This window comes from Providencia sp. PROV252, from assembly GCF_033676005.1.
Classification (GTDB): Bacteria; Pseudomonadota; Gammaproteobacteria; order Enterobacterales; family Enterobacteriaceae; genus Providencia; species Providencia vermicola.
Map to the genome: position 1 here is coordinate 2,763,735 of NZ_CP096294.1, position 230,686 is coordinate 2,994,420.

At 40.3% G+C, this 230,686-nt stretch carries 201 protein-coding genes, 6 tRNA genes, 1 other RNA gene and 1 pseudogene (1 of these 209 running past the window's edge); 93 read left to right on the forward strand and 116 right to left on the reverse strand.

Features of this window, described 5'->3' with window-relative positions:
• Positions 1-304 carry the 3' portion of a hypothetical protein gene (locus tag M1F05_RS12745; RefSeq protein ID WP_206082412.1) on the forward strand. It extends 128 nt beyond the left edge of the window, so 304 of the gene's 432 nt are visible here — the last part of the coding sequence; its start codon lies beyond the left edge, outside the window; its stop codon occupies positions 302-304.
• Between the two features lie 5 nt (positions 305-309).
• Here the strand turns inward: M1F05_RS12745 and M1F05_RS12750 are convergent, their stop codons facing one another.
• The 4 genes from M1F05_RS12750 to M1F05_RS12765 form a co-directional block, all read right to left on the reverse strand.
• Positions 310-732 carry a GNAT family N-acetyltransferase gene (locus M1F05_RS12750; RefSeq protein ID WP_206082413.1) on the reverse strand — a complete coding sequence of 141 codons (423 nt, stop codon included), beginning with the start codon at positions 730-732 and terminating at the stop codon, positions 310-312.
• Positions 733-842: 110 nt separating this feature from the next.
• On the reverse strand, positions 843-1,373 hold the full coding sequence (locus M1F05_RS12755) for an MltR family transcriptional regulator (protein ID WP_206082414.1): 531 nt from the start codon (positions 1,371-1,373) through the stop codon (positions 843-845).
• A 111-nt stretch (positions 1,374-1,484) separates the two neighbouring features.
• Positions 1,485-2,633, reverse strand: a complete 1,149-nt coding sequence (locus M1F05_RS12760) for a mannitol-1-phosphate 5-dehydrogenase (RefSeq protein ID WP_206082415.1) — start codon at positions 2,631-2,633, stop codon at positions 1,485-1,487.
• A gap of 11 nt (positions 2,634-2,644) precedes the next feature.
• A complete protein-coding gene (locus M1F05_RS12765; protein WP_206082416.1) occupies positions 2,645-4,600 on the reverse strand; it encodes a PTS mannitol transporter subunit IICBA in 1,956 nt (651 codons plus the stop codon).
• A 600-nt stretch (positions 4,601-5,200) separates the two neighbouring features.
• Between M1F05_RS12765 and M1F05_RS12770 the strand changes: the two genes are divergently transcribed.
• Positions 5,201-6,433, forward strand: coding sequence for an SLC13 family permease (locus M1F05_RS12770; protein ID WP_206082417.1), 1,233 nt, complete (start codon positions 5,201-5,203; stop codon positions 6,431-6,433).
• Between the two features lie 61 nt (positions 6,434-6,494).
• On the opposite strand, the gene M1F05_RS12775 is transcribed toward M1F05_RS12770, so the two are convergent.
• Both M1F05_RS12775 and M1F05_RS12780 read right to left on the reverse strand, forming a co-directional pair.
• Complete coding sequence (locus tag M1F05_RS12775) at positions 6,495-7,232, reverse strand: cyclase family protein (protein WP_206082418.1); 738 nt, start codon at positions 7,230-7,232, stop codon at positions 6,495-6,497.
• 209 nt (positions 7,233-7,441) lie between these two features.
• Positions 7,442-8,284: a MetQ/NlpA family ABC transporter substrate-binding protein gene (locus tag M1F05_RS12780; RefSeq protein WP_206082419.1), complete on the reverse strand. Its 843-nt coding sequence runs from the start codon at positions 8,282-8,284 to the stop codon at positions 7,442-7,444.
• A gap of 213 nt (positions 8,285-8,497) precedes the next feature.
• Between M1F05_RS12780 and M1F05_RS12785 the strand changes: the two genes are divergently transcribed.
• From M1F05_RS12785 to M1F05_RS12800, 4 genes are read left to right on the forward strand one after another with little or no spacing between them, the layout of a single operon-like run.
• Positions 8,498-9,622 (forward strand): CMD domain-containing protein, encoded by a 1,125-nt coding sequence (locus M1F05_RS12785; protein WP_206082420.1) that lies wholly within the window; start codon positions 8,498-8,500, stop codon positions 9,620-9,622.
• Between the two features lie 4 nt (positions 9,623-9,626).
• Entirely contained in the window at positions 9,627-11,087 is a 1,461-nt protein-coding gene (locus tag M1F05_RS12790) for an NAD(P)-binding domain-containing protein (RefSeq protein ID WP_206082421.1), read from the forward strand.
• Between the two features lie 3 nt (positions 11,088-11,090).
• Positions 11,091-12,104 carry a methionine ABC transporter ATP-binding protein gene (locus M1F05_RS12795; protein ID WP_206082422.1) on the forward strand — a complete coding sequence of 338 codons (1,014 nt, stop codon included), beginning with the start codon at positions 11,091-11,093 and terminating at the stop codon, positions 12,102-12,104.
• A complete protein-coding gene (locus tag M1F05_RS12800; RefSeq protein WP_206082423.1) occupies positions 12,101-12,769 on the forward strand; it encodes a methionine ABC transporter permease in 669 nt (222 codons plus the stop codon). The genes M1F05_RS12795 and M1F05_RS12800 overlap by 4 nt, the downstream gene beginning before the upstream one ends.
• Before the next feature lie 338 nt (positions 12,770-13,107).
• Here M1F05_RS12800 and M1F05_RS12805 read toward each other — a convergent pair whose 3' ends face one another.
• The 5 genes from M1F05_RS12805 to M1F05_RS12825 all read right to left on the reverse strand — a co-directional run bounded on the left by M1F05_RS12805 (position 13,108) and on the right by M1F05_RS12825 (position 15,585).
• Positions 13,108-13,401: a helix-turn-helix domain-containing protein gene (locus tag M1F05_RS12805; protein ID WP_206082424.1), complete on the reverse strand. Its 294-nt coding sequence runs from the start codon at positions 13,399-13,401 to the stop codon at positions 13,108-13,110.
• A 1,781-nt stretch (positions 13,402-15,182) separates the two neighbouring features.
• Positions 15,183-15,258, reverse strand: a tRNA-Lys gene (locus tag M1F05_RS12810).
• Positions 15,259-15,300: 42 nt separating this feature from the next.
• Positions 15,301-15,376, reverse strand: a tRNA-Val gene (locus M1F05_RS12815).
• 31 nt (positions 15,377-15,407) lie between these two features.
• Positions 15,408-15,483: transfer RNA gene (locus M1F05_RS12820), tRNA-Val, on the reverse strand.
• Positions 15,484-15,509: 26 nt separating this feature from the next.
• Positions 15,510-15,585, reverse strand: a tRNA-Val gene (locus M1F05_RS12825).
• Between the two features lie 437 nt (positions 15,586-16,022).
• Here M1F05_RS12825 and gltX point away from each other — a divergent pair.
• The 3 genes from gltX (at position 16,023) to M1F05_RS12840 (ending at position 17,814) form a co-directional block, all read left to right on the forward strand.
• Positions 16,023-17,444 carry a glutamate--tRNA ligase gene (gene gltX / locus M1F05_RS12830; RefSeq protein ID WP_206082425.1) on the forward strand — a complete coding sequence of 474 codons (1,422 nt, stop codon included), beginning with the start codon at positions 16,023-16,025 and terminating at the stop codon, positions 17,442-17,444.
• 172 nt (positions 17,445-17,616) lie between these two features.
• A tRNA-Ala gene (locus tag M1F05_RS12835) sits at positions 17,617-17,692 on the forward strand.
• A 46-nt stretch (positions 17,693-17,738) separates the two neighbouring features.
• Positions 17,739-17,814 (forward strand) — tRNA-Ala (locus tag M1F05_RS12840).
• A gap of 138 nt (positions 17,815-17,952) precedes the next feature.
• On the opposite strand, the gene M1F05_RS12845 is transcribed toward M1F05_RS12840, so the two are convergent.
• Positions 17,953-18,705, reverse strand: coding sequence for an SDR family NAD(P)-dependent oxidoreductase (locus tag M1F05_RS12845; RefSeq protein WP_318825854.1), 753 nt, complete (start codon positions 18,703-18,705; stop codon positions 17,953-17,955).
• A gap of 122 nt (positions 18,706-18,827) precedes the next feature.
• Here M1F05_RS12845 and M1F05_RS12850 point away from each other — a divergent pair, with 122 nt between their 5' ends.
• Complete coding sequence (locus M1F05_RS12850; protein ID WP_206082427.1) at positions 18,828-19,244, forward strand: MarR family transcriptional regulator; 417 nt, start codon at positions 18,828-18,830, stop codon at positions 19,242-19,244.
• Between the two features lie 5 nt (positions 19,245-19,249).
• Here M1F05_RS12850 and M1F05_RS12855 read toward each other — a convergent pair whose 3' ends face one another.
• The 4 genes from M1F05_RS12855 to zipA form a co-directional block, all read right to left on the reverse strand.
• Positions 19,250-19,468 (reverse strand): DUF3820 family protein, encoded by a 219-nt coding sequence (locus M1F05_RS12855; protein ID WP_206082428.1) that lies wholly within the window; start codon positions 19,466-19,468, stop codon positions 19,250-19,252.
• Positions 19,469-19,533: 65 nt separating this feature from the next.
• Positions 19,534-20,718 (reverse strand): NupC/NupG family nucleoside CNT transporter, encoded by a 1,185-nt coding sequence (locus M1F05_RS12860; protein WP_206082429.1) that lies wholly within the window; start codon positions 20,716-20,718, stop codon positions 19,534-19,536.
• A 271-nt stretch (positions 20,719-20,989) separates the two neighbouring features.
• Complete coding sequence (gene ligA, locus M1F05_RS12865) at positions 20,990-23,008, reverse strand: NAD-dependent DNA ligase LigA (protein WP_206082430.1); 2,019 nt, start codon at positions 23,006-23,008, stop codon at positions 20,990-20,992.
• 56 nt (positions 23,009-23,064) lie between these two features.
• Positions 23,065-24,057, reverse strand: coding sequence for a cell division protein ZipA (zipA, locus tag M1F05_RS12870; RefSeq protein WP_206082431.1), 993 nt, complete (start codon positions 24,055-24,057; stop codon positions 23,065-23,067).
• Positions 24,058-24,275: 218 nt separating this feature from the next.
• Between zipA and cysZ the strand changes: the two genes are divergently transcribed.
• The 5 genes from cysZ to crr all read left to right on the forward strand — a co-directional run bounded on the left by cysZ (position 24,276) and on the right by crr (position 29,264).
• Entirely contained in the window at positions 24,276-25,040 is a 765-nt protein-coding gene (gene cysZ, locus M1F05_RS12875) for a sulfate transporter CysZ (protein ID WP_206082432.1), read from the forward strand.
• Between the two features lie 229 nt (positions 25,041-25,269).
• A complete protein-coding gene (gene cysK, locus M1F05_RS12880) occupies positions 25,270-26,223 on the forward strand; it encodes a cysteine synthase A (RefSeq protein ID WP_206082433.1) in 954 nt (317 codons plus the stop codon).
• A gap of 353 nt (positions 26,224-26,576) precedes the next feature.
• A complete protein-coding gene (gene ptsH, locus M1F05_RS12885) occupies positions 26,577-26,834 on the forward strand; it encodes a phosphocarrier protein Hpr (RefSeq protein WP_047756382.1) in 258 nt (85 codons plus the stop codon).
• A 144-nt stretch (positions 26,835-26,978) separates the two neighbouring features.
• Positions 26,979-28,706 carry a phosphoenolpyruvate-protein phosphotransferase PtsI gene (gene ptsI, locus M1F05_RS12890; protein ID WP_206082434.1) on the forward strand — a complete coding sequence of 576 codons (1,728 nt, stop codon included), beginning with the start codon at positions 26,979-26,981 and terminating at the stop codon, positions 28,704-28,706.
• A 48-nt stretch (positions 28,707-28,754) separates the two neighbouring features.
• The gene (gene crr, locus M1F05_RS12895; RefSeq protein ID WP_206082435.1) at positions 28,755-29,264 is read left to right on the forward strand and encodes a PTS glucose transporter subunit IIA; all 510 of its coding nucleotides are present in this window, start codon (positions 28,755-28,757) and stop codon (positions 29,262-29,264) included.
• 104 nt (positions 29,265-29,368) lie between these two features.
• Here the strand turns inward: crr and cysM are convergent, their stop codons facing one another.
• From cysM to M1F05_RS12935, 8 genes are all read right to left on the reverse strand, one after another.
• Complete coding sequence (gene cysM, locus M1F05_RS12900) at positions 29,369-30,253, reverse strand: cysteine synthase CysM (RefSeq protein ID WP_206082436.1); 885 nt, start codon at positions 30,251-30,253, stop codon at positions 29,369-29,371.
• Positions 30,254-30,628: 375 nt separating this feature from the next.
• On the reverse strand, positions 30,629-31,717 hold the full coding sequence (cysA, locus tag M1F05_RS12905; RefSeq protein ID WP_206082437.1) for a sulfate/thiosulfate ABC transporter ATP-binding protein CysA: 1,089 nt from the start codon (positions 31,715-31,717) through the stop codon (positions 30,629-30,631).
• Positions 31,718-31,719: 2 nt separating this feature from the next.
• Complete coding sequence (gene cysW / locus M1F05_RS12910) at positions 31,720-32,580, reverse strand: sulfate/thiosulfate ABC transporter permease CysW (RefSeq protein ID WP_206082438.1); 861 nt, start codon at positions 32,578-32,580, stop codon at positions 31,720-31,722.
• Positions 32,580-33,410 (reverse strand): sulfate/thiosulfate ABC transporter permease CysT, encoded by an 831-nt coding sequence (gene cysT, locus M1F05_RS12915; protein ID WP_206082439.1) that lies wholly within the window; start codon positions 33,408-33,410, stop codon positions 32,580-32,582. The genes cysW and cysT overlap by 1 nt, the downstream gene beginning before the upstream one ends.
• Positions 33,410-34,432 carry a sulfate ABC transporter substrate-binding protein gene (locus tag M1F05_RS12920; RefSeq protein WP_206082440.1) on the reverse strand — a complete coding sequence of 341 codons (1,023 nt, stop codon included), beginning with the start codon at positions 34,430-34,432 and terminating at the stop codon, positions 33,410-33,412. The genes cysT and M1F05_RS12920 overlap by 1 nt, the downstream gene beginning before the upstream one ends.
• A gap of 238 nt (positions 34,433-34,670) precedes the next feature.
• On the reverse strand, positions 34,671-35,570 hold the full coding sequence (locus tag M1F05_RS12925; RefSeq protein ID WP_206082441.1) for a Dyp-type peroxidase: 900 nt from the start codon (positions 35,568-35,570) through the stop codon (positions 34,671-34,673).
• A gap of 247 nt (positions 35,571-35,817) precedes the next feature.
• The gene (locus tag M1F05_RS12930) at positions 35,818-36,423 is read right to left on the reverse strand and encodes an RpoE-regulated lipoprotein (protein WP_206082442.1); all 606 of its coding nucleotides are present in this window, start codon (positions 36,421-36,423) and stop codon (positions 35,818-35,820) included.
• Between the two features lie 90 nt (positions 36,424-36,513).
• On the reverse strand, positions 36,514-36,945 hold the full coding sequence (locus M1F05_RS12935; RefSeq protein WP_206082443.1) for a GNAT family acetyltransferase: 432 nt from the start codon (positions 36,943-36,945) through the stop codon (positions 36,514-36,516).
• 136 nt (positions 36,946-37,081) lie between these two features.
• On the opposite strand from M1F05_RS12935, the gene hemF reads away from it, so the two are divergent.
• Positions 37,082-37,999, forward strand: a complete 918-nt coding sequence (hemF, locus tag M1F05_RS12940) for an oxygen-dependent coproporphyrinogen oxidase (RefSeq protein WP_206082444.1) — start codon at positions 37,082-37,084, stop codon at positions 37,997-37,999.
• 158 nt (positions 38,000-38,157) lie between these two features.
• A complete protein-coding gene (locus tag M1F05_RS12945) occupies positions 38,158-39,312 on the forward strand; it encodes a M4 family metallopeptidase (protein WP_206082445.1) in 1,155 nt (384 codons plus the stop codon).
• A gap of 126 nt (positions 39,313-39,438) precedes the next feature.
• On the opposite strand, the gene rluF is transcribed toward M1F05_RS12945, so the two are convergent.
• The 24 genes from rluF to trmJ form a co-directional block, all read right to left on the reverse strand.
• Positions 39,439-40,314: a 23S rRNA pseudouridine(2604) synthase RluF gene (rluF, locus tag M1F05_RS12950; RefSeq protein WP_206082446.1), complete on the reverse strand. Its 876-nt coding sequence runs from the start codon at positions 40,312-40,314 to the stop codon at positions 39,439-39,441.
• A 171-nt stretch (positions 40,315-40,485) separates the two neighbouring features.
• Positions 40,486-41,964, reverse strand: a complete 1,479-nt coding sequence (der, locus tag M1F05_RS12955) for a ribosome biogenesis GTPase Der (protein WP_047756428.1) — start codon at positions 41,962-41,964, stop codon at positions 40,486-40,488.
• 129 nt (positions 41,965-42,093) lie between these two features.
• Entirely contained in the window at positions 42,094-43,266 is a 1,173-nt protein-coding gene (gene bamB, locus M1F05_RS12960; protein WP_206082447.1) for an outer membrane protein assembly factor BamB, read from the reverse strand.
• A 20-nt stretch (positions 43,267-43,286) separates the two neighbouring features.
• Positions 43,287-43,910 (reverse strand): YfgM family protein, encoded by a 624-nt coding sequence (locus tag M1F05_RS12965; protein WP_206082448.1) that lies wholly within the window; start codon positions 43,908-43,910, stop codon positions 43,287-43,289.
• Positions 43,911-43,920: 10 nt separating this feature from the next.
• Positions 43,921-45,198 (reverse strand): histidine--tRNA ligase, encoded by a 1,278-nt coding sequence (gene hisS, locus M1F05_RS12970; RefSeq protein ID WP_206082449.1) that lies wholly within the window; start codon positions 45,196-45,198, stop codon positions 43,921-43,923.
• 223 nt (positions 45,199-45,421) lie between these two features.
• Positions 45,422-46,540, reverse strand: a complete 1,119-nt coding sequence (gene ispG / locus M1F05_RS12975) for a flavodoxin-dependent (E)-4-hydroxy-3-methylbut-2-enyl-diphosphate synthase (RefSeq protein WP_206082450.1) — start codon at positions 46,538-46,540, stop codon at positions 45,422-45,424.
• Positions 46,541-46,695: 155 nt separating this feature from the next.
• Positions 46,696-47,643, reverse strand: coding sequence for a cytoskeleton protein RodZ (gene rodZ, locus M1F05_RS12980; protein WP_206082451.1), 948 nt, complete (start codon positions 47,641-47,643; stop codon positions 46,696-46,698).
• A 199-nt stretch (positions 47,644-47,842) separates the two neighbouring features.
• Positions 47,843-49,024, reverse strand: coding sequence for a bifunctional tRNA (adenosine(37)-C2)-methyltransferase TrmG/ribosomal RNA large subunit methyltransferase RlmN (locus M1F05_RS12985; protein ID WP_206082452.1), 1,182 nt, complete (start codon positions 49,022-49,024; stop codon positions 47,843-47,845).
• A gap of 148 nt (positions 49,025-49,172) precedes the next feature.
• The gene (gene ndk / locus M1F05_RS12990) at positions 49,173-49,598 is read right to left on the reverse strand and encodes a nucleoside-diphosphate kinase (RefSeq protein ID WP_206082453.1); all 426 of its coding nucleotides are present in this window, start codon (positions 49,596-49,598) and stop codon (positions 49,173-49,175) included.
• A 278-nt stretch (positions 49,599-49,876) separates the two neighbouring features.
• Positions 49,877-52,198: a peptidoglycan glycosyltransferase PbpC gene (gene pbpC, locus M1F05_RS12995; protein WP_206082454.1), complete on the reverse strand. Its 2,322-nt coding sequence runs from the start codon at positions 52,196-52,198 to the stop codon at positions 49,877-49,879.
• A 69-nt stretch (positions 52,199-52,267) separates the two neighbouring features.
• On the reverse strand, positions 52,268-57,307 hold the full coding sequence (locus M1F05_RS13000) for an alpha-2-macroglobulin family protein (RefSeq protein WP_206082455.1): 5,040 nt from the start codon (positions 57,305-57,307) through the stop codon (positions 52,268-52,270).
• Positions 57,308-57,624: 317 nt separating this feature from the next.
• On the reverse strand, positions 57,625-58,077 hold the full coding sequence (locus M1F05_RS13005; RefSeq protein WP_206082456.1) for an enhanced serine sensitivity protein SseB C-terminal domain-containing protein: 453 nt from the start codon (positions 58,075-58,077) through the stop codon (positions 57,625-57,627).
• A gap of 126 nt (positions 58,078-58,203) precedes the next feature.
• Entirely contained in the window at positions 58,204-59,499 is a 1,296-nt protein-coding gene (gene pepB / locus M1F05_RS13010) for an aminopeptidase PepB (RefSeq protein WP_206082457.1), read from the reverse strand.
• A 173-nt stretch (positions 59,500-59,672) separates the two neighbouring features.
• The gene (gene iscX, locus M1F05_RS13015; RefSeq protein WP_004912658.1) at positions 59,673-59,873 is read right to left on the reverse strand and encodes a Fe-S cluster assembly protein IscX; all 201 of its coding nucleotides are present in this window, start codon (positions 59,871-59,873) and stop codon (positions 59,673-59,675) included.
• 67 nt (positions 59,874-59,940) lie between these two features.
• Positions 59,941-60,744 carry a helix-turn-helix transcriptional regulator gene (locus M1F05_RS13020; RefSeq protein WP_206082458.1) on the reverse strand — a complete coding sequence of 268 codons (804 nt, stop codon included), beginning with the start codon at positions 60,742-60,744 and terminating at the stop codon, positions 59,941-59,943.
• A gap of 40 nt (positions 60,745-60,784) precedes the next feature.
• Positions 60,785-61,951, reverse strand: a complete 1,167-nt coding sequence (locus M1F05_RS13025; RefSeq protein ID WP_206082459.1) for an MFS transporter — start codon at positions 61,949-61,951, stop codon at positions 60,785-60,787.
• A gap of 1,254 nt (positions 61,952-63,205) precedes the next feature.
• The gene (fdx, locus tag M1F05_RS13030) at positions 63,206-63,541 is read right to left on the reverse strand and encodes an ISC system 2Fe-2S type ferredoxin (protein WP_206082460.1); all 336 of its coding nucleotides are present in this window, start codon (positions 63,539-63,541) and stop codon (positions 63,206-63,208) included.
• Positions 63,542-63,543: 2 nt separating this feature from the next.
• Positions 63,544-65,394, reverse strand: coding sequence for a Fe-S protein assembly chaperone HscA (gene hscA / locus M1F05_RS13035; protein ID WP_206082461.1), 1,851 nt, complete (start codon positions 65,392-65,394; stop codon positions 63,544-63,546).
• A 12-nt stretch (positions 65,395-65,406) separates the two neighbouring features.
• Positions 65,407-65,928 carry a co-chaperone HscB gene (gene hscB, locus M1F05_RS13040; RefSeq protein WP_206082462.1) on the reverse strand — a complete coding sequence of 174 codons (522 nt, stop codon included), beginning with the start codon at positions 65,926-65,928 and terminating at the stop codon, positions 65,407-65,409.
• A 95-nt stretch (positions 65,929-66,023) separates the two neighbouring features.
• Complete coding sequence (gene iscA / locus M1F05_RS13045; protein ID WP_047756461.1) at positions 66,024-66,347, reverse strand: iron-sulfur cluster assembly protein IscA; 324 nt, start codon at positions 66,345-66,347, stop codon at positions 66,024-66,026.
• A gap of 209 nt (positions 66,348-66,556) precedes the next feature.
• Positions 66,557-66,943, reverse strand: a complete 387-nt coding sequence (iscU, locus tag M1F05_RS13050) for a Fe-S cluster assembly scaffold IscU (protein WP_206082463.1) — start codon at positions 66,941-66,943, stop codon at positions 66,557-66,559.
• 24 nt (positions 66,944-66,967) lie between these two features.
• Complete coding sequence (locus M1F05_RS13055) at positions 66,968-68,182, reverse strand: IscS subfamily cysteine desulfurase (protein ID WP_206082464.1); 1,215 nt, start codon at positions 68,180-68,182, stop codon at positions 66,968-66,970.
• A gap of 124 nt (positions 68,183-68,306) precedes the next feature.
• Positions 68,307-68,804 (reverse strand): Fe-S cluster assembly transcriptional regulator IscR, encoded by a 498-nt coding sequence (iscR, locus tag M1F05_RS13060; protein ID WP_206082465.1) that lies wholly within the window; start codon positions 68,802-68,804, stop codon positions 68,307-68,309.
• Positions 68,805-68,923: 119 nt separating this feature from the next.
• On the reverse strand, positions 68,924-69,655 hold the full coding sequence (gene trmJ / locus M1F05_RS13065) for a tRNA (cytosine(32)/uridine(32)-2'-O)-methyltransferase TrmJ (RefSeq protein ID WP_206082466.1): 732 nt from the start codon (positions 69,653-69,655) through the stop codon (positions 68,924-68,926).
• A gap of 123 nt (positions 69,656-69,778) precedes the next feature.
• Here trmJ and suhB point away from each other — a divergent pair, with 123 nt between their 5' ends.
• Positions 69,779-70,582 (forward strand): inositol-1-monophosphatase, encoded by an 804-nt coding sequence (gene suhB, locus M1F05_RS13070; RefSeq protein WP_206082467.1) that lies wholly within the window; start codon positions 69,779-69,781, stop codon positions 70,580-70,582.
• A 51-nt stretch (positions 70,583-70,633) separates the two neighbouring features.
• Here suhB and M1F05_RS13075 read toward each other — a convergent pair whose 3' ends face one another.
• Positions 70,634-71,650, reverse strand: coding sequence for a zinc-binding alcohol dehydrogenase family protein (locus M1F05_RS13075; protein ID WP_241016771.1), 1,017 nt, complete (start codon positions 71,648-71,650; stop codon positions 70,634-70,636).
• Between the two features lie 142 nt (positions 71,651-71,792).
• Here M1F05_RS13075 and M1F05_RS13080 point away from each other — a divergent pair, with 142 nt between their 5' ends.
• From M1F05_RS13080 to M1F05_RS13125, 10 genes are all read left to right on the forward strand, one after another.
• Positions 71,793-72,698 carry a GntR family transcriptional regulator gene (locus tag M1F05_RS13080; protein WP_206082469.1) on the forward strand — a complete coding sequence of 302 codons (906 nt, stop codon included), beginning with the start codon at positions 71,793-71,795 and terminating at the stop codon, positions 72,696-72,698.
• A gap of 360 nt (positions 72,699-73,058) precedes the next feature.
• On the forward strand, positions 73,059-74,507 hold the full coding sequence (locus M1F05_RS13085; RefSeq protein ID WP_412990549.1) for a tagaturonate reductase: 1,449 nt from the start codon (positions 73,059-73,061) through the stop codon (positions 74,505-74,507).
• Between the two features lie 46 nt (positions 74,508-74,553).
• Positions 74,554-75,558 (forward strand): C4-dicarboxylate TRAP transporter substrate-binding protein, encoded by a 1,005-nt coding sequence (locus M1F05_RS13090; RefSeq protein WP_206082471.1) that lies wholly within the window; start codon positions 74,554-74,556, stop codon positions 75,556-75,558.
• Positions 75,559-75,635: 77 nt separating this feature from the next.
• Positions 75,636-76,115: a TRAP transporter small permease gene (locus M1F05_RS13095; RefSeq protein WP_206082472.1), complete on the forward strand. Its 480-nt coding sequence runs from the start codon at positions 75,636-75,638 to the stop codon at positions 76,113-76,115.
• The gene (locus tag M1F05_RS13100) at positions 76,106-77,383 is read left to right on the forward strand and encodes a TRAP transporter large permease (RefSeq protein ID WP_206082473.1); all 1,278 of its coding nucleotides are present in this window, start codon (positions 76,106-76,108) and stop codon (positions 77,381-77,383) included. The genes M1F05_RS13095 and M1F05_RS13100 overlap by 10 nt, the downstream gene beginning before the upstream one ends.
• Positions 77,384-77,842: 459 nt before the next feature.
• Entirely contained in the window at positions 77,843-78,436 is a 594-nt protein-coding gene (locus M1F05_RS13105) for a fimbrial protein (protein WP_206082474.1), read from the forward strand.
• Positions 78,437-78,486: 50 nt separating this feature from the next.
• Positions 78,487-79,176 carry a molecular chaperone gene (locus M1F05_RS13110; RefSeq protein WP_306803698.1) on the forward strand — a complete coding sequence of 230 codons (690 nt, stop codon included), beginning with the start codon at positions 78,487-78,489 and terminating at the stop codon, positions 79,174-79,176.
• Positions 79,177-79,190: 14 nt separating this feature from the next.
• Complete coding sequence (locus M1F05_RS13115; protein WP_206082476.1) at positions 79,191-81,701, forward strand: fimbria/pilus outer membrane usher protein; 2,511 nt, start codon at positions 79,191-79,193, stop codon at positions 81,699-81,701.
• Positions 81,702-81,712: 11 nt separating this feature from the next.
• On the forward strand, positions 81,713-82,792 hold the full coding sequence (locus M1F05_RS13120; RefSeq protein WP_206082477.1) for a fimbrial protein: 1,080 nt from the start codon (positions 81,713-81,715) through the stop codon (positions 82,790-82,792).
• Between the two features lie 13 nt (positions 82,793-82,805).
• Positions 82,806-83,498 carry a molecular chaperone gene (locus M1F05_RS13125; RefSeq protein WP_206082478.1) on the forward strand — a complete coding sequence of 231 codons (693 nt, stop codon included), beginning with the start codon at positions 82,806-82,808 and terminating at the stop codon, positions 83,496-83,498.
• 42 nt (positions 83,499-83,540) lie between these two features.
• Here M1F05_RS13125 and M1F05_RS13130 read toward each other — a convergent pair whose 3' ends face one another.
• Positions 83,541-84,692: a 3-phenylpropionate MFS transporter gene (locus tag M1F05_RS13130; RefSeq protein WP_206082479.1), complete on the reverse strand. Its 1,152-nt coding sequence runs from the start codon at positions 84,690-84,692 to the stop codon at positions 83,541-83,543.
• A 79-nt stretch (positions 84,693-84,771) separates the two neighbouring features.
• Positions 84,772-86,025, reverse strand: a complete 1,254-nt coding sequence (glyA, locus tag M1F05_RS13135) for a serine hydroxymethyltransferase (RefSeq protein WP_206082480.1) — start codon at positions 86,023-86,025, stop codon at positions 84,772-84,774.
• 462 nt (positions 86,026-86,487) lie between these two features.
• Between glyA and hmpA the strand changes: the two genes are divergently transcribed.
• Positions 86,488-87,687, forward strand: coding sequence for an NO-inducible flavohemoprotein (hmpA, locus tag M1F05_RS13140; RefSeq protein WP_206082481.1), 1,200 nt, complete (start codon positions 86,488-86,490; stop codon positions 87,685-87,687).
• 183 nt (positions 87,688-87,870) lie between these two features.
• Here the strand turns inward: hmpA and glnB are convergent, their stop codons facing one another.
• The 5 genes from glnB to M1F05_RS13165 form a co-directional block, all read right to left on the reverse strand.
• Positions 87,871-88,209 (reverse strand): nitrogen regulatory protein P-II, encoded by a 339-nt coding sequence (gene glnB / locus M1F05_RS13145; RefSeq protein WP_004912721.1) that lies wholly within the window; start codon positions 88,207-88,209, stop codon positions 87,871-87,873.
• A gap of 12 nt (positions 88,210-88,221) precedes the next feature.
• Positions 88,222-89,844, reverse strand: a complete 1,623-nt coding sequence (locus M1F05_RS13150) for an NAD+ synthase (protein WP_206082482.1) — start codon at positions 89,842-89,844, stop codon at positions 88,222-88,224.
• Positions 89,845-89,918: 74 nt separating this feature from the next.
• A complete protein-coding gene (gene glrR / locus M1F05_RS13155) occupies positions 89,919-91,259 on the reverse strand; it encodes a two-component system response regulator GlrR (RefSeq protein WP_206082483.1) in 1,341 nt (446 codons plus the stop codon).
• Positions 91,259-92,077, reverse strand: coding sequence for a two-component system QseEF-associated lipoprotein QseG (gene qseG, locus M1F05_RS13160; protein WP_206082484.1), 819 nt, complete (start codon positions 92,075-92,077; stop codon positions 91,259-91,261). The genes glrR and qseG overlap by 1 nt, the downstream gene beginning before the upstream one ends.
• Entirely contained in the window at positions 92,077-93,516 is a 1,440-nt protein-coding gene (locus tag M1F05_RS13165; protein WP_206082485.1) for a sensor histidine kinase, read from the reverse strand. Before M1F05_RS13165 ends, qseG begins: the two co-directional genes overlap by 1 nt.
• A 1,043-nt stretch (positions 93,517-94,559) precedes the next feature.
• Here M1F05_RS13165 and M1F05_RS13170 point away from each other — a divergent pair.
• The 7 genes from M1F05_RS13170 (at position 94,560) to fbpC (ending at position 103,766) form a co-directional block, all read left to right on the forward strand.
• A complete protein-coding gene (locus M1F05_RS13170; protein ID WP_206082486.1) occupies positions 94,560-95,591 on the forward strand; it encodes a methyltransferase in 1,032 nt (343 codons plus the stop codon).
• Between the two features lie 180 nt (positions 95,592-95,771).
• Positions 95,772-96,401: a response regulator transcription factor gene (locus M1F05_RS13175; protein ID WP_206082487.1), complete on the forward strand. Its 630-nt coding sequence runs from the start codon at positions 95,772-95,774 to the stop codon at positions 96,399-96,401.
• Between the two features lie 4 nt (positions 96,402-96,405).
• Positions 96,406-97,932, forward strand: coding sequence for an MASE1 domain-containing protein (locus tag M1F05_RS13180; protein WP_206082488.1), 1,527 nt, complete (start codon positions 96,406-96,408; stop codon positions 97,930-97,932).
• A 106-nt stretch (positions 97,933-98,038) separates the two neighbouring features.
• Positions 98,039-99,358 carry an MFS transporter family glucose-6-phosphate receptor UhpC gene (gene uhpC / locus M1F05_RS13185; protein WP_206082489.1) on the forward strand — a complete coding sequence of 440 codons (1,320 nt, stop codon included), beginning with the start codon at positions 98,039-98,041 and terminating at the stop codon, positions 99,356-99,358.
• A 20-nt stretch (positions 99,359-99,378) separates the two neighbouring features.
• On the forward strand, positions 99,379-100,410 hold the full coding sequence (locus M1F05_RS13190; RefSeq protein ID WP_206082490.1) for an ABC transporter substrate-binding protein: 1,032 nt from the start codon (positions 99,379-99,381) through the stop codon (positions 100,408-100,410).
• A 202-nt stretch (positions 100,411-100,612) separates the two neighbouring features.
• Positions 100,613-102,691, forward strand: a complete 2,079-nt coding sequence (locus M1F05_RS13195) for an ABC transporter permease (RefSeq protein ID WP_206082491.1) — start codon at positions 100,613-100,615, stop codon at positions 102,689-102,691.
• Positions 102,681-103,766, forward strand: coding sequence for a ferric ABC transporter ATP-binding protein (gene fbpC, locus M1F05_RS13200; protein WP_206082492.1), 1,086 nt, complete (start codon positions 102,681-102,683; stop codon positions 103,764-103,766). Before M1F05_RS13195 ends, fbpC begins: the two co-directional genes overlap by 11 nt.
• Before the next feature lie 154 nt (positions 103,767-103,920).
• Here fbpC and M1F05_RS13205 read toward each other — a convergent pair whose 3' ends face one another.
• The 4 genes from M1F05_RS13205 to ulaR form a co-directional block, all read right to left on the reverse strand.
• Positions 103,921-104,793, reverse strand: coding sequence for a DMT family transporter (locus tag M1F05_RS13205; protein WP_206082493.1), 873 nt, complete (start codon positions 104,791-104,793; stop codon positions 103,921-103,923).
• The gene (locus M1F05_RS13210; RefSeq protein ID WP_206082494.1) at positions 104,780-105,073 is read right to left on the reverse strand and encodes a 2OG-Fe(II) oxygenase family protein; all 294 of its coding nucleotides are present in this window, start codon (positions 105,071-105,073) and stop codon (positions 104,780-104,782) included. The genes M1F05_RS13205 and M1F05_RS13210 overlap by 14 nt, the downstream gene beginning before the upstream one ends.
• A gap of 404 nt (positions 105,074-105,477) precedes the next feature.
• Positions 105,478-106,545, reverse strand: a complete 1,068-nt coding sequence (gene ulaG / locus M1F05_RS13215) for an L-ascorbate 6-phosphate lactonase (RefSeq protein WP_206082495.1) — start codon at positions 106,543-106,545, stop codon at positions 105,478-105,480.
• A 114-nt stretch (positions 106,546-106,659) separates the two neighbouring features.
• The gene (gene ulaR, locus M1F05_RS13220; RefSeq protein ID WP_206082496.1) at positions 106,660-107,415 is read right to left on the reverse strand and encodes an HTH-type transcriptional regulator UlaR; all 756 of its coding nucleotides are present in this window, start codon (positions 107,413-107,415) and stop codon (positions 106,660-106,662) included.
• 402 nt (positions 107,416-107,817) lie between these two features.
• Between ulaR and M1F05_RS13225 the strand changes: the two genes are divergently transcribed.
• The 4 genes from M1F05_RS13225 (at position 107,818) to M1F05_RS13240 (ending at position 111,606) form a co-directional block, all read left to right on the forward strand.
• Positions 107,818-109,572 (forward strand): PTS ascorbate-specific subunit IIBC, encoded by a 1,755-nt coding sequence (locus M1F05_RS13225; RefSeq protein WP_206082497.1) that lies wholly within the window; start codon positions 107,818-107,820, stop codon positions 109,570-109,572.
• Positions 109,573-109,641: 69 nt separating this feature from the next.
• On the forward strand, positions 109,642-110,118 hold the full coding sequence (locus M1F05_RS13230; protein WP_206082498.1) for a PTS sugar transporter subunit IIA: 477 nt from the start codon (positions 109,642-109,644) through the stop codon (positions 110,116-110,118).
• Between the two features lie 14 nt (positions 110,119-110,132).
• Positions 110,133-110,954, forward strand: a complete 822-nt coding sequence (locus M1F05_RS13235; protein ID WP_206082499.1) for a Cof-type HAD-IIB family hydrolase — start codon at positions 110,133-110,135, stop codon at positions 110,952-110,954.
• 4 nt (positions 110,955-110,958) lie between these two features.
• Positions 110,959-111,606 carry a 3-keto-L-gulonate-6-phosphate decarboxylase UlaD gene (locus M1F05_RS13240; RefSeq protein WP_206082500.1) on the forward strand — a complete coding sequence of 216 codons (648 nt, stop codon included), beginning with the start codon at positions 110,959-110,961 and terminating at the stop codon, positions 111,604-111,606.
• 115 nt (positions 111,607-111,721) lie between these two features.
• Here M1F05_RS13240 and M1F05_RS13245 read toward each other — a convergent pair whose 3' ends face one another.
• Together M1F05_RS13245 and purL are read right to left on the reverse strand one after the other, a co-directional pair.
• On the reverse strand, positions 111,722-114,370 hold the full coding sequence (locus tag M1F05_RS13245) for a calcium-binding protein (RefSeq protein WP_206082501.1): 2,649 nt from the start codon (positions 114,368-114,370) through the stop codon (positions 111,722-111,724).
• Positions 114,371-114,733: 363 nt separating this feature from the next.
• The gene (gene purL / locus M1F05_RS13250) at positions 114,734-118,621 is read right to left on the reverse strand and encodes a phosphoribosylformylglycinamidine synthase (protein ID WP_206082502.1); all 3,888 of its coding nucleotides are present in this window, start codon (positions 118,619-118,621) and stop codon (positions 114,734-114,736) included.
• Positions 118,622-118,950: 329 nt separating this feature from the next.
• On the opposite strand from purL, the gene mltF reads away from it, so the two are divergent.
• Positions 118,951-120,561, forward strand: a complete 1,611-nt coding sequence (mltF, locus tag M1F05_RS13255; RefSeq protein WP_412990681.1) for a membrane-bound lytic murein transglycosylase MltF — start codon at positions 118,951-118,953, stop codon at positions 120,559-120,561.
• Positions 120,562-120,590: 29 nt separating this feature from the next.
• Here the strand turns inward: mltF and tadA are convergent, their stop codons facing one another.
• Both tadA and leuE read right to left on the reverse strand, forming a co-directional pair.
• Positions 120,591-121,082, reverse strand: coding sequence for a tRNA adenosine(34) deaminase TadA (gene tadA / locus M1F05_RS13260; protein ID WP_206082504.1), 492 nt, complete (start codon positions 121,080-121,082; stop codon positions 120,591-120,593).
• Positions 121,083-121,179: 97 nt separating this feature from the next.
• On the reverse strand, positions 121,180-121,824 hold the full coding sequence (gene leuE, locus M1F05_RS13265) for a leucine efflux protein LeuE (protein WP_206082505.1): 645 nt from the start codon (positions 121,822-121,824) through the stop codon (positions 121,180-121,182).
• Positions 121,825-122,358: 534 nt separating this feature from the next.
• Here leuE and M1F05_RS13270 point away from each other — a divergent pair.
• Positions 122,359-122,619: a YfhL family 4Fe-4S dicluster ferredoxin gene (locus M1F05_RS13270; protein WP_206082506.1), complete on the forward strand. Its 261-nt coding sequence runs from the start codon at positions 122,359-122,361 to the stop codon at positions 122,617-122,619.
• An 83-nt stretch (positions 122,620-122,702) separates the two neighbouring features.
• On the opposite strand, the gene acpS is transcribed toward M1F05_RS13270, so the two are convergent.
• The 11 genes from acpS to rpoE form a co-directional block, all read right to left on the reverse strand.
• Positions 122,703-123,092, reverse strand: coding sequence for a holo-ACP synthase (acpS, locus tag M1F05_RS13275; RefSeq protein ID WP_206082507.1), 390 nt, complete (start codon positions 123,090-123,092; stop codon positions 122,703-122,705).
• On the reverse strand, positions 123,092-123,823 hold the full coding sequence (gene pdxJ / locus M1F05_RS13280) for a pyridoxine 5'-phosphate synthase (protein ID WP_206082508.1): 732 nt from the start codon (positions 123,821-123,823) through the stop codon (positions 123,092-123,094). The genes acpS and pdxJ overlap by 1 nt, the downstream gene beginning before the upstream one ends.
• 310 nt (positions 123,824-124,133) lie before the next feature.
• On the reverse strand, positions 124,134-124,862 hold the full coding sequence (gene recO / locus M1F05_RS13285) for a DNA repair protein RecO (RefSeq protein ID WP_206082509.1): 729 nt from the start codon (positions 124,860-124,862) through the stop codon (positions 124,134-124,136).
• Positions 124,863-124,873: 11 nt separating this feature from the next.
• Entirely contained in the window at positions 124,874-125,782 is a 909-nt protein-coding gene (gene era, locus M1F05_RS13290) for a GTPase Era (protein ID WP_206082510.1), read from the reverse strand.
• Positions 125,779-126,459 (reverse strand): ribonuclease III, encoded by a 681-nt coding sequence (rnc, locus tag M1F05_RS13295; protein WP_206082511.1) that lies wholly within the window; start codon positions 126,457-126,459, stop codon positions 125,779-125,781. Before rnc ends, era begins: the two co-directional genes overlap by 4 nt.
• Before the next feature lie 304 nt (positions 126,460-126,763).
• A complete protein-coding gene (gene lepB, locus M1F05_RS13300) occupies positions 126,764-127,729 on the reverse strand; it encodes a signal peptidase I (RefSeq protein WP_206082512.1) in 966 nt (321 codons plus the stop codon).
• A 17-nt stretch (positions 127,730-127,746) separates the two neighbouring features.
• The gene (gene lepA, locus M1F05_RS13305; protein WP_206083009.1) at positions 127,747-129,543 is read right to left on the reverse strand and encodes a translation elongation factor 4; all 1,797 of its coding nucleotides are present in this window, start codon (positions 129,541-129,543) and stop codon (positions 127,747-127,749) included.
• A gap of 385 nt (positions 129,544-129,928) precedes the next feature.
• The gene (gene rseC / locus M1F05_RS13310) at positions 129,929-130,393 is read right to left on the reverse strand and encodes a SoxR-reducing system protein RseC (RefSeq protein ID WP_206082514.1); all 465 of its coding nucleotides are present in this window, start codon (positions 130,391-130,393) and stop codon (positions 129,929-129,931) included.
• 3 nt (positions 130,394-130,396) lie between these two features.
• Entirely contained in the window at positions 130,397-131,347 is a 951-nt protein-coding gene (gene rseB / locus M1F05_RS13315) for a sigma-E factor regulatory protein RseB (protein ID WP_206082515.1), read from the reverse strand.
• Positions 131,347-131,970: an anti-sigma-E factor RseA gene (gene rseA, locus M1F05_RS13320; RefSeq protein WP_206082516.1), complete on the reverse strand. Its 624-nt coding sequence runs from the start codon at positions 131,968-131,970 to the stop codon at positions 131,347-131,349. Before rseA ends, rseB begins: the two co-directional genes overlap by 1 nt.
• Positions 131,971-132,029: 59 nt before the next feature.
• Positions 132,030-132,608: an RNA polymerase sigma factor RpoE gene (gene rpoE / locus M1F05_RS13325; RefSeq protein WP_206082517.1), complete on the reverse strand. Its 579-nt coding sequence runs from the start codon at positions 132,606-132,608 to the stop codon at positions 132,030-132,032.
• A gap of 394 nt (positions 132,609-133,002) precedes the next feature.
• Here rpoE and nadB point away from each other — a divergent pair, with 394 nt between their 5' ends.
• A complete protein-coding gene (gene nadB / locus M1F05_RS13330; RefSeq protein WP_206082518.1) occupies positions 133,003-134,598 on the forward strand; it encodes an L-aspartate oxidase in 1,596 nt (531 codons plus the stop codon).
• A gap of 36 nt (positions 134,599-134,634) precedes the next feature.
• Here the strand turns inward: nadB and trmN are convergent, their stop codons facing one another.
• Positions 134,635-135,369 (reverse strand): tRNA(1)(Val) (adenine(37)-N(6))-methyltransferase TrmN, encoded by a 735-nt coding sequence (gene trmN / locus M1F05_RS13335; RefSeq protein ID WP_206082519.1) that lies wholly within the window; start codon positions 135,367-135,369, stop codon positions 134,635-134,637.
• A gap of 155 nt (positions 135,370-135,524) precedes the next feature.
• Here trmN and M1F05_RS13340 point away from each other — a divergent pair, with 155 nt between their 5' ends.
• The 4 genes from M1F05_RS13340 to srmB all read left to right on the forward strand — a co-directional run bounded on the left by M1F05_RS13340 (position 135,525) and on the right by srmB (position 140,192).
• On the forward strand, positions 135,525-136,256 hold the full coding sequence (locus tag M1F05_RS13340) for an IclR family transcriptional regulator (protein ID WP_206082520.1): 732 nt from the start codon (positions 135,525-135,527) through the stop codon (positions 136,254-136,256).
• Positions 136,257-136,258: 2 nt separating this feature from the next.
• Positions 136,259-137,176, forward strand: a complete 918-nt coding sequence (gene hutG, locus M1F05_RS13345) for a formimidoylglutamase (protein WP_206082521.1) — start codon at positions 136,259-136,261, stop codon at positions 137,174-137,176.
• Between the two features lie 289 nt (positions 137,177-137,465).
• Entirely contained in the window at positions 137,466-138,671 is a 1,206-nt protein-coding gene (gltS, locus tag M1F05_RS13350; protein ID WP_206082522.1) for a sodium/glutamate symporter, read from the forward strand.
• Positions 138,672-138,851: 180 nt separating this feature from the next.
• Complete coding sequence (gene srmB / locus M1F05_RS13355; protein WP_206082523.1) at positions 138,852-140,192, forward strand: ATP-dependent RNA helicase SrmB; 1,341 nt, start codon at positions 138,852-138,854, stop codon at positions 140,190-140,192.
• 31 nt (positions 140,193-140,223) lie between these two features.
• Here srmB and M1F05_RS13360 read toward each other — a convergent pair whose 3' ends face one another.
• Both M1F05_RS13360 and grcA read right to left on the reverse strand, forming a co-directional pair.
• On the reverse strand, positions 140,224-141,669 hold the full coding sequence (locus M1F05_RS13360; RefSeq protein ID WP_206082524.1) for an ankyrin repeat domain-containing protein: 1,446 nt from the start codon (positions 141,667-141,669) through the stop codon (positions 140,224-140,226).
• Positions 141,670-141,827: 158 nt separating this feature from the next.
• Positions 141,828-142,211 (reverse strand): autonomous glycyl radical cofactor GrcA, encoded by a 384-nt coding sequence (gene grcA, locus M1F05_RS13365; RefSeq protein ID WP_206082525.1) that lies wholly within the window; start codon positions 142,209-142,211, stop codon positions 141,828-141,830.
• A gap of 384 nt (positions 142,212-142,595) precedes the next feature.
• On the opposite strand from grcA, the gene ung reads away from it, so the two are divergent.
• Positions 142,596-143,276, forward strand: coding sequence for a uracil-DNA glycosylase (gene ung, locus M1F05_RS13370; RefSeq protein ID WP_206082526.1), 681 nt, complete (start codon positions 142,596-142,598; stop codon positions 143,274-143,276).
• Between the two features lie 55 nt (positions 143,277-143,331).
• Here the strand turns inward: ung and grpE are convergent, their stop codons facing one another.
• Complete coding sequence (gene grpE / locus M1F05_RS13375) at positions 143,332-143,925, reverse strand: nucleotide exchange factor GrpE (protein WP_206082527.1); 594 nt, start codon at positions 143,923-143,925, stop codon at positions 143,332-143,334.
• Between the two features lie 101 nt (positions 143,926-144,026).
• On the opposite strand from grpE, the gene nadK reads away from it, so the two are divergent.
• From nadK to bamE, 3 genes are all read left to right on the forward strand, one after another.
• The gene (nadK, locus tag M1F05_RS13380; protein WP_206083010.1) at positions 144,027-144,926 is read left to right on the forward strand and encodes an NAD(+) kinase; all 900 of its coding nucleotides are present in this window, start codon (positions 144,027-144,029) and stop codon (positions 144,924-144,926) included.
• 85 nt (positions 144,927-145,011) lie between these two features.
• Positions 145,012-146,673 (forward strand): DNA repair protein RecN, encoded by a 1,662-nt coding sequence (gene recN, locus M1F05_RS13385; protein ID WP_318825855.1) that lies wholly within the window; start codon positions 145,012-145,014, stop codon positions 146,671-146,673.
• A gap of 112 nt (positions 146,674-146,785) precedes the next feature.
• On the forward strand, positions 146,786-147,163 hold the full coding sequence (bamE, locus tag M1F05_RS13390; RefSeq protein WP_206082529.1) for an outer membrane protein assembly factor BamE: 378 nt from the start codon (positions 146,786-146,788) through the stop codon (positions 147,161-147,163).
• A 172-nt stretch (positions 147,164-147,335) separates the two neighbouring features.
• Here the strand turns inward: bamE and M1F05_RS13395 are convergent, their stop codons facing one another.
• Together M1F05_RS13395 and M1F05_RS13400 are read right to left on the reverse strand one after the other, a co-directional pair.
• Positions 147,336-147,632, reverse strand: coding sequence for an RnfH family protein (locus M1F05_RS13395; protein ID WP_206082530.1), 297 nt, complete (start codon positions 147,630-147,632; stop codon positions 147,336-147,338).
• Positions 147,625-148,059 carry a type II toxin-antitoxin system RatA family toxin gene (locus M1F05_RS13400; protein ID WP_206082531.1) on the reverse strand — a complete coding sequence of 145 codons (435 nt, stop codon included), beginning with the start codon at positions 148,057-148,059 and terminating at the stop codon, positions 147,625-147,627. The genes M1F05_RS13395 and M1F05_RS13400 overlap by 8 nt, the downstream gene beginning before the upstream one ends.
• Before the next feature lie 153 nt (positions 148,060-148,212).
• On the opposite strand from M1F05_RS13400, the gene smpB reads away from it, so the two are divergent.
• The 3 genes from smpB (at position 148,213) to M1F05_RS13415 (ending at position 150,532) form a co-directional block, all read left to right on the forward strand.
• On the forward strand, positions 148,213-148,695 hold the full coding sequence (smpB, locus tag M1F05_RS13405) for an SsrA-binding protein SmpB (protein ID WP_206082532.1): 483 nt from the start codon (positions 148,213-148,215) through the stop codon (positions 148,693-148,695).
• A gap of 48 nt (positions 148,696-148,743) precedes the next feature.
• Positions 148,744-149,107: a transfer-messenger RNA gene (gene ssrA / locus M1F05_RS13410) on the forward strand.
• A gap of 183 nt (positions 149,108-149,290) precedes the next feature.
• Entirely contained in the window at positions 149,291-150,532 is a 1,242-nt protein-coding gene (locus M1F05_RS13415; RefSeq protein WP_197268987.1) for an integrase, read from the forward strand.
• A gap of 96 nt (positions 150,533-150,628) precedes the next feature.
• On the opposite strand, the gene M1F05_RS13420 is transcribed toward M1F05_RS13415, so the two are convergent.
• From M1F05_RS13420 to M1F05_RS13435, 4 genes are all read right to left on the reverse strand, one after another.
• Complete coding sequence (locus M1F05_RS13420) at positions 150,629-152,671, reverse strand: UvrD-helicase domain-containing protein (protein ID WP_048608906.1); 2,043 nt, start codon at positions 152,669-152,671, stop codon at positions 150,629-150,631.
• On the reverse strand, positions 152,661-154,700 hold the full coding sequence (locus M1F05_RS13425) for an ATP-dependent nuclease (RefSeq protein WP_048608908.1): 2,040 nt from the start codon (positions 154,698-154,700) through the stop codon (positions 152,661-152,663). The genes M1F05_RS13420 and M1F05_RS13425 overlap by 11 nt, the downstream gene beginning before the upstream one ends.
• Positions 154,701-155,049: 349 nt before the next feature.
• Positions 155,050-158,955: a hypothetical protein gene (locus tag M1F05_RS13430; protein ID WP_318825856.1), complete on the reverse strand. Its 3,906-nt coding sequence runs from the start codon at positions 158,953-158,955 to the stop codon at positions 155,050-155,052.
• Between the two features lie 231 nt (positions 158,956-159,186).
• Positions 159,187-159,993 carry a hypothetical protein gene (locus M1F05_RS13435; protein WP_048608911.1) on the reverse strand — a complete coding sequence of 269 codons (807 nt, stop codon included), beginning with the start codon at positions 159,991-159,993 and terminating at the stop codon, positions 159,187-159,189.
• Positions 159,994-160,105: 112 nt separating this feature from the next.
• Here M1F05_RS13435 and M1F05_RS13440 point away from each other — a divergent pair, with 112 nt between their 5' ends.
• From M1F05_RS13440 to M1F05_RS13455, 4 genes are all read left to right on the forward strand, one after another.
• Entirely contained in the window at positions 160,106-160,312 is a 207-nt protein-coding gene (locus M1F05_RS13440) for a helix-turn-helix transcriptional regulator (protein WP_048608913.1), read from the forward strand.
• Between the two features lie 163 nt (positions 160,313-160,475).
• Positions 160,476-161,213 (forward strand): hypothetical protein, encoded by a 738-nt coding sequence (locus M1F05_RS13445; RefSeq protein ID WP_318825857.1) that lies wholly within the window; start codon positions 160,476-160,478, stop codon positions 161,211-161,213.
• A 39-nt stretch (positions 161,214-161,252) separates the two neighbouring features.
• Positions 161,253-161,837: a helix-turn-helix domain-containing protein gene (locus M1F05_RS13450; RefSeq protein WP_318825858.1), complete on the forward strand. Its 585-nt coding sequence runs from the start codon at positions 161,253-161,255 to the stop codon at positions 161,835-161,837.
• A gap of 296 nt (positions 161,838-162,133) precedes the next feature.
• A complete protein-coding gene (locus tag M1F05_RS13455; protein ID WP_318825859.1) occupies positions 162,134-162,751 on the forward strand; it encodes an inovirus Gp2 family protein in 618 nt (205 codons plus the stop codon).
• Between the two features lie 48 nt (positions 162,752-162,799).
• Here M1F05_RS13455 and M1F05_RS13460 read toward each other — a convergent pair whose 3' ends face one another.
• The 3 genes from M1F05_RS13460 to M1F05_RS13470 all read right to left on the reverse strand — a co-directional run bounded on the left by M1F05_RS13460 (position 162,800) and on the right by M1F05_RS13470 (position 165,952).
• Entirely contained in the window at positions 162,800-164,233 is a 1,434-nt protein-coding gene (locus M1F05_RS13460; RefSeq protein WP_318825860.1) for a DNA translocase FtsK, read from the reverse strand.
• Between the two features lie 361 nt (positions 164,234-164,594).
• Entirely contained in the window at positions 164,595-165,032 is a 438-nt protein-coding gene (locus M1F05_RS13465; protein ID WP_318825861.1) for a hypothetical protein, read from the reverse strand.
• Between the two features lie 269 nt (positions 165,033-165,301).
• Positions 165,302-165,952, reverse strand: coding sequence for a hypothetical protein (locus tag M1F05_RS13470; protein WP_318825862.1), 651 nt, complete (start codon positions 165,950-165,952; stop codon positions 165,302-165,304).
• Positions 165,953-166,126: 174 nt separating this feature from the next.
• On the opposite strand from M1F05_RS13470, the gene M1F05_RS13475 reads away from it, so the two are divergent.
• The 11 genes from M1F05_RS13475 (at position 166,127) to M1F05_RS13525 (ending at position 173,455) form a co-directional block, all read left to right on the forward strand.
• On the forward strand, positions 166,127-166,999 hold the full coding sequence (locus tag M1F05_RS13475) for a GTPase family protein (RefSeq protein ID WP_318825863.1): 873 nt from the start codon (positions 166,127-166,129) through the stop codon (positions 166,997-166,999).
• 91 nt (positions 167,000-167,090) lie between these two features.
• Positions 167,091-167,516, forward strand: coding sequence for an antirestriction protein (locus M1F05_RS13480; protein WP_318825864.1), 426 nt, complete (start codon positions 167,091-167,093; stop codon positions 167,514-167,516).
• A gap of 14 nt (positions 167,517-167,530) precedes the next feature.
• On the forward strand, positions 167,531-168,367 hold the full coding sequence (locus M1F05_RS13485) for a DUF932 domain-containing protein (protein WP_318825865.1): 837 nt from the start codon (positions 167,531-167,533) through the stop codon (positions 168,365-168,367).
• 212 nt (positions 168,368-168,579) lie between these two features.
• The gene (locus M1F05_RS13490) at positions 168,580-169,287 is read left to right on the forward strand and encodes a WYL domain-containing protein (protein ID WP_318825866.1); all 708 of its coding nucleotides are present in this window, start codon (positions 168,580-168,582) and stop codon (positions 169,285-169,287) included.
• The gene (locus tag M1F05_RS13495; protein WP_318825867.1) at positions 169,284-169,460 is read left to right on the forward strand and encodes a hypothetical protein; all 177 of its coding nucleotides are present in this window, start codon (positions 169,284-169,286) and stop codon (positions 169,458-169,460) included. The genes M1F05_RS13490 and M1F05_RS13495 overlap by 4 nt, the downstream gene beginning before the upstream one ends.
• A 5-nt stretch (positions 169,461-169,465) precedes the next feature.
• On the forward strand, positions 169,466-169,939 hold the full coding sequence (locus tag M1F05_RS13500; protein ID WP_318825868.1) for a hypothetical protein: 474 nt from the start codon (positions 169,466-169,468) through the stop codon (positions 169,937-169,939).
• Between the two features lie 142 nt (positions 169,940-170,081).
• A complete protein-coding gene (locus tag M1F05_RS13505) occupies positions 170,082-170,570 on the forward strand; it encodes a hypothetical protein (RefSeq protein ID WP_272525777.1) in 489 nt (162 codons plus the stop codon).
• 64 nt (positions 170,571-170,634) lie between these two features.
• Positions 170,635-171,087 (forward strand): IrmA family protein, encoded by a 453-nt coding sequence (locus M1F05_RS13510; protein ID WP_318825869.1) that lies wholly within the window; start codon positions 170,635-170,637, stop codon positions 171,085-171,087.
• A 207-nt stretch (positions 171,088-171,294) separates the two neighbouring features.
• Positions 171,295-172,209 carry an MvdC/MvdD family ATP grasp protein gene (locus tag M1F05_RS13515; RefSeq protein WP_048608936.1) on the forward strand — a complete coding sequence of 305 codons (915 nt, stop codon included), beginning with the start codon at positions 171,295-171,297 and terminating at the stop codon, positions 172,207-172,209.
• Entirely contained in the window at positions 172,202-173,023 is an 822-nt protein-coding gene (locus tag M1F05_RS13520; RefSeq protein WP_197268985.1) for a hypothetical protein, read from the forward strand. The genes M1F05_RS13515 and M1F05_RS13520 overlap by 8 nt, the downstream gene beginning before the upstream one ends.
• Before the next feature lie 18 nt (positions 173,024-173,041).
• Positions 173,042-173,455 carry a hypothetical protein gene (locus M1F05_RS13525; RefSeq protein ID WP_318825870.1) on the forward strand — a complete coding sequence of 138 codons (414 nt, stop codon included), beginning with the start codon at positions 173,042-173,044 and terminating at the stop codon, positions 173,453-173,455.
• Between the two features lie 710 nt (positions 173,456-174,165).
• On the opposite strand, the gene M1F05_RS13530 is transcribed toward M1F05_RS13525, so the two are convergent.
• The 4 genes from M1F05_RS13530 to lpxL all read right to left on the reverse strand — a co-directional run bounded on the left by M1F05_RS13530 (position 174,166) and on the right by lpxL (position 177,269).
• On the reverse strand, positions 174,166-174,453 hold the full coding sequence (locus M1F05_RS13530) for a hypothetical protein (protein WP_206082593.1): 288 nt from the start codon (positions 174,451-174,453) through the stop codon (positions 174,166-174,168).
• A gap of 160 nt (positions 174,454-174,613) precedes the next feature.
• Positions 174,614-175,678 carry an FtsK/SpoIIIE domain-containing protein gene (locus tag M1F05_RS13535; protein WP_241017451.1) on the reverse strand — a complete coding sequence of 355 codons (1,065 nt, stop codon included), beginning with the start codon at positions 175,676-175,678 and terminating at the stop codon, positions 174,614-174,616.
• A complete protein-coding gene (locus M1F05_RS13540; RefSeq protein WP_241017453.1) occupies positions 175,638-175,826 on the reverse strand; it encodes a hypothetical protein in 189 nt (62 codons plus the stop codon). The genes M1F05_RS13535 and M1F05_RS13540 overlap by 41 nt, the downstream gene beginning before the upstream one ends.
• Positions 175,827-176,345: 519 nt before the next feature.
• Positions 176,346-177,269, reverse strand: a complete 924-nt coding sequence (gene lpxL, locus M1F05_RS13545; protein WP_206082594.1) for an LpxL/LpxP family Kdo(2)-lipid IV(A) lauroyl/palmitoleoyl acyltransferase — start codon at positions 177,267-177,269, stop codon at positions 176,346-176,348.
• Between the two features lie 264 nt (positions 177,270-177,533).
• On the opposite strand from lpxL, the pseudogene M1F05_RS13550 reads away from it, so the two are divergent.
• A pseudogene (locus M1F05_RS13550) lies at positions 177,534-177,716 on the forward strand (zinc-binding dehydrogenase); the annotation flags it as partial.
• 88 nt (positions 177,717-177,804) lie between these two features.
• On the opposite strand, the gene M1F05_RS13555 reads toward M1F05_RS13550, so the two are convergent.
• The 6 genes from M1F05_RS13555 to galE form a co-directional block, all read right to left on the reverse strand.
• Entirely contained in the window at positions 177,805-179,436 is a 1,632-nt protein-coding gene (locus M1F05_RS13555; protein ID WP_206082595.1) for a sodium/sugar symporter, read from the reverse strand.
• A 280-nt stretch (positions 179,437-179,716) separates the two neighbouring features.
• On the reverse strand, positions 179,717-180,721 hold the full coding sequence (locus M1F05_RS13560) for a substrate-binding domain-containing protein (RefSeq protein ID WP_206082596.1): 1,005 nt from the start codon (positions 180,719-180,721) through the stop codon (positions 179,717-179,719).
• A 136-nt stretch (positions 180,722-180,857) separates the two neighbouring features.
• Entirely contained in the window at positions 180,858-181,889 is a 1,032-nt protein-coding gene (gene galM / locus M1F05_RS13565) for a galactose-1-epimerase (protein WP_206082597.1), read from the reverse strand.
• 20 nt (positions 181,890-181,909) lie between these two features.
• On the reverse strand, positions 181,910-183,061 hold the full coding sequence (gene galK, locus M1F05_RS13570) for a galactokinase (protein WP_206082598.1): 1,152 nt from the start codon (positions 183,059-183,061) through the stop codon (positions 181,910-181,912).
• 81 nt (positions 183,062-183,142) lie between these two features.
• Positions 183,143-184,195, reverse strand: a complete 1,053-nt coding sequence (locus M1F05_RS13575) for a UDP-glucose--hexose-1-phosphate uridylyltransferase (protein ID WP_206082599.1) — start codon at positions 184,193-184,195, stop codon at positions 183,143-183,145.
• 12 nt (positions 184,196-184,207) lie between these two features.
• Positions 184,208-185,233, reverse strand: coding sequence for a UDP-glucose 4-epimerase GalE (gene galE, locus M1F05_RS13580; RefSeq protein ID WP_206082600.1), 1,026 nt, complete (start codon positions 185,231-185,233; stop codon positions 184,208-184,210).
• Positions 185,234-185,695: 462 nt separating this feature from the next.
• Between galE and M1F05_RS13585 the strand changes: the two genes are divergently transcribed.
• Genes M1F05_RS13585 through M1F05_RS13605 form a run of 5 tightly spaced genes read left to right on the forward strand, consistent with a single transcriptional unit; the run spans position 185,696 to position 190,984 of the window.
• Positions 185,696-186,409 carry an IclR family transcriptional regulator gene (locus M1F05_RS13585; RefSeq protein WP_206082601.1) on the forward strand — a complete coding sequence of 238 codons (714 nt, stop codon included), beginning with the start codon at positions 185,696-185,698 and terminating at the stop codon, positions 186,407-186,409.
• Positions 186,410-186,465: 56 nt separating this feature from the next.
• Entirely contained in the window at positions 186,466-188,094 is a 1,629-nt protein-coding gene (locus M1F05_RS13590) for an OPT/YSL family transporter (RefSeq protein WP_206082602.1), read from the forward strand.
• Positions 188,095-188,115: 21 nt separating this feature from the next.
• Positions 188,116-189,318: an aminotransferase class V-fold PLP-dependent enzyme gene (locus tag M1F05_RS13595; RefSeq protein ID WP_206082603.1), complete on the forward strand. Its 1,203-nt coding sequence runs from the start codon at positions 188,116-188,118 to the stop codon at positions 189,316-189,318.
• The gene (gene pepE, locus M1F05_RS13600) at positions 189,315-190,040 is read left to right on the forward strand and encodes a dipeptidase PepE (RefSeq protein WP_206082604.1); all 726 of its coding nucleotides are present in this window, start codon (positions 189,315-189,317) and stop codon (positions 190,038-190,040) included. The genes M1F05_RS13595 and pepE overlap by 4 nt, the downstream gene beginning before the upstream one ends.
• Positions 190,040-190,984 (forward strand): DUF1177 domain-containing protein, encoded by a 945-nt coding sequence (locus M1F05_RS13605; protein ID WP_206082605.1) that lies wholly within the window; start codon positions 190,040-190,042, stop codon positions 190,982-190,984. The genes pepE and M1F05_RS13605 overlap by 1 nt, the downstream gene beginning before the upstream one ends.
• Before the next feature lie 53 nt (positions 190,985-191,037).
• Here the strand turns inward: M1F05_RS13605 and uhpC (M1F05_RS13610) are convergent, their stop codons facing one another.
• From uhpC (M1F05_RS13610) to M1F05_RS13625, 4 genes are all read right to left on the reverse strand, one after another.
• Positions 191,038-192,363 carry an MFS transporter family glucose-6-phosphate receptor UhpC gene (uhpC, locus tag M1F05_RS13610; RefSeq protein ID WP_206082606.1) on the reverse strand — a complete coding sequence of 442 codons (1,326 nt, stop codon included), beginning with the start codon at positions 192,361-192,363 and terminating at the stop codon, positions 191,038-191,040.
• 183 nt (positions 192,364-192,546) lie between these two features.
• Complete coding sequence (locus M1F05_RS13615) at positions 192,547-193,176, reverse strand: NAD-dependent dehydratase (protein WP_206082607.1); 630 nt, start codon at positions 193,174-193,176, stop codon at positions 192,547-192,549.
• Positions 193,177-193,262: 86 nt separating this feature from the next.
• The gene (locus tag M1F05_RS13620; RefSeq protein WP_206082608.1) at positions 193,263-194,519 is read right to left on the reverse strand and encodes a type II toxin-antitoxin system HipA family toxin; all 1,257 of its coding nucleotides are present in this window, start codon (positions 194,517-194,519) and stop codon (positions 193,263-193,265) included.
• Positions 194,516-194,839, reverse strand: a complete 324-nt coding sequence (locus M1F05_RS13625; RefSeq protein ID WP_206082609.1) for a helix-turn-helix domain-containing protein — start codon at positions 194,837-194,839, stop codon at positions 194,516-194,518. Before M1F05_RS13625 ends, M1F05_RS13620 begins: the two co-directional genes overlap by 4 nt.
• A gap of 313 nt (positions 194,840-195,152) precedes the next feature.
• On the opposite strand from M1F05_RS13625, the gene hemP reads away from it, so the two are divergent.
• The 9 genes from hemP (at position 195,153) to M1F05_RS13670 (ending at position 202,418) form a co-directional block, all read left to right on the forward strand.
• Positions 195,153-195,326: a hemin uptake protein HemP gene (gene hemP / locus M1F05_RS13630; RefSeq protein ID WP_225819117.1), complete on the forward strand. Its 174-nt coding sequence runs from the start codon at positions 195,153-195,155 to the stop codon at positions 195,324-195,326.
• 85 nt (positions 195,327-195,411) lie between these two features.
• On the forward strand, positions 195,412-195,627 hold the full coding sequence (locus M1F05_RS13635; protein WP_206082611.1) for a hypothetical protein: 216 nt from the start codon (positions 195,412-195,414) through the stop codon (positions 195,625-195,627).
• Positions 195,628-195,686: 59 nt separating this feature from the next.
• Positions 195,687-197,687 (forward strand): TonB-dependent hemoglobin/transferrin/lactoferrin family receptor, encoded by a 2,001-nt coding sequence (locus M1F05_RS13640; RefSeq protein WP_206082612.1) that lies wholly within the window; start codon positions 195,687-195,689, stop codon positions 197,685-197,687.
• Positions 197,688-197,712: 25 nt separating this feature from the next.
• Positions 197,713-198,762 carry a hemin-degrading factor gene (locus M1F05_RS13645; protein ID WP_318825871.1) on the forward strand — a complete coding sequence of 350 codons (1,050 nt, stop codon included), beginning with the start codon at positions 197,713-197,715 and terminating at the stop codon, positions 198,760-198,762.
• Positions 198,763-198,780: 18 nt separating this feature from the next.
• Positions 198,781-199,602, forward strand: coding sequence for a heme/hemin ABC transporter substrate-binding protein (locus M1F05_RS13650; protein WP_206082614.1), 822 nt, complete (start codon positions 198,781-198,783; stop codon positions 199,600-199,602).
• Complete coding sequence (locus tag M1F05_RS13655; RefSeq protein WP_206082615.1) at positions 199,599-200,600, forward strand: FecCD family ABC transporter permease; 1,002 nt, start codon at positions 199,599-199,601, stop codon at positions 200,598-200,600. The genes M1F05_RS13650 and M1F05_RS13655 overlap by 4 nt, the downstream gene beginning before the upstream one ends.
• 3 nt (positions 200,601-200,603) lie before the next feature.
• Positions 200,604-201,392 carry a heme ABC transporter ATP-binding protein gene (locus M1F05_RS13660; RefSeq protein ID WP_206082616.1) on the forward strand — a complete coding sequence of 263 codons (789 nt, stop codon included), beginning with the start codon at positions 200,604-200,606 and terminating at the stop codon, positions 201,390-201,392.
• Between the two features lie 278 nt (positions 201,393-201,670).
• Positions 201,671-201,886, forward strand: a complete 216-nt coding sequence (locus M1F05_RS13665) for a HEAT repeat domain-containing protein (protein WP_206082617.1) — start codon at positions 201,671-201,673, stop codon at positions 201,884-201,886.
• A gap of 313 nt (positions 201,887-202,199) precedes the next feature.
• The gene (locus M1F05_RS13670) at positions 202,200-202,418 is read left to right on the forward strand and encodes a HEAT repeat domain-containing protein (RefSeq protein ID WP_206082618.1); all 219 of its coding nucleotides are present in this window, start codon (positions 202,200-202,202) and stop codon (positions 202,416-202,418) included.
• An 82-nt stretch (positions 202,419-202,500) separates the two neighbouring features.
• Here M1F05_RS13670 and fghA read toward each other — a convergent pair whose 3' ends face one another.
• From fghA to M1F05_RS13705, 7 genes are all read right to left on the reverse strand, one after another.
• Positions 202,501-203,334: an S-formylglutathione hydrolase gene (gene fghA / locus M1F05_RS13675; protein WP_206082619.1), complete on the reverse strand. Its 834-nt coding sequence runs from the start codon at positions 203,332-203,334 to the stop codon at positions 202,501-202,503.
• A 10-nt stretch (positions 203,335-203,344) separates the two neighbouring features.
• Positions 203,345-204,457 carry an S-(hydroxymethyl)glutathione dehydrogenase/class III alcohol dehydrogenase gene (locus M1F05_RS13680; protein WP_206082620.1) on the reverse strand — a complete coding sequence of 371 codons (1,113 nt, stop codon included), beginning with the start codon at positions 204,455-204,457 and terminating at the stop codon, positions 203,345-203,347.
• A gap of 17 nt (positions 204,458-204,474) precedes the next feature.
• Positions 204,475-204,747 carry a formaldehyde-responsive transcriptional repressor FrmR gene (frmR, locus tag M1F05_RS13685; RefSeq protein ID WP_206082621.1) on the reverse strand — a complete coding sequence of 91 codons (273 nt, stop codon included), beginning with the start codon at positions 204,745-204,747 and terminating at the stop codon, positions 204,475-204,477.
• Between the two features lie 160 nt (positions 204,748-204,907).
• On the reverse strand, positions 204,908-205,825 hold the full coding sequence (locus M1F05_RS13690) for a bestrophin family protein (protein ID WP_206082622.1): 918 nt from the start codon (positions 205,823-205,825) through the stop codon (positions 204,908-204,910).
• A 161-nt stretch (positions 205,826-205,986) separates the two neighbouring features.
• On the reverse strand, positions 205,987-207,051 hold the full coding sequence (locus M1F05_RS13695) for an oxidoreductase (RefSeq protein ID WP_206082623.1): 1,065 nt from the start codon (positions 207,049-207,051) through the stop codon (positions 205,987-205,989).
• Positions 207,052-207,066: 15 nt separating this feature from the next.
• Positions 207,067-207,810: a DeoR/GlpR family DNA-binding transcription regulator gene (locus M1F05_RS13700; RefSeq protein WP_206082624.1), complete on the reverse strand. Its 744-nt coding sequence runs from the start codon at positions 207,808-207,810 to the stop codon at positions 207,067-207,069.
• A gap of 216 nt (positions 207,811-208,026) precedes the next feature.
• Complete coding sequence (locus M1F05_RS13705; protein WP_206082625.1) at positions 208,027-208,353, reverse strand: DUF1090 family protein; 327 nt, start codon at positions 208,351-208,353, stop codon at positions 208,027-208,029.
• 544 nt (positions 208,354-208,897) lie between these two features.
• Here M1F05_RS13705 and M1F05_RS13710 point away from each other — a divergent pair.
• Positions 208,898-209,992, forward strand: a complete 1,095-nt coding sequence (locus M1F05_RS13710; RefSeq protein WP_206082626.1) for a fatty acid desaturase family protein — start codon at positions 208,898-208,900, stop codon at positions 209,990-209,992.
• 403 nt (positions 209,993-210,395) lie between these two features.
• Positions 210,396-211,340, forward strand: coding sequence for an ATP-grasp fold amidoligase family protein (locus M1F05_RS13715; protein WP_206082627.1), 945 nt, complete (start codon positions 210,396-210,398; stop codon positions 211,338-211,340).
• A 61-nt stretch (positions 211,341-211,401) separates the two neighbouring features.
• On the opposite strand, the gene M1F05_RS13720 is transcribed toward M1F05_RS13715, so the two are convergent.
• Together M1F05_RS13720 and prpR are read right to left on the reverse strand one after the other, a co-directional pair.
• On the reverse strand, positions 211,402-212,544 hold the full coding sequence (locus M1F05_RS13720) for an MFS transporter (protein WP_206083018.1): 1,143 nt from the start codon (positions 212,542-212,544) through the stop codon (positions 211,402-211,404).
• A gap of 584 nt (positions 212,545-213,128) precedes the next feature.
• Entirely contained in the window at positions 213,129-214,721 is a 1,593-nt protein-coding gene (prpR, locus tag M1F05_RS13725) for a propionate catabolism operon regulatory protein PrpR (RefSeq protein ID WP_206082628.1), read from the reverse strand.
• A gap of 245 nt (positions 214,722-214,966) precedes the next feature.
• On the opposite strand from prpR, the gene prpB reads away from it, so the two are divergent.
• From prpB to M1F05_RS13740, 3 genes are read left to right on the forward strand one after another with little or no spacing between them, the layout of a single operon-like run.
• Entirely contained in the window at positions 214,967-215,854 is an 888-nt protein-coding gene (gene prpB / locus M1F05_RS13730) for a methylisocitrate lyase (RefSeq protein ID WP_206082629.1), read from the forward strand.
• A 53-nt stretch (positions 215,855-215,907) separates the two neighbouring features.
• Positions 215,908-217,071 (forward strand): 2-methylcitrate synthase, encoded by a 1,164-nt coding sequence (gene prpC, locus M1F05_RS13735; protein ID WP_206082630.1) that lies wholly within the window; start codon positions 215,908-215,910, stop codon positions 217,069-217,071.
• 13 nt (positions 217,072-217,084) lie between these two features.
• Positions 217,085-218,539 (forward strand): bifunctional 2-methylcitrate dehydratase/aconitate hydratase, encoded by a 1,455-nt coding sequence (locus M1F05_RS13740; RefSeq protein ID WP_206082631.1) that lies wholly within the window; start codon positions 217,085-217,087, stop codon positions 218,537-218,539.
• A gap of 80 nt (positions 218,540-218,619) precedes the next feature.
• On the opposite strand, the gene M1F05_RS13745 is transcribed toward M1F05_RS13740, so the two are convergent.
• Together M1F05_RS13745 and M1F05_RS13750 are read right to left on the reverse strand one after the other, a co-directional pair.
• Positions 218,620-219,660 carry a galactose-1-epimerase gene (locus M1F05_RS13745; RefSeq protein WP_206082632.1) on the reverse strand — a complete coding sequence of 347 codons (1,041 nt, stop codon included), beginning with the start codon at positions 219,658-219,660 and terminating at the stop codon, positions 218,620-218,622.
• A gap of 240 nt (positions 219,661-219,900) precedes the next feature.
• Positions 219,901-220,830, reverse strand: a complete 930-nt coding sequence (locus M1F05_RS13750; RefSeq protein WP_206082633.1) for a cation diffusion facilitator family transporter — start codon at positions 220,828-220,830, stop codon at positions 219,901-219,903.
• Between the two features lie 299 nt (positions 220,831-221,129).
• On the opposite strand from M1F05_RS13750, the gene M1F05_RS13755 reads away from it, so the two are divergent.
• A complete protein-coding gene (locus M1F05_RS13755) occupies positions 221,130-221,567 on the forward strand; it encodes a universal stress protein (RefSeq protein ID WP_206082634.1) in 438 nt (145 codons plus the stop codon).
• Between the two features lie 63 nt (positions 221,568-221,630).
• Here M1F05_RS13755 and eco read toward each other — a convergent pair whose 3' ends face one another.
• On the reverse strand, positions 221,631-222,107 hold the full coding sequence (gene eco / locus M1F05_RS13760) for a serine protease inhibitor ecotin (RefSeq protein ID WP_206082635.1): 477 nt from the start codon (positions 222,105-222,107) through the stop codon (positions 221,631-221,633).
• Between the two features lie 267 nt (positions 222,108-222,374).
• Between eco and M1F05_RS13765 the strand changes: the two genes are divergently transcribed.
• From M1F05_RS13765 to M1F05_RS13775, 3 genes are all read left to right on the forward strand, one after another.
• A complete protein-coding gene (locus M1F05_RS13765; RefSeq protein WP_206082636.1) occupies positions 222,375-222,587 on the forward strand; it encodes a DUF465 domain-containing protein in 213 nt (70 codons plus the stop codon).
• 212 nt (positions 222,588-222,799) lie between these two features.
• Positions 222,800-223,162, forward strand: coding sequence for a nitrous oxide-stimulated promoter family protein (locus M1F05_RS13770; RefSeq protein WP_206082637.1), 363 nt, complete (start codon positions 222,800-222,802; stop codon positions 223,160-223,162).
• An 894-nt stretch (positions 223,163-224,056) separates the two neighbouring features.
• Positions 224,057-224,878 carry a helix-turn-helix transcriptional regulator gene (locus tag M1F05_RS13775; RefSeq protein ID WP_206082638.1) on the forward strand — a complete coding sequence of 274 codons (822 nt, stop codon included), beginning with the start codon at positions 224,057-224,059 and terminating at the stop codon, positions 224,876-224,878.
• A 203-nt stretch (positions 224,879-225,081) separates the two neighbouring features.
• Here M1F05_RS13775 and M1F05_RS13780 read toward each other — a convergent pair whose 3' ends face one another.
• Positions 225,082-230,085, reverse strand: a complete 5,004-nt coding sequence (locus M1F05_RS13780; RefSeq protein ID WP_241017448.1) for a hypothetical protein — start codon at positions 230,083-230,085, stop codon at positions 225,082-225,084.
• Between the two features lie 20 nt (positions 230,086-230,105).
• Positions 230,106-230,654, reverse strand: coding sequence for a hypothetical protein (locus M1F05_RS13785; RefSeq protein ID WP_206082639.1), 549 nt, complete (start codon positions 230,652-230,654; stop codon positions 230,106-230,108).
• Positions 230,655-230,686: the final 32 nt, after the last annotated feature.

The following is a 230,686-nucleotide window of genomic DNA, read 5'->3' on the forward strand; positions in this document are numbered from 1 at the left end:
TAGCTCTGCCTCTCAAGCTCAGTATGATTTGTTATTTTATTCGGATCAAATATTAACCAATCTGCCAAGTCAGAAAGCGGATCATGTGTTTATCTTTATTGATAATAAATTGATGGAATACTCAACAATAAATATTCGTTCAATTCATGATGAAAGTACAAGGGTAGGATTAAATGCAGAACAGAGCCTAGCATGCTGGGTAAATCAATTAAACTTACCTGTTAATCCATCTGCTATTGCAAATGAAAATACAATAACAAATGGGGTCAATTGTTTTTCGAATGTACGTAATGAAGACAATTAATTTCACTATTTTAAATTCATTTTAGTCAAATAATGAGATTGCATTCCCGTTTCAGGAAAATCTGGCAGTGACATTTGCTGGATATAACCTAATTTTTGGTAGAATGGTAATGCTTGAAAACTAAATGTATCGACTAAAGAATGAAGGCAGCCTACTTTTGAAGCCTCATGCTCAGCTGCTTGCATTAATTGCCTCCCTATTCCTTCATTTCTCGCAGATTCACTTACCCATAAATAATCAATACATAACCAATTGGCTCTGATTGTTGCAATCAAGCCCCCCTGCATTACACCATCATCATCTTTAAAATATACCCCTAGTTGACCGAATCGAGAGGCATCTAAAAACTGTACATTAAAACTACGAAGCCCCGCCAGTAATTCATCACGATCTTCTGGACTTACTTCATGTGTAATAACAATATTCATATTCAATTATATTCATTCTGGTTATACGTATTGGTATTTCGAACATACTTATATGATAAAGTAAATAGGTGAGTAAGATTTATAAAGAAAAAATAAAATGCGGTGACTCATTAAAAAACATCGGTTTCTAATATTTGAGCAATTAAATCGGCAACAGATAACACTAAAGACGATTTGACCATTTGTTGATAGCGTTGTTTCTGTAAACTCATTAGCTGCTGGTCAACCATGTCCTCAGGTTGATCAAAACGCATCATTTCAGGTAATGGCCCTATACAGTGAAGTGTTTTAATACTGCCTATTATTTCATCATCGGTATAATCTAATTTTAATTCTTGGTGAGATAACGAGTCATTTAATGCTAAAAATAATTCAATATCTTCATAGGTTTCGCGTGTTATAGCTCCCAAAGCAAATAACAATTTTAAACGTACAGATAAATCACCTAATGGGCCATTTCCTGTTAAAAGAGGTTCAACCGCATATTTTACGGCATAATCATCCTTTCTAAACACTTTTAACATCAACTTATCAATAGCTTGTGAAATAAGAATAATAGCCTCTTGAACAAACAAATGTAATTCTGGCCGCTGATTTAGCCGTTCAAGAATTTGATTTTCAATGTCTTGTTTATTTTCCATAATAATTTCTTTTGTCACTTTATGGCCAGCAGCTTGATATTTATTCGCAACTAACCATAAAGTGATTAAACCTCACCAATTAACTCATTATCCGTAATATTACCTATTACTCTACTTCATTAGCTCATACTGCGCACAAATTTTATTAATAATGACAGGGTGATGTTGAAGTCCACTTAATTCAACTATAGCTTGATATAGACCTTTATCTTCAATTAGAGCTGTCATTTCAATAGATTGAGGGTCACTAGTGCATCTAAAATGAAGCGCTGCTGCAATACCCATTATCAAATTCTTATTAGGGAGTTCATACTCTAATGTCCCCAATAGTGGCTTAATCAATCTATCTTCAGGGCTGAGTTTACGAATAGGTTGGCGCCCTACTCGACTCACATCATCCTTTAAATAAGGGTTAGCAAAGCGGCTTAATATTTTTTCAATATATTGCTGGTGCTTATCTGCATTAAACCCATACCGTTGAATTAAAACTTGCCCACTTTCTTCCATTGCAGCTTTTACGATAGCGAGAATCTTAGGGTCATTAATGGCATCTCTGATTGTTTGGTAGCCATATAATTGGCCTAGATATGCAGTAATCGCATGGCCTGTATTTAACGTGAATAGTTTTCGCTCAACAAATGCCATTAAATTATCCGTCAACTCCATACCGTCGATTGTCGGAATATTGCCAATAAATTGTGTTTTGTCGACAATCCATTCACTGAATGATTCGACAGTTACAGAAAGAGGGTCATCATTCGCTGCATCCATTGGAGGAACAATCCGGTCAACGGCGGAGTCAACAAAACCAACATATTGTTCAACCCATCCGTGTGTTTCTACAGGTAATTGAGCAAGAATATGTCGTTTTAATTGGCTTGTTCCTCTAACCATATTTTCACACGCAATAATATTGAGGGGCTTTTGGTTATTTAATTTACATCTTAAAGCAATACCTTGCGCTAAAGTCCCTGCTATTTTTTCGAGAATTTGTGGGCCTACTGCGGTTGTCACCATATCTGCAGAGGCTATATATTCTATTGTCTTTGGATCATTAGAATTAATTGCGTGCACATTTTGTACTTTTTCTATGCTACTTTCTTGCCCAACAACATGAACCTGATATGACTGCTGATGCTCTAGCTGATCAATTAATGGCTGATTAACATCGGTAAATGTGAGTTGTGAATTCGCATCAGAAAGTAATTTACCAATAAAACCACGACCGATATTACCTGCACCAAAATGAATGACTTTCATTGTTATTCTCCTCACGCTGCACTTTGCGATGCTAAAATTTCGAGCACTTCTTGAATACTTTGGGTATTACACAATTTATCTATCACCCCATCTTCATCTAGTGCAGAGGTGATTCGTGTAATCACTTCAATATGCTCATTATTTTGTGCCGCGATGCCAATAACAAGACGTGCAATTTCATCGGGTTCATCTCCGAATTGAACACCTTCAGGATATTGGCAAATAACAATACCCGTTTTTAAAACACGATCTTTCGCTTCAATAGTTCCATGTGGGACTGCAATTGATTCACCAAGATAAGTTGAGGTTAATTTTTCTCTCGCTAACATCGCTTCAATATAATCAGGTTCTACATACCCACCCTCAACTAATTTTTGTCCCGCAAATTGAATTGCTTGCGTTTTATTCTTCGCTGATAAATTTAAGTAAATATGCTTGGCGCTAAGTGTAAACAACGCTTCATCTTTATCTTTATCTTCAATATCAAAAGATTCATCATTTGCAGCAACAATTGTTTGCTTGATTAAGCGTCCATCATTTGCAGCAGTAGGATGTTTTTTCGCGATTAAATTAGTCACTAAATCATTATATATTTGACCATCTAAGAAATTCGCTAAAGAAATGTGCATTGCATTAGGTGCAAATGTTTTAGCTCTTTCAGTGAGGTCTTTGTGCGTTATCACAATATCAACACTCGTAGGAAGGTCATTGATAGCCATGTTCGTGACATAAATATCAAGCAACCCCGCATCACGAATCTTTTTCGCTAATACACCTGCTCCCATCGCACTGGAGCCCATTCCCGCATCACAAGCAACAATAATATTACGCACATTTGCAAGATTAACTGTTGAATTGTTATTCGTTACTTCCTTGCTCGATGATTTAGATTGCGCTTTCATATCACGCATTTTTTTCGTCGCATTATCTAATTCATCATCGTCGCCCACACGGGTTCTTTTTAATAAAATTGCAGAAACTAAGAAAGAAACAAGTGTTGCACTAATCACAGACAGAATAACGCCAATTAAAGATGATTTTGGTGTCATCAGTAAAACTGCAAAAATAGAGCCTGGTGATGCAGGAGAGACTAAACCAGCATGAAATAGGTTCATCACAAACACACCTGTCATGCCACCAAGAATAACTGCAAGAATTAACCGCGGATTCATTAAAACGTATGGGAAATAAATTTCGTGGATCCCGCCGAAAAAGTGAATAATTGCAGCACCAGGCGCAGACTGTTTAGCATTCCCTTTACCAAAAAACATGTATGCCAATAACACACCCAAACCTGGACCTGGGTTAGCTTCTATTAAGAAAAAAATAGACGCACCTGTTTCAGTCGCTTGTTGAATACCTAATGGGGAAAAGATTCCGTGGTTAATGGCATTATTCAAAAAGAGTATTTTGGCTGGCTCAACAAAAATCGAAGTTAAGGGCAGTAGATTATTTTCTACCATCACATTTACACCCGCCGCCAACACTTTTGATAAGCCAGCAACGAGAGGCCCAATAGCAAGGTAAGCAAGTATCGCCAAAAGCATACCAATAATGCCAGATGAAAAGTTATTTACTAGCATTTCAAAGCCCGTTTTGACTTTACCATCTATCCAGCTATCAAAACGTTTAATAGCATAACCACCTAATGGCCCTGCAATCATTGCCCCCATAAACATTGGCATATCGGCACCAACAATTACCCCCATTGTTGTAATGGCCCCGACAATACCCCCTCTTTCACCACCTATAAGACGACCGCCCGTATAACCAATTAGCAGTGGTAATAAATAGGTGATCATTGGACCTACAAGCTGTGCCAACGTTTCATTTGGCCACCACCCCGTAGGGATAAAGAGCGCGGTAATTAAGCCCCACGCAATGAAAGCACCAATATTAGGCATAACCATATTACTGAGGAAACGCCCAAAATTCTGTACCTTTAATTTGATATTTGATGTTACCATGATAGAACCCCGTGGTACGAGAACGATAAGATTGCAACGTTATCGCCAAATAACGTTAGTGAATATTTAGACGCTTTCACTCTAACATGGCCTTTATCAGATGCGTACCACGCGGGCCTTATGTGACGGAAGTCACCTAAACCCCCCTCATCCCCCCACCTAAATATTGATCATGCTCACAAATAAATAGTGTAGTTTTACTACAAAGACGTTTTTTCACATAAAAAAAGCAAAAAAACGAGATTAATATCACATAAAAATACTTACCTTAATTTTCAGAAAAGAGATCCTGATCACAAATTATTTTCATATTCACCTTTTTTAACTCCATTAAAAACTCGATTAACCTTTTTATAGCTAGTAGATTTTATTTTGTAATTAATTTTCACTCGTTACTTATTTCAAAAAAGCACCTATGAAATGGATATAAAGTTGAAAATACAGGCTTAGCACTCATCTCATTTTGTATTTTCTATCTTTTTGCGATATCGTTAATAGGATTAACTGCAACTTATTATTATCCAAAGAATATTTAGCCTTGATTCAAAAGATGTTCACCGATAAATTATTCTTAAACCTCTTCATTAAAATGTGAATATAATGACTTTAACCATTATTGTTTTTCTTTTGGTTTACGTTGCCATGGGCTTTGGTAAGTTACCTGGCTTTAAAGTAGATAGAACGGGAGCCGCTATTATTGGTGCCTTGGCCATGATGGCAGCTGATAGCATTACCCCACCACATGCATGGAATGCCATTGATTATCGGACAATTGGGATGCTGTTCGGCTTAATGGTCGTATCTGCATCATTTGTTGTATCTGGTTTTTATAGTTGGACAGCGAACCGTGTTGCGATGCTAAAAGTTTCTCCTCCAGCACTTTTAGCCGTATTAATCGGTGTTGGCGGAATTCTTTCCGCTTTATTAACCAATGATGTTGTCGTTGTAGCCATGACACCATTATTAGTTTCTATTAGCTTATCTCGCGGTTTAAACCCTATTCCATTTTTATTAGGCTTTTGTTTTGCCGCAAATAACGGTGCTGCAGGCTCATTAATTGGTAGCCCACAGAATATGATTGCAGCTCAAGGGCTCGATATTTCCTTTGTCGGTTTATTAGAAGCTTCCGCAATCCCTGCCTTACTGTCATTACCTATCACGTGGTTCGTCTTAGTTTGGCTGTACCGCAAGCGTTGGTACATAGCTAAGGACGAAACGCAAACTACAGTATCGACAATGCAAGAAAACCTCAATGTGTGGGAAACGACTAAAGCAGGAGTTATTACGCTTGCCGTTATTATTGCGTTTATTGTAAGTGATATCCCAAGGGAATTAATTGCCCTTACTGCTGCCGGATTCTTATTATTAAACCGCTCAATCGCATCAAGCGATATGCTTAAGTTAGTTGATGGGAATTTGTTACTCTTAATTATGGGACTGTTTGTCGTCAATGCCGCGTTTGCCTCAACAGGTATTCCCCAGCAACTCCTCGATGATTTACGCACCCATGGCGTTGATTTAAATAATCCATTCGCTTTATTCTTAGTGACTGGAGTTCTCAGCACAATTGTGGGAAATAACCCTTCGGTAATGCTACTCGTTCCATTTTTAACCCCTGATGGAAATGCTGACGCCCTTGGTGCAGCATTAGTGCTAGGCTCAGGGTTTTCCAGCAATTTATTAGTATTTGGCAGCCTTGCAGGTATTATTGTTGTTGAACAAGCCGCGGCTTATGGCGTAAAAATATCGTTTAGTGAGTTTGCAAAATCTGGTGGTGTTGTTGCCGCGTTATGTATGATATTAGCGGCAATATGGATAGTATTAGTCTTGTAAGAATAATTGCAATTTATTACCAGCCACGCTAAGTAAATGGCTGGTAATAAAATTTCAATATTTAGGGAAGAATAGCAAATGAACGCACAGGAAACCCACTCGCATTATTTGGTTTAGCGACAATATTAAAGATCACTGCCCCACGAGTCGGTACTTTATCCAAGTTTGCCAGCAGTTCCACTTGGTAAGTATCTTGATCTAAAACGTAATACTCCCCAAGTAACGCATTATTTTTACGGAAATCTTTTGCCGCATCTGTATCAAACGTTTCATGTCCAATTGCTTTAATACCCCGTTCTTCAAATAAGAACTTTAAGGCATCCATCCCCCAGCCAGGTATTTGGTTATTACCTTCTTCGTCTTTATTATCCATAAGCTCTTGTGATGGCCAACGTTTGCTCCAATCTGTTCTTAGTGCAACAAAACTGTCAGGTTCAATTTTTCCATGCTGTTCCTCAAAAGTCAGTACATCATTAAGAGAAAATGCAAAGTTTGGATCTTGTTTTGCTCTTTCGGATTGATCAATAACAATTAAAGGTAAAACGAGTTCTTTTAGCTCTAGCTCATGCAGAAAACGTTTACCTTCAACAAAATGACATGGCGCATCAATGTGCGTGCCATATTGCCCTGGGAAGGTAAATTGCTGAGCAAAGAAACCTTCTGCATAGCCAAATAAGGTTTTAAACTCAGCAGCATCAAACATAAAAAAATGCGGTGAATTCCCATCAAAGCTGTGTGTTAAATCAACCCATTTCTTGCTCTTTATAATATTAAATGCATCAATCAGTTCGTGACTCATATTCTTCCCCTGTCAGGTTGATTTTGTTCAGTGTTTTTATGACGTTGTATTTTTTGTTGTGTTACTTATCTATTTAATAGCAGTAAAAATATTGTGTTGTCTAGGAATTTAATAAGAATAAATTTCATATTAAGTTTTAAAAAAGCCACTTATTAATTTAATAATAAGTGGCTAGGTAAGAATAAAAAAATAAAAATTAGACTAGGATTTTATTTAGGGTATTTATTCCAGCTTTCTGGTTCGATAAAGCCATCATAAATACGCTGAGAACGAATATAATCCGCATATTCTTTAGACTCAAAAGCCTCTTTTAAATCCTTAGCCCATTGAGAATCAAGATCTTTTTGCATGACAGTGACAATAACACGGTGTTCTAATGGTGAGTTTTCAACAACTAATCCATCGGCAATACGCTGGCCTGCACTTGCGACATAATTGCCATTTACCACAACAAAATCAACATCATCAAGTAATCTTAATCCTTGAGCTGCGTCCGTTTCACGCACATCTAAATGATATTTTCCTGATGAAATATCATTAACACTAAAACTCAATGTGCTGACATTCGGTTTAATTTTAATCCAGCCTAGTTGTTCTAAGATCCGCGCCCCTCTTTCTGCATTTACAGGGTCGTTAGATAAAGCGACAATCATGCCATCTTTTACATCATCAATTGATTTGTGTTTATTTGAACGTAAACTTTGTGGCGCGCTTGGTGAGTCTGTCAATGCGACCATATTAATATTATTCTTTTTGTTATATGCATCCATATATGCGCGGCTTTGGTTCACCGATGCATCAATAGAACCTTCTTCAAATGCAGGATTAATTTGCCTATTTTGTGAAAATTGACGCAAAGTTACCTTATAGCCTTTTTTCTCTAAAATAGGGACGATTCCTTTATCTACTTGATCGATATAATTACCAACTCCAAAACCTATCGTAATCTGTTTTTTATTTGGATTATCTTTTTCATTGTTATCACCACATGCTGAAAGCACAAAAACAGCTGATGCGATTAAAGATAAATTTATTAATTTTTGTTTTAACATATGTAACAACCCTGTGAAAATATTTCAGCCAGTATAATCATATTAATTTGGTTGTTCTTAGATCAGATAATTATAACTTAGTTAATTAGTGATATAAGAATAGGTTTTAATTCCTTTAAGTTATATGGATATAACAAATAGATCGTTCGATAAATGATGTGATTGATATGTAATGAAGGAGATAAAAAACGTTTAAAAAAAGTGAGTTGCTTTATGACTATTTTCAATAATGATTTAATTAACACCCTGACACACTTGCCACCAGATTCCGATTTAGCATTAATCCGCCAAGACCGATCAGCCGCAACCTTAAATACCCAAGCCGCATACAGCGAAATTTTCTCTGTACCATCAACACAATTTCCTATTGATGTTCGTTATGGTTTTGCGCATCAGGTTGCAAAATTGACTGGCAGCCAAACATTAGCAGATTTTTATTTTCAACAAGCACCAGCACTAAAAATAGAAAATCTTTCACCTGCTCTGCAAGCTGCTGCGGAATATCTGCAAATATTAACGTTATCTCCTAAAGATACTCAGTTTTCACTCATCGAAACCTTAATTACACAAGGCTGGGAAAATAGCGACATCGTTTTGCTCGCTCAGTTAATTACCTTTGTCACCTATCAAGCTCGTTTAGTCGAAGGTATTGAGCTCTTAACGACATCTAAAAATGATCCACGGAATGTCGCGAAAATAGTCGCGGGCAAATGGAATCATCAACCTTTCACTCGCCAGGGACGCCCATCTCCTACCGCCTTTACACAAGATAATTTAGGTTGGGAAGCTTGGATAACGGCTAGAAAAGCAGAAACGCTAAGCGATGAAGAAACTCAGGTGATGAAAAAATTTGGTCAATTAACCTCTGAATACTTTCTTCTGCTCGCTCACCAAAGCAAGATTTTAGAAATTAGAACCTTAATCGATCGTGGTGTCTTTTACACCGCTGGCGGCCTACCACGCTGGGAACGTGAGTTTGCAGCTGCCGCTGTCAGTAAAGTGAATGGTTGCATTTACTGTGCTTCTGTTCATGCACGCAAAGCCAGCCAGTATGCCAAAGAACGCCGTAGTGATGTCGATAAGCTATTAGCAACGCCGACAGGTGAGATTCTTGCGGATGGCTTTGACGATAGATTGTTAGCAATCACCGATCTCGTGGCGTCTTTATCAGCAACACCGATTCAAGCAACAATATCTCAAGTCGCAACACTACGCCAACTGGGACTATCTGAACTCGAATTGCTTGATTTAATTCAGTCTACTGCGTTTTTCTCATGGGCAAACCGCTTAATGCTTTCCCTCGGTGAGCCATTTGAAATTATGGAGGATAAGGAATAATTTCATGGATAGGATCATTGGCTTAGCGGCTTTAGAAGCGCACATTGCACAAGATTTGCAATATCTTAATCTCCCAATCACATCATGGGCATTATCAGATAATAATATCAACAAACAACATATTGACGTTGCCATTATTGGTGCTGGTATGTCAGGTGTCACGGCTGCATTTGCACTCAAGTTACGTGGTATTAATGCAGTCGTATTTGATAAAGCCATTACTGGAAGTGAAGGGCCTTGGCAAAAACCTGCTCTCATGGAAACACTACGTTCGCCAAAACAGGTTGTAGGGCCCGCTTTAGCTTCCCCCTCATTGACCTTTCAAGCGTGGTTCAAAGCGCAGTTTGGCGATGAAAAATGGGAAGAGTTAGATAAAATTCCTCGCCTTCAGTGGGGAGAGTATTTGCAGTGGTTTAAAGCGATTACTGCACCAAAAGTATTTAATCAATACGAACTGATTGACCTACATTTAACCGATAATGGTAGCAAGTTAATTTTTAAAACACCTGAAGGAACAACAAATTACATCGCACAGCATGTTATTTTAGCCACAGGTATGGAATCCTTTAGTGAACCGAATATTCCCAGTTTTATGGATAATATTCCACAAAACTATTGGGAGCATTCGTATGCAGGCACTGATTACAGCCGCTTTAAAGGGTTAGACATTGGTGTTGTTGGTTATAGCGCAGGTGCAATGGATAGTTCTGCAACAGCCTTAGAGAACGGGGCTAAGAGTGTGGAAATTTTAATCCGTGCCACAGATATGCCACGGGTAAACAGAGGTAAAGTTGCAGGAAGCGCGGGTTTTACGAGTGCTTATGCCTATTTTACAGATGCACAAAAATGGCATTATTCAGCGTATGTTGCTGAAGCTAAAACCCCTGCCCCTCATGGCAGTACTTTACGAGTTTCTTGTCATCCAAATGCTTTTTTTAATTTTAATACTCAAATTAAACAGATTGAATTAAAAGATAAAAAACTACATATTTCGACGACAACTGAACAATTCACGTTAGATTATTTGATCCTCGCGACAGGATATAAAATTAATTGGTTCAAACATCCTGCATTTAACCAAATTACCCCTCTAATTAAAACGTGGGCTGATGTTTATACTCCACCAATCAACGAAGCGAATAGTGAACTCGGCGCACACCCTTATTTAGGCTCGCATTTTGAATTACAAGGCAAAAAAACGGCTGACACTGAAAAGTTAAAACAATTTTATTGTTTCAATTTAAGTGCTTCACTTAGCATGGGCCCTGTTATTGGTTTGATCCCTGGTACCAATACAGGTGCAGAGCGTTTAGCTGATCATATTGCCGCTCAATTGTACCTCGCTCATAGAGAAGAACACCTCGAATTAGTGAAAACAAGCCAAGAATTTGAATTATTAGGTGATGAATGGCAACCAGCAGCCTTGCCTTCAGAACGTATGCAGCTAACTGATAATGTAGAGTAAACTATGATTACATTTCAAAATGTCCAAAAAGTATATGAAAAAGATGGGCAATCTTTAGTTGCATTGCAAGATATTAACTTGCATATCAATAAAGGAGATATCTTTGGATTTATTGGCTATAGCGGAGCAGGAAAAAGCTCACTTATTCGTTTGGTCAATCAATTAGAAAAGCCCTCCAGTGGTGCTGTGATTATTGATGGGCAAAATATTGCTCATCAAACTCCCGCTGAAATTCGGGCCCATAAGAGAAGTATAGGAATGATTTTCCAGCATTTTAATTTACTGGAAACCAAAACTGTCGCTCAAAATATTGCAATGCCCTTGGTCTTGCTAGGACTTGATAAAAACGAAATCAGTCAACGTGTTGATAGCATTCTTGAATATGTAGAGCTGAGTGATAAAAAAAATCAATACCCAGGTCAATTATCTGGTGGGCAAAAACAACGCGTGGGTATTGCCCGTGCCCTTATCAATAACCCACAAATTCTGCTGTGTGATGAAGCCACATCTGCCCTTGACCCGCAAACGACACGCTCCATCTTACAGCTATTAAAAAAAATCAGTCGAGAACAAAATATTACCATCTTACTTGTGACACACGAAATGGAAGTTATAGAGCAAGTCTGTAACCGTGTTGCGGTGATGGAGGCGGGTAAAGTCGTGGAAGAAGGCACTGTATTAGATATTTTTGCAAATCCTAAACATTCAACGACCCAAAAGTTTGTTGGGACTGTTTTAAATGAAGAAATACCAGAGCGTGTGCTGCACAATTTAGACCACCAGCAAGATGTTTATCGCCTTGAATTCCTCGGGTCATCAGCTCAAGAGCCTGTTGTTAATGAGCTAATTTTAAAAAAAATCGTCAAAATAAATATTCTCTTTGCCAATATGAAAGAAATCAGTGGGGTAGTACTCGGCAGCATGTTTGTGCAGATTGTGGGTGATAAAGCACAGATTGAAGAAGCTATACAGTTTTTACGCCTGCGTGGCGTAGCGGTTAGCCAGGGGGCATTATGACAGAGTTATTTGAAACAGCCTTAACAAGTAAACAATTTTTACTCGCTATGTCAGAAACATTCACCATGGTGAGTATTGCCTTAGTACTCGGTTCCTTGTTTGGTATTTTACTGGGTATATTACTCGTTATAACGAGACCTGAAGGGATTTGGGAAAACAAATACATATACCGAATTGTTAACCCAATTATCAATATCATTCGCTCTTTACCATTCATTATCTTATTAGTGGCGATGATCCCACTAACCCGTTTTATGGTCGGAACATCGATAGGAACAACCGCGGCAATAGTGCCATTAGTGATTTTTATTGCTCCCTACACTGCCCGCTTAGTGGAAAATTCTCTTTTAAGCGTACACTCAGGGATCATTGAAGCGGCAGATTCTATGGGTGCAACAAATTGGCAAATTGTTTGGCATTTCATTTTACCAGAAGCTAAATCTTCTCTTATTTTAAGTTTGACTGCAGCAAGTATTACTTTAGTCGGTGCGACAGCTATGGCAGGAGCAGTAGGCGGTGGTGGTGTTGGCGATCTTGCTTTGAACTATGGCTATCAACGCTTTGATAATGTGGCAATGGCCATTACTGTTGTGACATTAATCATCATTGTCCAAGGGATGCAATTTATTGGCGACTACCTTGCCAGAAAAGCGCGTTTTCATTGATGATTCTTAAAGTTGGTAGCGTTGCGTTATCAACTTTATTTTTCTATTTTCGCGGTTTCAATTTAGCTCACCTAGTAGCGAATCTAAAGCTTGACTATTTATCCTGTAATTAATCTCTGTTTAATTTAAAGTTAATTTCAGGCATATTATATAATAAAAAAATAAAAGCCCATTACAGGCTTTTATTTTTAAAGTTACGCAGTATGAGAGATAAATAATGTATTTATTCTTTTTAATGAATTTAAAATGGTGATCAAACTTAATTTAAGTCCTTAATTGAAACAATTAGAAGTTAAAATCAAGTTAAGTTTCATTATGAGACAAAATAATTATTTATATTATACTAAAGAATAAATAGAATCATCGATCCCTTTAGTATCCCTTCTTTCTTCTGGTTGGGTATCATCTTGCAGCACTTCACTAAAAAACTCACCCATATTAACGCCTAAGACTTTTAATACGCGAACTAAACAATCAATATCAATACGATTTACACCGCGCTCATAACGAAATAATTGTTGTTCACTAATATCTATCTCTTTAGCTAACTGAAACACAGTATAGCCTTGAGCTTTTCTTAGCGTTTTAATTTTTTGTCCAACTGCACAAGCGACAGGATATTTTGTATTCATAAACATTCTCGCTTCAATTTATATTAATGAAATAAAAATTAGCAGATAAGTAGCTGCCATTTTTTTATTTTTTATGTTTTATATAATAAGTAGAACTTTGATAGTATTGCTGACGATTCAGCATATATCGATGGGAATGATATACTAGCAATCTAATTAGTTTCAACTAATCTTAAAATGATGTTACATTTATGTAACGAGATATTACAAGTCATTTACCCTATAAAAAAACAATAATTATCCCATAAATATCATACTATTATGATTAGTAAGGCAACTCCCACCCTTACCCATATTACTTGTATCACAATGAACACAACGGAATATTACACTAAAATAACAGATTTTATCCGATGTATCATCTGAAAACAAAGGAAATAAATAGAATAATTTAACACTGTAACAATATTAATGATTTTAAGAATGAACAATCATTTAACGAATAAAAAACAATCAGATATCATTTATATCTGTAAACAATGGTAAAAATAATAAGTTTTACCTCTAAAAACCTTTGGCAACATTAAATATCAATAACATATAGGAATGAATATTCTGTTACAATTAATGAAACGCTAAATTTTTAAAGTAGCATGGTAAATATTTACCAAATAACAGTGCTCAACATAACAAAACCATAACGTTAAGGAAGTTTATTATTCACTTTACTTGATGAACATCACAAAAATATGACAAACTAATACTATTAGATTATCTTATTTTAATATTGATAATTTTATCTTCGAATGAAAGTGGCGATATTAAACCCTCAAAATTTACAAATTATTAAAATTTAACCCCAAAAATACTCAAACACCCTTTTTAACGTTAAACATCCATATTTATTATGAACACATTCTAATCTAACGTTATAAAGTAATTCTCTTTACTTTATAATTCATTATTTGTAAGTTATTGATAATAGTACTAAAAATATACCTCTATATCCTCAATCATAGCAGCAGTCAGGAAAAGGTATCGCTTATATTGATTTTCAATGAGTAGATGACCTTTCAGAACATGAAATATATAGAAATAGTCCTTCAACCTTTAAGCACTATGTTCTGTTATACACTATTGGATGCTTAGATGATGGCTTAAGATGGTGGGTCGTGCAGGATTTAAATCCTTCGGATTTAGCCTTCGGCCTGAACCTGCAACCAGCTTGTCGAGGTATCGCTAACCGATTGAGTATTTACTGGATTATGTTTTGGAAGCTGAGATGATGGCTTGAGATGGTGGGTCGTGCAGGATTTAAATCCTTCGGATTTAGCCTTCGGCCTGAACCTGCAACCAGCTTATCGAGGTATCGCTAACCGATTAAGTATTTACTGGATTATGTTTTGGAAGCTGAGGTGATGACTTAAGATGGTGGGTCGTGCAGGATTTAAATCCTTCGGATTTAGCCTTCGGCCTGAACCTGCAACCAGCTTGTCGAGGTATCGCTAACCGATTGAGTATTTACTGGATTATGTTTTGGAAGCTGAGGTGATGGCTTAAGATGGTGGGTCGTGCAGGATTTAAATCCTTCGGATTTAGCCTTCGGCCTGAACCTGCAACCAGCTTGTCGAGGTATCGCTAACCGATTGAGTATTTACTGGATTATGTTTTGGAAGCTGAGGTGATGACTTAAGATGGTGGGTCGAGCAGGATTTAAATCCTTCGGATTTAGCCTTCGGATTTAGCCTTCGGCCTGAACCTGCAACCAGCTTGTCGAGGTATCGCTAACCGATTGAGTATTTACTGGATTATGTTTTGGAAGCTGAGATGATGGCTTAAGATGGTGGGTCGTGCAGGATTCGAACCTGCGACCAATTGATTAAAAGTCAACTGCTCTACCGACTGAGCTAACGACCCATCTAGATTTGATTTGTGTTTTAATGTGAGTAGTTAATGAAGTGGTGGGCGATAGCGGGCTCGAACCACTGACCCCCTCCTTGTAAGGGAGGTGCTCTACCAACTGAGCTAATCGCCCACTTCATAACTTGTACCACATTATAAATGATTGGTGGGCGATAGCGGGCTCGAACCACTGACCCCCTCCTTGTAAGGGAGGTGCTCTACCAACTGAGCTAATCGCCCAATCATTTATTTTTCATCGTCAACGGTGGTGGGCGATAGCGGGCTCGAACCACTGACCCCCTCCTTGTAAGGGAGGTGCTCTACCAACTGAGCTAATCGCCCCGTCGTCGATGGAGGTGCATTATAGGGATACGGAGTTCAGAGTCAACGCTTTTTCGATAGATTTTTTTCGTTCGTTGCAAAATTAATCAAGATGTTTCAATATTCGCCAGAAAAGCTGCCTTTTTAATCAATTACCTATATAATTTAGCGTTTATATTCTTTCATAAACAGAAAATAAATTTTCACTTCAGCTTCAATTTCATTTTTTGCCTCACTTTTCCATTTTCTTTTCTTGTATCTTCATAACTTGATTGAGGAATCACCACAGGATGATAGAATAGAGGCACATTTTAGCAATGCTGACAGACTTCACGCGTTTAAAGCTTCATACGGCACTATTATCTATTGTAATGTGTTGCATACATTAGCCTTCTATTTATTCAGCCGTGAACTCTTAAGCACTTCAAAAACAATGTTTTGCAATTAAGGCAATCTCGATGAGTAAAATCAAAACCCGTTTTGCACCAAGCCCAACTGGCTATTTACACGTTGGTGGTGCGCGTACCGCTCTTTATTCCTGGTTATTTAGTCGCCACAACCAGGGCGAATTTGTCCTGCGCATTGAAGATACCGACTTAGAACGTTCAACTCAGGAAGCTATCGATGCCATTATGGACGGTATGAACTGGTTGAATTTAAATTGGGATGAAGGCCCTTATTATCAGACCAAGCGTTTTGATCGTTATAACGCAGTGATTGACCAAATGTTAGAAGCTGGCACCGCTTATCGTTGTTTTTGCTCAAAAGAACGTTTGGAAGCTCTGCGTGAAGAGCAAATGGCGAACAATGAAAAACCTCGCTATGACGGTTGCTGCCGCGACCATGCGCATAACCACACCGCTGATGAACCGCATGTTGTTCGTTTCCGTAACCCGCAAGACGGTTCTGTGATTTTTGACGATAAAATCCGCGGCCCAATTGAATTTAGTAACCAAGAGTTAGACGATTTAATTATTCGTCGCACTGATGGCTCACCAACTTATAACTTCTGTGTTGTTATTGATGACTGGGATATGGAAATTACTCACGTTATCCGCGGTGAAGACCATATCAACAATACACCTCGTCAAATCAACATTCTAAAAGCACTAGGCGCACCAGTACCTGTGTATGCACACGTTTCCATGATTTTAGGTGATGACGGTAAAAAACTGTCTAAACGCCATGGTGCTGTAAGTGTCATGCAATACCGTGATGATGGTTATTTGCCACAAGCGCTACTGAACTATTTAGTCCGTCTAGGTTGGTCTCACGGTGACCAAGAAATTTTCACCGTTGACGAAATGAAAGAATTTTTCAGCCTTGATGCAATCAGCAAATCAGCAAGTGCATTTAACACTGAAAAACTGCAATGGCTAAATCACCATTATATCAATACATTGCCTGCTGAAGAGGTGGCTGTGTACCTTGCATGGCATATTGAGCAACAACATATTGATACCCGCAATGGCCCTCAATTAGTTGAGCTAATTAAGTTACTTGGCGAACGTTGTAAGACACTGAAAGAAATGGCTGAATCTTGTCATTATTTCTATCAAGACTTTGAAGAGTTCGATGCAGACGCAGCGAAAAAACACCTGCGCCCTGTTGCTCGCCAACCATTAGAAGTGGTTAAAGAAAAATTAACCGCAATCACCGATTGGACCGCAGAAAATGTCCACCAAGCAATTGAAGCCACTGCCGCTGAATTAGACGTGGGAATGGGTAAAGTGGGTATGCCGTTACGTGTTGCTGTGACGGGTGCTGGCCAGTCCCCAGGCCTCGATGTGACCGTCCACGCCATTGGTCAAGCACGTTCTATTGCACGCATTGAAAAAGCCTTAGCATTTATTGCTGAACGCGAATCTTCTGCACAATAATTTATGCCATTTCTGCCCTCATTTCTTGGGGGCAGTTTTTTCTCTCTTATTTCTATCCTTGCGTTGATTGCAAAATGCTCTATATTTCAGCAATTAAACGGAAAAGCCGATTATTTTATTGACACTCCTACCGAGCTTGAATATGATGCCTCCCGTCCAAAAGATTTTGATTGGGGCTATAGCTCAGCTGGGAGAGCGCTTGCATGGCATGCAAGAGGTCAGCGGTTCGATCCCGCTTAGCTCCACCATCTAATTCCCTGTTAGATGGCTCTAAATAACAAAGTCTATCGATTTGGGGCTATAGCTCAGCTGGGAGAGCGCTTGCATGGCATGCAAGAGGTCAGCGGTTCGATCCCGCTTAGCTCCACCATAATTTCCTTCTGCTTTATCTTTCTTAAATCTAATAATTTCGAGCCTCAAAATACCCCTATTGTACTCAGCAGTATTCGGCGTATCCAACCTCAAACACTTCATAAGGAAAGCCTGTAATCTCACGTTTTATCATCTATTACTGTGCTGTATAGCCACCATCAATAGGAATAAACGCCCCCGTTATAAAACTGCTGTCTGTTGATAATAAAAAAGCCACCACATTGGCGATTTCCTCTGTTTTTGCCATCCTCCCCATCGGGTGCGTTGATGCCATCCAATTTTGAGTATCCTGCGGTAACATCGCAATATTCGGTGTTTCAACATAGCCTGGCCCTACAGCATTAATCCGTATGCCTTTTTGGGCATTCTCTAATGCCGCTGAACGAGTGAGGCCTAACACCGCGTGTTTCGCTGCGGTATAAGGGACTATCCCTGCTATCCCTGTTACACCATTGCAAGCGGATAAGTTTACTATTGCCCCACCGCCACTGCGATGAATTGCAGGTATGGCATATTTCAAGCCATGAAATGCCCCTGTAATATCCGTTTCAATCACGTCATGCCATGCTTCTAATGGATAATCTTCGATATTCACACCATGTGGACCTGTCACCCCCGCGTTGTTGACTAAGAAATGCAGTGCACCATATTTCATTTCTACCTGCTCAATCGTTGATTGAAAATCCTTTGCGCTTGCCACATCCATTTTTATTACACTAATACGCTCCCCTGTTGGTGTAATTTCCTGGGCTGCCTGCGTTAGTGCATCTTCATGACGTCCTGTCATAACGACTGTCGCACCCAATGAGTGTAGTTTTTGTGCAATTCCAAAACCGACACCTGTAGATGCCCCTGTTACCAATGCGATTTGATTTGTGAATTGTTGCATAGCCGCCTCAATTATAATTAACTTTAGTTAACTATAATTGATTAACTTTGGTTAATCAATGCCTCGTTTTCTTCCTAGCGCCAAGGTATACTTCAACTGTTGAATAATAAGGAAGAATTTTTATGCCCAGTACCCTTGAAGACGCATTATCATTATTGCAATGCACACTTGTTGCTCGCCGTGTCAGTTTCACACCTGAGCAAATTACATGGGGACAATACGATGTACTGGAGATATTGAGGCTTAAAGGTGACTTAACACCAAGCCAGCTAAGTCAATCACTGGGAATTTCACGGCAAAATTTATCGAAGTTTTTGCGGGTATTAAAATCTTTTGAGTTTGTCGAACAATATCAGTCTGAAGAAGATAAGCGGGAATTGATCACCCACTTAACAGAAAAAGGGGCTCATTTTTTACAGCGTGCAGCAACAGGGCGAGCAGAAAATGCATTAAAAGTTAAAGCCGCATTAACGCAGCAAGAACAAGATATCTTTATTCAATTGAGCAAAAAAATTACTGCCGCTTTAGGGCATGAGTGATCTGATCACTTAGCCCGTTTTAGTGGCTTTACAAGCCCTTCTAACCCTTCAATTTTTAACCCAAGGGCCATTTCCATTAATTGGCCAAGACGCCCTGGTGGGAACTCTCCTTTCTTATAAAACCAAAGAAGGTATTCCTCAGGCAAATCAATCAAGATACAGCCTTTATATTTACCAAATGGCATATAGGTATTTGCCATATCGATAAGATCTTGCTTTTCCATTCTTGCTCCCATAAAAAAACGGCGTCCTAATGAACGCCGCTCTTAATTTAACACTTTTTTGCGAATTACAATACTAATCCGACAACCGCAGCGGATAAGAAGCTGACTAAAGTTGAACCGTACAGTAATTTCAGGCCGAAACGTGCTACTGTGTTACCTTGTTTTTCATCTAACCCTTTGATAGCACCAGCGATGATACCAATTGAAGAGAAGTTAGCAAATGACACTAAGAACACAGATAAGATACCGACAGAACGCTCAGATAAACCACTTGCAATAGCTTGTAAGCCATCCATTGCAACGAATTCATTCGTTACCATTTTAACTGCCATGATCCCACCCACTTGTAGGGCTTCATCCGCTGGGATACCTAAGATCCAAGCAAATGGATAAAATACATAGCCCAACATAGTTTGGAAATCGATACCGAAAATCGCAGAGAAAATACCGTTAATCATGGCAATCAGAGCGATAAAACCAATCAGCATGGCAGAAACAATAATCGCAACTTTAAACCCTGCAAGAATATATTCACCTAACATTTCAAAGAAGCTTTGGCCTTCATGCAGGTTGCTCATTTGAATGTCTTCTTCACCTTCTGGTGGGTACGGGTTGATTAAAGACAGCACCACGAAAGTACCAAACATATTCAGAACTAATGCTGCAACCACAAAACGCGGTTCCAACATCGTCATATATGCTCCCACGATTGACATGGAAACAGTCGACATAGCTGTCGCTGCCATGGTGTACATTCTGCGATCAGACATGCGGTTAAGCTGGTCTTTATAAGCGATAAAGTTTTCAGACTGACCTAGCAGCAATGAACTTACTGCGTTGAATGATTCCAGTTTACCCATTCCGTTAACTTTAGATAACACCGTACCGATGATACGAATAACGATCGGTAGAATTTTAACGTGCTGTAAAATACCAATTAACGCAGAAATAAAGATGATTGGGCACAGAACTTGTAAGAAGAAGAACGCTAAATTCCCTTCAATCATGCCACCAAAGATAAATTTTGTCCCTTCTGCTGCGTAACCGAGTAAGTGAGTAAACACCCCCGCCACACCGAGAACAAAAGATTCACCGATATTCGATTTTAAGAACAGATATGCTAATGCAATTTGGATAACAAGTAGTTGAACAACATAACGAGGACGGATCCCCTTACGGTTACTACTTGCTAAAATAGCAAGAGCGGCGATTACTACTAAAGATAAAACGAAATGCAGGATCGAGGTCATATGCGACTCCAACAAATTTAAGAATCAGTCTATGTGCATATTCTATGTAATAGACAACATTTAAATGAGACAGGCATCACATTAATATGAAAACAGAGTGGGTGTATTTTGCAGAAAGAAGAAGAGGATCACGTTTTAAATAGCAGAAAAGAGACAGATGACCTTTTCTGCATAGAAATTAAATTCAAAATTTAATTTAGGTCTAACAACCTATCAGTGACTTAGTCACCTCACCTAAGTGAAATAACTAAGCCAAATAGAATATAGTTCACTATTTAGTATTCAGCAAACGAATCAACTCATCCTCATCAATAACTGGAATACCTAACTCATTCGCTTTTGCTAATTTCGAACCCGCAGCTTCACCCGCAATCACCATATCGGTTTTCTTCGAAACACTACCTGCGACTTTTGCCCCCAGAGCCACCAGCTTATCTTTCGCCTCATCACGGGTTAAAATACTCATCGAACCTGTTAAAACCACAGTTTTACCTGCAAATGGGCTATCGATTTCTGCACTATTAATCACTTTGACTTCTGGCCAATGAATATTCGCTTTCGTGATTAAATCGTTAATAACTGCCTGGTTATGCGCTTCGTGGAAAAAATTCACCACATGTTTCGCAACCACATGGCCGATATCTTGCACCGTTTTTAAAGACTCTTCATCCGCAGCCATGACCGCATCTAGCGTTGCATAATGTGCCGCTAAATTAGCCGCGGTCGCCTCCCCAACTTCACGGATCCCTAATGCATAAATAAAGCGCGCTAACGTAGTTTGTTTAGACTTTTCGAGCGCATCAATCAGCTTTTGCGCAGATTTTGGCCCCATTCTATCCAAACCCGTCAATTTACCTGCGCTTAATTGATAAAGATCGGCTGGCGTTTTCACATATTCTTTTTCGACAAGTTGATCGATAATTTTATCGCCCATGCCATCAACATCCATTGCACGGCGAGACACAAAGTGTTTGAGTGCTTCTTTACGCTGCGCCCCACAAATTAACCCACCAGTACAACGGGCAACGGCTTCACCTTCAATACGTTCAATGTCTGAACCACAAACAGGGCACTGGGTTGGAAAGACAATTTCACGACTATCCGCAGGACGTTTATCCGCCACCACACTGACAATCTGCGGGATGACATCCCCAGCACGACGAATAATCACTGTATCGCCAATATGCACGCCAAGACGCTCGATTTCATCTGCATTATGCAATGTCGCATTACTGACCATAACCCCCGCCACTTGGACAGGCTCAAGACGTGCTACGGGGGTAATCGCCCCTGTTCGCCCAACTTGGAACTCAACGTCTTTCAATAGAGTAATTTGCTCTTGTGCTGGGAATTTGAAGGCTGTAGCCCAGCGCGGTGCGCGGGAAACGAAACCTAATTCCTCTTGAATCGCAATTGAATTCACCTTGATCACCACCCCATCGATATCAAACCCTAATTCTGGACGAATTTGTTCGATTTGGTGATAAAAATCCAGTACAGCTTGGTGGCCTTGGCGCAGTTGTACATAGTCACTGACAGGGAGTCCCCACGCTTTAAACAGCTGTAAACGTTCATAATGTGTATCTGGCAATGTACCGCCTTCAACTAGCCCAACGCCATAACAATAGAATGTCAGTGGCCTTTTAGCGGTAATACGCGGGTCAAGCTGTCGCAAAGAGCCCGCAGCAGCGTTACGTGGGTTAGCAAAAACTTTACCGTCGGTTCTACGCGCTTCTTCATTTAGTGCTTCAAACCCTTTTTGTGGCATAAACACTTCGCCACGAATTTCCACACGAGCAGGAATATTATCCCCCATTAAACGCAGTGGAATTGCACGAATAGTACGTACATTTGCGGTAATATTTTCCCCCACCGTTCCATCACCACGAGTAGCAGCTTGCACAAATTCACCATTCTCATACAACAAACTAACCGCCAAACCATCAAGCTTCAATTCACAGCAAAATGTGAGTTCATTATGGTTTTTTAAGCGATCTCTAACCCGCTTATCAAAAGCCAAGTAACTTTCTTCATCAAAAACGTTATCCAAAGACAGCATCGGAATTTCATGGCGCACCGTTTCAAATGCTGACAAAGGTGCAGCACCGACACGCTGAGTGGGGGAATCGCTGGTGATAAGCTCTGGGTTCATTTCTTCCAGTGCCTTCAAGCGTTGCATTAATTTGTCATATTCCGCATCAGGAATTTCTGGGGCGTCCAATACATGGTATTGATATTCGTGATGACGCAGCTGTTTTTTTAATTGGTCGATTTCGTTTTTGGTAGTCATGATCCACTCGTAAAGATAAAAAACCCCCAATCAAGGGGGCTTTGTAAAACGCTTGTTTAATTTAGTGTGTTTCTGATCCGCGCATGATACACCTCTATTTTTTGCGGTGTCAGCATCTTACGCTCATCATCTAGCACCACCCCGCCTGCATCGGATGCAATGCGCTGCGCCGCTTGTAACATCAGTTTAAAGTTTTGGCTCGCATCACCGTAGGATGGCACCATCATAAACATGGAAATACCTGGTGTAGAGAAATCAGCCATGGTTTCAGGGTCAAAAGAACCTGGTTTTACCATATTCGCTAAACTAAACAGCACAGGCCCAGTACCTGACGGGTTCACGTGACGGTGGAATATTTTCATTTCACCGAATTGGAATCCCGCTTGAAGAATACTTTGTAGCAAGAGCTCACCTTGTAATTCTTGCCCCTGATGCGCCGCTACATGAAGTACCAGGACTGTCTCCTTGCTATTTGTTGTAGCAGAATTTTTCTGTGGCTCAGTTTTCGTCTCAGTGTGCGGCGGTGTCTGTTCATGATGTATCGGTTGTGTCTCTTCTTGTAGATTGTGGGTGTCAATATGCGGCTCCGATGCATTATGGTGCACGGGTTGAGTATGTATTTCAGGCTCAGCCACAATATCATCATTCATATTGATGGTGAGCTGCTCTGGCACATGCGGCTCTTGAATACGCTGAACAACAGGCTCATCATGAACAGGCTGCTCTGACGTAGCACTCATTTTAATTTCAGGTTCAACCGACGGTAATGGCTGTATATTAGGTTCAACTTGAGACTCATTTTTTACCGGATATACAGGCTCAGTCGCAGCGGGTTGAACAGGTACCTGCTGAGTTGATTGATTTTCAGTAAATAATGCAGAATCATCATAATTCGATGAATTCTCCTGCGTATCATTTTTTCTACGTTTTACAGGTCTATCGCGAAATAACTTTGAGCGCTCTTTACGGCTGGTCCATAAACCATGCAGTAATAAAGCGACAATCGCTATCGCACCTACGACCACTAATATTAGACGCAAATCCTGCATCGCTGCTATCTCTAGTTGATGAATGAAAGTGCCATCACGGCGGAAACTACCTTAAGATTATTTCTCAATTGCTCTAAGTGCAACCCTCAGAACGATTTTCTTACAAGAAAGAGAATATTCCGCTTTCGTTTGCTGCTTTTTTAAGCAAATAATGGCTAGTCAGCCTAAATTCATATCTATATGATACAAGGTCAACCGAAAAGGAGAGAACAAGAAGTATGACCCAATCGACATTTTCGCCACAAAAAGACCACTCTGGTTTTTATTATTTTACACAAGGGTGGCGACTCGTTACACGTCCTGGCATTAAACGTTTTGTGATTTTGCCCCTATTAGCAAACATTCTTTTCTTAGGAGGCGCATTTTGGTGGTTATACAGTAAGCTTGGTGGCTGGATTGACCAAGTGATGAGCTATGTTCCTGATTGGTTACAATGGCTTAATTATCTTATTTGGCCTGTTGCTTTGATTTCTATTTTATTGGTATTCACCTATTTTTTTAGCACCATTGCCAATATCATTGCAGCACCATTTAATGGTTGGTTATCCGAAAAACTCGAGGCAGAACTTACGGGGAAACCCGCGCCAGACACTGGTATGGCTGAGTTATTAAAAGATGTTCCGCGGATGATCAAACGTGAGTTTGTGCGTATTGGTTACTATTTACCACGGGCAATTGGCTTATTAATTTTATTTTTAATACCTGGTATTGGCCAAACTGTTGCCCCCATCTTATGGTTCCTATTTGGTGCATGGATGATGTCAATCCAGTACTGCGACTACCCTTTTGATAACCACCGTGTTGGTTTTAGTGAAATGAAGCAAGCTCTTGCTAAAGATCGCATAAAAAACATTCAATTCGGAGGTGTGGTCAGCTTGCTGATGATGGTGCCGTTTATCAACTTAGTCATCATGCCTGTTGCCGTTTGTGGTGCAACATTAATGTGGGTTGACCGCTATCGTAGCCGCTACGCACGTTATTAATCTCTCTTTGCGCAGGTTTAATCGCCTGCGCAGTTACCTATTTTCTTACGCTATTCTGCCTTGTTGCCCATTCTTTAGAACTATTGGATCTAAAATAGCCTTTTGTTATAAGCTTAGACCTAAATCATATTTGCATTAATCTGTTCTTCACGTATGTTGAATCCATACCCTATTTTATAGTGAACGCCAAATACTGTTTACTGGCTAACCGATTTTAAAAGGATACCCCATGAGCAAAATTTATGAAGATAATTCGTTGACCATTGGCCACACCCCACTTGTTCGTTTAAAACATTTTGGTAATGGCAATATTTTGGCAAAAGTGGAATCTCGTAACCCAAGTTTCAGCGTTAAGTGCCGTATCGGGGCAAACATGATTTGGGATGCAGAGAAAAAAGGTATCCTGAATAAAGACAAAGAGCTAGTAGAGCCAACCAGTGGTAACACGGGGATTGCTCTCGCTTATGTTGCAGCAGCGAGAGGTTACAAATTAACCTTAACGATGCCTGAAACAATGAGTATAGAGCGCCGTAAGCTATTAAAAGCATTAGGCGCTAACCTCGTGCTAACCGAGGGCGCTAAAGGGATGAAAGGGGCGATTGCTAAAGCAGAAGAAATCGTCAATAGCAATCCCAAAAAATATCTTCTGTTACAACAATTTAATAACCCTGCCAACCCTGAGATCCATGAAAAAACCACGGGTCCAGAAATTTGGGAAGACACGGATGGCAATGTCGATGTCATCATCGCAGGCGTTGGTACAGGCGGAACTATCACAGGTATTGCACGCTATCTGAAAAAGACCAAGGGTAAAGATGTGACCATCGTTGCCGTTGAACCTGAAACTTCTCCAGTGATTACTCAAGCGCTAGCAGGTGAAGAAATCAAACCAGGCCCACACAAAATTCAAGGTATCGGCGCAGGTTTTATCCCTGGTAACTTAGACCTCACACTGCTAGATAAAGTGATTCAAATCAGCGATGATGAAGCAATTAAAACTGCACGTGAGTTAATGGAAAAAGAAGGTATTCTCGCAGGGATTTCTTCAGGTGCAGCGATTGCAGCAGCAACAAAAATTGCCGCAGACCCTGCTTACACAAACAAGAATATTGTCGTGATTTTACCGTCTTCTGGTGAGCGTTATCTCTCCACTGTCTTGTTCGCGGATATCTCTGCCGAGTAGCATACTTTCGTTACATAATCGTTAAAAAAGCACCTCAAAGGTGCTTTTTTTGTGGCACGGATCAAAGTTTAGCACGGATAGGGATGATTTCTAATCTGGGGTTTAGTATTAAACATAGTAATTATTTCGCACCTCAAAATTAATCAAATTTTAGTCAAATGAACGTGCCTATTTAGATGTTTTTCGACTAACCTAATCATCGTTATTTTGAGGATGAAAAGTAAAAAGGATTGATACCGCACAAAGTAGGAAACCTTTTTACAAGTTAATAATCTAACTTATACGCAAACCTAGTCTATTTCATCTACAATTGGCTGGGTAATTAAAAAAACTAAAGTTATTGAGGAAATACTATGTTCCAGCAAGAAGTCACTATTACAGCACCAAACGGTTTACATACTCGTCCTGCCGCGCAATTTGTGAAAGAAGCAAAAGCATTCACTTCTGATATTTCTTTGATTTCTGGCGGTAAATCTGCGAGTGCAAAAAGCCTGTTCAAATTACAAACCTTAGGTTTAACGCAAGGTACTGTTGTGACCATCTCCGCAGAAGGCGAAGATGAAAAAGAAGCGGTTGAATATTTAGTTAAACTGATGGGCGAACTGGAATAATTTCGCACGCAAGAGAACGCGTTTCATCGATCTCATTCGCTGTCCCTGAATGATTTCATTCGGGGACATTTGCATAATCAATAAAACGCGCCGCAGTCTCTACAACATCAGAACTCCCAGCACTAACAGCAGTAAGGTAATATTATGATTTCAGGAATTTTAGTATCCCCAGGTTTTGCTTTTGGTCAGGCTTTGATCCTCAAAGAAGACCCTATCGTTGTTAGCACAAAAAAAATCGCAGACGATCAGGTCGAAAAAGAAATTCAACGCTTCATTGAGGGGCGTAATAAATCCGCCGAACAACTTAGTCTCATTAAAGAAAAAGCCGAAAAAAATCTAGGAGCCGAAAAAGCTGAGATTTTTGAAGGTCATATCATGCTGCTGGAAGATGAAGAACTTGAGCAAGAAATTGTCTCTTTAATCAAAGGCGATAAAAAAACAGCGGATGCCGCAGCCTATTCTGTGATTGAAGACCAAGCTCAAGCGCTTGAATCTCTTGATGACGAATACCTTAAAGAGCGCGCGGCTGACGTACGTGACATCGGCAAACGCTTATTAAAGAATATCTTAAATATTCCTATTGTTGATTTAAGCGCTATCAACCAAGAAGTTATTTTAGTTGCCGCTGACTTAACCCCGTCAGAAACCGCGCAATTAAACTTAGATAAAGTCTTAGGCTTTATTACCGATTTAGGTGGCCGTACCTCCCATACCTCCATTATGGCTCGCTCATTGGAGTTACCTGCAATTGTAGGGACTAGCGATGCCACCAGCAAAATTAAAAATGGTGATTTTATTGTCTTAGATGGCGTGAATAATACCATTCACCTGAACCCATCTGATGCAGAAATTGATAAACTCAAAGCATTCCGTGATGACTATCTGCAAGAAAAAGAAGAACTGGCTAAATTAAAAGATTTACCTGCTGTGACTCTCGATGGTCATCAAGTTGAAGTTTGTGCCAATATCGGAACTGTGCGTGATGTCGCAGGTGCTGAACGTAATGGCGCTGAAGGAGTCGGTCTCTATCGTACCGAGTTTTTATTTATGGATAGAGATGCCTTCCCTACCGAAGAAGAGCAATTCCAAGCTTACAAAGCGGTTGCCGAAGCAATGGGCAGCCAAGCCGTTATCGTCCGTACAATGGATATCGGTGGCGATAAAGACCTGCCTTATATGAATTTACCGAAAGAAGAGAACCCATTCCTCGGTTGGCGTGCTATTCGTATTTGTCTTGATCGCAAAGAAATCTTACACTCACAATTAAGGGCTATTTTAAGAGCGTCAAATTTTGGTAAACTGCGTATTATGTTCCCAATGGTTATTTCCGTTGAAGAAGTTCGTGAACTAAAAGCAGAGCTAGAAATGCTAAAAGCTCAGTTACGTGAAGAAGGTAAAGCCTTTGACGAAACAATCGAAGTCGGTGTGATGGTAGAAACCCCAGCTGCCGCTGTGATTGCGCGCCATTTGGCGAAAGAAGTTGATTTCTTTAGTATTGGGACGAACGATCTCACTCAATACACTTTAGCGGTTGACCGTGGTAATGAACTGATTTCTCACCTTTATAACCCAATGTCACCTGCTGTTCTAAACCTTATCAAACAAGTGATCGATGCATCACATGCGGAAGGGAAATGGACAGGCATGTGTGGCGAGTTAGCGGGTGATGAACGTGCAACCTTATTGCTACTAGGCATGGGGCTGGATGAATTTAGTATGAGCGCAATCTCAATTCCGCGTATCAAAAAATTAATTCGCAATGCGAACTTTGCTGATACTCAGGCCTTGGCTGAACAAGCACTTGCTCAACCAACCGCAGATGAATTGATGAAACTTGTAGATACCTTTATCCAAGAAAAAACGTTATGCTAAGAACAGCACATTAGTTCGGTCCCATATAAAACGATTAGGAGAAGGTCCATGGGTCTGTTTGACAAACTGAAATCACTAGTTTCGGAAGACAAAAGTAGCAGTGGCAGTATTGAAATTATCGCCCCATTATCAGGCGAAATCGTCAATATTGAAGATGTTCCAGACGTTGTGTTTGCAGAGAAAATTGTCGGTGACGGTATCGCCATCAAACCTGCTGGCAATAAAATTGTTGCTCCAGTAGACGGTACAATCGGTAAAATATTTGAAACCAACCATGCGTTTTCTATTGAGTCAGACGATGGTATTGAACTGTTTGTTCACTTCGGTATTGATACCGTTGAGCTCAAAGGTGAAGGTTTCAAACGTATCGCTGAAGAAGGCCAAGCTGTCAAAAAAGGCGATTTAGTCATTGAATTTGATTTAGCTTTGTTAGAAGAAAAAGCAAAATCCGTTCTGACCCCCGTTGTGATTTCGAACATGGACGAAATCAAAGAGTTAAATAAACTAACAGGGTCAGTGACAGTGGGTGAAACTGTCATTATGCGTATCAAGAAATAATTACTACGCATAATAACTGAAAAACCATCAGGTTGATAACCTGATGGTTTAATTCATTCTATTGTTTCCTTGTGATAGCCTGACTGCCACCTAAAAACAACGTGTTAAGAATCAAAAACCCCCGTTGATAAATAACGGTCACCTCTGTCGCAAATAATAGCAACGATCACCGCTCCTGGGTTTTCTTTCGCCACGCGTAAAGCCCCCGATACCGCACCGCCTGAGCTCACTCCACAGAAAATACCTTCAAACCTTGCTAGCGCTCTCATCGTCTCTTCTGCATCTTGCTGATTAACATCCAGTACGCTATCCACTAATTCGCCATCAAAAATCCCAGGAAGATAACCAGGTGACCAGCGGCGAATACCTGGTATTTGGCTTTTTTCGGCAGGCTGTAAGCCGACAATATGTACGTCTTTTGATTGTGATTTCAAATAGCGGCTTACACCTGTAATCGTACCCGTTGTCCCCATACTTGACACAAAATGAGTAATTTTACCGTGCGTTTGTTGCCAAATTTCAGGGCCTGTTGTTTTAAAATGAGCAAGTGGGTTATCTGGGTTATTAAATTGGTCTAATACCTTCCCTTCCCCGTTTTTTTCCATCTCTTTCGCAAGATCTCGCGCCCCTTCCATTCCAATGGTGGTGCTGACCAAAATTAACTCCGCGCCGTAAGCTTGCATCGATGCTTGGCGCTCTTTACTCATATTTTCAGGCATTAACAGCTTTAATTTATATCCCTTTACCGCAGCAATCATTGCCAGTGCAATACCTGTATTGCCACTTGTGGCTTCAATTAATGTATCACCTGGCTTAATTTCACCACGTTTTTCAGCTTCGCTGATCATGGAAAAAGCCGCTCTGTCTTTTACGGAGCCAGCAGGGTTGTTGCCTTCGAGTTTTACCCAAATTTCAGTATCAATCCCTTGCGTCAAACGCTGAAGTTTTACTAATGGGGTATGGCCAATAAATTGTTCCAGAGTTGACACTTTCGCATCCTTATAATTTTTATTTATCACTTAGAATTAATAGAAATAAGATATTACCCCAATAAGCCTATGAGTGAACATGAATTCTCTTCATATTATTATTAGAAAAATAGATTATCTTTATTACCCATAATGATATAGCTAATTGATATATTATATTACAATAAGTTTATAGAATTGTCAGCTATATCTCTTATTTTAATGATAAATAAAATACTTATATATCAATTAATTAAAATTAAAATACGACAGGTGAAACCCATTGCCAATAATCAAAGAATGGGCTAGTGGAGGGCGATATACATGGCAAAAATAATAGAAAATAACACCAAAAATGTTTAACTTATTGGCGTTATAAATAATGGAAAGCTATATTCACGCGCTTTGTGCTAATTGTGGAAAAACTAATTCAGTATCACCTTGATATATTTTCGCTTCTTGGCTGCCAAGAAAATAGTGTTCACCACGCTTAGGAATTGTCGAATTGGATTGCCAAATCACAGATAATGGGCCATTCCCCCACCCTATCGGTTGTACCGTCAATTGCCAAAAGTGCCCTCTTGGACCTGATTCGGTCACCCTAACTGGCAAACGATGCTGTACATCCACTTCAGATCTCAATGAAACATCCCATGGGCGTAAAAAGACATCCACCTCACCTTGATGGGCGCTAGTATGATTTAACGAAAATTCGTAACCATCAATCGCTAAGACCGAGCCTTTTATCTGTGCAGAAATCTGATTAACTTCCCCCATAAACTCCAGTACAAAGCGGGTTTCTGGGCGCTGCCAAATATCATTTGGTGTGCCGACCTGCTCAATGTGCCCTTGACTCATGACCACAATTCTATCCGCAACTTCCATAGCTTCTTCTTGGTCATGCGTTACAAACACACTGGTAAATTTAAGCTCATCATGTAATTGACGTAACCAGCGGCGCAGTTCAATACGCACCTGTGCATCTAACGCACCAAAAGGCTCGTCTAATAGTAAAATTTGCGGGTCAACCGCTAATGCACGCGCTAACGCAACACGCTGTTTTTGCCCACCAGAAAGTTGCGCAGGATAACGCGAAGATAGATGGGCTAATTGCACCATCTCCAGTAATTGCATCACCTTTTGCTTAATCGCTTGGGATGAGGGTCTTTGCTTGCGTGGCAACACCGTTAAACCAAATGCCACATTATCGAATACGGTCATATGGCGAAATAACGCGTAGTGTTGAAAAACAAAACCAACATGCCTGTCTTTCGCATGAATTTGACTCACATCTTGCCCGTGAAAACGTAGTACGCCCCCACTTTGCTGCTCAAGCCCAGCAATAATTCGCAGTAAGGTGGTTTTTCCTGAACCTGAAGGGCCTAATAAGGCCACCATTTCACCCGATGCAATATCCAGTGAAATATCGTTGAGTACTTGGGTTTTCCCAAAGAACTTGCCGATTTTTTCAATTTCAATACTCATGTTTAATGGACTCCTGATTCAGACTGCTGACGACTTAAATGCCACTGCAATGCGCTTTTAAGAATTAGCGTAATAATGGCCATGAGCGCAAGAATAGCCGCAGCAGTAAATGCACCGACCGTGTTATAGTCCTGATGCAATAATTCAACTTGTAACGGTAACGTATAAGTTTCACCGCGAATAGCACCTGAAACGACGGATACCGCACCAAACTCACCAATCGCCCTCGCGTTGGTTAACACAACACCGTATAACAGCGCCCAGCGAATATTTGGTAATGTGACGCGCCAAAACATTTTCCAGCCTGATGCACCAAGCAATACCGCAGCTTCATCTTCTTGGCTGCCTTGGCTTAGCATCAATGGAACCAACTCTCTCACCACAAATGGACAAGTCACAAATATGGTGACTAATGCCATACCTGGCCATGAAAACATCACTTGAATATCAAAACCTTCAAGCCATCCACCAAGCCAACTGTTTGAACCATAAAACAGTAGATATAATAGCCCCGCTACCACAGGTGAAACCGCAAAAGGGATATCCACTAGTGTGAGTAATAATTGCCGCCCTGGGAATTGAAAGCGTGTCACTAACCACGCCATCATCGTGCCAAAAATCAAATTAACAGGAACCGTGATCAACGCAATTAATACAGTTAATCCAATCGCATGAAGCATATCTGGGTTAGATAAATTAAGTAGAACTTCACCAACCCCTTTTTGAAACGCCGTAATAAAAATCCAAATAATGGGGATCACCAGCAATAAGATGGCAAAGAAAACACCTGCAGCGATGAGAAACCATTTACCCCAATTAACGGGTGACCGTTGGGCGGTTTGTAGCGGAGTGATTTGCGCCATTATTTCCCCCCCAGTCGCTTACCAAAACGACTTTGTACTAAATTAACGCTGAATAACAAGAGTAGTGAAACCGCTAAAATAACCGATGCAACCGCACTTGCCGCAGGGTAATCAAATTGCTGTAATTGGCTGAAAATCATTAAAGAAACCACTTCTGTTTGCCAAGCAATATTTCCTGCGATAAAGATAATTGCACCAAATTCACCTAGGCTACGTGTGAATGACAAAACGGTTCCTGCAAGCAATGCAGGGGAAAGCTCTGGCATGATCACACGACGGAAAGTTTGCCAGCGACTGGCTCCCAGTGTTTGTGCCGCCTCTTCATATTCTGGCCCCAGTTCTTCCAATACAGGCTGAACGGTACGCACAACAAAAGGGATACTGGTAAATGCCATAGCAACAGCAATCCCCAGCCAAGTATTCACGACTTTGATATCAAACTGGTGTAGATATTGGCCATACCAACCTGATGTCGCAAACAAGGTAGCCAATGTTAACCCTGCTACTGCGGTTGGCAATGCAAAGGGTAAGTCGACTAAACCGTCTAATAATGTTCTGCCTGGAAAGCGATAGCGCGTTAAAATCCATGCCAATAACAGGCCAAATACCGCATTAAATAAGCTTGCCACTAAAGCAGACAATAATGTCACTTTATAAGCTGCAACCACTTGTGGATAGCTAATCACCGACCAATATTGTTGCCATGTCATCTCCGACAGTTGGATCACTAACGCACTCATGGGTAGCAGCAAAATCAAACAGGTATAAAATAAGCTGCTACCCAACGTCAGGCCAAAGCCTGGCAAAAATCGCTTCCCAGATTGATTCATTAACGGCGCCCTTGTGCCATTAGTTCGTCAAACTCTCCTCCCGTTGAGAAATGTATATCCATGACTTTTGGCCAGCTCTCAAATTGGGATTCAACGGTAAATAATTTTGTTTCTGGGAATTTGCTTTTGTTCGCTTCCATCACCGCTTTGTCATTCACACGATAATTAAAGTTAGTAATAATTTCCTGCGCTTGCGGGCTGTATAAATAATTCAAATAGGCTTTAGCGACATCTTCCGTACCATTTTTTTGCACATTTTTATCCACCCAAGCCACTGGGAACTCCGCCAGAATATCCACTGGTGGCACAATAACTTCATAATCGGATTCACCGTATTGTGAACGGATATTGTTAACTTCGGATTCAAAACTTATCAGCACATCCCCAAGACCACGCTCAATAAATGAGGTTGTCGCACCACGACCGCCTGTATCAAACACTTCCACATTTTTGAGGAACTGTTTCATCTGTTCGCGTGTTTTTGCTGTATCTCCTTTATTTTCTTGGTTAAATGCTCCCCAAGCGGCAAGGTAGGTATAACGGCCATTTCCAGATGTTTTAGGATTTGGAAAAATTAATTTCACATCACTGCGGACAAGGTCATCCCACGTTTTAATCCCTTTCGGATTATCTTTACGCACTAAAAAAGCCATTGTGGAATAGTAGGGTGAGCTGTTATTCGGTAAGCGAGACTGCCAATCTACAGGGATCAAATTCCCTTTATCATGCAAAATTTGTACATCAGTCACTTGGTTATAGGTCACCACATCTGCTCTTAACCCCTGCAAAATCGCCAGGGCTTGTTTTGATGAGCCAGCATGCGACTGCTTGATAGTTAATTTGTCATCGGGGTGAGCCTCATTCCATTGTTTTTCAAACGTTGGATTCAACGCTACAAACAATTCACGAGCAATATCATATGAACTGTTAAGGAGTTCAGCAGCGAATAGGTGCGGACTTCCTAACAAAGACACGGTCGCTAAGCTGGCTAAAGCTGTTTTCTTAAAAAAAGTTGTTTTCATGTCATTCCCATTCGTCACTAAACCAAAATATCTGTATGACTCCACTGTAGCGGTTTTGGTTATAACTGGATAGCTATCAATCAATTTTTTATATATCAAATTGGAATAACAAAGAAATAGAGGAAATAAGCACTAAAATATTATTATCTATCAAAGAGTTAAACACATGAAACCTGTTCAATGATGGAAGTAAAACTAAAGAAAAGGAAATCGCCGCATCCGTGCGGCAAGGAGTCATCTATAATGCAAGCAATGTTTCAATTGAAGGTGCGTAGTAATAGCTACCAGAAACCGCTTTAGTCATACGTAGAAGATCATCGTATTTACCGTCTTTTTCACCGAACATACTTAACAGTTGCTGTTCAATATTGTGTAATTTTGCACAATAGGCGATGAAAAATAGCCCGTGCTTACCGCTTGCTGTACCATATGGCAAGCTATGGCGCATCACTTCAAGCTCTTCACCGTCTTCTTCAATCACTACACGAGAAACGTGGGAAGTGATGTTTCGTGCATCTTCATCCAGTTCGACGCTATCTTTCTTCGTGCGGCCAATCATTTTTTCTTGTTCATGTTCAGAAAAACGATCCCACTTTCTTAAATCGTGCTCATAGCGTTGAACTAAAACGTAGCTTCCGCCTTTATCATTTCCTTCATCAATAAGAGTGACTTCAGCGATCTCTTCACCTTGTGGATTTTCAGTACCATCAATAAAGCCGCTTAAATCACGATCGTCAACCCAACGGAAACCATGAATTTCTTCAACTACGTTGATGGACTTACCAAATGCTTTCAATGCCGCTTGCGCTAAAGAAAAGTTGATATCATGACGCAGGGATTGAATATGAATGAACATATCTCGTTGAGTTGCAGGTGCTAAACCTTTACCTAAAGGCCGAAATGGCTTTAATTCAGGTGCACTATCTGCACGCCCCATTTGCTTCCACGCATCAGAGCCGAATGCAATCACTGCACCAAGGCGATCATCTGGGTATTGTGCTTGTAATTTTGTTAAAGCATCGATAAAGTTTTTGCAACCCGCTTTCACTTCATCCAGCGAACCTTCTTGCATCAATGCTTCAATAAAAATACCGAAACGACTATGTTCTTTCAAAATACCACTTTGAGAATGAGACATACGGTAAACCTCGTAATATGAATATGTTATCTAACCTATCTGTTATCTAGGACGATATCGCTATCCTACCTTATCGTCATGTTCTTCACCTTGTTTTAACGCAAGGCTTTATAGGTTTCGTTCTCTATTATAAGAAAGATAATTTAACAAAGGGGAAATTTCTTTAAGAAACTTAGTAGAAAAAATACCTGAGAGATAAAAAATACCGTAAATGATTTAGCCACTTACGGCATTTTTAGAAAAAAGATTATTTATGCCAAAGGATTTGAGAGATTTCCCACTCTTTTAGGTCGTTATCTGATGGCATTAAATCCTCAGGCCCCTGCCATTTACCTGTAAAACGATACACCACTTGGCTAGATTGTGGCGAATTACATTCCACGGTAGGGACGTTGTCTATGCGCTCACCTACCCCACAGACACCAAAGGCTTTTTCATAAATATCGCTAAATGGTGTACCAATTTTTGGCCCCCATTCCGTCACCACATTCGGATCACTCACCACAATCCGTGAAACATAACCATGCTCAGGGCCAATAATTTCAACTTTGACTTTATCGTCATCAATACCTTGAAAAACCGTGACGACCTCGCCATTTTCCATTTGCATCCCATTACGGATGGAATAACGGTCATTCAGTTGTTGTTTAATGGTATCAGCCTGCATGGGTGTAAAATTAGTCACTTGTCCAAGACCAGAACTGGACACCATTAGTGGGCTACTAAACCATGTTGATGGCGAAAAAACTTTGAACCCGGCACAGCCAGATAACATTAATACCGTACCTAAAAGGGAAACTTTTAATACTGGGACAAGCCATGTCTGGCTATTTAGATTTGCATGTTGGGACATATCATCCTCTTTAATTCGTCGCATAATGCATATTGTGACAATCTATTTGCCGAAACATTCAAACCAATGAACCAACAAATAGCAATTAACTTAGAAATCCGTTTCGTGGGTTAATTTTTTCGAGTAAATCAGGCGTTCAGGTTGTTCTTCTTCATACTGCATTTTTTCAAACATATAGATAGCAGCATCAAATTCTTCACTCACTAATAATTCTATTCTACCGCATCCACGGGCAATCAATTTCTTTTCGAGACGACTCACTAACGCATTTGCAATGCCACGACCACGGTAATCAGGGTGTACGGCAAGATAAACGGCGGTGCCACGAATACCATCATAACCGCCCATAATAGTGCCGACCACTTCCCCAGTTACTTCAGCAACTAAAAACAAGTCTGCACCACATTGTAATTTACGTTCGATGTCGAGTTCAGGATCGCCTGAAAATTCATTAAGAGAACAGCGCTCCCATAATGTCAGCACCTCTTCATAATCACCTTGGCGGAAGATCCGTATTTCCATAACATTTGCCCGTTTAAACTAATCTTCCTGCCATTATCACTGGTTTTACAACACAATCAATATTCAATATGCCTTTTTTAGCTTAAAGGAGTATACTTTAAGCATTATTTTTTCCCTTTGGTTTTATTAAAAAACAATGAATTACCCTGATATTGATCGTGTAAAAACCTATTTGCAAAACTTACAAGAGACTATTTGCAAAAAAATCACTGAGCTAGATGGTAAGGAAACCTTTCTAGAACAAACGTGGGAGCGCGCTGAAGGCGGTGGTGGTCGTAGCCGTGTTTTAACAAATGGCGCCCTCTTCGAACAAGCTGGTGTAAACTTTTCGCACATAAAAGGCGAGCAACTTCCAACCTCAGCATCAGCACACCGTCCTGAACTTGCTGGTCGTAGCTACCAAGCCATGGGAGTTTCGCTTGTTATTCACCCATTAAACCCGTATATACCAACCACTCACGCCAATGTGCGCTTTTTTATGGCGGAAAAAGAGGGAGAAGCCCCTGTTTGGTGGTTTGGTGGCGGGTTTGATTTAACGCCATATTATGGTTTTACTGAGGATGTTGTTCATTGGCATACTGTTGCACGCGACTTATGTCTCCCCTTTGGTGAAGATGTTTACCCAAAATACAAGCATTGGTGCGATGAATATTTCTTTTTAAAACATAGAAATGAGCCTAGAGGTATTGGCGGTTTATTCTATGACGATCTCAATCAGGGTGGTTTCGAGCACTGTTTCAACTTTACCCAAGCTGTTGGCGATGGTTTTTTACACGCTTATGTGCCAATTGTTGAAAAACGAAGAAACTATTCATGGGCTGAACAAGAGAGGCAGTTTCAGTTATATCGTCGTGGCCGCTATGTAGAATTTAACCTTGTTTGGGATAGAGGTACATTATTTGGTTTACAAAGTGGTGGTCGAACTGAATCAATTTTAATGTCAATGCCTCCACTTGTTCGCTGGGAGTATGACTATCATCCTGAACCAAATAGTCCTGAAGAAAAGCTCTATACTGACTTTTTAATTTCAGGTAAAGAGTGGTTATCACCATAATTAATAATATTCACTTATAGAGAAAGGTAGAAAAATTATATTTTACCTTTCTAACAAAATGCAGCAGTCATTAACTTAGTTCCTTAGATATCATATAGTTACAATTAAAACATAACCGATTATGATTCCATCTCACCCAATTGAAATGGAGTTATATCATGAGTCATATCCTTGCCCGTTCATTATTATCCCCATGTTTAGTTTCTAATCTCATCACTGAAAATGATTCGGCTGAGCTGAAATCAACACTGATACATATCAATGATATGATGACCCGTGTCTATACCGATGAAGAAGTCCAACGCCAACGTAACTTGCTATCCCATTGTAAAACGAGTGCTGATAGTCACTATAAGCGTGTTATTCGCGATGCCCAACAACTTGTTGCACACAGCAGCCACACACACTCTGATCTCCCAATTTGCCAACTAGATGAACTGTCAGATGATGAGCACATGCTCTATGACGACTATAAAGTTGTAATGAGCGAAGGGGATGCCAAAGCGCCATCAAAACCTGCAGGGCATGTTTTTGATTCCATCGGGACTATTCGTACATTTTTTAAGGAGAAATTAAATATTGGTCAAATGTTTGGCTGTGCTGCTAATATCAATGCGATTATTCATTTTGGAACAAACTACTCCAATGCATTCTGGGATTCTCAAGCTATTTTCTTTGGGGATGGAGATGGAAAAACTTTTGGCCCATTCTACAATGACATTGACATAATCGCACACGAACTGGCTCATGGCTACATTAGCTCAGAAGCTAACTTTAACTATATTTTTCAATCTGGTGCACTTAATGAATCTGTCGCTGACGTTATTGGTATCATGGTCAAGCAATACGTCAACAATGAAAGTGCCACCACATCCAACTGGCTACTCGGGGAAAACCTTTTCATTAATAAAGTGAAAGCACCTGCCCTTCGTTCTATGTCTAAACCTGGCACTGCCTATTATTTTTCAAAATACAATAAAGACCCACAAGTTGCTCATATGCAAGATTACAAGGATTTACCTTATACCGTTGATAACGGAGGAGTACATATCAATTCAGGTATTCCAAATCGTGCATTCTATTTATTAGCCACTGAGTTAGGTGGGAATACTTGGGATGTTGCAGGGAAAATATGGATCGCAACCGTTTCTGATCCTGTGATTACGGCAAAGTCTAACTTCAAACAGTTTGCAACAGCCACAGTGAATAATGCACGTAAGCTATTTGGCGAAAAAGTTGCCTTACAAACACAAAAGAGCTGGGAAGATGTTGGTCTGATACTCGATAATAATGAATCGCTCACAGCACAGTAACGCATTAAAATACAGTTAGTTACCCATTAGTTTTACGTTATTTACATAAAAAGGCCGATGTTTAAGCGAATTCAATGCCCAATATTCAGCCTTATATTGCAGTCTATTTTTAACTAAGCCCACACGTTAACGTTTTTTCTTTTTACGACCTGGTTGTGTAAATTTTTTACGTGTAGGGTTTTCTGGTTTTGCCTTGGGTTTACTCCCTACGTTTTGCTTCGCCCCATTATTGCTCTTACTACTTGCTTGTGCTTTTTGTATTTTTTTTGGCTTAATATCTGATTCTGATTTCTCCATCATATCAAATAGTTCGATAAGCTCATCATCGGTTAAATCCCGCCATTCACCTACAGGTATTCCTGCTAGTCCCACATTCATAATACGAATACGTTCAAGCTTAGTCACTTCAAAACCAAAGTGCTCGCACATACGGCGAATTTGACGGTTAAGCCCTTGCACAAGGGTAATACGAAAAACAAATGGTGCTTCTTTTTTGACCTTACACTTTTTGGTCATTGTCCCTAAGATAGGAACACCTGCCCCCATGCCACGGATAAACTCATCGGTAACAGGTTTGTTGACCGTCACAAGGTACTCTTTCTCATGGGAGTTACCCGCACGCAAAATTTTATTAACCAGGTCCCCATGGTTGGTCAAAAAAATCAGCCCTTGAGAATCTTTATCTAATCGCCCAATCGGGAAAATACGCGTACTGTGATTCACATAATCAACAATATTATCTTTCTCACCACTTTCTGTGGTACTGACGATCCCCACGGGTTTATTGAGGGCAATAAGAATTAAGTCATCTTCATTACGCGGCTCAATCAATTGACCATTCACCTTGACCACATCACCTGCAAAAACTTGGTCACCAATACCTGCGCGTTTCCCATTAATAAATACATTACCTTGCTCAATATAACGGTCGGCTTCGCGCCTTGAGCAAATACCACTTTCGCTAATATATTTGTTTAGACGCGTAGAAGAACGAGTATCCATAAATTCCCTCAATCATTTATGCCCCGCCGACGCCATGATTATGCGTTATTGGCCACACGGGTTTGCGCTTTAATCGCTAAATTTGTCAAAAAGTAATATAACAAAAAGCCGTAACAGGTTGATGTGTTACGGCTTTAACGTCCATTAAGGCTAAAATGCCTTAATGACAGACTAACGTTTTTTCAAATGCTGCATCAAACGCTTACGCTTACGTAATTGTGTTGCTGTCAGCTTATTTTTCTTATCCGCATAAGGGTTTTCACCCTCTTTAAACAGAATACGGATTGGTGTTCCCATTACTTGTAATGAACGGCGGAAATAGTTCATCAAATAACGTTTATAGCTGTCTGGTAAATCAGATACTTGGTTCCCGTGGATCACTACAATTGGTGGGTTATGCCCCCCTGCGTGAGCATACTTCATTTTCACGCGACGGCCACGGATCAACGGCGGTTGATGCTCATCTTCTGCCATTTTCATGATACGGGTCAGTAGCGCGGTACCAACACGACGAGTTGCGGATTCATACGCTTCTTGAACAGATTCAAATAAATTACCCACACCACTGCCATGTAGCGCAGAAATAAAGTGAATACGCGCAAAATCAACAAAACCCAGACGCAGTTCAAGCATATCCTTTACATGTTCACGATCTTCAGGCTTCATGCCATCCCATTTGTTGACCGCAATAACCAATGAACGCCCCGCATTCAAGATAAAGCCCAGTAAAGACAAATCTTGGTCAGAAATACCTTCACGTGCATCAATGACTAATAAAACAACGTTAGCATCTTCAATGGCCTGCAAGGTTTTGATGACAGAGAATTTTTCAACCGTTTCCGTCACTTTTCCGCGCTTACGTACACCAGCCGTATCAATGAGAATATATTCGCGCTCATCGCGTTCCATTGGGATATAGATACTATCACGCGTAGTGCCAGGCATGTCGAATACAACCACACGTTCTTCACCTAAAATACGGTTTGTTAACGTTGATTTACCGACATTTGGGCGACCAACAATGGCTAATTTAATTGGTAACGTTGTTGGGTCAAAATCATCTTCTTCGTCTTCTGCGAGCTCACCTTCGGCTTCTAACGCCGCCCAATAAGCCGCATTTTCCTCTTCTTCCGTTAACTCAACGTCTTCTTCATCTTCACCAATAAACGGTTTCAATGATTGTTCGATTAATTGAGTGACACCACGTCCATGGGATGCCGCAATGGGATGGATTTCACCTAAGCCAAGAGAATAAAAATCACCAATTGCCGTGGTAACATCAATACCATCCGTTTTATTGGCAACTAAATAGGTTTTTTTCTTACGGCTACGTAAGTGTTTAGCGATGCCTTCATCCGCAGGCATTAAGCCTGAGCGAGCATCTACCATAAAGAGTACGATGTCTGCTTCTTCAATGGCTTGCAAGGACTGCGCCGCCATGTGTGTTTCCACACCTTCTTCAGTCCCATCGATACCCCCCGTGTCGATAATAATGAATTCATGCCCTTCAACTTCAGCACGCCCATATTTACGGTCACGAGTCAGACCAGGAAAGTCCGCTACTAATGCGTCACGGGTACGGGTTAAACGGTTAAATAACGTGGATTTTCCTACGTTTGGACGCCCTACCAGCGCTACGACGGGTATCATTCTTAGATGCCTCACAACTTTAATTAACTAAGGAATTCTGAGGCTTAAACTCAGAAAACAAAAAAACGAAACGGCTCCTGTTATCAGGAACCGTTTATTTTATCGGTAAAATGGCGGTTTGTCAGGAAATTAACGCGTTAACAGATAAACTGTTCCGTTTTTCGCCTGAACCATCAGCTTATCACTCGCCACAACAGGTCGAGCATGAATACCAGAGCTATTCAATTTGTTTTGTGCAACAAAGCCGCCAGTGTTCATATCTAACCAGTGTAAATAACCTTCTTTATCACCAACAACGAGGTAGCCATTATACATTTCTGGTGCAGATAACCCACGGTTTAGCAGCTCTTCTTGCGTCCACAGAGTCACGCCATCACTTTTACGCACAGATAATACACGGTCATTTTGGTCTACCAGATATAAGTTTTCACCCGATAAAACCATGTTATTCACAGAACCTAATTCGCGTTTCCACAAAATTTGGCCAGAGCGCATATCTAACGCAGCTAATGTGCCGTTATAAGCAATTGCATACACTTTACCATCATCAATGATTGGCGACATGTCCACATCATTCAAACGACCGATTTCAGTTGAGCTGGTCACTTGTGAAATACGTTGCTGCCAAATCAGCTGGCCTTGAGATAATAACACAGCACTGACACGACCGTTATCACCACCCACAATTGCGGCGCCAAAGGCCACTGCTGGCGCTGATTCACCACGTAAAGACAGTGATGGCGTATCCATATTCACGGTCCATTTAATTTCACCGCTGTTTACATCTAGCGCCTGCAACTGGCCATTACTGGTGTGAATCATCACTAAGTCGTTGCTAACGGTTGGCTTAGATAGCGCTTCACCAGCAACTTCTACATCCCAAACAACTTGGCCATCTTCTTTGTTCAACGCAATCACAGTGCCACGTTCGGTACCAATAAAGATTTTGTCACCATCGATAGTTAAACCACCAGACAGTAGCGCAGACAAATTAGCAGAAAGGAAGCCTGTACGCTTTGAGAGATCAACAGACCAAATTTCTTTGCCACTATCGAGCTCAAGTGCTTTTACTAAACCTTTACGATCAGCCGCGTAGACGGCTGAACCATCCCAAGCTGGCGCTAATTCAGAGTAAAATTGTTCAACACCATTACCAACAGATTTATCCCAAACAATTGATGGAGTGAATTGATTCTCAACCTGTGGAAGTGGCGCCATAATGATAGAATCAGTTTCGCTGGAACAACCGGCAAGTAAAGCTGAAGCGACTAGGCCTATCAAAAGAGTTTTGCGCAACTGCATGTTTGTCGTTTCCTTTCTTCTTATGAATTAGATACGTTGTTCAATTTCAGAGTCAAAATACCTCTAAGAGATTGAGAACCTTCACTTTCTAACCCCTGTGCGTAAGCAGCTTTCGCGCCTGCTTTATCGCCCTTATGGAGTAGAGCATCACCACGGACATCCTGTGCCGTTGCTTGCCATGACTTACCTTTAATGTTCGCGACAGAAGCAATTGCCGCATCAGCATTACCTTGTGCAAGCTGTACACGCGCTAAGCGCAAGTTGATAAGATCTTGCATTTCAACCGTTTTCGCTTTAGTCAGTGCATTGCTTAATGCCGTTTGAGCGTTCGCTAAATCACCTTTATCGACAGCGATTTGTGCGAGTTCCAGCCCCATCATGGCACTGTAAACATCATCCGTTTCAGCTGCAAATTTTTGTGCAGCAATCACACCTTGCTCTGAACCTGAGCGTAATTGGGTGTTGATGGTTTCATATTTCTGCGCGCTTTCTTGCAGGACATTGACTTTATGAGACTGCCAATAGTTCCAACCGAAGACACCACCCACACCAATGACGAGACCAATGACTAATGGCGCGCCATAATTCGCGAAAAAGCGTTTAATCGCGTCAACTTGATCATTTTCGTTTGTATAGACTTCCACTTGTCTCTCCTTAACCTAATAGCTCAGTGATACGTGATGCCATTAGTTGCTGTGAAATAGTTTCTTGCGCGCCAGTCCGTAAATCTTTTAGGGTAACTTGGCTATGATTAATTTCATCTTCCCCCAAGATCAGGGCAATTTTTGCGCCTTGTTTGTCGGCTCTTGCTAACTGTTTCTTGAAGTTTCCACCACCGTGGTTAGTCATTAACCGCAGTGTAGGTAATTCGTCACGTACTTTTTCTGCAACCAGCAGCGCAGCTTGTTGGCTGTTATCGCCAAAAGAGGCCAAATAGACATCAGCAACTGAAGTGTCTGCCGTAAATTCAGGGTTCACTTCCTGAACTAATAACACCATGCGCTCCATGCCCATCGCAAAGCCAACCGCAGGTGTTCCACGACCACCCAGTTGTTCAACTAAGCCATCATAACGACCACCCGCACACACAGTACCTTGTGAGCCTAACGCTGTCGTTACCCACTCAAAAACGGTGCGATTATAGTAGTCAAGACCACGGACTAAACGCTGGTTAACGCGATATTTAACCCCCGCATTATCCAATAATTTGCATAAGCCATCAAAGTGCTCACGTGATTCGACATCAAGGTAGTCAAACAGTTCCGGTGCATCATTCAATAAAGCTTGAATATCTTGATTTTTGGAATCTAAAACGCGTAATGGATTGGTATACATACGGCGTTTACAATCTTCATCCAATTTATCTTTGTGCTGTTCTAAGAATGCAACGAGTGCTTCGCGGTAATTGGCACGCGCCTCTAAAGAACCAATAGAGTTCAGTTCTAGGGTAACATGCTCGCTAATCCCGAGTGCTTTCCACCAGCGCGCGGTCATTAAAATGACTTCAGCATCGATATCTGGCCCTGCTAAGCCAAACACTTCTGCACCTAATTGGTGAAATTGACGGTAACGGCCTTTTTGTGGGCGCTCATAGCGAAACATTGGTCCTAAATACCATAAACGCTGTTCCTGATTGTACAGCAGGCCATGCTCAATACCCGCACGGACGCAGCCAGCGGTATTTTCAGGGCGTAATGTCAGACTTTCTTCGTTACGGTCATTGAAGGTATACATTTCTTTTTCAACAACATCCGTCACTTCACCAATCGCTCTGCGAAATAGCGGGGTCTGCTCTACAATCGGGGTACGTATTTCACTAAAACCATAACCCTGTAAAATATTTTTTAATGTTGCTTCGATTTTCTGCCATACACGTGTATCAGCTGGCAAGTAATCATTCATGCCTCGAATGGCTTGGATATTTTTTCCCACTTTCTTTCTCTATTTTCAGAATGACATTAGTTTGATTATAAGAGCGAAATATCATCAGGTTCAATCAACAAACAGCAAATCCTGATACGAATCGAGATTTATCCGTGGATTTGCACAGTACTTGACCAATTTCAACTGCAAACACAGATAATAATTTGAATTGTGCACTAAAAATTTCAAGCTACAACAGATAACTGTGTAGCTTGAAATGACATGAGCAAATTTAGCTTTTTAAATTAATCTCAATTCGGTTACTTTCGTCCATCATGGCAGCTTTAGCACGAATCTTCGCTTCTAACTGGTCGATAATTTTATCATTATCAAAACGTTCTTTTTGGCGCTTGCCATCTTCATAAAAACCGCTTTTGGTTTTTGCGCCTGCTACACCTAACGTTGACACTTCAGCCTCACCTGGGCCATTAACCACACAGCCAATAATCGAGACATCCATCGGTGTAATCAGGTCTTCTAAACGCTGTTCAAGTTCATTCACCGTACCAATCACGTCAAATTCTTGGCGTGAACAGGTTGGACAAGCAATAAAGTTTATGCCACGAGAACGAATACGCAGTGATTTTAGGATATCAAACCCAACTTTAATTTCTTCGACAGGATCCGCTGCTAATGAAATACGCAAGGTGTCGCCAATTCCTTCTGACAGTAACATGCCAAGGCCAATCGCGGATTTAACTGAACCCGCACGCGCACCCCCCGCTTCGGTGATCCCTAAATGCAGCGGCTGGTCGATTTTATTTGCCAGTAAGCGGTATGAGCCAACGGCCAAAAATACGTCGGAGGCTTTAACGCTGACTTTAAACTGATCGAAATTCAGTCTATCCAAGATATCAACATGACGCATCGCGGATTCGACTAATGCTTCAGGCGTTGGCTCACGATATTTTTCTTGAATATCTTTTTCCAATGAACCGCCATTCACACCAATACGAATAGGAATGCCATAATGACGAGCACAATCAACAACTTGGCGAATACGTTCTTCACTACCGATGTTGCCAGGGTTAATCCGTAAGCAATCCACGCCATATTCAGCAACTTTCAACGCGATGCGATAATCAAAGTGAATATCTGCCACTAATGGCAAGTTAACTTGCTGTTTAATCAGTTTAAAGGCTTCCGCAGCGTCCATCGTCGGAACAGAAACACGCACAATATCAGCACCTACACGTTCGAGGGCTTTAATTTGGCGGACAGTGGCTTCGACATCAGTAGTACGGGTATTAGTCATTGACTGAACAGCGATGGGGGCACCGTCGCCTATTGGCACGCTACCTACATTGATACGGGTGGATTTGCGTCTTTTTATCGGTGATTCGTTATGCATTTTTCTTTAATTCTCCGAACGTCCATGTGCTCTTTGTTACCGTGGTATAGTGTTAACTATTGCTTCTATGCGTTCCACTATACACAAGAAAGCAAACTATAACCTATCAAAAAAGATGTTTTCGGATATAGTTTGCTTCTTCTTTACAATATTTTTTAAGCTTCTGGCAGCTTGAATTTCGCAGGGCGCTTCGCTTTGATAAAACGGCTTAAATCAACGGGATTACCTTGGAATTGAACGGTGACATTAGCAGGTGCACCAATATTCAAGCGGTAAGGCGCTGTGCCATCCAATTCCAGTTTATCGCCATTATTTTTAGCGCCACTGAATAAAATTTTATTATTCGCATCACGAACTTCTAACCAGCACTGCCCTGTAAAATTCAGAACTAATGCACTGCTACTAACTGGTGCAGGTTCTTCCGTTTGCGTATTTTGCGTTCGGTCTTGTGAAACAGTCGATTGAGGTGCATTCGGTAATGGAATGGTTCTCACGTTTGCTTGTTCAGAAGCACTATTTGATACAGCACCTTCTGGAGCCAATGTTTCTGACGTATTTTCCAACACCGCTGTTCCCACTGTAATTGAAGGATCATCGATTGGATTCGGTAATTCAACAGGTGTTGTGTTGTTGTCTTGTTGAGACAAAACCAAATCACTTTGATTTGCCATCGAGACTAATTCATCTTTTTGCGCGTTGTGGTCTTGCCACCACCAAATACCTACCATTGCTATCAAGATAATCACAATCAACCACGTCAGTTTCATTAACCAACCTTCGCGTTTTTTGCGTTTTTTACCCAATGAGTAGCTTTGCATTGGTGATACTTTCGCCAGAGGGATAGGCTCTTCCACTTTCATGAGTGCCTTAATATCACTTTCTGGTACGCCAACCATCCGCGCATATAAACGAATATAACCACGTAAAAAAGTGGGTTCAACACCAGCAGGAGCAATGTCTTCTTCTATCTCTTTTACCGTACTGGTTTTAAGGCATAATCGTTCTGCAACAATATCTTGCGTTAGCCCCATGCGCTGACGTGCCTGCGCTAATAATTGTCCTACAGTGACTGTAGTTTGTTCGGTATTATTTTCGATAGTCATTTGCTGGCAACACTATTTCCAAGTTAAAAAATATAAAGCAAATATTTATAAGCTCTATTCGTCAGAATTTATCATAGTTCTGAAACAACAATTAAATTTATCTTATTGCTTCACTATTGTAGGTGAACAAAGGCGTTTTGCCTAACGTAAAAACGCCTTGAAACATTACCTAACTCACTTATTGGATAATATCTATAAATCAGACTGATTTTACTTGGATAGGTTCCCCTGCTAAGCGTTTTTTCAACGTTCGCTTGGTTCTATCGATCACATCGCCAGCTAATTGACCGCAAGCTGCGTCGATATCATCACCACGAGTCTTACGAACTATAGTCGTAAACCCGTATTCCATCAACACTTTAGAAAAACGATCGATACGACTGTTCGAACTTCGACCATATGGTGCTCCTGGGAATGGGTTCCATGGGATCAAGTTAATTTTGCTTGGTGTGTTTTTTAAACATTCGGCCAACTGGTGCGCTTGTTCTACGCTATCATTCACGTGATCGAGCATCACATACTCAACAGTGACACGGCCTGCATTCGCATTCGATTTTGTCAGGTAGCGATTCACACTATTGAGGAAGGTTTCGATATTGTATTTTTTATTAATTGGAACAATATCATCACGAATATCATCAGTTGGTGCATGCAGTGAAATCGCCAATGCCACATCAATCATATCACCGAGTTTATCCAGCGCAGGAACGACACCTGACGTTGAAATCGTGACTCGGCGTTTTGATAAACCAAAACCAAAATCGTCTAACATGATTTCCATCGCAGGAACAACATTGTTTAAGTTAAGTAATGGTTCACCCATTCCCATCATCACAACGTTTGTAATTGGGCGGCGTCCACTGGATTTTAGTGAACCAATAATTTTTGCGGCACGCCAAACTTGACCGATAATTTCGGAAACACGCAGATTACGGTTGAAACCTTGTTGCGCTGTCGAACAGAATTTACATTCCAGCGCACAACCCACTTGGGATGAGACACACAATGTTGCACGATCAGCCTCTGGAATGTATACCGTTTCAACCAGTTGATCGCCAACTTTAATCGCCCATTTGATGGTGCCATCCGATGAACGTTGTTCATCTGCCACTTCAGGAGCGCGAATTTCAGCCACTTCTTGTAACTTGGCACGAAGGACTTTGTTGATATCCGTCATTTGCTCGAAATCATCGTAGCAATAGTGGTAAATCCATTTCATAACCTGATCGGCACGGAACGGTTTCTCGCCCATTTGTGCGAAAAATTCACGCATTTGCTTGCGATTTAAATCGAGTAAGTTAACTTTTTGATTCGTTTTTTCTGGTGTGACAGAAATAGCGGAAGATGTTGCACATTGTGCATCAGTCGTCATATCGGACATGTGTATTGCCTCGTTGTTACACTTTCGGCAGTGCTGAGTTCAGCACGACGTAGATTTTGAGTAGTCTTAAAAATATAAGCGCCCTGCTAAATTATAGCAGGGCGTGGCATTGTACAAACTTTACAACAATAATGCTAATGCACGTTTATTAACGTGGGCAGATTTCATCAGCAGTGAAAAAATACGCGATTTCACGTGCGGCAGACTCTTCAGAATCTGAACCGTGAGTTGCGTTCTCTGTGAAACTGTCTGCGTAGTCAGCGCGTAAAGTACCCGCTAATGCGTTGTCTGGATTAGTTGCGCCCATCAGGTCACGGTGACGTTGAATTGCATTTTCGCCTTCTAACACTTGCAGCATGATTGGGCCAGAAGTCATGAATTCAACCAGACCATCAAAGAAAGGACGGCCTTTGTGTTCAGCGTAGAAGCCTTCAGCTTGTTCACGCGTTAAATGCATCATTTTAGCAGCAATGATTTTGAAGCCCGCGCTTTCGAAACGGTTGTAGATAGCACCAATCACGTTTTTCTTCACAGCGTTTGGTTTAATAATAGAAAATGTACGTTGAACAGTCATAAATAACCTCTTAGCGATTTATTAGGCCTTTATTCTTTGCTCTTCCCTGTAAGTTAGGATGCAAGAACGTAAAATAGGGCATGTTGTAGTTTTTTATATTATTTCTAATTCGGATATTAGGGTTTTTGCCTCTAAAAATCAGCGCACCTAGGAAAAAGAAAAATAAGGCGTTGATTATAGGGGCTCTGATTACAATTTCCTACAGTCACAACAACATTTTGTTAAAGTTTTTATAGCAAAAAACACTATTTTTTCGGGTAAGTCACGTTTTTCCTCTGTTACTTAACTCTAAAGTTTAGCGCGGTGACTTGCCCGCTTAAATCTAAAACAGATATTTGGTAATTTCCGCTTTTTTCGAGCGTGAGCAAAATAGAGCCATTTTGCTCAGTGGAGTTCACTTGTTCACCATTTAAGAACCACCATTTCTGCCCTTGCCCACCTTGTGTGACTAAGCGTAAATCCAAGCTAGTTTTCCCTGGCAAGCGCTGTAAAACTTCCCCATCACGCACACCCGAAATCAATAACGGTGGCATTTCTAATTTCAATGGCGGGCAGCTTAAATCGGCTTTTGGTAGACGATTTTCACGTTTTTCACTTGAAGGCAACCAAGACTCAACCGTAATTGGCCACAAATGCACCTCTTTTTCTTGAGCCTTTGGACAATCTGCTGCTACTTGTAAACCTTGGTCATTGACCCAAATTTTTTGCCTTAGTCCTAATAATGACTCTTGATCACGCGCCATTAATGTTGGCGGGATGGTGTTATCCAAAACCCAACTTAAACGCCGCTGACGGCAATTGTTATCGTCTTTTAATAACGCCGTCCCCCCTGGCCAACAAATCACCGCTTGGCTAACACTTGCGGGCTTAGTATCTTTTGGTAGCGTCTCATGAGAGAGGTAAATTCGGCTCAATAACATGCCATTGACTTGGTTCATAATCGGGATGGCCGTTGCAACGCCTAATTGCCCCGCGACGGGAGTGGCATCAGGTCTTCCAACCCAAACCCCGATGGTATATCGCGGATTGACACCTATCGCCCATGCATCTCGGTAACCGTAACTTGTCCCTGTTTTCCAAGCCAAGTTCAGTTGCCCTGATAAATTAGCCTCTGGAACTGGACGTGCCTCTCCTCCCATAATACGACGGACAATCCATGCAGCTCCTGGCGACATCAATGCCCTATCGCGAATTTCATCCGTCGGTTTAAAACGCAGCGGCGATACATTACCTTTGCGTGCAAACGCACTATAAGCTGACACCAAGTCTTCCATCCGCGTTGCTGTACCGCCTAAAATCAACGACAAATTTGGCTCACTGCCCACAGGGAAACGTAATTCAGTACCCACGTTACGCAGTTGTGCGGTAAAGCGTTTGCTGCCATACACATCTAATAGTTGCACTACGGGCAAGTTTAATGAGCGCACCAGCGCATCACTCACGCTCACAGGACCGTTAAAACCGCTATCAAAGTTACCTGGTCGGTAATCATTAAAACGCCTAGGCACGTCCTGTAGCAATGATTCAGCGTGGATCAGGCCATCATCCATCGCTAGCGCATATAAAAATGGTTTTAATGTCGAGCCTGGAGAACGCCAAGCGCTGACCATATCTACATGACCAAAACGGCTATTATCTTGGAAATCTATCGAACCTATATAGGCTTTCACCGCCATATCAGTGTGATCGACCACTAAAATCCCCAAGGAAGTTTGCTTGGGAAGTTGGTTTTTCCAGTTCATTGCCATGTCTTCCAGTTGACTCTGTAAACTGGCATCAATGGTCGTTTCAATGATCGACTCTTGAGCATCTTTGGTCACTCGTCGAGCCAACAGCGGCGCAGAATGTGGGTTTTTACGTGGTGCGAGCCAAATTTGCTCTTGCTTAATATCCGCCACTTTTTCGTGGCTCCAGACTTGGTACTCTTCAAGTCTATCCAGCACTTTATCTCGCGCCGCTTGTGCCCTTTCTGGATAGCGGTCTGGTCGTAAGCGGCTTGGTGCTTGTGGTAGCACTGCAAATAATGCAGCTTCACTGGCAGTAAGCTTGGCAGGGGATTTATTCAAATACACCCAGCTTGCCGCACCAATACCTTCTATCGTGCCCCCATAAGGCGCACGGTTTAAATACATTTCGAGAATATCATCTTTCGAATAATGATATTCCAGTTGAGCCGTTCGCCACAATTGCTTTAATTTTCCCCCCAGAGTACGTTCATGGGGGTCGATAAGCCGTGCCACTTGCATGGAAATGGTACTACCACCAGATACAATTCGCCCTGAGCTAACAAACTGCCCTGCCGCACGCACTAATGAAAATGGGTTCACGCCAGGGTGACGATAAAAATGACGGTCTTCGTAAGTTAATAGCGCTTCGATAAAATCGGGGGAAACCTCATCAATTTTGACAGGAAAACGCCAAATTCCGTCTTTATCCGCAAAACGCCACAGTGGTGTGCCATCAGCGGCCACAACGGTTCGTGCCATTTCGATCTGTTTGATTGGCAAAGGCCAAATTTTATCTGCTGCTAAAAATAATAACGGCAGCAAAATGACCAAAGACACGAACGTAATGCCTGTGCGACGTAACCATTTTTTCATTGATGGGTGTACCGAAAAAGAAGTAAGAAAAGCCCTCATATTACACAATATAAGGGCCTAAGGTGATAATTAGCGAACGATTTCGACTTGCCCTTCTGAGTAGCCAGTTGCACGCCAATCAGGGACATACATTGACTCAACTTGTGGGACAGGGATGCTATACACACCTGGTGTCACGGCACGCGCTAAGTAAACCAAGGTTGTTGGGCGATACTGCTGAACCTCAACGGCAGCCACAAAGCGATCGTCACGGTATTCCATATGACGAATTTGCGATTGTTGCATGTCATCAATCAGTTCTTGCAAATTCGGTGCTGATTCACTTAAATTCGCGCTGCTATTGGCTAAGTTTTGGTTTTCCAACTCTAAGCCCGCAGGCAGCAAATCTACGACTAGTGCATCTGGCACGCTTTGCGATGCTTGAACTTCCAGTTTCACCACCACCATTTCACCGCTTCTTAATCTATCCAGTGAAATACGGTTACCTTTCATATCAAAGTAACTGCGTTGAATCCCTAGTACATTCGACATTGGTTTCGGTGAACGTTGTGGATAACCCACCACATTCAGGCGCGTATACAATGTGTTTGTGCCACTGTTTTCAATGCTATAGCCGTTTTGAATTTGGCCTTTACTTAAGAACTCACTAACAGGTTTGTCCGAAATCATCGGCGGTTCTTGCCCGTTAATTAACGCTTTCCACGGCGCTTCAGACTCATTCAAGTAGAAACGCCCTGCTAAGAACAATGCATTGCTTTCTTGAGTTGAGAAATAACGTTGCGAAGTCAGGTTATTTGACAGCGTTTGCAGTTTTTGGTCACGGGATTTCGGCATCAAATTATATTCATTTAATAACGCAATGATCATCGCATCATCACGAATGGTTGAGCCGTAATCACCAATATAGTTATAACCAGTACGTTGTTTTTTCAAGCCCTCAATAATCGCACTTTCACCACGGGATTTATCCCCCATCAGATTTAATGCCACCCCTAACTGAACCAATGGTAACCCGCTGATTGCATTGTTACTTTGGCTATACAGTTGGCGCAATGCCCCTAATGGTGCTTTTTGCTGTGATGCTAACACTAAACCTGCATACGCCTGTGTCGCAAAACGTGCAGCCGGCTGGTTGTCAGTGTATGGGTAATTGATTTGATTACCATCTTGCAAGTAACTTAACAGACGCGTATTGGCGTTGCTCAGTGCATCTTGCGGAACAGTGAAGCCACGTTGATTCGCTTTGTTTAAGAAATCTGCGGCATAAGCCGTTAACCAGTATTCTTCACGGCCGTTTCTATCCCATAAAGAGAAGCCACCATCGCCGCGTTGCATGCTTAGCAGGTGTGGAATACCAATTTCAATCGCTTTATGGCGATCCGCATCTGTTTGCGTTTTAATCCCTAACTTGTTCAGCTCCGCTTGTGTGGAGAACAATGACGGATACAGACCACTGATAGTTTGCTCAAGACAACCGTACGGATACGCAAATAGCTCGCGAATATAACGAGAAATATCTAACGGTGGACGGCTAGTTAACAGCACTTGCCCTTCCAGAGTTTCAGGGTTCAATGCCGCTATTTGATTCGTTGGTAATGACCACACTGTACCTGGTTCAATTGCGGTTGCAAACGCTACAGTTTCCGCAGGTTGAGCAGGACGCACGCCCACTTTCCAGCTGTTGCTGTAATCTTTGTTCGCTTCCCCATCAATCTTCATTCCATTAATGGTCATCGACACTTCACCTTGACCAAAACCATAGTCAGCTTTGACAGGTAAATTGATTGTCGTGCGCTTACCTTTTGGAAGCGCTAATTCACGGCTCGTCACACCATCCAACTTCACCATGCCTGACGCTTTGAAATTCACGGTCAGGTTTTGCGTGTTGTCTGTCATGTTAGTCAGGTCGAGGGCGAAATAGGATTTATCACCACCCGCCATAAAACGTGGCATCGACATTTGCGTCACTAACGGTGCGGCAACAATCACTTTGCTATCTGCATGGCCGAAATCTTTTTCATTCCACGCTTGTGCCATCACACGCAGTTCACCATTAAAATCAGGGATTGCGAGGGAGACTTCCCCTTCCCCATTTTTATCCAATGTGACAGGCTTGGCTTGCTCAGCGATAATCTGCACTTCTGTCAGTGGCTTCATGCCACCCCGTTCCAGCGCAGCCTCTTCGCTATCACCACCAAAACGCAGGTTCGCAACTTTACCTTGCCCTTCAATCAGATGACCATAAACGTCATATTGGTCAACACTGTAACGCTTACGACCAAAGAATGCGTCGTATGGGTCTGGCGTTTTGAAATCGGTGATATTCAGTACACCCGTATCCACCGCAGATAACAGCACATTCACTTTTTCAGGAAGTGGCTTGCCATCTTGCGCTGTCGCTTTAATCTTCACCGTTAAGTCTTGGTTCGGGCGCATTTTATCTGGCGACGTTAACGCTAAAGCAATTTTACGGTTTTCATCCGCAATCGGCAGATGCAGCACACCTACAGCACGTTTAACGGTGGCTTCTTTCGAGTCATCACCTGGGCGAACGACAACAGCTGAAATATATAAATCATGACGTGCCCACTCTTTATTCACAGGCACTCCAACGTCTAAGCCTTTTTCAGGCACATCTATCTCTTCCCACCATAGAGGGCCATTGCTCGATTCAAGTAGAACGTAACCTTTACCTGCTTTTGGTGATTCAATGCGAACTTTCGCCTTTTCACCTGGTAAATAAGCGGGTTTGTTCAGGCTTAATTTCACTTGGTCAGGGCGCACAGAACCGCTGCCGCCAGTGTTATCTTGCCATGAATAGCCCGCCCAGAATTGCAGGCTAGAGACTAACTGGTTTTCTGGATTCAGCACTTCAATGCGAAACGCGCCCCAATCCACAGGGAACGAGACTTTGGCAGTACCGTCTTTTGCAATCGCGATATTTTCATTCGCCATCACTAAATCTTTTTGGTCGTAATTGGATGACCAACCACCACTTTCAGACCAACTCCAGTAATAATCGCGGCGCTCATACACTAAACGCACGGTTAAGTTGTCAGCAGCTAGTTTATTACCCGCCGCATCCGCCATAACTAATTCGAACTCCGCCAGTGAATTTTCGTCCACATTATGGCGTTTCACATAACGGTCGGTGCGATAATCATAGATTTCTTTTTTCGCGAATAATGGGCGAATACCCACCAGTTTTTCCGCTGGCCAAATCGCTTGTTCCGCACGGCGCGTCACAGGGCGACCACCCGCTTCTAATAAGCTGGCCTGTAAAACCGCAGAAATTGGTGAACGAGTCGAACTCCAATTGCTATTTGGGATAGAAATAACCGTTTCACCATTGCTATCGAGTGTTAGGTCAAATTCATCCAACTTACGTGGTAAGCCTTCTTCATTGACGGCACCAAATTCAAAACCTGGCAATTTTGCGACAGCTTCACGGTTCGCTTTCAGGAGTATTTGCCCTTGCAGCTCATTGCTCGCCGCTGGTGCACCATACAAATAACGACCTTGAATATCAAAATCAACAGACTGAGTGGTTAAACGCGGCACATCACTGCCAACGATTTCTAATGCCATGCGTTCTGGCATAAAATCTTCAACATTGAACTTATAGTAACGCTGAGGTGAGCCATCCCCTAAATCAAAGCGTAATGACCAGCCACCAGTTTCGGCATTTTTTGGAATTTCAAATTGGTATTGATATAACCCATTTTGGTTTTCCTCAGGTTGCCAAACAAAGCTGCGCACCACTTGCCCATCGGTTTTCAAGATGTCAACTTTAACAGGCTGAGATTTAACAGGGTTACCATCACCATCACGCAGCAAACCATTTACTAGCAATAATTCACCAGGACGATACAAATCACGAGGGCCAAAGGTAAAGAATTGTTTTGCAAAACCTTCAGGCCCTGAAATATCGAATTCAGAAAGGTCCAACGCAGGTTGTGTTAAATCGATCATACTGGTTTGCCCATCATGGGTTGCCAGTAACAACTTGCCGCCAGCCAATTTATCTAATTGCGCATGACCGTCACCATCAGTGGTACCTTTGGTCACTAATTGGCCTTTTTCATCCAAAATACGCAATTCCACGCCTTTAATTGCGGAACCTTTAGCTAATGACTGAGTGAAAATATCCACACGGTCTTGGTAGCTGTGCAGCGATACGCCAATATCACTTAAAGTGAATACTGTTGCAGGGAATTGATAGCTGTATGAACCCGCTTTTTGCATGATTGCAAGGTACACGCCATCTTGCTGAAGTTCTTTGATGTCTTTCAGTGGCAATAAAATGGTCTGGCGGGTATTTTTATCTGGGTTTAAATCAAAACGCCCTGTATAGGCCAGTTCAACCTTATCAAGAAATTCTTCGGAGTACCAATACTCGTAGTTACTGCGGTATTGCCACTGAGCTAAAAATTGCGGTAACTGTTTTTCATCCACACGGAAGAAATTCACATCCACTTTATCGACATTCAGCGCAATAACAGGCAAGCCTTGTGCCACTTTACTTGGTAATAAAGAACCTTTACTTGCAAAGCCAACGGTAGGAATGATTTGCGCCGTGGTGAACTTTTTATCGAACGTTTCAGAAATAGTGCGCTCATTAACCGCTTTAATACCTGGATTAATAGTAAGGTTTAATTCTTTTGACGGCGGTAAATGGCGAAAACGCAGTTCCATTTGATTATCAGACAGTTCCCAAGCACCATCTAATTTCCCTGACTTCACATCAATCAGGTTCACAAACTGCCCGAAATCTTGATTTGCTTGTAGCGGAACAGAGAAGGTAATGACCATCGCACTTGCACCATCAAGCTGCAATTCAGACGCATCCAGTACCGTTAAATCTTTCCCTGCGTATTTTTTAACTAACTCTTCAGTGGAAAGTTTTGGTGCTGTTTTTTTTTGCTCCGCAACGGGTGCTGTTTTGGTTTGATTTTCTGTCGACGATGCAACATTGTTTTCTTTTGTGGTTGGCTCTTTCGTGGTGTCATCACAACCAGATAATGCCACGACCGATGCTAATGCGATTGCAATATAGCGTTTTTTCGTTTTTAGACCCGCCAATGAAGCCCAACTAGATTGTTGTTTCATTACCGCCCGCCCTTTAATTAGTTAGAAATATTCTGTTTTTTTAAGGTATTAACAGGAAGTTAAAACCCATTATGCATTTAGAATGGCTTTAGATTATGCATAAATGAAAACGATAGATTTTTGTTTCATTCATCAACATAATTTAACAGAATGTGATCAAAAGACCTATCAGACAAAACGGAAAAAACTATCAGAGGCTAAAACAGTGGGAATGCGAGATATTTTATAAATAGGAAGTGAAATATACGTATAATTAATTATCAATAATCTGTTTATGAGTGAGAAAATACAGTTTCCCCACCCAATACGTGATTTTATCAGGTATTTTTTACAGGGATAGTGTCACGTAAAAAACTGCCTAAACGGCGCTGATAAAACGGCTGAACATGTTGAGTAATAAAATGACTAATACCTTTTTCATGTTCATTGACCACACAAAAATCAATCGATTCATCATCATTTAAATACTCACAAGCTAATGTACCTGCTTCATGAATAATTGTATCGATATTCTCTGCGCCAGTGGTAAATTCCAATGCAATCATTAAAATAGGGTTTTCCTCACCCTCTTCATCTTCAAGCGCTGACACCATAAAAGCCCGTCTGACGACCTTATGTTGCTTAAAGAACTCAGTCAGCGCATCGACAATCGCTTGTGGCTCTTCATCTAATACACTTAATTTCAACGAGGAACCTTTCGGCACCGTTAACTCTGTAAATTGGATCTCAGTTTCTTGGTTCGCATTATGATTGTTCGATTGCTGCGACATGCTCATCCCCTACCATGAAAAAATAATCGTTTATTATACGCGTACTTTTGTTGAGGTAAAAAATTGTTGAGATAAAAAATAGGCACGGAAAGTTTCCCCTTCGTGCCTGATATCAATAATCGCAATTTATTTTGCTTTACTGATTAATAAATTCGCTAATGTTCTCACACCTATACCTGTTGCGCCCTCAGCCCATAAGCTAACTGGCGATTTACGGTACGTTGCAGAGCAGTCAATATGTACCCAATTTTGACGGTAGTTTTCAACAAAGTGGGATAAAAATGCTGCGGCGGTGCTCGCACCTGCGGTGTGTGATGGCGCTGCAATGTTATTTAAATCGGCAAAGCCTGATGGCAACTGTTGACGATGGAACTCTGCTAGTGGCAAGCGCCAAAATAGTTCAAACTCTGCATCAGAAGCACTCATTAAATCGGCAACTAATTTATCATCAAAACTTAAAACGCTGTGGTAATCGCCACCTACGGCTGTTTTTGCTGCGCCCGTTAAGGTTGCTGCATCAATGATAAGTGTTGGTTTTTCTTTGCTTGCATCAATCAAACCGTCCGCAAGGACTAAACGACCTTCTGCATCCGTGTTCATGATTTCAACAGACTTACCATTACGGTAACGAATAATATCGCCTAATTTAAATGCATTGCCGCTGACCATGTTGTCTGCTAGGCACAAGAACATTTTGACACGTTTTTTCAAGCCGCGTGAAATGGCTAATGCTAGTGCGCCAGCTAGTGTTGCTGCCCCGCCCATATCCGCTTTCATAGAGTTCATAGAAGAGGATGGCTTGATGCTATAACCACCTGAATCGAATGTAATTCCTTTACCCACTAATGCCGCAAATACGGGCGCATCAGGGCTTGCTCCTGGATTATAATCTAATGCTAAGAATACAGGTGGGCGGCTAGAGCCACGACCGACGGTATGAATACCTGCATAACCTTGTTCTAATAAATCATCACCTTTTACAATACGATAGCTAATGTCTTGCGCACCAACGGTACAGAGTAAATCGATAGCACGTTGAGCCAATTGTTCAGGGCCGAGTTCTTCTGCGGGCGCATTAATCACATCGCGCACCCAATCCACGGTGCGAATGCGGTTTTCTAATTCTTTACGGTCATCCTCTGGCAATACAGGCCATTCAATGGTTCTTGCCCCTTTGGGTGCACGAAAACCTTGCCAAAATGCCCAACTTTTTTCTAAATCCCAACCCTCGCCAGTCAGTGCAACATTGCGGATACCCTGGCCGTCTAATTTGCGACCCGCACTTTGCACTGCACAAAGTTTACCAGCGTGCTTCAGGTGGATTGTCATTCCTTTATCGCCAGAGCTTAACAATGCGCCCTCACCCCAACAAGGTGCTGCTGGCTCACAAGAAATCATTACTGGCATAATTTGTTTTGTCATCGTTTTTCTCACTTTGTCTATTTTTACCGACAGCAAAAGCCCAATAATCTATCGGCAGATGCCTTTACCTTAACCGATAAATAGCGTTAGCGATATCATTATAGTGCTGATATAAAATAAAAAAACCGAGCACATTTTCTAATGATTGCTCGGTCTTTAATATTAATTGCTAATTATTCGAACTCATCCAGCCAAACTAACAAGATAGCTTCTAGGATTTTTTCATTCGACTTTTGCGGGTCATCATCAAACTCTTCTAAGTCGCAAATCCATTGGTGCATATCCGTAAAACGAACTGTTTTAGGGTCGACATCTGGAAACGCGTCATACAGTGCTTCGCCGATTTCACGGCTATTTGACCATTTTAAACTCATGTTTTTCTCTCATTATACGAATAATTGTTTTTCAAATTATACTCCATTGAGTCATATCAATGGCCCTTCATTTATTCTTCATTATACTATTTGTAAGAGGTAAATCGATAAGTGTCTCCAGACATGCCAACGTAATACCTTGTTCTTTTAATGCAGTAAACAAGCCGCTTGATGATACATAAGGGCAGCCCAACTTTTCTTTGATGTTTTGTATTCGCTTATTTTCACTGGCTTCAGAGCAGCCTTGAATATAACTGATTTCTTTTACCCTACAGTGCGAAAGCAGTAACCTTATGGTTATCATTTCTTTTCGCGTAAAACGAATATTACCAAAGCGCATGTGCTTATGTGTATTGATAAATTCATCAGCAAGATTTTTAGTTTTACCTAACAACCCATTATCATCATTGATATTCGCTCTCATCGGTAATGCAATTTCTGGATTTTTTTTCCATGTATAGTGGGAGTAGTCCGCAATAATAGGACGATATTTATAAATTGCTAATATTTCAGATAAACTAAATTGCTTTTTAGCATTAATAGTCGTAATTTCAAAAATGTCGTCATATCTACTGCAAATATCTATTTTAAATTGATTTTTTTCTGTTTTTTTTAGTGTTTCTGCGTAAGCATCTGAGTAATTACTCCAATATTGAATACTCGATTTTAATCGTTCAGAAATTAAAAGGTCCAGATCATCTGCCCAACAAAGTAATTGCCATTCATAGTTACTTGATGATATATAGTATTCCTTTTTTTTAATATCAACAGAGAAAAAAGTTAAATCAATGTCATTCCAATCGAAGTATTTTGAAAATTCATTACTAAAATCTGAAAAGGTTTTTTCTAACACTATGCTTTCTATATTCATTTATTTACCTATGCAAAGTTTAAAATTGACTTACCATTATTTATCTACGAAAAGCAATAAATCTAACACCACCACAGAATGTTAAAAACACACCTATATAAATTAAATTAATATCGGCTAGATAGGATGTTATCAATGGTGTAATGCCCCCAAGCATAGTTACCGCCAGATTAAATCCTATTGCAAAATTTATCACATTACCTTCAGATGCATAAAACAACATATACGTACTATTAGATAACACCATAGCTGCATATAATGTTATTATAATCTGAGCTAATATTATTAGCTCTATAACTCGACTATTTATTAAGAAGAAAAGTGGAATAGATAAAACCAACATACAAGCCACACCCAAATTATATATTTTTTTGGGATTACTATATTTATCAGCAAACCATCCAAAAAATAGCATGCTCACCAATAACAAAGTTGAAAACATTAACCCATACGTTGTTCTATTTTCTATAATATTCACTTTTTCAAGAAAAATAGGCGTTGATACATTTTGCACAAAGAAAATAATACTACCTGGAATAGTTAATAAAAAAACATAACCAATATTAGCATAACTAATAGATAGCTTATTTGTATCTTGAGCTATAGACTCTGGTAGTTTAACACGAAACCAAAAACTAATAATGATATTTAAAACACCTAAAAATAGAGGGATTCTCCATCCTATTGTCTGCATTACCTGTGCTTCCAGCACATTCTCAAGAATGAAGACGATACCTAGTGAAAGGATAATCCCTAGCGTTGAACTACAATTAATAATTGCTGATATCCGGCCTATTTCTTCTTTTTTTGCATCATTAAGTAAATAAGTAGATAACGAGGGATATTCACCACCAAAACTAAATGAGAGAGCCATCTGTAAAATTAAAATAATAATGGGAGTATAATTAGCTAATAACTCAATTGGAAGTAGTGCCATACATAATGTTGCTGTACCCGTTATTATCCCTGTCAATATCAACGCTGATTTTTTTCCTGATTTTTGTGCATAGCGACCTATTATATACCCACCAACAGGCCGAGCAATAAAGCGTAATGCAAATATTCCCCATACCATTTCTGTGGCTTGGTTATAGCCTAGTCGTTCTAATTCAGCGCTGAGATAACCCGATATTGCGGCAAATACTGCAATATCATAATATTCAAGTGTATTACCCGCTACTGCACCAAACCGATACTTCCATTTCATATTAAAATTCCTTTTTATATTTAACATTATTGCATTGGTATTTATATGGAAATTAAATTATTATATTTTAACTTAAAAGACACCTCCCAATATCGATATTACCTATAACACAACAAATAAAATATAAAAAGTAAAAATTTAACCAACCCTATTAACCCATTAAACTAAAAAAAGAAATAAAATTAAAAACCGTAGTTGCATATAAAATAATTTCATTATTATATTTAATGCAAATAGTAAAAATGGCTCGTCATCTAAAAATAAAATTACCATAAGAAAACATAATTTATTTTTTATAATATTTTAAAATAACCATTAGTATATATATGAATATTTATTAATGGCTATTTAATGTTAATTATTTAAATGGCTAGTGTTGTCGCTAGGCGGCAAATTGAGCTAATCCCTAGGAGCATACAAAAGTATGTGACTAGGGTTAGCAAAAGAAGCCAACAACGCTACAGCATGAAGTATGATGAGCGTTTGGATTTTTAAATAATTCACGTTGTAGCTAGGCCGTGATTAAGAGTATCTCGAGGTGCATACAAAAGTATGTGACTAGGGTTAGTGAAAGAAGCCAACAACGCTACAGCATGAAGTATGATGAGCGTTTGGATTTTTAAATAATTCACGTTGTAGCTAGGCCGTGATTAAGAGTATCTCGGGGTGCATACAAAAGTATGTGACTAGGGTTAGTGAAAGAAGCCAACAACGCTACAGCATGAAGTATGATGAGCGTTTGGATTTTTAAATAATTCACGTTGTAGCTAGGCCGTGATTAAGAGTATCTCGAGGTGCATACAAAAGTATGTGACTAGGGTTAGTGAAAGAAGCCAACAACGCTACAGCATGAAGTATGATGAGCGTTTGGATTTTTTAAATAATTCACGTTGTAGCTAGGCCGTGATTAAGAGTATCTCGAGGTGCATACAAAAGTATGTGACTAGGGTTAGTGAAAGAAGCCAACAACGCTACAGCATGAAGTATGATGAGCGTTTGGATTTTTTAAATAATTCACGTTGTAGCTAGGCCGTGATTAAGAGTATCTCGAGGTGCATACAAAAGTATGTGACTAGGGTTAGTGAAAGAAGCCAACAACGCTACAGCATGAAGTATGATGAGCGTTTGGATTTTTTAAATAATTCACGTTGTAGCTAGGCGGCAAATTGCGCTAATCCCTAGGAGCATACAAAAGTATGTGACTAGGGTTAGCGAAAGAAGCCAACAACGCTACGGCGTGAAGTATGACAAAAATCAGTGTTCGCGGGCGTGATTGATAGTATATTTAGGCAGCTCCACCACTAAGTCCTCATCCGCTACCATTGCTTGGCAACTCAGTCGGCTTTCAGGTTCTAGGCCCCATGCTTTATCCAGCATGTCGTCTTCTAATTCACTGCTTTCTTCTAGAGAATCAAAGCCTTCGCGCACTATACAATGGCAGGTTGTGCAGGCACAGGATTTCTCGCAGGCATGTTCCAGTTCGATACCGCTACGCAGTGCCACGTTTAAAATCGACTCACCCTCTTGTGCTTCAACTACAGCACCGTCTGGACATAAATCACTATGAGGTAAAAAAACTATTTTAGGCATAATTATATCTCATCCACAGAATGGCCTGACAACGCTTGGCGAATAGATGCATCCATTCGACGCGCAGCAAAATCCTGCGATTGCTTATCCAGTTGTTTAATGGCATTTTCAATTGCGATGGGGTCAGTACCCTCAACCGCTTTAATTAACTCATTGACCGCATTATCAATTTCTGACTCTTCGTTTGGCGTCAGTAAATTTGCATCTTGGGCTAATGCGCTCGTTAAACTTTCAAGCACTCTTGCCGCTTCAACTTTTTGCTCCGCTAGGCGGCGCGCAGTTAAATCATCTTGCGCGTTAGTCATTGAATCTTTAATCATGTTTGAAATTTCATTGTCTGTTAAACCATAGGATGGCTTAACTTGAATTGAGGCTTCTACTCCCGTGGATTTTTCCATGGCGCTCACGCTGAGCAGGCCATCGGCGTCCACTTGGAATGTGACACGAATATGCGCACCACCTGCCGCCATAGCGGGGATATCACGCAGAGTAAAACGCGCTAAAGAACGGCAATCTGCCACCATTTCACGCTCACCTTGTACCACATGAACACTCATTGCAGTTTGACCATCTTTGAATGTTGTGAACTCTTGTGCGCGGGCAACTGGGATAGTGGTATTGCGTGGTATAACTTTTTCCACTAACCCCCCCATGGTTTCTAAACCAAGGGAAAGAGGGATCACATCCAGAAGCAGCATGTCACTGTCAGGCTTATTACCCACTAAAATATCGGCTTGGATAGCCGCGCCAATGGCGACAACTTTATCAGGGTCGATGGAGGTCAGTGGTGTTTTACCAAAAAACGCCCCCACTTTTTGACGCACAAGTGGCACACGCGTCGAACCACCGACCATCACGACATTTAGCACTTCATCCGCTTCTACGCCCGCGTCTTTTAATGCACGACGGCATGCCATTAACGTGCGCTTAATATGCGTTTCAATCAATGCTTCAAATTGTTCGCGATGAATTTTCCCCTGCCAACTAGCCAGCTCAATAGTGGCTGTGTCTGCATCACTCAATGCAATTTTTACGTCAGTGGCAATATTCAATAACTGGCGATTTAAATGGTGGTCACCTTGCAGTGAAACACCGGCTTGGTCGGCAATCCACTGCGCAAGAACGTGGTCAAAATCATCACCACCAAGCGCTGTATCGCCTCCCGTGGCTAATACTTCAAACACACCACGACTTAAACGTAAGATAGACACGTCAAATGTGCCGCCACCGAGATCATAAACTGCGATTACCCCTTCTTGCCCTGAATCTAAACCATAGGCAATTGCAGCGGCGGTCGGCTCATTAAGCAAGCGCAACACATGCAGCCCCGCAAGGCGAGCCGCATCTTTGGTTCCTTGACGCTGCGCATCATCAAAATAGGCGGGCACCGTGATCACCACGCCATCCATTTCTCCGCCAAGGGTGTTTTCTGCGCGTTTTGCCAGTGTTTTTAAGATATCGGACGACACTTGAATAGGGTCAACTTGCCCTGTCGCTGTATGGATGAACGGTAATCCGTTTTCACTCGCGGTTAATTGATAAGGCAAATCAGGGTAGCGTTTTTGAATATCAGCCAATGAACGTCCCATCATTCTTTTTACCGAAATAATGGTATTCACGGGGTCTTGTTCTGCAAGTTGCTTTGCATCCCAACCTACACGCTTATCCGTAGTTTGGTAATTGACGATAGAGGGCAGCAAAACACGCCCTTGGCTATCTGGTAGTGCGGCTGCTTCACCACTACGTACCGTGGCGATCAACGAGTGCGTCGTACCTAAGTCGATACCCGCCGCCAATTTGCGTTGGTGCGGCGCAGCGGTCATACCTGGTTCACTGATTTGTAATAAGGCCATAATCGTTTTCTCTTAAAATTCGTCCAGTAACCGTTCTTCGAGCTGCTCAGCTTGTTGCTGTAACTTATCGAGAAAACGCAGCTTACGCACAGTATCAGCGGCTTTTTCCCACTGCATCGCATCTAATTCGTTGACCATTAGCAAGTTTCTATCTTGCTGCATTTTTTTGACGTTCTTCATAAACACCGCCAATAAGTCAAGCGAATTGGCATTGTTTTCGATATTGTCGAGCTCTTCACGTAGCTCAAGTTGTTCCATCAAAAATACAGTATCATGCATAGTATGTTGTTCATTATTAATATCGAAACCATGCAATGAAAGCAGGTATTCCGCGCGTTTTAGCGGATGACGTAAAGACTGGTAAGCCGCGTTGATCGTGGCGGCTTTTTGAAGGGCTTGCATTTTTTCCTGCTCAGAGGAGGCAGCAAAACGATCAGGGTGGTATTGACGCTGTAAATCTTGAAAGCGCTGTGTGAGTTGTTCGCTATCAATTGCGTAATTTTGGGTTAACCCAAAGAGAGTAAAATAATCCATAAGTGCTTAGTGTCTCGAACCGGTTACCAATGCAACAAACACGTTGTTTAACAGTATCAGCTACATTGGTCGAAAATCATGCGTTTATGAAGGCATTATACGTGAAAACTTTCACCGCATCCGCATTCGCTATTGACGTTAGGGTTATTGAATTTAAACCCTTCGTTTAAGCCTTCTTTGACGAAATCCAGCTCGGTACCATCTAGATAAACGATGCTTTTACCATCGACAATGACTTTTACACCTTTATCTTCGAAAACTGTGTCTTCTTCATTGATTATATCAGCGAACTCAAGAACATATGCCATTCCTGAACAACCTGAAGTTCTTACACCTAAACGCAAGCCTTCACCTTTACCGCGATTTTGCAGGAAAGATTGAATACGCAGCGCTGCACTTTCTGTAAGAGAAATAGACATTGCAAACCTCACTTTAGAAACAAACAAGGCAGATGCTACACAATTGTCGCATCCGCCTTCAAATTATTTTTATACCTTTCACCCCGTTGATAAGTAATCACTTACTTAGCGATATTCAACATGTTGGATGAGCGATATTTTGACCAGATATAGGGCGGTAACTTTTTGTTATTTATTAATATGGGTTGCCCTATAAACTGATTTAAACCTTATTTGCTTTGGCGTTTGCTTTTGTAATCTGCAATAGCAGCTTTAATTGCATCTTCTGCCAAAATTGAGCAGTGAATTTTCACTGGCGGCAATTCTAACTCTTCTGCAATCGCTGTATTTTTGATTGACTCCGCTTCGTCTAAGCTTTTGCCTTTCATCCACTCAGTCACCAGTGAACTTGATGCAATTGCTGAGCCGCAACCGTAAGTTTTAAAGCGTGCATCTTCAATAATGCCGTCATCGCTAACTTTGATTTGCAGCTTCATGACGTCACCACAAGCAGGTGCACCTACCATCCCACTGCCGACGCTTGGGTCGCTGTTGTCGAATGAACCAACGTTGCGTGGGTTTTCATAATGATCGATAACTTTTTCACTGTAAGCCATTTTTAAACTCCTGAAACCGTCTGATTAATGGTGAGACCATTCGATGCTGTTAAGATCTACGCCGTCTTTAAACATTTCCCATAAAGGAGACAGCTCGCGTAAGTGGCCAATTGCGCCATGAATCATTTTGATTGCATAGTCAATTTCTTCTTCTGTCGTGAAACGACCTAAAGAGAAACGGATTGAGCTGTGTGCTAGCTCATCATTCATCCCTAAAGCGCGCAGTACATAAGAAGGTTCTAAGCTTGCAGAAGTACATGCAGAGCCTGAAGATACAGCCAAATCTTTTAATGACATCATCAGTGATTCACCTTCAACATAGTTGAAGCTGACGTTCAGAATGTGCGGCGCACCATGTTCCAAATCACCATTGAGGTAAACTTCTTCGATATCTTTAATGCCATTCCACAGACGTAAACGCAGGCCACGCAGACGTTCAGATTCCGCTGCCATTTCTTCTTTAGCGATACGGTAAGCTTCACCCATGCCCACGATTTGATGTACAGGTAATGTCCCTGAACGCATACCGCGCTCATGACCGCCACCGTGTTGTTGTGCTTCAAGGCGAATACGCGGTTTACGGCGAACATACAGCGCACCGATACCCATAGGGCCATACAATTTGTGTGCAGAGAATGACATTAAATCCACTTTTAACGCACTTAAGTCGATAGGTAATTTACCCACGCTTTGTGTTGCATCCACGTGGAAAACGATGCCTTTGCTACGGCATAATTCACCGATAGCCTCGATATCCTGAACCACACCGATTTCGTTGTTCACATGCATGATAGAAATCAGAATGGTTTCTTCGCGAATAGCGTCAATTAGGTCTTGCATCACAATTAAGCCATTGCTTTGTGGTGACAAATAGGTCACTTCAAAGCCTTCACGTTCTAATTGGCGACAAGTGTCTAAAACGGCTTTATGTTCCGTTTTACAGGTAATAATGTGGTTGCCTTTCTTTTTATAGAAATTCGCTGCGCCTTTAATGGCTAAGTTATCAGACTCCGTTGCGCCTGACGTAAAGACGATTTCACGCGGGTCAGCACCCACTAATTCAGCGATTTGGTTGCGTGCAATATCAACCGCCTCTTCGGCTTGCCAGCCAAAGCGATGAGAACGGGATGCAGGGTTACCGAAGTTCCCATCCATTGTTAAGCATTGCATCATTTTTTCAGCCACACGCGGGTCAACCGGTGTTGTTGCTGAATAATCAAGATAGATTGGTAATTTCATTGCTCACATACTCCAAAGGACAAGCTAACTTGCCTTTAATTTTCTAAAGACACCGATGGCGGAACTTAGCTCTTCGTCTAGGCACTCACTACTCGGTATCGACTGCAATTTTTAATATAATATTTTAAGCACGTACATTGATAATGGATTCAGGCGTGATGCCGTTTGGCATACTTTTACGTTGTTCATTATCTTGTCTATCAGCCACAACCATCACTTCTTGATTTTTCACGAGCTCATCAAGACTGATGCTGCTAAGGAAACTGGTGATTCTGTCACTTAAGTCACGCCATAATGCATGCGTTAAACAACGGTCGCCGTTTTGACAACCTTCTTTATTACCTTGGCAACGGGTTGCATCAACCGATTCATCAACCGCAGCGATTACCTCAGCAACAAAAATTTGGTCAGCGTCTCTACCAAGCAAATAACCACCGCCCGGACCGCGAACGCTAGAAACTAGCTCGTTTTTACGTAAACGAGAGAAAAGTTGCTCAAGATAAGAGAGGGAAATTCCCTGACGTTCAGAAATATCAGCTAAAGGTACTGGACCAGACTGAGAGTGTAACGCGACATCTAACATCGCAGTTACTGCGTAACGTCCTTTGGAAGTGAGTCTCATAACATATTACTCCGTGGTAAAATATGGCTGAATTGTGACATTCCTGAGTAATTTAGTCAACTATTTACCTGACTATTTTACTCAAGTATTATTCACTGACTTTCACCACGGATTTCGCCTCACTTTTTCGCCCATTTTTCCATCGACGTTAAGATACCGCGCAGAATGTGTAGCTCTTGGGTTTCAATGTGCGCACGAGTAAATAAACGACGTAACTTATTCATAATTAAGCCTGGATGCGCTTTGCGAATAAAGCCCGATTCATTTAATACGCTTTCAAGGTGCACATAAAAACGTTCAACATCTTCAGAGGGGGGATATTCTACCTCATCATCATTTGAGGTCACGGGATTTTTTTCATCCATGGCTAAATACGCCATACGGATCTCATAACTGACCAATTGTACCGCCATAGCAAGGTTTAAAGAACCATACTCAGGGTTAGTTGGGATATACAAGTGATACTGGCATTTTTGCAATTCTTCGTTGGTCAAACCAACACGTTCACGACCAAAAACAATCGCGACTGGCGATTCTTTTGATTGCTCAACAGATTTTACACCACATTCCCGTGGCTCAACCATCGGCCAAGACAACGTCCGCGAACGTGCGCTGGTACCAATCACCAACTTACATCCTTCAAGGGCTTCATCTAACGTTTTGACGATGGTCGCGTTACCAATAACATCGCTCGCACCTGCAGAAAGTGCGATTGAATGCGAGTCAGGTTCAACAAGAGGGTTGACGAGGTACAGATTTGAAAGCCCCATGGTTTTCATTGCACGGGCGGTGGAACCCATATTGCCTGTGTGTGAGGTCTCAACAAGAACGATACGAATATTTTCTAGCATGGTTTATACGTTTAATGAAAAAATTATCGGCATAGCTTAACACAAAATTGCTTATTGTGACGAACATCTATATACTTCTGCTCTCAAGTTTTTTGTTCTTTAACATTCCAGTGGAAAAAGCCCATGCATCCGATGCTTAACATCGCCATACGTGCCGCACGTAAGGCTGGTAATCACATAGCTAAAAACTATGAAATGCCTAGCAATATTAAAGTCACTCAGAAAGGAACGAACGATTTCGTTACTAACGTTGACCAAGAATCTGAGCAATTAATTATTGAAATCATCCGTAAGTCTTATCCAGACCACACAATTATCACTGAAGAAAGTGGTGAATTATTAGGTAAAGATGATGATGTTCAATGGGTAATCGATCCACTGGATGGCACTACCAACTTCACAAAACGTCTCCCTCACTTCTCTGTTTCTATCGCTGTACGCGTTAAAGGCCGTACTGAAGTTGCTGTGGTTTACGATCCAATGCGCAATGAATTATTCAGTGCCGTCCGTGGACAAGGCGCGCAATTGAACGGTTACCGCGTCCGTATTGATGAGAAACGTGACCTTGACGGTGCTATCGTTGCAACAGGCTTCCCATTCAAACAAAAACAACACGCACCTGTATTTATGAACATCATGACAGCGATGTTTGATAAATGTGCGGATTTCCGTCGTACAGGTTCTGCAGCATTAGACTTATGCTATGTGGCTGCTGGCCGTGTCGATGCGTATTTTGAAATCGGTTTAAAACCATGGGATTTTTTAGGCGGCGAGCTCATCATGCGTGAAGCTGGTGGGATTATGACTGACTTTATCGGTGGCCATAACTATTTAGCTTCTGGTAACTTAGTTGCAGGTAGCCCACGCGTTGTTCGCGATATGCTGTCCATCATGAAAGATGAATTATCTGAAGCGTTAAAACGTTAATTTCTCTTTTCGTTAAAGCCCACTTCATATGTGGGCTTTTTTGTAGCCATTTTAAAATAAAATAACACCTTTGATTAAGTCACGATTATTGATAACATCTTGCTCATAACGCTCGCCAATGGAATCAAAATCAAACTGGTGAGTAAGCATCATTTCACTTGATATTTTACCTTCAGCCATCAGTCTAGCAACTTTATTAAAGTCTTCAGGGGTCGCATTACGACTGCCCATCATTGTGGTTTCTTTTTTATGAAAATCAGGATCAGAGAATGAAAGGTTGCCTTTGAATAACCCCACAAAAATAACTTGCCCACCATGACGAATTAAATTAACGGTATTATTCATCGCATGCGGGTTACCCGTGGCATCAATCAATTTTTCGGCTAACATCCCGCCAAAATAGGCTTCAATGACGGCCAGATAGTCCTCAGAAGCAGGATCACAGGTTTTTACACCTAATACTTTTTCAACATGTTGGCGTCTTGCCAAGCTAGTATCAGCAACAAGAACATTTGCTCCATCTGCTTTTGCAATAGCTGCAACACCAAGACCAATAGGCCCCGCACCGACTACAAGAATGGCATCATTTGGTTTAATTTGTGCTCGTCTCACCGCGTGGGCACTAATAGCGAAAGGTTCAATTAACGCCCCATCGATATCAGACACGCTGTCTTCAATGGCTAATATATTTTTTTCAGGGACATTCAGATATTCACAAAACCCACCATCTTCGTGCACACCAATCACTGAAATTTTTTCACAACAATTGGTTTTCCCGCTTTTACATGCACCACATTCATAGCATGCCACATAAGGCATTACAGCAACACGCTGCCCCACTTTCCATTGTTTTACATCATCAGCAACTGCACAAATAGTCCCCGAAATTTCATGCCCTAAGACACGTGGGTACTGAAAAAAGGGCTGATTCCCTCCCCACGCATGAATATCTGTTCCACAAATTCCTACCGCATGTATCTTTATTTTGACTCGCCCAGCCTTAACAACAGGTTCTTCCACTTGCTGGTAAACTAATTTTTTTGGTTCCTGACAAATCAATTGCTTCATATCACCCTCCATCAATTAATCCGTCTTTTTTAATTTAAAAAACATAAATTAGGTATTAAACAACTAATTTTTGTGATTAAATGTTTTCAAATCGGTATTAAATCGGTTTTTTAAACATAAAAATCATAGAGGGATGCTGAAGATGGTAAGAAGTAAAAACTTACGTTACAGTTCAATTAATGAATTCCTAGACGCTATTCATAAAAATCTACTGTCTTCGCCATTTCCTTCACAATCATCTTTAGCTGAGATGTTTAATATCAGTCGTACGACGGTAAGACATACGATAGAATATTTACTAGAAAAGAAAATCATTGAAAAACAAGGGAGTGAATATCATGTTTCCCGATACCCTAACAAAAATGATTTCTTCCCCGTTGAGTCTAGCCTCCCCGATCAACAAATCGTTTTATTCGAAAAAGCCTTTTATCAAATGATAAAAGAAAAGGAATTGATGCCAGGTGACACATTTACTGAACTTCAATTAGCTAAAAAAAGCCATGTGAATTCCAGTGTAGTACGTGAGTTTTTAGTTGAGTTTTCACGTTATGGTCTGATTAAAAACACCCATCGCGGCAACTGGCACATGATGAAATTTTCCCGCGAGTATGCAGAAAAATTATTTGAATTCAGAGAATTACTTGAAACCAATGCACTAACACACTTTTTAAACTTACCCGCGGATGACCACCGCTGGATTTTAGCGAAAGAGTTACTTTTAAAACATCGCGCCCTGAGGGAAACCGTCACAATCAATTACCGGGACTTCTCTCAACTTGACTATGAATTACACAGTTTAATTTTATCAGGTGCTAATAACCCTTTCTTTAATCAGTCACTTGAAATAATTACTGTTATTTTCCACTTCCAATATCAGTGGGATGAATCAGACCTAAAAGAGCGAAATGTGCTTGCAATTGAAGAACATATGACCATTCTCAGTGCACTAATTAGTCGTAATGACCTTGTGGCAATGAATGAGCTTCGCCACCATTTAGATACCGCTAAACGAACTATGATCAATTCTATTCAACAAACTTACGAGTAAATCGAACCATAAATAATTTGTTATATCACCATAGGGAAACAATTGATTTTTCTCATCTACTCTTATTTTCATTATTTTGTTTTTATCTGGATTTTTCCTTAAAAAAACCAAATAAACTATAAATAACATTTTAAAAACAAAGCGAAATAAAGAAAAATCAATTTAATATCAATCAATTAAACAAACAACTCCAATCAACTTTAAATTAAAAACTGTTTTTTACTCATAAAAAACAGATTAAAAGCATGAAAAAGCCATTTAATCCACAAAATTGATGCAATTAATAGTGCCTTTCTCTAAATACTTCTAGTCTGAGTCCACACCAGAACACATATACGCATAATAACTAGAGGAATGGCTATGAATTATTACCTGAACCGAAAGTCAATGGTGACAAAGCAATACCCTGAAAAAATTCTTCAATTTGGGGAAGGTAATTTTTTACGTGCATTTATTGATTGGATGGTTGACCAACTTAATGAAAAAACAGATTTCAATAGCGGCATTACACTTGTGAGGCCCATTGACTCTGCTCACCCATCAATCAATAAACAAGATGGCCTATACACTGCCATCACCAGGGGACTTAACGAACAACAGCAACAAGTTGCTGATATTAGAATTATAAATTCAGTTAATAGAGAAATACTTATTTATTCTGAATATGATGAATTTATAAAATGTGCAGAAAATCCTGAACTGCAATGGATATTTTCTAACACCACTGAAGCTGGCATTGTGTATCATCATGATGTCTGTTTTGAAGAAAAACCAGCGAAGAGCTTCCCAGGCAAATTGACCCAGTTTTTGTTCCATCGTTACCAATATTTTAAAGGGGATAAAGATAAAGGTTTATTTATTATACCTTGTGAACTCATTGATTATAATGGTGAAAAGCTTAAAGAATTTGTTCTTCAACATGCACAAGATTGGGATCTGCCAGATGAGTTTGTTACTTGGCTAAATGAACACAATACCTTTTGCTCCACATTAGTGGATAGAATAGTCACTGGTTACCCAAAAAACGAAATTGAAAAATTAGAAAGCGAATTAGGCTACAAAGACGATTTTCTCGTTACTGCTGAATATTTTTATCTATTCGTCATACAAGGTCCAAAGATCTTAGAGGAAAAATTGAAGCTGAATTCTCTTCCATTAAATATCAAAATTGTTGATGACATTAAACCCTATAAAGAACGTAAGGTTGCTATTCTTAATGGTGCTCATACCTCAATGGTGCCTGTTGCTTACTTAGCTGGCATAAAAACCGTCAGAGAGGTGGCTTCCAACCCAACCTTTTTGGCCTATGTTAATGAGCTTATCACTCATGAAGTTATCCCTGTTTTATCCCAACAACCCTCTGAGTTAAATCAGTTTGCTGCAGATGTTATTGATCGCTTTAATAATCCCTACATTGAGCATGAATTACTTTCCATTTCCCTTAATTCGCTCACTAAATTTAAAACGCGGTTATTACCCCAGTTAATTTCGTATTCTCAACAACGTAATGCTATCCCCTATTGTATTTCATTTTCACTTGCAGCTTTAATTGTCTTTTATCGTGGCAAATTCAACCATCTGACTATTCCATTGAAGGATGATGAATATTTACTGGAACGATTTAAGGTTTGGGACGAACTCTATGATACCGATATTACGCAGCTCACTTACAATGTGCTCGCCATGTCAGATTTATGGGAAATAGATCTCAATCAAATTGATTCGTTAACTGAGGATATCGCCTTAAAGGTTACACATATTTTACGCAGTGGCACTCAAGCAATACTTGAAGCACGATACACCAAATAAACAATAACTATTTAAAACAATAAGTCCCCCTACAGGAGATACACTTATGAAACTGAGCACATTAAACGGGAAGAATATTCTAGGCTTAACACTCAGCGCCATGTTTTTAATGGGCAGTATGGCAGGAACCGCTTTTGCAGAAGCAAAGTATAAACTTAAAGTCGCTTACGAAAATAACCCTGGAGAACCTTTTGATCTCGCTATTCATGAATGGGCAAAAAAATTCAATGAAAAAACCAATGGTGAAGGTGAACTTATTCCTTACCCAAGCTCACAATTAGGTTCGAAAAAAGATGTCATTGAGCAGATGAAATTAGGTAGTCCACTTATCACTCTCGCCGATGGTGCTTTCTTTTCAGATTATGTTCCTGACTACGGCATCATGTTCGGCCCATATCTAGGCCTGTCATATAAGGATATTTTTAAATTAAATGCCTCTCCTTGGTATAGCTCGCTGGAACAGCAGCTAGACAAAAAAGGGTTGCATGTTGTTTCTAAAGATTGGTTGTATGGATCTCGTCATATTTTAGCAAATAAAATGGTGCAAACTCCAGATGATCTAAAAGGTCTAAAAATTCGCGTACCGAACAACAAAATCCAAATTAAAGGATTAGAAGCAATGGGAGCTACACCGACACCATTGCCATTAGCTGAAGTTTATACTGCACTTAATCTTAAAATTATTGATGGTGCAGAGAATCCAATTCCTGTGTTATACGGTCAAAAACACCATGAAGCAGCGAAATACTTAATTTTAACTGGCCACGTTGAAAACGTTACTAACTTAGTTATGGGTAGCAAAACATATAATAAATTACCTGAAAATATCCAACTCGCCTTGGTTGAATCGGGGAATGAAGCTGGTCAATACCTCACCGAATTAGTCCTGAAAGAAGAAAAAGAAATTATTGAGAAAATGAAAAGTGAAGGTGTCACTGTTGTTGAAGTTGACCGTACCCTTTTCAAAGAAAAATCAAAACCATTCTATAACGAATTCCCTGAATGGTCTGCGAATTTATATCAACAAACACAAGATATTATTAATAACTAACCATCTATATTGGCGGTTAAACCGCCAATATTTTTAAATTAATAAATGGTTATTTATGACTTTCGCAAGGATCTTTTATGTTTAAATTTCTAGGGAAACTAAGTGATATTGTTTCATCGTTAGCTGTCGCTGCGATTGTCATTATCACAATTCTTGCTGTATTCATGCGCTGGCTGCTGAATGACCCGCTAATGTGGAGTGAAGAGGTTCTCATCATTTGCTACATATGGTTAGTCATGATCGGCGCTGCTTCAGCTGCTGGAAAAAGGATGCATGTTAGCATTGATGCAATTACATCTCTTTTTCCTCAAAAAATACAATTATCTATCGCTGTAATAACGCATATTATGGCCATCGTTGCGTTATCTATTTTTGGCTACCTTGGCTATGAACTCTCTCTAATCGCCGAAGATAAGATCACTCCAATAATCGGCGTTTCTTATTATTACATCGACCTCTCCGTTCCTATTGGTGCATCCATTATGGTGTTATTTTCCGTTCAGCATTTATTGGAAGATATGAGCAAACTGATTAAAGGGGATAAACCATGTCAGTAGTTATCGCCTGTATTGTCTTAATTTTTTGTTTTTTAATTAATGTTCCAATTTTCTTAAGTGTATTAATCGCGTTATTAACATATTTCTTTTCCGCTGGGGATATTTCGCCACTCATCGCTGTACAGCGTATTATTGGTGCTGGTGAGAACGTTACTTTACTCGCAATCCCATTTTTTATTTTGCTAGGTAACTTGTTAAATTACACTGGAATAACAAGCCGAATGTTGAAGTTTACAGGCACATTATCTGGCCACTATCCTGGCGGTTTGGCGCAATCAAACGTTTTGCTCAGCACGATGATGGGCGGGCTTTCTGCATCTAACCTTGCGGACTGCGCTATGCTGTCTAAAATGTTAGTGCCAGAAATGACCAAATTAGGCTATGGAAAAAGCTTTTCTGCCGCAGTGACCGCGGCTGGCTCACTTATTACCCCAATTATCCCCCCAGGGATTGCCCTAATTATTTATGGTTTTGTTGCCGATGTTTCTATTGGCAAAATGTTTATGGCTGCCATTATTCCCGGCTTAATGTGTTGTGTCGCATTAATGGTTGCAATTTATCTTATTGCTAAAAAACGAGGTTATAAACCTGCTCGTGATAAAGCACCGACTTTTGCTGAAGTTTATCAAACAGGTAAAGGGGCAATGTCTGCCTTTTTATTAGTATTAGTCATTATCGGTGGCATTCGATTTGGCATTTTCACCCCAACCGAAGCGGGTGCTATCGCAGTATTATACGTCATCATTATTGGCACGTTCTTTTATCGTGAAATGAAATTAAAAGATATTGCAGCTTCATTCTTAGAAACTGCCCGTTCAACCGCAAGTATTATGCTAATTATCATGACTTGCTCTGCTTTAGCATGGGTGTTAACTAACGAGCAAGTCGCACAAGATGTCGCCAGAATGATGACGAGCTTCTCTGATAATCCTTACGTATTTTTAATGATTGTTAATGCCGTTTTATTAATTTTAGGGATGTTTATTGAAGGGAATGCCGCCATTATTGTACTTGTTCCATTATTAATGCCTACTGTTAAACTATTGGGAATTGACCCTATTCACTTTGGGATCGTCATGATACTCAATCTCGCAATTGGTTGTTTAACACCACCAATGGGCACAGTCATGTTTGTTGCAACTTCAATTACAGGTGTACGCATTGCCGACTTTATCCGTGAAGTTATGCCACTCTTCTTTGCCTTAATTGTGGTTTTATTATTAGTTACATTCATGCCATTCTTCACCACATTTTTACCTAGTTTATAATTTACAACGCCTCTAAAATGGTAGCTAGATATAATTCTAGCCACCATTTTTTACATTTATAATTTTTATAGATTAATTAAAATAAAAACAATCAGAATTATTAATTTCAAAGTAACACAATTACACTATTTAAAAATTTCGTGAATTTATTTTAAACTTAGCTCTTAACTCCCTAAAAAAACAATCACGCTAATGACAAAAACATCTGAAACATTCACATTAATATCTTAATATTCATAAAAAACACTTATTGAGTGTATTTTTTAATCTAAAATTAAAAATACATTTTCATTATTTTCATTAATATACAAAAGACGGCAATCTCATTTTTTTATTTTTTAAATTTATATTTGAAAAATATAAGAACTATATCTAGCATGAAATAAGGCAGCTAATTATTAACAGGCGGCCATTCAAAGTTATATAACTTTATTCTACTTGACCTTAATGGGGTTAACTATGTCTAGATATATACTACCTCTGTCTTTACTTTCTTTATCTGTTGTATCAGGTTCAGCACTCGCAGTAACAAACAGCCCTGGAGGTATTATTTCAATCTCAGGCGCTATAAGTGATACTACCTGTACTATTAATGGTGGTAATAGTGCTGATATGTCTATTGCCTTAGATCCAATTATTGCAACTGACGCTGGAACAACGGCAAATACAGTAATAACCAAAAACCAAAAGACATTTGCATTAACATTTTCGAATTGTGCTCAAGTTGGAGGGGGTACGCCTACTGGTACGTTAAAACTGCACTTTTCTTCCAGTAACATCTCGCCTTCTGGTCTATATCTGGTGAATACCACCGTGAATGAAAACGACCCAACGGTTGCTCGTAATGTGGGTTTTAGCTTGTCACAAACCACATCGCCAACTGTTGCTATCCCGTTAAATACAACATTTGATACTGCCCTAACCGCAGCAAATACAACTGGAGCAACAGGTGCAACATTAAACCTTATTGCAAGTTATTATAAAACGAATACAACCGCAGCCCAAGTTGGTGCTTTGCAATCTAACGTCATTTACACTGTTTCCTACTTATAAATAGCGTCTAAGCCAGGCTTTTATTAGCCTGGCTTTACAGGGATATTATGATGAAAAAAGCACTCCTATTATTCGTTATTTTATTTTCCAATAATTTATTTGCCAATGTCATTATTACGGGAACTCGAATTATCTATCCTTCAGATGCTGAGAGTATGGCAGTACAATTATCAAACAATAGTAAAACAGCTTCTCTTGTTCAGTCATGGATTGATAGTGGAGATGAAAATTCGACCCCTGAGAATTCAGATGCACCCTTTTATCTCTCGCCACCTATTGTAAAAATAGAAGGCTCACAAGGACAGCAACTTAAAATAAAAAAAATAGATAAAACTCTACCTAACCATATTGAAAGTGTATTTTATTTAAATGTACTGGATATTCCTAAAACACCCGATACCGCTAAAGGTAAAAATACGATTCAGTTAGCCACGCGATCTCGAATAAAAATTTTTTATCGTCCTGTGGAATTAACCGAATCACCTGACGATGTTATTAATAAAATTAATTACCAATTAAACAATAACACCCTATTAATAAAAAATAACTCGCAATATCACTTTACGGTTGCTGCATTGACAACAACCAATGATAAAAAAAACTCACTGATTGATTCAGGAATGATATCTCCAATGTCTTCTCTTGAGTTTCCGTTAAAACAGGTATTAAAAAATCGTGACCTTGTTTTAGTTTATGTCGATGATTATGGCGTTTTCAAATCTCACAATATTAAACTTTAAAAGAAGATATCATCGTGAAAAAAGAAAACTATCTCTATTTCCTAATTTTATTAGGACTGCAAAGCTGTCTCAAAAACGCGGTAGCAGATGAATTTGAGACATCCCTATTAGTCGGTAAATCCGCACAGGGTGATATTTCACGATTTTATACGGACAGTAAAATTCCTTCAGGAAAACAACTAGCAGATCTTTATGTAAATAATAACTGGAAAGGCCAATTTGAAATTGAGATTGATCATGACGGTAAAGTCATCAGCCTTTCCTCTAACGATGTTAAAAAGTTAAATTTAAACTTATCGCCAAGTGTGATTGAAAAAATTCAACAGCAAGATGTTATCCCTATTGATTCTTTAGTGCCAAATGTTCATTACAAATTCAATATCAATGAATTACGACTCGACATGACGGTGCCCCAAGTGGCATTAAAACAATCTGAGGCCAACTATGTCGACCCAAGCTTATGGAACTACGGTGAACCTGCAATTATTTTTTCTTATAATACAAATTATTACAGCTATAAAGAAAAGAAAAATGCCAAAACCAGTAGCGATAATTTTTATGCAACACTCAATTCGGGTGTCAATTTAGGGGCGTGGCAATTTAGGGATGAATCAAGTTATCGCAACAGTTCCCATGGTTCATCAAAATGGAAAAATAATACGCGTTATGCCTATCGTCCCATTAGCCAAATAAAATCAGGGGTTAAAATCGGTGATTTTTACACCCCTGCGGCGCTATTTAACAGCCTGCGTATTCGTGGGATTGCGCTGGCGACCGAAATGGGGATGTATCCCAACTCGAGCCAAAATTTTGTTCCTATCATTCGCGGCGTGGCTCAGACCAACGCATTGGTCAGCGTCTATCAAAATAATAACTTAGTTTACCAAGAAAACGTCCCACCGGGTGAGTTCTCCTTTAACGACCTTCAACCCAGCGCAGGCGGGGGGGATTTATTTGTCGTTGTACAAGAGGCGGATGGCCGCAAAGAAACCTTCACCGTCCCCTATTCTGCGGTTCCTGATATGCTTAAAGAAGGCATTTATACCTACAACCTTCTTGCTGGAAAAACAAACATTGAAAGCACACACTACCAGCCTAATTTTACACAAGGTGAAATACACTACGGCCTGAATAACCTCGTCACTCTCTATGCGGGTATGTTGTTCAGTGAGAAATATTATTCCGGCGTTGTGGGGAGTGGTTGGAACTTCAGTTTTGGTGCTATTTCCGCTGATGTGACACACGCAAATGCAAAACTAGACGCTGGCTCTCAGAGTGGGCAAAGTTACCGACTGACTTACAGCAAATACATTAATTCAACCTCAACCAATTTAACGTTGGCGTCTTACCGTTACTCAACGAGCGGTTATTATAGCTTTATGGATACTATCTACGCCCAAGATAACTATCGCGCGTGGAAATCTTATCAAGATGACCTTTCCCAACAACTGGGGAATGATGCACCTTCCGACTTATCATTAACCAATTTTGATGCCCTGCGCGGGTCTCGTGCAAAAAATACCTTTACGTTGAATTTGAATCAACAACTCGCCGATGGTTACGGCTCGGTCTTTGTTTCTGGCACCCATCGCGATTATTGGAATACCCATGGCAGCAGCCGTGAATACCAAGCGGGCTATGCCAATAACTACAATGATGTGTCCTACAGTGTATCGGTTTCTCGTATTCGTAATTATGATAATAAAGAAGAAACACGGGTGTATGCGAATGTCAGCGTGCCATTCTCTTTGTTTGAAAAACGCGCCAATATTAATCTCGGCAGTTACTTTACCGATTCACATTACCAACAAACAGCGTTGAGCGTTAGCGGCATTGCGGGTAAAAATGATCAAGTCAATTACACAGTGACAGCGACCAACCAAAGTGGCGGGAATAATTTAGTGGGGGCAAATGCCAGCTATCAACTGCCATCGACGACCCTGTCAGGTTCATATACTGAAGCCAATAACTACCGCCAAGCGGGTTTAGGGGCCAGAGGAACGGTGGTCGCCATTCCTGAACATATCGTTTTTTCAGGAGAAACAGGCCAAACCTACACCATTATCGAAGCGCCGTTGGCTAATAACATGATGGTCAATTCAGATAAAACCACCCTCACCAATCAGCAAGGTGTCGTATTGGTTGCGAATTCAACACCTTATCGAACAAATACCTATACCCTTTCTGATACTGACAAAACATCAGGCGCAGAAGTCCTTGGCAATATGGCTAATGTGAGCCCGTATCAAGGTGCCGTGAATTATATCAAACTCGAAACAGACACGCGTCAAACTTACATATTTAGAGCCTCACTGGCCAATGGGGAAAGTCTGCCATTTGGTACTGAGGTAAATAATGAACAAAAACAAAATATTGGTTATGTGGGGCAATCTGGAGTGATCTACATTAAGAGCGATCAATGGCCTTCCATTTTGTACATCAAGCTCAATTCTAAGGAAAAATCAGAGTGCGTAATTAAAGACCCCGTTAATACCATGGATAAAAACCATAATTTTTGTCGATAAAGGACGTTATGATGAAAAAGACGCTACTGGCACTTCTCTTACCCGCATTATTACTCGCAAGCTATGATGTTGCTGCCAGTTGCAGTAATGCGGGAGAAAAAAATGCACCGCCACTGAATTTTGATATATCCACGGAACTCACAAGCACATCAACCACCGTGAACAAATCAACCCGAACAGGATTCACAGGTCAGTATACCTGTGTAGCACCAGGGCTACTTCAATCAAATACAGTGGGCATTGATAGCCCATTTCGCCAATCAACAGTTGCGATTGGCTTTAATGGTGGGAAACAAGTGGTTTCTATCTCGGTCAGCGGTATTAGTCAATCAAGCGTGACTAATATTCCCCCAGGTACCTACCCCGCCTCTAATCTAGATACAAATTTTACGATTCAATTTAAATTACTCAGCAGCCCACCCGCAAATAATTATAAAGAAGTTGCAGGTAACAGTGTGTTAATCAGCCCAGTAATGATGGCAACGGATGTAACGGCATTAGGCCTTATCCCTTGGCTACTGCGCCTTCTCTCAGACTTAGTCACGTTTCTGTTAACCCTGCAATGGCCAACACATGCTGAGGATATGTTTTACCAACCGATGCAGTTAACCTATAACCCAATCCTAACAACCTGTAATTTTACTAATCAAGGATTAGTCGTTTCGCTTCCGCCTGTCAGTATCAATACTGTCAAAAATGTGACTCGAGCAGGCTACACGCCATTCACATTGAATTTCACGTGCCAAGATTTCCTCGCGGGTAGCACCGCTTCTCGCGATGTGTCTATGTTTTTATCCAGCGGTAGCTTACTGGCAAATGATAAAACCACGATAAACAATACCCTAACCCAAGGTGCTAAAGGTGTCGGTTTTCGGCTCGTCAAAACGGATAACCTCACCGCCCCTTTATTCCTTTCAGACAGTGTAACGGCACAAAATACCGCCACAAGTATTTTTTTCGTCCCAAAAGGCAATCCCATTTCACCATCCTTTTCCGTCAATTTAGGGGCTTATTATTATCCCTATAACCCCAATATTGTCACTCAAGGGGCGGTATCTGGTACGGCAACCGTCGTAATGTCTTACAACTAAAAAAGGAGCGATGATGAAATACTTAGGAGGAATTGCCTTATTACTGATAAGTTTACAAACACAAGCAAGCCTTGTTTTACAAGGAACTCGGGTTATTTTTCCCAGTGATAAAAAAATGGTTAGCATTCAGATGACTAATTACAGTGAACAGCCGACGTTAATCCAAAGTTGGATAGATGAAGGGAATATTAATTCGACACCCGAAACAACCAATGCGCCATTTATTGTCACGCCGCCTATCAACAAAATAGCCGCTAATGAAGGCGTTCAGCTCCGCATCCGTTTTCTTGGTAATAACTTACCCATGGATAGAGAGTCTGTTTATTATTTAAATGTTTTGGATATCGCACCCAAGCCTAAAAACACCCAGGGTATGAATACGCTCCAGTTTGCCATCCAAACTCGAATTAAAGTGTTTTACCGCCCTATTTCGCTGTTACCCCTTCCAGATACATTATTGGATAGCGCTAAATTTTATGCCGATAACGGGCTATTAGCCGTGAATAACCCAACACCTTATTTTCTCAGCATTGCCAATATCTACACAGCAAATAACGCCAATGAGCTTATTGCTAAAAGTTTAATGATCGCACCATTTTCGACTCAGACAATCCCCTCGGGGAAAAAAGTGGTTAATGGAGAAAATATTACCGTGGTTTATATTGATGATACTGGGCAGCAAATTGAGCATCAAACCAAGCTATAAATGAAGGTGTTTCACTGCATTTATAGCTCTTTGATGGGAAGATTATGACTGTGCAGTCACTTTAGGGCGAATAAATAACGCAGGTACAGCAAGTAGCGCCATCAAATAAAAGACCACGCCATGATGAGCAGGAACACGCTCATAAATATAACCGACAATAATTGTTAATACCGCTAGACCACCACCCGTCGCCAGTGCCGAATAGACACCCTGTAATGGGATAATTTCATTTTCTTTACGCGCGCTGATAAAACGCATTGCCGCAAGATGACAAACAGTGAACGTTCCACTGTGTAAAATTTGCACGATAATAAGCATAGGTAATGCGGTAAATGCCCCCATCATTCCCCAACGGATTATTCCACAGAATGCGGATAACAACAGTAAGTTACGTGCACTCCAGCGCCTAAATAAACGGTGACTCAGCATAAAGACGATAACTTCTGCGACAACACCCAATGACCATAAGTTACCAATCACTAAGTCTGAATATCCCGCTTCCTTCCAGAACAGCGAGGCAAAACCATAGTAAGCTGCGTGAGCACCTTGCAATAAAGTCACGCAAATCAGAAATCTGACCACATTTTTATCAGCAATCAGTTGTTTAAAAGTAACTTTATTACCATTATCTGCTTTTGCCGCCCCCGCAGGCATTATTGTAGGCCTCAACATCGCCCCCAACAATAAAGCTAAGCAGCTGATAATCAAAGCAACCATAATTGATTTATGGCCCCAAACCCCAGCTAGATAACCCATTAATGAAGAACCAATAATAAAGGCTATCGAGCCCCAAACACGGATTTTGCCATAATCAAACGTAAATTGTTTCTGCCATGTTCCTGCCAATGAATCCCCTAATGGAACCATTGGAGCGAAAAATAAGTTAAAACCAATCATCACAAAAAGCAGCCATGCCCAATGGGAACCAAAAGCAAAGCCAATGGAAAAAATTAAGGATGATGCAGCCAACAACCGCAATGCAGTAATTAATTTTGACGGCTCTTTAACTAATGGTGTGATAAACATCGCCCCAAGAAAACGAGCCGCAAGGCCTACACCAAGCAAAACACCGATCATTTCGGCATCAATGCCCTCACCCTGTAGCCAAACAGACCAAAACGGCAAAAAAATACTGTATGCAAAAAAGTAGGTAAAATAATCAATTGCTAGCCAGCGCGTTGATGGAATGACCATCATCCCTCCATTTTTCAATGCAAAAAACCCGCTCATACTTAACAGTAGAAGCGGGTTTAGGTAACTAAAAGTCGTTATATTATGCGTAAACTGGGTATTTTTTGCAGATTGCTAATACTTTTTGTTTCACGCTCTCAATGGTCGCTTCGTCATTGAGGTTGTCTAGAATATCACACATCCAGCCCGCTAGCTCGCGCGCTTCAGCTTCTTTAAAGCCACGACGCGTAATTGCTGGAGAACCAATACGCACACCTGAAGTGACAAATGGGCTCTTCGGATCGTTTGGTACACTGTTTTTGTTTACGGTGATATTCGCACGACCTAATGCAGCATCAGCATCTTTACCCGTGATATTTTTGTCAACTAAATCAACTAAGAACAGGTGGTTTTCAGTTCCACCAGAAACAACTTTATAGCCGCGTTGTTGGAAAACATCGACCATTGCTTTCGCATTTTTCGCAACTTGTTGTTGGTAGACTTTGAACTCAGGTTCCATGGCTTCTTTAAGTGCTACGGCTTTACCTGCAATAACATGCATTAAAGGACCGCCTTGCGAACCAGGGAATACGGCTGAGTTGATTTTTTTGTACAGCTCTTCGTCGCCGCCTTTCGCGAGGATCAAACCACCACGAGGACCCGCTAATGTTTTGTGAGTTGTGGTTGTCACAACGTGAGCATGTGGAACTGGGTTTGGATAAACACCTGCCGCAATCAGACCCGCAACGTGTGCCATATCAACGAATAAGTAAGCATTGATAGCATCTGCGATTTCACGCATTTTAGCCCAATCAACCACGCCTGAATACGCAGAGAAACCACCGATAATCATTTTTGGTTTATGTTTTTCAGCTTGCGCTTTGATATCGTCGTAGTCAATCTTACCGCTTTCATCGATGCCATAAGGAACGATATTGTACAATTTACCAGAGAAGTTAACTGGGGAACCGTGAGTTAAGTGGCCGCCGTGCGCCAAATTCATACCCAGCACAGTATCACCTGGTTGTAGCAATGCCATGTAAACTGCCGCATTCGCTTGTGAACCAGAGTGTGGCTGCACGTTTGCATAGTCTGCACCAAATAATTCTTTTGCGCGGTCAATCGCTAATTGCTCAACGACATCAACATACTCACAACCGCCGTAATAGCGTTTGCCTGGATACCCTTCTGCATATTTATTGGTTAGCTGAGAACCTTGAGCCTGCATGACTCGTGGACTGGTATAGTTTTCAGAAGCAATTAATTCAATGTGTTCTTCTTGACGTTGTACTTCTTGCTCCATTGCTTCCCATAATTTTGGATCATAGTCTGCAATATTCATTTCACGCTTTAACATTCGCTTCTCCTGCCTCAGCAATTCAATAGGTTGACAATCAATTCATCGCAATAGCACACAGTGTAAACTCTTTTTCGTTCTTGAGATAGCCCTAAAGAAAAAATATACGCAAACGATTGCATTAATTTTTTTCACGTCATTTACCACTTTCAGCCTCATTATAAAATAGCTCAAATTTTAAATTTTGACGGAGGAATATCTAGTATTGCGAGTCCCTTCTCATTATGTGCCTATTTTTGCCCTATTTTATCTATTTGCATCTTTACAGATACCCTTAAATATTATAAGTTGCATTTAAAATACATGTTTATAAATAAACTTTATGTCTCTCATAAAAGTGAAGATTTTCGGCACAAAATTCAGCTATCCCACTGAAAATTAAGTGCTATATTTTTGGATGGTTCAGAAAAAATGCCAAACTCTTCCTAACAGAGAACATGAAAAAAATTCAGGAGCACCTGTATGTTAGACAGCCAAACTATCGCTATCGTTAAATCAACCATTCCTGCTATCGCAGCCACTGGACCAAAACTTACCGCACATTTCTATGACAGAATGTTCAATCAACATCCTGAATTAAAAGATATTTTCAATATGACTCACCAAGCTAATGGTGCGCAACGTGAAGCATTATTTAATGCAATCTGCGCTTATGCTGTGCATATTGAAACCCCTGAAGCATTAATTTCTGCCGTTGAAAAGATTGCGCAAAAACACGTTAGTTTAAATATTAAACCTGAACATTACCCTATCGTCGGCGAAAACCTACTGGCTGCCATTGATGAGCTCCTCAATCCTGGTCAAGAAGTGCTTGATGCATGGGGCAAAGCCTACGGGGTATTAGCCGATATCTTTATTGGTCGTGAAGCCTCAATTTACCAAGAAAATGCCGATAAAAATGGGGGTTGGGAAGGTTTACGCGAATTTAAACTGAAACAAAAACAACCACAAAGCGATGTTATTACTAGCTTTGAGTTCGTCCCTGTTGATGGAAAACCCGTCGCAGGCTATCGCCCAGGTCAATACATCACAATTTATATTAATCATGATGGATTCGAGAACCAAGAGATCCGCCAATACTCCTTAACGACAGCACCTAATGGCCAAAGTTACCGTATCGCAGTAAAACGCGAAGACCAAGGCGCTGTGTCTAATTTCTTGCATCAGCACATCAATGAAGGGGATAGTATTTATTTAGCACCACCATGTGGTGATTTCTTTATCGATGTTGATAACCAAACGCCCGTCACACTCATCTCAGCAGGCGTTGGCCTGACGCCAATGTTAAGCATGCTAAACCACCTGACGCAACAAGGCCATGAAGCAACGATCAACTGGCTACATGCGGCTGAAAATGGAGCTGTTCATGCGTTTAACCACGAAATTCAGCAATTGATGGCCAAACAAAAAATGGGGCATTCTGCCATTTGGTTTAACCAGCCTCGAGGCAATGACCGCCTCGGCTTTGATTACCAATATGAAGGATTAATGGATTTACAAAAAGTACGTGAATGGATTGACCAACCGAATATGCAATTCTATTTCTGTGGTCCAGTAGGCTTTATGCAACATGTGGGTCAACAATTAATTTCGATGGGTGTTGATGCCGATGCTATCCATTATGAGTGCTTTGGCCCACATAAAGTGCTGTCCCTGAATTAATAGATAAAAAAATGCTCTTCGGTTTAGAAGAGCATTTCCTGAAACGTATCAGCCAAAAGAAACTGTTCTAATGGCTTGGTGTTTGAAGTTTTTTCACAGCTTAGCGGTAACGGGCCGCATAAAAAATACACTGTTCTAATCCCATTCCTGTGTATTTACCGTTACCGCCTTTTAACCCTAAAGTTAAATTGCTTCCTCATCTTGCTCACCCGTACGAATACGGATCACACGTGCAACATCATAAACGAAGATTTTACCGTCACCAATTTTACCTGTTTGCGCTGTTTGCATAATAGTTTCAACGCAGTTTTCTACAATATCGTCAGGGACAACTATTTCAATTTTGACTTTCGGTAAAAAGTCCACCATATATTCCGCACCACGATACAGTTCGGTGTGCCCTTTTTGACGACCAAACCCTTTCACTTCCGTAACCGTCATCCCTGTGATCCCGACTTCCGCCAGTGCTTCACGTACATCATCAAGTTTAAATGGCTTTATAATTGCATCAATTTTTTTCATAAATAGTTCCTGTTATGACCAATTTTTACGGCCAAAACCTGAGGTGATCGGATAACGGCGGTCTTTACCAAAATTCCGCATGGTAATACGCGGCCCAACAGGTGCTTGTCGGCGTTTATATTCATTCAGATCAACCAAGCGCACCACTTTACGGACAACTTCTTTATCAAAACCTAGCTTGATAAGGTCATTCACGGATAAGTCTTTTTCAACATAACCTTCTAAGATAGCATCTAATATATCGTAAGGCGGCAAGCTATCTTGGTCTAACTGCCCTGGAGCCAGTTCTGCAGATGGCGGCCTATCAATCACACGCTGTGGAATAGCGGGTGAAAGTGTATTGCGATATTTTGCCAGTTCAAAAACCAATGTTTTTGGCACATCTTTTAACACATCAAAGCCGCCAGCCATATCACCATACAGTGTTGAGTAACCCACTGCAGACTCACTCTTATTACTGGTCGTCAGGACTAAACGGCGGCGTTTATTGGACATCGCCATTAAAATAACAGCACGGCAGCGAGCTTGTAAGTTTTCTTCGGTGGTATCAACCGCAGTTCCTTCAAACATTGGACTTAATTGCGCCATGAATGAATCAAACATCGGTTCGATAGAGACAATATCAAATTCCACACCTAACAACTCAGCTTGTTCTTTGGCATCATGAATGCTCATTTCTGAGGTATAACGGAACGGCATCATCACCGCTTGCACACGTTCTTTACCGATAGCATCTACCGCGATAGCCACTGTTAAACCAGAGTCGATCCCTCCAGATAACCCAAGGATTGCACCATTGAAACCGTTTTTATTGATATAATCGCGAGTCGACATCACTAAGGCTTGATATACCTGCGCGACAGGATCATTTTCAATAAACACACTACCTTCACTTACCAATTCCAGCTCATCAAATTGTACCGTAACAACTTGTTCTTTGAATTCGGGTAATTTAAAGGTTTGTTTGCCTTTATTTGCAATGACTTTCGAGCCACCATCAAATACCAACTCGTCTTGTCCACCCACTTGGTTGAGGTAAACGATAGGCATGTGAGTGCGTTGGCAATGGTCAACCAGTAAGTCGCTACGGATATGTTCCTTGTGAATATCATACGGTGATGCATTGATAGTTAGTAATAACTCGGCTCCAGCACCTTTCACCGCATCAACAGGCTCGTCATACCAAATGTCTTCACAAATCAATAAACCTAATTGATAGCCTTTGAATTCTACCACGCAGGTTTTTTCAGCTGCGCTGAAATAGCGCGGTTCATCAAAAACACCGTAGTTTGGTAGTTCTTGTTTAAAATAGCGAGCATGCAATTTCCCTTGATAGAAGAAAGAAAGTGCATTGAAAATTTCGTCCCCTTCATAGCAAGGGTGGCCGACAATAATTGCCGTTTCTGCACTCGCCTTTTGCAAACGTTCAAGCTGAGCTTCACATCTGTCTTCAAAATCTGCACGGAAAATTAAATCCTCAGGCGGGTAGCCCGTCAGAGACAGTTCTGAAAACATCACAATATCGGTTTGTGAGGCTTGTTCACTCACGACTTGTAACATGCGATCGCAATTACCTTCGATGTCACCGACTAACCAGTTAAGTTGTGCGAGTGAAATATTAAGCTTACGGCTCATAACGTGTTTCTTCTCCCGAAGCGTGAATACGGTTTACCTTGTCCACGTAGATTATATAGGTGAATAATAGTTAATTATTCTTTAAAGTCATTAGCTTCCAAATCGTGGCGGCCAAGTAATTTATAAAATTCTGTGCGATTTCGTCCAGCCATGCGTGCGGCTTGTGTGACATTGCCTTTCGTCATCTGCAATAACTTGCGTAAATAATTCAATTCAAATTGATTACGTGCTTCAACAAAGGTTGGCAAGGCAGTATTTTCACCTTGTAACGCCTGGCTAACAAGGGCTTCACTAATAACAGGAGATGTTGTTAACGCTACACATTGTTCAATCACGTTAACCAACTGGCGTACATTACCTGGCCAAGTTGCTGTCATCAGGCATTTCATCGCATCACTTGAAAAACTGCGAACAAAGGGCTTATGCCGAGACGCAGATTCTCTCAATAAATGATTTGCTAATAATGGAATATCTTCTGCACGTTCATTTAATGCAGGAATACGTAAATTAACCACATTCAGGCGATAATAGAGATCTTCACGAAACTCATTTTTTTCCATCGCTTTGGGTAAATTACGGTGTGTTGCAGATAAAATACGCACATCGATGTCTAAGTCGCGATTGCTCCCTAATGGGCGAACTTTGCGTTCTTGTAACACCCGCAATAGTTTTACCTGCAAGGGCATTGGCATATCGCCAATTTCATCAAGAAACAGTGTGCCACCACTTGCGGCAAAAAACAGCCCCTCGCGGTTACTCACTGCCCCCGTAAAGGCACCTTTTGCATGACCAAATAGTTCAGATTCTAAAAGTTGTTCTGGCAATGCGCCACAATTGATAGCAATAAAGGGTTTACGGGCGCGCGGACTTGCTTTATGAATGGCCTGCGCTAACACTTCTTTACCCGTTCCACTTTGGCCGTTAATCAGTACACTAACGTCTGATTGTGCCACCATATGGGCTTGTTCAAGAAGACGTATCATTAAAGGGCTGCGGGTGACTATCCCCGAACTCCACTCTTCATCACTCATCGGTGAAGAAGATAAAGCAAGTGCTTCATCAATAGCTTTATATAAAGCATCTTTATCAACAGGTTTCGTTAAAAAGCTGAACACGCCACGTTGTGTCGCAGCAACGGCATCAGGGATTGAACCGTGTGCCGTTAAGATGATAACTGGCATATTAGGATGCGCTTTTTGAATTTCATCAAACAGCGCCATTCCGTCCATCTCATCCATGCGTAAGTCACTTATCACCAAATCTAACTTTTCTTTCTGTAAGATTTTAAGTGCTTCAGGGCCACTTTCCGCAGTGGTCACTTTGAACCCTTCACTGCTTAACCGCATCCCAAGTAACTTAAGTAAGCTAGGGTCGTCATCAACGAGCAGTAAACTTGCCGACTTACGGTTTGTCATTATTTCGCGTTCTCCGATGAAGGTTGTTCTACAGGAGGCTCTGCGGGTTTTGCTGCGTCAGATGAGGTTTCTTTATCGCCTTCAACAACGCTTTCGACTTCTTTTTCCGTTTCATTAGTGCTTTTTTTCCGTGAGGAAAGTTGACGCTCAATGTCTGTTAAGTTTTCGAGTTTGCGCGATGTTGTGTTCAGTTCAAAAGCTAACTTAGCGTTGTCTTCTTTTAAGCGATCAAGCTTAGTATCCATTTCTTGCTGTAAGCGTTTATAGCGCGCACCTGCATCTGAAAGGTTAATAATTTGCACTTGTTGCTCACGCCATAACTGTAATAAAGGGCGTACCGCAGTTGGAAAACTGAGGCTATATGTATTAATGCTGTCGAGCATTTTTCGCCGCTCGGCAATCGTTGGGTCAGCTGAATTTAACAGTATATTTTGTTGAAATGCATCTGACCAATTTGTAACCTCTATTTTGCTTGCATTTTCACGTGCTTGTGAAGTTTCTGTGCGATCTGCACAATCCATCATACGCAACCAAAATAGCGCATTTTCACGAGCAGCAGGCTGGTCATTTTCCCAAATCGTATCGCATGATGCATAACGATAATCAGTCACTTTCACTTCAGGCACAACCACTTGTGCCAGCGTTTCCAGTGGCGATTGACCATTTTTTGCTACGCACCCGCTTAGGATAAGGGTAAAGAATACCGCCCCAAAGCTGACCCCTGTTCGTCTCATCACGAATGGGCTTATTTGATTAAGTTTATTTGGCAGTGCTTTACGATAAAGCATTGCCAAAAAATCTGTAGACCGATTGACCATTATTCATTCTCTGCTGTTAGAGGCAGTTCAATTCTAAAACAGACATCTGCTGATTTATATGGGACTAGTGAGAGTTCTCCGCCCATTTGTTTTATACAATCTTGTGCAATACTTAACCCCAACCCACTCCCTTTCACCGCACCTTTTCTTTGCAAGGACCCTTGATAAAAAGGCTCAAAAATCATGCTTTGCTCAGATTCGGGAATTGGCGTACCTGTATTTGCAACTTCAATCAGCAGTTTATTGCCTGTTTGACGACTCGTGATCCAAATATTACCTGATTCGCCACCATAGTGCACCGCATTGGAGTAGATATTATCAATAACTCGCCCAAGTAAAGTGGGTTCCGCTAAACAGCTTTCGACTTTTAAACGGACTTCCGTTTTAATATTTTTGGCTCTAGCAGGTAAATTATGTGCATTAACAATATCTTCAATCAATTTATTTAGGTCAACTAATTGGGCTTCTGGTGGGTCATCAACCAATTTACGATTATAATCGAGTAACTGCTCAATAAGTTGCTGAAGATGCTTACTGCTATGATCAAGAATTTCAACAACCTCCCTTTGAGAGTCAGTTAATGGCCCTGCGACTTCATCAGCAAGTAATTCGGTGCCTTCTCGCATACTGGCGAGTGGTGTTTTTAACTCATGGGAAATATGACGTAGAAACTCATGTCGTTGAGACTCAAGCCAAGCCAAGCGCTCACTTAGCCAAATAATACGCTGAGCGATTGTACGAAGCTCTCTTGGTCCTTTAAAGCGTTCAATGTTACTGGCTAGAGTTCGGCCAGTACCAAGGCGATTGATCATTCGCTCAATGACTTTCACTGGCCCAATAATCATTCGAGTAAATAAAGTCACTAATAGTGCACTGAGTAAGAACAAGATCAAACTTTGCCAACCGAATAATTGCCCTTTATTTGCAATTGCTTTTTGCAACTGTTCCCCACGGCTAAAAATCACATCGCGAGTTTCCTGTACAAGTGCGGTATTTTCTGCTGAAAATTGCTCCAAGGCTTGAGTGACTTTCGCGGTAGGCTCATTATTTTCACATGCCACTATTTTAAGTTGTGTTAATGTTGCAGTGAGCTTTGAGGTGTCAGATGTTTGAGGCAAAATGGTTTTTTGCCTTTCAAACATTTGTTCATAATCGGCAAATTGTTTTTGGTATTGGGTTTGCAAAGCTGCATCTTGTAATACGCAATATTGACGATAGCTTCGCTCCATTTCCAATGCGAGACTGCTCATTACCTCACTGCGCCTAGCATCCAGTAAAGTAGTTTTATTGATATTTGCGGCTTGGTTACTCAGTTGTTCTAAGCTTTGATACGCTTGATATGCCAAAACTAATAAAGGCAACAAGACGAGCCAAAATGCCATCACAACCAGTTGGCGCAAGGAACGCGGGAAAAAACGCCATTTGCTCAATACATTCATCTCATACCCATTAAACGTATTTCAATGGTAGCAGAACTCTCTCCCGTGCGAAAAGGTGAATTCGGGTTCTGAGTTCCATAGCATAAAAATCAGACTAACTATGACTGAGCCGCTGCAATGAACGTGCCAATTTTTGTATAAAAATGAGTATTTTCAGTGAGGTATACCCTAAGAGGGAATATTTTAGAGTATTTATTAATATCCTCTAAATAATTCGGATTGCAGCTGAGCGCGGGTAACGACGTTGTGGTTCGAAGTATAACAGACATAGGAAGGCGGAGATAAGGATCGACCTTAACTCCGCCAGCGATGATTTACTGCTTGTATAGGATTATGTCTTTACATTAAAGATAATCATATAGGTGGTGCCTCACTCCACGTGTCGCCCTGTGTTTGATAAGGCCCGAAGGCGAGTATCTGTGCTGTTGGACGGTAGGCACCTTACTTTGGCGTCATTCTGGCTTTATGTGGTATGTTCCCAACTATTTTTGGACCGACATAATGAATTGAATGAGCAACTGCATATTATTATGCACAACTCATGCCAACTTTTCAAGTAAATATCTAACCCATTAAAAAATAAGCAAATTAAATTTATTACTTCTTTTAACTCTTTCTGAATACGCTGAAACGGTTTATCCGAACCTTCAGTTTGTCGCTAATTTAAGACACTCAAAAGCTCAATTTATAAAAACTTTATTTATCATAGAGATAAATGTCTCCTTTTGGCGACAGTGCATATGGGATATTGTCGCTAATTTTAGACAACGAGGAAAAAACGCTAACTCTACGCTGCTTATTTTATCTTTTCACCAAGAAATAATTAATAATATTTATAGTTTCACAAAAAACATTTCCCACCTAAACCTTAAAATTCACAATAAAAAAAAGATAAAAACCAAAATAATACACTAGGTTAATCAATTAAATTCAAATAAAGCAATTCACTAACCATTCACCTTTACACTTTAAAAAATTTAAACAATACTTAATATTGATAATCGATGCATGTTCTCACTTTGAAATTAATAATTGGAGATTGTATGAATCCTACTTCAGAAACTTCAAACAAAGCAGAAAATATTGACATTGCCGTCCGAGTCATTGAAAAAGTGACGGGTTACATGTTTCAAGCAGCATTACGGGCAGCAGTCAAATTAAACATTGCAGAATATTTAAAAGATGGGCCTAAAACGTCACAAGAGTTAGCAGAAATTATTAATGGCAAACCAAAAGTTATCCATAAAACACTACGTATATTAACAACTCAAGGTATTTTTAAAATACAGGATGATTTGCACTTTGCCTTAACCCCCGAAGCTGAGTTTTTACTTCCTGACCATCCTTATTCATTACGTCAAGCGATACTCATGCTAACAGATAAGACTTTCTGGATGCCTATACATAATCTTGATGAAATTATTCTTGGCAAACCTGTATTTAAAAATATGTTTGGAGGGACATTCTTTGAATACTGGCAGAAAAATGTTCACTTACCTGACAACTTTGATGTCGGCATGTCATCTATGTCACGCATTGAAAATGAATACGTTATTAATGCATATCAATTCCCAGAAAATATTGTGATTGCAGATATTGCTGGAGGCTTAGGAGCATTACTTTTTGAGGTATTAAAAAGAAACCCCACCACTAAAGGCATTCTATTTGATCAGCCTCATGTATTAAAACAAACAATATTACCTCTACTCGGTGACGATTCGCGCTGGACCACCTACCCCGGTTCATTCTTCGAAAAATGCCCTGAAGCTGATATTTATTTACTCAAATACATTACTCATGACTGGTCAGAAGACAGTGTAATTAATATTTTAAAAACCATTCGCCGTGCGATGAAAACAACATCAAAACTCTTGCTCATTGATTGCATCGTCGCTGATGATAACAAAGTAAATATTGGTAACGATATAGACTTAATTTGTTTAAGCCTTTCACCCGAAGGTGGCGAACATACTATCAGTGAGTTTGAGACATTATTAAGCAATGCGGATCTTAAACTTAACAGAATAATCGATACCCATTGTCATATTCATATTCTTGAAGCTATACCTATATAATTTGATTAAACCAATGAATGCCGACCTTAGGGTACAAGTGATAGGTAGGCATTTTATTCATTGAATAAAACCACCGACATTTCTGATACACTTCAGAATTCTCAACCTTCTTCCTAGCTTATCCTTTCTCATCTTGATATAAGATTTCTCAATACCCTATTCATCACAGAATATAACAACATGATAAAAATCGCCTTAGTTGATGACCACGTCGTTGTGCGCTCTGGTTTCGCACAGTTGCTGACCCTAGAACCCGATATTTCCGTTGTCGGACAGTATGCTAGCGCCCAAGAAGCATTGCCAAAGCTTCTTAATTTAGAGATTGATGTCGCTATTATGGATATCTCCATGCCAGATGAAAATGGTTTGCAGTTGTTATCACGACTTCGCCAAAAAAAGCCAGACTTCAAAACCATTATTCTCAGTATTTACGATACCCCTGCTTTTGTACAAAGCGCCTTAGACGCAGGGGCCAGCGCTTATTTAACCAAACGCTGCGGGCCAGAAGAGCTGGTACAAGCGGTACGTTCTGTTCACCAAGGGGGATGCTATTTATGCGCAGACGCCATGCGAGCGCTACGCCATTCGCCGCAACAACATCAAGGGATGCAAGAATTAACGCCTCGGGAGCGGGAGATTTTTGATTTACTCGTAGCAGGCCTCAGCGTTAAAGTGATTGCAGAACAACTCGAGCTTAGCCATAAAACAGTGCATGTCCATCGCGCTAATGTGCTCGGTAAATTGCAATGCGAAAACACCATTGACCTCGTACACTACGCACTAGAGCACAACCTTATTTCAAGGTCTTAATGGCATGAGTAAAAACCTACGTTTAACACTTCAATCTATTTTTCTACTCTTTACCTACTCATTGCTGTGGATTGGGTTGTGGATCATTGGTTTTTATTTAAGTGAAAACAGCTTTCAAGCAACCTTATTTTTACCGCAAGGGCTGCGCCTTGCTTTAATGATCATCCTGTGGCGGCGCTATTGGCCTACTTTGCTACTTAGCGAAGGTATTTTGAATTTTTGGTTATCTGGGGAGCAACTGCTTTTCCAACCGATTTTACTGCTATCTCCACTATTAAGCCTTGGTGTGGCTTTTGTTATTCAAGATATTTGGTGGCGCTATACTTTATATTGGCAACGTTTATTATTGTTGCTAGCTGGTGTCGCTGCAAACAGTGTGCTTCATGCATTGCTGTTTGGCTGGCTATCATCCTATTCCATTAGCCAACTCTTTTTAACGACATTCACTGGGGGGATATTACTCTCCCCATTTGTTTACCTTATCTATGAATACCTGCATGAGCAGCACTACCAAATGTTGCTTGACTATGGAACTCCCGACAAACAATTACGTACTTCTTTGATTGTTTGGTGTTTTTTATTTTGTGTGGTGGGATTAAGTGCCCAAGTCTTTTTCGCACCTGAAATCGAACGTTTGATTGTTTTACTGGTGTTTATTCCAAATGTGTTTATGGCTTACCGCTATGGTTGGCAAGGAGGGGTGCTTTCCGCATTATTAGGCAGTTTAATTATTACTTTTGCGCGGCAATTTCACGGTGCTTTTGCAGACTTAGAAGAACTGGAAATGTTTCTCAGCACTCAAGCCTTAATCGGTATTGGGCTGGGGATTGCCATTAGCCGCCAAAAACAGCTCGCCAATAACCTACAACGTTATCGACAACGCTTAGAACAAGAGCTAAAAGCACGACGTGATCTGATGCGCCAATTAGTTCATACTGAAGAAGATATCAAAAAAGCCATCGCCCGTGAATTGCATGATGAAATTGGGCAAAATATTACCGCCATTCAGATTCAATCCATGTTAGTCAAGAAAACAGCGCCAGACTCATTAAGCCACCAAGCGGCAAGCCAAATTAATGAGCTTGCTCAGCAAATTCACCAATCGACTCGGCAACTGTTGCGCCAATTGCGTCCGCCTGTATTGGATGAGATGTCCCTCGAGAATGCGCTCACCCATTTAATCGCAGAATTTTCCTTTCCTGAAAATAATATTCAATGCCATTTTCGCTATGCGCTACAAGAAACCCCCGTCAATGAAACCGTTCTATTTACGTTGTACCGCCTTGTTCAGGAATTACTTAACAATATCAGCAAACACGCGAAAGCCACACAAATCCACATTTCACTAGCGCAAATAGGTGACTCGATCCAGCTTGTTGTTGATGATAATGGAGTGGGTATTCCCTTTAGCAAACGCACGAGTGGCTTTGGTTTACGCGGTATTGAAGAACGCGTTAGAGCTTTAGGGGGAGATTGGACTCTCACCACACAAAACGGTACGCAAATAATTGTTAACTTGCCCACATTTTAAGATAAAACATCACAAAAATAGGAATTATTCCTAGTCCTCTAATACCTTCTCTCATCCCTTTTGTTAAAAACTTGATTACATTTTGCCAAACACGAGAAATACCATCATGACAGGTCAACATACATTGGATTTGGATAGCACTTATCGCTTTTGGCGCCGCCGACTGATGTTATTCATGATAGTGGGTTATGCCACCTTTTATCTGACGCGAAAAAGCTTCAATTTTGTCATGCCTGTCATGCAGAGCGAATTGCTGCTCGACAAAAGTGATATTGGCTGGATTGCCACGGCATTTTACCTGACTTATGGCATTTCCAAGTTTTTATCGGGTATTTTCCACGATATCACAGGCTACCGCTGGTTTATGGGTGCAGGTCTTGTGATGACGGGGCTACTGAATATCATTTTTGCCTATTGTTTATCGTTCCCTGCCCTTTTGTTGGTATGGACGCTAAACGGATTTTTCCAAGGTTGGGGATGGCCACCTTGTGCACGAATTCTCACTCACTGGTACTCACGTAATGAACGTGGTTTCTGGTGGGGGTTGTGGAATATCTCCATCAATCTCGGCGGCATGCTGTTGCCTTTGCTCACTGCGCTGTTAGCAACGCAATATAGTTGGCAAATGGCATTGATAGTGCCAGGGTTGATTGGTGTGGGGGTTGGGCTTTGGTTATGTCGCCAGCTGCGAGGAACACCACAAGAAGAGCAACTACCCAGTGTTGGGCAATGGCGCCAAGATGTGCTGGAGCTACGCCAAGAGCGTTTATCCCCCCCGATGCCAATGTGGGTGATTTTAAAAGACGCGATTGTTTTCAACCGCATGATTTGGTTATTAGGTTTCTCCTATATTTTGGTTTATCTCATTCGTATGGCGATAAACGACTGGGGAAATCTCTGGTTAACAGAAACACACGGCACCAATTTACTCAGTGCCAACGCAACATTGTCGTTATTTGAATTAGGTGGGCTACTTGGCGCACTGTGCTCAGGATGGGGCTCTGATATTTTGTTTCGCGGGCAGCGGGCACCAATGATTTTGCTGTTTTCATTGGGGTTGTGTATCTCAGTCAGTGCTTTGTGGCTTACCCCTATTCATCATTACGCTTTACTCGCAGTGTGTTTTTTTGCTATCGGCTTTTTTGTTTTTGGACCACAAATGTTAATCGGTCTCGCTGCAACAGAATATTGTCATAAAAAAGCAGCGGGCGCGGTAACGGGTTACCTTGGGTTGTATGCCTATCTAGGGGCTGCAATTGCAGGGTGGCCGCTCTCTCAAGTCATCGCACATTACGGTTGGTCAGGGATGTTTACCTTACTAGCCAGTGCAGCTGCCTTGATGGGGCTACTGCTTATGCCGCTTTTGATTGCGAATGTCAGCAAACGAGAGCACATGGCAGGATCTGTTTCACCCTCTGATAATTAAAATCTGATAAAGGATTGAAAATGAAACTGAAAACTCTCTCTACTCTAATCGCAGCAGGCTTATCCCTCGCCGCAATTTCGACCACTGCAAGTGCGGCGGGTCGCCTTGTGGTTTACTGTAGTGCAACCAACGCGATGTGCGAAACAGAAACCCAAGCATTCGCTAAAAAATATGATGTGAAAACTACGTTTGTACGTAACGGCTCAGGCAGTACTTTAGCTAAAATCGAAGCTGAAAAACGTAACCCACAAGCAGACGTGTGGTATGGCGGTACATTAGACCCACATTCACAAGCAGGAGAAATGGATTTACTTGAGCCATACAAATCACCAAAACTCGCTGAAATTATGCCTCAATTCCAAGACCCTGCAAAACGCAAAGGTAACTATTCCTCTGCGGTTTACATCGGAATTTTAGGCTTTGGAGTGAATAAAGATCGCTTAAAAGAAAAAGGCTTACCTATTCCAACTTGCTGGAAAGATTTAACCAAACCTGAGTATAAAGGTGAAATTCAAATCGCTGACCCACAAAGCTCAGGAACTGCGTATACCGCACTAGCAACATTTGACCAACTTTGGGGTAACGAGCAAGCCTTTGATTACCTGAAAAAATTAAACTCTAACATCTCTCAATACACCAAATCAGGTATTGCCCCAGCACGTAATGCCGCACGTGGTGAGTCTGCCATTGGTATCGGCTTCTTACATGATTATTCATTAGAAGTGGAAAATGGCGCACCATTAGAATTAATCGCACCATGTGAAGGTACGGGCTATGAAATTGGCGGGATCAGTATCCTGAAAAATGCCCGTAACATGGATAATGCTAAACTGTTCGTGGATTTCGTGTTGTCTAAAGAAGCCCAAGAGCTGAGCTGGAAAGAAGGTAAATCTTACCAAATCCTCACCAATACTACGGCGGAATCGTCCCCAATTTCGTTAAAACTGAACGACCTGAACCTGATTAATTACGATATGGACAAATACGGTGATGCCGATGTCCGTAAGAATTTAATCAACAAATGGGTTACTGAAGTCAAAATGAGCAAATAACCACCCTGTGCGGCGTGAACGCGCCGCACTGAGCACTTACTTAACTAAAATAAAAATTAATTTAATTAAGCTCTAAATAGTTTGGGTTGTCACAAGGCGGCAAGTGACGTTATTCCTAGGAGCATACACAAGTATGTGACTAGGATAACAGAGCGCAGCCAACACCGTGACAGCGCAAAATATGACGAGCTTAGGGGGATCTATGTCTCAAACCCTAGCTCTGACACCACCTAAAAAGCGAGATAGCACCTTTTTTTGGCTGCTATTGGCATGGGTTGGTTTCGCCTTGTTACCGTCTTGGAGCCTTGATTATGGCTTACTTGACTCAACACAAGATGAAATTCTCGCCGCTTATGGTTGGAGCAGCATAAACATTAGTTGGCTTTGGTATCTCTTGCCATCTGTACTGTTTATTCGCCCGTTAACACCAGCGGATCGTTATCATAAAACACGCCATTACTTCGATATTGCTGTCGCGGCTATCACTGCCGTTGTGGTGATCATCACGGCTTACTTTGATGGTAAGGGCCTTGGTTATTCCGCCATTGTGCTGTTTATTGCCCTAGGTATGGTGATGACGCACGCGTTAACCCGCCTTGAGTGGCTGGGTGGCGACCAATTCGTCATTGGGTCGCTTATCACCGTTATCGCACTGATCACGTTGTTTATCGTCTTCCCAAGTGTAGCGATTTTTATCCCCATGTTTACCGATGGTAATGGGGATTTCGCGCCATTTGCCTTTGTGGCAATTTTAACGCAATCCCATATTGTTCAGGTTATCATTAACTCGGTATTTCTCTCTTTAGCCGTGGGAGCTGGCTGTACCTTCTTTGGGTTAATTTTAGCTATCTACACCACACGTATTGCGAAACGTTCTGCCATTATTGGTCGCGTATTTTCTATCCTACCTATCGTTACACCACCTTTTGTTGTGGGCCTTGGTGTCACCTTGATGATGGGTCGCTCAGGTTATATTACTGAATTTCTCGCGACTTACATGGGGTTAGAAAATACCAACTGGCTGTATGGCTTTACGGGAATTTGGCTCGCACAGGTTCTGGCCTTTACCCCAATGTCATTTATGATTTTGGATGGTGCGATTAAAACCATTCACCCATCATTGGAAGAAGCCTCTTATACCCTGCGCGCTAATCGTTACCAAACCTTCTTTAATGTGTTTATGCCATTATTGAAACCTGCATTAGCTAACGCATTTTTAATTGTTATTGTTCAGTCACTGGCCGACTTTAGTAACCCATTAGTGTTAGGCGGTAACTTCGATGTATTAGCGACGCAAATTTATTTCTATATCACAGGTTCTCAGTTAGATTACCAAGCAGCCAGTACCTTGGGCGCTTCCTTGTTAGTCTTCTCTCTGTTGGTATTCTGTGTGCAATATATGTGGATTGGTAAACGTTCGTACGTCACGGTTTCGGGTAAATCTTATCGTGGTGATGTCCAACCCTTACCATCGTCTTTAATTGCCACTGTCACGACATTCTTAGCGATTTGGGTCGCCTTTAACGTTCTGTTATACGGTAGCATTTTCTACGGAAGCTTTACGGTGAACTGGGGTGTGGATTACACCTTAACGTTAGATAACTTTATTAAGTTATTCGGTCAAGGTATGAGTGATGGCGCATGGCCTTCATTGCTCGATACCCTTCTGTATGCAGGAATTGCCGCACCGATCACCGCAATTCTGGGTCTATTAATTGCCTATATCGTGGTGCGCCAAGATTTCCGCGGTAAGAAAACCATCGAATTCACCACCATGTTATGTTTCGCCGTACCTGGTACAGTTGCGGGTGTGTCATACATCTTAGCCTTTAACGACACACCGTTCTATTTAACAGGTACAGCGGCCATCGTAATTATTTCGATGACTATGCGTAACGTTCCTGTGGGGATCCGTGCTGGCATCGCAGGATTAGGCCAAATTGATAAATCATTAGATGAAGCGTCGCTGAGCTTACGAGCAGGTTCTATGCGTACTATTTTCTTTATCTTACTGCCGCTCTTGCGCCCTGCGATTTTATCCGCGCTGATTTACAGTTTTGTACGAGCGATTACCACTGTTAGTGCAATTGTGTTCTTGGTTACTCCTGATACACGCGTAGCCACCGCTTACATTCTTAACCGTGTTGAGGATGGTGAGTATGGTGTTGCGATTGCTTATGGCTCCATTTTAATTGTGGTCATGCTCGCAATTATCTTCTTATTTGACTATTTGATTGGCGAAGCCCGTGTTTCACGTTCCAAAGCCAAAAATGCACAGTAATCATGGAGTAACTGACATGACACAACCGAATTCTTGTGAAACAACTAGTTTTGTTGAATTAAAAAATGTGACTAAACGCTTTGGTAGCAACACGGTTATCGATGATTTAAGTTTGTCCATTCCCCAAGGCAGCATGGTGACCTTATTAGGTCCATCGGGTTGCGGAAAAACTACCGTTTTACGTTTAGTGGCAGGGCTCGAAAAGCCGACCGAAGGCCGTATGTTTATTGATGGGGAAGATGTAACCGACCGTTCAATACAACAGCGCGATATTTGTATGGTGTTCCAGTCCTACGCTTTGTTCCCCCATATGTCTTTAGGGGATAACGTAGGCTATGGCTTGAAAATGTTAGGGTTACCGAAAGCTGAGATCAAAAAACGCGTTGATGAAGCATTAGAGCTGGTGGATTTAGCTGGCTTTGCCGACCGCTTTGTTGACCAAATTTCGGGAGGACAACAGCAGCGTGTCGCCTTAGCTCGAGCGTTGATCCTCAAGCCAAAAGTGCTGTTATTTGATGAGCCGTTAAGTAACTTGGATGCCAACTTACGCCGTAGCATGCGTGAGAAAATTCGCGAGCTACAGCAGCAATTTAACATCACCTCCTTGTACGTTACCCATGACCAAAGTGAAGCCTTTGCGGTGTCTGATATGGTGTTGGTGATGAACAAAGGGAAAATCATGCAGCTAGGTTCCCCTCAAGAGTTATACCGCCAGCCAGCGTCGAAATTTATGGCGAGCTTTATGGGGGATGCCAATATTTTCCCTGCAACATTGACCGCGGATTCTGTGGATATCTTTAATTATCGCTTGCCTCGTCCTGCGCAAATTACCTCAACACAAACGCAAGTCACTGTGGGTGTTCGCCCTGAAGCCATTACCTTGAGTTTACAGGGTGAAGATAGCCAACGTTGTACGGTTACTCACGTTGCTTATATGGGGCCTCAATACGAAGTTACTGTTGACTGGCATGGCCAATCCATGTTGCTACAGATCAATGCAATACAGTTACAACCTACTGTTGGCGAAAATCTTTATTTGCAGATCCACCCATATGGCATGTTTATTCTTGAGTAATATCCCACTCTTTGAATAATACTAAATGTCATTAGGTAACAAGGAAAACTTAGCATTGTGAATAGCACATTTCCCCTTCGCCCAAAAGGGCGGAGGGGAAATGTGCACCCATAAGAAAATAATCACTAAAAGCATATTATCGGTGACTTAAATATCAATTTTTATTTTTTTCTGAAAGTACAATTAACATACTTAGCAAAATAAATAACATACCAATTATCATTGAAATTGTCATCGACTCATCTAAAAGATAAGATGAAATCATCACACTAATGATTGGTGAAATAAGGATTGAGTATGATGAAAGCTTTGCGCCACCATGCCCTATCATATAATACCAAAGAACATAAACAATCACGCCATTAGCTAGCCCCATATAGATAATTGGTATATATACACTGATAAAAAACTCAGAATGTATATTGCTCAATATGTTTAAATCAACATTTAAAAATGGAATTAATAAAATAAAAAAAACAAATGACACTACATTTTGATAAAATACTTTTGAAGTTAGGTTTATTTTCAAGGTGATTTTTTCAGATAAAATAGTTCCTAGTGCCCACATAAATGCACTTAATAAAATTATCACTTCACCAATACTTATACCAACTGGTGATATAAAGATAAAAATACCACTAATGCATAACAAAGATACAAATACTGACCTAGTTTCAATATGTTTATTCATTACACCCAATACAACTGTTGCCATTACTGGCATTGTATAAACAAGTACAGATGCCTTTACCGCTTCTGTATACTTTAACGCCAAACTATTTAATATAGGAACTAAAAAAACATTTAAAAAACCAAGTGGAATATTTTTTACAAAATCTCGCAAATTAAACTGACACCGACTAAAAAAGAAAAAAACAAAACACAAAAAAACAACTGAGATAATTAGTGAGTAGATTCTAAAAGCCCAAACACCTACTTGGTCAATCGCTAGTTTTGATATAGGAAATGCACTCCCCCATATAAATGATATTAAAACAGCACAAAGAAGTACTTTAATTTTTTTCATTATACCTCACAACTAATGCCATTCTTTTACTTGTTCTATTAGATGTCACTGCGGAAACGAAATGTGGGATTTTTCTTTTTTTTGTATCAAAAATTAAAATATTTAAATATGACGGGATAAAAGTATCTAAAATTGTCTTTTTATCCTTATCTAAAATCATCGTTAATCCTCCATAATTTGCTTCCCATTCCTTGGTTAGATTAATGACAATACCTATCCCATCATCGGAGTCGCAATGTGTAGTTAAAAAATCATCTTTATCAAACCTGCTTAAGCACATGTTTGATATAATATTTATTTTACTTCCCGTTAGGTTTTCTAAAAAACTTTTAAATTTAACATCATTAATAACTGAAATTAAATTAGCATAAATTATTTTTATCTCATTAAAACATATTCTTCTATACGTTCAGTTAATTCATGCAATATTATTTCATTTTTCATTTTTCATATTTCCACCTTGAATTAATTTAATTTAATCTTAGTGTTATCTATATTGATAACACTAAGATTAAAAAGCATTAAATTAAGGCAGTCAATACCAACAAATTAATAAAAAACAACACCGCATAAATAATAAATATATTTAAAATACATATCATTTTAATATATGTGTTTTTTTAAATACAATAAAAAAAGCAGCACCTAAGTTTCCTTAAATGCTGCTTTTAATAACAAGGTTAATTATAAAAATGCTTTATATGGCAATTCAGGTTCATTTTTAAAGATATCGTTAAAACCACGAAAATGCTGATAATGCATACGGTCTTTATCCGTTGGGTAAGTATATTTGCCCCCCACTTGCCAGAAGAACGGTGCAAAGGTGTATTGCAAGCGCTCTTTTTTCATATTCCACAGCACTTCAATTTCCCGCGGGTCATTTTGGAAGTTTGCCCAAATATCATGGTGGAATGGAATAACCCGTTCACAATCTAATGATTCAGCTGCACGTAAAATATCCGATGAGGTCATTTTATCGGTCACACCACGCGGGTTTTCACCAAAAGAAAGCAGTGCGACATCAATATTGTAACGATTACCGTGTGCCGCATAATAGTTTGAATAGTGTGAATCACCTGAGTGATAAACCGAGCCGCCAGTGGTTTCAATTAAATAGTTGACCGCCCGTGAATCCATGCCATCCAAAATGTCCTTATCATAAGAAGAGACCCCTTGAGGTAGTGTCACTAGCGCAGTGCGGTCGAACGAATCTAATACGCGGATTTTCATGTCCCCCACTTCGAGTACATCACCGACTTTGGCGACAATACAGCGCTCAGCGGGCACTCCCCATTTTGTCCATAAATCCACGCACGCTTGTGGGCCAATAAACTTAACATGATCACCGCAGTTTTGCAGTACGGCCGCCGCCACGTTCACGTCGATATGATCAGCATGGTCATGGGACGCTAAAATGGCATCGACTTCTTTAATCGCAAATGGGTCAAGAGGGAAAATTGCTGTACGTAAGTTGGGTTGCAATGCTTCTACTCCGCCCATACGCATCATTTGATGCTGCTTGTTCATGAGTGGATTTTTTTGCGTTTTTTTCCCTGTTCCACACCAAAAATCGATGGAAATATTCGTATTACCTGCGCTTTTCAACCAAATACCTGTGCAACCTAACCACCACATTGAAAATGTATTCGGCTCAACAACCGTTTTTTCAATTTCTTCATTTAGCCAAGTTCCCCACTCAGGAAACGTGCTTAAAATCCAAGATTCACGTGTAATTTCATTGACTTTGCTCATAGTGATAATACCTTTTTCCAGAATTTTAGATGTCGGGAGCCCGATGCCTTAATGAGAGAATTAAGGCATGAAGGCAAATTGGTTTAAATTCAATAAATCAGGTAGTGGATGGGATTAAACGAGTATCACTCGCGTCCCTTGCGCTTGAATTCCTTTAATCACCTCAGGATTGGCATTTCTTCCCGTGATAAGAACATCAATTTTATTAGCTGGGCAAAATAACATTCCCGTTCGATGCCCCACTTTGGAACTGTCAACAACCACCACTAACTTGTCTATTTGATCTAGCATCTGTTGCTCTGCCACAGCGGTTAACATATCAGCTTTATATAAACCCGCTTCTGTTAGCCCCTTCCCTGACGTGAACATCCAGTTACCTGCGTAGCCCATCAGCGTATTGAGGGCTGGGTTTAAAAAGATGTTTTGTGCCTTATTATACTGCCCACCAATTAAAATGACGTCTTCATGGTCTTCATCAATCAAATAACTGGCCAGTGGAAAATAATTGGTCACAATCTGTACGTTTTTACCACAAAGCTGCTGCCCTAACATAAAGGCGGTTGAACCACAGTTAATCACTGCACTTTCCCCTGGTAGGCAAAGTTCAGCCGCTTTAATCGCGATTTCTGATTTTTCCTCGTAATGATCAGCACTATTAATATTGAGTGGTGTCCACTTACGCTTTTTCGTTTCAATTCGTTCTGCACCATTACGGACTTTCCGTAACTTACCCTGCTCGTCAAGCTTTGAAATATCACGACGCGCAGTAGCAGGAGACACATTAAACTGTTCGGTAATATGAGAAACGTTAATCACCCGCTGCGTTTCTAATAACGACAAGATTTCATTGTGTCTTTGCACTTCATTCATAACTATCGCCTTATTAAGAAATAATCACATCAATGACAACTTATGATTGAAAATGATTATTGGTGATTAGTTTTGATTCTATTTATCTCATCCAATATTGTCAACCTTTGCCTAAGCAAAAAATTGATATTTGATATAAATAAAATTATCATATTGATTTAAAAGATTATTTTAAATTTTACGTGATCAAGTCGCCATTTATTTATTTTTTTACTGGTAAAAAAACAGACAAATGCAAACAATCATAAAAGAGCAATTCGTGATTACATTTGATCATAATTGATTTTTGCGCGACCGTTTATCCATTTTAAATGATTATATCGCAATAACACCAGATACGATCAATATGATTAATCTCTGACCCCTATAAATTACAAATACAATTTGATTAGAGGTAAAAATATGGATTTTTTATACGACGCTTTCTATATTTTTTACAGCCAAGTAATGACTAAAGCGCCTCTGTTACTCGGCTTAGTCACTTTTATTGGTTACTGGTTGCTAAAGCGCGATGGAACAACAATTCTCAAGGGAACAATCAAAACGATTGTTGGCTTTATGTTAGTGGGTGTCGGAGCCAGCACCTTGGTATCTAGCTTTAAACCTGTTATTGAAAAAATGTCTGAATATCATGGCCTCACAGGTTCAGTTATCGACCCATACACCTCAATGATGGCAACCATGGAAACCATGGGTGATAACTATTCGTGGGTCGGCTATACCGTGTTGTTAGCTCTCGCGATTAATATTCTTTTAGTGCTCTTTCGCCGCATCACGGGTATTCGTACCATCATGTTGACAGGCCATATCATGTTCCAGCAAGCTGGCTTGATTGCTGTTTTCTATTTTGTGCTAGGTTCAAGCATGTGGGAAACTATTTTGTACTCTGCAGTCTTGATGGCGCTGTACTGGGGGATCTCCTCCAATATTATGTTTAAGCCAACGCAAGAAGTGACTGGCGGTGCTGGTTTTTCTATCGGTCACCAGCAGCAGTTTGCCTCCTGGATAGCCACTAAGGTTGCCCCAAAACTTGGTGATAAAAAAGACAGTGTTGATAACTTAAAATTGCCAAAATGGCTGCATATTTTCCACGATAGCATCTCCGCGACGGCCATTGTAATGACGCTCTTTTTTGGCGTTATTTTGATTTCTTTTGGTCTGACTAACCTGCAAACCATGGCAGGCACCACGCATTGGACTATCTACATTATTGAAACAGGACTGAAATTTGCCGTTGCTATTCAAATCATCGTGACAGGTGTGCGAATGTTTGTTGCAGAACTGTCTGAAGCATTTAAAGGCATTTCCGAGCGCGTTATTCCTAATGCCGTGCTCGCCATCGACTGTGCCGCTATCTATGCGTTCTCGCCAAATGCGATGGTCTTCGGCTTTATGTGGGGTGCAATCGGCCAGTTTGCTGCTGTATTGGGTATGTTAGCCTTCAACTCACCCATTATGATCATCCCAGGATTTATTCCGATGTTCTTCTCCAATGCGACCATCGGTATTTTCGCTAACCACTTTGGCGGTTGGAAAGCCGTGATGAAAGTCTGTTTTGTGATGGGCGTCATCGAAATTTTAGGATCTGCATGGGCGATTGACTTAATCAACCGCCAAGGCACGGATTTTAGTGGCTGGATGGGTATGGCCGACTGGGCATTAGCGTTCCCAGTGATTATGCAAGGCTTGTCATTCTCAAAAATGTTCTTCTTTGTGATTGTCGCTCTTGCCCTTGTCTACATGTACTTTGCCGCGAAAAAACTGCGAGCAGAAGAGGATGCCGAAGGTGCCCTTGAAGCAGCCATTGAAACAATAGAAGAAGACGTTGAATCAGCCCCACTTGAACACAGTGGTGCTAAACCAGTGCGCATCTTAGCAGTATGTGGTAATGGGCAAGGTTCCTCTATGATGATGAAAATGAAAATTGGCCAATACCTTGAGAAAAAAGGTATCCCACACGTTATGGATTCCTGTGCGGTATCCGACTATAAATCGAAATTAACAGCAACAGACATTATCGTCTCGTCAAAACATTTAAGTTCAGAAATGGACCCAGGTGAAGGTAAGTTCGTCCTTGGCGTACAAAACATGCTCAATCCTAATTCATTCGGTGACGAGTTGCTAAATATCATTCACACCAATTTTATTCGTAATTAATCATATTGATGCCTCGATAAACGTCCCCCCATAGCTATCGAGGCAATTATCACCCAAGAGGAAGTCATAATGGGATTCAAACAATCATTAATCGACAATAATTCTATTCAACTCCATGCCAATGCAGCCCATTGGCGCGATGCTGTTAAAATTGGCACAGATATGCTGGTTGCCTCAGGTGCAATCAAACCGACTTACCATGACGCCATCATCAGCAGTGTTGAAAAACTGGGCCCGTATATCTGCATCGCCCCGCATCTAGCCCTACCCCACGCGCGGCCTGAAGATGGCGTTATTCGCACTGCTTTTGCCTTAGTCACCTTAGAAAAACCCGTTATTTTTGATGGGGAAGATGAACCTGTCGACGTTTTAATTACACTTGCGGGTAGCTCTTCGGACGAACATATGGAAGGATTGATGGAGGTCACCCAAGTTCTTGACGATGAAGATAGTGAAACGGGTGTCGATCTTAACAAACTCCGCCAATGCCACACAGCCGACGATGTATATCGCGTGATTGATGAGGCACTCGCGAAAAATGCTTAAAAGGATTCATTGATATGTATAAAGTGCTCGCATTAGATTTAGATGGGACGGTTCTGACAGCTCAACACACAATCCACCCAGAAGTGAGGTCTGCTATTCAACATGCGGCAAAACACTGCCACGTAATGATTGTCACGGGACGTCACCACACCGCTGCGCGCCCTTATTACGATGAACTGGGGTTAACCACGCCAGTTATTTGCTGTAATGGTACCTATATCTATGATTATCAAAACGAAAAGGTGCTCACACAAACATCAATTGCCAAAGACGATGCCTTAGCCTTTATTGAATTGGCACAAAAAAAACAATTTAAATTGGTGCTGTATACCACCAATGAAATGACCTATTCAAAATCACAACCGATTGACTACATGAAAGATATGGAACAGTGGGCAGCGGATCCAAGCCTTGCTCATCCCCCTAAAATCTACCGTATTGATTCATTTGAAGAACAGGTTCGTGATACCGATTACGTTTGGAAATTTGTTGTTGAAGGTGACCCTAATGCCATTGAACAATTAATGGATGTCTCGTGGGTGAATGACAAATTCACTGCCGAACGTTCATGGGTCAACCGCATTGATATCGCCTGTAAAGGCAACAACAAAGGCATGCGCTTAGCGCAATACGTTAACCAACTCGGCCTCGAGCCTGAGCAAGTGATTGCCGTCGGCGATAACCATAATGATATTTCCATGATCCAATACGCAGGGCTGGGTGTTGCGATGCCTCACGCTGATGATGCAGTCAAAGAGCAAGCCAATGCTATCTGTGCCACCGATAACAATCACGATGGGCTCGCCCGTTTGATACGAGAAAAAATTCAAGGATAAAACCATGACTAAACCGTTGATCCAAATCGCGTTAGACCAAACTAACTTACCTGCGGCACTGGAAGTTGCTGAAAATGTACACACTTTTGTTGATATCATTGAAGTAGGCACAATTTTAGCGTTTGCTGATGGTATGAATGCAGTGTCGACGTTACGCCAAAGATATCCAGATCACATTCTGGTTTGCGATATGAAAACCACTGACGGTGGCGCAATTCTTTCGAAAATGGCATTTGAGGCAGGTGCAGATTGGATCACGGTGTCAGCGGCGGCACATATTGCCACCATTGCGGCCTGTAAAAAAGTCGCTGACGAATTTAAGCGTGAAATTCAAATTGAAATTTACGGCAATTGGACATTTGACGATGCACAAAATTGGGTAGATTTAGGTATCACTCAAGCTATTTACCACCGTTCCCGTGATGCCGAGCTCGCTGGTATTGGCTGGACCGATGAAGATATCGAAAAGATGCGTAAGTTATCTAGTTTAGGGCTAGCACTATCAATAACTGGTGGCATCGTGCCTGAAGATATTCACCTATTTAATGGCATTAAAGCCAAAGCCTTTATTGCTGGTCGTGCCTTAGTGGGTGAAAAAGGCAAAAAAACCGCGGAAGCGTTGCGTGAGCAAATTAATCGTTTCTGGAAATAAGCTATTTGATTTACCACCTATAGTTTGCCCTAAAATAATATTCATTTTTAGGGCAAATTATTTTTAGATTGTCACTAAATACATAAAATAAATGTCTCTGTGACTCGCTTAATTATTAAATTGCCGTTCCTTTATCCATAAAAACTCTTACAAGGCTCGCTGGGTTCCATTCGGACTTTATATTATTAACACCATGACTATTATATTTGTCCTGTAAGCGCATTGTTGCCAATGCATTTCCCAAGTATTCAAGTTTTTGTTGAGTTGTATATTCCCGCATACCAGGCAATAAATTACGATGAATAATTATTGGGGCTTCCACTCCATCTGCCTGATTAATTGTTACTTTATAGCCTGACTCAGATTGATAAATATATTGTGTTATTTTGTTTTCATTATTTTCTTTTAAAATAACTGGAGTTTCATTAAAGCTAATTAGGTATATCTCATTCATTCCATTGCCATAATCAATGGTGCATTCTCCCCTAACACCACCATCTATAATAAAAACATTATCTCCTTTTTTATCGTGTATTTTCCCATTATGCCCACTGATAATAAATACGTCATCGCCGGCACCACCATGCAAACTCGCAGTTCCTCCTCTCGCATCAAATACATTATTACTCAATTTATTTTTAGACAATGAAATAGAACCCTTTTCAACGTCAACTTTAAAATATCGACCATGACCACTTTCGTCCATTAAAACAGAAGATTTACCATTTATGTTAAGCACAAGCTCACCAAATGACTTGCCCTGATTAATGATAATATTCTCCTTAGACATATCAATGAAATCATGTGAAGTATTTTTGAAAAATCCCTTAAATGCATACATTGGTTGCCAAGGCAATAATGGTTTTTCCTTTTTCCAATACTGCTGATGTTCTGCTAAATATCTGACCATATAGCTCATACTTTCTTTTACGTCATTAGGGATATGTTGAGGAAGGCTATTATAGTGGTGAATATTATTTTTACGTCCCTCATTCTCTGGGAAATATTTTATTTTCACCTCACGAAGCTGCGATTTTGACGTATAAACTTGATACTTTGAGTTTTCTTCTTCGACTATTGTATATGCTTTATTAAAGTGCATTAAATGTATATTATTAATACCATTGTCATCATCTATAATTGTCGTTCCCATACCAATTGAGCCATCAACAATGTATTCGTCATTCCCCCATCCCCCCTTTAAAAGGTCATTACCTAAATCTGAAAGTAGCAAATCCCCTTGGCTCCCACCGTCTATAACATCATCACCGTTTCCACCGTAAAGAACGTTTATACCTTTTAATACCTTAACGTTATCATTCCCATCCCCTGCATTAATAATGATCCCCCCACCACTGAAATCTTTAATTTTATCATCACCTGCTAATGTGTCGAAAATCCCCTCAGGGCAAGCTTGCCCCCTAAGAAGATAAATGTCATCAGACTGTTGGGTAAGCTCACTCACTGGATTACCCACAATAACCTTATGCCCTTTAGGATCGAGTTTAATTTGATATATATTTCCATTTGCATCTTTTAGATACACAAGATTCAGCCGATTATGTTCATAATTAATAAATTTAATTCTTGATTTTTTATCATTAAATATATTTTTAAAATATATCGACTGACCATCCGCCGTCAAATCCTTGCCAAGTTCATCAGAAACCTTAATAATTATGCTTTCTTTCCCTGTATGATTTCCATGCACTTCTGAAAAATCAAATGTTACTTCAGAAATGATCAAGTTATCTCCTTTTAGTTGATAAATGTCATTTCCTTTCGTAACCATAATATAGCTATTTTTATTAATCATAGTGACTAAATCATCTTGGCTGCTACCTGTAAATCTTAAATTTTTAATATCTCCATTTAAGTTGAAATCCCCCCACATAGGAGCGTGATATCCATGGTTATTCACTATAATGTGTTTTTTCTCTTTATTAATAATAACGCGATCACTTTGATCCCTTGGAAGGTAATCCCTATTTTGTAAGTAGCTTACTTCGTAAAATTTCTCTATACTCTTCTTATAACTATTATTTGTTAAAATAGAATCTAATCTAAACCCATCCCGTGTATAGAGTTGATAATCATGATTTAATACTTTTCCCTCATCTAAGTCCTGATAAACATTTTTCAATTTGACGTTTAATTTTAAAGTTTCTGAGGGATTATGCGGTGATTTTGCGCTAATCGTTAGCACTAGGTCATTACCCGCCAATTTAACGTCTGTTATCTCATCTAAAGAATAGCCTAAATGAATTTTACTTTTCCCTTTTAATGTTTCAACAATCCTTGCGCTCAGTTTAGTTATTGGTTTGCTTTTCGTATTTTCCCATTGGAAACGGCGTAAATAATAACTGTCATCCCCATTTCCCCCTCTTGCAACTCCTGCCCTAAAAATAAGATGATCATCTCCATCATATCCATTAATTTTAGTTTTGATTAAACCTGCATCTAAAATATTAGCCCTCTTATTTCCCTTTAATAAAACTTTAAATTTAGTCTGCCCATTGAGTATTACATTACTGACATCTTTCAACCTGACCTCATAGCACTCTGCATTGCTTAACTTTATATTCTTATTCATTAAGTTGATATATATTGGAATGGCAACATCCTCCATTAAAAAATTATTTTTATTGCCATTTATAGTTTTTGAAAAATCAACATAATTATCCCTAAATAAAAAACTCACTGTTTCATCTTGCTTTAAGTTTTTAGTATAAATATCACTTGAAAACATATCAAATAAACTCAAAATCTATTCCCCTGTAAAATTTCATTAATAAAATTGAGGTTTTAATACAGCCACCTCAATTCCCCAGTGGAATTTAACATGTTATTTTTTGTTTTTTAAAAAAGTTAATCTGATATATCACCTTCTTTATTGATAAAAAAAATACAAAAAAAATTAACTTTATAATAGTTATATTAATGTTCTATTTTTAAGCCATTCATTTAAAATAAACATAAATTAGGCAAGTACCATTACCATGGTTCAGAAAATACTTTAGATAACCATATTTATATTAAAGTTAATAGGTGTCCATAAAAAAACACTCCACCGTTATGTTTCAATTCCTAACGATAGAGTGCCGTTCTTACTGAAATACTGAGTTTTTTAGCCTAGCTGTTTACGCGCATTACGGAAAATACGCATCCATGGGCTGTCCTCGCCCCATGTTTCTGGGTGCCAAGAATTGCTCACTGTACGGAATACACGCTCAGGGTGCGGCATCATGATAGTCGCGCGACCATCTTTCGATGTCACTGACGTAATACCATGAATCGAACCGTTCGGGTTCGCAGGGTATTGCTCCGTCACTTGCCCATAGTTGTTCACAAAACGCATCGCCACTAAGCCGTTATCTTCTAATTGCTGTAAGTGCGCTGCCGCGCGAACTTCCACTTGCCCCTCACCATGAGATACCGCAATCGCCATACGAGAACCTACCATATCTTGCAGTAATAACGATGGGCTGTTGGCGATTTCCACTAAGCTAAAGCGGGCTTCAAAGCGCTCTGAACGGTTACGAACAAAACGAGGCCAGAACTCAGCTCCTGGGATCAACTCATGTAAGTTGGACATCATTTGACAACCATTACATACACCCAGAGATAAGGTGTCAGGACGATTAAAGAACGCAGCAAACTCATCACGCACTTGGTTATTAAACAAAATCGATTTTGCCCAACCTTCACCCGCGCCCAGTACATCACCGTAGGAGAATCCACCACACGCTACCAGAGTTTGGAATTGTTCAAGGGATAAATTCCCCGCTAACAAATCACTCATATGTACATCAACCGCATCAAAGCCTGCTCGGTCAAAAGCAGCGGCCATCTCAACATGGGAATTAACCCCTTGCTCACGCAGCACGGCAACTTTAGGACGCACCCCAGATAAGATAAACGGCGCAGCAATATCATCGTCAATATCGTAAGTTAAATGAGCATTTAAGCCTGGGTCTTGGTTATCTTGCTTTATTGCGTGTTCTTCGTCTGCACACACTTCGTTATCACGCAGGCGTTGCATCTGCCATGTAGTTTCTGCCCACCATTGGCGCAGCAAGCTGCGTGATTCACGGTAAACGACCGTATCACGGCTGTTAATAATCACGACATCGTCATGAATTGCAGAGCCTAAATAATGCACACAATTCGCTAAACCCGCCTCTGCAAAGCAGGCCTCAACATAAGCTCTATCTGCACCACTGATTTGGATCACAGCACCTAATTCTTCGTTGAACAATGCAGCTAAGGTGTCTTCATCAAATGAGCTGATGTCGACATTAATTCCACAATGGCCTGCAAATGCCATTTCTGCTAAGGTGACGAATAGACCACCGTCTGACCGGTCGTGGTAAGCCAGCAATTTTTGCTCTGATAACAATTTTTGAATGGTATTGAAGAAACCGAGTAAACGCTCAGGGCTATGTACATCTGGTGCTTTATTTCCTAGTTGACGATAAACCTGTGCAAGCGCTGAACCGCCTAACGCGTTTTGACCTTCACCCAAGTCAATCAATAACAGCGCGTTATCTTCTACTGTTTTTAATTCAGGCGTTACTGTTAAACGTACATCTTCAACGCGACCAAACGCCGTGATCACCAATGACAGTGGTGATGTCATTTCACGATCTTCACCATTTTGCTGCCAACGCGTTTTCATCGACATGGAGTCTTTGCCCACTGGGATAGTTAAGCCCAATGCAGGACAAAGTTCTTCACCGACAGCTTTTACTGCTTCATATAGCCCAGCATCTTCCCCTGGATGACCTGCTGCTGCCATCCAGTTTGCAGATAATTTCACACGTTTAAGGTCTTGCACATAAGAACAAGCAAGGTTAGTGAGTGCTTCCCCTACCGCCATACGAGCCGATGCCGCAAAATCCACTAATGCCACTGGCGTTCTTTCACCAATTGACATGGACTCACCGTAGTAACTGTCTAAGCTCGCCGTAGTGACCGCACAATCAGCTACTGGGATTTGCCAAGGCCCTACCATTTGATCACGAGCAACCATTCCCGTTACCGTACGGTCACCTATCGTGATCAAGAAGGTTTTTTCTGCAACCGCTGGTAAGTGTAAAACACGTTTGACGGCTTCATTTAAATTAATCGCTGTTCTGTCTAATGCATCAGGCTCTGCTTTGAGGGTTTTCACATCACGTAGCATTTTGGGTGTTTTACCCAGTAATACATCCAATGGCATATCAATCGGTTGATTATCAAAATGCGCATCATTTAAGGTTAAATGGCGTTCTTCTGTCGCTTCACCAATCACCGCAAATGGCGCACGTTCACGCTCACAAATCGCTGTAAACTCAGCCAGATTCTCAGGGGCCACTGCCATCACATAACGTTCTTGAGATTCGTTACACCACACCTCTAATGGGCTCATACCAGGTTCGTCGTTCAAAATCTTACGTAATTCAAAACGGCCACCACGACCGCCATCACTGACGAGTTCGGGCATCGCATTGGATAACCCCCCAGCACCCACATCGTGAATAAATAAAATTGGGTTATCATCACCAAGCTGCCAACATCTGTCGATCACTTCTTGGCAACGTCGCTCCATTTCGGCGTTATCCCGCTGAACTGACGCAAAATCTAAGTCTGCATCTGACTGGCCTGATGCCATCGATGACGCCGCACCACCACCTAAGCCGATATTCATTGATGGGCCACCGAGTACGATCAATTTCGCCCCCACGGTGATCTCACCTTTTTGTACGTGATCTGCACGAATATTACCAATACCACCCGCTAACATAATTGGCTTGTGGTAGCCACGCAATTCTTCACCATTGTGGCTGTTCACTTTCTCTTCATATGTGCGGAAGTAACCTAATAATGCAGGACGACCAAATTCATTATTGAACGCAGCCCCTCCAAGCGGGCCTTCCATCATGATATCCAGTGCGTTCACAATGCGTTCTGGCTTACCAAAATCCTCTTCCCAAGGCTGTTCAAACCCAGGGATACGTAAATTAGACACTGAAAAGCCCACTAAGCCCGCTTTGGGCTTTGCCCCGCGTCCTGTCGCACCTTCATCACGAATTTCCCCACCAGAACCCGTTGCTGCACCAGGCCATGGTGAAATAGCCGTTGGGTGGTTATGGGTTTCCACTTTCATTAAAATGTGGGTATCTTCTTGGTGATAACGATATGTGCGACCTTCTGGCTCTGGGAAGAAACGCCCAACGACAGAGCCTTCCATTACCGCAGCATTGTCTTTATAAGCAGATAGCACGTGATCAGGTGTTTTTTCGAACGTGTTTTTGATCATCTTAAACAGCGATTTAGGCTGTTCTTGGCCATCAATGACCCAATCCGCATTAAAAATCTTATGGCGGCAATGTTCTGAGTTCGCTTGTGCAAACATATACAACTCAACGTCTGTTGGGTTACGTTTTAACCCCGTGAAGGCCGCTTGCAGATAATCAATTTCGTCATCCGCCAACGCTAACCCCATTTCTGTATTTGCTGTTGCCAGTGCTTGGCGTCCACCTTTGATAATATCGATGGTTTTCATCGGTGCAGGTTGTTGGTGTGCAAACAAGGCACCTGCTTGTTCAAAAGAAGAAAAAATTGTTTCCATCATACGGTCATGTAACAGTGCAATCACTTCATGCCACTGTGCTTGCGTTAATGCATTTCCCTGAACGTAGTAGGCAATACCGCGTTCAATGCGTTTAACTTGGGTAAGACCACAGTTGTGAGCAATATCCGTTGCTTTAGATGACCAAGGAGAAATTGTACCTGGGCGTGGAGTAACTAAAATCAATTTACCAAATGGGTCGTGCTCAGTTAGGGAAGGACCATATTTTAACAAACTGCTCAGTTTGCCTTGCTCACTATCACTTAACGGCGCTGATAAATCAGCAAAGTGCATATATTCAGCATAGATATCTGTTACAGGTAGTTGTTTTTCTGCAAACAACGCCAAAAGGCGGGTAATACGAAATGCTGATAGAGCAGGTGAACCACGCAAAATTTCCATAGTCTTAATTTCTCTCTTTTAAACGCCAGCCCTGAACATGAAAGCAGGGAAACTGGAGCACATTATAGAGCAATGTTCATCAATACGAAACCGTTTGCGTGATTAAAAATAAAGCGATTAGTTAAATATTATTATGTGCTAAATACGATAATATAGGTTGCACCGATCATAATTGTTGAGCAAAATACCCAACCACTGGAATTATAACCATTACTTAGCCATACTCTTTTTTAGACACCCACAACACCAGTGACTGCACGAGAAATTATTATTTGAATAACTTAAAAGTTAACTACTTAATCATCGTGGTTATCGCGCTACTGGCTTCAATGGTCATCGGCTTTAATATCCGCTGGCCCAATACGCAAGATTCACAAATTAATAAAATACTGTCACAAGGTGAATTACGTATTAGTGCCGTCAGCTCGCCACTTATCTATATAGATGAGCAAAAACAGCTTCGTGGTTTTGACTACGAGCTTGCTCAAGGCTTTGCTTCGTACCTAGGAGTCAAACTTAAAATTACTATCCGCCCGACATTCGAGCAGATTTTTGTCGACCTCGAAAATGGTGATGCTGATATCGCTGTTGCTGGGCTACTCTACAATAAAGACCGATTAACTAAGACCAAAACTGGCCCAAGCTACCTGACGGTGACTCAGCAATTGGTCTATCGTAAAGGTTCAACACGTCCTAAATCGTTTAATGATATCAATGGTAAACTGCTTGTCACTTCTGGCACAGCCCATGCAAGCACCTTAAAAGAGCTTGCCAAAGAATACCCAAACTTAAAATGGGAAGAGACCTCTAAATACAATACAAATCAGATCCTTGAAATGCTTGCTGATGGTGAAATCGACTATACCCTAGAAGACTCTATCGCCGTTGCATTACAACAGCGCATTCACCCACAGATAGCCGTCGCCTTTGATTTACTCGATGATCATGCTGTCACCTGGTATATGCGACGTGGTGAAGAAAATAGTTTAGATGCTGCCCTACTTGATTTTTTCAACCAAGGCAACGAAACGGAGCTTTTGGCTCGCTTGAATGAGAAATATTTTAGCCATGTGGAATCGTTCGATTATTTCGATACGATGGCATTTATTAAAGCAATCGATAATAAACTACCTGAATATCAACCATTATTTGAAAAATACGCTGAAGTGATTGATTGGAAACTCCTCGCCGCAATTGCGTGGCAAGAGTCTCATTGGGACCCCCTTGCGACTTCGCCAACAGGTGTACGTGGTTTAATGATGTTAACTAAACCTACGGCTGCGACGATGGGTATCTCAGACAGGTTAGATGCAGAAGAAAGCATTAAAGGTGGCGCAGCCTATATTGCTTATATAATGGAAAGGTTACCAGAAACTATTGCGGAAGATGACCGTATTTGGTTTGCACTTTCTGCTTATAATATGGGCTATGGGCATATGTTGGATGTACGAAAATTAACTCAGATGCTTGGTGGTGACCCAGACAGGTGGCTTGATGTTAAAGCACGGCTTCCACTGTTAACCCAGAAGAAATATTACTCACAGCTCACTTATGGTTATGCACGTGGGCATGAAGCTTATCGTTATGTAGAAAATATCCGCCGATACCATCAAAGCTTAGTGGGATACCTTCAAACACAAGAGCGTAAGCAGCATGCTTTGGATATTGCCCAACAGTCTTTAACCTATTTAATTTTGCCTGAGAACTTAAAAACGAAAGAGGCTAAAACTGTTGAAAACCAATCACCAATCCCTGACAATAATCATATTCCCTATTTAGGGGGATTGAACTCATCAAAGCTGTCTCAAGATAGCAATGAAAACACGAAAACATCACTCGGCCAATACCTCATTTCATTGCATCCTGAACCCAAAGAAACTGAATCAGAACAAAGCCCTGTGTTCATTTCCCCTCTTAAAACACCTAATTCAACACCTTAATCAGATTTTTTGCATCAATTCACAAAGCGTTAATTCTGTTGGCGCTTTTGTTCTTTTTTCTGTGTTCTACGCATTTTAAAAAAAGCACTCAGCATCGAGGAACATTCTTCTGCTAAAATTCCCCCCGTGACTTCCACATAATGGTTTAGCCCTGCTTGCTCCATGATGTTGATATAAGAACCACAGGCGCCTGTTTTAAAATCTTTCGCACCATAAACAACGCGCCTAATACGGCTATGGATCATCGCGCCTGCACACATTATGCAAGGCTCTAAAGTAACGTATAACGTGGTATCAAGCAGACGATAATTACTCAGTGTTTGCCCTGCTTGTTGCAGTGCCATAATTTCAGCATGGGCAGTCGGGTTATGGTCGAGAATCGAACGATTCCAACCAGAGGCGATTAACTGATTATCTTTAACTAATAATGCACCTACTGGGATTTCACCTACATCTTGTGCTTTTAAAGCAAGTTCAAGGGCTTGCTTCATCCAATATTCATCAATTTCTATTTGTGTCACTCTTACCTCTGGGCGCTTAACTCGAAAGCTAATTATTACCAAATGTCAGAGTGACTGCAATTTTAAATCTTAATCTTGAGATTCTTCACCCGACAAACTAATTACTCAATGCCAGTTTCGCTGCAAAGCCCATAAAGAAGGCCCCAACAGTGCAATTACCCAATTTTGCGAGAATTTTTTTCTCACGTAAAAATTTAGCAATCAAATAGCCACTAAAAATCAGTATGCTTAAATATAAAAAGCTGACTAACTCTAAGATTGTCGCCAGAACAAGGTATGGTACCCACGCATTCGCGTAGTTAAAATCAACAAACTGAATAAAAAACGAAATATAAAATAAAATCGCTTTTGGATTCGTAAGACTTAACGCTAAAGCGCGAACAAAATGGTTTTCTGACTTGACTGTCACCGCAACTTCTTCTCCCTCAACCTGTGGCTTGCGCTTTAATGTACCGTATAAGATTTTACAACCAAGATATAAAAGGTAAGCCGCACCAAGATAGCGAACAATCATAAAAAGGGTTGGAGATGCTTTAATCACAGATGCGACGCCGATAAAAGATAAAAAAACCAATATGGCATCACCTGTAAAAACGCCTAGTGCAGCTCGATAGCCATACCGAGCACCACTGGAAGTACTCGTTTTGAGTACATAAATCGAATTAGGCCCTGGTACAATAATAATGAAGACCAATCCAGCAAGATAAGTCCAGAAATTAAGAACCCCGAGAGTTTCAAACATGTTTGCATCCCTTTATATTTTTTATTATTACTACCATAGATTTCGTTATTTGTGAACACTATCATTATTTTGGTTTAAATATTAAAAACAATAGGTTATGTCACCCTCAAAAGGATCCGACTTGAATTTCGTTAACCACAGAGTTTATAAAATGAAATTTCTTTCAAAATAGATAATTATACAAAAAAAATTTTTTGATGATTTATCAACTTCAGAAACTAGATTAGTGCAATGCTTTATAACATCACTCTATCTATAGTCTCTTGTTATCATGATATTAATCATGGATAAAAATGAGTACTGGTGTAATTTATTCGACTCCACAGCTCAGGGCGTTTAAAATAGTTTTATAACGACAGAATCTAGATACACTCACTGATACATATGCTATATGTAAAGTGCAGTGCTTCTATATTACAACCTTTTGTTTTTCAATACGAAATATAACTTAAGTAAAACCCAAACTGGAAGTAACGAATAGGTGCAAGATATAAGTTACTGATTTTTAACTTAATTGAATGCAAGTTATTATAAATGGCACTGTTAATTACCAAAAAATGTATCAATTGCGATATGTGTGAACCCGAATGCCCTAATGATGCAATTTTTATGGGCGCTGAAATTTATGAAATTGACTCAAGCTTATGCACAGAGTGCGTTGGCCACTATGACAAACCGACTTGCCAGTCTGTTTGCCCTATTACTAACACCATTATTACTGACCCTAACCACATAGAAACTGAAGAACAGTTGTGGGATAAATTTGTCGCTATCCATCACGCAGATAAAATCTAACTTTAATTCCACTCACGATAACTTTATTTATAAAGCCGCCAGATATGACTGGCAGCTTTATATTCAGCCTATCAGAAGCAAATTCAATCACTAAGGCGTTCAATAATCACGGTAGCTGACGCATAATGCCGTTCATCCGTTATTGAAACGTGGAAACGGGTTGCGTTTAAGCTTTCAGCCAACTTTAATGCTTCCCCCTTTAAATTCAGCAATGGTTTACCCAGCTCATCATTCGTCACTTCAAACTGATTAAATGCTAGACCATTACGGATGCCCGTTCCCAAGGCTTTAGCTGCCGCTTCTTTAACTGCGAATCGTTTCGCCAAAAAACGAGCAGGCTTTGCTTGCTGCTGGTATTGCAAGAACTCTTTCTCAGTCAGAATTCGCTTGGCTAAGCTGTCGCCTGTACGTTCAATAACAGATTCAATACGCGTTATTTCAACGATATCTGTTCCTAGCCCAACAATTGCCATTATTTACGCGCTTCTAATAAGATTTTTTTCATATCAGCAACCGCTTGTGCGAGCCCGCTAAACAATGCACGCCCAATAATTGCATGGCCAATGTTTAACTCATAAATTTCAGGTAATTGTGCAATACGTTGAACATTATGGTAAGTCAAACCATGCCCTGCATTCACCTTGATACCTTTACCTGCCGCGTAAGTGACGCCATCACGGATACGGCGAAACTCTAACTCTTGTTCCTGCTCCGTTTTTGCATCCGCATATGCTCCAGTGTGGATCTCAATAAATGGCGCCCCACATTCCTGAGCAGCATCAATTTGTGTGTGGTCAGCATCAATAAATAGAGATACTAAAATACCGGCTTCAGTTAAGCGCTTCACTGCATCTGCCACTTTTTGCTTTTGACCTGCAACATCCAAACCACCTTCAGTGGTCACTTCTTCGCGCTTTTCAGGAACAAGACAACAAAATGCAGGTTTAATACGGCAAGCAATATCAACCATTTCATCCGTTACTGCCATTTCAAGGTTCATACGCGTTTGTATTGTTTTGTTGAGTAGCTCAACATCTCTATCCGTAATATGACGGCGGTCTTCACGTAAATGTACTGTGATGCCGTCTGCACCTGCTTGTTCAGCAACAAATGCGGCCTGCACAGGGTCAGGGTATTGCGTCCCTCGTGCATTTCTGACTGTCGCAATATGATCAATATTAACGCCTAATAAAAGCTCTGCCATTTTATACTCCCTTCAATAAACGGTAACGGATACTTCAATGCCACTATCCTACTGTAATTTTCAAAGTTCAGGGAATAAATCTTGTATCATTCGAGGCAAATTCCAAAACAACAACGCTATTACATATGAGGGATAAAATTTTTGCGAAGCGCTTCGTAAACTTTATGATGAGGCCCCAAACTTAGTGGTTTAACACCATAAAATGAGGTACAACCAATACAGAGCTGAAAAAGATAAGTTAGAAAGAGATAAAAAGAGGAATAAAACAAAACATAGCAGTTAATACATAAATAAAATCAATAATGAACTATTAGCTTGGTTTGTTCGCAGGGGGAGGTGATACGACAAATTGCCTAAACAACTCTCTACTTTTTAATGGCTTGCCACCTAAATAAGGTTTTAACGCCATACGAGTGAAACGCTTTGCAGCCTTTAGGGTGTCAGCATCAGGGAAATCACGGCTTGCAAGTGCTTTTAATTGTTTACCCGTAAAACTAAGTTGGTCAACAATTAAACTGCCTATAAAGCCTTTTTCCTCACGGTAGCGATAAGTCATTGTGTCAGAAACAGGCTCCCCACTACCTGCGCAATGTAAAAAATCCACGCCATAACCAAGGTAGGATAATAGCGCTAATTCAAACTGGCGCAAGGCAAATTCAGGGGTACGCTCGCTTGCGGCAAGGATTTGCAAACAAGAAAGGTAATCAAAAAATAACGCGGAGTAAGGCGTCCCAAACTCAATCACACGAGCCGTGAGTTCATTAAGGTACAGACCACTATAAAGAACAGTACCACTTAGAGGAAGTGCTAACGAAACAGGGTCTGCACTAATCAAGGTTTTAATTTCACCTTTGCCACTCCAACGGATTAGCAAAGGTGTGAAAGGCTGTAAACAGCCTCTTAAAGGGGAGCGATTGCGGCGAGCACCTTTAGCCAGTAAGCGAATTTTCCCTTCACCTTCAGTAAAGAAGTCAAGTAATAAACTTGTTTCACTGTAAGGCCTTGAATGGAGCACAAATGCGCGTTGCCAACCACTCACTCCGCCACCTACTATTTTAGATCGTCAACATAACCCAGACTGCGTAATGCTCTTTCATCATCCGCCCAGCCTGATTTAACTTTGACCCAAAGCTCAAGGTGAACTTTGTTATCAAACATGCGTTCCATGTCGATACGCGCTTCCGTACCAATAGTTTTCAGTTTGCTACCTTTGTTACCAATGACCATTTTTTTCTGGCCTTCACGTTCAACAAGAATTAAACCATTGATATGGTAAATACCTGTTTCGGTTACTTTAAATTGTTCAATTTCAACGGTAACAGAATAAGGTAACTCATCGCCCAAAAAGCGCATCAGCTTTTCACGGATCATTTCTGACGCCATAAAACGTTGAGAACGATCTGTAATATAGTCTTCAGGGAAATGATGTGTTGCTTCAGGGATATGTTGCTTCACAATTTTAGCGATTGTATCCACGCCAGTACCTTTTTCAGCACTGATAGGCACAACATCTAAAAAATTCATTTTTTGGCTGATCATGCCAATATGTGGCAATAAAACCGTCTTATCGGTCACGTTATCAATCTTATTGATTGCTAAAATGACAGGGCAACGTAAGCTTGATAGCTTAGTTAGAACCATTTCATCATCAGCGGTCCAGTTGGTACCTTCAACGACAAAAATGACCAGTTCAACATCACCAATAGAACTTGATGCTGCACGGTTCATTAAGCGGTTAATTGCACGTTTTTCTTCAATATGTAACCCTGGGGTATCAACATAGATAATTTGATAATTATCTTCTGTGTGGATCCCCATAATACGATGGCGAGTCGTCTGTGGCTTTCTCGAGGTGATCGAGACTTTTTGCCCCAGTAATTGATTTAATAATGTCGATTTACCGACATTCGGCCGTCCAACTATGGCAACGAAACCACAGTGGGATTGTAATTCACTCATTCAAGCTCCAAAATTTTCAATGCTTGCTCTGCTGCGGCTTGCTCTGCTTTACGACGACTTGAACCAACACCATGGATGGGTTGTTCGATGCCACTTACTTGGCAGTGGATCGTAAACTCCTGATCATGAGCCTCACCTTTTACTTGAACAACTAAATAGTTCGGTAATGGTAAGTGACGCCCTTGCAGATATTCTTGTAACCGTGTTTTCGGGTCTTTTTGTTTATCACCCGGACTAATTTCAATTAATCGGCTTTGATACCAATCTAAAATAATTCTTTCAATCGTTTGGATATCGCTGTCTAAGAAAATGCCACCTATCAGTGCTTCCACTGTATCTGCAAGAATTGATTCTCGACGAAATCCACCGCTTTTTAACTCACCTGGACCTAAGCGTAAGCACTCACCCAGTTCAAACTCACGGGCAATTTCTGCCAATGTATTTCCACGAACAAGTGTTGCCCGCATCCGGCTCATATCCCCCTCATCCACTTTAGGAAAACGGTGATACAGGTCATTTGCAATCACAAAACTTAAGATTGAATCCCCTAAAAACTCTAGGCGTTCATTATGTTTACTGCTGGCACTTCTGTGAGTTAAAGCTTGAATCAACAAATCATGTTGTTTGAATTGATAACCAAGCTTACGTTGTAATCTTTCTACTAAAGAGGGGTTCATGTGCGCCCAACCATTTTTATTTGATAAAAAAAGCACACGCAACAGACCTGTAAAATAATGTATTTTACAAAACTGTTGCGTTTGCACTGACTCCTTACCTACCCACATTTTTTGTAGCTCAGTAGAACTAATGAGATAAATATTATTAGTTACAGTGAGTTACAAAAGAAAGGAGTTATAATTGGGGAGCCAATAATATTAATTAAATTATATTGTACACTGGGTAAAATAATAATGCTTCGGTTAATGCGGATTTTCAAATGAAAACCCGCACCTTCACTGTTGGCATATCCAATCAATGAAATTATAGTGGACCAATTCGACTAAAGCGAATGCCTGTTGGCCATTCGTTTTCTTGCTTATCGAGGCTTAACCAAATAAACACGGCGCGACCCACTAAATTTTGCTCAGGAACAAAACCCCACATACGGCTGTCAGAGCTATTGTCCCGATTATCACCCATCATAAAATATTGTTTTTCAGGAACAATCCACTCATTTAATGGCATTCCTGGTTGCAAGTATTTTGCTTCAGTGACGGCTTGGCGAATAATTAGAATTTGATGTTCAACTGTATCGAGTTTTTCGCTACGCTCATATTGACGCAATGCATTACGTGGCAACTCTTGATCTAATGGAACTTCATAATTCCCTTTTTGACTATCAACAACAGAGGCTACATCAAAAAACATTGTCCATTCGCTTGGGGCTAATGGCCCGTAAGTAATCGGCAAATTTTCTGTGCATTTGTTATCCGCACAATTTGGATAAATCGTCAGTTCCTTGGCATCTGGATTATAAACAATTTTATCACCTGGCAAACCTATTACACGTTTAACAAAATCGACATTTGTGTCACGAGGGTATTTAAATACAGCAATATCACCGCGTTTTGGTTTACCTGTTTCGATCAGTGTCGTTTGTGTAATAGGGTCTTTTAAACCGTATGCAAATTTCTCAACCAACATGAAGTCACCAACTAATAACGTTGGCATCATTGACCCTGATGGAATTTGAAACGGCTCATAAATAAATGACCGTACAATCAGTACAATAGCTAACACAGGGAAAATTGATGTCCCTGTTTCTAGCCATGAAGGGCGGCGGACAGCATTCGCCACATCCGCTTCGCTCACTGCACCATTTGTTGCATCCTGTAACTGTTTCAGTTTTGCTTTACGCGCAGGCGCAAATTTAAACTTATCTAAACACCATATAATCCCAGTGATTAAAGTTGCCAGTGTTAGGATCAAGGCAAAGGTGTTAGCCATTGAGACTCCTTGTAAACTTAGTTGTCTTTACCAACATGCAATATAGCAAGGAACGCTTCTTGTGGTAGCTCAACGTTACCCACTTGTTTCATACGTTTCTTACCATCCTTTTGCTTCTGTAACAGTTTCTTCTTACGGCTAACGTCACCGCCATAACATTTGGCAAGTACGTTTTTACGCAACTGTTTAACTGTAGAACGAGCAATAATATGGTTACCAATCGCGGCCTGGATAGCAATATCAAACTGCTGGCGTGGGATCAGTTCTTTCATTTTCTCGACTAATTCACGACCACGATATTGTGAGTTTGCGCGGTGTGTAATCAATGCTAATGCATCAACACGTTCGTTGTTGATAAGCACATCAACCCTAACCATGTCTGACGGCTGAAAACGCTTAAATGCATAATCCAATGATGCATAACCACGAGATGTTGATTTCAAACGGTCGAAGAAATCCAGTACGACTTCAGACATAGGAATGTCATATGTCAACGAAACTTGATTACCATGATAGACCATATTGGTTTGAACGCCACGTTTCTCAATACAAAGTGTAATCACGTTACCTAAGTATTCTTTAGGCATTAACATGTGGCATTCTGCAATTGGCTCACGCAGTTCTTCAATATTGTTTAATGCTGGCAGCTTTGATGGGCTATCCACATAAACAATCTCACCGTTGGTTTGTTGAACTTCATATACAACCGTTGGTGCTGTAGTGATCAGGTCAAGATCGTATTCACGTTCTAAACGTTCTTGAATGATTTCCATATGCAATAAGCCAAGGAAACCACAACGGAAACCGAAACCTAAAGCAGTCGATGTTTCAGGCTCATAGAATAGAGAGGCATCGTTTAAGCTAAGTTTACCTAACGCATCACGGAAACCTTCATAGTCATCGGAACTGACAGGGAATAAACCCGCATAAACCTGTGGTTTTACTTTTTTAAAGCCTGGTAGTGCTTTTTCCGCAGGATTACGAGCGCCCGTTAAGGTATCCCCTACTGGCGCACCTGTGATGTCTTTAATTGCGCAGACTAACCAGCCTACTTCGCCACAACTAAGTACATCACGGTCGATTTGTTTAGGTGTGAAAATACCAAGGCGATCAGCGTTATACACCTGCCCTGTACTCATGACTTTAATTTTATCGCCTTTTTTCAGTGACCCGTTTTTAATACGGATCAACGAAACAACGCCTAAATAGTTATCAAACCAAGAGTCAATAATCAGTGCTTGTAATGGGGCATCCACATCACCAACTGGTGGTGGGATCTCCTTAACAAGGCGTTCAATCACATCCTGAACACCAATGCCCGTTTTTGCAGAACAGCGAACGGCATCGTGGGCGTCAAGGCCTACAATGTCTTCAATTTCATCAGCAACTCGCTCTGGGTCTGCCGCTGGCAAGTCAATCTTGTTTAAAACAGGAACGACTTCTAAATCCATTTCAATCGCTGTATAGCAGTTAGCTAATGTTTGAGCTTCAACACCTTGCCCTGCATCGACAACTAACAGTGCCCCTTCACACGCCGCAAGAGAACGCGAAACTTCATAAGAGAAGTCAACGTGGCCTGGTGTGTCGATAAAGTTTAATTGGTAAGTTTCACCGTCAGAGGCTTTATAATCGAGCGTAACGCTCTGTGCTTTGATGGTAATTCCACGCTCACGTTCCAGATCCATTGAATCTAAAACCTGCGCTGCCATTTCGCGATCCGTTAAACCACCACAAATCTGAATAATACGATCAGATAACGTGGATTTGCCATGGTCGATATGAGCAATGATAGAAAAGTTTCTTATATTATTGATTTTCAAGGTAATATCTTCTTTTAAATTGCCTTACAAAATCAGTTTTGTGCAAATATCGCGACAAAACTAAAATGCTATGATTATCACAAGATTGTTAATTAGCTGCATTTTACATATAAGACCCCGCTAACACAAAGATTCAATGTAAAACAACTGTAAACTTGCTAAAGGTTAATGAGTTAGAGCACTAATTTAGCGCTAATTTAACCCTCTAAATACTCATTTATTACGAATAATAACAAGCCTATTTTGATTTTTATCTCAAAAGAGACTGAAAAATCAATTAATTGATTATTTAAACCAATAAACTACAAAAGGAAAACATCACGTTTTCCCCTTTTTTATCATGGTATCAAATAATGAATTGAATACAATCTATTGATATTTAGCAGTTAACCTGTACTGAAAGTTCGGAAGGTGGTAAACCTATTTGCAAGACGACAGGCTGAAATGCGTCATCATCACGCCAATGAGAAGCTAATTTCCGTGCAGTATAAAAACCAACCACACCCCCTAATACACCAGAAGTCGCTACCAAAAATTGGCTAAAATCAAACGATTGAGCTAACCCAGCAAAAATAAACAACCCTAAAATTGGAGTTAAGTACACCAGCATAGCCGAACGAATTAAACTCCCTTCGGGAATACCAACCTCGATTTTTTGTCCTACGACTAAAGGTTGTTCAATAGCAATTTCTAATTCATGTTCCGTGTTTGGCCCTATTTTGCTGAGTGCATAAGAGCCACACGTTTTACGAGCACCGCAACTTCCACATCCTGATGAAGAGCCATAACGCAGTAGTGCCCTTCCGTTTTGCCAACGAATGACAGTTGCCCACTCTTTTACCATAACCTACTCCCGAAACTGAACACTACCTGCGATAACTTGTGCCGTTGGCAAAGGTAATTCGCCAATTACTGTAATGACATTTTGCTTTTGTGTCATAGTATAAATTGAACGACGCCCATTTTGCATTGGTTGATCTAACAACGGGCCTTTCACCGATTTTGTCACATTCACTGAGAAGGTAAATAACCCATCGCTGAACATTGCACTTTCCACAACGTCATCTTCACTTAATTTACGTACAGAACGCGATGTTTCTTCAAAGCCTGGAGGAAGCATCCCCACTTGCCATTTGAAGGATGGTGCCGTATTTTTCGGATATACCAATAACGGCGGCATATTTACCTTACTCAATGCAAGTAATGAATCATTAACTGTTTTACTATCTAGCACTGTAGAGATAACCCGAAATTGTTCTAACGTTTGGCTGTTATTATCCAACAAATCAATACGTAGCGGCAGTTTCGTTTCCTCATCGATTAATAGTACATAATTAAATCGGGAATTGTCTTTCGATATTATGCGGATTACCAAAGCAGGTCGATCACCAATATGTGTGCGCCCCGCATCAATAAAATTGTAGTAAGGCTTTATCTGTTCATAATTTGTAAATAAAACAGAAGGTAAATTATCAACGATATTTTGACCATTCAAACTAAACGCATCGAAGCCTGGCTCAAAGTAACTAATCCTATCACCTTTTTGAACAATCTCTCGGCGTGATGAATCCATCTGAATCATTTGTGAAACAGGAATACCGTCAATAATTGCGTGGCGATATCTTACAGGTGTAATTGTTTGCGGGCTGAATGTCATAAATGACATTTCATAAGAAAGGTTTTGGGCAGCATTCCCCATTTCTTTAAAAAGGACATCGGCACCCTGTTCAGATGCCGAAGCTTGATTAGAAATAATCAGGCTGCCCGTCAGGCAGATGACGGATAACCATTTTTTCATTATTTCAGCTTAACTCCTGCCGCAGATGCAGGTTGTTCAGATTGTTGATATTGCTGGTTCAACATCGAGCGTCTTTCAATTTCATATTGTTGCAGCATCGCATTAATACGTTGATTTTGTTGTTCAACCTGTTGAAGTTGTTGTTCATTACCAAATAATTGGTTATCTGAAATATTCAGGCTTACAGGCGCACCACTTCCAACAGGAATGGTATTAAACATTGGCTCATCAACGGTGGAATCAACAGCATTACTTTGGTTGTACTGCTGTACCCCCACAATAACGGCTAACGAAACACATGCTGCAACACCAATTTGAGTTATTTGGCTCGCCCAAGGACGGATTTTACCCCAGAATGGGAAAGCACCCCAAGTCGCAGGTTCAGGCTGCGATTCGACAACTACCTGAGGATTAATACGCACAGCTTCATTCTCTAATGCTGCCGCAACGTTACTTGCAATATCAAAATGTATGACATTGCCAGTATCATTACGTAGAGTATCACGAATAAGATGATAGCTCTCCCAACGTTGCTTTAACGTTGAATCACATGAAATGGCATTTACAAGCTCTAAATCTAGAGCTTCGCCATCCATCATTGCGGAAAGTTTCTCTCTTTGCATGCCCAATTACCTTCAGTTAATTGCATCACAATTATAATTAATCTGCTGATTTAATAGCGTTAGTGCTGTTGAATCAGAGGTTGTACTTTATTATCAATCGCTTCCCTTGCCCTAAAAATACGGGAACGTACAGTACCTACTGGGCAATCCATAATTTCAGCGATTTCTTCATAGCTCAAACCATCAAGTTCACGAAGTGTGATTGCCATTCGTAAGTCTTCAGGCAAGGATTCAATGGTTTTGAAAACAACTTTCTTTAATTCTTCAGACAACATTAAGTTCTCTGGGTTCGAAATTTCTTTTAAAGCACCAGCGGTTTCAAAGTTTTCAGCATCACTCGCTTCAAGATCTGACGCAGGAGGGCGTCTATCTTGTGCGACTAAATAATTTTTAGCCGTATTGACCGCAATACGATAAAGCCAAGTATAAAATGCGCTGTCACCACGAAACGAACCGATAGCACGATACGCTTTTATAAATGATTCTTGTGCTACATCAGGCACATCCGCTTGCGGCACATAACGGGATACTAAACTTGCAACTTTGTGCTGGTATTTAATTACCAGTAAGTTGAAAGCTTGTTGATCGCCTTTTTGTACCTTTTCAACCAATAATTGGTCTGTTAATTGCTCGCTCATTTCGGGAAGCATCTCCCGAACTCAGGCTGATAATATGTTGACTTGTTCATGTTCTCCCATCCTAAAGCAAGCACTACTTTGAGTTATAGAAACCATTGAAGTTCAATTTAATCTAAAAAAATAGTCAAAAATTTACAAAAGTGCTGGATTTTCATTTTCTAAGATCCCAAAGATCCTTATTAAAACAGTTGCATACAAATACCTTAAAGGTCAAGAACACAGCATACGGATTTTGCAAATGAATGCTATAGCTATCACATTTATTCGATGCGAATAAATAAATAGACCTGGGTCAAGATAGTGACTGTAAACATCTATCCAGCAATAGTAATCGACAATCTGATAGGCTAACATAAAAAAACACACTACATACTATTATATACAGCAAACACTCATGAACGGATCCACACAGCATTACACTGATATTTTAATCATTGGCAGTGGTGTCGCAGGGCTATCCGCCGCCTTACGCCTTGCTCCTTTCCACCAAGTGACTATTTTGAGTAAAAGCAGCTTGAGTGAAGGCGCTTCTTATTATGCTCAAGGTGGTATTGCCGCCGTATTTGATGATACCGACAGCATCGAATCCCACGTTGAAGATACCCTCATTGCTGGGGCTGGCATTTGTCATAAAGGTGCGGTTGAATTTATCGCCTCTAATGCAAAAGAATGCGTGCAGTGGCTTATTGACCAAGGTGTTTTATTCGATACTGAAATCACAGAAAGTGGCGAGACTCAGTACCACTTAACGCGAGAAGGTGGTCACAGCCATCGTCGCATACTTCACCATGCTGATGCGACAGGAAAAGAAGTTGAAACTACGCTTGTTGACCTCGCTTTTGCTCACCCAAATATCCATATAAAAGAACGCTATAATGCTGTTGACTTAATTCTATCCGAAGACAAGGCACCCTCACGTATTTTGGGTGCTTACGTTTGGAATCGGAAAAAAGAGCAAGTTGAAACGATCCGCGCCAAAACCGTTATTTTAGCCACAGGTGGCGCGGCAAAAGTCTATCAATATACCACTAACCCCGATATTTCGTCAGGGGATGGCATTGCAATGGCATGGCGGGCAGGTTGCCGTGTTGCTAACTTAGAGTTCAACCAATTTCACCCCACTTGCTTATTCCACCCACAAGCACGAAACTTTTTACTTACCGAAGCATTACGGGGTGAAGGTGCGTATTTAAAACGCCCTGATGGCAGCCGCTTTATGCCTGATTATGACGAACGAGAAGAACTTGCACCTCGTGATATTGTTGCACGAGCCATTGACCACGAAATGAAACGTCTTGGCGCAGACTGTATGTACCTTGATATCAGCCATAAGCCAACAGATTTTGTGCAACATCATTTCCCAACTATTTATGCCAAATTAATGACGTTAGGGTTAGATATCACCAAAGAGCCTATTCCTATCGTGCCCGCGGCACATTATACCTGTGGCGGGGTGATTGTCGATCAAACAGGTATGACTGATATTGCGCACTTATATGCCATTGGTGAGGTTAGTTATACTGGCCTACACGGAGCGAACCGTATGGCATCTAATTCATTGTTAGAATGCCTTGTATATGGCTGGTCAGCCGCAGAAAACATCAAATCGACACTGCAAAATATTGGTGAAGTACCACATTTACCTGAATGGGATGAAAGCCGAGTACATAACTCCGATGAACAAGTTGTAATCCAACATAACTGGCATGAATTACGTTTATTTATGTGGGACTACATGGGGATTGTGAGAACCACTAAGCGCCTCGAACGGGCACTCCGACGTATTCATTTATTACAGCAAGAAATTCATGACTATTATGCTAACTTCCGTATTTCCAATAACTTACTAGAGTTACGAAACCTTGTACAAGTCGCGGAGCTAATGGTGCGATGCGCTTTGGCGCGCAAAGAAAGCCGTGGGCTACACTACACATTAGACTATCCAGATATGTTAGAAAATTCAGGTCCAACTGTCCTGAAACCTGAATAAAGCCACGAAACCAACGGAATAACTGTTCCGTTGGTTTTAATATTTAAGGTAAAACGGCTGGATCAATGCGCGAAAATCCTCAGTATACTCACCGCTCTGTGCTTTTAGAGCTAAATTGCTTACCTGAGAGTGAGAGTTCACTAATCGCAAACCCAATAACATACGGTGAAATGGTGTTGTTGGTTTGTCACTAACATTGACTCTCAACGCCGTAAACCACCCCCTACTTTCAGCCATTGCTTGCACTTTCTCACCAACTTCATACGGTAGCACTAAACAAAATAACCCATTTTCCGTTAAACAACGCTGGGCACATTCTAATAGTACGTCATGGGTTAGTGCGCTTGTGTAGCGAGCTTGGTCACGTTGCTCATCTCGACACGCCACCGCAGGCTCAAAATAAGGCGGATTGCTTACAATCAAATCATATTGAGTGGGTGAATGCTGACTATAGTGAATAATATCCTGATTGATGATATGTAACCGTTTCGCCCAAGGTGACTCCACAAAATTACATTGAGCTTGCTGCGCTGCTTGAACATCCAATTCAACAGCATCAATTTGTGCATTTTGTTGTCGCTGTGCCAACATTAGCGCGACTAACCCACTCCCACTACCGATATCCAATGCAAATTGAACATGACCAATAGGTGCCCATGCCCCTAATAATACGCCATCAGTGCCCACTTTCATTGCACATTGGTCATGGGCCACAAAAAACTGTTTAAATGTAAACCCACCTTTTCGGTAGTTTTTTTTCTGATTGCTCATCCACACACTCTACTTACCTGAAGCTGACCATTTTCTCATATTGAGCAAATAAAAGTCATCGTTTAACCTATTCGTTACAATATAATTCTTATAATATGAGAATTATATTTGAGGCACAAAAAGTTTACTGCTAAGTTCGAAAAAAAGGAGATGCGATGAACAGCATTAATAGAACCTTAGATGTCTTGTCCTACATCACGAGTTGCGCATCCCCAGTGACGCCACAGGTTATCTCAACGGCACTGGATATTCCATTATCAACGGTTTATCGCTTACTGACAATTCTCATAGAATGGGAATTTGTGTCTCATGCAAAGCAGTATGGTACTTATTGTGTCGGCTCGCAGAGTATCAAAAATCACGAAAAATACTATCACCACAGCTTATTGATGGAAGCCACAAAATCAGAGCTTCAATCATTAGCGAAAAAAACACGAGAAACCGCAGCGATTATCACCTCAAACCTGCGAGAAACGATTTGTGTAGACATGATAGAAAGCGAACAAGCCCTACGTTGCTCATTTATCATTGGCCGCGGTAATACCCTAATCAAAGGGGCCAGTGCCAAAACATTGTTAGCTTTTCATCAAACACAATACCAAGAACACGTGTTTGAGATACATGCAAAACAGCTTATTTCTGACGTAGATAAGCTGAAATTACAACAAGACTTACAGCAGATCCGCAAACAAGGCTACGGCACATCAACCAGTGAGATTGATGAGGGGGTCTTTGGCGTTTCCGCCCCGATTTTTAAAGGAAATGATGTACTGGCCGTCGTCTCCGTTATGGCCCCTGAATTTCGCTCAACTCACCGTGTTGACGAGTTAATTATGCATACACGTCAAGCGGCAGATAACATCACTAAATTGATTAATTTGGAGTAACTATGACACAACCTTTCCAATGGCAAGGGCGCACGGATGGTGAAACACAAGAACATTTGCGTATTCATCAAGTGATTAACAAAGTATCACCCGCACAATTTACGTTGATAGGCTTTGCCTCTGATGAGGGCGTAAGACGCAATAAAGGCCGACAAGGGGCTAAAGCAGGGCCTGATGCTATTCGTCGCCAACTTGCTGGGTTACCTATCCACCAACCGCTAGCCATTAAAGATCTAGGAACCGTAAGTTGTGATGATGGTGATCTTGAATCTGCACAACGCCGCTTATCCGACAAAATTATTGAAAGTTTAACTGCAAATGAGCGCCCGATTATATTAGGTGGTGGCCATGAAGTGGCCTTTGCTAGCTTTCAAGGATTATTTGATTATGTCGAACAAAATCAATCAGGAAAAACGATTGGGATCATCAATTTTGATGCCCATTTTGATTTACGTGAAGCTCCTGAAGCGACTTCTGGCACGCCTTTTTTACAATCTGCGCAGTTATGTCAGAAGCACCAGCGTCCTTTCCACTACTTGTGTTTAGGTATCGCTGATCATGGCAACACCAAGGTATTATTTGATACTGCAGACCGATTAGGCTGCCAATACCTTCGTGATAAACAGCTAAGCTTTTCGCAACGTCCACAAGCAGTTAAACAACTTCAAGCATTCATTGATGGCGTTGATTATTTGTATGTCACTGTGGATTTAGATGTATTCTCTGCCGCTATTGCCCCTGGTGTCAGCGCCCCTGCACCTAAAGGTATCTCTACCGAAACATTTGATGAACTTTTTACCGTTATTAAAGGCAGCAAAAAAATCGCCCTCTTCGATATTGCGGAGTGCAACCCTGAATTTGATATTGACAACCATACCGCCAAGCTTGCGGCTTATTTGATTTACCAATATTTATTCTAATAAAACAACACAACAATTCGACTGATAAATAAACTGTTCGCTTCAATCTGTTGAGATAGCTTCTATTCGAATACCACAATAAAAATAGGTTCGAAAAAATATCAACTTAGCTGTAACTCGCTAAATTATAATGTTTTTCATCATAAATATTTTAACTATTAGATTTCGAGTTACAGCTAGGCGGCTAACGAAGATAGCTGTAGGAGCATACAAAAGTATGTGACTACAGTAGCTGAGTGCGGCCAACAACGCTGTAGCTTGAAAGATAACAGTTAAAAAAGGGAAACTTATGATTCTACACCTAGACGCACTATCCACCTTATTCCTTACCGTCATCTGCCTCCTCATGGGCATCCACTTAAAAAAACGCATTGAGTGGTTACAACGATTTTGTATTCCATCTCCTGTCATTGGCGGATTTTTAGTGAGTTTAATCATTTGGGGACTGAAATCGTTCAACCTCGCTGAAATAAATTTTGATACCAGTTTACAAACCTTCTTGATGGTCGCATTCTTCACCACAATAGGTATTGATGGCAGTTTCCGAATTCTCAAAACAGGTGGTCGCTTATTATTTATGTACCTGTTTATTTGCTGGTTTGTGGTGATTTTCCAAGATACCTTTGGGGCAGGGTTAGCGCATCTATTAGGCATCGAACCTGTCATTGGTATTATGGCTGGGGGGGTATCACTCACGGGTGGCCATGGCGGAGCTGCTGCCTTTGGCGGTATGGCTGAAGGACTTGGCGTACAATCAGCGACAGTTGCTGCGATCGCTGCCGCCACCTTTGGGTTAATTACGGGAAGCTTATTGGGAGGCCCAATCGCTACCTATTTGATTAAAAAATTCAATGTCCGTATTCAAGCAGACGAAAAAGTTGAAAAAATTCAAGTTCCTGAAACTATTGCAGGGAAAATTGAGTCTATCGATGCACATGCTTTCTTGAAAATGCTTGCCTTGATCTTAGGGATCATGGTCATTGGTCAATTTGCCTCTGCGCAATTCACTAAAGCCACTGGTTTTTCACTACCGAGCTACGTTGGCGCGATGATCATTGCAATTGTCATCCGTAATATTAATGATCAGGTCGAATTGTTCCGCATCAACCAAAAATCTATCGATCTTATTTCTGAAGTCTCCCTCGGTCTTTTCTTAACTATGGCCATGATGTCACTGAAGATTTGGGAATTAAAGGCTGTGGCTCTTCCGCTCTTCACCATTTTATTGGCGCAAGTTGTCGTTTTAATTCTGCTCGTCGTATTTGTTATTTTTAGGTTGTTAGGGAAAAACTATGATGCCGCGGTAATGTGTGCAGGTTTGATGGGACATGGCTTAGGCGCAACACCAAATGCGATGGCGAATATGTCATCCGTTTGTGAACGTTACAAACAAGTTTCCATGAAAGCGTTTATGATTGTGCCATTAAGTGGCGCAGTACTCATCGACTTAGTGGGTATTCCATACCATACTTGGCTGATTAATATGCTTAGCTAATAAATATCTAGTCCAGGAGAGTTTCGGCTCTCCTGAATTCTTTTGTCATTTCGCTAACTTTTCCTCGAGTTATCGCTCCCTGTCTAACCTGAAAACAGTTACACTTGTGAAAAGCGGATTTTTTCAGGTGAACAATTTTGCTAACCTGTTTATAATCAGCGCCCCAAATAGAGGTATATAATGACTGCATCCACTTTTTCTGAACTTGATCTTGATGAAAGCCTAATTGACGCGCTGTCAGATAAAGGCTATCAACGTCCCACTGCTATCCAAGCTGCGGCTATTCCAGCTGCAATGGATGGTCGTGATGTGTTAGGTTCAGCACCAACAGGGACAGGTAAAACAGCGGCATTCCTACTGCCAGCAATTCAACATTTACTTGATTTCCCAAGAAAAAAATCAGGGCCACCACGCGTTCTGATTGTCACGCCTACCCGTGAATTAGCTATGCAGGTTGCTGACCAAGCAAAAGAATTATGCGCACATAATCACCTAGACATTGCAACAATCACAGGTGGTGTTGCTTATATGAACCACGCTGAAATTTTCAGCGAAAACCAAGATATCGTTGTCGCCACAACAGGTCGCTTATTACAGTACATTAAAGAAGAAAACTTTGACTGCCGCGCGGTTGAGATTTTGATCCTAGATGAAGCTGACCGTATGTTAGATATGGGGTTTGCAAACGACATTGAAACTATTGCAGGCGAAACGCGCTGGCGCAAACAAACCATGCTATTTTCAGCGACGCTTGAAGGTGAAGCCATCCGTGACTTTGCAGAGCGCTTGCTAGAAGATCCCGTTGAAATTGATGCGGATCCATCTCGTCGTGAACGTAAAAAAATTCAGCAATTTCATTACCGTGCGGATACCGTTGAACACAAAACTGCACTACTATGCCACTTACTGAAACAAGAAGAAGTGACAAAAGCGATTGTGTTCGTACGCAAACGTGAACGCTTACGCGAGCTTGTTCAGTGGCTACGTGAAGCAGGTATTGAGCCTTGTTATCTGGAAGGTGAAATGCCTCAAGCGAAACGTAACGAAGCGGTACGTCGCCTTGTCGACGGGCAAGTTAAAGTCCTTGTTGCGACGGATGTAGCATCACGGGGTTTAGACATCGATAACGTCAGTCATGTTTTTAACTTCGACTTACCAAGAACTGCTGACGTTTACTTACATCGCATAGGCCGTACTGGCCGTGCAGGTCGCAAAGGTACGGCAATTTCCTTAGTTGAAGCACATGACTTCCCGTTACTAGGTAAAATTACACGTTACATTGAAGACCCTATTAAAGTGCGTGTTATAGATGCCTTGCGCCCAACAACAAAAGCGCCATCTGAAGCGATGTTAAATAAGCCAAAACCATCGAAGAAAGTGCTGGCAAAGCGCAAAGAGAAAAAGAAAGAAGAACAAACGAAGAAAAAAGAAAAAGTACGCCATCGCGATAAGAAAAATATAGGGAAACGTCGTACTCCAGTCAGTCCAACAGCATCAGCGATTAGCGATAAAAACCAATAATCACTCAAACGGGTTTCGGCCCGTTTTTTATTTAATTCATCATATGAATGATTTTTTCTCGCATTTTTTTCCCTTCTTGCGTTAATGCATCATATTTAATGATATGATTATTAATGATATCTTTGCAATCAAGACCTTGGTTGTTTTTTGCCCGCCAATCAGCCCCATTGACTAACAACAATTCAGCAACATCCAAAGCATGACTATTTAAAGCATCATGGAGTGGTGTATTTCCTAAATTATCTTTTATATCAACCATTAAACCATTATCTAACAATATTTTAGACTGCATCACTCGGCCACTTTGAGCCGCTAAATGTAAAATACTTTTTTGCTGGATGAGTTGTGTATTTTTAATGGCTTGCCCATACTGTGAATCGAGTAGAATTTGCATAAACTGCCCATTCATAGCCCGCGCTGATTGATTCGCTAAAAAATCAAGGTCACATGCTTTATTGTGACATTCTAAAAGATTCGAAAACTCAACAACATTGCCTTTTTTAATGGCACTTTTACAACTTTCTTGCCAATTAATTTTTTGTTGCTCTTCGATGATTGGGAACACTTTTAGCGGGAGCTCGACGGCTTTATCATATTCCCCAGTAATCGCATTCCAATTATTCCACGGTTTATGTTTACACATCACCTTAATAATTTTAACCATCGTATGTGCAATAAAACTTCTTGTTAATAACCGGTGTGGTAACCAATTTTTCCAAGAACTCTGTTCGCTATAAGCCATTTTAATACGCGTTCCCAGCGCTGAAGGGATAGGTAAAGTATTTTGTAGAGAATCAAGCCAGTCATATTGCACAGTATAAAATCGTATCAGCCCTTCGTTCGCCATTCGTTCCGCAACATCATAATCAAGCCCGATCTTATTTACCGTATTCCTTGCCAGCCCTGCGGGGCTAAACACAACTGCAGGGCTATGGCTCGCCAATGCGGCAATTGACGCAAGGCCACCACCTAATGAGTGCCCCGTACAAATCAGATTTCCTCTTACTGCATTAAATAAAATATTTGTCAAACCAACAGATTGATAATACTGAGGTTCATACTGCCCTAAGCCTTGACGGATGTTGGCATAAAAATCCACAATATCGTTTGAGCCTGCAAAACAGAGAATATATAAATCATTATATCGGCATATATTGGCTTGAAATCCTGATGTCACATCACCAAGTAACTCCGCATCAATACCTAATGCATTAAGTTGAGTGGTATTTAATCTCTCTACACCTAACATCTGTTGCCAATCTGTATGGTAAGCCCCATACGATAACATGGCTAAAACAAAGTCTTTTTTTTGTGCATCTTGGCCAAAAAAGTGTTCTTTTATCGTATTTTTTGGCCAATGTTCTCTTTCACATAATGAAATATCTAAACTGCGATTTTGTAAATAAATGTCTAAGCCTTCTCTAGCAAGAGAAAGGCCATCCACTGAACTAAGTGTTGGTTGTATTGAAAAAGGCATAAATTCTCCCTAACAAATGCGTATGTTGGAAGAGTATTGGAAGCTAAATAGCGGTGAAGAGAAATAATCAACTTTATTAGAGGTAAATAAAAAGCCATTGATATCAATGGCTTTAGAATTTATTATACTGTACTAGATGTAATAGTGTTTAAACTTTATTACAGGCTTTCAGTGAAAGTACGAGTAATAACATCACGTTGTTGTTCAGGGGTTAATGAGTTAAAACGAACCGCATAACCAGAAACACGGATAGTTAATTGTGGGTATTTTTCTGGGTTTTTCACTGCATCTTCTAACGTTTCACGGCTTAATACGTTAACGTTTAAGTGCTGCCCACCTTCTACACGTACAGTTGGCTTCATTTCCAGTGGTACTTCACGATACTCAAAAGCACCTAATTCATCTTTATCAACGATTTGGCCTTCATTATAATCTGCTTTAGCACAAACACAGCGAGCTTCATTTTTCTCGTTATCCAGTAACCAGAAAGAATTCAGTAATGCTGCATTATCAGTTTTAGTAATTTGAATACCTGTAATCATGTCGACCTCCACGTTCGAACTTGATTGCGCCCGATTTTTTATATCAATCAAAGCTGCATTAACCATCAATCTTATGTAAATTTGCAATTGGATATTTGGTCTAACCAATGTCTATAGGTATTTTATACCAGCTCAATAGGTCACTTTCTTTGATATTTATCAATTATTCCGTATAGCAATTAATCAAACCCATTCAACTTTATGATTTAAATCAATATTCACCATAATGAAATCTTAATTATTTTTATAAACTTTCAAATTAATTTGAAGCGTAATTATAAAGATCAGGGCTTTATCTCTGCCCAACGAACCAGTAAGCTTATTACCATCATTTGGTTCAGTTATAAATTGCGCCAGCCAACATTCATTGTTATGGAAAATTTCATGTCAAATACCATTACATGGCACGACGTCATTGGCCCCGAAAAAGTAAAACCGTATTTTAAAGAAACATTAGCCTATGTCGCGCAACAGCGCCAAGCAGGTAAAATCATCTATCCCCCGCAAGATGATGTTTTTAATGCTTTTCGCTATACCGAACTTGCTGATATTAAAGTCGTTATTTTAGGTCAAGACCCTTACCATGGTCCAGGCCAAGCCCATGGATTGTCTTTTTCAGTTTTACCTGGTATTAAGCCACCACCTTCCCTAGTAAACATGTATAAAGAACTCGAAAAAGACATCGCAGGGTTTACGCGACCATCACATGGTTATCTACTGAGTTGGGCTCAGCAAGGTGTATTACTACTCAATACTGTACTCACTGTTGAACAAGCCCATGCGCATTCTCATGCACATTTAGGATGGGAAACATTTACAGATAAAGTCATTGAAGCAATCAATGAAAATACGGAAGGCGTGGTCTTTTTACTCTGGGGTTCACATGCGCAGAAAAAAGGGAAAATCATTGATACCAAACGCCATTATGTTTTAAAAGCACCTCATCCCTCCCCGCTTTCTGCGCATCGTGGCTTTTTAGGTTGTGGTCATTTTTCACAGACTAATGAAATTTTAGCTCAGCAAGGTAAAGCGCCAATTGACTGGAACCCAGTTATTAACGAATAGCTGCATATTATAGGTAAGCAAAAAAATGGGATACACATGTATCCCATTTAAACAATTATTTCGAAACAATAACCATTGCAGGTCTGAGTAATCGGTTATTTAACGTATACCCTTTTTGCATCACGTTAATCACATGATTAGGTTGGTGGTCAGGTGATTCAATCATTGTCATTGCTTGGTGAACTTCAGGGTTAAATGGCACATTCGCATCCCCCACAGGTTCGATACCAAACTTAGCGACAGCATCTAAGAACGTTTTCAGCGTTAAATCTAGCCCTTCTAACATGGCTTTAGATTGCTCATTATCGCGATCAGCAGCATCGATCGCACGCTCCAAATTATCAATCACAGGTAAAAGTTCATTTGAGAATTTCTCAAGTGCAAATTTATGTGCTTTTTCAATGTCTTGCTCTGTACGGCGACGAATATTTTCGATTTCAGCATGAGCACGTAACATTGCTTCTCGTTCGGTCTTTTGTGAAGCAGCTAATTGCTCTTCAAGCTCAGCAATACGCGCTGCTAACGCTTGTTCGTTTGCTTGTGCATCTTCTACTTGCTGGGAGTTCACTTCTTGCTCTGCTTGAACTTTTTGTGATTCATTTAACTCAGAAGCTTGCTCATCATGCATGTTTTGGTCTTTACTACTCATGAATATCTCCGCGTATTTAGCATTAATCCCATATATGAGAGTATTATGGGGATCTAATACAGGGATTCAAGGGAAGTCATACAATGAGAGGCCAAAAAAGTATGCAAAAGGACAATATTACAGCACATTCTCACTTCAAAACGATAGGCATTGTCGGGCACCCAAGGCATCCTGAAGCGTTAGCAACCCATGAACTGATTTATCACTGGTTAATTTCAAAAAATTACCATGCCATTATCGACAAACAAGTTGCTAAAGACTTGAAGTTAATGAATGCGACAACTGGCACATTAACTGAAATTGGCCAACAAGCCGATTTAGTCATCGTCGTAGGGGGGGACGGTAATATGTTAGGTGCAGCCCGTATATTATCTCGCTATAACAATAAAGTTATTGGTGTGAATCGTGGAAATTTAGGTTTTCTAACTGATCTTGACCCCGATAATGCCTTACAGCAACTTTCACGCGTGCTTGAAGGCGAATATCGTGAAGAACAACGTTTTCTGCTTGAAGCTCAAGTGATCAAGGCTAATCAAAAGGCGCGTAAGAGCAGTGCGATAAATGAAATCGTACTCCACCCTGGGAAAGTCGCTCATATGATTGAGTTTGAAGTTTATATTGATGATAAATTTGCATTCTCACAACGTTCTGATGGGTTAATTATTGCCACACCAACAGGCTCAACAGCCTACTCTCTATCGGCAGGAGGCCCTATTTTAACCCCTAATCTGGATGCCATTGTCTTAGTTCCCATGTTCCCGCACACACTATCTTCTCGTCCTTTAGTCATCAGCAGCGACAGTAGCATACGCTTGAAATTCTTACGTACAAATATTGATTATGAAGTCAGTTGTGATAGCCAAATTATGCTACCAATTCAAGATGGTGAAGAGGTTATTGTAAAACGTAGTAATAAAAATCTAAATTTAGTTCACCCTAAAGATTATAATTACTTCAATACGTTAAGCTCAAAATTAGGGTGGGCAAAAAAAACTTTCTAATTATTTTACTTTGCCTCTTTACTGTATAAAAAAACAGGATAAACTGTATGAAAACACAGGTGTGTATTTTTACAGGAGAGCGCAGATGCTTACTCAATTAACTATCAATAATTTTGCTATCGTTCGTGAATTAGAAATTGATTTTCGTAGCGGTATGACAGCCATCACTGGTGAAACTGGTGCGGGTAAATCTATTGCAATTGATGCGCTTGGCCTGTGTTTAGGTAACCGTGGTGAAGCCAATATGGTTCGTCCTGGTGCTCAACGGGCTGATCTCTGTGCCCGCTTCTCGCTATCTGATGCAAATATGGCCGCAAATTGGTTAGTAGAACACCAACTTGATAACCAAAACGAATGTTTATTACGCCGTACTATTGCCTCTGATGGGCGCTCAAGGGGCTTTATCAATGGCATATCGGTTCCCTTATCTCAACTCAGAGAATTAGGCACCCTATTAATCCAAATTCATGGCCAACATGCTCACCAACTGTTGCTTGATAATATTCATCAAAAATCCCTACTTGATGCCTATGCAAATCAGCAAGAATTGCTTGTACAAATGAAAAAAGCATGGCAATCATGGCATGATTCCTGTCAGCAACTCGCCGTATTTCAAAAGCAAATGCAAGAACGTGAATCACGTCAGCAACTGTTGGATTACCATTTAAAAGAGCTCAATGAGTTTCTTCCTGTCCAAGGTGAATTTGAGGAAATTGACCAAGAATACAAACAAATCGCCAATCATGGTCAATTTTTAACGATTGGGCAAAATACAGCACAAATTTTGTCTGAAGATGATGGTGCCAATGTTATCAGCCTGCTAAACATGGCAAAAAATGAATTAACCGACCTTGTTGCACTAAACCCTAAATTCTCAGGGTTACTTGATATGCTCGAAGAAGCATCAATACAAGTCAGTGAAGTCAGCGATGAAATAAAACATTATTGCGACCAATATGAGCTCGATCCTAATCGCTTGTTTGAACTTGAACAGCGCATTTCTAAGCAAATTAGCTTAGCCCGCAAGCATCGCATTGCTCCCGAGGCTCTACCTGAATTATTTCAACAGCTTTCATCTGAACAAGCGCAAATTGCCAACCAAAACGAAGATTGTGAGGCACTAAACGCGCAAGTCTTTGCTGACCACCAAAAAGCACTCGCTTGCGCAGAACGCTTGCACCATGTTCGTTTACATTATGCACAAGAACTCAGCACACTTATTACAAATAGCATGCACCAATTATCAATGCCTCATGGCTTATTCACTATTGATGTAAAATTTATACCAGAACAACTCCAAATTGATGGCGCTTGTAAAATTGAATTCAATGTTACAACCAATCCAGGGCAGCCACATCAAGCACTAGCAAAAGTCGCTTCAGGTGGCGAACTTTCACGTATAGCTCTTGCTATCCAAGTGATTACTGCGAAAAAAATGGATACACCCGCATTAATTTTCGATGAGGTTGATGTTGGTATTAGTGGCCCTACCGCTGCCATTGTGGGTAAATTATTACGTGAACTCGGCGAATCGACGCAAGTGATGTGTGTAACGCATTTACCACAAGTTGCGGGATGTGGTCATCATCATTTTTATGTGAGCAAAGAAACAAATGGCATTGAAACTGAAACTCACATGCAATTATTAGACAAAAAAGCAAGATTACAAGAACTTGCAAGGCTTCTAGCAGGTTCTGAAGTCACAAAAAATACGTTGGCAAATGCAAAAGAATTGCTTGCGGCGTAATTTTTGACAACTTTTTTGCGCTCATGTGGTCTTAGAGTCGATAAGGAAGGTTTTAAAATGTATCAATGTCGATTATCATTGATGTTCTGACTCCAAAAGGAATGAGATATCCATGCGTTATAAATTGTTAACTGCTGCTGCACTATCACTCGCATTAATGTCTACGGGCTGTTCAATGATGGAACGTCTTGTCTATCACCCAGACATTAACCAAGGTAATTACCTCACAGCGAAAGATGTTGCTAAGATCCAAAAAGGAATGACACAGCAACAGGTCGCTTATACTTTGGGCACACCAATGTTATCCGACCCGTTTGGTACTCAAACCTGGTATTATGTATTCCGTCAAGAGCTGGGGCATGATCCAGTCAAACAAGAAACTCTGACACTTATTTTTGATCGCAATGGTATTCTTACTGACATCAAAAATGAGAAGAACCTTGCAGCTCAGGAATCGATGGAAGCTGCTGAGACTAAAACAGCTGACTAATAATGCATATGCATTGATATAGAACTAAAAATGTAGCTACCTATAACTGGGCCTTGGCAGGTAGTTACGTGTGTTTTTATAAATATCTGATAATGCCTTCTGAGCTATAAAGTCACCGCTGATATAAACAAAAAAACCGAGCAAATAGCTCGGTTTATCAATTAACTGAAGTTTAATTACTTTTCGATTCTTTCGATTTTTCAGCACGCTTACGGCGTAATTCTTTCGGATCTGCAAGCAAAGGGCGATAGATTTCAATCCGCTCCCCATCCTGTACAGTATCAGAAAGTTTTGCAGGACGACTATATATCCCTACTTTATTTTTTTTTAAATCAATATCGTCACGCAGTGAAAGAATACCTGAGGCGATAATTGCCTCTTCTATTGTTACACCTTCAGTAAGCTTTACGGATAGTAAATATTGTTTCTCTGGCAGTGCATACACCACTTCAACATTGATATCAGACACTATAAACATCCTTAGCTCTTAATGTAAAAGCCTGAACCATATTATTAGCAAGTTCTTTAAATATTTTGCCAAATGCTAGTTCTATCAGTTTATTGGTAAATTCAAAATCAAGATGAAACTCAATTTTACAAGCATCCGCACTGAGAGGAATAAACCTCCACCCGCCAGACAACTTACTAAACGGCCCTTCTACTAATTGCATATGTATACATTTGTTGTCTTCAAGCACATTTTTAGTGATGAACGTTTTGCTAATTCCCGCTTTGGATACCTCAACAGAAGCCGTCATTTCCTCAGCACTATGACTGATAATACGACTCCCCACACACCCAGGTAAAAAGCTTGGGTATGAAATTACATCATTTACGAGTTTATACATTTGTTCTGCGCTAAAAGGGACTAACGCAGAGCGACTAATCTGTGGCATATCAATTCCTATCCCTAAAAACTGGGCATATAATAGCACTATTGATTGGTTAAACAAAAAACAAAACCCATACAGGGCAAGAAATGCACAATCAAAAAAATATCAACGCAGAAAGATTTCTTTCGACTCAGCTTACAGTATAATGATTGCACTATGACAAAGAAAAAACCATATAAACCCGGTTCAGCAACAATTGCTATGAACAAGCGTGCTCGCCACGAATATTCTATCGAAGAGGAGTTCGAGGCGGGTTTGTCCCTACAAGGTTGGGAAGTTAAATCACTGCGTGCTGGCAAAGCCAACATCGGTGATAGTTACGTATTACTGAGAGATGGCGAAGCCTATTTATTTGGTGCTAACTTTACGCCTCTTAACGTTGCTTCTACTCATGTTGTTTGTGATCCAACACGTAGCCGTAAACTATTGTTAAACCAACGTGAATTAGACACCCTTTATGGTAAAGTCAACCGTGAAGGTTACACCGTCATCGCACTTTCACTCTATTGGAAAAATGCATGGTGTAAAGTAAAAATCGGTGTTGCAAAGGGTAAAAAAGCCCACGATAAGCGTTCTGATATCAAAGAACGTGAATGGCAACTTGATAAAGCACGTATAATGAAACATTCTAATCGCTAAGTCCTAGCTTTATAGGATAATTTTCTGTTATACTGCGTTCAACAACTTGGGGCTGATTCTGGATTCGACGGGATTTGCGAAACCCAAGGTGCATGCCGAGGGGCGGTTGGCCTCGTAAAAAGCCGCAAAAAAATAGTCGCAAACGACGAAAACTACGCTTTAGCAGCTTAATAACCTGCTTAGAGCCCTCTCTCCCTAGCCTCCGCTCTTAGGACGGGGATCAAGAGAGGTCAAACCCAAAAGAGATCGCGTGAATGCCTTGCCTGGGGTTGCAGCGTTAAATTTAATCAGGATAGTTTGTTGATGGCGTGTCTGTCCGCAGTTGGCAAATGAATTTAAAGACTAGACTAAGCATGTAGTACCGAGGATGTAGAAATTTCGGACGCGGGTTCAACTCCCGCCAGCTCCACCAAATTATCTTCTAAGGACGTCCAAAGAAGACTAAAAAGCCCGCTAATTCAATGAGTTGCGGGCTTTTTTATGTCCTGCGCAGTCTGATGTCACCTAATTAAATCCAATCATCTTAGGCACCTTGATAGGCACCTCGTTAACCTTTATAGTTTTTGAGGTGCCTAAAAACAATGGAACATCAAAAATGGCAAGACAAACCAAACCCTTATCAGCAAAAGAGATCGATGCAGCAAAGCCAAAACAGAGTGATTATGTCCTCTATGATGGCGATGGATTAGAACTATTGGTTAAATCCAATGGCAGCAAGCTGTGGTCATTTCGCTACATTCGCCCTCTCACTAAAAAACGAGCTAAAAAGAGCCTTGGGTCTTACCCTGCCGTCAGTCTTGCTGATGCACGTAGTTACCGCCTTGAAGCAAGAACACTACTCGCTAAGCAGATAGACCCACAAGATCACCATAAAGAGCAAGTCCGTAACAGCTTAGAAGCTAAGGCAAATACCTTTCAACTAGTTGCTGAACGTTGGTGGGAAGTGAAGAAGTCCACCGTAACCGAAGATTATGGTAATGATATCTGGCGTTCACTTGAAAGAGATGTCTTCCCCGCTATTGGTGATATTAGTGTTACCGATATCAAAGCCCATATATTGGTTCAAGCAATACAACCGGTTCAAGCACGAGGTGCATTAGAAACCGTCCGCCGCCTTTGTCAGCGCATTAACGAAGTGATGATCTATGCTCAAAATACTGGCTTAATTGATGCCGTTCCAAGTATCAACATTGGCAAAGCTTTTGAAAAACCCAAGAAAAAGAATATGCCAAGTATTCCTCCTGATCAGCTACCAAAGCTCATGCAGACAATGCGTACAGCTAGTATTAGCCTATCTACTCGATGTCTGTTCATGTGGCAGCTACTCACTATCTCGCGCCCTGCTGAAGCCGCTGAAGCCCGTTGGGATGAAATCAACTTTGATACCAAGGAATGGAAGATACCTGCTGCTAGAATGAAGATGAACCGTGAACATACCGTTCCGTTATCTGAAGCTGCTTTAGCTATTCTAGAGCTAATGAAACCTCTCAGTGGTAATCGTGAGTTTATCTTTCCTAGCCGTATCAAGCCTACCCAACCGATGAACAGCCAAACCGTCAACGCTGCGTTAAAACGCGCTGGATTCGGTGGTGTATTGGTTTCTCATGGCCTACGCTCAATTGCTAGTACCGCACTCAATGAGCAAGGCTTCCCACCCGATGTTATCGAAGCCGCCCTCGCCCACGTTGATAAAAATGAAGTTAGACGCGCTTATAACCGCAGTGATTACTTAGAGCAAAGGCGACCTATGATGCAATGGTGGGCTGATTTTATTGAGGAGGCTGACAGGGGAAGTATTATTGAAGGCGGGATAAGAGGGATATCGCTAGTTGGGTAATTTGTGTGTGCCAGCTAAATTTAGTTGGCACTATAACAGTACGGAGCGATACTCATATCTAGTTGAATTCACAGCTAGAAGTAGATATTAGTTACATCACAACCAATCACACCTACCAGTGCGATCGACAATAGCTATTTTACTCCATCCTTGCTTCTTCAACGCGTCAACTTCCTTTTGGTTTATTTCTCCACTCTTATTTTCGATATAACTCCTTTTCATTGCCAAGCAAAGGAGATGTGAAGGCCGTGTCATAGCAACGTAATGAAGCTTTAATCGCTTTATATCAGAATCAGAAATTTTATTTCTGGGTTTACATTTTATCCATGGAAAAATCATTTTTAAATGATGCGATTTATTGAATGTATCTAATACCAAAGTTGCGGTATGCGTTTCGCCTTTTACAGAATGAATTGAACCTAACTTAATATTCACTTTCCGTCCGTCATTTTCTACAGTATATATATTGTTCCTAGTGCCAATATGGTTTGAAGAAAAATCTTCAGATAGTTGATAACCTAGAAAAGGGTGGTCGCTCTGCGGAGCTACCCCAGATATAGAAGTCACGACATCAATTACAATATCCTTCCATGTGGTACTCCAATCAGCCTCCGAAGGGAAATTTCGGCCAACAGCGAAATAGCTCATAAGGTTGAGGTATTTATCATAATTCGCACGGTCATCCTTTAGCAACTCCAAAATGAATCGATGATTTCTTTGTCTTGGTTTTGGATCGAATAGGGTTGATACCTCTTTAGCAAAGTTAATTATCCCCATAGAAATACGTTCAACTGTAGTGAATGATTCACCTCCAGTTCCATCTGTAGCTAACCTCTCTCCCAACCTATGGCCAGCGTTGACATATTGCAAAAAATTTTTAGGCTTTGGGTCTTTACTCGCGATATCTGGATCATATTTAATGCAGTAATGAGATAAATTGTGGGGTTTGTTTTTTTCAGACCCATCTTTATCTCGGTGTACAGCTCCAACAGCGGTAAAGGTTAGTCGATCCAACAATTCTTGTTCTTCATCAAATACTGAAAGCAGGTAAAGCCCATAGGCTTTTAAAACAGCCCCAGTACTATTTTCGTCAATTAGAAATATAGCGTGTGCTACATCTTTTGATGAACCGACCTTTGGCCCTTGGCCGGTCAAACTCATTTTGCCTACCGATAAAGGAGAAGCTAAATTTGCTATTGATTGATCAAAGCGATGGCTATTTGGGAGGTCATACTTAACTTCATTTGATGGAAATTTATCAGTTTTTGCACTGTTAACCTCACCAGCATGATCGAATATTTCTTGATCACTATCCCCGAATCGTACACGGCAAACCGCGCCATCACCTTCTATAAATGCTCTGTGAAGAATGGATGATTGAGCCTCACTGTTATCTTGAACTTCATCAAGGAATACAAGGGGGAAGCGGCCTCGGATATGTTGTTTCATGGAAGGTGAATAATCCATAAGATCATTTGCCCACATAAACATTTCATCATGTGTATGAATACCGAATTTTCGGATAGATTCTCGACAAGAGTCTGACATGTCCTTATATGATTTCGTATCTACACCCAGTACACCTTTTCCCCAACGCACTTGACCAATAGAAAATTGACTGTTAGTAGCCGTTATCACATCTTTAGGTACAAGAACTTTTTCAGCGTTTTCCCTAGTCCAAGGTTTTAATTTATTCCAACGCCAACTATATGCAAACTCTGAATCAATAACTTTTATGGGAAATCCTTTTGATCTCAACCAAGGGAGAGCCATAAATTCATTAACAAACCCATGTATAGTTCCAATGTAATGTGGATATGACAAAAGCGCCCGGCCGACTTCCGTTCCTCCTAGGCGCTTTTCAATTTCTTCTTTAGCCACATTCGTATGCGATAGAATACACATACCTTGACGTCGATAAGGCCAGTTACGTGCAAGTATCGCCAGCTTTGCAACAAGTAAAGTTGTTTTTCCACTACCGGGGCAAGCCGATACATCCAATGTTTCGCTAAGGGATTTAAGTATTCGCTCTCTTGCACCGCCATCTTTTTCTGGTGAAAAGGCATCATCGGGTAAGCCTAATACTTTCACCACCCAAGTAATATCATCATCCGTAATCTTTGGTAGTTCAACTTTCATGAATCTCACCCCCTGAAGCAATATGAAGATTCGATGTAACATAGTCTATTGCATCAACAACATAGCTCGGAAGCTTAGTCCTTAAATCATATGTTTTTTCACGAGTTATCTTGTCCAAGATAATTCCACAAAAATACTGTGCCGCGATGGACTTTGAAGCTTTAGAGCCTGTGACATACATTGCATAGACTTTACTAGCTAAAACTTCATTCATGTCCCAACTCTTCTCTACAGCAAGTTGCTCTGCGTCTTCCTTTAAGGCTGCGTATTTGGTTTGAGCCTTCTCAAATTTTTCCTTATCAGTAATTTCAGAGTAATTCCCCCCCTCATCCCATATCGCTAGTTGAGCTGCAATGTAGACCTCTTCAGCCAAAGCGTTATTGTTTGAAAATGCTAAGTCATATTCTAGTGTCCACTCATCTGCTACAAAGGACTTAACATTCTGCCCATGGGCCTTGCATTTAATCTTTTCCTTATGTTCATTTAATCCCGTTAATTCAAAATCCCTCTTAGCGCGCCACTTTCTCTCTTCTCCACTCCCTAATGTTGGCCAATCACTATCGTCTTTGATGATCTTAATAATATAGGGACCACAGTTTGGCATAACGTCCAAGTCGGTGACACAAGCAACAGGCGTAGGTTGTATTCCATCTTGATCAGGATTTTTTCTCATAAATATTTTAGCGTATCGCCGCAGTCCAACGCCTCCGACATTGATTATAGAAACTCCATGTTCCGTAAAATCTTTCCCAATGCACTTGGCCAATGTAGGCATCAAAATGTTTTCCGCATCGCCCTCTACAATTATGACACCACGGGCGAAAAATAGATTTGCTTTAGTTACATCTAGAAAACGTGAAAGGAATTTATAATCACTTGAATCAAGCTCAGTTTCACCGTCAGCGGTAGAAAAAGCCTTGCCAGCTCGAATAATAACTAAATTATTAAGATCAACCTCTGATGCTAGATTGGGGCTATGGGTAGTGATTATTATTTGTGGTTTGTTTTCTTTATCTTCTTTTGAATTAACTATTTTCTGAAGATACTGAATTAACCTAAGTTGACGCTGTGCATGTACATGAGCCTCTGGCTCCTCTATTAACAGTAATGGAAAATTATCTTGATTATCGGCTAAAAGTATTAATTCGCATGCAATGAAGAGGATGTTATTTGACCCTAGCCCCATTCTCCCAAGTGTATTATCCACATTTAGAGTTAGCTTTTCTAATAGTTGCCTAAGCCTCTGAGAATCAGAGCCATTCTGACTAACTGATATCGAACTTTTTATTGAGTCGCCATGAAGTTGCAGTTCGTCTAAATGACTATTAACTTTGGATTTCCCATTCTCAATATGCGGGTGATGTTCAATCAGCTTATTGAATAAGTCACCCAGTCCTAGTAACCCCAGCTTTTTAATGTCATCGTAACTAAATGAAGATAGGTCAGTACTTGCCGCATCAAACAACAGGCCTACTTCTGCTCCATCGAGCGAATTTAACACCATCGAAAGCCTAGAGTTACGACCAGAGGAAAGCTCTCGTTCAGCATCACGAAGAGGCCTTAGATATGTAGCTGCAAGTAATAAACGGCAGTTGTTATCCAGATTTGGACCTTCACCATTTTTACCCGAGCGAAAGTCTGTGGAGATATATGGCCTACCAGCCCTAATTCCCATGCGCTTTGCAGTGAGCGTAAGGTGTAGGATAGGTTCATCTCCCTGATTAACTCCATAGGTTAAATATTCTGCGAATCCTGATTTATCGCCGGAGGTTAATTTTTTAAATGTGCCTGATATTTTAATTTCACTTGATTCAGAACTACCTTCACTTGACTTGTGAAAGTCATCATCGCTAAATCGAAGCCATTCTTGATCAGTTGTTCCGAGAAGGAATCTCAGTGCATCAATTACTGTTGTCTTGCCAGAATCATTTTCACCGACAAGCGCTGTTAACCCTTCGCGAAATTTAACTGTAATGCCGTCAGGGCCAAATGATCTAAAATTGGTAATGGTTAACTCAGCTAAATACACGATTATTGTCCTTCGTTGTTAATTACTAGGGGTTCGCTTTGGGTCGACTGCTGATTTTTTCTCAGGCTATCAAACAATTTAAAATTATATCCTTTTTGCTCTATATTGACCGTCAGTTTTTAATATGTACTACGCTGCTCGAATATAAGCTAATACAATTGCAGTTAATCACTTACCCAATTCTTGACTACGGCTCTTACTTAGCCTTACCTCATGCCAACATTTATCCACCTGATTAATTGAGTAATATATTTACCTCAAGCAGGGCCAGTTATACCCTGTGAATTAAGTAATTGAATTGAGCAATGAACCGTATATGAAATGTCTTAAGCAACTTTCTATATCCTGTTTATTCAAATCGCTGTTCACGTCCTTCAGCATCCTTACGTTCACGGACTCTTTCATTCTCTATCCAGCGAATCAGTTTTTCATTCACCGACTTTGTAGCTATAGAAATGTCGGTACGCTCATGGGTAATTAGCTGGCTAATTGCATCTGCTCTAGATTGCATTATATTTGCCAGACTACCAGACCAACTAGATGGAGCTGTACGCGCTGCAAAAGCTTCTAAAACAACTTTTGGTTCAGGTGCTAGTTCTAATAATTTGATTGCCACCTCAGACAAGATCGTTGCTGATGTAATCTCATCTTTTACCCAAAGGTATATGCCTGTCGCTACAGCCGCAAATATGCTGCTATCATTTTTGGTACGGCACCACTCAAGCAGTAAATTCATATCTATTTTTTCAAGAGCAGAACCATTCCTATCATCACTACGGATAAAATATAATCGTGACTGTTTTTGCCTATCGGCCCCTTCAAAAACACGACAAAGAAATTCGTCTGGCATCAATGACGCAGTCTTTCCAATAACATTTGCAAATGAGTAAATACAACCGTAGCTATTGTCAATTACCTCAAAAATAGTATTTAACCACTCTAGTTTTTCCGATTCGTTACCATCAAAACGTAAAGCAGCATTAATCACACGCTCCATGTTATAATCGCTCATACCGCCAGAGTCATTATCATTCCTCTTAAGTCGCGATATTCCAGCTTTCAGACCAAGTAATCTAAATTCAGCACCAAGAGTATCGATTGCTTCATCTTCGTCATGTAACCTCATGCTAAGGCCATCTAAAACTATATCATCACCATTTGGTTTACTTAAAAGCCTTGAAGTAAGGTCAAGAATGCACTCTTTTGGTAAATCTCCATATTCTTTCCTCCACAAAATCGGACCATACATGATTGGCCTAATATCTGGATCATCCAAAATTGTCATACAGCGATTCAGATCATTAACTGTAAATTCTCGTTGTGGATGTAGAGCAACTAAAACGTTTCTAAGTTCATTATGTTTTGCGCACTGTTCAAGAAATTCCTGCGCTAGCTCTCTATTTACAGAATCAACTTCGTCAATAAATCCCTTAAAAACTGAGAAATCTTTATTAATTTCGGGATGTTTCTTCAACTCATCAACAAGATTCTGCCAATAGATTTTCTGATCATATGTTCCTTTAGCTAATCCTTTACCAAAAGCTATTCGATATGGCATCCAATCAGCAGAAAATAAATTAGAGCCTAATTCACCAAGCGTATAACTTGAGCAAGCGAACTCTTGGCCTAATAATTGTGCTTTATCAGCAAGGCGTTTTTCTGATTTACTATATTTTTCAGTTGTATCTAGTCTAAAATCATCGTCCAGCGCCCAATAATCCCCACTGCTACTGAATGCATACGCCATTATTATTGAAATTAATTCATTTGGTTTTAACTCTTTTTCTAAAGCGGCCAGATTATCTGGTAATGATTCAACTTCTTGATTATTTTGATGTTCAGTATAATCAAAATAGATCACTGAACGAATGGCTATCCAACCTTCTCCCCAAGGAGAGTCATTATGCAATTTACGAGCTACATCGATAAGTATTTCTCTCATCGGTTCTTGAAACCACATTCCTCTAAACTGATTCGCCAGAATTTTTCGAGCACAGTTTTTCAACTCAAGGTCACTTGAAATCCCTAATTGCAATGCAAAATTAATAAAAATATGACGCCACTCAACCAGTTCATCGTAGTTAGGTTCGAATCCAAAATCTCTAGGCTTAGCACCAAATTCATACAACCCAATACCTGACCATAAACCACTATCAAGAGCAGTTAAAAGCATTTTAAGCCCTAAAGATCTACGAGCAATAATATCTGAAATAAGGCATTCATTCATAATCTCAATACGCTGCTCTATAGAAGCATGGGTGCCTGATAAATATGGCTGATAAAATTTTGTCAGCTTTTGTCTAGCGGTATCGTTTTTACTACTTTCTTCTTCATAATCCGCAATTAGAATTAATAGCTTAGCACATCGCTCAAAGTTACTAGCTTCGTAAGCTAATGCTTGCAGAATTTTAATTATAGAAGCTAAACGTAAAACATCGGGAGCAGATTGAAACAGTTCGATTATGGTGGTTCTATTGGAAGTAGTGAGCATTACTTCTTTGAACTGGGAGCTTAAAAGTTCGACTTCTATTCGATCAAGCAATGCAGTAGGTGCCACTGGAGCGATATATTCCAACATCCTTATTTGTGAATCATCTAGCTCTAGAATTTTCCCTAACAGTCCTTCAGGTTGTAACCAACTTTCAACAATCTCGATGGCGACAGGATGGTCATGTAACAACCCTAACCGATGAGCAAATGACATTAATAAACGTTGATTGTTCGATGCTTCAAAGGTTGCCCTAAGCTGTTCGGTGGGGATACTATCAAGTGCTGACGATGCTAATCTGTTCGCAATAGCATGAGGTAAAATAGCTCGCCAATGAGCTCTTTTTTGTACAATATGCCTATCTATTAATTTTTTGACTGTGCGAAATAATTGGTTTTTAGGATACCCAGAAAGAGAGCTCAATACTTCTAATTCACTTTCCCCTACATCGGGATCAGAAATCGAAAATGAATATACTAAAGATAATATTTCCGCTTGCTCCTTTAAATCATCATTCTGGTGATTACGTTGATCGAATAAACGGTTAAACAATTGAGCGTCGGATAGTTGAGCCAAACTTTCACCCTCTTCCACCCTCTCAGCTATTGCCAAAGAGACTCTTGCATTACCATCTGCGAACTTTGCTACCCTACGAGCATTATTCTCGCCTATATTAGGAAAACGACGACGCAGTAATTTTTCAGCGACTTCCGGTCCAACTGTCTCTATGTGAATTACCTCTGTGGTCTGTGGTTTATCATCCCTAATATCGTACTCAATAGTAATGAGTTTTACATTGTCACATGCAGTAGAAACCCTTTTAGCCAAATCTGCATGGAGGTCTGACGGACAATTATCAAGGATCATAATTGAATGTCGGTTTTCAGAAATAAGCCTCTCCAACATGACTGTAGCCGACGGCTCTGGTTTAGCACCAGTATCAACATAAACAGCAATTGTTCTATCAAGAGCATCTGTTCCAACTGTATCTACAGTTTCATCAAAAAGCGCCTGTACGATACGCGTTTTCCCTACCCCAGATAACCCAGTAATACGAATTGCTTTATTAGTTGTTCGTACAAGGTCTCTCATCGGTCCGATTGCATCTTCAATACTAAGATTCTGACCTTTTCCTGATGGCAATGAGATCTTCACACCTTGTGCGAAAATTATCGTATCTACCGCTCCTTGCGGTGGGTTGCTCCATGCCCCATACGGCTGCCAGCCAGAGTATCCTCGACCCAACTTCCTTTTCACCCATAACATCACTGACGGATGTTGGCGCACCCACTGAGTTAATTTAGAACGGTCAAAGAAGCATAAATGCAAATTACTGCCATTAGGATCTCTGCTCGCTGCATCCTGCATGGCTTCAATACGGTCTTTTAACATTGGAGGAGAGCAATCATCAGCTAAGCTGACAATAATGTAACTTCCCCCTTGTGCGGCTAATAAAGAAATCGTTGATGATAATTCACCATCAATAACCATTTCTTTTGTAATAGCAGTCTTCGGCATTGAATGTTTTTTTGATTGAAGGATTGTATTCGGTCTTTCAATAAATCCTGTAGTTAATTGCTCTACAGGAACATTAACATGAACATCAATACCATCATCTGGAGCATTGATTGATCCAGACCAATTTACCCTAGCAGGGCTATGACCATGTGCTGCTACTTCTGCCTCTGAAAGACGAGCGATTAGTTCTTCTAACTGAATATCAGATAGCCCAAGTAATTCATCTTTTTCAATATCAAAAATTGCCATGGCTTAGACTTTTTAACGAAAATATTGGCACTTAAATTGCCGGAAGTGAAACTATTATATCGAGTTGAGCTAATAGTGCATGTATAAGGTATAGAATGAGTAGAACAATCACAGTAAAGACTAATAAATTTATGATCAGCCTAACTGTCGTAACACTATTGGTTCATAAAAACCAGAAATAAACCAATAGCATATCAACATAACTATCAAAACTGATTTATTTAATCATACTCACTTAGATCTTTTCTTGGCATTTTTCTTTTTATACTTTCTGGTTATAGCTACTTCCTCCATGGCAGCTCTGACATCATCGTAATCTCTAGACCAATTGACAATTTTGTTAGTTAAATCATCATATTTGATCTCTATTTGTGGATATTTATTTTTTACTAATTCAATATACCCCCATAAATCTTCTGTAATTATTTTTGCTGCAACAGTTTTGTTTTTCCATTTTAAAGACTTAGGGTTCGATTCAAGCAACAACTCACATGCTTTTTGTCTTATTTTAGCGTAGCCATCACTCCTAGTTCGGATTCCCTTTTTAGCCGCCTCAGATCGTTGTCTATTCAATCGATTTAAATCTTCACTAAAATAACTATAAACGCCTAATCCAAAGCTCTCACTTAGCACCTCTAGACTTTGCATTAAACACTCAACAACGACAACTTTATGCTGGAATGGGGTATTTCTTTCATAAAAATTCATCGCTAATTGAAAGTTAACACTTGACCAAAATACACTGTTTAAAAGATAAACATTAACGCCTTTATCTTTATCATTAAATTTAAGATGCAGACTCCTAACTCGTCTGCGATAACTACCTACTGGGTCTTTATTATTTGATATTTTGGCATATAACTCCGCTGCATACTTTTTAACTTCATCATCTTCCCCATTCAACATACCTAAAACTTTTAACGTTGAATCAGCCCGTAAACCCCTCCACCCTCTTTTTTTTATTTCATCATGAAATTGTGCTTGTTTACTTTCAGTAGCCTTACAAACGACACGCATTAAATCAATTAAATCATCCACTTAAAACACCCTCAATATTATTTTTGCTTCCACCATATTTTTCATCCCTAAGCCGCAATAAAATAGCTATTACAAACTTAAACATAACTTAATAAGTAGAGGAAATCACACTATGAATCAATCCAATATCATGATTCTTCGACTACCCACTGTAATCGAACGCATTGGTATCGGTCGTTCCACCATCTATGACTGGATCAACCCAACATCACCAAGGTATGACCCAACGTTTCCTAAACAAAAAAAATTAGGGAAGCAATCTGTTGGTTGGATCGAATCCGAAATCAACGATTGGTTACTTCAACGAGAGTCAACCTAGCTAGTCATTATTTTATCATTAACGATACTAATGTTTTATTGAGAATGTTTATTATTGTGAAGAAGTTAAAGAAGTAAAACCAAAACAGGCCTAAATTATCGAATATTGACTATTCAATAACGTTAAAAATTATTTATACAAAACTTAAGAGAGGATAATTATCATGTCTCAACGGATAACTATTACTGTAAAAAATGAAAACAGTTTAAAACAGATAGATGAGTACTGCTGTAAGCATAAAACTTCACGTTCATCTTTAATATCCAGTATATTAAAGAGTGCTTGCCCATTACTTTCAGAGATAAACCAATACACTCAATTAACTAACGAGCTTGAAAATAAATTATTTTCCCCTGATAAATCTTCAATGAATTATCAAGGGAAAGCATCTACATTTTCTTTAGCTGAACATCTTTTAGATATATGGCAAACGCACATAATAGAAAAAGGTGTCATTATTGATCAACATGCTTATCCTCATGCATTTAAAAGTCCTAAAGTTGGCCTCAAAGAAAAAATAAGCATTCAAGAAGAACTAGATCACTATATTAGCGAACCCAATATTAAGAAAGCTATCTTTATTTATACTGATAGGCATGTTCACTATAAGCTACATAAAGCAGGTGGATTATCAAATACGATTTTAATTAAAAACACTGAGTATAAAAATTATGTTTTTGACTTTAATGGGATCATTAACATACCGATGAATGATATTGTTTTTTTTGGCATTGAAGAAGCGATAAAGAAAAGTAAGGTACAGTTAAAACATACCTATGAGGCTTTTATACCGATTTATCACACAAACCATCAGTGCATTCTAATTGGGGTTATTGATAGGAACAATGCCAACAAAAGAATAGACAAAAGCTCAAACACCATAATCATAAACCCATTATAACAGGTCATTAATGCGTTTTTTGATACCTAAGGGAATAAAATGAGCCAATATGCATACATCCGAGTAAGACATGATGACAGTGATGCCTTAGCAAATCTTGAGCAATACACACAGGAAATTGTCACGTTTTGCCCTGATGTTAAGGATAATATCATCATTGAACGTCAACCATTGCTTGATGTGAAACTTCCTCCACCACAACTTATGGAGCATATTGACCATATTTTAACACCAGAAGACACTTTAATAACAAGGAGTCTCTATGATATAGGAAATAATACTCAGCAGGCTGCACAGATTTTATCTCGATGCCACGAACTTGGTATGGCTGTTATCATCCTTAATCAGTCTATCACGAATATATTTGAACAGAAGTTTTTCTTGCTAGACGTGCTGAATCTATTAAATGATTTAGAAGAAAGCTATGAAGCACTAAATCTAAGCAGGCGACATTACATTTCGTTATCCCAAAATAAGTCATTAGGTCGACCAGCAGGAAGTAAGTATAAGGATTATATTTACGAGCTAAGGTGCAAGGGATATAAACAACGCGAGATAGCAAATAAACTTAACATTAGTCTTTCAACTATAAAGCGCCACTGGAATAAAAATATTTTCGAATAGGACTAACTCCAGAGTGATTAATTAATAGAAAATGCAATTACAGTGCGACTCTAAATATATTTTTCGTGTTGGATAGGTATTATATATAACATCTATCATAGCTAGCAAACAATAAAGACTATAGAAGGAACTCATTATATAAAAACACCGAGGAGATGATATCCGATTTAATAAAATCTATTTTAAACCTTATTAACTAAATCATACAAAAAGGGATAACGCAGATCCTTTGCTTTATCCCGAAATTACTTTAATCATATTAAAAGGGTAAATTAATATTATCCTAGGGAACACTCATGTCTAAAAATGAATATAATGAATTTTATCTAGAATGCATTGCTGATACATTAAATTATGCTTTAAAGGAATACTCTCGTATCACTGTAATACGAGTTGACCTTCACTTTCCGCCTGTTATAGACAATGGAGATATGCCGACCTGTTTCCCTTATTTAGAAGGAAGTCCTATATCCCGATTTACTGATTCCTTAAAAGCTAAACTTAAGCACGATCAACACCGTAAAGAGGTTCAAGGTAAACGTACTTTTGAAAACAACATGCGTTATATGTGGGTAAAAGAAATCGCAACTGCAATACAGCCTCATTACCATGTATTTTTAGTCTTCAATAAAGACGCATACTACCATTTAGGGGACTACAATTTGTTCGAGCCTAGTTTACGGGCCATGATCACCACAGCTTGGTACAATGCATTACAGCTCGAATTTGATCCTTCTTTTGATACAGGCACATTAGTACACTACCCGGAAAACTGCCGATATTGCTTAAATAAACTTTCAGCATCATTTTCTGAGGATTACCAATTAGTCATGAAACGTTTAAGTTATTTAGCAAAAGAATACTCCAAGCAGTACAGCCCTGTGCGTCGTAGTTTAGGGCGTAGCCAGTATTGATATTTGTGGTGGCCTTAAGGCCACCTATACAATAATCGATATTAGTAGCTACTCATACGGTGGAGCTAATACCTCACGATTACCATGGTGGTCTTGTTCACTAACTATGCCTTGTAATTCTAGCTGCTCTACAATCATTGCGGCTCTATTGTAACCGATTCGGAACTGCCGCTGGATCCCTGAAATAGAAACGCGCTGTTTTTCTACAACATACTCAGTTGCTTGGTCAAATAATGGGTCAAGTTCTTCCTCTACCACATCTCCATTCTGGGCATCCCCATAAAAATTAAGATAACTCGCGCTTCCCCATCGTTTACAATAATCGACTGTATCCCTGATATCTGAATCACTCACATAAGTACCTTGGATCCTAGTCGGTTCAGATAAACTCGGTGATGCGAATAGCATATCACCCAAACCAAATAGTGATTCGGCACCATACTGATCAAGGATTAAATTAGAATCAGCCCTAGACGACACAGAAAGAGCAATACGCGTAGGAATATTGGTTCGAAGCTGTGAACCGATACTGGTGGATAAAGGGCTGCGAGTCGTTAGAATTAGATGAATACCAACCGCGTGACCTTGCTGGCTCAATAGAACTAACATTTCCCCTATTTGTTTATACTCGCCAATAAGTTGAACGTAATCATCAACACAAACAACAATTTCAGGCTCACTGTCTAAATAAGGATGATCGCTATAATTTTCATTAGGGCGCCAGAAAGGATCAGGTATAGGCCTACCTAACTCTTTCGCACTTGATATTACCTTATTGTATCCACTCAAATTACGTTGATTTAATGCTCCAAATAATTTTTGTCTACGCTTTAACTCATTAACCAAAAACGTTAATGCCTTTATTGATTCAACGAAATCAGAAGCGGAAGGAAATAATAAGTGGGGTATATCGTTGTATAAACTGAGCTCAAGCTGGCTTGTGTCAAACATCACAAAGCGAACTTTATCCGGTGAGTTTCTGTATAAAATGCTCATTACCAGAGAATGCATTAACATTGACTTGCCTGAGCGGGTCACGCCAGCAATAAGTAAATGTGGCATTTGAGCTAAATCCCAACCAACTGGCTCCCCTATAATATCTTCTCCTAACATGACGGAAAGGGAAGATAATCTATTGTTTCCGCTCCATAAATTAAAGCAGTCAACAAAAGGTACTACTCGACGATATGTGTTAGTGACTCGCAATCCGATATAAGGCGTACCTGCAATAAAATCAATAATTTTTATATCAACGGCGCTCAGGGAACGACACAATTCTGGCACTACCGCTGTCACTTGAGAGGCTTTTATCCCTCTGCCCAGTTCGATTTTAAAGAGTGCAAATGTTGCGCCTTCGTCATAACCGACAACCTCACCTCTTATTTGGTATTGCAGAAAGCAAGATTCAATAGCACGGGCCATAGCTTCTAGCTCTTGAGGTGACCAACAAAGCTCAGAGGTATGAATAAACGGTTGTGCCATAAAGTCCTCCCATCAAGGCGTGTTAGTTCAGTAAATTAGGGTCACCAACTATATTTCAACTATTACCCACCACACCAATTGATACTTCTTAAAATTATCAGCTTGCTTTCATATACTTAATCATTTGCCACTGGAAGGAAACTGTTTTGATGTCATAAATCATATCCGCCATTTATTGAGCGAAACCATCGAACTCTTCCGCCATTGAGCACATCTTTCTCTTTGCATTGGTTAGTGTTGGTTATTTTTACGCTAACTGCTGATAATATATACAAAATAGGTTTGGATAAGATTATCGCATAAAATCAGGTTGGTTTGGGCGACAAGAGTTAAAATTATATCAAACTATATCGCCCAATTCTTATTGCTTAGAGTTAGGAGGAGAAAACTGATAATCAGCAACGTATGCACCAATAGGCCCTGTTTTTGCTGTAACCCATACGGTTCCTGTATTTGTCTGAGTTTTCGATTTTGGATTGCTGATACACAGTAATTTCCACCGCTCTGTATAAGTTTCTTTTATCCATATGCCGTGGTCACATCGACTAAATCGGCTAGTGCTAGGTCCCGGTGATGTGATTTCATACTCTGTTTGATAGCGAATGGTTTTGTTTGTTAGTAAATACGTCAGCACATCAAACACAGGAACGATTAACATAAAACCAGCGAACCCAGACCATAGAAAATTTTTAAATGTGCTTTTTAACGGACAACGTAAAATGCTCCAAGTTCCACCAATTACACTTACAATAGCAGCAAACGCAATAGAAATAGTCCATTGAGGAAACCATTCAAACATAACTGTTCTATGGCCTAATATTATTGACCAATACATGAACGCTATCCAAATGACAACAAGAACAACGCCCCAGTAAACAGAAATTATTTTGCTCTTGTTGCCCCGACTGTATGATTTGAATTGGTATTCCATGTAAACCTTGCATCGCTAAAAAATGCACCTTCATCGAAGCACTGATTCATTATGTATTTAAATCAAACTAATTATATCTATCACGATACTGCTGCTGAGTAGACTCAATATATAAAAAAATATTTAATTTCAATTTGTTAAATCACACACTGCTTATATATCTCAAAATTTTTTATAATTCGTTGGTAAACAACACGCTCTTTTTCTCCAAAGTATGCAGGGTGGCAAGACTTGATAAAATATATTCCTTCCGACCAAAACAGTTCGTCACTAATTTTCTCCATCGAGCAAAAAATGTGATTTTTAACCACACTAAATGTCCCACCACATATAACAATATTGGGTTTCAGTAACTCTATTTGTTGTTTAATTTCAGTTTTATGACTCTTAACAAACTCACTAAGCTTTTTATCAGATGTTCTATTTTTCCCTGACGACTTCATAATGTTAATGTACGCTATTTTTTCAAACGCCAACCTTTCAAGTCTTTTCTTTCTTGCATTTTCATAGGTTATTTTTTCACCATAATTTAATATGCCTTGTGACCACAAACCAACACGACGAAGAACTGAAGAACGCCCATGGGACCATTTCGACTTTTTATTATCCAACGAGTTTAAGATCCTTTCTCTGATATCGATGTTTTCTTTTGTTCCATTTGTTTCTTTCAGTAAAAAAAGAAGTCTCAGCGATGATGAAAAGTAGCTCGGTGTTAGTGGCCCATCAAGATTAAAATTACCCCCGAAATTATTTTTCCATTCAGTCAAAAATAAATCATGGCTCTTCAAATTAAATCTCTCCTGATTAGGACTGCGTATAAATTCAATGAAGTTTTAACAGTGAAATTATCACACAAATAGTTAAGATGAGATACCTCACATTTAAACAGGTTATTTCAAATAATCTCAGATATATATTATCTCCTTGAATAACTATCATTCTCTTTTATTTCAAGGAGTAATATGCCTCAGCACTCTCACTTCAAACCGCTCCTATTAGCACTACCTTATTCATTCCAAACCTCTTTTTTCACCCAACTCAACCACCTAATCAACTACTCTCCAACTATCGGTCTGATGGGTAAAACCGGAGCTGGAAAATCCAGTCTGATCAATGCACTATTCCAATCCCAACTATCGCCAGTGAGTGATGTTTCAGGCTGTACACGCCAAACCCAACGCTTCAGTATGTCGATGAACAACCATGTGCTCACCTTTGTTGATTTACCCGGTGTGGGGGAAAGCCTTGAGCGAGATAAAGAATACCACCAGCTCTATCGTAGTTTATTGCCAGAACTGGATTTAATCATTTGGGTACTCAAAGCCGATGATAGGGCATGGTCTTCTGATGAACAGTGTTATCGCTTTCTCACTGAGCAATGTGGTTATCAACCAAACCGCTTTCTATTTGTGTTGAACCAAGCCGACAAAATAGAGCCCTGCCGCCAATGGGATGAACAGTGCCACCAGCCATCCCCTGAACAAGCGGTTAACTTAGAATTGAAACAACAAGCTGTGATAACAGCATTTAAACCGCATCATCCAGTGATGACGGTTTCTGCGGCAGAAGGTTTTCAGCTCACTGAATTAGCAGAGCAATTAATACAGGCGTTACCGGCGAAAGCCAGTAGCGGTGTGGCTAGGCAACTGAATAACACTTATCGGACACAATCCGTGGAAGACTCAGCACGTAACGATTTTGGGCAATGTGTCAGTGATATCGTCGATACACTGATAGACATCCTTCCCCTGCCTGTCTTGATAAAAAGCACGATTGGTACAGTCAAAAACAGCATCGTCTCCGTCGCTAAATCGCTGTGGAGCATGTTCTTTTAACTTCTTACGTTAAATCATTATTTATCACTCTCAGCGCCAGTCCTTAACGGGATTGGCGCTTTTTTATTTCTTTTTATTGGAGTCTCAACTTATGAATCATTCAACCGAATCCGCTATCACAATGGAATTAGTCCCTGATGAACAACGCCTTGATTTTTGGTTCAACCATTTTGGTACAGTAAAAGGCTGGGCCACCTTTGAAGTGGTGGTCTTCACCACGATGGGCCAGTTTTGTGATGAATATCATGGCGGTTACTGGGAGTACGGCTCGCTCAATAATGGCGGTGCCTTTATCTACCCCGATATCAACGCAGACACCTTAACCCTATTCAACATGCACAACGGCAATGAAGCAACAGTGAGCCAAGAAGCGGCAGGCATTGCGGTATGTCTTATCCTGTACAGCATCTGGTCATTCCAAACGGAAAGCGAAGTGATGTGTGACCGCTTTTATCAGCTGCGTGACTACGCTTCACAACATCCCGAATCCGCTGCCATTTTCCATTTAATTGATTAATCAGGAGTTTTATCATGAGTTTATTAGCTTCGCGTTTTGGCTCTGCTAACAGTATTCGTCGTGAGCGTCCACTCACTATCGAAGAGTTATTCCGTACTGTACCGAGTGTATTTTCTGAAGAAAAACACGATTCACGTAGTGAACGGTATACTTACATTCCAACCATTACCTTGTTAGACAGCCTGCAAAAAGAAGGGTTTTATCCATTCTTTGCTTGTCAGACCCGAGTACGTAATGCCAACCGTCGTGAACACACCAAGCATCTATTACGCCTGCGTCGTCATGACCAAATTACAGGCGTACAAGTTCCTGAAATTATTTTGTTGAATAGCCATGATGGCTCCAGCAGCTACCAAATGTTGCCGGGATTATTTCGTCAAGTCTGTGCGAATGGGCTGATTTACGGCGATGTATTGGGGGAAGTGCGTGTACCCCATAAAGGGGATGTGGTGGGTAAAGTGATTGAAGGGGCGTATGAAGTACTCGATACGTTTGAGCAGGTCGCTGAAAAACGCGAAAGCATGCAGTCGTTATTGTTACCTCCCCCCGCCCAGCACGCCTTTGCGGAAGCGGCGCTAACCTACCGATTTGGTGAAGAGTTCCAGCCCGTCACACGAGAGCAAATTCTACAGCCTCGACGCGTTGAAGATAAGAAAGAAGACCTCTGGACAGTGTACCAACGTCTACAAGAAAACCTGATTAAAGGAGGATTATCTGGTCGCACTGCAAAAGGTAAACGTGCCCGAACTCGTTCGGTGAATGGGATTGATGGCGATATCAAACTCAATAAAGCCCTGTGGGTGATGGCAGATACCTTATTTAACCAACTCGCCCCTCGCCAGCCCAACTAATTTTCCCGCCCTGACAGGTTGTGTCGTTACGCCTCACTTTCCTATCGTTTAAATAAACAGCATGGCGTTATTTATCAATGAATTACTTATAGTCATTTTTCACTAAAAAGCCCAATGAGAATTTTTCCCAACAGACATAACCTGTCAATCCCCTAAGTTAAACTCCCTTATCCCTATCATTTCTAACTGTTTGTTATTGAGAGCAATACGTTATGTTTCAGACCAACCGAAAATATGACCGCATGGCTGTGCGACTCTCTGCACTGATTGCTCGCTTAATGGCGGGCGAAAGCCTAGTGCTCTCATGTTTAGCCCAAGAGTTCAATGTTTCTGAACGCACGTTACAGCGCGATTTACGTGAACGCTTGGCTTATTTGGGGGTAGAAGGTCGGCAAGGTTGTTATCGCTTGCCTATCAATACGCTAAAAGCTTATCGAGACAAAGATGTTCTGACCTTTGTGAAACAGATTGGGATGACTCGGTTGTTTCCGGGGCTAGACAGTCGCTTACTCGGGTTACTGTTAACCCAGCAGCCTCATGCACCTTGTTTGATTTGGCATTACGCCCATAAGATTTCTGCTTTACATGCCGACCATTTCTATCAATTGGTGTATGCCATTACCAGTAAGCAATCTATTAGCTTACTTACGCCTGAACGTCGTTTTAATCCGCTACAACCCTATCAACTAATTTACCGTGAAGGTCAGTGGTATTTGCTGGCTGAATACCACCAGCAAGTGCATGTCTTGTTGTTAGAGGATATCCAACAAGTTCAATCACTCAATATCCCTTTCACACCGAAACATACAGTGATGCAGTTGTCACAACAAAACAGTTTTATCGCGGCCTTACCGCATTTTCGATTGATATCACAGTTACTTACCTCTCTTCCATCACACAAAGAAAGGAGCCGACCATGACGTTATTAGCCCCACCAGCATCGCATCCCACACATTGCCCCCACTGTTCTTCTGAGCAAGACATCATTGCATGGGGCGCGGGCTGGATGTGCCGCGATTGCGGTCATGAATGGGCCATGCCTATTCAAAATAACCATTACATCGTGAATTCATCATCACATAAGGAAGCTTAAAAAATATGAACATCGTTTCACACTTACAATTGGGTTTAGAACGCATCGCTATTGTTATCAGTATTTTGTTATGCCTTTGGATCACTGGCGTATTGTTAACACACTTCCAGCTTATCGCTCTCATCATGAACCCGTATGGGATCACATTGATGTACTTCGTTTTATATATTTCGGCTTTGCTTATCCCACAACTCTTGGCGCAATTAGGCTTGTGGGTTTTAAGTGCCTTTAAGGGGATTGATTATAGAATCCATTTCAACCCCAAATTAATTGCCATTATCTCTACCATCATTATCGGATTAGCCCTCTCTAGCCTACTGATTATCATGTCATCCGGTTGGCTATACGGTTTTACTGAAGGTATCGCCACCACGATATTGCTGGTTGATTTGCTTATCGCCACTGGTATTGCCTTTTATCTTCATCGACGAATTCGTCACTGGGTTTCAGTGCGGCTAAATCGTCAACCATCACATTAACCATGATCAGCAATTTTGTTGTGAATGTCTTATTCACCAGATAACCACCGAATACGCCATATCAGGGAAAACCAAGCACCCATTAGACGGTGTTCATCAAGCGTCAATCTGACGTTTCTATTTATGTTGATAGGAATTTATAATGAAAAAATATGTAGTTGTAACTGTATTGGCCTCACTGTGGTTGATGACATCCCCCGCCTCTGCCACCAGCCAGCCCCCTAAAAATACCATTTGGGAATATAAAGGTGATGGCGGTAAAACCTTATGGCAAGTGTGTGGAAGCCAGAATAGTACTTGTAGGATTGTGGGCTCAACCAAGCATTATGTTGCTGTACTGAATCATAAATCTGCGTCAGGTTGCGCATTTGGTGATTTTTATATCGTGGCAAGAACTGACGGAAACTGGCAACAACGCGATACAGGGACTTGTAGCCCTAATGCCTACGTCCAAAAAGGAACCATTAATAATGGTCAGTACTCTTCGGTCGATATTGGTGTTGGCGGGACGATTGTGGCCCGTTACCCCATTGGGTATTGGAGTATGCAAAAAGAGTTCTCAGGCAAGAACCGACCGCGCTGGAAAGAAAAAGACCGTACTAAAGGCGGATTGCAAACCAACCAACAATAAAAAACATTCTCGCTACCGTTACTTGTGGTAGCGAGGACGATACAAGATAACAAAAGGAAATATAATGAATAAGATAAAAAGTGTATTTGCGATAGGATTATTGGCATTCAGTGCATTTAGCTTGGCTGAAGAACAACAGCGTTATGCAAGCATCACACATACTAGCTCAAATTTTATTAACCAAGGTTACTGTGGTTATTCATTTACTCTCGATAATGGCGGTAACCATATGGTTCTAGACCATGCGGAGTTTGGTGCGCTTGAGATAACCTTGAGAATGAGAGATAGGCAAGGAAAAGTATTAGGGGATACGGTACTGGAAGTGGAACCTTTTGGCGATTCTAGCGCCACTCGTGCCACCTTTGCTGGATTAGAAATACCTTGTGAGGATGTTGCTGAGTTTGAGGTGGTTAAAGCAGTGGAAGATCAAAATGGTGGTAAGGTTGAATTGCCGCTATCGATCTTTGAGGCTAGTAACCCAGAGTTAGCTAAGATGTCGGTCGCCGGAAAAAAGTAGTATTCCTATCGTAATATATCTAAATAAAATCAATATTCTAAAATAGATACTACTGTTCAACTTTGCAGTAGTATCTTTCGATAAAATCTAGTTTATTAGTCGATTTGGCTTATTTACCTAACAAATCACCAGCTTGAATTCAACAGCCTTCAAAATTTTCAATGTATTATGTAGAATTAATTTAAATGTTTTAAATAGAGAATTGTAATGAAAAACAAAATTTTAATAGTCACGAGCAGTTATGATCGTACATGTGATTATATAATTAATCGTTATAGAAATATAAATTTTTTCCGTTTAAATACAGATTACTTTTCAACTTACAAAGTTAGTTATGATTTATCTGGGTTTAAAATTACAAATAGTCTAGGTGAAGAAATCAGCACTACTAGCTGTAAATCAATTTATTATAGAAAACCAGCATCAGAAAATCTTACTGGCATCATTGATTCTAAATATCATACATTTAGTCTCAAAGAAAGTCATTCACTTATTGATGGTATAGTTGAAAGCTTTTCAGGTCCTTGCCTATCAAAACCATCTATTATGCGCAGAGCTGATAATAAAATATTACAAATAAAAATTGCTCAGCAAGTAGGCTTCTTGATTCCAAAATTAACTATTACCAATAACAAATCAGAGATTAATAAACTAGAAAAAAATAACACCATTGTTAAACCAATATCTATTGGCTCTATTTTAAACAACAATGAAAAAGAATATGTACAGACTAATAAATACAATCCAAACATCAATGATGATGGGTTAAAGTATTCTCCCGCATATTTCCAAGAATATATAAAAAAAGATTATGAAGTTAGAGCCACATTTATTTCAAAACAGGATTTCACGGTAAAAATAATTTCTAAAAACCAAGTTGACTGGCGTAAAATAAATAATGAATTAAAATATGAATTAATCAATATCCCAAAGGATATCTACAAAAAATGCTTGGATTTCATGTCTCAAAACAGCATTGATTTTGGCTGTTTTGACTTCATCGTTAGTGATGGTGACTGGTACTTTCTTGAAATGAATGCAAATGGACAATGGGCATGGTTAGAATTTGAAATTGGTTGTGATATATCTAAAGCTATAGTGGAGTATTTAAATCATGATTAGCACTATTACTTTTGTTCTAAAACTATTAAATACCTTACCAATATTCCATATATCAAATGATGATAATTTTGGAACTTATAATAACTTTAGTACCGCTAGACTATCTTTATTTTCAATACCTCTAGGGACAAATATAATTTATGTAATTTCACTGAATAGAGTTAATAATAAATTTAATTTTTTTAAGTGTATTTCTTTTGATGAATTACAAAGCCGAGTTGAACCAAGTGAGGTTGAGGAAAAAGTAAAAAGCTATGAATTATACTTGAGAACATCTACTAACCTACAACAAATTCAACAAGAAGAATTTCTAAAAATCAGGATAGCAGAAAGCATTGGCTCTCTTTACTCCTTACATAATAAAGTTTCATTTTATTCTACCATCGGATTAGCTTTATTCGGTTTCCTAGGTTTTTTACTTACAGAAATCGTGAACTTTAAAACCTTTTTTTATATAAAATTATCGCCCTATTTTTTATGGGGTTTATCTCTAGTTTATGCAACAAATTTGACATTATTCATTAAAAAAGCAATTGCTGTTAGCTCCTTCTATAAATCGAGTTTTGGTGATTTGAAAAAAAACTCAAAAGAAACAGCTTTATCTACAGCTTTTTATAGAGATTGGTATGATATAAAAGATGCCGTTCGATATTACGCTAGTTTAGTGAAAAATATAGAAAAATACCTGTACCGTCTTATAGGCGCATGTATTCTAACTTGGCTAAGTATTTTTATATTAAGCAACTTTTTTTCTTACACATATGATTATTATATAGTGTATTTACAGACTCATTTTTCCACTTTTATATCATAATGAACGGAGCTGCACCAAATGAAACCATATATCATGAATTACAGTGAAACACTGACCGTAAAGCAATCAAATACCATGCATCCAATTGATTCTACTAGAAAAACATTTACTATTGAGCCAGATGACCATGATGAAATCCTAGGATTGTCGACAACACTTACAGAAACTATTGAAAATAGCGATCGTGACGAAATTGGCACATATTCAACGTTACATACTAATATTGTAGAAAACTCAGACCATGATGAAATTTACTATATGAGTACAATTGAAACAGCTGTAATAGAAAACTCCGATAACGATGAACTCAATTTATTTACTACTGTTGAAACTCGTGAATTAGAAACATCTGATACCGACCATATATCTTATTTCTTATCCGATACAACAATCATTACCAAAGTGCTTGAGCAATCAGATAACGATGAATAATTGTTAAAATGAGCCTTAGATGCTGCGCCCTTCCCTAGTTATTCGGTCGGGCAATCATTTATTTTAGATACTTAATTTTACCTCTTTCTACTCTTACTAATACTGTTCGCCTTATCTTTAGCATTGACATAAGTACGATTGTGCTAACATTAAGTACTGGAGTTCAATAGCTTTAATCTATAAGTAAAATCCAAACTGTTTTTATAAAGTATAAAAAATGCGTAATATTTTATACACATTACATAGCAAAGTAGCAATTTTTTCACTAAATGATAAAATACCAAACTACGATGAATAAATACCTCATTAACTTCGATGCATAAAAAACAATCAAAATTTTTTTAGGCACCTTATTAGGCACTTTTGAAAAGTTGAATTGAACATTAGCACTATAAAATCATTTAGTTAAGCGACGAATTCAGACTCCGCCAGCGTGATAGGACAACAGGTTTAAAAACAGGAAGTTAGCAAAATTAGTTGGACTACGCACTGACACAAATAGAACTACAAATGATACGCAAATCGTACGCGGATTATTAAGTTCACTAAAAGCCCGCTTCGGTGGGCTTTTTTATTTACTGCTGCAGCGCTGTATCATTTTCATCAATAATAGTTTCCTGCGCTGCCCTTTCCGCTTCCTCTGCTGCACGTTTAGCTTCGTCTTGCGCTAATCGCTCTGCTTCTAGCTTAGCGAGTCTCTCAGCTTCAGCTTACTTTTGATTGTAGATAGAGTTTGATGGCATGTTTACACGAACATCAACCCAGTGGCCGCGGGGAGTATCACAAGGCTCTCCTGGTGTTAATTCTACCTTTTCCCCGCCCACTTCCTTCAAGAATTCAGGGTAAAGCTTGAATCGCTCATATTGAATGTTCTGAGGTAAATCATGCTTACGATAAGTCGTGTATAGAACAATGTCTCCGTCTTCATCAGGTTCAACAATACGGCCATCGAATGAATGTGGCTTGCCCTTTTCAAGTACATCATAAAGCGCATACACAAGTGGTAGCTGATTAATACCGCATGGAATCGTGATACCACCGTTAATACCGCCCCAACTCGCATCAAAGTGTAGGCCAAGAACGCCAAGTAACTGGTAAATACTGTGTGCAGTTTTTGAGTGTTATACCATCAGCTTCTTCATTTGGAGATATTCGTGGTTACTCATACGGTGGAGCTAATACCTCACGATGACCATTGTAGCCTTGTTCACTGACTATGCCTTGTAATTCTAACTGCTCTACAATCATTGCGGCTCTGTTGTAACCGATTCGGAACTGCCGCTGGATCCCTGAAATAGAAACGCGCTGTTTTTCTACAACATACTCAGTTGCTTGATCAAATAATGGGTCAAGTTCTTCGTTTAGCATACTTGTATTCTGGACATCGTTATAAAGATGAAGATAACTCGCGCTTCCCCATCGTTTGCAATAATCGACTGTATTCCTAATATCTAAGTCACTCACATAAGCACCTTGAATTCTTGTAGGCTCAGATAAACTCGGTGATGCGAATAGCATATCCCCCAAACCAAATAGTGATTCTGCACCATACTGATCAAGGATTAAATTAGAGTCAGCCTTAGACGACACCGAAAGAGCAATACGCGTAGGAATATTAATTCGAAGCTGTGAACCGATACTGGTGGATAAAGGGCTACGAGTCGTTAGTATTAAATGAATACCAACCGCGTGACCTTGCTGGCTCAATAGAACTAACATTTCCCCTATTTGTTTATACTCGCCAATAAGTTGAACGTAATCATCAATACAAACAACAATTTCAGGCTCATAGCCTAAATAAAGATGATCGCTATAATTTTCATTAGGGCGCCAGAAGGGATCAAGTATAGGCCTACCTAACTCTTTCGCATTTGATATTACCTTATTGTATCCACTCAAATTACGTTGATTTAATGCTCCAAATAATTTTTGTCTACGCTTTAACTCATTAACCAAAAACGTTAATGCTTTTATTGATCCAACGGGATCAGAAGCGGAAGGAAATAATAAGTGGGGTATATCGTTGTATAAAGTGAGTTCAAGCTGGCTTGTATCAAACATCACAAAGCGAACTTTATCCGGCGAGTTTCTGTATAAAATGCTCATTACCAAGGAATGCATTAACATTGACTTGCCTGAGCGCGTCACGCCCGCAATAAGCAAATGCGGCATTTGAGCCAGATCACAACCAACTGGCTCTCCTATAATGTTTTCTCCTAACATGACTGAAAGGGAAGACAACCCATAACACCAAACTAAGCACCACGTGCTTATACTCGGAGGATTCAACGCTACCACGCAGTTGATTAGCGGTATCCCAAAGGGTTTCTTCAAAGCCTTTGGTTGGTTTTTTCGCGGGTGATTTAGCCATGTCGATAGATTCTCTTTTCTTATCAGTTATTATCGGAAAGCGCGGGTAGGGCTGAGTTAGTGTTGATTATTTTTACGCTAACTGCCGATAATATATACAAAATAGATTTGGAAAAGATTATCTCATAAAATCAGGTAGGTTTGGGCAGCTAAAGCTAAAATAATAGTCCTCTTTTCTATTCATAGAACAGTAAAAATAATAAAATTGATTATAAAAACACCAAGAGATCTATGTGTATGACGATTGTACATGATTGAGGCTGCTTAGAAATATTATCGCTTTTATCAGCTCCCCAGCTATCTATGGCTGGGGAGCTGATTGCTTTGTGTATCAGTACCACATGCAAAACATAACGACTCGAGAGGCGCTATTGTAGAAATAGTTTGATAAAACGTTTTTTAATTACAACAATAACATTGCCTAGAATATTTATTTTTTTAGTATTCTCTTGCTTGCACTTCTTGTCTTAAAGACCCTTATTAGCCCTATAATCAGAAAAACACGCATATTTTATTGTCGCTAAATATATAAGGAAGCCTCTCCATCTGGCCTAGTTTTAAATCGTCTATGAGCCCATAAATACTGTTCAGGTGCTTTTATTATTTCCTTTTCTAATATGGAATTAATAATAGTGGCGTCTTGTAAAGCATCATTAGTCGGATAATTAATAATTTCTTTTCCTAGTACTAAATCATAATTAATACCATTACTATTACGTAACAATGTCACCGTCAGTGTTGGTGATTGAGACAGTTGAGCAAGCGTTGATGTGCCTTTTGAGGTAGACGTATTTTTAACTGAAAAAAATGGGGCAAATACAGTCCCTTTTCTGCCAAAATCTTGGTCTGGTGCAAACCAGATGGCTTTACCGCTCTTCAATTCTTGTACCATGAATCGTAAGTTTTTTCGGTTTATCATCCCTTTTCCTGAGCGGCATCGTCCTTTTGTTTGAATATACTCCATCGCTTTATTGTTATGTGGCCTATACATCGCATTAACAGGAAAACAAAGCCCCATTATCCTACCGCCCAGCTCTAAAGACATAAAGTGAACACCAACTATGATGACCCCTTTATTTTTGCTGATAACATCTTGATAATTAGACATTCCTTTGACTTGAAATAATTTTTTTATTTTATTATCACTCCAAAACCACGCAATCCCTGTTTCAAATAATGCAATACCTAACGACCTTAAGTTTTCAGTAACGAGGTCATCTATCTCTTTGGTACTTTTATTTGGGAAACATAACTCTAAATTTCTTTTTATAATTGAAACTCTTCTTCTAATAAAATACTTCGAGTTTTCGCCCAAAAAAGCACCAAGCTTAACTTGCCATTTATAAGGAAATTTAACCAATAAAAATAAAAATACAATTCCTAACCATGTCATAGCATATTTAGGATGGAGCAACTTTATAGAAAATAAATTTTTGGTGTACATGATATTTATCAACACTTCATCTTTGCGGTATGCAATCTACGTTAGACAGTTGAATTTTTTTTAAATTCAACATCTATGATTAATTATTTATCAACGCCATGGTTTCAGCAAAAAGCTCTCACTGAGCTCATCTATACGATCGTCTATATAAATCAACCCCATCAATAAACGCACACTCTGAAATATGTTACCGCTTTGCATCTAAGTTCACTAAAAGTGATATTGTTATACCTCATATTGAAACAGCTATGATTGGTATGATGGACACCCACGATTCAAGGAATTGGTGTTGGTCATCGCCGAGCACTTGAAGATTTTGTCAGGGCTGTCGACTCAGTCAAGTTAAAACCAGTAATCGATAAATTATTCCGCTTTGACCAACTGCCAGAGGCACTGGCACTACTCAATCAAGGGGCATTTGGAAAAATCGTTATCGAAGTAAGCTGATATCTGACCCAAAATAAAATCTAGCAATAAATGACAAAACCCACTTTTGTGGGTTTTGTCATTTTATTTATATCAACACACTTGCTGATTACCAAAACAAAGCATACAACACACACAAGATAACCATAATTGCATAGGACGCAATATTGAACCCTGTTGATGTTTTAAACGTTTCAGACGTCAAGATAATCGCGCCATTGCTATCATCCTCTTTTGCTGTTGTCAGGCTAATTAAGCCAATCACTACCGCAGTGAAGAAGAAGGTGTACATCATTTGGTCGAGGAATGGCATTCCAAGTGGCATTAACTTTAAAAATAATGCAAATGGAATGGAAAGCAGCACACCGATAATAGCACCTTTCGCATTGGTTTTTTTCCAGAACAGACCAAGCAGGAATACCGCTAAAATACCAGGGCTCACTAAGCCAGTATATTCTTGAATATACTGGAATGCTTGGCCAATATTCCCCAGCAGTGGCGCAATAAAGCAAGCAATAATTAACGCAATAACTGCACTAACCCGCCCAACATTCACTAATTTATGATCGGCAGTTGCTGGAGCAATATATTCTTTATAAATATCCATAGTGAAAATGGTTGCCACAGAGTTCAACATGGAGGCTAAAGAAGAAACAATCGCAGCGGCCAATGCAGCAAACACGACACCTTTCGCACCAACAGGTAAGAACTGAGTTAACCATGGATAGGCTTTATCAGCTTGCGCCAAGGTTGGCATATGTTCAGAAGCCATTGTCCCTAAGCCAGCCAGTAATGCAGGGTCAGAGACAATCACAAATGCAGCAATCCCAGGGACGACAACAAGAATAGGGACAATGAGTTTTAAGAATGCCGCAAACACTAGACCTTTTTGTGCTTCGCCAATGGATTTAGCGGCCAATGCACGCTGAATAATGTACTGGTTAAAGCCCCAATAATATAAGTTTGCAACCCATAGGCCACCAATCAGTACTGCGATACCAGGTAAGTTACTGAATTGCGGGTTATCTTGGCTCAATATCATCTCAAAGTGAGCTGGAGCCTCGCTCGCCATTCTGCTCATACCTGCAAACAAACCCGCATCGCCACCAATATAATTCACAGCCATAATCGTGGTTAAGAAGCCACCGAGGATTAGGAAGAAAACTTGCACAACATCGGTCCATGCAACTGCCGATAAACCACCATAAAGGGAGTAAATAACAGCAAACAGTGCTAAACCAAAAATAGCGTAATGCATTGGAATACCAAGGATGGTTTGTAATGCCAATGCACCTAGATAGAGTACTGAGGTTAAGTTAACAAAGATAAATAAAGCCAGCCAAAATACAGCTAAGATCGTTTTTAATGTTTTATTAAAGCGTTTTTCAACAAACTCAGGAATGGTGAATATGCCTTTATCTATAAATACAGGCATAAAATACTTAGCAACGATAATTAGCGTCAATGCGGCCATCCACTCATAAGAAGCAATGGCTAGTCCGATAGAAAAGCCGGAGCCTGACATACCAATAAACTGTTCTGCGGAGATATTTGCTGCAATTAAAGATGAACCGATTGCCCACCAAGGCAGCGTTTTTCCTGCTAAGAAGTAGTCTTTTGTTCCTTTTTTTTGCCCATTTTTATCTCGAGATACCCAAAGCCCGACGGTAATAATGATTAGCACATACAAGATAAATATCCCGTAGTCTAAAGTGCTTAATCCAACACCTTCTGTCTGCATAATAAATTTCCTTCGCCAAGTGATAACGAAGCAAGTGTAAACGTTACCACAAAATAACTCCGTTACTTGAATCACATATTTTCACCATTTTTTTACTTATGCCTATTAATCCCACAGAAATTGCACTAACAATGCAAATTCAACGTATTAAAAATAAGTAAAAGCAAGATTTTGACTAAAAAAATAAGAATACACGTTAAATACGTGACAAACCTCAAAAACAAAATGTAAACGTTATCATTTGACGTTATGCTTTGTGGTTTTTATTGAGATAGAACGATTAAGAATGCAGTGGACGAACAGAGTTTCGTTGAACTAAAGTGGGAGAATAGATTAAATTATCGCCAGCGATAGTTTCACCTCGAGCTAAAGAGAGTGCCAATTGCGTGGCTTTTTCTGCCATCATTTGAATCGGATAGCGAATAGTGGTTAAACGAGGATGAATATAACGTGCGATTAATACATCATCAAACCCAATCACAGAAACTTGGTCAGGGGCATTAATTTCATTTTCATCAAGTACAGCAATAGCACCTGCTGCCATAAAATCGTTGTAGCCTACAACCGCCGTTATCGCCAAAGATTTGGTAAGCAAGTTTGTCATCGCTTGTTCACCACCTTCACCATAAGGCACCCCATATTCAATATAGCTATCCGAAAGCGTTATCCCGTTGTTTTTTAAGGCATCACGGTAGCCTAACAGACGCTGTACCGCATCCTCAATTTGATGGTTTGACGAAATGTAAGCAATTTTCGTATGGCCATGGCGAATAAGATGTTCCGTCGCTAAATACGCGCCTTTGTAATTATTCAGTGAAATACAGCGATTACCAATTGCTTCAATATGGCGATTTATCAGTACCATACTGGGAACTTCTTTCGCATATTCAATCAGTTCATCATCAGACAGCGCTTTAGAATGGATAATCAACGCATCACATCGGTTATTGATCAGCAACTCTATTGATTGCCGTTCTTCTTTCGCATTGTGGTAACCATTACAAATTAAAATATGTTTACCATTTTTGTGGGCTACTGCATCAACAGCTTTGACCATGACGCCAAAGAAGGGGTCTGAAACATCGTTGACTAGTACGCCAATAGTATTTGAGCTCTGATTAACAAGGGCACGTGCAGCAGCATTTGGGCGATAGCCAAGTTTATTCATGGCTTTTTTTACGGATTCAATCGAGGCTAGGCTCGCCTTTGGTGACTTATTTATCACCCGTGAAACAGTTGCAACGGAAACGCCTGCTTCTTTCGCTACATCTTTGATTGTCGCCATCGTGCACCTCTACAATTAGGATGGCTTATTAAACAATGTGCTAGGATTAAAAACAATGGCATTACGCATAATAAAATTGTTTAAATCAAAAGAAAACACCGCTAAATCGCGGTGTTGAACATACAAAACAATAAGTCTAGAAAATAAATTGGTAGCACGTTTCACTGATGTAAATCTGTTCAGGCTGTGAAATCGGGCTAAACTGCGCCCCCCACTCAGGGTGGTTTACTGCATTAGGGGGAAATTGCGTTTCAAATGCGACGCCTGAATAGGGGGCATATTCCCCTGTCTTTCCTGCAACTGAGATTAAATAATTTCCTGTATATAATTGCATTGATGGCATTGTCGTTAAAACATTCATTTGTACATCCCCGTTAGGAGAACGCAGTGATGCAATGGGTTGCCGAGCATTATTCAATGTATCATCAAGAATAAATGTGTGGTCGTAACCTCGAGCCGCTTTTTGGTCTGCATCTTGTAAAAAGTCGCGGCCAATTGTTTTTACACAGCGAAAGTCAAAATGTGTATTCGCTACGTTTTTCCATTCTCCCGTCGGAATACCGTCTAAATCAGTCGGTAGGTAATAGCCGCTCTGGATTTCTAACTCATGGCCTAATACGGTTTCTCCCGCCCCTTCCCCTGCAAGATTAAAATACGTATGGTTTGTTAGGTTGACTGGGCATATCTGTGTTGTTTGGTGTTGATAACGAATAACCACTTGGTTTTCTTCCGTTAATTCATAATTCACCTCAACCTTTAGCTCCCCAGGAAAGCCTTGGTCGCCATCAGGTGAAATTAGCGAAAAAGTGACTTGATGTGCATTTTGCTGGGAAATATTCCATATTCGATAACTGAAATTATCTTTTCCACCATGCAAGCAATGAACACCTTGGTTATTTGTCACGTTGTACTGTATTCCATTAACTGAAAATTGTGCATTTTTAATGCGGTTTGCCACTCTACCGACCGTTGCCCCTAAATATACCTCCTGCTCCTTTTGTTTGGTCATATTAGGGGAGCCTAAAACAACATCACGTTGCCCATTTGCGAGGGGTAAAATACAACTTAACCAGCTCGCACCTAGGTTTGTCAGGATAATTGTCATTCCTCGTCGATTGGTTAAGGTTACCACCGTGGGTTCAGATGAAACGGAGTCTCTCTCTTGCATAAACAATCCTTTGCCCTGAATTATATAACGCCTGCACCTTGGCTTGGTTGGCACACATAAATATCCGCATGTAAACCTGTTTTATTCGCATATTGAGCTTCAACCGCATTGATGACAGGCTGAACAAACTGCTGTTGCATTAGTGCGACCACACAGCCGCCAAAACCGCCCCCCGTCATGCGGACACCACCTTGAGAGCCTAGAACCGATTTCACGATGTCCACTAACGTATCAATTTCTTTAACTGTGATTTCAAAATCATCACGCATAGAAATATGCGATTGTTCCATTAACTGGCCAAGTAACAATAAATCATTTTCTGTCAGTGCTTTGGCCGCTGATAATGTGCGCTCATTTTCGCTAATGACATGCTTTGCACGCTGAGCAACAAGGGGGGACAACAAGTGTTGTTTCTGTAAAAAGTCTTCATAACTCACGTCACGCAACGCTTTAACGCCAAAGGTTTTCGCGGCTTCCTCACATTGCTGGCGACGCGTGTTGTACTCACTCCCAACCAGCCCTCGTTGTTTATTTGAGTTGATTATCATCACAACTAAATCATCAGGGATGGAAATAGGGAACAGTTCTAAGCTACGGCAATCAATCAATAAGGCGTGCCCTTCGTCCCCACACGCAGAAATAAGCTGGTCCATAATGCCGCAATTACAGCCAACAAATTGGTTTTCCGCCTGTTGACCATTAAGCGCAATCTCTTGTTGGCTAATATCTAATTGATACAAACTCTTAAGAGTCTGACCTATCACCACTTCTAATGAGGCCGAAGAGCTCAAACCTGCGCCTTGAGGAACATTTCCACTAACTGCTATATCACAACCATTAAATGAAAAACCGCGTTCTAATAAGAACTTAATCACACCACGAATATAGTTCGCCCACATTTTTTCAGGTAAAAATGTAATTTCGTCGTCTAAGCTGAATTCATCACTGTCATTATCATAATCAGCAGCAACAACACGAATAACACGATCTCCGCGTTTTGATGCCGCTGTCATGGTTTGGTAATCAATGGCACAAGGTAAAACAAAGCCGTCGTTATAATCGGTATGTTCACCAATTAAATTGACCCGTCCAGGCGCTTGAACATAGATATCAGCGGGGTAACCAAATGTTTTTTCAAACGAACTAGCAACCGTCTGTTTTAGTAATTCCATTATCGTGTTCCTTAATCATAAAATTGATTTGCTCGGAAAATAAAAACCAAACAAATATTAATTAGGTGTGTTTCTGTAGGATTAGCACTGTTTATAGTGCTGTTCACTCACATCTCTTAGTCGTTGAGCCGCCTGCTCAGGGGTTAAATCACGCTGTGTTTCTGCCAGCATTTCATAGCCCACCATAAATTTTTTCACGGTTGCAGAACGCAGTAATGGCGGGTAGAACAGCGCATGTAACTGCCAATGTTCAATGTTTTTAGGTTCTTTAAAATAAGGGGCGAAGTGCCATCCCATTGAATAAGGAAAAGAACATTCAAATAGGTTGTCGTAACGACAGGTCAGTTTTTTCAGCGCAACACTCAAGTCCAAACGAATGGCATCGCTCATCTCATCCATGCGTTTAATGTGTTGTTTTGGCAATAATAAGGTTTCAAATGGCCAAGCAGCCCAATATGGCACCAGTGCTACCCAGTGCTCAGTTTCAACCACTATACGAGAGCCATCCAGTCGCTCTGCGTTAACATAATCCATCAGTAAGTTAGTGCCATTGCGTTGATAATATTCAGATAAAAAATGGTTTTTACGTTCAATTTCATTAGGCAAAAAGTCACTCGCCCAAATTTGCCCATGGGGATGTGGCTGTGAACACCCCATAATTTCACCTTTGTTTTCAAATACCTGAACCCATGTATAACACTTACTTAGTTCACTAATCTGCTGCTGCCATGTGTCTATCACGCCGCCAATTTCAGACAATGAAAGTTCAGGTAAGGTTTTACTGTGATCTGGCGAAAAACAGATCACTCGGCTAACGCCGCTCACTGATTGAGTTTGAAATAATTCAGACTGGTTTTTCGGTTGCGCACAGGCATCTGCCAATAAAGCACCATGGTCATTTTGAAAAACATACGTTCCTTGATAGTTAGGGTTCACTTCCCCTGAAACCCGTGTATTGGTTGGGCAAAGAAAACAATCAGCATCATAATGGGGTAGGTTTTCTACCGCAGGCTTTTCATCCCTACCACTCCAAGGGCGTTTGGCTCTATGAGGGGAAACTAACACCCATTGCCCAGTGAGTGGGTTATAACGGCGATGAGGGCAGTCTGAGGGGTTAAATTGCATTGTGTTCATCCAATTACTCTCCTATACACCGTAACCATTGGGATTATTTGATTGCCAACGCCAGCTATCTACCGCCATATCATCAATGGTACGGCACGTTTTCCAACCAAGTTCGCGATACGCTTTTTCAGGGGTTGACCAATATTCGGCAATATCCCCCGCACGACGTGGTTCAAACACATAAGGGATGGGTTTTCCTACGGCTTTTTCAAAAGCCTGCAATACTTGCAGCACACTGACACCGCAGCCCGATCCTAAATTATAGGTGTGCAGCCCCGCTTTATGGCCGACACCCTGTAATGCAGCAACATGTCCATCCGCCAAATCCATCACATGGATATAATCACGAACCCCTGTTCCATCAATGGTTGGGTAATCGTTTCCATAAATAGCCAGTTTTTCCCTTTTTCCAACAGCGACCTGTGTAATATAAGGTGTTAAGTTATTTGGGATACCCTGAGGGTCTTCACCAAGTAATCCTGAAGAGTGTGCGCCAACGGGGTTAAAATAGCGCAACACCGATATCGACCAAGTGTTATCTGCTTGATAGAGATCCCCAAGACAACGTTCAACCATGTATTTACTTGTGCCATAGGGGCTCTGAGTATTCCCTGTCGGGAAATCTTCAGTAATAGGTAATGTATGAGGCTGTCCGTATACTGTTGCGGAAGAACTAAAAATCAAACGCTTTACGTTCACTTTTTGCATGCAGCGCACTAATACTAAGGTTCCATTGAGGTTAACATCATAATATTCAATCGGTTTTTCGACTGACTCACCGACTGCCTTTAACCCTGCAAAATGGATCACTGAATAAAATTGGTGGGAGGCAAAGATCTCATTGAGTGCTTGCTCGTCACGAACATCACATGGGTAAAATACAGGTCGAACCCCCGTTAATTTTTCAATGCGATTAAGGACTTCCCGCTTTGCGTTATACAAATTATCAACGATAACAGGTGAAAACCCTGCTTTTATTAGTTGAATACAAGTATGGCTGCCGATATACCCTAACCCACCTGTGACCAACACTTCAGTCAGTTGCATTTTTCACCTCTACACGTTTTTTAATCTTTAAACTTGCCATTACTGCGGAGTATAACAATGAGTCATTGCCCGCTTCTGTGATCAACCTCGACTTAGTGTAAACGTTTACACAAAAAATATAAAGGCTCCCTGAAAATAACCAAAAAATAAGAGTGAAGGAAAACCACACTATTTATTTAGCTCAATGAAAGCATTCTCTCGTTTGGATTGTGTCGCTAGTAGGAACACACTAAAAAAAATAAAATCATTAAAATTCAATTCATTAGAATGGATATTGAAAATTCAAATATAAAAAACTGATTAATTAAGTGATCCAATTAACACTGCGGCAACAATCCATTTACTTCACCAGTCATTTAATCTAATTATATCTTTACTAGATATAGGAACACTGTTCCTCAAAAAGGAACGATAGAGATAACAATAAAATCGCATTCTCACGTTAACGCATAGGGGAAATTTATGAATAATCGACTACAATCTGCGGGTTTTGTCCTCGCTCTGCTTGATTATTTCTCAATTAGCAAACCAATATGGGGAGTGCGAGAACTCGCACGCCATATTGATAAGAGCCCTTCTGTTGTCCAACGTGGCTTTAATATTTTAGAAGAACAAGGCTTTCTCCAAAAAAATAAAAATAAAGAGTATTTATTAGGTTTGCGCTGTATTGAAATTGGTCACCTTGCGAATAACACACGACAATTTTCGCAATTAGCAAATGACTACTTACGTCCCCTTGCGGATAAAACCCATGAGACTATTTTTATCTATCGTCGTTATAATGACATTGCTATTTGCAATTTTATTTTAGAAAGTGAGCACCTTATTCGTTTTACTTCAAAAGAAGGTGAAGCCTTATCATTGCATGAAGCACCTTTTACCCAAATTATTCTCAGCTCGATGGATGTCTCCTATATTGATGAGTATCTTGAAAAACATGATTTACAAGACAATGAAACATTGAAGAAACAATTAAAACTGTATTCTGATGAAGGCTACGCTTATTCCAAAGAAGCTTATTTAGTGGGCACACAAGGATTATCCGTTCCCATTTTTTCATTTGAAAAAGGCGTTTTAGGTTCACTTTGCATTGCAGCATCAAGCCAAAGTAAAAATTTAACTGAATATTACCCATTATTAAAATCTACAGCCAGTAAGTTATCCGCCATATTCTAAATATGGAAATATAAATTATAAAAATTAAATAATAATTAATTAAAATAGGTAACTCTATGAATCTATCTCATGATAAAAATGATACTGAGGTACGTGTATCTATTTTCTCACCAGCAATATTAATTGCTATTGTTATATTATCTTTTGTGGGTGCCATTATTGGCATTCAAATTATTGTCACACTCGGAATATCTGCAAATACATCCATTATAGGTGCCGTATTAGCTATTTTATTATCTCGGTTACCTATTGGTATATTTGCTTCATTTAAGTTTATAGATGCACAAAATTTAATTCAAACCAGTATTTCTGCTGCCACCTTCGCCGCCGCTAATGGCCTGATGGTTGCTATCGGTGTACCTTGGGTACTCGGCCTTCCAGAACTGATTTACCCTATGATGGCAGGGGCTTTTTTTGCCATTATCATTGATGGCACAATGTTATACGGTCTATTTAATACTAAAGCTTACCCAGCAAGTGCATCATGGCCAGCGGGTGTTGCTACGGCAGAAACGCTATGGGCAGGGAATAAAGGTGGAAAACGGCTAGGCGCATTACTTGCTGGATTTACTGCGGGTGCAGTTGGTGCAGGATTCGGCATCCCGATGGCATCTGCGGGGATTGCCCTAATTGGCAGTATCTTTGCCTTATTCATGTTTGCAATTGGTTTACTCATTCGAGGGTTTTCTGAGTCAGGCTTAATTACTTATAATTTATATGAAAACTATGTCCCTCATGGGGTGATGATTGGTGCAGGCATTGTTGCGTTAATTCAAATTGGTGCGATTGTTTTTCGTCAGAAAAAAAATGACGACCCAATACAAGAAGAAAGCGAAGAACTCGCTCAAAGTAGCCGCCGCATTAAGTCAACGTTAATGAAAGGTGCCATCTTTTATTTCTTAACGGCATTAGCACTAACATTCATTAGCCAAATATTTGTCACTATGACATTACCGCAGTTAATTGGCTTTCTGATTTTTGCCACGCTAGCTGCCTTAATTCAAGAAATGATAGTCGGCATGGCCGCCATGCACTCTGGCTGGTTTCCCGCCACCGCAGCAGCACTTATCTCACTCATGATTGGTATTTTACTTGGCTTTCCGCCAGAGGCGCTTGCTGTACTTGTCGGTTTTTGTGTCGCCACAGGCCCCGCCTTTGCCGATATGGGGTTCGACCTAAAAACGGGCTTTATGATCCGCGGGTATGGCAAAAACCAAAGTGCGGAACGTTTTGGCCGTAAACAACAATACTTTGCCTCCATTATTGGTTTTACCTGCGCATTGATTGTGGTTGCGCTCACTTATGATTTCTATTTTCAACAAGACAAAATTGTCCCTGCCTCTCGTTTATACGCTGCCACTATTCAAGCGGGAAGCTCGTCTGATGTCGCCATGATGCTGCTCCTGTGGGCTATCCCTGGTGCAGTGATCCAATTAATTGGCGGTGCAAAACACCAAATTGGCGTTCTATTTTCCACAGGCTTGATGATCAACTACCCCATCGCGGGCTGGACAGTCCTCGTCGCGTTAGCCGTGCGGATAATCATTGAGCGCTTCTTTCATGTTAGCTCCGACAAAATATCAACCTTTGCAGGCGGTTTGATTGCAGGCGATGCGCTGTATTCAACAGCAAAAGCCTTCTTACCCACCATAAAAGCCAAGCTGCTCGCTTTATGGACTCGCTAATTTGATGAGAGGAAATAAATAATGACGAACAAATGGTCTCACGTCGCAAACGATACTTTGGTTTCACAACATTTTGCGTATTTTGACACTGGAGCAGCGGCGCCTCCACCAAAACAGGTCATTGATGCTGTAAAAAATTACCTTGATAAAACTGCAGAGCTAGGTATCTATCTACCCAGTTTTCGAAAAGAAACATACCAACAAGTTGAAATCTGCCGTCAGAAAATGGCGGCCTTTATCGGTGCGAAAGAAACCGAAATTGCTTTTACCAAAAATGGGACAGAATCCATCAGTTTAATTGCCCGCGGGATCACATGGCAGCCTGGAGATGAAGTAATCATCCCAGATACTGAAATGCTCAGCAATATCGCTATTTGGCAATTATTGGCTGACGAAAAAGGCATAAAGGTTGTTACTGTTCAGGCAGATAACCAAGGCGTTATCGACCCGATATCAATCAAAGAAGCCATTACACACAAAACCAAACTGCTAAGCTTTGTCGCACTTTCGAATATCACAGGCGTTATGCAACCTGTTAAAGCTATTTGTGAAATCGCAAAACAGCACAACGTGCTCAGTCACGTCAGTGCTTCACAAGCACTTGGTATGTATCAAGTTAATGTTAATGATTGGCAATGTGATTTTATGTCCTCTTGTGGGCGCAAAGGATTAAGAGCCATCGAAGGCAGTGGCATTCTTTTTGTTAAAGAAGATAAGATTACGTCGATGATACCGATGCTAGCGGGGTGGTGGAATAGCAGCATTGATAGTAATACAGGCCATATTGTTCTGCCTAACACCGCCAAACGGTTCGAAGCTGGCTGCCCTAATGTGCCTGCGATTATCAGTTTAAATACCGCATTAGACTATGCAAATCAGTTAGGCATCTTGCAGATAGAGGAACGAAATCGCGAATTAACTACCTATGCGATGAAAAAACTTGCCTTATTATCTGGTATTGAAATTTACGGCCCTGATAATAGCCACCAGCGAATAGGTATTATTCCATTTAATATTCGCGAGATTCACTCTGATTTATTAATGCAGAAATTAGAAGCCAAAAATATCATCATTGAGTCAGGACATTTTATGGCAACTGCTATTTTAGAATTTTATCACATAGAAAAAATGGCACGTATCTCCCTGCATTATTTTAATAACGAAAATGAAATTGACAGATTAATAACCGCTCTTCAAGAAATAATTAAGGAATATAAAAAATGACAAAGGCACTATTAATGAGCAGTTCACGTATGGGAAATATGAATTATTTAGAACATGCAGATGAACAAATTCACCGTTTATTACAACATAAAGAACAAGAAATTTTATTTATCCCTTACGCTGCTGTGACATTTAGCTTTGATGATTTTGAAGCTATTGTTCAACCTGTCTTTAACGCTTTAGGGTACAATTTAAAATCAATTCATCGTTTTAATGACCCAGTTTCAGCTGTTAAACATGCACAAGCCATTGCTATTGGGGGTGGAAACACATTCGCACTCCTAAAACGCTTATACGATGCCAAAATTGTTGAGCTAATTTCACAACGCGTCAAACACGAAGCAACACCTTATATGGGGTGGAGCGCAGGTAGTAATGTCGCAACACCAAGCATACGAACAACCAATGACATGCCGATTGTTCAGCCTCCGTCTTTTCATGCCCTGAATATCGCCCCTTTTCAAATCAATCCACATTTTATTTCTGGCAAACCTGTCGGCCATAATGGTGAAAGCCGCGAAGAGCGCTTAAATGAATTTTTAACGATTAATCCGAGTGAAGAATTAATTGCCTTATATGAAGGTACAGCTCTATTCATTGAAAATGAACAAGGTACTATTTTAGGTGACCAGAATGCACTTTGGTTGAGAGGGCCAAATGAGATTGAAGAGATTTCGGCAAATCATCCATTTCGCTTAGATATGATTAAAGGAGCCAACTAATGTCACTTAATTATATCAGTCAAGTGTATGACTTACTTGATACCCCCCAAGTTGATGGTGCCAAAATGGCAGAATTGCTGCGTTCAGTGGGGGTAGAACACGCCAATATTCAAGTCACGTCTATTCCCTATGAAGCACCTGAAGATCCTAGCCAACTGTGTCATTTTATTAAAGTAACACTTAAGGGTACTGAAGGTAAGCTTTCGGGTGGCAGCTACCCCACATTAGGCATCATCGGCCGTTTAGGTGCTCAACAAGCACAACCCAATAGAATGGGGTTAGTATCAGATGCGGATGGCTCGATTGTTGCGTTTGCCAGCGCCATGAAACTACTGGATATGGCAACTAAAGGTAACCGCTTAAAAGGTGATGTAATTATTTCCTCACATATCGCCACTCATGTATCAATCACCCCCCATGACCCTGTCGACTTTATGGGGATGCCTGTTTCTTCATCAACAATGAATACCTATGAGGTTGATGAACAAATGGATGCGATTTTGTCAATCGACACATCGAAAGGAAATAGCATCATTAAGCACCGAGGTATTGCTATTTCACCAACCGCAAAACAGGGGTATATTTTACGCGTATCCCCTGACTTAGTGCGTTTGTTGGAGCACGCAACAGGCGATGTGGCCAAAACATTCCCAATTACAACGCAAGATATTTCCCCTTATGACAACGGGGTTTATCACTTTAATTCAATCATGCAACCGCATGTCGCCAGCCCTGCCCCTGTTGTTGGTTTAGCCATTACCGCTAAAACCATCGTTCCAGGGAGTGATACTGGTGCAAGTTATGAAAGTGAACTCATTGATGCAACGCGTTTTACGGTGGAAGTCGCTAAGCAATTTTGTTGGGGCCGCATTCAGTTTTATCAACAAGATGAATATGAAGAGCTTTATAATTTATATGGCTCATTAGCCCAAATCCAAGGTTAATCACTTTACCGAAAAAAGCCCACAATAGTGGGCTTTTCAATATGTTAAACATATTAATCTTCTATTATCACTTTCTTTTTGGTCATTACCATTGCAATGATCAACAATAAAATTAAGAAAATAGATAAAGTTAATAGTAAAGAATAGAAACCGTTCCACTGGTATTTTTCAATCACAATGGATAATGGATAACCTGCAATTGACGCACCTATATAGGCAAATAAGCTCACAAAACCTGTCGATGCACCAGCAGCATTTTTATGGGAGTTTTCAGCAGCAGCCATAGCAATTAAGAACTGTGGGCCAAAAATAAAGAAACCCGTCATAAAAAATAAGAACGAAAAGACATATTCATTATCAACAGGTACAATCCATAAACAGAATGATGTGATAATAATACCCAATGCGTAAATTACGTTCATTTGCGCACGGTTACCTTTAAAGATTAAATCAGAACCCCATCCTGCAACAATTGCACCGAAGAAACCGCCAATCTCAAACATCATGACAACAGCATTAGCCGAAAGCAAATTAAAGCCATGTTCTTCGATTAAATATAAATTAGCCCAGTCATTAATACCTGTTCTGACGATATAAATAACCGCATAGGAAATCGCGAGAACCCAAAGGACTTTATTTTTGAAGATGTATTCGTTCAGAATTTTACCTAAAGGCAAACCAGCCCCTTTAGCTTCATACTTTAATTCCTCAAGGTCATTACGCCACTCACCCACAGTGGGTAACCCCATGGTACGAGGCCTATCACGCAAAAGAATACATAACCCAATACCAATCACAATGGCAATGATACCAGGAATGATCATCCCATAGCGCCAACCTAACGCAAGTGCAACTCCCCCTGATAAGATGGGAATTATCGCCCCACCAATATTATGGGAAGTATTCCAAATCGCCCACCAAAGACCACGCTCATTACGCGAATACCACGTATTGAGAATTTTGGCACAAGGCGGCCACCCCCAACCTTGGAAGAACGCATTCACCATCCATAAGAAAATAAACATCGATATTGAAGAGGTTAAACCGAATAGAATATTCACAACGCCCGTTGCGATTAAACCAATTCCCATAAAATAGCGCGGATTCGACCTATCACCGATAATACCAGAAAGGAATTTAGATGCGCCATAAGTTAGGTAGAACGCGGTACCTACCATACCGATGTCAGCCTTAGTGATCCCTAAGTCAGTGAGCATCTCTGGCATCACGAAGTTAAAGCTTTTGCGTGTGAAATAAAAAACTGCGTAGCCAATGTAGCTCACAATCATTAAATGTAATCGCCAGTATTTGTATTTAGCGTCGATTTCAGATTTCGACATTGTGACTGGTATATCTGGTTGTTCCTTAAATATTGACATATTTAACCCCGTCTAAAAGTACAAGCAGGCAAAAATATGACAATAAACATGCAGCAACAATAAGTGAATACACTTAAATATTACATTTTTGTTACGTTTTTGTTTCAAAATGTTGTGTGCGTCAAATAATGCATTTTTTCTTATTTTATCTATAACACTAAAATAAAAGTGCTCAGTAAATTGTTATGCAAGTTGTTTCGATGAAATAATTCTCACCCCTTTTTCTGAATGAATAGCTGAATTTAGCAAAGCGCTAGCAATATTTTTTGCAGGGCTAATTTGGCAACTCGCAGGTAATATTCGGGATAAACAAGAAATAAGACGAATAACAATAACTTCACCAAGGCGCTCTTGATTGCGATGACCACTAATGACATTAGGACGCACTAATGTCAATGACTCAAAATTCAAGGCGATTAAGCTTCGTTCAAGCTCCCCTTTTATTCGGCTGTAGAAAAATGGTGAGTTTGCATTAGCACCTAATGCAGAGGTTAACGCATAAGTTGGACACCCCCATTTTTTGGCAAGTTTTGCGCACTCTAAGGGATAAGTGTAATCAACTTGGCGAAACGCAGATTTTGAACCCGCCACCTTCATTGTTGACCCTAAAGTGCAAATCACCGCATCCACTTCCCATATCATCGCATCATCGGGAAGCTGTTCAAAATTAACAATCGGTGCGAATAATTTGGAGTGCTCAGGTAATGCATGGCGTACAGGAGCAACAATTTGGCTAATTCGAGAGTCTGCAAGCGCTTGCTCTAACACATGACTACCCACTAACCCTGTTGCACCTATTAGTAATATTTTCATGGATAATCCTCATAAATTAGAAATAAGGCCAATAATGCGGACTCAAAAAAATATCCGTATCAATGCACTGAATATAGAAAGTTATTTTAACCAATCCGAAAATCATCACTTAACTGAGCCCAGTGCCTAATTAATTGTTCTTTCTGTTCTTGGAACATAGGCAACTCCTTTAGCATCAAGGGCCAATACGCTCTCGCATGTTGCATAACATCTAATAAATGTGGCTTGATGACAAGCCAAGGAACACCAACTTTTTGTGCCCACTGTTCAAAATGCGCCAACGTAATCTCATTCCATTGTTTTGTACCAACAAATTTTAATGCAAGTTTATCGTTCGCAATGTAAGGACTCGTGAAAACCACATCATATAATGGTGATAGGCAAGGGGATATTTTATCTCGGTAGATTAGTGACCAATTTTTTAAATGAGCATCTCCATTACCTAATAAAATATTAATTAACAATCTCCTCGCCATTTGTTGAATATCTTTATATTTTTCTGAACTTGAATAATAAAGCGTGCTTCCTAAAATTTCATAATTTGCTTTTTGATACTTATCAGTGGGATATAAACCAAATATTTGAGCAAAATCCTCCGTATGAATTCGGCCTTCTGGGCTACGATCAAACCGTTTAATCCCATAAGCATATTCCTCATCAGCCAACTTTATATCTGGAAGATCCTCAAGCTCTGCTAACTTAATTAACCGTATTTCGGGGATGTCTGCCCCTGCACTTTCAGCTAATCTCATGCAGGTATATTCATTGACTGGAACACCCTGGTGCAATGTGGAAGGCGTTTTAACAATCCACATATCCTCTGAAATTTCTTGATTAATATAGTAGCGTCCATCTAAATAAGAAGACGAAAATTTTATTTGAACGCCCGCTAATGAAAATTTGTTATCTGAATGCTTAACATCAATTTGTTGTGGTTCAGTCGAAGTTCGATATTGCAAAGCCCAATCAGGCACTTTTCCAGCACGAATTGGTTCTACATATAATGCCCCAGATAAATTACGTCCTAAATATGCCAAGAGCGCAAATTCATTGTCTATCTGACATTTAATCATTTTAGCAGTGTGTTCCCTTAAAGCCCCTTCAGGTAACAAATTGGATAAAATAGGAGGGAGCTTTATTCGACTCATTAATGGGCTATCAAGATAATCTGTGTCCATTAACTGCCGCAATGTGAACACTGGACGCTCTAGCACTGACATACCCACAAAGTCAGGATGAAAAACGAGTATATTCCTTCCCCCTACATAATGAACAACAATGGCAACCTCTAAACCATATAACTGGATCCTGAGTCCTTCAACATTTTCAGTTTGTTTACTCATTTCGTCCTCGTGATATTTGTCCAAAAATCTAAATCATCACTCTGTGAGGTTTGTAAATCTTCCTGGTCATCTGGCAGGTGTGTTTTTTCAGCATTAAATTGTAATGATGTTTTATGCGAATCTTTCTGTACAATTGAAAGCGCTAAGTCTAACCCTTCAAGCACACGAAGAAATGTTGATAATTTAATATCGTTACCTGCTTCAACACGTTGGTATTGTTGCTGCTTCATACCAATACGCATGTACATATCTTTTTGCTCAAGACCTAAATTTTTGCGTTGTTTAATCAATGTGCTCGCTATTTTTTTAATCTCGTCCATACCCACCTCAAATTACAACTTAAGTGATGTTTATTACTCAATAATACAACTTTAACATTGTAAAACTTCAAAATACAACTTAAATATTGTACAAACCAAAAAAACAACCTGCAGATTGTTTAAATTAAAAATTACAACAAAAGAGTTGTACTGTAGCTTTAATACAATAACTAAGTTGTTTTTAATTCAAAATTTGCAGCTTGTAGCTCTTTTGTTGTTTGATTGTGAAAATCACTTGATATTGGCCATAATTATAAAGATAATCATTCTCAATATCATTTCTGTTATCAGTATAGTTAGCATGGTAAATAATATGACAGCGCCAGTTGCAGAAAATATCGCCGAAACGGCCAAGCAAACAATCAAAACTGACGTCGTAGAGAGCCAACAGCTCTTGGGGCCGACAGGAAAGGTTTCCATACAGCACAATGGCGAGCTTTACCAGTTAAGGCAAACACGTACAGGTAAATTGATTTTAACGAAGTAACGTTCCAACAAAAATTTTATTCGCAAGCCACCTAGGTCACTCATCCAGGCAGCCAGCTTAATCTAAAACATAGGAATCGGTTTCTATGGAGTTTAAACTGTCGTCTGTATTTGCTGATTTTTCATCCAAAAAGCAAGCAAAAAGGTCATACTCCGACCGCGTAAAATTCGCAATCATCACTCGCACACTTTGCGATATTCCTGCGCATCTTACATTCGAAGCTCCCCATGTAATGCCTATTTCCTATCCTCCTGATGGGCAATCCGCCTGTCTATATGCATTTTCACCATTACATAAATAGCCTTTTATTTTCGCTAGTTAGCCTAGCAAAAAATGAAATTTTTACGGAGTATCACCATTATGTCTCATGTTTTACGGATATCCGTGTTGACCAGTGCGATCCTAAGTGTCATCGCCAGCGCTCATGCACAAGCGGCTGAACCCTCAACGACTAAAAAAAGCAATGACGTCATGACTGTTTATGCAACAGGGACTGAACGTGATAGCTTTGATGCGCCCATGATGGTAAGCGTGATTAAAAATGACTCACCTGAAACCCAAACGGCAAGCACGGTTAATGACATCCTACGCAAAGTTCCCGGCATTAACGTGGCAGGCACAGGCCGTTCAAATGGGCAAGATGTCTCTATGCGTGGCTTTGACCGCCAAGGGATCTTGACCCTAGTAGATGGCGTTCGCCAAGGCACCGACACAGGCCATGTGAATGGCACATTTATTGACCCTGCTCTGATTAAACAAGTTGAAATCATTCGAGGCCCATCCGCCCTGCTCTATGGTAGCAGTGCAATGGGGGGAGTCATCGCATGGGAAACCGTTGATGCTAAAGACCTACTACGCGATGGGCAAAATCACGGCTTTCGCGTATTTTCCCAAGCTGCAACAGGTGACCATAGCTTTGGTTTTGGTGGTACAACGTTCGGGCGTACCGATAACCTCGATGGTGTTTTTAGCTTTGTAACAAAAGAAGTGGGTGATATTCGCCTCAGTAATGGCGATGATATGGATAATAAAGAAACTATTGCCAACCTGCTAGCCAAAGGCACATGGCAAATTAATGACGAACAGAAGCTTGCAGGTCAGGTTCGTTACTATAATAACGACGCCCATGAACCTAAAAATCCACAGGCATTGAATGTCGGTAAAGATAACCTACAAGTTAACCGCACCACACGCCAACGTGATGCACAGGCAACTTACCAGCTCAACCCTGCATCACAAGATTGGTTAAACCTAAAAGTTACCCCTTACTATTCAGAGGTCAATATTACAGCAAAAGGGATTGGAACCCCTTATGAAGGCCGCACACAAAAAACCTACGGCTTAAAAGCAGATAACCGTTCTAACGTTTATGATTTACCGCTGGCGGCTCATAACCTCACCTATGGCAGCGAAGCTTATAAGCAAAAGCAAACCCCTTACGCAAACACAACCCAATTCCCTGATGCGGATATCACCTTTGCTTCTGGCTTCTTGCAAGACGAAATTGCCCTAAAAGACTTACCCGTGTCATTTATTGTGGGGACACGTTATGACCACTATAAAGCAAAAGCAAAAGGCAATGAGGACGTTAAAGCAGATAAATGGTCATCAAAAGGTGCGGTAAGCATTACGCCAACAGATTGGTCCATGCTATTTGCATCCTACTCTGAGGCTTTCCGTGCGCCGACAATGATGGAAATGTATAACGATGCAATTCATTTCCCTATGGGGCCCAACAAATACAACAGGTGGCGACCAAACCCAAACTTAAAACCAGAAACAGCCCAAACTACTGAATATGGGATGGGATTACGTTTTGATGATTTATTGATGGAAAGAGATAACCTGCAATTTAAAGCCAGCTATTTTGATACAAAAGCCAAGGATTATATCAATACAAGCGTTAACTTTGCTGAAGGTTATACCACATCTGTTAATGATAAACGCGCCAAAATTTGGGGTGTAGATGCATCACTGGATTATACAACAGACTATTTCACGTGGAACCTAGCCTACAACCGTACAACAGGTAAGAACGAATATGACGGCAAATCAATTACGTCAATCAAGCCAGAGTCATTAACCAGTAACCTGTCGGTTCCTGTTGCTAATAGCGGTTTCTCTGTGGGCTGGTTAGGGGAATTTACCCGCCACACCGACTTTAATAAGGCCTCTAAAGCTAAGCAACAAGCTGGCTATGCCGTCCATGATTTCTACGTTAGCTACCAAGGCGACGGTGAACTCAAAGGTTTAGGCACGAGCGTGGTGTTAGGCAATGCCTTCGACAAAGAATATTACTCATCACAAGGCATTCCTCAAGATGGACGTAATGCCAAGCTACTGGTCAGCTTCCAGTGGTAATTCATACAATACTAAGGAGATAGACGTGAATCCAACCATTTTCGAGCGTTACCAACAAGCCAAAGCAGATAACAAAGCCAAATACGCTCGTGATCTTGCCGCTTACCTGAATATTTCTGAAGCACAGCTACTGCACAGCCGTGTGGGTCATGATAAAGCCGCGCGTTTAGAAGTTGACGCGCCAACCTTGTTGACTGAATTAGCGGCAGTTGGGCAAGTCAAAGCCATTACCCGCAATGAATATGTGGTGCATGAACAAGTGGGTCGTTATGACAATGCAACATTCAGCCCTCACGGTGGTTTGATTTTAAACCCTCGCGCGCTTGATTTGCGCATGTTTTTTTCCCATTGGGATGCGATTTTCGCACTGACAGAAGACACCAAGCACGGTGAACGCCACAGTATCCAGTTCTTTGATAAACAAGGTGATGCGCTGCATAAAGTCTACACCACAGATGAAACTGACATGACGGCATGGCAAGCACTGATTGAAAAATACACTACCGAAAATAACCGTGAATTAGCCCATGTACCCGCTACGCCATTCACTAACCAACCTGTTAGTGATGAACTAAAACAGCAATTAGAACAAGAATGGCGCAACATGACCGATGTGCACCAATTTTTTGTGTTATTGAAAAAGAATAATTTGAGCCGCCAGCAAGTTTTCGCCTCTGTGAGTGATGATTTAGCCTGGAAAGTGCCGAATGATTCCTTCAATCAGCTGATTAACACTGCGTTCAATGATCAGAACGAAATCATGATTTTTGTGGGCAACCGCGGATGTGTGCAAATTTTCACTGGTGAAATCAAAAAAATCATGCCATATCAGAGTGAAGGTTCAGACTTGAAATGGCTTAACATTTTCAATCCTGATTTTACCTTACACATGATTGAAAATGGTATTCATGAGTGCTGGGTAACACGCAAACCAACGCAAGATGGCTTTGTGACTAGCCTTGAAGTTTTCGATATTGAAGGGAATCAAATCGCACAAATGTACGGTCAACGCACTGAAGGTACGCCAGAGCAAGAACAATGGCGCCAGCAAGTCACTGCGTTACCCCGCATTTAAAATTTAGGTAAATTTATTATGAAACAATGGCTTCTAACCTTATCGGTCCTGTTTGTCTCATTCAGTTCTTATGCTACCCAGCGCATTGTCACCCTCGGTGGCGATGTGACAGAAATAGTTTATGAACTTGGCGCTCAAGACCAACTTGTGGCCCGTGATAGCACCAGCTTGCACCCAGAGCAAGCGACTAAGCTTCCTGATGTGGGCTACATGCGAATGCTTAATGCAGAAGGCGTGCTTTCAATGCGCCCAACATTGGTCCTTGCCAGTGAATTAGCAAAACCATCCATGGCGTTAACGCAAATAGAAAAAAGCGGCGTTAAAATCATCAAAGTCACGGGAAAGCCGAGTTTAGAAGCCATTCCAGAAAAAATCACCACCATTGCCACTGCGGTTAACAAACCTGAGCAAGGCAAGCAATTGGTGGATAAATTTAATCAATCACTTAGCCAAGTCAACACCGCGCCAATTGATAAAAAAGTTTTATTTATCATGAGCCACGGTGGTGTACTTCCCCTTGCTGCGGGGAAAAAAACCGCGGTTGATAGCATGATAACCGCAATTGGCGCAAAAAATGCAATGGCCAATTTTGATAGCTATCGCCCGCTTTCCTCGGAAGGTTTATTGTCCAGCCAACCAGACTTAATTGTTTTCACTGAAGAAGGCATTAAATCATTAGGTGGCGTTGATCGCGTGTGGAACTTGCCTGGTATCGCCATGACCCCTGCGGGGAAAAATAAAGCACTCGCCGTCGTTGATGATGTGGGCATGCTGACATTCAGTTTAGGCACGCCAAAAGTTATGCAGCAGCTACGAGAGGCATTAGAGAAGTCCCAATGATCCGTTTTAAACGCCCTTTTTTCGTTATTCTTATTTTATTATTCGTGCTTTGTGGCTTGACGTTTATTGCATCCAACGCAGGGCCGATAAATTTTTCGTTCAATACACTGTGGCAGGCTTCTGCTACTGACCCTGACTGGCAAATTTGGCTAAATATTCGTTTGCCACGCGTCTTAATTGCCATTTTAGTGGGGCTAGCATTAGCTGTGTCTGGCGCCATTATGCAGGGGCTTTTTCGTAATCCACTCGCTGACCCTAGTTTACTGGGCATTAGTAGTGGTGCAGCATTAGCCGTTGCCGCTTTTATCGTTTTATCATTTTCATTACCAGCAGTAATGCAAAACTATGGCCATATCGCAGCAGCTTTTATTGGTAGCTTAGTTGTCTCCTTAATTATTTTTAGCTTAAATCGTTCATCCAACGGTAATTTGGCGCGTCTACTCCTGGCTGGTATCGCGATAAATGCACTGTGTATGTCATTTATCGGCGTACTCAGTTATATCAGTAATGACCAACAACTCAGAACCTTTAGTCTCTGGATGATGGGTACACTGGGAAATGTGGATTGGATGTCTCTAGCCATTGCCGCTACGGTCATTTTACCTGTCACCCTAGTGTGCTTATGGCAGGGAAACAAGCTAAATATCCTCCAATTAGGAGATGAAGATGCTCATTACCTTGGTTTGAATGTTGAACGGGCTAAATTTACCTTGCTGTTTCTCAGTGCCTTATTAGTCGGGTGTGCGGTGGCGATGAGTGGCGTAATTGGCTTTGTTGGGTTAGTGGTTCCACACTTAATCCGCATGACATTAGGCCCCGACCATCGTTGGTTAATACCAGGGGCAGCCATTGTGGGCGCTGCCCTGTTATTAATCGCCGACACCATTGCCCGTACCGCGGTCGCCCCTGCTGAAATCCCTGTGGGTCTGCTTACAGGGCTAATTGGTGGGCCATACTTCTTATGGCTTATTTTACGCCAGCCTGCGGGGAGAATGTAAGCAATGCAAGATAAATCTATTTTATTAGAGGCACAAAATCTCATTTATCAAATAGATGATAAGGTATTGATTAACAATGTCAGTCTCTCGATTAAACAACATGAAATGGTGGTCATTATTGGCCCTAATGGTGCAGGAAAATCCAGTCTACTAAAACTGTTAACGGGCTATAATTCCCCCACACAAGGTACCTGCTTGTTAGAGGGGCGCTCTTTAAAAGAGTGGCAAGGTAATGAGTTAGCACGTAAACGAGCAGTAATGAAGCAACATAGTCATTTGCAATTTGCTTTTACTGTTGAAGACGTTGTAGCCATGGGACGTACCCCTTATGGTTCGGAACACAAGCAAGTTGCTATTGAAGAAGCATTATCCCTGACCCATTGCCAAATGTTGCGCCACCGTGATTATCGGCAACTTTCTGGCGGTGAACAACAACGTGTTCAATTAGCACGTGTGTTAGCGCAGTTATGGCAACCCACACCTCAAAGCGCTTGTCTATTTTTAGATGAACCCACGTCGGCTCTGGATTTATACCACCAGCAACATAGCTTGCGCTTACTTCACCAGCTCACCCGTGAACGCCCAATTGGCGTGTGCTGCGTACTTCATGATTTAAACCTAACTGCATTATATGCCGATCGCGTTTTTTTAATTCACGAAGGGAAATTAGCCGCTAGCGGTACTCCTGCGGACGTGTTAACAGCAGAAAATCTCACTCGCTGGTACCAAGCAGACTTAGGGGTGAGCAAACACCCTGAAAATGATACACCTCATATCTATTTGCGCCATTAATCGTTAAGTTCAATTCATACCTCATAAGAGCACACAAACATCGTGCTCTTTCTTCATATCGACTAAAACATTCTACTCATTTGTTTTCTTTGAGCTATTCATTTCACAATTATCTTATAGCACCTAAACTTTCGCGATAAATCAATCATTCACTTACATCTCTAAAAAGGCGTGAAGTTGGTACAATCTATTGATAGTCATTTGAAATTTGAAGATAAATATTAAGAATTTTCCCCTAGAATACGCCTAAATACACAAATGGACTAACAAGGCAGAAAATGGAAAACAATATTATCCAAACATTGATTGAATTGACGCATCGTGGCAATGATGATGTGAAAATTGCCGCAATTTCTGCGTTAGGGGATTATCGAGCGACAGTCGAACAACAGACCGCAGTTCATCGTCTACTCGATTTATGTAAAGACCCAAATAAAGATGTGGCTGTATCCGCGATTAAAGCACTAAGTAAGTTATCTGAACATTTTGAATAAAAACCTTTGCCTTCGATTAAGTTAATTCGTTAACGAATCCACTGATATTTTCGCTCGTTTTTTAGCCTCCTCCCCACACTTTTTCTTACTAAATCAAAAACTCAGGTAGGTACGGTACACTCTCTGCCGTCCTGTCATTTTTATCATCAAAACCAATAAATTACATCTCATCTCATTTCATCCACTTTTTTTTATATTTTTAAATAAATAATTTTGATAATATTAGTATCATTGGATTTAAATGCTGATATATATTAAATATCAGTATATTTAACTACCTTAATATTTATAACATGATTTCGTAGGATAGATAATGGATACACAAGTCATCAATACACTGCTCGATTTAACCAATAGAAAAAATGACGATGTCAAAATAGCGGCAATTTCAGCGCTTGGTGATTGCAAGTTGCCAATAAACCAAATGAATACCATGAGCCGGCTGCTAGAACTTTGTAATGATCCGAATCGAGATGTGGCTATCAGCGCGATTAAAGCTGTGAGTAAGCTTTTAAATCATGATAATGAATAAGACAAATAACTTATTCACAATTGTGATAACTAGAAGGAAATAGAAGGGTAACATTAATTATAATCCTACCCTTCTCTATTTATTACGCCTGCTTTAAATGACGTGCGTGAAAAGCAATATGTTCACCAATAAAGCTGCTAATAAAATAGTAGCTATGGTCATAGCCATCACGTAAATGCAGTGTGCAATCAAACTGTTTTTGCTCACTTATTTTTGCGAGTAACTCAGGCTTTAATTGCTCATAATAAAAGGGATCTGCCGTGCCTACATCCACTAACATTGGTGGCGTTTTTTCGGCTTTGCCCAGTAACTCAAGCGTGTCATATTGTCGCCATTGTGCTGTATTGCCCCCCAAATACGCGGTAAAGGCTTTTTGCCCCCATGGTACTTGTGTCGGTGCAATAATCGGCGCAAAAGCAGATAAACTGCAATAACGCTCAGTATTACGCAAACCAATCATTAACGCCCCGTGTCCTCCCATAGAATGCCCTGAAATTGCTCGTTTGTCAGTTACGGGTAAATAATTTTCGACTAAAGCGGGTAACTCTGAAACGATATAATCATACATTTGATAATGACGTTTCCACGGTTCTTGTGATGCATTGACGTAAAAACCAGCCCCTTGCCCCAGGTCATAGGCTGCATCATCTGCCACGCCTTCGCCCCTTGGGCTGGTATCTGGTGCAATCAGGACCACGCCCTGTTCTGCGGCAAATTGTTGCGCCGCTGCTTTAGTGATGAAGTTTTGCTCGTTACATGTCAGCCCTGACAACCAATAAATCACAGGGCAAGGCTGCGTTTGTGCCTGCGGCGGCAAATAAGCTGCAAATTTCATTTCACAACCTAGCACCGTTGATTGATGTTGATAAACATCCTGCCAGCCACCAAAGCAAGCATGGCGCTCAATTCTCTCCATCAAAGACTCCTTATTCGTAGTGAATGACGGTGCGGATAGACTTGCCTTCATGCATTAAATCAAAGGCTTCATTGATGCTATCAAGGGGTAATGTGTGAGTCACAAACGGCGCGAGTTCTATATCACCTTTCATTGCATCTTCAACCATTTTTGGCAGTTGGCTGCGCCCTTTCACACCGCCAAATGCGGTTCCACGCCATGAGCGACCTGTCACCAATTGGAATGGGCGAGTTGAAATTTCCTGTCCCGCACCTGCAACACCAATAATGATCGACTGCCCCCAGCCACGATGTGCGCTTTCCAATGCCGCACGCATGACATTCACGTTACCAATACATTCAAAGGTGTGATCGACACCCCATTCGGTCATTTCAATCAATACTTGTTGAATCGGCTTATCAAAGTCCTTTGGATTTAAGCACTCTGTTGCACCGAATTGGCGGGCTAATTCGAATTTTGAGGGATTCGTATCAATAGCAATAATACGACCCGCTTTGGCTTGTCTAGCACCTTGAATAACCGCCAACCCAATACCGCCTAACCCGAAGACCGCAACTGAGTCCCCTTCTTGTACTTTCGCTGTATTATGTACTGCACCAATACCCGTTGTCACACCGCAACCTAATAAGCATACTTCTTCATGGTTCGCTTCAGGATTAATTTTAGCGAGGGAAACTTCAGCGACGACGGTATACTCACTAAATGTTGAGCAGCCCATATAGTGATAAACAGGCTCACCATTATAAGAAAAACGCGTTGTACCATCAGGCATCACACCTTTGCCTTGCGTCGCACGCACAGACACACATAAGTTCGTTTTGCCTGATTCGCAGAAAACACACTTCCCACATTCAGCGGTATACAATGGAATAACGTGGTCACCTACGCTGACACTCGTCACACCCTCACCGACCTCAACCACAATACCTGCGCCTTCATGGCCTAACACAACTGGAAATAGCCCTTCTGGGTCATCCCCTGAAAGTGTGAATGCATCCGTGTGGCAAACACCTGTATGGCTGATTTTAACCAAAACTTCACCCGCTTTTGGCGGCATAACGTCGAGCTCAACAATTTTCAGTGGCTCCCCAGGAGCAAATGCAACTGCTGCACGTGATTTCATCGTTGTTCCTTTTTTATTTAACGCAAATAAGTGCGAATAAGTGAAATAGCATCATCAACGGACTCTTTTTGATGCTGTGTGGTGGCAGACTCTTGGAGCCCCTCGCGTAAATGACTTTCTAGTACCCCCGCCATTAATCCATTAACAGCACCACGAATGGCTGCAATTTGCTGTAAAACTGCAGCACACTCCACTTCATCCTCTAGGGCGGATTCAAGAGCTAAAAGTTGCCCTTTAAGTTTACGAACCCGAGTCAGTACCGCTTTTTTTTCTTTTGGTGAATGTGGCATCTTTGAGCCCCTTTCATATACATAGGGGGAGTATAGTATCTATATTGCTATCAGTACAGAATGACACTATTTAATTTACTTATTTAAAGCACAAAAAAAGAAAAAATGGCAAAGTGAGCTCTGTTTCACTTTGCCAGTTATGGAGATATAACAATAGGAATTACAACAAATTAAAGTATTTATCAGGTTTATTGACAGGGGGAAGCGGTTTGAGATCCAGCATGTCCATTGCATTTCGCTCGATACTATTGCAAATCGCATTTAATGGCAGGTCATTCGCAGAAGTCCCAAAAGGATCTTCCAATTCTTCCGCTAATGAGTCCCACGCTAAAAAGGTATATGAAATAAATACCGAAACAAATGGGGTCATATAGTGTAAATCAACCACTAACGCAAACGGCAATAACGTACAAAATAAATACACAGTGCGCTGCAAAATCAAGGTATAAGCAAAAGGAATAGGGGTATTCGAAATACGTTCACAACCACCTAAAACGTCAGATAACGCATTAATATCTTTATTGATTGCTTGGAATAATACATCGCTAATCACTTTATTATCACGCAATTCCCCGACCTTCAGGCCAATCTGCATTAAAATACGGCTACTTGGAAATGGACTATGAATGACTTCATCAAAAATAGCGCGCGGCAGCAGCCGATATAAATCAACAATGGGGCTGGTTTTTCTTAGCTCATGTTTTAAGCTCCAACCAAATGCAATCAATAAGTGAGCGAATTCTTTTTGCGCAGCTTTGTCATTTGGTAATAACCCTTTAATATTTCTTAATATATTGCGTTGATTAATCAACAAATTAGCCCAAAGTGTTCTCGCTTCAATTAAACGGCTATAACACGCGTTATTACGAAAACCTAAAAAGATAGCAATGGCTATCCCTAATAAACTAAAAGGCGCAATAGTTAAATGAATACCTAATTGTTCGTACCATTGGTAACTCAATACGGCAACAATCGAAATCATGATATTAAGAGATAAGCGAAAGGTGATTTTTGACAGCACGGAACCGTGCCAATCGAACAACCGAAAAAACCAGTGTTGATGCGGGCGAATGACCATAATGTAATCAATAATAATTTAGCAAAACGACATAAAACTTATTATTTCATTTATCAAACTGATAATCTATAGGCCATAATTGATTAACAGTTTCCTATTAATTTCATCTAAAGATAAAAAATAGCTGATGGACACTCTCCAGAGCAGCTATTTTTTCTATATTATTTATTCCATTGTACTATTTCGTTTTCAGTTAGCATTAAGGGTTGCGTACTGCCAGTCTCAGCCGATTTTACCGCAGCTTCCAGAACTGCCATAACCGCCAGCGCTTGCAATGGTGTTACGGGATTAGATGCATGGCCATTCAATGCATTACGGATGCCCACATAATACTGGCTTTGGTCACCTTTTGGTGTTTGCTGCTGCTTAGGTACCAACGTCTCATCGATTAAAATAATGGAATCATTATCCAATCCCCATTCTTTATCTTGAGGAGTGATCCCTTGCAGTAATTGTTTTTCTTGTTGATCTGGCTGAGATTTTACAGCACTGCCTTTATCACCATGCACAGTGAAACGCGTAAATCCACCCGCGGCTAACATGCTGCAATGTAAAATCACTTTATGGGTTGGGTAGTTTAATAACACATGTGCCCAATCATTAATTTGACCATTATTCCTTAACGTCGCAATATTACCTTGCACAGACTGCGGCAGACCAAACAGTTGTAGTGCTTGGTCAATTAAATGTGGGCCTAAATCAAACCATAAGCCACTACCTGGTAAGTTTTGTTCACGCCAACGTACTCTTACTTCAGGGCGAAAGCGGTCGATGTGAGATTCAAAGTGCTTTATTTCACCTATCTGTTTTTGTTCAATCACATTTTTAATAGCAAGGTAATCGCTGTCCCAGCGGCGATTATGAAATACAGATAATAAAATATTGTGGGCTTTCGCAAGTTCAATCAACTCTCTTGCTTCTTGCATATCCAACGTAAATGGCTTATCAACCACCACATTTTTACCCGCTTCAATTGCTAACTTTGCCAATGGTGCATGAGTCGCATTTGGGCTTGCTATCACCACTAAGTCAATATCAGAACGAAGAATAGCCTCCTCGGGTGATGCTATCACCGTGGTGTTTGGAATATCACGTTTTACTTTTTCCTCATCACTTGAAGCGACGACAGCAAGATTCAACCCATCAACAGACCTAATTAAAGGTGCATGGAATGTTTTACCCACAAACCCATAGCCAATCAGTGCAACATTAATTTCTTTGCTCATAATCTTACCTGTTCATTAAATACTAAGAGAATTTACAGTCACCTTGCTATTAGGACTGAGTTCATCCCAATCACAATCTAAAAATAATTGGTCAATTTCGTCTAAATTAGCAACTAAATAAGGCTGACATAGGTTTAATTTCGTGCTGTCTGCAACCACCCAATGCATTTGACTATTGGCAATCATGGCGCGCTTTACATCACAATCCGCTTCCTCTGAGGCACTTAGCCCCAGCGTGGAGTGCAGTGCACAAGCGCCTAAAATGGCAATATCCGCTCTGTACCTCGCCAGCATAGATAATGTGGCACTTCCAGAAAATAACCTTTGCTGAGGATCCCACTCACCACCGAGCAAAATTAACTGGATATCGGTGCGGTCACTGAAGTGGGTCGCGATGTCCAAGGATGTGGTAATGATTTTCATCGGGCCTTGGATAAAGCTAGCAACAGCCATTACCGTACTGCCAGAATCAAGGAAAAGTGTTGAGCTCTTCGGAATCAATTTAGCAACCTGTTGCCCTAATTGTTTTTTAACCTCAGGCAATAAAATATTTCGCCCGCGACGGCTCATAACTGGCACATTGAACCCCACAGCGCCGCCATGGTTTTTTTGTGCCAAACCTTGGTTTTCTAGTTCAGTTAAATCACGCCGGATAGTATCAGCAGAAACATGCAACTGATTAGATAAGTCTGCAACACTCACCTGACCATTTTTTGCTATTATTTCAATAATATAATTCTGTCTCGCTTGTTTATGCATAACCGCAAAATCTCGCAAAATACTGCAATATGCATCATATTACCGCAATACGAAAAGAAATAAACATGAAAATAGCGCAATCATTACCGACATTTTTAATTTTATTAACTTGACATACTGTTATGTTGAATAAGAAAGGAGATTGCACATAAGAGAAAGGTCGAGATACAGTAGAAAACCGCCTATTCGGTTCTCTACTTAGCTTGAATTAAAACACTAGCTTTTTAACGATTCTAACCGTTTAATTTCATCACGTAATGCATCAATTTCGCGTTCTAACTGACGACTTTCATCTGAATAATATTTACTGTTCAGTTTTGTTGGCCCTGTAGCCCCAGAGTAATGATCATAACAACGGTTTTGTACATTAGAAATAGCACGTTGTAACCCAGCGACTCGATGACGGTTCCCATGTGCTTTTGCGTATTTTAGCTGTTTTTCAAGTTGGTAAATTTTATTATCACAACCAGAGTAATTAGAACCCGCTTGGGAAGATAATGGAATAAATAGTGTTGATAAAATAATTAGCATTATCTTTTTCATTTAATTCTCCAAATATAAAAAATAAATTAAATTTTACCTATTTCATCACTTTTATATTTTATTAATATAAGCAAGCTCCTAATTTAGCTTAAGATAACAATTAAATCTAAAATAGTCACATTATAAAGCAGGATAAATGATAACATATATTTATAGTTAAGACGCCAAACAGGTCTGATCACTTTTTATGATAATTTATTACAGACAGACATAATTTTCCTTGTTACCTTACTCTCATGGACTTTTCTCTACACGGATGTAGACACTTCTTACTTCGAACGGTCATAAGCACTAGGCCGCTTTTCAAACAGATACTTCAATTTATTCAATTAAACCCTGTCTTTTAGCTTAATTTTTTAAAATATTTATTAAGCACAAATAGCACAAAATCATTTTTATCTAAAAATAAAAAAATTCATTTAATTTGTATTTACTTAAACCTATAGGAATAAGTTTAAATCCCCCCTTATTTTCATATATTTTTTGCAGTCTCTTTATGGGCAAAGATATACTCTAGCCAAAGGTAATACTAAAGAGAGTAACCATGCACTCAACTAAATTCGAGCTCACATTTGCCAGCGCTGACGAACAACATTTTCATACAGCCTTAAAACAAGCCAGCCAAGATTATCTACAAAGCAAACACGATCACGTATATGCGAGTAAAACCGATATTGCAGTAGTCATCATCTTATTCAGTACCGCAATATTATGCTACCTACCTACGCTGTTTACCTCATCCGTATTAACTTACAGTTTATCCTATTTTATTTTTGTTCTGCTCATCATGTTCCTCAATGTCATTGGGCAACACGATGCTTGTCATAATACGTTATTTAAAAATAGTTGGAAAAACCGGGTATTTGGACGTTTAGTCACCTTACCTTTAGGGTTAGAGCCTGAATTTTGGCGAACCCGCCATGTTCACTACCACCACCATTTTGCCAATATTGAAGATTATGACTTAGACACAGAAGAAAATGGCATCTTTCGCCAAACGCCTTTTCAAAAATGGCGACCTTTCATGAAGTATCAACACATTTACTGGCCATTTATTGCGTCTTTTTCTTTAACATGGATAGCACTGGTTTTTGACTGGTCGGATAGAACAGGGAAAACACGCCTGAAAGATAAAAAGGTTTTAGCGGGAAAAAAAGGTTGGGCACTTTTTATTACTAGCAAAATTGGTCATTTACTACTGATGCTAGGCTTCCCTTTACTTTTTGCCCATGAACATGGAATAAGTTTAACCGCTATTTTTGTCACTTATATTTTAAGCCAAATGATTGCATCTATTTTTGTCATTTATTTGCTTTTGGGGACGCATTGGGCTGAAACTGAATTTTTTACTGCACCAGAAGACAAACAAATTAAGCATGGTTGGTACCATCATAATTTTGTTACTGCCTGTGATTGGATACCAACACCACATTGTCTATGGCGTTTAACTGGCGGACTTAATTATCATCTCACCCATCACCTTTTCCCCAATTGGCACCATCGCCACTACCCTGCCTTGGCAAAGATTTTGGGTGAGTTAGCGACGCAACACAACATGCCTTACCGCTGCATTCGTTATAATGAATTGGTCGCAGCACAAATTCGCTTCTTAAAAAAAATGGGTGAAAAACCACACTAAATGTCGTCTCACTGTATGCATATTCTATTAATACAGTGAGGTCACTTTTCTATTTAAACAGTTACTCAACAAACTAATTATTTAAGCATTTATTAGACCTTAAAATAAATGCTTAAGGTTCATTAACCAACCATATGGTATCCTACTAAATAACCTATACCCATATTATTTTTGGTGAATAATTAAAACAATTGATTTAATTATTGATATAAATTCAATCAAAAAACTATAATATTAATTATTTTAACATTCATTTATCACTTGTTTAATTTTCATTTATTAAGGAATTATTAAATTCACTATTGCATTCATTGATACTTCATTTAAGTTATCCAAAATATACTTCATAAAAAATAATATTTCTAATTTACACACTACATTTTATAGAATGGTTGACACTCGCATGAAAAAAGCAGAGTACATTATAAAAAAACTACGCACATTTATTATTAGTGATAAGCTTTATCTTACTAATAAATTTGCAAAAAAACTAAATTATCGCCCTGATTTTAAAACACCTAAAAGCTTCAATGAAAAGGTGAATTTTAGAATGCTGCGTGATAAAAACCCACTGTATACACAGCTTGCTGATAAACTAGCCGTCAGGAGCTACATCAGTCGAACCATTGGCGATGAGTATTTAGTTCCTATCTTAGCCACCTATCGTCATGTAGATGAAATTAATATCGATACACTTCCTGAACAATTTGTCCTCAAATGTAATCATGATAGCGGCAGCAGTGTAATTTGCCGAAACAAAGAAAAATTTGATTGGCAACATGCCAAAGATAAATTGTCATTTCATTTATTCAAAAATCTTTATTACATTACTCGCGAACGTCATTATAAAAATATTTCACCACAAATTATTTGTGAAAAATATATTGACTTATTCGCCAATAAAAATAGAAAACTCGTTCCTGAAACTTGCCGTATACATTGTTTTTCAGGTAAGCCTGTCTATGCAGAAATCGATTATACTGATGAGTCAGGTGAAGAGTTTATCAATATCTATGATATTAACTGGCAATTGCAACCCGTCACTTTTGGCTATCCAAATATGTTAGAGCCAGTATCTGAGCCACCTCTCTTTAAAGAAATGCTACGCTTGGCTGAAATTCTCGTCACACCATTCGATTATTGCCGTGCAGACTTTTTGATGTCTGATGAAAACACCTTGTATTTTAGTGAACTCACGTTTGCCCCTAATGCAGGTAGAACAGAAATATCACCATTGTCGTGGGACTTTAAATTAGGGGAGCATTGGGAACAACGCATTACCCAATCTGCGGGCTATGCGCCTCTCGAAGGTGCCTTATCAACTATCTCCGTGAATAAGAAAAAGTAACGAATAGAAAAAAGGCCCTGTGAATTCACAGAGCCTTTATAAACCATATTAACTTAAACAGTTAATTCGCCAGCACACTCGCTTTACGACGCAAGCTGGCTATTAACATATAAATTGCCGTCACGAGCAACACAATAAAGAAGAAATCCACTAACCCATTATGCTGACTTAATAATGCGCCCGCCGCGATTGGGCCCATTGCTGAACCAATGCTATAACTAAATAACATCACTTGTGTTGCAGCAACAATATAGGATGAATCCAAGTTGTCACACGCTAAAGTAATCGCAACCGGGTATAACGCAAATGAAGACATTCCTAACAACGCTAATGCAACAATCATCACTAAGTAGTCGCTAGAAATATAAATAACCCCCATCGCGAATACCCCTAATAAGGAAACCATCGCTAATAACAAGGTTTTGCTCATCAAAATTGACAACTTACTGACAACAGGCTGGATCAACATACCACCCAAAATAATTGAAGCCATCAAAACCCCAACTTGGTCAGTCGTGAATTGTTCTTTCTTCAACGATAAAGGCATCAACCCATAAATCGTACCCATAGTGATACCTGAAACCATACACCCAATAATTGCAGGTTTACTTAATCGTGCAATTTTTTTCAGCGATAATTTTTGGTGTGACCCGCTATCTGGCTGCCCTTGGCGAACGAATAATGGGGGCATTACAGCTAATAACAATAAGCCCAATACAACCATAAAAGGATAAGCACCTTGGGTTCCGATAACGCCAATCGCGAGTTGCCCTAACGTTGTCCCGCCATATAATGACGTCATATAAAAGCTTAATCGCTTAGCTCGCTCTTTCGGGCTGTCACCAATCAGCAGCCAGGATTCAACCACCACAAAGATACCCGCAACCGCGATACCTGCAATTAAACGGTTTGGAAGCCAAGCTTCAATCGAAGGTGCCCACGGCAAAACCACAACCGTTGCGGCTAGCATTAATAAAAAACCAATAAAAGCGAGGCGATGACCAATTTTGGCAATCACGGGCTCAATTAGCATTGAACCAATTAATAAGCCAATGTAGTAGGCACTTGCTAACCAACCTGCGTACTGCGTATCAATTCCGAAGCTCCCCATTGATAATGGGATTAAGCTCATTAAATAACCCGATGCAATAGCAAAAATCGTTAACCCTGCAACAGGAACGAATGCATTATCGCGTTTGCGCATGATAGTAGTGGACTGATTCACGCCCCACTCTCCAACAAATAAAAATAAATAATATGCGCTGCAACTACATCGTAGAATACGACAAGGCTGTGATCTCAAAAAAGGAACACATTTCGGCGATTAGTGCAGGAGTAAAATATAAAAATAAGACTGATTTGAGCGCAATATAGAACGTTAAATCGGTAAGTTAAAATGAGAAAATCTAATGGTGACTAGTAAAATAATTTATGTGAGAAAAATCACGTTTTTTCCGAAAGAGAATTTAAATCAATATCGACCATTAAAACAAACAAAACCCTTTAAATTCATACCGATAAAAAAACAATCACTTTTCTTTTTTTGTTACAGATTGACACAACTTAAGCCAAATGGAAAAGGCCATAAAAGTACTCAATGGTAAAATAATTTATTTATTATTTAATCTTGCTATCACGCCCAATGCAAAATACCTTTTTTGCTGGCAAGAGAAATGAAAGTAACTTAATTTATACTTCTATAATGCCCTATTTAATTCATTTCGTTTTTAGTCAAAAATACTTAATAGAACATACGGTTTAATAATTTCTTTCCGCATAGTTTACCAACTAGCATTTTTCTAATGCAGAAAGGCGGCGCCAAAGTGTTGTTCTGCTAATCCCTAGGTACTGAGCTACCGCTTTACGATCACCATTAAACCTTGCCATTATGTCAGTAAGTGATTCCTTACCTCTATCAATAACAACATCATTGTCATTTACTATCCACTGGCGTTCGGGAGATAAACTGATCAGCATCTCTTCAGTAATGGCCTTTTCAGGGTATGCACTACAATAAAGCGCAACTCGCTCCATTAAGTTTCGCAGCTCACGCACATTTCCTGGCCATGCATAATTTAGAAAAAAATGACGACAGCTTAAAAGCTGCTGTACCCGAAACGCAGGGAGCGGTAAAACCAAACCAGCAAAAGCCAATTTTAAAAGCCTCTGTGCGAGAAAAAGAATGTCTTCACCTCGCTCATTAAGCGCAGGTACTTGCATCCGAAGTACCCCTAAACGGTAGAATAGGTCAGCACGAAAATGCCCATTTTTCACCCAATCATCTAAATGGCAATGGGTCGCACAAATCACACGCACATTGACTTGCAAAGGTTTATAACCACCAATCCGTACCACAGAGCGCTCTTCCAGCACCCGCAAAAGTCGCGTTTGCAACGCTAATGGCATTTCGCCAATTTCATCTAAAAATAACGTGCCACCATGAGCTAGTTCAAACAACCCTGCTCTTCCCCCACGCCGTGACCCTGTAAATGCCCCCTCTTCATAACCAAATAATTCAGCTTCTAATAATGTTTCAGGGATCGCGCCACAATTAACCGCGACAAAAGGCATTTGCTGCTTACTGCGTTTGTGCTGATTAAATAATGTAAATTCATGGTGAATCGCTTGTGCCACCATTTCTTTCCCTGTTCCGCTTTCGCCTTGGATCAGCACAGTAGCCTCTGAGCGTGCATATAACATAATCGCCTGTCTTACCCGTTCCATTGGCAATGATGAACCAATTAAGTCATTGATTGTATGGCGGACTTTTGGCGGGGTAACTGGTAGATATTTATCTGATGAATGGCGATTACGGTGAGACATTCGGCTTAACTCAATAGCATCGGAAAATGCCTGCCGTATGGTTTGAGTTGAATAGACAAAAATGCCTGTCATTCCCATTTCATCCGCTAAGTCCATAATCAACCCAGCGCCGACAACCACTGAAATCCCCATCGATTTCAAAGCTTTAAGTTGTTCTCGTGCATCTTCGGCGGTAACATAGCTACGTTGTTCAATTTGCAATGCAAAACGTTGCTGAAAATCGGTTAATGATGGAATGGTATTTTTATAATTAATAATACCGATCTTATCACTGATTTCTCGCCCCTTCGCAAGTGCTTGCATTACGTCAAATCCGTTGATATTAACGATGATAACAGGCACAGAAACATGACTTTTGAGGTAAGCACCGTTTGAGCCAGCACTAATGATAGCATCACAATGCCCTTGCTTTAGCCTCTCTCGTACCTCTTCCGCCGCCTGTTCAAATCCCAGATTTAACGGTGTAATGTCTGCTTGTTCACTAAATTCGGGGCTTATATCGCGAAAAAGTGTATATAGCCGTGAAACAGACACTGTCCAAATAATCGGTTTTTCCATCTATTTCACTCCCTCACAGTTATGTTTCAAAAAATGTTTCAATTAACAATAGCGCGTTTCAATGAAACATGCTAATCACAGATTAGAAATTTGTTTTCTTTATCACAAACCCACACAACACCCAACCAATTAATTTATAAAGATTTATTTCAAATAACCCACCTTTAGGCTAGTTGGCATGCCAATTGCTATATGATTATAGTGACCTTAAATAAAAACAATTTATTAACAATTAAGAGGCTTCTATGACATCTATTCCTGCTGGACAAAAATTCCGCGATGCTGTCGCTCAAGAATCCCCCCTTCAGTTAGTTGGGACGATTAATGCCAATCATGCCCTTCTTGCCCAACAAGCAGGCTATAAAGCGATTTATTTATCTGGTGGTGGCGTCGCGGCAGGATCATTAGGTATGCCTGACTTAGGGATCTCCACTCTAGAGGATGTGTTAATTGATATTCGTCGCATTACTGATGTCTGTGATTTACCCCTGATGGTTGATGCCGATATTGGCTTTGGCCCTTCAGCTTTTAATGTCGCTCGCACCGTCAAGTCATTTTGCAAAGCAGGTGCGGCGGGATTACACCTTGAAGACCAAGTCGGTGCGAAACGCTGTGGTCACCGACCTAATAAAGAGATTGTCTCAACACAAGAAATGGTAGATAGAATCAAAGCCGCGGTAGATGCCCGTACTGATGATAGTTTTGTGATTATGGCTCGCACAGATGCACTCGCCGTCGAAGGCCTAGATGCTGCACTTGAACGAGCTCAAGCCTATCTCGATGCAGGTGCAGACATGTTATTCCCTGAGGCTATTACTGAACTGTCTATGTACCAACAATTTACCCAAAACACCCCCGCACCTGTTCTTGCTAATCTTACAGAATTTGGCCAAACCCCATTGTTTACGTTAGATGAGCTTCGTAGTGTCGGTATCGCTATCGCACTCTATCCGCTGTCAGCTTTTCGTGCGATGAATAAAGCCGCAGAACAGGTCTACACTGCAATACGCCATGAAGGCACACAGAAAAACGTTATTCCTTTGATGCAAACACGTGATGAACTTTACCAAAGCATTCATTACTACGATTACGAACAAAAACTGGATGCCCTATTTTCGCAAAAAAAACCATAGACACACAGGCGGCACCAAGTTGAGTCTCCTCTATCCCTTACAAGGAAATTACGATGAATGAACAACTTAGTAACACCGTATCACCACAATTTAAGCCCAAAAAATCGGTGGCACTTTCAGGTGTTCCAGCGGGAAATACTGCACTTTGTACCGTAGGACGTAACGGGAATGATCTGCACTATCGTGGTTTTGATATTCATGACTTAGCCACTCAATGCGAATTCGAAGAGGTTGCACACTTACTGATACACGATAAGCTCCCCACACAAACTGAGCTCATCGCCTATAAAGCAAAACTACAAACCTATCGCGGGCTACCTGCAAGTGTGAAACAAACTTTAGAATCTGTTCCCGCAAATGCACACCCTATGGATGTCTTACGAACAGGGGTTTCGATGATGGGCTGTGTACTCCCCGAAAAAGATTCACACCCATTTTCAGGTGCCAGAGACATTGCTGACCGATTGTTAGCCTCATTAGGCTCAATGTTACTGTACTGGTATCACTTTAGTCACCATGGTCGTCGTATCGAAACGCAAACCGATGACGACTCAATAGGTGCCCATTTTTTGCATTTGTTGCATGGCAAAAAACCGCCAGCTCAATGGGAAAAATTCATGCATATTGCCGCAATTTTATATGCAGAACATGAGTTTAATGCCTCAACATTTGCCGCTCGCGTCATTGCAGGCACAGGTACCGATTTTTATTCAGCAATAACAGGCGCAATAGCCGCCTTACGAGGGCCAAAACATGGCGGCGCAAATGAGGTTTCATTAGAAATCCAGCAGCGCTATGCCTCAATGGATGAAGCCGAACGAGATATCACGGCTCGTATTCATAATAAAGAAGTCATTATTGGCTTTGGCCACCCAGTGTACACCCTTGCTGACCCACGCCATCCCATCATTAAATCCGTGGCATTGCAGCTTTCAGAACAAAATTTGAATCGCCATTTATACAGCGTTGCTGACCGTATCGAAACGGTAATGAAACGTGAAAAAGGCATGTTTCCAAATTTGGATTGGTTCTCTGCAGTGGCCTATCACTTAATGGGGGTACCAACCGCCATGTTTACCCCGCTATTTGTCATGGCGCGGACTGCAGGTTGGTCTGCCCATATTCTCGAACAAAGACAAGACAATAAAATTATTCGTCCATCGGCCAATTATATTGGGCCAGAAAATCAATTATTCACTCCAATAGAACAGCGTTAATAAAGGTAAAATAATGACAACACAAACCGTGAGTTCTCAAAAAATTGAATTTGATAAAGTTATCAGTGACATTGTTGATTATGTAATGGATTACCCAATTGTTTCTGAACTAGCTTACGATACCGCCTATCATTGCCTGCTCGATACGCTAGGCTGCGGCATGGAATCGTTAGAATACCCGGCCTGTAAAAAACTGTTAGGCCCAATAGTACCAGGAACAATTGTTCCCAATGGCACTAAAATTCCTGGCACCCAATTTCAATTAGACCCTGTTCAAGGTGCTTTTAATATTGGCACAATGTGCCGCTGGCTTGATTTTAATGATACTTGGCTCGCCGCTGAATGGGGCCACCCTTCAGATAACTTAGGTGGCATCCTTGCTACCGCCGATTGGTTATCGAGGGAAAATCTAGCTAAAGGCAAAAAACCGTTAATCATTAAAGATGTATTAACGGCTATGATTAAAGCACACGAAATTCAAGGGTGCATCGCCCTTGAAAATGCCTTTAACAAAGTCGGGCTCGACCATGTTATTTTAGTCAAAGTCGCCTCAACAGCTGTTGTCTCACAAATGTTAGGTTTAAACCGCGAACAGATCCTCAATGCTATTTCCCTAGCGTGGATTGATGGCCACAGCTTACGTACTTACCGCCATGCGCCGAATACAGGTTCAAGAAAATCATGGGCAGCAGGAGATGCAACCTCCCGTGCAGTTAGGCTCGCATTGATGGCGCAAAAAGGCGAAATGGGCTACCCAACGGCATTGACTGCCAAAACATGGGGGTTTTATGACGTTTTATTTAAGGGGCAGCCGCTTCGCTTCCAACGCCCTTATGGTTCCTATGTTATGGAAAACGTATTGTTTAAAATCGCTTTCCCCGCTGAGTTTCACTCTCAAACCGCCGTCGAAGCAGCATTACAATTACATAGAACATTAGCCGCAATGGGTAAAAGTGCCGATGATATTGCATCAATTACAATTCGCACCCATGAAGCCTGTATTCGCATTATTGATAAGAAAGGCCCACTCAATAACCCTGCTGACCGTGACCATTGCATACAATACATGGTGGCTGTGCCACTAATTTTTGGTCGACTCACCGCCGCTGACTATGAAGATAACATTGCGCAAGATAGCCGTATTGATGCGCTTCGTGCCAAAATACATTGCCATGAAGACACGCAATTTACCGCCGACTACCATGACCCAGATAAACGTTCAATTTCTAATGGATTAACCATTACGCTAAATGATGGTCACGTGTTGGATGAAGTGGTGATTGAATACCCTGTAGGCCATAAACGCCGCCGTAAAGAAGGGATGCCGTTGTTATTGAAGAAATTTAGAATTAACTTGGCAAGGCAGTTTCCTGAAGCGCAGCAGCTGCGTATTCTTCAAGCATCACTCGATAAACCCATGTTAGAAAAAATGTCCGTAAATGAATATATGGATTTATTTGTGATTTAAGCTCGCCCCGCCTTTAATAATGACAAAACGCCGCTATATATTGCGATATTGCGGCGTTGCTATTTTTTAGCATCAATAAATTAAAAAATAAATTGATAGCGGGTTTGACTGGAATAAATCCGCTGTGATTCAGCAATACCCGTATATAGATCCCCCCATTCAGGGTGATTGACCGCATCAGGTGGAAACTGTGTTTCTAAAGCCACCCCTGAATATGCGGTATAAATTTGGCTTTTTCCTGCAATAGCAAACAACTGATTACCACTATAAAGCTGCATCGCAGGCATTGTTGTGCTAATTTTCATCTGTACATCACCATCAGGCGCACCTAATGTTGCCACCGTTTGCAGCCCATCCGCCATACCGCTATTAAAGATGAACGTATGGTCATACCCACCAACCGCCGCTTGTACATCATCTTGTAAAAAATCTCGGCCAATGCGTTTGCTCGCTCGAAAATCAAAGTTCGTATCCGTGACATCCCGCCACTCCCCTGTTGGCAGCCCTTCCGCGGTTGTCGGTAAAAATGTATCAGCCGCTATCTGCAAGTCATGCTCAAATACGGTTCGAGCTGAATCTTCCCCCGCAAGGTTAAAATAGGTGTGATTCGTCAGGTTCACTGGACAATCTTCTGTTGATTGGTATTTATAATCAATAACCACTTGATTATCTTCAGTTAGTTCATAGCTAACCTCAACCAATAATGTCCCTGGAAAGCCTTGATCCCCCGCAGGCGAAACTAAAGAAAAAACTGCTTTAGATGGACTAGGCTGAATGATCCCCCAAATTCGATAGCTAAAATTGCTTTTTCCACCATGTAAACAGTGGATATCTTGATTATTGGAAACAGTATATTGATGGCCATTTAACGTAAATCGTGAGCCACAAATGCGGTTTGCAACTCGCCCGATGGTCGCACCGAGATAAACACCCTGCTCCATCTGCTTCGCCATGTTGGGTGACCCTAAAACCACATCTCGCTTCCCACTTGGTAAAGGCAATATACAGCTAACCCAGCTGGCGCCTAAACTTGTGAGTAAAACTTTCATTCCATTTTGATTAGTCAGTGCAATAACTTTTGGCGATCGGATAGCGTGACGCTGTTCTTGAGTAAACCGCATTTTTCCCTCAATATTCGACAGTAATCTATTCAGCTGAAGGGGTAAAATATTAACATTTGCTCAACCGCCCCTTCCGCGTGAACAAAAAAATTGTTCCATCCTGCAACAACAAGTTGATTTTCCACTGGTTGCCTATTGAGTGCAATAACTTATTGGCTGATATTGTTTTAATGTGACAAAAAAATAACCGAATAAGACACAAAATTCGGTTATTTTGAAAACATATTGGTAACCATTTTATTAATGCTTGATGTGTTTGTCGTAAGGGTCTAAGTGAGTCATCACATCTAAAATTTGTGGGTTTTCCATGAGTTTTTTACGTGTATTAACAGCAATATCATGCCCTTGTGTAATACTCATATTTCCATCAAGCTCTAAATGCACATCAACTAATAAAAAATCCCCTGATTTGCGGGTTTTTAAATCATGATAACCCGATAATTCGTCGATGCTATCTAGTACATCGCGGATTTCTTGTAGTGTCTCCTCATCAGCGCCTTTATCCATTAAATCTTGCATAGATTGATTGGTAAATTTAAAACCCATTCTGAAAACAAATGTCCCCACAATCATTGCAGCAAGTGGATCAAAAATACGCAGTCCACATAAATTACCCACAATACCAATAGCCACAACCAAAGAAGATGCAGCATCAGAACGTGCGTGCCATGCATTTGCAACTAACATGCTGGAATTCACTTTCTTTGCTACATACAACATATAACGGAATAATCCCTCTTTTGCGACTAATGCAACCAACGCTGCCACTAATGCAATCATATGAACTTCAGGGATCAAATCAGGATTGAGTAGCTTTTCAATGGCAGACCACACCATTCCCACTCCAACAATCAATAAAATAATCCCCAAAATCAATGATGCCCCATTTTCATAACGAAAATGTCCATAAGGGTGGTCTTCATCTGGTTTTTTGTGGCTCTTTTTATTGGCGATCAGAACAACAAAATCCGCGATTAAATCGGATAATGTGTGGATCCCATCAGCGATTAAACCTGACGAGTGAGAAAAAATACCAATAATGATCTGCCAAATAGATAGCAGCGTATTGACCAACACACTAATCAATGTGCTTTTTTTCGCCGCCTTAAATTTAGCCTGCTGAACGACAAATTCCTTGCTTGGCTGCCCTACCGCTTCATTTTTATTCATACCATCATTTCTTTAATGAAAAACAAAATAATTATCATTTAAATAAACTTTTTAAATCAATAAGTTAAATAAACACTCTGCCAATACTCGCACATTAAATGTTAAATGTCTCATGATAATTTGTAACCAGTTAGCTTGGATGAAAATGGTTATTCTTTATTTTTGATTACAAATGCGTTCATTATTTAAAATAGCGATAAATGCGCACTTAATAGCATTTCTTCTATCTTATTTAACTTATAGTATATAAATAGTGAATTGCTATAATCGATTTCAAATAACATATGAATGAGGTGGCTATGTATAAAAAAATTCTAGTTCCTATTGATTTACTAGAAGATGAGCTGAATCAGGACATCATAAAACACGTTGAAGCCTTAGCCATGTTGGGGGCACCTGAAATTCATTTTTTATCCGTCATTCCGAGTGTTGAATTATTTTTTGGTATTGAAATCGCCGCATTGCCCGAGAGTCAAAAAAACTCTGCGGAACGCTCTGTTTTAGCGATGCGTGCACTGGAAGAAATAATTAAAGACATAAAAGTGCCAGATGCTCAGATTAATTGCAAAGTCAGCATTGGCTCAGCGAAAGATGAAATCTTAGATTACGCACAAGAGATTGATGCGGATTTAATCATGGTGGGCTCACACCATCCAAGTACCTCAACTTATTTATTAGGTTCAACAGCGTCAGCTATTGTTCGTCATGCAAAAACATCGGTCTTTGTGATCCGCTAAAATAATAGATAAAAAAATGCCGCAAATTTATGGGGGTCACCTTCAATTAGCGGCATTTTTTATTTATTTTTTGGTGGAATCAATTAGCTTATCGTCTGTTGACCAAATACGATATTTAACATCCATATCTGCAGGCGCATAAACAACAATAGGGAGCTTGCTGTTATAACGAACAAACGCATCATCACCTAATTGAGTTGTGATAAAACGATCTTCAGCTGGCTTAGTACAGGCCATCATTGTTGATGCAGGCCCTTTAATTTCATCCAATTTATAGTAGTCGTAACCCCAGCCCTCTAAGGTTTTCTTATCAAGATCCCCCATAAACCACTGATGGTTACAATCTGCTTTAATTGTTTTACCAATGACCAGCTCAACCATAAAGTTATTTTCATTTTGCTGGTTTGCAAGTTGAATCACATGACGAGTCATACCTGATTCTGCTTTTGGATATGGTGCGATCTTTTCCAAGTCCTCCGTTGCTACTGCACAAGATGAGACAAGTGCCGCTGCCATTACAGATAAAATCGCTTTTTTCATCATTTATTCCTATTTCAAAAGAGAAAATCAATTAAAAACTCTAAGTTCCACTACATAGTAAGTCAATTACACTGTAATTATCACTATAGATGATTCTTAATTACAAAAATATAGGTTTTTCACAGTAGATAGACGTAATAGTACTTAATTTTAGTATAAGGATCATAAAAATGATAAAAATTATGTAAATTACCCGCTAATTTAATGCACAAAATATGCGCACTGATTATACTAAATTTGAGGCTTAATACATTCTGAGGAGGTAGTATGTTATCAGCAGATCAAGATTTAGTTTCAAAATTAGTATCCACACATCCCCGTTTTCAAACGTTATATGAAAAGCATCATCGACTCGATAAAGAAATCAGTAAACTCGAAGGCCCATCTGGCGCTGGTTATAACGAGCACGTAGCCAAACTAAAAAAAGAAAAATTACATCTTAAAGATGAAATGCAAAAAATAATGCAATCTAGTCTGTAACCTATTAAAGATAGGCTCGATGAGTTTATCTTTTTATTGAATATCCAAGTGGTTTCAGTAAAAGAGGGTGGCCCACTGGTTAGCCCTCTTTTTCATTATCCCCAAATTTATTGAACTCTATCAAAGAATCTATCGTTAAGCTCTCATAAGCTTTCTATTGAAACTATTAAAATGTATATTAAATGCATGTTTTATTTTAAGCAGAGACAATCATGGTTGGTAAACGAATAAATCGGGAAATTCAAACGATTGAAAAAATGATCAACATCTATGAGAAAGCGCACTCAGCCCCCAATGACATACCAGATTATTATCAAAAGCTTTTCACTTATGCCGTTAATCGCTTAGAGAAATGTCGTTATGGGGAAGCAAAGCCTGCCTGCAAACAATGCCCTATTCATTGCTACCAACCGAAAATGCGAGAACAAATGAAGGCAGTGATGCGCTGGGCTGGCCCTAAAATGCTGTTACACCATCCAATACTCGCAATTCGACACCTACTTGATGACCGTAAGCCAGTGCCCAAACTTCCAGCTAAAGTTAATAAGCGCAGCGCAGAACCAAGACATAAATAAGTAGAATTAACTTAAGGGCAGAAACATTACAGCATAATCCACATAAGCGTAAGCTACATTTTTTATGCTTATTGACATAAGGTAGTCTTATTCTTTCAATATACTCTCACCATTAAGAAATTATCAATATCCAACTGATATATTTATGTTTTTCCATAAAACACCTTTTATGCGTAAACATAAAAACGAGAAACACTGGAATCCATCACCTTAACACTGACTATTTATGACTGAAATATGCCCTTATAAAAAATAGTAACCCAAAATAACTAATTACTAAAATCTATATTTATATTACCTATTAAAACCATTAACACTACCTATCAATTGAAAATAGAGACATATGTCTCACTATCATGCAATTAAATGTCAGTTGAATAAAAAACGCCAATCATGACGATAAATTAAATAAATAACTCAAGTAAATAATTAATAAATACATAAAAATTATTTATAACTTATATTTTTTACGAGTGTTTAATCAATTATTGTCATGGCAATAAAACCGATTACTACACGAAAAATGATGATCCTATACAAAAATAGAAAAAAAACACGATTAAAGGGTAAAAAACAACAAAAAATTTACAACCAGACAGAATGTCAAGAACGGAATAATAAACTGCATGTTACCTGTAACAATAAAATATTATAAAACAACAATCTTAATAGCATTTGTAAATCCGATCTATAATGCCAATTAATTCGGAAAAACTATATTTTGAAACATTTATTTATATTTAAAATAACAAAATGACACATAAATAATCGATTTATATAATTTCAACCATACAGGTAATGTCGATTTTTTATATTAAAGTGATTTATTTTTTTGATATTTAATTTTGATAGTGATATTTAAATAGTATGAATACGATTACTTAGGTGGCTATAATGCAAGTTAAAAGCAATTTAAATCAGACCCTTATAAAAAAAATGACTATTGATAACGAGGTAGCACATACCATTATCGATTTAACATCCAAAGGCGTCATTATTGTAGAAAAAGGAACACTATTACTGGAAACCCCTGCCAATGTACAAACTTTAAATGAAGGTGATATTTTATACCATAAACAAGGCTCTTACTCATTTCAGTCTGCTGATTTAACAACAGATTGTCAGTTACTCTGGGTAGGTTTAAACGATGACTTTCTACGTGAGTTTATTACTCTACACGGTTCACAACTGAGTGAGATCGAGCGATTTGAAGATACATCATCTGATGTCATCAAGTTTACCTCATTTCCATTAATTAAAGACATTAAAAATAGCTTAAATGCAATCATTGACCACGATTATCCTGAAGCTATCGTATCATTACGAATAAGCGAATTATTGCTGTTATTATCCTACAGTGAGCAAGGTGCTATTTTACTTTCTAACTTTAAGCAATTAAGTAACCGTCAAGCCCAACGATTGCAATTATTCATGGAAAATAATTATTTGAAGGAATGGAAGTTAAGTGAATTCGCTCGTACATTTGGAATGGGTTTAACAACATTTAAGGAACTATTTAATACCGTTTATGCAACATCACCCCGTTCATGGATCAGTGAAAAACGAATTATGTATGCACACCAATTATTGGTAAATACATCAATGAGCATTGTTGAAATTTCAATGGAAGCAGGCTTCTCTAGCCAATCTTATTTCACACAGAGTTATCGAAAGCGATTTGGTTACACCCCGAGTAAATCAAGAATAACTGCTTAATTACTCAATAAAACCGAACATAGACACATGCCCTGTCAGTTATAGAAATTTATGATTTAACTATAATCTGGCAGAAAGGCAACCCAAAGTCCCTTCCTTTATTTCACTTTTAACTATTTTTCATCTCCAGTTACTCGCCATAAAAAAAGGCAATTTGCCTGAATGACAAATCACCCTTTCAAAAACCTAAACGAATTCTTTGGTTATTTGACTTTCATGATCTTCAAGTCAATGATAGACATAGAGTTTGGTGGTATTTCACCTGGAACTCCCTCTACCCCATAACCACCTTCTGGCTTAATATAAACTTTCACCATCCCGCCTTCCCCTGCACGTTCAACAAACGAATTTAATGGCGTCGGTAATTCATTATAAGGCAGCGTCACAGGGTTTTTATCCGTATACATGACAGTAACCGTTCCATCCGTTAACTGCTCTCTCATAATAAATGTGATGTCTTTCTTTTTAACATCGTTAATCGGCGTACCACGCTGAATAATTTTATAGTATGTATTATTATCCAGCTTACTGTATTTTTGTGCCGTAATATCTTGAATTATCTTCTGATTTTTCTTAGCATTTTCTGCGGCAACGACCTTGATATCTTTACTTGGTGGCACGCGTCCTGCTAGCCCTGCGTTCGAGCCAGTGTTACCTTTCGCTTTTAACGCATTATTTTCGTCTTGCAACAAAGTTATACGACGATTTAAATCCATAATTTGTGATTTAAGTACCTCATCACTTGAGAATGATTTTTGCTTCTCTAACTCAGCCTGTAGTTTTTTCAATTGCTCTTGCGCAGAAGCTAATTCTTTTTGTGCTTTGGTTGCAGAATCCAATTTTTGAGTATCTAATTTCAAAGCACTAATTTGTTTATTTGCATCAGCCAGTTGTGACTCAACCTCTGCTTGTTTTTTAGCCTTAGCCGCTATTTCATTTTCAAGCTTGCTAATTTGCGATTCTTGTTCTTTTGTTTGTTTTGCAAATTGTGAATTTTGTAATTCGAGTTTTTTTCTTTCACTTTCTTGTGCCATAAGTGCATCTTGAATCGCTTTTTTCTCTGAATCAAGTTTACCCAAAGCATCTTCTTTTTGCTTCAACAACGCTAACTGCTTATTCAAATCTGCCGTTAATTCTTTTACTTGCTGGTCACTTGCTTGACCAATTAATGCCGTTTGTTTTTCAACGTCTTTTTGCAGTTTTTGCAAGTTATCATTAGCCTGAACCAGCTGCTTCTGAGCCGACGCATAATTTTGCTCATTTTCAGTCAATGTGGCCTGAAGTTTCTGCAGCTGTTTCTGGCTTTCTGTATATTGTTTAGAAAGCGTATTTTGAGCTGCTTGATGCTCTTCTAATTGCTGTTTAGCCAGTGTAAGCTCAGATTCTAGCGTAATTTTTTGAGCAACTTTAGCCGATTGCTCAACGAGTGACGCTTGGATTTTATCTGCCTGCTGTGTTTTGTCTTTCAATTGAGCCGAAAGTTGCTGATTTTTTTGCTCTAATTCTTTCGATGTTACTTGTTGCTTCGTCAATGCCTCTTTCGCTAAACGGCTATCTGTCTCCGCTTTCTTCAAGCCATCTTCTTTTTGCTTTAACAATGCAATTTGTTTATTTAAATCGACAGTTAATGCTTTAATTTGCTGATCCGTAGCTTGGTTCATTAATGCAGTTTTGGTTTCTATATTCGCTTTTAACGTTTTAAGCTCTAAGTTAGCTTTGTTTAATTGCTCTTGCGCAGCAACATAATTTTGTTCATTTTGGCTTAATTTGGCTTGCAACTCAGCCTGCTGTTTTTCACTATCAGCCACTTGTTTAGCTAACGCATTCTGTGCATTTTGGTGTTCAACCAATTGTTTTTGCGCCAATGCTAACTCACTTGCCAAGCTAACTTTGCCTTCCGCTTTAACTGTTTGAGCAGACAATAATGCTTGAATTTTATCTGCTTGCTGAGCTTTTTCACTCAATTGTGCGGCTAATTGTTGGTTTTTTTGCTCAAGCTCTTTGGCTGCAGCTTGCTGTTTGGCGAGCGCATCACGGGTTGATTGGCTTTCTACTTGGGCTTTTTTCAAATCGGCTTCTTTCTCTTGAAGTCGCGCAACTTGCTTATTAAGATCAAGCGTTAATGCTTTGATTTGTTTATCGTTCGCTTGCTCCATTAATGCAGTTTGTTTTTCAACGTCTTTTTGCAGTTTTAGCAAGTCTGCATTAGCTTTGTCCAACTGCCCTTTAGCCGTTGTAAAATTTTGTTCATTTTGGCTTAGTTTCGCTTGTAGCTCAGCCTGCTGTTTTTCACTGCTTGCCAGCTGTTTCGCCAGCGTATTTTGCTGTGATTCATGTTCAGCTAACTGTTTCTTCGCTGCCGCTAATTCTGTTTCTAACGCGGCTTTATCCGCAGCCTTCGCCGTTTGTTCAGCTAATGCAGCTTGAATTTTATCGGCCTGTTGCGATTTTTCTGTTAGTTGCGCGGCTAATTGTTGATTTTTCTGCTCAAGCTCTTTGGCTGCAGCTTGCTGTTTGGCCAGCGCATCACGGGTTGATTCGCTATCTGCTTGAGCTTTATTCAACCCATCTTCTTTTTGTTTTAGCAACGCTATCTGTTTATTTAAATCAGCCGTTATTGCTTTCACTTGTGCATCACTGGCTTGATTTAGTAATGCCGTTTGCTTTTCAACATCTTTACGTAACTGCTGTAAATCCGCATCGGCTTGCTTCAACTGAGCCTGTGCAGTGGCATAATTTTGTTCATTTTGGCTTAGTTTCGCTTGCAGCTCAGCCTGCTGTTTTTCACTGCTTGCCAGCTGTTTCGCCAACGTATTTTGCAGTGATTCATGTTCAGCTAACTGTTTCTTCGCTGCCGCTAATTCTGTTTCTAACGCGGCTTTATCCGCAGCCTTCGCCGTTTGTTCAGCTAATGCAGCTTGAATTTTATCGGCCTGTTGCGATTTTTCTGTTAGTTGCGCGGCTAATTGCTGATTTTTCTGCTCAAGCTCTTTGGCTGCAGCTTGCTGTTTGACCAACGCATCGCGGGTTGATTCGCTATCTGCTTGGGCTTTTTTCAACCCATCTTCTTTTTGTTTCAGCAACGCTATCTGTTTATTTAAATCAGCCGTTATTGCTTTCACTTGTGCATCACTGGCTTGATTTAGCAATGCCGTTTGCTTTTCAACATCTTTACGTAATTGCTGTAAATCCGCATCGGCTTGCTTCAACTGAGCCTGTGCAGTGGCATAATTTTGTTCATTTTGGCTTAGTTTCGCTTGCAGCTCAGCCTGCTGTTTTTCACTGCTTGCCAGCTGTTTCGCCAACGTATTTTTCAGTGATTCATGTTCAGCTAACTGTTTCTTCGCTGCCGCTAATTCTGTTTCTAACGCGGCTTTATCCGCAGCCTTCGCCGTTTGTTCAGCTAATGCAGCTTGAATTTTATCGGCCTGTTGCGATTTTTCTGTTAGTTGCGCAGCTAATTGCTGATTTTTCTGCTCAAGCTCTTTGGCTGCAGCTTGCTGTTTGGCCAGCGCATCGCGGGTTGATTCGCTATCTGCTTGCGCTTTTTTCAATCCATCTTCTTTTTGTTTCAGCAACGCTATCTGTTTATTTAAATCAGCCGTTATTGCTTTCACTTGTGCATCACTGGCTTGATTTAGCAATGCCGTTTGCTTTTCAACATCTTTACGTAATTGCTGTAAATCCGCATCGGCTTGCTTCAACTGAGCCTGTGCAGTGGCATAATTTTGTTCATTTTGGCTTAGTTTCGCTTGCAGCTCAGCCTGCTGTTTTTCACTTGAAGCTAACTGGGCCATCAGCGCATTTTGTGCTGTTTGTGACTCTTTTAACGCTTTCTCTAATACAACTTTTTGCTCTGCTTGTGCTGTTTTTTCAGTTAAAGAAGCCTGGATTTTTTCCGCTAGCTGTTCTTTCTCTGCTAACTGAGCTAACAATTGTTGATTTTGCTGCTCTAATTGTTTGGCGTCTGCTTGCTGAGCACTCAAAGCCGACTGGGCAACATCTTTTTCATTTTTTGCAGTATTTAGTTCAATTTCTTTTTGTTTGAGTAATTCTTTTTGCTGCAAAAGTTCATTGGTCACTAATTTCACTTGCTCATCTGAATTTCCTGCAAGCTGTAATTGGTTTTTAGCATCCAGCTCTAATTTTGCAATATCTGCCGTTAACTGCTCAATTTTTAAATTTGCTGAGGCATACAGCTCCTCTTTCTCAGCAAGTTGTTGTTTGATTTTAGATTGTTCAATTGCACTTTCATTTAATTGTTTTTCAAGTTGAGCAATCGTTTCTTGGGTTTGCTGATTCTCTTGGCTAAGCTGCGTTAAATTATTCTGTTTCTGTTCAATCGTTTTTTCCGCTTCTGCCAGTTTACGATTTAGCGTATCAATTAACGATTGATCATCTGAAGATGAATTTAATAGTGCTTGTAATTGCGCAATTTGATTTTTATTTTGTTTAACATCGTCATTAAGCTGATTAATTTCAAATTCTTTTTCTGCAATTGTCTGTGTTAATTGCGCGATACTCTTATTGTGGTTAATTAGCTCAGCGACAAGTTGTTCATCATTTAACAAATTGTTATACGAAATAAGTTGTCCTACACCTTGTGCAATACCAAATTTATACAAATTGGTTAGCTGCTGGCGTTCAATTAATTTTGCAAGTTGTTCAAGATAGGCTGAGGTATCTATTCCTGAGGGTCTGGCAAATTTAGAAGAATACAACCCAAGAGGATCGAGAACTAACTGATATTTAGCAAAGTCCCTTGCTAAATATTCAGGGCTCCATTGGTTACTTTGAAAAAAGTATGGATAGGAGGAGAGTAAAATTGGCGCAGACGCGTTATCTGTTGTCACCGCACAGACATCAGAAAAAATCGTTTTTTCTGGTTCTGTTGGCGTCACTTTAGCCGAATCAACTTGACTTGCCGATGCTACGCCAGACTTTCTTTTACCCGTAGTTTTCCCTTTGGTTCCTTTATTCGCTGCCGCAGACTTTTGTTTTTCCTTCGGCGCAGGCACTGTCGAGAGTGAAGAGAAAATATCGTAACCTTGAGCTTGTGTATTAACTGGCTGTTGTTGTTGTTTTTGCTCTTTTACTTTGCCTTCGCTTTCCAATTGGAGGTAAGTGTCAAAATCATCAATAACGCTATTAAATTTGTCTGCTTTTGGAGCATGACTAAAAAATGTCGTAACAAGTGCCAGCGACACACAAAGCCTAAGGTTTATTCTCATAATCCACTAATTTTCTTCAATGTTGATTCGGTAGACAATACTGAGTTATAGCGAACTTTTGCACAGAGTACTTTCGTTTTAGATTCAATCGCCATTTGCAGTAATTCAATTGTGTCAGGGCTAGCAGTGCCTTCAACTTCTCTGTAGAGACGATTGATTTCACTAACCTCTTTGAATGAACCTACTAAACGGTTGTAATCCTTTGGCGAAAGTGTTTTTAGTGCGTTTAATTCCTTAACACACGTATTTAGGTGAGCAAATGTTTGTTGATCAGCGCCACTTTGTCCATAAGTTGTTGACGCTATTGGTGTACGATTAATAGCGCTATTTAAAACTTTTTGTGATTCTGGATAAGAATCATCAGCTTGGGTCGCACTTGCTGATGGTTGCTCAGCAGCAGGGGCGGTATTTGCTGTTACGGTTTGTTTACTTGGGGTATTCGGTGTTGCTGTATTGTATGTGTCTGAGCCAAATGTACAGCCAGAAAGAAGAGCCGTACCTGCTATAAGCAAAGATGCAACATAAAATTTATTTTTTAAAAACATATGGTTACCTTACCAGTACTTTTCTTCGCTAT

Bases quoted from the DNA above. Each gene is read 5' to 3' on its own strand.
- lepB (WP_206082512.1), bottom strand. From the start codon at position 127,729: ATGGCTAACACCTTTGCCTTGATCCTAACACTGGCAACTTTAATCACT.
- M1F05_RS12770 (WP_206082417.1), top strand. From the start codon at position 5,201: ATGACTTTAACCATTATTGTTTTTCTTTTGGTTTACGTTGCCATGGGC.
- M1F05_RS13705 (WP_206082625.1), bottom strand. From the start codon at position 208,353: ATGAAAAAGATAATGCTAATTATTTTATCAACACTATTTATTCCATTA.
- M1F05_RS13465 (WP_318825861.1), bottom strand. From the start codon at position 165,032: ATGTTTGAATGGTTTCCTCAATGGACTATTTCTATTGCGTTTGCTGCT.
- ulaG (WP_206082495.1), bottom strand. From the start codon at position 106,545: ATGAGCAAAGTCAATGAAATTACACGTGAATCTTGGATTTTAAGCACG.
- M1F05_RS13475 (WP_318825863.1), top strand. From the start codon at position 166,127: ATGCCTCAGCACTCTCACTTCAAACCGCTCCTATTAGCACTACCTTAT.
- ulaR (WP_206082496.1), bottom strand. From the start codon at position 107,415: ATGAATGAAGTGCAAAGACACAATGAAATCTTGTCGTTATTAGAAACG.
- M1F05_RS13745 (WP_206082632.1), bottom strand. From the start codon at position 219,660: ATGCGGTTTACTCAAGAACAGCGTCACGCTATCCGATCGCCAAAAGTT.
- pbpC (WP_206082454.1), bottom strand. From the start codon at position 52,198: ATGAAAAAATGGTTACGTCGCACAGGCATTACGTTCGTGTCTTTGGTC.
- pepB (WP_206082457.1), bottom strand. From the start codon at position 59,499: ATGACAAAACAAATTATGCCAGTAATGATTTCTTGTGAGCCAGCAGCA.
- M1F05_RS13360 (WP_206082524.1), bottom strand. From the start codon at position 141,669: ATGCCTTTTTCAATACAACCAACACTTAGTTCAGTGGATGGCCTTTCT.
- M1F05_RS13765 (WP_206082636.1), top strand. From the start codon at position 222,375: ATGTTATCAGCAGATCAAGATTTAGTTTCAAAATTAGTATCCACACAT.
- M1F05_RS13520 (WP_197268985.1), top strand. From the start codon at position 172,202: ATGATTAGCACTATTACTTTTGTTCTAAAACTATTAAATACCTTACCA.
- M1F05_RS13555 (WP_206082595.1), bottom strand. From the start codon at position 179,436: ATGCAGACAGAAGGTGTTGGATTAAGCACTTTAGACTACGGGATATTT.
- M1F05_RS13635 (WP_206082611.1), top strand. From the start codon at position 195,412: ATGGAGTTTAAACTGTCGTCTGTATTTGCTGATTTTTCATCCAAAAAG.
- M1F05_RS13175 (WP_206082487.1), top strand. From the start codon at position 95,772: ATGATAAAAATCGCCTTAGTTGATGACCACGTCGTTGTGCGCTCTGGT.
- qseG (WP_206082484.1), bottom strand. From the start codon at position 92,077: ATGGTCAATCGGTCTACAGATTTTTTGGCAATGCTTTATCGTAAAGCA.
- trmJ (WP_206082466.1), bottom strand. From the start codon at position 69,655: ATGCTAGAAAATATTCGTATCGTTCTTGTTGAGACCTCACACACAGGC.
- M1F05_RS13595 (WP_206082603.1), top strand. From the start codon at position 188,116: ATGACGAACAAATGGTCTCACGTCGCAAACGATACTTTGGTTTCACAA.
- M1F05_RS13775 (WP_206082638.1), top strand. From the start codon at position 224,057: ATGCAAGTTAAAAGCAATTTAAATCAGACCCTTATAAAAAAAATGACT.
- M1F05_RS13590 (WP_206082602.1), top strand. From the start codon at position 186,466: ATGAATCTATCTCATGATAAAAATGATACTGAGGTACGTGTATCTATT.
- prpB (WP_206082629.1), top strand. From the start codon at position 214,967: ATGACATCTATTCCTGCTGGACAAAAATTCCGCGATGCTGTCGCTCAA.
- M1F05_RS13510 (WP_318825869.1), top strand. From the start codon at position 170,635: ATGAATAAGATAAAAAGTGTATTTGCGATAGGATTATTGGCATTCAGT.
- M1F05_RS13005 (WP_206082456.1), bottom strand. From the start codon at position 58,077: ATGTCGCAGCAATCGAACAATCATAATGCGAACCAAGAAACTGAGATC.
- M1F05_RS13695 (WP_206082623.1), bottom strand. From the start codon at position 207,051: ATGAGCAAAGAAATTAATGTTGCACTGATTGGCTATGGGTTTGTGGGT.
- cysZ (WP_206082432.1), top strand. From the start codon at position 24,276: ATGACCCAATCGACATTTTCGCCACAAAAAGACCACTCTGGTTTTTAT.
- hscB (WP_206082462.1), bottom strand. From the start codon at position 65,928: ATGGATTATTTTACTCTCTTTGGGTTAACCCAAAATTACGCAATTGAT.
- cysK (WP_206082433.1), top strand. From the start codon at position 25,270: ATGAGCAAAATTTATGAAGATAATTCGTTGACCATTGGCCACACCCCA.
- M1F05_RS13190 (WP_206082490.1), top strand. From the start codon at position 99,379: ATGAAACTGAAAACTCTCTCTACTCTAATCGCAGCAGGCTTATCCCTC.
- rseB (WP_206082515.1), bottom strand. From the start codon at position 131,347: ATGAAAAAATGGTTATCCGTCATCTGCCTGACGGGCAGCCTGATTATT.
- galM (WP_206082597.1), bottom strand. From the start codon at position 181,889: ATGCAAGAGAGAGACTCCGTTTCATCTGAACCCACGGTGGTAACCTTA.
- M1F05_RS13575 (WP_206082599.1), bottom strand. From the start codon at position 184,195: ATGAACACAATGCAATTTAACCCCTCAGACTGCCCTCATCGCCGTTAT.
- ispG (WP_206082450.1), bottom strand. From the start codon at position 46,540: ATGCATAACGAATCACCGATAAAAAGACGCAAATCCACCCGTATCAAT.
- hutG (WP_206082521.1), top strand. From the start codon at position 136,259: ATGACACAACCTTTCCAATGGCAAGGGCGCACGGATGGTGAAACACAA.
- M1F05_RS13450 (WP_318825858.1), top strand. From the start codon at position 161,253: ATGAGCCAATATGCATACATCCGAGTAAGACATGATGACAGTGATGCC.
- ptsH (WP_047756382.1), top strand. From the start codon at position 26,577: ATGTTCCAGCAAGAAGTCACTATTACAGCACCAAACGGTTTACATACT.
- eco (WP_206082635.1), bottom strand. From the start codon at position 222,107: ATGAAAAAAGCGATTTTATCTGTAATGGCAGCGGCACTTGTCTCATCT.
- M1F05_RS12755 (WP_206082414.1), bottom strand. From the start codon at position 1,373: ATGGAAAATAAACAAGACATTGAAAATCAAATTCTTGAACGGCTAAAT.
- M1F05_RS13665 (WP_206082617.1), top strand. From the start codon at position 201,671: ATGGAAAACAATATTATCCAAACATTGATTGAATTGACGCATCGTGGC.
- M1F05_RS13110 (WP_306803698.1), top strand. From the start codon at position 78,487: ATGAAAAAAGCACTCCTATTATTCGTTATTTTATTTTCCAATAATTTA.
- M1F05_RS12930 (WP_206082442.1), bottom strand. From the start codon at position 36,423: ATGTCCCAACATGCAAATCTAAATAGCCAGACATGGCTTGTCCCAGTA.
- M1F05_RS13095 (WP_206082472.1), top strand. From the start codon at position 75,636: ATGTTTAAATTTCTAGGGAAACTAAGTGATATTGTTTCATCGTTAGCT.
- nadB (WP_206082518.1), top strand. From the start codon at position 133,003: ATGAACGGATCCACACAGCATTACACTGATATTTTAATCATTGGCAGT.
- cysA (WP_206082437.1), bottom strand. From the start codon at position 31,717: ATGAGTATTGAAATTGAAAAAATCGGCAAGTTCTTTGGGAAAACCCAA.
- M1F05_RS12920 (WP_206082440.1), bottom strand. From the start codon at position 34,432: ATGAAAACAACTTTTTTTAAGAAAACAGCTTTAGCCAGCTTAGCGACC.
- M1F05_RS13105 (WP_206082474.1), top strand. From the start codon at position 77,843: ATGTCTAGATATATACTACCTCTGTCTTTACTTTCTTTATCTGTTGTA.
- rnc (WP_206082511.1), bottom strand. From the start codon at position 126,459: ATGAACCCCTCTTTAGTAGAAAGATTACAACGTAAGCTTGGTTATCAA.
- M1F05_RS12775 (WP_206082418.1), bottom strand. From the start codon at position 7,232: ATGAGTCACGAACTGATTGATGCATTTAATATTATAAAGAGCAAGAAA.
- rluF (WP_206082446.1), bottom strand. From the start codon at position 40,314: ATGGATACTCGTTCTTCTACGCGTCTAAACAAATATATTAGCGAAAGT.
- fghA (WP_206082619.1), bottom strand. From the start codon at position 203,334: ATGGAGAGAATTGAGCGCCATGCTTGCTTTGGTGGCTGGCAGGATGTT.
- M1F05_RS13750 (WP_206082633.1), bottom strand. From the start codon at position 220,830: ATGAATAAAAATGAAGCGGTAGGGCAGCCAAGCAAGGAATTTGTCGTT.
- zipA (WP_206082431.1), bottom strand. From the start codon at position 24,057: ATGCAGGATTTGCGTCTAATATTAGTGGTCGTAGGTGCGATAGCGATT.
- gltX (WP_206082425.1), top strand. From the start codon at position 16,023: ATGAGTAAAATCAAAACCCGTTTTGCACCAAGCCCAACTGGCTATTTA.
- M1F05_RS13430 (WP_318825856.1), bottom strand. From the start codon at position 158,955: ATGGCAATTTTTGATATTGAAAAAGATGAATTACTTGGGCTATCTGAT.
- M1F05_RS13480 (WP_318825864.1), top strand. From the start codon at position 167,091: ATGAATCATTCAACCGAATCCGCTATCACAATGGAATTAGTCCCTGAT.
- uhpC (WP_206082606.1), bottom strand. From the start codon at position 192,363: ATGTCAATATTTAAGGAACAACCAGATATACCAGTCACAATGTCGAAA.
- M1F05_RS12790 (WP_206082421.1), top strand. From the start codon at position 9,627: ATGGATAGGATCATTGGCTTAGCGGCTTTAGAAGCGCACATTGCACAA.
- M1F05_RS13535 (WP_241017451.1), bottom strand. From the start codon at position 175,678: ATGTTAGGAGAAAACATTATAGGAGAGCCAGTTGGTTGTGATCTGGCT.
- M1F05_RS13020 (WP_206082458.1), bottom strand. From the start codon at position 60,744: ATGAATATAGAAAGCATAGTGTTAGAAAAAACCTTTTCAGATTTTAGT.
- ligA (WP_206082430.1), bottom strand. From the start codon at position 23,008: ATGACTACCAAAAACGAAATCGACCAATTAAAAAAACAGCTGCGTCAT.
- M1F05_RS13700 (WP_206082624.1), bottom strand. From the start codon at position 207,810: ATGCATAAACAAGCGAGACAGAATTATATTATTGAAATAATAGCAAAA.
- M1F05_RS13785 (WP_206082639.1), bottom strand. From the start codon at position 230,654: ATGTTTTTAAAAAATAAATTTTATGTTGCATCTTTGCTTATAGCAGGT.
- M1F05_RS13525 (WP_318825870.1), top strand. From the start codon at position 173,042: ATGAAACCATATATCATGAATTACAGTGAAACACTGACCGTAAAGCAA.
- M1F05_RS13770 (WP_206082637.1), top strand. From the start codon at position 222,800: ATGGTTGGTAAACGAATAAATCGGGAAATTCAAACGATTGAAAAAATG.
- M1F05_RS13490 (WP_318825866.1), top strand. From the start codon at position 168,580: ATGTTTCAGACCAACCGAAAATATGACCGCATGGCTGTGCGACTCTCT.
- M1F05_RS13660 (WP_206082616.1), top strand. From the start codon at position 200,604: ATGCAAGATAAATCTATTTTATTAGAGGCACAAAATCTCATTTATCAA.
- pdxJ (WP_206082508.1), bottom strand. From the start codon at position 123,823: ATGGCAGAGCTTTTATTAGGCGTTAATATTGATCATATTGCGACAGTC.
- purL (WP_206082502.1), bottom strand. From the start codon at position 118,621: ATGGAAATTTTGCGTGGTTCACCTGCTCTATCAGCATTTCGTATTACC.
- M1F05_RS12795 (WP_206082422.1), top strand. From the start codon at position 11,091: ATGATTACATTTCAAAATGTCCAAAAAGTATATGAAAAAGATGGGCAA.
- M1F05_RS13680 (WP_206082620.1), bottom strand. From the start codon at position 204,457: ATGAAATCACGTGCAGCAGTTGCATTTGCTCCTGGGGAGCCACTGAAA.
- fdx (WP_206082460.1), bottom strand. From the start codon at position 63,541: ATGCCTAAAATAGTTTTTTTACCTCATAGTGATTTATGTCCAGACGGT.
- M1F05_RS13560 (WP_206082596.1), bottom strand. From the start codon at position 180,721: ATGGCGACAATCAAAGATGTAGCGAAAGAAGCAGGCGTTTCCGTTGCA.
- M1F05_RS13495 (WP_318825867.1), top strand. From the start codon at position 169,284: ATGACGTTATTAGCCCCACCAGCATCGCATCCCACACATTGCCCCCAC.
- M1F05_RS13210 (WP_206082494.1), bottom strand. From the start codon at position 105,073: ATGTGCTTAAGCAGGTTTGATAAAGATGATTTTTTAACTACACATTGC.
- M1F05_RS13130 (WP_206082479.1), bottom strand. From the start codon at position 84,692: ATGGTCATTCCATCAACGCGCTGGCTAGCAATTGATTATTTTACCTAC.
- ptsI (WP_206082434.1), top strand. From the start codon at position 26,979: ATGATTTCAGGAATTTTAGTATCCCCAGGTTTTGCTTTTGGTCAGGCT.
- grpE (WP_206082527.1), bottom strand. From the start codon at position 143,925: ATGAGTAGTAAAGACCAAAACATGCATGATGAGCAAGCTTCTGAGTTA.
- M1F05_RS12800 (WP_206082423.1), top strand. From the start codon at position 12,101: ATGACAGAGTTATTTGAAACAGCCTTAACAAGTAAACAATTTTTACTC.
- M1F05_RS12985 (WP_206082452.1), bottom strand. From the start codon at position 49,024: ATGTCCGATATGACGACTGATGCACAATGTGCAACATCTTCCGCTATT.
- M1F05_RS13240 (WP_206082500.1), top strand. From the start codon at position 110,959: ATGACTAAACCGTTGATCCAAATCGCGTTAGACCAAACTAACTTACCT.
- M1F05_RS13075 (WP_241016771.1), bottom strand. From the start codon at position 71,650: ATGAAGCAATTGATTTGTCAGGAACCAAAAAAATTAGTTTACCAGCAA.
- M1F05_RS13440 (WP_048608913.1), top strand. From the start codon at position 160,106: ATGAATCAATCCAATATCATGATTCTTCGACTACCCACTGTAATCGAA.
- cysW (WP_206082438.1), bottom strand. From the start codon at position 32,580: ATGGCGCAAATCACTCCGCTACAAACCGCCCAACGGTCACCCGTTAAT.
- galE (WP_206082600.1), bottom strand. From the start codon at position 185,233: ATGCAACTGACTGAAGTGTTGGTCACAGGTGGGTTAGGGTATATCGGC.
- M1F05_RS13640 (WP_206082612.1), top strand. From the start codon at position 195,687: ATGTCTCATGTTTTACGGATATCCGTGTTGACCAGTGCGATCCTAAGT.
- M1F05_RS13540 (WP_241017453.1), bottom strand. From the start codon at position 175,826: ATGGCTAAATCACCCGCGAAAAAACCAACCAAAGGCTTTGAAGAAACC.
- M1F05_RS13605 (WP_206082605.1), top strand. From the start codon at position 190,040: ATGTCACTTAATTATATCAGTCAAGTGTATGACTTACTTGATACCCCC.
- srmB (WP_206082523.1), top strand. From the start codon at position 138,852: ATGACTGCATCCACTTTTTCTGAACTTGATCTTGATGAAAGCCTAATT.
- iscR (WP_206082465.1), bottom strand. From the start codon at position 68,804: ATGAGACTCACTTCCAAAGGACGTTACGCAGTAACTGCGATGTTAGAT.
- M1F05_RS13445 (WP_318825857.1), top strand. From the start codon at position 160,476: ATGTCTCAACGGATAACTATTACTGTAAAAAATGAAAACAGTTTAAAA.
- pepE (WP_206082604.1), top strand. From the start codon at position 189,315: ATGACAAAGGCACTATTAATGAGCAGTTCACGTATGGGAAATATGAAT.
- hscA (WP_206082461.1), bottom strand. From the start codon at position 65,394: ATGGCCTTATTACAAATCAGTGAACCAGGTATGACCGCTGCGCCGCAC.
- lpxL (WP_206082594.1), bottom strand. From the start codon at position 177,269: ATGTACACCAAAAATTTATTTTCTATAAAGTTGCTCCATCCTAAATAT.
- recN (WP_318825855.1), top strand. From the start codon at position 145,012: ATGCTTACTCAATTAACTATCAATAATTTTGCTATCGTTCGTGAATTA.
- M1F05_RS13090 (WP_206082471.1), top strand. From the start codon at position 74,554: ATGAAACTGAGCACATTAAACGGGAAGAATATTCTAGGCTTAACACTC.
- M1F05_RS13720 (WP_206083018.1), bottom strand. From the start codon at position 212,544: ATGCGCAAACGCGATAATGCATTCGTTCCTGTTGCAGGGTTAACGATT.
- M1F05_RS12760 (WP_206082415.1), bottom strand. From the start codon at position 2,633: ATGAAAGTCATTCATTTTGGTGCAGGTAATATCGGTCGTGGTTTTATT.
- crr (WP_206082435.1), top strand. From the start codon at position 28,755: ATGGGTCTGTTTGACAAACTGAAATCACTAGTTTCGGAAGACAAAAGT.
- M1F05_RS12765 (WP_206082416.1), bottom strand. From the start codon at position 4,600: ATGGTAACATCAAATATCAAATTAAAGGTACAGAATTTTGGGCGTTTC.
- rpoE (WP_206082517.1), bottom strand. From the start codon at position 132,608: ATGAGCGAGCAATTAACAGACCAATTATTGGTTGAAAAGGTACAAAAA.
- M1F05_RS12860 (WP_206082429.1), bottom strand. From the start codon at position 20,718: ATGACCTCGATCCTGCATTTCGTTTTATCTTTAGTAGTAATCGCCGCT.
- M1F05_RS13120 (WP_206082477.1), top strand. From the start codon at position 81,713: ATGAAAAAGACGCTACTGGCACTTCTCTTACCCGCATTATTACTCGCA.
- era (WP_206082510.1), bottom strand. From the start codon at position 125,782: ATGAGTGAATTACAATCCCACTGTGGTTTCGTTGCCATAGTTGGACGG.
- acpS (WP_206082507.1), bottom strand. From the start codon at position 123,092: ATGGCAATTGTTGGGCTAGGAACAGATATCGTTGAAATAACGCGTATT.
- glyA (WP_206082480.1), bottom strand. From the start codon at position 86,025: ATGTTAAAGCGTGAAATGAATATTGCAGACTATGATCCAAAATTATGG.
- grcA (WP_206082525.1), bottom strand. From the start codon at position 142,211: ATGATTACAGGTATTCAAATTACTAAAACTGATAATGCAGCATTACTG.
- M1F05_RS13655 (WP_206082615.1), top strand. From the start codon at position 199,599: ATGATCCGTTTTAAACGCCCTTTTTTCGTTATTCTTATTTTATTATTC.
- M1F05_RS13415 (WP_197268987.1), top strand. From the start codon at position 149,291: ATGGCAAGACAAACCAAACCCTTATCAGCAAAAGAGATCGATGCAGCA.
- iscX (WP_004912658.1), bottom strand. From the start codon at position 59,873: ATGAGTTTAAAATGGTCAAATAGCCGTGAAATCGGCGAAGCACTGTAT.
- galK (WP_206082598.1), bottom strand. From the start codon at position 183,061: ATGGAATTACTAAAACAGACGGTTGCTAGTTCGTTTGAAAAAACATTT.
- gltS (WP_206082522.1), top strand. From the start codon at position 137,466: ATGATTCTACACCTAGACGCACTATCCACCTTATTCCTTACCGTCATC.
- M1F05_RS12750 (WP_206082413.1), bottom strand. From the start codon at position 732: ATGAATATTGTTATTACACATGAAGTAAGTCCAGAAGATCGTGATGAA.
- M1F05_RS13615 (WP_206082607.1), bottom strand. From the start codon at position 193,176: ATGAAAATATTACTAATAGGTGCAACAGGGTTAGTGGGTAGTCATGTG.
- M1F05_RS13125 (WP_206082478.1), top strand. From the start codon at position 82,806: ATGAAATACTTAGGAGGAATTGCCTTATTACTGATAAGTTTACAAACA.
- cysT (WP_206082439.1), bottom strand. From the start codon at position 33,410: ATGAATCAATCTGGGAAGCGATTTTTGCCAGGCTTTGGCCTGACGTTG.
- frmR (WP_206082621.1), bottom strand. From the start codon at position 204,747: ATGCCACATTCACCAAAAGAAAAAAAAGCGGTACTGACTCGGGTTCGT.
- trmN (WP_206082519.1), bottom strand. From the start codon at position 135,369: ATGAGCAATCAGAAAAAAAACTACCGAAAAGGTGGGTTTACATTTAAA.
- M1F05_RS12850 (WP_206082427.1), top strand. From the start codon at position 18,828: ATGCCCAGTACCCTTGAAGACGCATTATCATTATTGCAATGCACACTT.
- M1F05_RS13670 (WP_206082618.1), top strand. From the start codon at position 202,200: ATGGATACACAAGTCATCAATACACTGCTCGATTTAACCAATAGAAAA.
- M1F05_RS13420 (WP_048608906.1), bottom strand. From the start codon at position 152,671: ATGAAAGTTGAACTACCAAAGATTACGGATGATGATATTACTTGGGTG.
- M1F05_RS12845 (WP_318825854.1), bottom strand. From the start codon at position 18,705: ATGCAACAATTCACAAATCAAATCGCATTGGTAACAGGGGCATCTACA.
- M1F05_RS13340 (WP_206082520.1), top strand. From the start codon at position 135,525: ATGAACAGCATTAATAGAACCTTAGATGTCTTGTCCTACATCACGAGT.
- M1F05_RS13055 (WP_206082464.1), bottom strand. From the start codon at position 68,182: ATGAAATTACCAATCTATCTTGATTATTCAGCAACAACACCGGTTGAC.
- ung (WP_206082526.1), top strand. From the start codon at position 142,596: ATGTCAAATACCATTACATGGCACGACGTCATTGGCCCCGAAAAAGTA.
- bamB (WP_206082447.1), bottom strand. From the start codon at position 43,266: ATGCAGTTGCGCAAAACTCTTTTGATAGGCCTAGTCGCTTCAGCTTTA.
- M1F05_RS12785 (WP_206082420.1), top strand. From the start codon at position 8,498: ATGACTATTTTCAATAATGATTTAATTAACACCCTGACACACTTGCCA.
- M1F05_RS13080 (WP_206082469.1), top strand. From the start codon at position 71,793: ATGGTAAGAAGTAAAAACTTACGTTACAGTTCAATTAATGAATTCCTA.
- M1F05_RS13710 (WP_206082626.1), top strand. From the start codon at position 208,898: ATGCACTCAACTAAATTCGAGCTCACATTTGCCAGCGCTGACGAACAA.
- M1F05_RS13230 (WP_206082498.1), top strand. From the start codon at position 109,642: ATGGGATTCAAACAATCATTAATCGACAATAATTCTATTCAACTCCAT.
- M1F05_RS12805 (WP_206082424.1), bottom strand. From the start codon at position 13,401: ATGAATACAAAATATCCTGTCGCTTGTGCAGTTGGACAAAAAATTAAA.
- uhpC (WP_206082489.1), top strand. From the start codon at position 98,039: ATGACAGGTCAACATACATTGGATTTGGATAGCACTTATCGCTTTTGG.
- iscA (WP_047756461.1), bottom strand. From the start codon at position 66,347: ATGTCTATTTCTCTTACAGAAAGTGCAGCGCTGCGTATTCAATCTTTC.
- rseA (WP_206082516.1), bottom strand. From the start codon at position 131,970: ATGCAAAGAGAGAAACTTTCCGCAATGATGGATGGCGAAGCTCTAGAT.
- M1F05_RS12855 (WP_206082428.1), bottom strand. From the start codon at position 19,468: ATGGAAAAGCAAGATCTTATCGATATGGCAAATACCTATATGCCATTT.
- prpC (WP_206082630.1), top strand. From the start codon at position 215,908: ATGAATGAACAACTTAGTAACACCGTATCACCACAATTTAAGCCCAAA.
- M1F05_RS13455 (WP_318825859.1), top strand. From the start codon at position 162,134: ATGTCTAAAAATGAATATAATGAATTTTATCTAGAATGCATTGCTGAT.
- M1F05_RS13460 (WP_318825860.1), bottom strand. From the start codon at position 164,233: ATGGCACAACCGTTTATTCATACCTCTGAGCTTTGTTGGTCACCTCAA.
- suhB (WP_206082467.1), top strand. From the start codon at position 69,779: ATGCATCCGATGCTTAACATCGCCATACGTGCCGCACGTAAGGCTGGT.
- glnB (WP_004912721.1), bottom strand. From the start codon at position 88,209: ATGAAAAAAATTGATGCAATTATAAAGCCATTTAAACTTGATGATGTA.
- M1F05_RS13755 (WP_206082634.1), top strand. From the start codon at position 221,130: ATGTATAAAAAAATTCTAGTTCCTATTGATTTACTAGAAGATGAGCTG.
- fbpC (WP_206082492.1), top strand. From the start codon at position 102,681: ATGCACAGTAATCATGGAGTAACTGACATGACACAACCGAATTCTTGT.
- M1F05_RS13585 (WP_206082601.1), top strand. From the start codon at position 185,696: ATGAATAATCGACTACAATCTGCGGGTTTTGTCCTCGCTCTGCTTGAT.
- rodZ (WP_206082451.1), bottom strand. From the start codon at position 47,643: ATGACTATCGAAAATAATACCGAACAAACTACAGTCACTGTAGGACAA.
- prpR (WP_206082628.1), bottom strand. From the start codon at position 214,721: ATGGAAAAACCGATTATTTGGACAGTGTCTGTTTCACGGCTATATACA.
- hemF (WP_206082444.1), top strand. From the start codon at position 37,082: ATGAATTACCCTGATATTGATCGTGTAAAAACCTATTTGCAAAACTTA.
- M1F05_RS13025 (WP_206082459.1), bottom strand. From the start codon at position 61,951: ATGAAATGGAAGTATCGGTTTGGTGCAGTAGCGGGTAATACACTTGAA.
- M1F05_RS12780 (WP_206082419.1), bottom strand. From the start codon at position 8,284: ATGTTAAAACAAAAATTAATAAATTTATCTTTAATCGCATCAGCTGTT.
- M1F05_RS13225 (WP_206082497.1), top strand. From the start codon at position 107,818: ATGGATTTTTTATACGACGCTTTCTATATTTTTTACAGCCAAGTAATG.
- M1F05_RS13625 (WP_206082609.1), bottom strand. From the start codon at position 194,839: ATGGACGAGATTAAAAAAATAGCGAGCACATTGATTAAACAACGCAAA.
- rseC (WP_206082514.1), bottom strand. From the start codon at position 130,393: ATGGTAAAAGAGTGGGCAACTGTCATTCGTTGGCAAAACGGAAGGGCA.
- M1F05_RS13270 (WP_206082506.1), top strand. From the start codon at position 122,359: ATGGCACTGTTAATTACCAAAAAATGTATCAATTGCGATATGTGTGAA.
- M1F05_RS12925 (WP_206082441.1), bottom strand. From the start codon at position 35,570: ATGTCTCATTCTCAAAGTGGTATTTTGAAAGAACATAGTCGTTTCGGT.
- smpB (WP_206082532.1), top strand. From the start codon at position 148,213: ATGACAAAGAAAAAACCATATAAACCCGGTTCAGCAACAATTGCTATG.
- leuE (WP_206082505.1), bottom strand. From the start codon at position 121,824: ATGTTTGAAACTCTCGGGGTTCTTAATTTCTGGACTTATCTTGCTGGA.
- M1F05_RS13165 (WP_206082485.1), bottom strand. From the start codon at position 93,516: ATGAATGTATTGAGCAAATGGCGTTTTTTCCCGCGTTCCTTGCGCCAA.
- M1F05_RS13500 (WP_318825868.1), top strand. From the start codon at position 169,466: ATGAACATCGTTTCACACTTACAATTGGGTTTAGAACGCATCGCTATT.
- M1F05_RS13400 (WP_206082531.1), bottom strand. From the start codon at position 148,059: ATGCCACAGATTAGTCGCTCTGCGTTAGTCCCTTTTAGCGCAGAACAA.
- M1F05_RS13180 (WP_206082488.1), top strand. From the start codon at position 96,406: ATGAGTAAAAACCTACGTTTAACACTTCAATCTATTTTTCTACTCTTT.
- M1F05_RS13690 (WP_206082622.1), bottom strand. From the start codon at position 205,825: ATGGTCATTCGCCCGCATCAACACTGGTTTTTTCGGTTGTTCGATTGG.
- M1F05_RS13485 (WP_318825865.1), top strand. From the start codon at position 167,531: ATGAGTTTATTAGCTTCGCGTTTTGGCTCTGCTAACAGTATTCGTCGT.
- ndk (WP_206082453.1), bottom strand. From the start codon at position 49,598: ATGACTGTTCAACGTACATTTTCTATTATTAAACCAAACGCTGTGAAG.
- M1F05_RS13620 (WP_206082608.1), bottom strand. From the start codon at position 194,519: ATGAGTAAACAAACTGAAAATGTTGAAGGACTCAGGATCCAGTTATAT.
- glrR (WP_206082483.1), bottom strand. From the start codon at position 91,259: ATGACAAACCGTAAGTCGGCAAGTTTACTGCTCGTTGATGACGACCCT.
- M1F05_RS12935 (WP_206082443.1), bottom strand. From the start codon at position 36,945: ATGGAAATACGGATCTTCCGCCAAGGTGATTATGAAGAGGTGCTGACA.
- hmpA (WP_206082481.1), top strand. From the start codon at position 86,488: ATGTTAGACAGCCAAACTATCGCTATCGTTAAATCAACCATTCCTGCT.
- M1F05_RS13205 (WP_206082493.1), bottom strand. From the start codon at position 104,793: ATGAAAAAAATTAAAGTACTTCTTTGTGCTGTTTTAATATCATTTATA.
- M1F05_RS13515 (WP_048608936.1), top strand. From the start codon at position 171,295: ATGAAAAACAAAATTTTAATAGTCACGAGCAGTTATGATCGTACATGT.
- M1F05_RS12945 (WP_206082445.1), top strand. From the start codon at position 38,158: ATGAGTCATATCCTTGCCCGTTCATTATTATCCCCATGTTTAGTTTCT.
- M1F05_RS13715 (WP_206082627.1), top strand. From the start codon at position 210,396: ATGAAAAAAGCAGAGTACATTATAAAAAAACTACGCACATTTATTATT.
- iscU (WP_206082463.1), bottom strand. From the start codon at position 66,943: ATGGCTTACAGTGAAAAAGTTATCGATCATTATGAAAACCCACGCAAC.
- mltF (WP_412990681.1), top strand. From the start codon at position 118,951: ATGGTCATCGGCTTTAATATCCGCTGGCCCAATACGCAAGATTCACAA.
- M1F05_RS13085 (WP_412990549.1), top strand. From the start codon at position 73,059: ATGAATTATTACCTGAACCGAAAGTCAATGGTGACAAAGCAATACCCT.
- M1F05_RS13195 (WP_206082491.1), top strand. From the start codon at position 100,613: ATGTCTCAAACCCTAGCTCTGACACCACCTAAAAAGCGAGATAGCACC.
- der (WP_047756428.1), bottom strand. From the start codon at position 41,964: ATGATACCCGTCGTAGCGCTGGTAGGGCGTCCAAACGTAGGAAAATCC.
- M1F05_RS13505 (WP_272525777.1), top strand. From the start codon at position 170,082: ATGAAAAAATATGTAGTTGTAACTGTATTGGCCTCACTGTGGTTGATG.
- M1F05_RS13000 (WP_206082455.1), bottom strand. From the start codon at position 57,307: ATGAAACAACAATCTAGTTGGGCTTCATTGGCGGGTCTAAAAACGAAA.
- bamE (WP_206082529.1), top strand. From the start codon at position 146,786: ATGCGTTATAAATTGTTAACTGCTGCTGCACTATCACTCGCATTAATG.
- M1F05_RS13740 (WP_206082631.1), top strand. From the start codon at position 217,085: ATGACAACACAAACCGTGAGTTCTCAAAAAATTGAATTTGATAAAGTT.
- M1F05_RS13650 (WP_206082614.1), top strand. From the start codon at position 198,781: ATGAAACAATGGCTTCTAACCTTATCGGTCCTGTTTGTCTCATTCAGT.
- M1F05_RS13100 (WP_206082473.1), top strand. From the start codon at position 76,106: ATGTCAGTAGTTATCGCCTGTATTGTCTTAATTTTTTGTTTTTTAATT.
- M1F05_RS13235 (WP_206082499.1), top strand. From the start codon at position 110,133: ATGTATAAAGTGCTCGCATTAGATTTAGATGGGACGGTTCTGACAGCT.
- M1F05_RS13170 (WP_206082486.1), top strand. From the start codon at position 94,560: ATGAATCCTACTTCAGAAACTTCAAACAAAGCAGAAAATATTGACATT.
- hemP (WP_225819117.1), top strand. From the start codon at position 195,153: ATGACAGCGCCAGTTGCAGAAAATATCGCCGAAACGGCCAAGCAAACA.
- M1F05_RS13150 (WP_206082482.1), bottom strand. From the start codon at position 89,844: ATGAGCCGTAAGCTTAATATTTCACTCGCACAACTTAACTGGTTAGTC.
- nadK (WP_206083010.1), top strand. From the start codon at position 144,027: ATGCAAAAGGACAATATTACAGCACATTCTCACTTCAAAACGATAGGC.